198 protein-coding genes, 5 tRNA genes, 5 pseudogenes and 1 riboswitch (2 of these 209 running past the window's edge) are annotated in these 227842 nt (G+C 65.6%); of the genes and pseudogenes, 95 read left to right on the top strand and 113 right to left on the bottom strand.

Going from position 1 to position 227842, the window contains the following annotated elements; translation table 11 throughout:
- From RCF34_RS17945 to RCF34_RS17890, 12 genes are all read right to left on the bottom strand, one after another.
- On the bottom strand, positions 1-430 hold the 5' portion of the coding sequence (locus tag RCF34_RS17945; RefSeq protein ID WP_308709378.1) for a YaeQ family protein. 110 nt of this gene lie to the left of the window's left edge; the window shows 430 of its 540 coding nt (coding positions 1-430); its start codon is at positions 428-430; its stop codon lies off the left edge, out of view.
- 217 nt (positions 431-647) lie between these two features.
- Positions 648-2057, bottom strand: coding sequence for a threonine synthase (thrC, locus tag RCF34_RS17940; RefSeq protein WP_308709377.1), 1410 nt, complete (start codon positions 2055-2057; stop codon positions 648-650).
- A 46-nt stretch (positions 2058-2103) separates the two neighbouring features.
- Positions 2104-3408 carry a homoserine dehydrogenase gene (locus RCF34_RS17935; RefSeq protein ID WP_027600220.1) on the bottom strand — a complete coding sequence of 435 codons (1305 nt, stop codon included), beginning with the start codon at positions 3406-3408 and terminating at the stop codon, positions 2104-2106.
- A 107-nt stretch (positions 3409-3515) separates the two neighbouring features.
- Positions 3516-4241: a thioredoxin fold domain-containing protein gene (locus RCF34_RS17930; RefSeq protein WP_308709376.1), complete on the bottom strand. Its 726-nt coding sequence runs from the start codon at positions 4239-4241 to the stop codon at positions 3516-3518.
- A 63-nt stretch (positions 4242-4304) separates the two neighbouring features.
- Positions 4305-5195, bottom strand: a complete 891-nt coding sequence (gene xerD / locus RCF34_RS17925; RefSeq protein ID WP_308709375.1) for a site-specific tyrosine recombinase XerD — start codon at positions 5193-5195, stop codon at positions 4305-4307.
- Positions 5192-5605, bottom strand: coding sequence for an acyl-CoA thioesterase (locus RCF34_RS17920; protein WP_308709374.1), 414 nt, complete (start codon positions 5603-5605; stop codon positions 5192-5194). The genes xerD and RCF34_RS17920 overlap by 4 nt, the downstream gene beginning before the upstream one ends.
- A 69-nt stretch (positions 5606-5674) precedes the next feature.
- Positions 5675-6025, bottom strand: a complete 351-nt coding sequence (gene rplS / locus RCF34_RS17915; protein ID WP_007160957.1) for a 50S ribosomal protein L19 — start codon at positions 6023-6025, stop codon at positions 5675-5677.
- A gap of 42 nt (positions 6026-6067) precedes the next feature.
- A complete protein-coding gene (trmD, locus tag RCF34_RS17910; protein ID WP_308709373.1) occupies positions 6068-6805 on the bottom strand; it encodes a tRNA (guanosine(37)-N1)-methyltransferase TrmD in 738 nt (245 codons plus the stop codon).
- Between the two features lie 3 nt (positions 6806-6808).
- Positions 6809-7345, bottom strand: coding sequence for a ribosome maturation factor RimM (gene rimM / locus RCF34_RS17905; RefSeq protein ID WP_064307868.1), 537 nt, complete (start codon positions 7343-7345; stop codon positions 6809-6811).
- Between the two features lie 5 nt (positions 7346-7350).
- On the bottom strand, positions 7351-7599 hold the full coding sequence (gene rpsP, locus RCF34_RS17900) for a 30S ribosomal protein S16 (protein WP_017640797.1): 249 nt from the start codon (positions 7597-7599) through the stop codon (positions 7351-7353).
- A gap of 250 nt (positions 7600-7849) precedes the next feature.
- Complete coding sequence (gene ffh, locus RCF34_RS17895) at positions 7850-9229, bottom strand: signal recognition particle protein (protein ID WP_308709372.1); 1380 nt, start codon at positions 9227-9229, stop codon at positions 7850-7852.
- A 176-nt stretch (positions 9230-9405) separates the two neighbouring features.
- On the bottom strand, positions 9406-9531 hold the full coding sequence (locus RCF34_RS17890; protein WP_308709371.1) for a hypothetical protein: 126 nt from the start codon (positions 9529-9531) through the stop codon (positions 9406-9408).
- Between the two features lie 118 nt (positions 9532-9649).
- Here RCF34_RS17890 and RCF34_RS17885 point away from each other — a divergent pair, with 118 nt between their 5' ends.
- On the top strand, positions 9650-10450 hold the full coding sequence (locus RCF34_RS17885) for an inner membrane protein YpjD (protein WP_058792003.1): 801 nt from the start codon (positions 9650-9652) through the stop codon (positions 10448-10450).
- A gap of 188 nt (positions 10451-10638) precedes the next feature.
- A complete protein-coding gene (locus RCF34_RS17880) occupies positions 10639-11943 on the top strand; it encodes an MFS transporter (RefSeq protein WP_308709370.1) in 1305 nt (434 codons plus the stop codon).
- A 60-nt stretch (positions 11944-12003) separates the two neighbouring features.
- Here the strand turns inward: RCF34_RS17880 and purT are convergent, their stop codons facing one another.
- The 3 genes from purT to RCF34_RS17865 all read right to left on the bottom strand — a co-directional run bounded on the left by purT (position 12004) and on the right by RCF34_RS17865 (position 14069).
- Complete coding sequence (purT, locus tag RCF34_RS17875; RefSeq protein ID WP_308709369.1) at positions 12004-13185, bottom strand: formate-dependent phosphoribosylglycinamide formyltransferase; 1182 nt, start codon at positions 13183-13185, stop codon at positions 12004-12006.
- Between the two features lie 21 nt (positions 13186-13206).
- On the bottom strand, positions 13207-13404 hold the full coding sequence (locus tag RCF34_RS17870) for a DUF1289 domain-containing protein (protein WP_308709368.1): 198 nt from the start codon (positions 13402-13404) through the stop codon (positions 13207-13209).
- Between the two features lie 77 nt (positions 13405-13481).
- Positions 13482-14069, bottom strand: a complete 588-nt coding sequence (locus tag RCF34_RS17865) for a CoA pyrophosphatase (protein ID WP_308709367.1) — start codon at positions 14067-14069, stop codon at positions 13482-13484.
- 127 nt (positions 14070-14196) lie between these two features.
- Between RCF34_RS17865 and RCF34_RS17860 the strand changes: the two genes are divergently transcribed.
- Together RCF34_RS17860 and RCF34_RS17855 are read left to right on the top strand one after the other, a co-directional pair.
- On the top strand, positions 14197-14751 hold the full coding sequence (locus RCF34_RS17860) for an NUDIX hydrolase (RefSeq protein WP_308709366.1): 555 nt from the start codon (positions 14197-14199) through the stop codon (positions 14749-14751).
- 137 nt (positions 14752-14888) lie between these two features.
- A pseudogene (locus RCF34_RS17855) lies at positions 14889-15311 on the top strand (murein L,D-transpeptidase family protein); the annotation flags it as partial.
- Between the two features lie 226 nt (positions 15312-15537).
- On the opposite strand, the gene RCF34_RS17850 reads toward RCF34_RS17855, so the two are convergent.
- The 4 genes from RCF34_RS17850 to RCF34_RS17835 are packed head-to-tail and all read right to left on the bottom strand — an operon-like array spanning position 15538 to position 18988.
- Positions 15538-16692 carry an ABC transporter ATP-binding protein gene (locus RCF34_RS17850; RefSeq protein WP_308709365.1) on the bottom strand — a complete coding sequence of 385 codons (1155 nt, stop codon included), beginning with the start codon at positions 16690-16692 and terminating at the stop codon, positions 15538-15540.
- A gap of 10 nt (positions 16693-16702) precedes the next feature.
- The gene (locus RCF34_RS17845; protein ID WP_308709364.1) at positions 16703-17362 is read right to left on the bottom strand and encodes an ABC transporter permease; all 660 of its coding nucleotides are present in this window, start codon (positions 17360-17362) and stop codon (positions 16703-16705) included.
- Between the two features lie 3 nt (positions 17363-17365).
- Positions 17366-18268: a glycine betaine ABC transporter substrate-binding protein gene (locus RCF34_RS17840; protein ID WP_308709363.1), complete on the bottom strand. Its 903-nt coding sequence runs from the start codon at positions 18266-18268 to the stop codon at positions 17366-17368.
- A 9-nt stretch (positions 18269-18277) separates the two neighbouring features.
- Entirely contained in the window at positions 18278-18988 is a 711-nt protein-coding gene (locus RCF34_RS17835) for an ABC transporter permease (RefSeq protein ID WP_308709362.1), read from the bottom strand.
- Positions 18989-19708: 720 nt separating this feature from the next.
- On the opposite strand from RCF34_RS17835, the gene RCF34_RS17830 reads away from it, so the two are divergent.
- The 4 genes from RCF34_RS17830 (at position 19709) to RCF34_RS17815 (ending at position 24400) form a co-directional block, all read left to right on the top strand.
- Complete coding sequence (locus tag RCF34_RS17830; RefSeq protein ID WP_158891359.1) at positions 19709-19900, top strand: hypothetical protein; 192 nt, start codon at positions 19709-19711, stop codon at positions 19898-19900.
- Positions 19901-20160: 260 nt separating this feature from the next.
- Positions 20161-21252 (top strand): glycoside hydrolase family 5 protein, encoded by a 1092-nt coding sequence (locus RCF34_RS17825; RefSeq protein WP_308709361.1) that lies wholly within the window; start codon positions 20161-20163, stop codon positions 21250-21252.
- Between the two features lie 294 nt (positions 21253-21546).
- Complete coding sequence (locus RCF34_RS17820) at positions 21547-22722, top strand: acyltransferase (RefSeq protein ID WP_308709360.1); 1176 nt, start codon at positions 21547-21549, stop codon at positions 22720-22722.
- A 94-nt stretch (positions 22723-22816) separates the two neighbouring features.
- On the top strand, positions 22817-24400 hold the full coding sequence (locus RCF34_RS17815) for a peptide chain release factor 3 (protein WP_308709359.1): 1584 nt from the start codon (positions 22817-22819) through the stop codon (positions 24398-24400).
- Positions 24401-24502: 102 nt separating this feature from the next.
- On the opposite strand, the gene rmuC is transcribed toward RCF34_RS17815, so the two are convergent.
- The 4 genes from rmuC to recC all read right to left on the bottom strand — a co-directional run bounded on the left by rmuC (position 24503) and on the right by recC (position 35336).
- A complete protein-coding gene (gene rmuC / locus RCF34_RS17810; protein WP_308709358.1) occupies positions 24503-26086 on the bottom strand; it encodes a DNA recombination protein RmuC in 1584 nt (527 codons plus the stop codon).
- 73 nt (positions 26087-26159) lie between these two features.
- Complete coding sequence (gene recD, locus RCF34_RS17805; protein WP_308709357.1) at positions 26160-28241, bottom strand: exodeoxyribonuclease V subunit alpha; 2082 nt, start codon at positions 28239-28241, stop codon at positions 26160-26162.
- Positions 28234-31908, bottom strand: a complete 3675-nt coding sequence (recB, locus tag RCF34_RS17800) for an exodeoxyribonuclease V subunit beta (protein ID WP_308709356.1) — start codon at positions 31906-31908, stop codon at positions 28234-28236. Before recB ends, recD begins: the two co-directional genes overlap by 8 nt.
- On the bottom strand, positions 31905-35336 hold the full coding sequence (gene recC, locus RCF34_RS17795; protein ID WP_308709355.1) for an exodeoxyribonuclease V subunit gamma: 3432 nt from the start codon (positions 35334-35336) through the stop codon (positions 31905-31907). The genes recB and recC overlap by 4 nt, the downstream gene beginning before the upstream one ends.
- A gap of 182 nt (positions 35337-35518) precedes the next feature.
- Here recC and RCF34_RS17790 point away from each other — a divergent pair, with 182 nt between their 5' ends.
- Complete coding sequence (locus tag RCF34_RS17790) at positions 35519-36016, top strand: hypothetical protein (protein ID WP_308709354.1); 498 nt, start codon at positions 35519-35521, stop codon at positions 36014-36016.
- A 186-nt stretch (positions 36017-36202) separates the two neighbouring features.
- Here RCF34_RS17790 and yacG read toward each other — a convergent pair whose 3' ends face one another.
- The 5 genes from yacG to pilB all read right to left on the bottom strand — a co-directional run bounded on the left by yacG (position 36203) and on the right by pilB (position 40998).
- The gene (yacG, locus tag RCF34_RS17785; RefSeq protein WP_007160931.1) at positions 36203-36400 is read right to left on the bottom strand and encodes a DNA gyrase inhibitor YacG; all 198 of its coding nucleotides are present in this window, start codon (positions 36398-36400) and stop codon (positions 36203-36205) included.
- Entirely contained in the window at positions 36397-37008 is a 612-nt protein-coding gene (coaE, locus tag RCF34_RS17780; protein WP_308709353.1) for a dephospho-CoA kinase, read from the bottom strand. Before coaE ends, yacG begins: the two co-directional genes overlap by 4 nt.
- Positions 37005-37877, bottom strand: coding sequence for an A24 family peptidase (locus RCF34_RS17775; RefSeq protein ID WP_308709352.1), 873 nt, complete (start codon positions 37875-37877; stop codon positions 37005-37007). Before RCF34_RS17775 ends, coaE begins: the two co-directional genes overlap by 4 nt.
- Positions 37877-39094, bottom strand: coding sequence for a type II secretion system F family protein (locus RCF34_RS17770; protein WP_308709351.1), 1218 nt, complete (start codon positions 39092-39094; stop codon positions 37877-37879). The genes RCF34_RS17775 and RCF34_RS17770 overlap by 1 nt, the downstream gene beginning before the upstream one ends.
- 209 nt (positions 39095-39303) lie before the next feature.
- Entirely contained in the window at positions 39304-40998 is a 1695-nt protein-coding gene (pilB, locus tag RCF34_RS17765) for a type IV-A pilus assembly ATPase PilB (RefSeq protein WP_308709350.1), read from the bottom strand.
- 212 nt (positions 40999-41210) lie between these two features.
- Between pilB and RCF34_RS17760 the strand changes: the two genes are divergently transcribed.
- On the top strand, positions 41211-41681 hold the full coding sequence (locus RCF34_RS17760; protein ID WP_308709348.1) for a pilin: 471 nt from the start codon (positions 41211-41213) through the stop codon (positions 41679-41681).
- Positions 41682-41774: 93 nt separating this feature from the next.
- Here the strand turns inward: RCF34_RS17760 and RCF34_RS17755 are convergent, their stop codons facing one another.
- Positions 41775-42773: an SDR family oxidoreductase gene (locus RCF34_RS17755; protein WP_308709347.1), complete on the bottom strand. Its 999-nt coding sequence runs from the start codon at positions 42771-42773 to the stop codon at positions 41775-41777.
- Positions 42774-43064: 291 nt separating this feature from the next.
- Here RCF34_RS17755 and RCF34_RS17750 point away from each other — a divergent pair.
- The 6 genes from RCF34_RS17750 (at position 43065) to cyoE (ending at position 48319) form a co-directional block, all read left to right on the top strand.
- Positions 43065-43140 (top strand) — tRNA-Thr (locus RCF34_RS17750).
- A gap of 408 nt (positions 43141-43548) precedes the next feature.
- Positions 43549-44472: a ubiquinol oxidase subunit II gene (gene cyoA, locus RCF34_RS17745; protein WP_017640824.1), complete on the top strand. Its 924-nt coding sequence runs from the start codon at positions 43549-43551 to the stop codon at positions 44470-44472.
- Positions 44473-44475: 3 nt separating this feature from the next.
- Positions 44476-46464 (top strand): cytochrome o ubiquinol oxidase subunit I, encoded by a 1989-nt coding sequence (cyoB, locus tag RCF34_RS17740; RefSeq protein ID WP_308709346.1) that lies wholly within the window; start codon positions 44476-44478, stop codon positions 46462-46464.
- 3 nt (positions 46465-46467) lie between these two features.
- Positions 46468-47082, top strand: a complete 615-nt coding sequence (locus tag RCF34_RS17735; protein WP_064307850.1) for a cytochrome o ubiquinol oxidase subunit III — start codon at positions 46468-46470, stop codon at positions 47080-47082.
- On the top strand, positions 47082-47420 hold the full coding sequence (gene cyoD / locus RCF34_RS17730; RefSeq protein WP_064307849.1) for a cytochrome o ubiquinol oxidase subunit IV: 339 nt from the start codon (positions 47082-47084) through the stop codon (positions 47418-47420). The genes RCF34_RS17735 and cyoD overlap by 1 nt, the downstream gene beginning before the upstream one ends.
- An 11-nt stretch (positions 47421-47431) precedes the next feature.
- Positions 47432-48319, top strand: coding sequence for a heme o synthase (gene cyoE, locus RCF34_RS17725; protein WP_308709345.1), 888 nt, complete (start codon positions 47432-47434; stop codon positions 48317-48319).
- Positions 48320-48389: 70 nt separating this feature from the next.
- Here cyoE and RCF34_RS17720 read toward each other — a convergent pair whose 3' ends face one another.
- From RCF34_RS17720 to rluD, 11 genes are all read right to left on the bottom strand, one after another.
- Complete coding sequence (locus RCF34_RS17720) at positions 48390-52283, bottom strand: PilC/PilY family type IV pilus protein (protein ID WP_308709344.1); 3894 nt, start codon at positions 52281-52283, stop codon at positions 48390-48392.
- The gene (locus RCF34_RS17715; protein ID WP_308709343.1) at positions 52280-52849 is read right to left on the bottom strand and encodes a PilX N-terminal domain-containing pilus assembly protein; all 570 of its coding nucleotides are present in this window, start codon (positions 52847-52849) and stop codon (positions 52280-52282) included. Before RCF34_RS17715 ends, RCF34_RS17720 begins: the two co-directional genes overlap by 4 nt.
- A 32-nt stretch (positions 52850-52881) precedes the next feature.
- Positions 52882-53679, bottom strand: a complete 798-nt coding sequence (locus RCF34_RS17710) for a prepilin-type N-terminal cleavage/methylation domain-containing protein (protein WP_308709342.1) — start codon at positions 53677-53679, stop codon at positions 52882-52884.
- Positions 53680-53682: 3 nt separating this feature from the next.
- The gene (pilV, locus tag RCF34_RS17705) at positions 53683-54279 is read right to left on the bottom strand and encodes a type IV pilus modification protein PilV (protein ID WP_308709341.1); all 597 of its coding nucleotides are present in this window, start codon (positions 54277-54279) and stop codon (positions 53683-53685) included.
- Complete coding sequence (locus tag RCF34_RS17700; RefSeq protein ID WP_308709340.1) at positions 54280-54813, bottom strand: GspH/FimT family pseudopilin; 534 nt, start codon at positions 54811-54813, stop codon at positions 54280-54282. It lies immediately after the preceding gene.
- A gap of 293 nt (positions 54814-55106) precedes the next feature.
- Positions 55107-55182 (bottom strand) — tRNA-Lys (locus tag RCF34_RS17695).
- Positions 55183-55187: 5 nt separating this feature from the next.
- Positions 55188-55264: transfer RNA gene (locus tag RCF34_RS17690), tRNA-Pro, on the bottom strand.
- A 10-nt stretch (positions 55265-55274) separates the two neighbouring features.
- Positions 55275-55350 (bottom strand) — tRNA-Asn (locus RCF34_RS17685).
- Between the two features lie 162 nt (positions 55351-55512).
- The gene (gene clpB / locus RCF34_RS17680; protein WP_308709339.1) at positions 55513-58077 is read right to left on the bottom strand and encodes an ATP-dependent chaperone ClpB; all 2565 of its coding nucleotides are present in this window, start codon (positions 58075-58077) and stop codon (positions 55513-55515) included.
- Between the two features lie 130 nt (positions 58078-58207).
- Positions 58208-58939, bottom strand: coding sequence for a peptidoglycan editing factor PgeF (gene pgeF, locus RCF34_RS17675; RefSeq protein ID WP_308709338.1), 732 nt, complete (start codon positions 58937-58939; stop codon positions 58208-58210).
- Positions 58936-59895 (bottom strand): 23S rRNA pseudouridine(1911/1915/1917) synthase RluD, encoded by a 960-nt coding sequence (rluD, locus tag RCF34_RS17670; RefSeq protein WP_308709337.1) that lies wholly within the window; start codon positions 59893-59895, stop codon positions 58936-58938. The genes pgeF and rluD overlap by 4 nt, the downstream gene beginning before the upstream one ends.
- A gap of 188 nt (positions 59896-60083) precedes the next feature.
- Here rluD and RCF34_RS17665 point away from each other — a divergent pair, with 188 nt between their 5' ends.
- Entirely contained in the window at positions 60084-61109 is a 1026-nt protein-coding gene (locus RCF34_RS17665; protein ID WP_007160812.1) for an outer membrane protein assembly factor BamD, read from the top strand.
- A 66-nt stretch (positions 61110-61175) separates the two neighbouring features.
- Here the strand turns inward: RCF34_RS17665 and RCF34_RS17660 are convergent, their stop codons facing one another.
- Positions 61176-62798, bottom strand: coding sequence for an NAD+ synthase (locus tag RCF34_RS17660; RefSeq protein WP_308709336.1), 1623 nt, complete (start codon positions 62796-62798; stop codon positions 61176-61178).
- Positions 62799-62929: 131 nt separating this feature from the next.
- On the opposite strand from RCF34_RS17660, the gene RCF34_RS17655 reads away from it, so the two are divergent.
- Genes RCF34_RS17655 through RCF34_RS17645 form a run of 3 tightly spaced genes read left to right on the top strand, consistent with a single transcriptional unit; the run spans position 62930 to position 66079 of the window.
- Complete coding sequence (locus RCF34_RS17655; RefSeq protein ID WP_308709335.1) at positions 62930-63178, top strand: PP0621 family protein; 249 nt, start codon at positions 62930-62932, stop codon at positions 63176-63178.
- The gene (locus RCF34_RS17650) at positions 63162-64736 is read left to right on the top strand and encodes an ATP-binding protein (RefSeq protein WP_308709334.1); all 1575 of its coding nucleotides are present in this window, start codon (positions 63162-63164) and stop codon (positions 64734-64736) included. The genes RCF34_RS17655 and RCF34_RS17650 overlap by 17 nt, the downstream gene beginning before the upstream one ends.
- 2 nt (positions 64737-64738) lie before the next feature.
- A complete protein-coding gene (locus RCF34_RS17645) occupies positions 64739-66079 on the top strand; it encodes a sigma-54 dependent transcriptional regulator (protein ID WP_308709333.1) in 1341 nt (446 codons plus the stop codon).
- Here RCF34_RS17645 and thiO read toward each other — a convergent pair whose 3' ends face one another.
- A complete protein-coding gene (thiO, locus tag RCF34_RS17640) occupies positions 66080-67180 on the bottom strand; it encodes a glycine oxidase ThiO (RefSeq protein WP_308709332.1) in 1101 nt (366 codons plus the stop codon).
- A 95-nt stretch (positions 67181-67275) separates the two neighbouring features.
- Between thiO and RCF34_RS17635 the strand changes: the two genes are divergently transcribed.
- The 7 genes from RCF34_RS17635 to RCF34_RS17605 all read left to right on the top strand — a co-directional run bounded on the left by RCF34_RS17635 (position 67276) and on the right by RCF34_RS17605 (position 74706).
- Positions 67276-67800 (top strand): GspH/FimT family pseudopilin, encoded by a 525-nt coding sequence (locus tag RCF34_RS17635; RefSeq protein WP_308709331.1) that lies wholly within the window; start codon positions 67276-67278, stop codon positions 67798-67800.
- Between the two features lie 105 nt (positions 67801-67905).
- Complete coding sequence (locus RCF34_RS17630) at positions 67906-68382, top strand: GspH/FimT family pseudopilin (RefSeq protein ID WP_308709330.1); 477 nt, start codon at positions 67906-67908, stop codon at positions 68380-68382.
- On the top strand, positions 68379-68870 hold the full coding sequence (gene pilV / locus RCF34_RS17625; protein WP_308709329.1) for a type IV pilus modification protein PilV: 492 nt from the start codon (positions 68379-68381) through the stop codon (positions 68868-68870). The genes RCF34_RS17630 and pilV (RCF34_RS17625) overlap by 4 nt, the downstream gene beginning before the upstream one ends.
- Complete coding sequence (locus tag RCF34_RS17620; RefSeq protein ID WP_308709328.1) at positions 68867-69874, top strand: PilW family protein; 1008 nt, start codon at positions 68867-68869, stop codon at positions 69872-69874. Before pilV (RCF34_RS17625) ends, RCF34_RS17620 begins: the two co-directional genes overlap by 4 nt.
- Entirely contained in the window at positions 69871-70341 is a 471-nt protein-coding gene (locus tag RCF34_RS17615; protein WP_308709327.1) for a PilX N-terminal domain-containing pilus assembly protein, read from the top strand. The genes RCF34_RS17620 and RCF34_RS17615 overlap by 4 nt, the downstream gene beginning before the upstream one ends.
- A gap of 16 nt (positions 70342-70357) precedes the next feature.
- Entirely contained in the window at positions 70358-74254 is a 3897-nt protein-coding gene (locus RCF34_RS17610; RefSeq protein WP_308709326.1) for a PilC/PilY family type IV pilus protein, read from the top strand.
- A complete protein-coding gene (locus RCF34_RS17605) occupies positions 74251-74706 on the top strand; it encodes a type IV pilin protein (RefSeq protein WP_308709325.1) in 456 nt (151 codons plus the stop codon). The genes RCF34_RS17610 and RCF34_RS17605 overlap by 4 nt, the downstream gene beginning before the upstream one ends.
- Positions 74707-74722: 16 nt before the next feature.
- Here the strand turns inward: RCF34_RS17605 and ispH are convergent, their stop codons facing one another.
- The 6 genes from ispH to murJ form a co-directional block, all read right to left on the bottom strand.
- The gene (ispH, locus tag RCF34_RS17600; protein ID WP_308709324.1) at positions 74723-75667 is read right to left on the bottom strand and encodes a 4-hydroxy-3-methylbut-2-enyl diphosphate reductase; all 945 of its coding nucleotides are present in this window, start codon (positions 75665-75667) and stop codon (positions 74723-74725) included.
- 34 nt (positions 75668-75701) lie between these two features.
- A complete protein-coding gene (locus tag RCF34_RS17595) occupies positions 75702-76148 on the bottom strand; it encodes a peptidylprolyl isomerase (protein WP_187980260.1) in 447 nt (148 codons plus the stop codon).
- Positions 76141-76644, bottom strand: coding sequence for a signal peptidase II (gene lspA / locus RCF34_RS17590; RefSeq protein WP_133861310.1), 504 nt, complete (start codon positions 76642-76644; stop codon positions 76141-76143). The genes RCF34_RS17595 and lspA overlap by 8 nt, the downstream gene beginning before the upstream one ends.
- Positions 76637-79471, bottom strand: coding sequence for an isoleucine--tRNA ligase (gene ileS, locus RCF34_RS17585; RefSeq protein ID WP_308709323.1), 2835 nt, complete (start codon positions 79469-79471; stop codon positions 76637-76639). Before ileS ends, lspA begins: the two co-directional genes overlap by 8 nt.
- A gap of 1 nt (position 79472) precedes the next feature.
- On the bottom strand, positions 79473-80420 hold the full coding sequence (ribF, locus tag RCF34_RS17580; protein ID WP_308709322.1) for a bifunctional riboflavin kinase/FAD synthetase: 948 nt from the start codon (positions 80418-80420) through the stop codon (positions 79473-79475).
- 79 nt (positions 80421-80499) lie between these two features.
- Positions 80500-82038 (bottom strand): murein biosynthesis integral membrane protein MurJ, encoded by a 1539-nt coding sequence (gene murJ, locus RCF34_RS17575; protein WP_308709321.1) that lies wholly within the window; start codon positions 82036-82038, stop codon positions 80500-80502.
- A gap of 243 nt (positions 82039-82281) precedes the next feature.
- On the opposite strand from murJ, the gene rpsT reads away from it, so the two are divergent.
- On the top strand, positions 82282-82560 hold the full coding sequence (gene rpsT, locus RCF34_RS17570; RefSeq protein WP_007160795.1) for a 30S ribosomal protein S20: 279 nt from the start codon (positions 82282-82284) through the stop codon (positions 82558-82560).
- A gap of 95 nt (positions 82561-82655) precedes the next feature.
- On the opposite strand, the gene proB is transcribed toward rpsT, so the two are convergent.
- The 4 genes from proB to rplU form a co-directional block, all read right to left on the bottom strand.
- The gene (gene proB, locus RCF34_RS17565; protein WP_308709320.1) at positions 82656-83774 is read right to left on the bottom strand and encodes a glutamate 5-kinase; all 1119 of its coding nucleotides are present in this window, start codon (positions 83772-83774) and stop codon (positions 82656-82658) included.
- Between the two features lie 15 nt (positions 83775-83789).
- A complete protein-coding gene (gene cgtA, locus RCF34_RS17560) occupies positions 83790-85001 on the bottom strand; it encodes an Obg family GTPase CgtA (RefSeq protein WP_133861314.1) in 1212 nt (403 codons plus the stop codon).
- A gap of 265 nt (positions 85002-85266) precedes the next feature.
- Positions 85267-85527 (bottom strand): 50S ribosomal protein L27, encoded by a 261-nt coding sequence (gene rpmA / locus RCF34_RS17555; RefSeq protein ID WP_007160792.1) that lies wholly within the window; start codon positions 85525-85527, stop codon positions 85267-85269.
- A 26-nt stretch (positions 85528-85553) separates the two neighbouring features.
- Positions 85554-85868: a 50S ribosomal protein L21 gene (rplU, locus tag RCF34_RS17550; protein WP_007160791.1), complete on the bottom strand. Its 315-nt coding sequence runs from the start codon at positions 85866-85868 to the stop codon at positions 85554-85556.
- A gap of 401 nt (positions 85869-86269) precedes the next feature.
- Here rplU and RCF34_RS17545 point away from each other — a divergent pair, with 401 nt between their 5' ends.
- Both RCF34_RS17545 and RCF34_RS17540 read left to right on the top strand, forming a co-directional pair.
- Positions 86270-87244 (top strand): polyprenyl synthetase family protein, encoded by a 975-nt coding sequence (locus RCF34_RS17545; protein WP_308709319.1) that lies wholly within the window; start codon positions 86270-86272, stop codon positions 87242-87244.
- Between the two features lie 136 nt (positions 87245-87380).
- Positions 87381-87635: a hypothetical protein gene (locus tag RCF34_RS17540; RefSeq protein ID WP_308709318.1), complete on the top strand. Its 255-nt coding sequence runs from the start codon at positions 87381-87383 to the stop codon at positions 87633-87635.
- Positions 87636-87637: 2 nt separating this feature from the next.
- Here the strand turns inward: RCF34_RS17540 and RCF34_RS17535 are convergent, their stop codons facing one another.
- From RCF34_RS17535 to RCF34_RS17505, 7 genes are all read right to left on the bottom strand, one after another.
- On the bottom strand, positions 87638-88255 hold the full coding sequence (locus RCF34_RS17535) for an FKBP-type peptidyl-prolyl cis-trans isomerase (RefSeq protein WP_308709317.1): 618 nt from the start codon (positions 88253-88255) through the stop codon (positions 87638-87640).
- Between the two features lie 41 nt (positions 88256-88296).
- Positions 88297-88455, bottom strand: coding sequence for a DUF2256 domain-containing protein (locus RCF34_RS17530; RefSeq protein WP_308709316.1), 159 nt, complete (start codon positions 88453-88455; stop codon positions 88297-88299).
- The gene (locus RCF34_RS17525) at positions 88452-89999 is read right to left on the bottom strand and encodes a cryptochrome/photolyase family protein (RefSeq protein ID WP_308709315.1); all 1548 of its coding nucleotides are present in this window, start codon (positions 89997-89999) and stop codon (positions 88452-88454) included. The genes RCF34_RS17530 and RCF34_RS17525 overlap by 4 nt, the downstream gene beginning before the upstream one ends.
- Positions 89996-90301, bottom strand: coding sequence for a DUF6482 family protein (locus tag RCF34_RS17520; protein WP_064308082.1), 306 nt, complete (start codon positions 90299-90301; stop codon positions 89996-89998). Before RCF34_RS17520 ends, RCF34_RS17525 begins: the two co-directional genes overlap by 4 nt.
- A gap of 147 nt (positions 90302-90448) precedes the next feature.
- Complete coding sequence (locus tag RCF34_RS17515; RefSeq protein ID WP_133861321.1) at positions 90449-90937, bottom strand: TIGR00645 family protein; 489 nt, start codon at positions 90935-90937, stop codon at positions 90449-90451.
- Between the two features lie 80 nt (positions 90938-91017).
- A complete protein-coding gene (locus tag RCF34_RS17510) occupies positions 91018-91359 on the bottom strand; it encodes a hypothetical protein (RefSeq protein WP_007160783.1) in 342 nt (113 codons plus the stop codon).
- Between the two features lie 161 nt (positions 91360-91520).
- Positions 91521-93965, bottom strand: a complete 2445-nt coding sequence (locus RCF34_RS17505) for an AAA family ATPase (RefSeq protein ID WP_308709314.1) — start codon at positions 93963-93965, stop codon at positions 91521-91523.
- A gap of 229 nt (positions 93966-94194) precedes the next feature.
- Between RCF34_RS17505 and RCF34_RS17500 the strand changes: the two genes are divergently transcribed.
- The 3 genes from RCF34_RS17500 (at position 94195) to RCF34_RS17490 (ending at position 96008) form a co-directional block, all read left to right on the top strand.
- Positions 94195-94539 carry a hypothetical protein gene (locus RCF34_RS17500; RefSeq protein WP_308709313.1) on the top strand — a complete coding sequence of 115 codons (345 nt, stop codon included), beginning with the start codon at positions 94195-94197 and terminating at the stop codon, positions 94537-94539.
- 69 nt (positions 94540-94608) lie between these two features.
- Positions 94609-95472, top strand: coding sequence for an EamA family transporter (locus tag RCF34_RS17495; protein WP_308709312.1), 864 nt, complete (start codon positions 94609-94611; stop codon positions 95470-95472).
- A gap of 41 nt (positions 95473-95513) precedes the next feature.
- Positions 95514-96008 carry a gluconokinase gene (locus RCF34_RS17490; protein WP_308709311.1) on the top strand — a complete coding sequence of 165 codons (495 nt, stop codon included), beginning with the start codon at positions 95514-95516 and terminating at the stop codon, positions 96006-96008.
- A 17-nt stretch (positions 96009-96025) separates the two neighbouring features.
- On the opposite strand, the gene RCF34_RS17485 is transcribed toward RCF34_RS17490, so the two are convergent.
- From RCF34_RS17485 to RCF34_RS17445, 9 genes are all read right to left on the bottom strand, one after another.
- Positions 96026-96820: a thymidylate synthase gene (locus RCF34_RS17485; protein WP_308709310.1), complete on the bottom strand. Its 795-nt coding sequence runs from the start codon at positions 96818-96820 to the stop codon at positions 96026-96028.
- Positions 96821-96947: 127 nt separating this feature from the next.
- Positions 96948-97844 (bottom strand): ABC transporter permease subunit, encoded by an 897-nt coding sequence (locus tag RCF34_RS17480; RefSeq protein WP_308709309.1) that lies wholly within the window; start codon positions 97842-97844, stop codon positions 96948-96950.
- A gap of 82 nt (positions 97845-97926) precedes the next feature.
- Positions 97927-98835 carry an ABC transporter permease subunit gene (locus tag RCF34_RS17475; RefSeq protein ID WP_308709308.1) on the bottom strand — a complete coding sequence of 303 codons (909 nt, stop codon included), beginning with the start codon at positions 98833-98835 and terminating at the stop codon, positions 97927-97929.
- Positions 98832-99986: a polyamine ABC transporter ATP-binding protein gene (gene potA, locus RCF34_RS17470; RefSeq protein ID WP_308709307.1), complete on the bottom strand. Its 1155-nt coding sequence runs from the start codon at positions 99984-99986 to the stop codon at positions 98832-98834. Before potA ends, RCF34_RS17475 begins: the two co-directional genes overlap by 4 nt.
- A 55-nt stretch (positions 99987-100041) precedes the next feature.
- Positions 100042-101100, bottom strand: a complete 1059-nt coding sequence (locus RCF34_RS17465) for a polyamine ABC transporter substrate-binding protein (RefSeq protein ID WP_308709502.1) — start codon at positions 101098-101100, stop codon at positions 100042-100044.
- A gap of 149 nt (positions 101101-101249) precedes the next feature.
- Complete coding sequence (locus tag RCF34_RS17460; protein ID WP_308709306.1) at positions 101250-102347, bottom strand: polyamine ABC transporter substrate-binding protein; 1098 nt, start codon at positions 102345-102347, stop codon at positions 101250-101252.
- A 105-nt stretch (positions 102348-102452) separates the two neighbouring features.
- Positions 102453-103811: an aspartate aminotransferase family protein gene (locus RCF34_RS17455; protein ID WP_308709304.1), complete on the bottom strand. Its 1359-nt coding sequence runs from the start codon at positions 103809-103811 to the stop codon at positions 102453-102455.
- 21 nt (positions 103812-103832) lie between these two features.
- Positions 103833-105191, bottom strand: coding sequence for a glutamine synthetase family protein (locus RCF34_RS17450; protein ID WP_133861332.1), 1359 nt, complete (start codon positions 105189-105191; stop codon positions 103833-103835).
- A 34-nt stretch (positions 105192-105225) separates the two neighbouring features.
- A complete protein-coding gene (locus RCF34_RS17445) occupies positions 105226-105975 on the bottom strand; it encodes a gamma-glutamyl-gamma-aminobutyrate hydrolase family protein (RefSeq protein WP_308709303.1) in 750 nt (249 codons plus the stop codon).
- Between the two features lie 406 nt (positions 105976-106381).
- Between RCF34_RS17445 and RCF34_RS17440 the strand changes: the two genes are divergently transcribed.
- Positions 106382-107758, top strand: a complete 1377-nt coding sequence (locus RCF34_RS17440) for a glutamine synthetase family protein (protein ID WP_133861334.1) — start codon at positions 106382-106384, stop codon at positions 107756-107758.
- Positions 107759-107898: 140 nt separating this feature from the next.
- The gene (gene aguA, locus RCF34_RS17435) at positions 107899-108996 is read left to right on the top strand and encodes an agmatine deiminase (RefSeq protein ID WP_308709302.1); all 1098 of its coding nucleotides are present in this window, start codon (positions 107899-107901) and stop codon (positions 108994-108996) included.
- Between the two features lie 60 nt (positions 108997-109056).
- Here aguA and RCF34_RS17430 read toward each other — a convergent pair whose 3' ends face one another.
- The 3 genes from RCF34_RS17430 to desA all read right to left on the bottom strand — a co-directional run bounded on the left by RCF34_RS17430 (position 109057) and on the right by desA (position 113499).
- On the bottom strand, positions 109057-110436 hold the full coding sequence (locus tag RCF34_RS17430) for an OprD family porin (RefSeq protein ID WP_308709301.1): 1380 nt from the start codon (positions 110434-110436) through the stop codon (positions 109057-109059).
- Positions 110437-111214: 778 nt separating this feature from the next.
- Positions 111215-112192, bottom strand: a complete 978-nt coding sequence (locus RCF34_RS17425; RefSeq protein ID WP_308709300.1) for a sensor domain-containing diguanylate cyclase — start codon at positions 112190-112192, stop codon at positions 111215-111217.
- 113 nt (positions 112193-112305) lie between these two features.
- Positions 112306-113499, bottom strand: coding sequence for a delta-9 fatty acid desaturase DesA (gene desA / locus RCF34_RS17420; RefSeq protein WP_308709299.1), 1194 nt, complete (start codon positions 113497-113499; stop codon positions 112306-112308).
- Between the two features lie 250 nt (positions 113500-113749).
- On the opposite strand from desA, the gene oscA reads away from it, so the two are divergent.
- The 6 genes from oscA (at position 113750) to RCF34_RS17390 (ending at position 119479) form a co-directional block, all read left to right on the top strand.
- Positions 113750-113935: a sulfur starvation response protein OscA gene (gene oscA / locus RCF34_RS17415; protein WP_308709298.1), complete on the top strand. Its 186-nt coding sequence runs from the start codon at positions 113750-113752 to the stop codon at positions 113933-113935.
- A gap of 77 nt (positions 113936-114012) precedes the next feature.
- On the top strand, positions 114013-115014 hold the full coding sequence (locus RCF34_RS17410) for a sulfate ABC transporter substrate-binding protein (RefSeq protein WP_308709297.1): 1002 nt from the start codon (positions 114013-114015) through the stop codon (positions 115012-115014).
- Between the two features lie 106 nt (positions 115015-115120).
- Positions 115121-115933 carry a sulfate ABC transporter permease subunit CysT gene (cysT, locus tag RCF34_RS17405; protein ID WP_308709295.1) on the top strand — a complete coding sequence of 271 codons (813 nt, stop codon included), beginning with the start codon at positions 115121-115123 and terminating at the stop codon, positions 115931-115933.
- A 19-nt stretch (positions 115934-115952) separates the two neighbouring features.
- A complete protein-coding gene (gene cysW, locus RCF34_RS17400; RefSeq protein ID WP_374941211.1) occupies positions 115953-116810 on the top strand; it encodes a sulfate ABC transporter permease subunit CysW in 858 nt (285 codons plus the stop codon).
- Between the two features lie 6 nt (positions 116811-116816).
- On the top strand, positions 116817-117785 hold the full coding sequence (locus RCF34_RS17395; protein ID WP_308709293.1) for a sulfate ABC transporter ATP-binding protein: 969 nt from the start codon (positions 116817-116819) through the stop codon (positions 117783-117785).
- 143 nt (positions 117786-117928) lie between these two features.
- Positions 117929-119479 (top strand): methyl-accepting chemotaxis protein, encoded by a 1551-nt coding sequence (locus tag RCF34_RS17390; RefSeq protein WP_308709292.1) that lies wholly within the window; start codon positions 117929-117931, stop codon positions 119477-119479.
- Between the two features lie 226 nt (positions 119480-119705).
- Here the strand turns inward: RCF34_RS17390 and RCF34_RS17385 are convergent.
- The 3 genes and pseudogenes from RCF34_RS17385 to gabD all read right to left on the bottom strand — a co-directional run.
- Positions 119706-120671 (bottom strand): annotated as a pseudogene (locus RCF34_RS17385) (HDOD domain-containing protein); the annotation flags it as partial.
- A gap of 113 nt (positions 120672-120784) precedes the next feature.
- Entirely contained in the window at positions 120785-122065 is a 1281-nt protein-coding gene (gene gabT, locus RCF34_RS17380) for a 4-aminobutyrate--2-oxoglutarate transaminase (RefSeq protein WP_308709291.1), read from the bottom strand.
- Between the two features lie 221 nt (positions 122066-122286).
- A complete protein-coding gene (gene gabD, locus RCF34_RS17375) occupies positions 122287-123735 on the bottom strand; it encodes an NADP-dependent succinate-semialdehyde dehydrogenase (protein ID WP_308709290.1) in 1449 nt (482 codons plus the stop codon).
- Positions 123736-124076: 341 nt separating this feature from the next.
- Between gabD and RCF34_RS17370 the strand changes: the two genes are divergently transcribed.
- The 4 genes from RCF34_RS17370 (at position 124077) to sugE (ending at position 125631) form a co-directional block, all read left to right on the top strand.
- Positions 124077-124153 (top strand) — tRNA-Arg (locus RCF34_RS17370).
- Positions 124154-124405: 252 nt separating this feature from the next.
- Positions 124406-124636, top strand: a complete 231-nt coding sequence (locus RCF34_RS17365; protein WP_308709289.1) for a hypothetical protein — start codon at positions 124406-124408, stop codon at positions 124634-124636.
- A gap of 112 nt (positions 124637-124748) precedes the next feature.
- Entirely contained in the window at positions 124749-125135 is a 387-nt protein-coding gene (locus tag RCF34_RS17360; RefSeq protein ID WP_308709288.1) for a hypothetical protein, read from the top strand.
- Positions 125136-125313: 178 nt separating this feature from the next.
- Positions 125314-125631 carry a quaternary ammonium compound efflux SMR transporter SugE gene (gene sugE, locus RCF34_RS17355; RefSeq protein WP_158896176.1) on the top strand — a complete coding sequence of 106 codons (318 nt, stop codon included), beginning with the start codon at positions 125314-125316 and terminating at the stop codon, positions 125629-125631.
- A gap of 10 nt (positions 125632-125641) precedes the next feature.
- On the opposite strand, the gene RCF34_RS17350 is transcribed toward sugE, so the two are convergent.
- Positions 125642-126112, bottom strand: coding sequence for a hypothetical protein (locus RCF34_RS17350; protein WP_308709287.1), 471 nt, complete (start codon positions 126110-126112; stop codon positions 125642-125644).
- Positions 126113-126140: 28 nt separating this feature from the next.
- On the opposite strand from RCF34_RS17350, the gene RCF34_RS17345 reads away from it, so the two are divergent.
- The 9 genes from RCF34_RS17345 to RCF34_RS17305 all read left to right on the top strand — a co-directional run bounded on the left by RCF34_RS17345 (position 126141) and on the right by RCF34_RS17305 (position 135858).
- Positions 126141-127301, top strand: coding sequence for a PQQ-dependent sugar dehydrogenase (locus tag RCF34_RS17345; RefSeq protein WP_308709286.1), 1161 nt, complete (start codon positions 126141-126143; stop codon positions 127299-127301).
- 315 nt (positions 127302-127616) lie between these two features.
- On the top strand, positions 127617-128690 hold the full coding sequence (locus RCF34_RS17340) for a saccharopine dehydrogenase C-terminal domain-containing protein (RefSeq protein ID WP_308709285.1): 1074 nt from the start codon (positions 127617-127619) through the stop codon (positions 128688-128690).
- Between the two features lie 66 nt (positions 128691-128756).
- On the top strand, positions 128757-129698 hold the full coding sequence (locus RCF34_RS17335) for a Gfo/Idh/MocA family oxidoreductase (RefSeq protein ID WP_308709284.1): 942 nt from the start codon (positions 128757-128759) through the stop codon (positions 129696-129698).
- A gap of 109 nt (positions 129699-129807) precedes the next feature.
- Positions 129808-131448, top strand: coding sequence for a methyl-accepting chemotaxis protein (locus RCF34_RS17330; protein WP_308709283.1), 1641 nt, complete (start codon positions 129808-129810; stop codon positions 131446-131448).
- Positions 131449-131614: 166 nt separating this feature from the next.
- On the top strand, positions 131615-131869 hold the full coding sequence (locus RCF34_RS17325; protein ID WP_308709282.1) for a hypothetical protein: 255 nt from the start codon (positions 131615-131617) through the stop codon (positions 131867-131869).
- 380 nt (positions 131870-132249) lie between these two features.
- On the top strand, positions 132250-133143 hold the full coding sequence (locus RCF34_RS17320) for an SDR family oxidoreductase (RefSeq protein ID WP_308709281.1): 894 nt from the start codon (positions 132250-132252) through the stop codon (positions 133141-133143).
- Positions 133144-133148: 5 nt separating this feature from the next.
- A complete protein-coding gene (locus RCF34_RS17315; protein WP_308709280.1) occupies positions 133149-134948 on the top strand; it encodes a glycoside hydrolase family 15 protein in 1800 nt (599 codons plus the stop codon).
- Entirely contained in the window at positions 134945-135508 is a 564-nt protein-coding gene (locus RCF34_RS17310; protein ID WP_308709279.1) for a DNA-3-methyladenine glycosylase, read from the top strand. Before RCF34_RS17315 ends, RCF34_RS17310 begins: the two co-directional genes overlap by 4 nt.
- Positions 135509-135567: 59 nt before the next feature.
- On the top strand, positions 135568-135858 hold the full coding sequence (locus RCF34_RS17305; protein ID WP_308709278.1) for a DUF2845 domain-containing protein: 291 nt from the start codon (positions 135568-135570) through the stop codon (positions 135856-135858).
- Positions 135859-136026: 168 nt separating this feature from the next.
- On the opposite strand, the gene RCF34_RS17300 is transcribed toward RCF34_RS17305, so the two are convergent.
- From RCF34_RS17300 to pstS, 5 genes are all read right to left on the bottom strand, one after another.
- Entirely contained in the window at positions 136027-137313 is a 1287-nt protein-coding gene (locus RCF34_RS17300) for a putative porin (RefSeq protein ID WP_308709277.1), read from the bottom strand.
- Between the two features lie 287 nt (positions 137314-137600).
- Entirely contained in the window at positions 137601-138365 is a 765-nt protein-coding gene (gene pstB, locus RCF34_RS17295) for a phosphate ABC transporter ATP-binding protein PstB (RefSeq protein ID WP_017638707.1), read from the bottom strand.
- 5 nt (positions 138366-138370) lie between these two features.
- The gene (gene pstA, locus RCF34_RS17290) at positions 138371-139246 is read right to left on the bottom strand and encodes a phosphate ABC transporter permease PstA (protein ID WP_308709276.1); all 876 of its coding nucleotides are present in this window, start codon (positions 139244-139246) and stop codon (positions 138371-138373) included.
- A complete protein-coding gene (pstC, locus tag RCF34_RS17285; protein ID WP_044341613.1) occupies positions 139246-140220 on the bottom strand; it encodes a phosphate ABC transporter permease subunit PstC in 975 nt (324 codons plus the stop codon). Before pstC ends, pstA begins: the two co-directional genes overlap by 1 nt.
- A 76-nt stretch (positions 140221-140296) precedes the next feature.
- Complete coding sequence (gene pstS, locus RCF34_RS17280; protein ID WP_044341614.1) at positions 140297-141310, bottom strand: phosphate ABC transporter substrate-binding protein PstS; 1014 nt, start codon at positions 141308-141310, stop codon at positions 140297-140299.
- A gap of 438 nt (positions 141311-141748) precedes the next feature.
- A riboswitch (yybP-ykoY riboswitch) is annotated at positions 141749-141912 on the top strand.
- Positions 141913-141921: 9 nt separating this feature from the next.
- On the opposite strand from pstS, the gene mntP reads away from it, so the two are divergent.
- Both mntP and RCF34_RS17270 read left to right on the top strand, forming a co-directional pair.
- On the top strand, positions 141922-142494 hold the full coding sequence (mntP, locus tag RCF34_RS17275) for a manganese efflux pump MntP (RefSeq protein ID WP_308709275.1): 573 nt from the start codon (positions 141922-141924) through the stop codon (positions 142492-142494).
- Entirely contained in the window at positions 142494-143330 is an 837-nt protein-coding gene (locus RCF34_RS17270; protein ID WP_308709274.1) for a hypothetical protein, read from the top strand. Before mntP ends, RCF34_RS17270 begins: the two co-directional genes overlap by 1 nt.
- Here the strand turns inward: RCF34_RS17270 and RCF34_RS17265 are convergent.
- Positions 143327-143869 (bottom strand): cytochrome b/b6 domain-containing protein, encoded by a 543-nt coding sequence (locus RCF34_RS17265; protein ID WP_308709273.1) that lies wholly within the window; start codon positions 143867-143869, stop codon positions 143327-143329. The two genes, RCF34_RS17270 and RCF34_RS17265, sit on opposite strands and share 4 nt — an antisense overlap.
- Positions 143870-143946: 77 nt before the next feature.
- Complete coding sequence (locus tag RCF34_RS17260; RefSeq protein ID WP_308709272.1) at positions 143947-145620, bottom strand: phosphoethanolamine transferase; 1674 nt, start codon at positions 145618-145620, stop codon at positions 143947-143949.
- A gap of 242 nt (positions 145621-145862) precedes the next feature.
- Between RCF34_RS17260 and RCF34_RS17255 the strand changes: the two genes are divergently transcribed.
- The 3 genes from RCF34_RS17255 to RCF34_RS17245 all read left to right on the top strand — a co-directional run bounded on the left by RCF34_RS17255 (position 145863) and on the right by RCF34_RS17245 (position 149173).
- A complete protein-coding gene (locus RCF34_RS17255) occupies positions 145863-146825 on the top strand; it encodes a cation diffusion facilitator family transporter (RefSeq protein WP_308709271.1) in 963 nt (320 codons plus the stop codon).
- Positions 146826-147149: 324 nt separating this feature from the next.
- A complete protein-coding gene (locus RCF34_RS17250) occupies positions 147150-147815 on the top strand; it encodes a response regulator (RefSeq protein ID WP_308709270.1) in 666 nt (221 codons plus the stop codon).
- Positions 147812-149173: an ATP-binding protein gene (locus RCF34_RS17245; RefSeq protein ID WP_308709269.1), complete on the top strand. Its 1362-nt coding sequence runs from the start codon at positions 147812-147814 to the stop codon at positions 149171-149173. The genes RCF34_RS17250 and RCF34_RS17245 overlap by 4 nt, the downstream gene beginning before the upstream one ends.
- Here the strand turns inward: RCF34_RS17245 and RCF34_RS17240 are convergent.
- Positions 149170-150354 (bottom strand): MFS transporter, encoded by a 1185-nt coding sequence (locus RCF34_RS17240; protein ID WP_374941210.1) that lies wholly within the window; start codon positions 150352-150354, stop codon positions 149170-149172. The two genes, RCF34_RS17245 and RCF34_RS17240, sit on opposite strands and share 4 nt — an antisense overlap.
- A 108-nt stretch (positions 150355-150462) precedes the next feature.
- Between RCF34_RS17240 and RCF34_RS17235 the strand changes: the two genes are divergently transcribed.
- Complete coding sequence (locus tag RCF34_RS17235; protein WP_308709267.1) at positions 150463-150957, top strand: MarR family transcriptional regulator; 495 nt, start codon at positions 150463-150465, stop codon at positions 150955-150957.
- Positions 150958-150961: 4 nt separating this feature from the next.
- The gene (locus tag RCF34_RS17230; RefSeq protein ID WP_308709266.1) at positions 150962-151750 is read left to right on the top strand and encodes a helix-turn-helix transcriptional regulator; all 789 of its coding nucleotides are present in this window, start codon (positions 150962-150964) and stop codon (positions 151748-151750) included.
- Here RCF34_RS17230 and RCF34_RS17225 read toward each other — a convergent pair.
- Positions 151731-152801, bottom strand: a complete 1071-nt coding sequence (locus RCF34_RS17225; protein ID WP_308709265.1) for a 2-isopropylmalate synthase — start codon at positions 152799-152801, stop codon at positions 151731-151733. The genes RCF34_RS17230 and RCF34_RS17225 overlap by 20 nt on opposite strands.
- Positions 152802-152950: 149 nt before the next feature.
- Positions 152951-154312, bottom strand: a complete 1362-nt coding sequence (locus RCF34_RS17220) for an MFS transporter (protein ID WP_308709264.1) — start codon at positions 154310-154312, stop codon at positions 152951-152953.
- Between the two features lie 470 nt (positions 154313-154782).
- Between RCF34_RS17220 and RCF34_RS17215 the strand changes: the two are divergent.
- Positions 154783-156721 (top strand): annotated as a pseudogene (locus tag RCF34_RS17215) (PAS domain-containing protein).
- 379 nt (positions 156722-157100) lie between these two features.
- Positions 157101-157382, top strand: coding sequence for a hypothetical protein (locus RCF34_RS17210; RefSeq protein WP_308709263.1), 282 nt, complete (start codon positions 157101-157103; stop codon positions 157380-157382).
- Positions 157383-157391: 9 nt separating this feature from the next.
- Here the strand turns inward: RCF34_RS17210 and RCF34_RS17205 are convergent, their stop codons facing one another.
- On the bottom strand, positions 157392-158174 hold the full coding sequence (locus RCF34_RS17205) for an aldolase (RefSeq protein ID WP_308709262.1): 783 nt from the start codon (positions 158172-158174) through the stop codon (positions 157392-157394).
- 132 nt (positions 158175-158306) lie between these two features.
- Between RCF34_RS17205 and RCF34_RS17200 the strand changes: the two genes are divergently transcribed.
- Positions 158307-160124, top strand: coding sequence for an alkaline phosphatase family protein (locus RCF34_RS17200; RefSeq protein WP_308709261.1), 1818 nt, complete (start codon positions 158307-158309; stop codon positions 160122-160124).
- Between the two features lie 7 nt (positions 160125-160131).
- On the opposite strand, the gene RCF34_RS17195 is transcribed toward RCF34_RS17200, so the two are convergent.
- A complete protein-coding gene (locus RCF34_RS17195) occupies positions 160132-160962 on the bottom strand; it encodes a PhzF family phenazine biosynthesis protein (RefSeq protein ID WP_308709260.1) in 831 nt (276 codons plus the stop codon).
- Between the two features lie 176 nt (positions 160963-161138).
- A complete protein-coding gene (locus RCF34_RS17190; RefSeq protein WP_308709259.1) occupies positions 161139-161903 on the bottom strand; it encodes a FadR/GntR family transcriptional regulator in 765 nt (254 codons plus the stop codon).
- A gap of 151 nt (positions 161904-162054) precedes the next feature.
- Between RCF34_RS17190 and RCF34_RS17185 the strand changes: the two genes are divergently transcribed.
- From RCF34_RS17185 to RCF34_RS17165, 5 genes are all read left to right on the top strand, one after another.
- Positions 162055-162795: an SDR family oxidoreductase gene (locus tag RCF34_RS17185; protein WP_308709258.1), complete on the top strand. Its 741-nt coding sequence runs from the start codon at positions 162055-162057 to the stop codon at positions 162793-162795.
- Positions 162796-162837: 42 nt separating this feature from the next.
- Positions 162838-163686, top strand: coding sequence for an ureidoglycolate lyase (locus RCF34_RS17180; protein WP_308709257.1), 849 nt, complete (start codon positions 162838-162840; stop codon positions 163684-163686).
- 107 nt (positions 163687-163793) lie between these two features.
- Positions 163794-165086: an L-fuconate dehydratase gene (locus tag RCF34_RS17175; protein WP_308709256.1), complete on the top strand. Its 1293-nt coding sequence runs from the start codon at positions 163794-163796 to the stop codon at positions 165084-165086.
- Positions 165083-165943, top strand: a complete 861-nt coding sequence (locus tag RCF34_RS17170) for an amidohydrolase family protein (RefSeq protein WP_308709255.1) — start codon at positions 165083-165085, stop codon at positions 165941-165943. The genes RCF34_RS17175 and RCF34_RS17170 overlap by 4 nt, the downstream gene beginning before the upstream one ends.
- Positions 165940-166716, top strand: coding sequence for an SDR family oxidoreductase (locus tag RCF34_RS17165; protein WP_308709254.1), 777 nt, complete (start codon positions 165940-165942; stop codon positions 166714-166716). The genes RCF34_RS17170 and RCF34_RS17165 overlap by 4 nt, the downstream gene beginning before the upstream one ends.
- A gap of 269 nt (positions 166717-166985) precedes the next feature.
- Here the strand turns inward: RCF34_RS17165 and RCF34_RS17160 are convergent, their stop codons facing one another.
- Together RCF34_RS17160 and RCF34_RS17155 are read right to left on the bottom strand one after the other, a co-directional pair.
- Positions 166986-167123 (bottom strand): hypothetical protein, encoded by a 138-nt coding sequence (locus RCF34_RS17160; protein WP_186375249.1) that lies wholly within the window; start codon positions 167121-167123, stop codon positions 166986-166988.
- A gap of 60 nt (positions 167124-167183) precedes the next feature.
- A complete protein-coding gene (locus tag RCF34_RS17155) occupies positions 167184-167747 on the bottom strand; it encodes a TetR/AcrR family transcriptional regulator (protein ID WP_308709253.1) in 564 nt (187 codons plus the stop codon).
- 73 nt (positions 167748-167820) lie between these two features.
- Between RCF34_RS17155 and RCF34_RS17150 the strand changes: the two genes are divergently transcribed.
- From RCF34_RS17150 to RCF34_RS17125, 6 genes are all read left to right on the top strand, one after another.
- Complete coding sequence (locus RCF34_RS17150; protein WP_308709252.1) at positions 167821-168693, top strand: alpha/beta fold hydrolase; 873 nt, start codon at positions 167821-167823, stop codon at positions 168691-168693.
- A gap of 124 nt (positions 168694-168817) precedes the next feature.
- Positions 168818-169936, top strand: a complete 1119-nt coding sequence (locus RCF34_RS17145) for a Re/Si-specific NAD(P)(+) transhydrogenase subunit alpha (protein ID WP_308709251.1) — start codon at positions 168818-168820, stop codon at positions 169934-169936.
- A 35-nt stretch (positions 169937-169971) separates the two neighbouring features.
- Positions 169972-170286, top strand: coding sequence for an NAD(P) transhydrogenase subunit alpha (locus RCF34_RS17140; protein ID WP_133861386.1), 315 nt, complete (start codon positions 169972-169974; stop codon positions 170284-170286).
- A 1-nt stretch (position 170287) separates the two neighbouring features.
- Positions 170288-171724: an NAD(P)(+) transhydrogenase (Re/Si-specific) subunit beta gene (locus RCF34_RS17135; protein ID WP_308709250.1), complete on the top strand. Its 1437-nt coding sequence runs from the start codon at positions 170288-170290 to the stop codon at positions 171722-171724.
- A 216-nt stretch (positions 171725-171940) separates the two neighbouring features.
- Entirely contained in the window at positions 171941-172654 is a 714-nt protein-coding gene (locus RCF34_RS17130; RefSeq protein ID WP_308709249.1) for a hypothetical protein, read from the top strand.
- A 113-nt stretch (positions 172655-172767) separates the two neighbouring features.
- Entirely contained in the window at positions 172768-173136 is a 369-nt protein-coding gene (locus RCF34_RS17125; protein WP_308709248.1) for a hypothetical protein, read from the top strand.
- A gap of 47 nt (positions 173137-173183) precedes the next feature.
- On the opposite strand, the gene RCF34_RS17120 is transcribed toward RCF34_RS17125, so the two are convergent.
- Positions 173184-174344, bottom strand: coding sequence for a histidine kinase dimerization/phosphoacceptor domain -containing protein (locus RCF34_RS17120; RefSeq protein ID WP_308709247.1), 1161 nt, complete (start codon positions 174342-174344; stop codon positions 173184-173186).
- Between the two features lie 87 nt (positions 174345-174431).
- Entirely contained in the window at positions 174432-174683 is a 252-nt protein-coding gene (locus RCF34_RS17115) for a hypothetical protein (RefSeq protein ID WP_308709246.1), read from the bottom strand.
- A gap of 241 nt (positions 174684-174924) precedes the next feature.
- Here RCF34_RS17115 and RCF34_RS17110 point away from each other — a divergent pair, with 241 nt between their 5' ends.
- Positions 174925-176022, top strand: a complete 1098-nt coding sequence (locus tag RCF34_RS17110) for an alpha/beta fold hydrolase (protein ID WP_308709245.1) — start codon at positions 174925-174927, stop codon at positions 176020-176022.
- A gap of 9 nt (positions 176023-176031) precedes the next feature.
- Here RCF34_RS17110 and RCF34_RS17105 read toward each other — a convergent pair whose 3' ends face one another.
- On the bottom strand, positions 176032-176532 hold the full coding sequence (locus tag RCF34_RS17105) for a GNAT family N-acetyltransferase (RefSeq protein WP_308709244.1): 501 nt from the start codon (positions 176530-176532) through the stop codon (positions 176032-176034).
- A gap of 108 nt (positions 176533-176640) precedes the next feature.
- Positions 176641-177810: an MFS transporter gene (locus RCF34_RS17100; protein ID WP_308709243.1), complete on the bottom strand. Its 1170-nt coding sequence runs from the start codon at positions 177808-177810 to the stop codon at positions 176641-176643.
- Between the two features lie 96 nt (positions 177811-177906).
- On the opposite strand from RCF34_RS17100, the gene RCF34_RS17095 reads away from it, so the two are divergent.
- The 5 genes and pseudogenes from RCF34_RS17095 to RCF34_RS23160 all read left to right on the top strand — a co-directional run bounded on the left by RCF34_RS17095 (position 177907) and on the right by RCF34_RS23160 (position 186494).
- Positions 177907-178800 carry a LysR family transcriptional regulator gene (locus tag RCF34_RS17095; RefSeq protein WP_308709242.1) on the top strand — a complete coding sequence of 298 codons (894 nt, stop codon included), beginning with the start codon at positions 177907-177909 and terminating at the stop codon, positions 178798-178800.
- Between the two features lie 202 nt (positions 178801-179002).
- The gene (locus tag RCF34_RS17090) at positions 179003-182833 is read left to right on the top strand and encodes an ATP-binding protein (RefSeq protein ID WP_308709241.1); all 3831 of its coding nucleotides are present in this window, start codon (positions 179003-179005) and stop codon (positions 182831-182833) included.
- 144 nt (positions 182834-182977) lie between these two features.
- The gene (locus tag RCF34_RS17085; RefSeq protein ID WP_308709240.1) at positions 182978-184396 is read left to right on the top strand and encodes a sugar porter family MFS transporter; all 1419 of its coding nucleotides are present in this window, start codon (positions 182978-182980) and stop codon (positions 184394-184396) included.
- Positions 184397-184550: 154 nt separating this feature from the next.
- Positions 184551-185639, top strand: a pseudogene (locus RCF34_RS23165) (cache domain-containing protein); the annotation flags it as partial.
- An 87-nt stretch (positions 185640-185726) separates the two neighbouring features.
- Positions 185727-186494 (top strand): methyl-accepting chemotaxis protein, encoded by a 768-nt coding sequence (locus RCF34_RS23160; protein WP_372240067.1) that lies wholly within the window; start codon positions 185727-185729, stop codon positions 186492-186494.
- A 348-nt stretch (positions 186495-186842) separates the two neighbouring features.
- Here the strand turns inward: RCF34_RS23160 and RCF34_RS17075 are convergent, their stop codons facing one another.
- Positions 186843-187463 carry a glutathione S-transferase family protein gene (locus RCF34_RS17075; RefSeq protein ID WP_308709238.1) on the bottom strand — a complete coding sequence of 207 codons (621 nt, stop codon included), beginning with the start codon at positions 187461-187463 and terminating at the stop codon, positions 186843-186845.
- 15 nt (positions 187464-187478) lie between these two features.
- Entirely contained in the window at positions 187479-188915 is a 1437-nt protein-coding gene (locus tag RCF34_RS17070) for a dihydrolipoyl dehydrogenase (protein ID WP_308709237.1), read from the bottom strand.
- Positions 188916-189147: 232 nt separating this feature from the next.
- Between RCF34_RS17070 and RCF34_RS17065 the strand changes: the two genes are divergently transcribed.
- A complete protein-coding gene (locus RCF34_RS17065) occupies positions 189148-189669 on the top strand; it encodes a hypothetical protein (RefSeq protein ID WP_308709236.1) in 522 nt (173 codons plus the stop codon).
- 351 nt (positions 189670-190020) lie between these two features.
- Positions 190021-191064 (top strand): acyltransferase, encoded by a 1044-nt coding sequence (locus tag RCF34_RS17060; RefSeq protein ID WP_308709235.1) that lies wholly within the window; start codon positions 190021-190023, stop codon positions 191062-191064.
- Between the two features lie 19 nt (positions 191065-191083).
- On the opposite strand, the gene crcB is transcribed toward RCF34_RS17060, so the two are convergent.
- The gene (gene crcB / locus RCF34_RS17055; RefSeq protein ID WP_308709234.1) at positions 191084-191461 is read right to left on the bottom strand and encodes a fluoride efflux transporter CrcB; all 378 of its coding nucleotides are present in this window, start codon (positions 191459-191461) and stop codon (positions 191084-191086) included.
- 12 nt (positions 191462-191473) lie between these two features.
- Positions 191474-192643, bottom strand: a complete 1170-nt coding sequence (nhaA, locus tag RCF34_RS17050; protein ID WP_308709233.1) for a Na+/H+ antiporter NhaA — start codon at positions 192641-192643, stop codon at positions 191474-191476.
- Positions 192644-192899: 256 nt separating this feature from the next.
- On the opposite strand from nhaA, the gene RCF34_RS17045 reads away from it, so the two are divergent.
- Complete coding sequence (locus tag RCF34_RS17045; protein ID WP_308709232.1) at positions 192900-194069, top strand: HPP family protein; 1170 nt, start codon at positions 192900-192902, stop codon at positions 194067-194069.
- A 3-nt stretch (positions 194070-194072) separates the two neighbouring features.
- Here RCF34_RS17045 and RCF34_RS17040 read toward each other — a convergent pair whose 3' ends face one another.
- Positions 194073-195698, bottom strand: a complete 1626-nt coding sequence (locus tag RCF34_RS17040) for a methyl-accepting chemotaxis protein (protein WP_308709231.1) — start codon at positions 195696-195698, stop codon at positions 194073-194075.
- 157 nt (positions 195699-195855) lie between these two features.
- Here RCF34_RS17040 and RCF34_RS17035 point away from each other — a divergent pair, with 157 nt between their 5' ends.
- The 4 genes and pseudogenes from RCF34_RS17035 (at position 195856) to RCF34_RS17020 (ending at position 198285) form a co-directional block, all read left to right on the top strand.
- Positions 195856-196287: a DUF4398 domain-containing protein gene (locus RCF34_RS17035; protein WP_308709230.1), complete on the top strand. Its 432-nt coding sequence runs from the start codon at positions 195856-195858 to the stop codon at positions 196285-196287.
- Positions 196288-196316: 29 nt separating this feature from the next.
- Positions 196317-196694, top strand: a pseudogene (locus tag RCF34_RS17030) (DUF4398 domain-containing protein); the annotation flags it as partial.
- A gap of 105 nt (positions 196695-196799) precedes the next feature.
- Positions 196800-197807, top strand: coding sequence for an NAD(P)-dependent alcohol dehydrogenase (locus RCF34_RS17025; protein WP_308709229.1), 1008 nt, complete (start codon positions 196800-196802; stop codon positions 197805-197807).
- An 85-nt stretch (positions 197808-197892) separates the two neighbouring features.
- Positions 197893-198285 carry a response regulator gene (locus tag RCF34_RS17020; RefSeq protein WP_308709228.1) on the top strand — a complete coding sequence of 131 codons (393 nt, stop codon included), beginning with the start codon at positions 197893-197895 and terminating at the stop codon, positions 198283-198285.
- Here the strand turns inward: RCF34_RS17020 and RCF34_RS17015 are convergent.
- Entirely contained in the window at positions 198282-198665 is a 384-nt protein-coding gene (locus tag RCF34_RS17015) for a response regulator (protein ID WP_051226123.1), read from the bottom strand. The two genes, RCF34_RS17020 and RCF34_RS17015, sit on opposite strands and share 4 nt — an antisense overlap.
- Before the next feature lie 244 nt (positions 198666-198909).
- Between RCF34_RS17015 and RCF34_RS17010 the strand changes: the two genes are divergently transcribed.
- On the top strand, positions 198910-202251 hold the full coding sequence (locus RCF34_RS17010) for a PAS domain S-box protein (RefSeq protein WP_308709227.1): 3342 nt from the start codon (positions 198910-198912) through the stop codon (positions 202249-202251).
- Between the two features lie 290 nt (positions 202252-202541).
- Here the strand turns inward: RCF34_RS17010 and prpF are convergent, their stop codons facing one another.
- From prpF to RCF34_RS16985, 5 genes are all read right to left on the bottom strand, one after another.
- The gene (gene prpF / locus RCF34_RS17005) at positions 202542-203723 is read right to left on the bottom strand and encodes a 2-methylaconitate cis-trans isomerase PrpF (protein WP_308709226.1); all 1182 of its coding nucleotides are present in this window, start codon (positions 203721-203723) and stop codon (positions 202542-202544) included.
- A gap of 26 nt (positions 203724-203749) precedes the next feature.
- Complete coding sequence (yghX, locus tag RCF34_RS17000) at positions 203750-204640, bottom strand: YghX family hydrolase (RefSeq protein WP_308709225.1); 891 nt, start codon at positions 204638-204640, stop codon at positions 203750-203752.
- A 109-nt stretch (positions 204641-204749) separates the two neighbouring features.
- Positions 204750-208865, bottom strand: a complete 4116-nt coding sequence (locus RCF34_RS16995; RefSeq protein ID WP_308709224.1) for a CheR family methyltransferase — start codon at positions 208863-208865, stop codon at positions 204750-204752.
- A 278-nt stretch (positions 208866-209143) separates the two neighbouring features.
- The gene (locus tag RCF34_RS16990; RefSeq protein WP_308709223.1) at positions 209144-209932 is read right to left on the bottom strand and encodes a nucleotidyltransferase domain-containing protein; all 789 of its coding nucleotides are present in this window, start codon (positions 209930-209932) and stop codon (positions 209144-209146) included.
- Positions 209932-212265: a DNA polymerase II gene (locus RCF34_RS16985; RefSeq protein WP_308709222.1), complete on the bottom strand. Its 2334-nt coding sequence runs from the start codon at positions 212263-212265 to the stop codon at positions 209932-209934. Before RCF34_RS16985 ends, RCF34_RS16990 begins: the two co-directional genes overlap by 1 nt.
- Before the next feature lie 209 nt (positions 212266-212474).
- Between RCF34_RS16985 and RCF34_RS16980 the strand changes: the two genes are divergently transcribed.
- On the top strand, positions 212475-213167 hold the full coding sequence (locus RCF34_RS16980; protein WP_308709221.1) for a 3'-5' exonuclease: 693 nt from the start codon (positions 212475-212477) through the stop codon (positions 213165-213167).
- Positions 213168-213262: 95 nt separating this feature from the next.
- Positions 213263-214306, top strand: a complete 1044-nt coding sequence (locus RCF34_RS16975; RefSeq protein WP_308709220.1) for a zinc-dependent alcohol dehydrogenase family protein — start codon at positions 213263-213265, stop codon at positions 214304-214306.
- Positions 214307-214312: 6 nt separating this feature from the next.
- On the opposite strand, the gene RCF34_RS16970 is transcribed toward RCF34_RS16975, so the two are convergent.
- On the bottom strand, positions 214313-214804 hold the full coding sequence (locus RCF34_RS16970) for a hypothetical protein (protein ID WP_308709219.1): 492 nt from the start codon (positions 214802-214804) through the stop codon (positions 214313-214315).
- A 386-nt stretch (positions 214805-215190) separates the two neighbouring features.
- Here RCF34_RS16970 and RCF34_RS16965 point away from each other — a divergent pair, with 386 nt between their 5' ends.
- Positions 215191-216210, top strand: coding sequence for a branched-chain amino acid aminotransferase (locus tag RCF34_RS16965; protein WP_133861416.1), 1020 nt, complete (start codon positions 215191-215193; stop codon positions 216208-216210).
- A gap of 918 nt (positions 216211-217128) precedes the next feature.
- Here the strand turns inward: RCF34_RS16965 and RCF34_RS16960 are convergent.
- The 3 genes from RCF34_RS16960 to RCF34_RS16950 all read right to left on the bottom strand — a co-directional run bounded on the left by RCF34_RS16960 (position 217129) and on the right by RCF34_RS16950 (position 220015).
- Entirely contained in the window at positions 217129-217692 is a 564-nt protein-coding gene (locus RCF34_RS16960; protein WP_308709218.1) for a DedA family protein, read from the bottom strand.
- Between the two features lie 9 nt (positions 217693-217701).
- Complete coding sequence (locus RCF34_RS16955; protein ID WP_308709217.1) at positions 217702-218808, bottom strand: calcium:proton antiporter; 1107 nt, start codon at positions 218806-218808, stop codon at positions 217702-217704.
- A gap of 106 nt (positions 218809-218914) precedes the next feature.
- Positions 218915-220015, bottom strand: a complete 1101-nt coding sequence (locus tag RCF34_RS16950) for an acyltransferase (protein WP_308709216.1) — start codon at positions 220013-220015, stop codon at positions 218915-218917.
- Positions 220016-220243: 228 nt separating this feature from the next.
- Here RCF34_RS16950 and RCF34_RS16945 point away from each other — a divergent pair, with 228 nt between their 5' ends.
- The 3 genes from RCF34_RS16945 to RCF34_RS16935 all read left to right on the top strand — a co-directional run bounded on the left by RCF34_RS16945 (position 220244) and on the right by RCF34_RS16935 (position 224682).
- A complete protein-coding gene (locus tag RCF34_RS16945) occupies positions 220244-221194 on the top strand; it encodes an adenosine deaminase (RefSeq protein ID WP_308709215.1) in 951 nt (316 codons plus the stop codon).
- Between the two features lie 2 nt (positions 221195-221196).
- Positions 221197-222003, top strand: coding sequence for a histidinol-phosphatase (gene hisN, locus RCF34_RS16940; RefSeq protein WP_308709214.1), 807 nt, complete (start codon positions 221197-221199; stop codon positions 222001-222003).
- 999 nt (positions 222004-223002) lie between these two features.
- Complete coding sequence (locus RCF34_RS16935) at positions 223003-224682, top strand: glycosyltransferase family 39 protein (protein ID WP_308709213.1); 1680 nt, start codon at positions 223003-223005, stop codon at positions 224680-224682.
- A gap of 134 nt (positions 224683-224816) precedes the next feature.
- Here the strand turns inward: RCF34_RS16935 and RCF34_RS16930 are convergent, their stop codons facing one another.
- The 4 genes in view from RCF34_RS16930 to RCF34_RS16915 are tightly spaced (each overlapping or abutting the next) and all read right to left on the bottom strand, a layout consistent with a single transcriptional unit that may run on beyond the window.
- Entirely contained in the window at positions 224817-225521 is a 705-nt protein-coding gene (locus RCF34_RS16930; protein ID WP_308709212.1) for an isochorismatase family cysteine hydrolase, read from the bottom strand.
- Positions 225518-226444, bottom strand: a complete 927-nt coding sequence (locus RCF34_RS16925) for an ABC transporter permease (RefSeq protein WP_308709211.1) — start codon at positions 226442-226444, stop codon at positions 225518-225520. The genes RCF34_RS16930 and RCF34_RS16925 overlap by 4 nt, the downstream gene beginning before the upstream one ends.
- The gene (locus RCF34_RS16920; RefSeq protein ID WP_308709210.1) at positions 226441-227568 is read right to left on the bottom strand and encodes an ABC transporter permease; all 1128 of its coding nucleotides are present in this window, start codon (positions 227566-227568) and stop codon (positions 226441-226443) included. The genes RCF34_RS16925 and RCF34_RS16920 overlap by 4 nt, the downstream gene beginning before the upstream one ends.
- Positions 227561-227842, bottom strand: partial view of an ABC transporter ATP-binding protein gene (locus RCF34_RS16915; protein WP_308709209.1) — the final stretch only. 1233 nt of this gene lie beyond the right edge of the window; the window shows 282 of its 1515 coding nt (coding positions 1234-1515); the start codon falls outside the window, past its right edge — the gene reads right to left on this strand; it ends in the stop codon at positions 227561-227563. Before RCF34_RS16915 ends, RCF34_RS16920 begins: the two co-directional genes overlap by 8 nt.

The following is a 227842-nucleotide window of genomic DNA, read 5'->3' as shown; positions in this document are numbered from 1 at the left end:
GATCGCGGGACAGCTCGGCCAGGGGCTCGGCGGGGACCGCGGCGATATGCAGATTCTTCAGCGTCCTGACCGCGTCCACCACCTTGGTCTGCCAGACGCGCAGGTTGCCATAGGCCAGCAGGCTGGTGCGCTCGGTGCGACGGCTGCACCAGGTCAGGCGGTCGGCATCGGGTTGGCCGACCTCGATCCAGTGCAGCACCCGGCCATCGAGACTCTTTTCCCACAGCGCCGGCTCGTCGACGTCGGACAGGCCGCGGCCGAAGGCCAGCTGCTCGTTGTACCAGAGCACATAGGCCAGCAACCGCACCGCCATTCGCTCCTCGGTCTCGGAGGGATGCCGCGCCACGGTCAGGCGCAGATTCTCGTAGACCCCGCGATCCAGATCGGTGAGGTTGAGTTCGACTTTGTAGGGCGTGGCTTGCAGAGCCATGGGCGGGTCACCGGCAGGGAAAGCCGGGCATTGTACCGGAAAAGGCAGGGAGGCTTGGGACCGCGGATCCGTAGGTTGGGCTGAGCGCAGCGAAGCCCAACAGGGACGGATGGAGTCCGCCTTGTTGGGCTTCGACGAGGGCGCCGTCTCAACCCAACCTACAGGTCAACGTAGGCTGGGTTGAGCGCAGCGAAGCCAACAGGGGTGTACTATCGCCTTATAGCGGCTGACCACGCTTGCCGTGGCGGCTGACGAAGGCCTGGACAGCGGCGAGGTCGTTGGGCAGCACGGTACAGCGCTCTTCGCGCTGCAGCAGGTCGGCCAGGTGGGTCGGCAGGCTGAGGGTCGCGCCGATGCCGGCTTTTTCCACCGCCTCGGGGAATTTCACCGGGTGCGCGGTACCCAGCACCACCATGGGCGTGGCCAGGCTGCGCCGGCACTCACGGGCGGCGCGCACGCCGATGGCGGTGTGCGGATCCAGCACCTCGCCGGTGGTGGCATGGACCTCGGCGATGGTGGCGCAGGTCTCCTCGTCGCTCACGGCGAGGGAGTCGAACAGCTTGCGCGCTTCGGTCCAGCGATCGTCCGCCACCGTCAGGGTGCCGCTGCTGCGGAAGTTCGCCATCAGCTCGGCCAGGGCCAGGCCGTCGCGACCGTGCAGGTCGAACAGCAGACGCTCGAAGTTGGAAGAAACCATGATGTCCATGGAGGGCGACAGCGTGGCCTCCAGCTGCTGCTTGTCGTAGCGGTTGCCGGACATGAAGCGGTGCAGGATGTCGTTGCGGTTGGTGGCCACCACCAGCTGGCTCACCGGCAGGCCCATGTTGCGTGCCAGGTAACCGGCGAAGATGTCGCCGAAGTTACCGGTGGGCACCGAGAAGGCGATGGAGCGCGCCGGGGCGCCCAGCTGCAGGGCCGCATGGAAGTAGTAGACGATCTGGGCCATGATCCGCGCCCAGTTGATCGAGTTGACCGCCACCAGCGGGGTGCCCTTGAGGAAACCCTGGTCGGCGAAGCTGGCCTTGACCATCTCCTGGCAGTCGTCGAAGTTGCCTTCGATGGCGATGTTGTGGATGTTGTCACCCAGCAGCGTGGTCATCTGCCGGCGCTGTACCTCCGACACCCGCTGGTGCGGATGCAGGATGAAGATGTCCACGTTCTCGCAGCGCTTGCAGCCTTCGATGGCCGCCGAGCCGGTGTCGCCAGAGGTGGCGCCCATGATCACCACGCGCTCGCCGCGCTTGGCCAGCACATGGTCGAGCAGCCGTCCCAGCAGCTGCAGGGCGAAGTCCTTGAAGGCCAGGGTCGGGCCGTGGAACAGCTCCAGCACCCACTCGTTGGCGTCCAGCTGGCGCAGCGGCGCGATGGCACCATGGGCGAAACCGGCGTAGGTCTCTTCCAGGATGGCCTTGAATTCGGCATCGGCGATGGAGCCGGCGACGAAGGGCTTCATCACCCGGAAAGCCAGCTCGTGGTAGGGCAGACCGGCCCAGGAGGCGATCTCCTCCAGGGAAAAGCGCGGCAGGTTCTCCGGTACGTAGAGACCGCCATCGCTGGCGAGACCCGCCAGCAGCACTTCTTCGAAATTCAGCGCGGGCGCCTGGCCGCGGGTACTGATGTAACGCATGACTCGACCTCGGGAAATACGGCGGCGCCGGGCGCCGCCAGGCTGCTCAGTTCAGGTGCTCGACGCGGATGCGGACGACATCGCCGACGACATCGTCCAGGGCTTCCAGCGCGGTGATGGCCTCGACCATGTGGCGCTCGGTCACGCGATGGGTCAGCAGGATCATGGGCACCAGGCCGTCATGTTCCTCGGCTTCCTTCTGCATGATGGACTCGATGTTGATGCCGCGCGCCGAGAGGATGCTCGCCACCTGGGCCAGCACGCCCGGGTGATCCTTGGCCTGGATGCGCAGATAGTAGGCGCTCTCGCAGGCCTCGATCGACAGCACCGGATGGTCGGACAGCGCATCGGGCTGGAAAGCCAGGTGCGGCACGCGGTTCTCCGGATCCGAGGTCATGGCGCGAACCACGTCCACCAGGTCGGCCACCACCGCCGAGGCGGTCGGCTCCTGCCCGGCACCGGCGCCGTAGAACAGCGTCGAACCCACGGCGTCGCCGTTGACCATCACCGCGTTCATCACGCCGTTGACGTTGGCGATCAGGCGATCGGCCGGGATCAGCGTCGGATGCACCCGCAGCTCGATGCCCTGGTCGGTGCTGCGCGCCACGCCCAGGTGCTTGATGCGATAGCCCAGCGCCTCGGCGTAGCCGACATCGGCGGTGGTCAGGCGGGTGATGCCCTCGGTGTAGGCCTTGTCGAATTGCAGCGGGATGCCGAAGGCGATGGACGCCAGGATGGTCAGCTTGTGGGCGGCATCGATGCCTTCGACGTCAAAGGTCGGATCGGCCTCGGCATAGCCCAGCGCCTGGGCTTCGGCCAGGACATCGGGGAAGGTGCGACCCTTCTCGCGCATCTCGGAAAGGATGAAGTTGCCGGTGCCGTTGATGATGCCGGCCACCCAGTTGATGCGGTTGGCCGCCAAGCCCTCGCGCAGCGCCTTGATCACTGGGATGCCACCGGCCACCGAGGCCTCGAAGGCGACGATCACGCCCTGCTCACGCGCCTTGGCGAAGATCTCGTTGCCGTGCACGGCGATCAGCGCCTTGTTGGCGGTGACCACGTGCTTGCCGTTGGCGATGGCGCGTAGTACCAGCTCGCGAGCCAGGGTGTAGCCGCCGATCAGCTCCACCACCACGTCGATCTCGGGATTGTCGGCCACGGCCAGGACATCGGCGGTGATCGGCGTACTACCGGTGTCGCACTGGGGATTGGGCCGGCGCTGGGCGATCTGCGCCACCTCGATACCCCGCCCGGCGCGCCGGGCGATTTCCTCGGCGTTACGCTTGAGTACGTTGAAGGTCCCGCTGCCCACGGTACCCAGACCACAGATGCCTACTTTGACCGGCTTCACACCCTTATCCCCATGTCGTATGGCGCCGCTCCGCGGCTCCGTTGAAATCTCTGTCGCGGCGCAAGCCCCTGTACGAAAGTGCCTGCGCTTGATGCGTCGTATAAAACCTAGCGGGCGCCGATTGCGGCTTCCGCCAGCTGGTCGGCCGGCTGGTAGCCCGGGATCATCTGGCCATCGGCGAGAATGATCGCCGGCGTGCCCTGGATACCCATGTTCTGTCCCAGCGCGAATTGCTGGGCGACCGGATTCTGGCAGCTCTCGGACTTGACCTCGCGGCCGGTGAACATCTGGTTCAGCGCCGCGGGCTTGTCCTTGGCGCACCACACCGCCTCCAGCTGCTTGGAGCCCGGCGAGCCCATGCCCTGGCGCGGGAAGGCCAGGTAGCGCACCTCGATGCCGCGCTTGTTCAGCTCGGGCACCTCGGCGTGCAGCTTCTGGCAATAGGGGCAGGTGGTGTCGGTGAAGACGGTGATGTGCGCCTTGGTCTCGCCCTGGGCGGGATAGACGATCATCTGGTTGCGATCGAGACCATTGATCTGCCGCGCCACGGCGACGTTCTCGGCCTTCTCGGTCAGGTTGGAGGCCTTGCCGTCCTTGACCTGATACAGATAGCCCTGCATGACGAACTGGCCATCGCCGCTGGCATAGAGCACACGGCCGCCCTTGAGCTGGACCTGGTAGAGGCCTTCCAGCGGACTCTTGGCGATGGACTCGATGGCGAGATTGGGTTGCAGCGCGGTCAGGCTCTGGCGAATGGCCTGCTCAGGTTCGGCCTGAGCCAGTTGCACGCCGAGCCCCAGGCAAGCGGCGAGCAACAGTCGGGAAATACGCATGTTTGACTCCTGTTGAGACGCCGGCAAGCCTATCACAGACCTGCCGGCTGCGGCGGTGCCGCCCTAGCCGCGCGGATGGTGCTGGGCGTGCAGTTGCTGCAGCCGCACGCGGGCGACGTGGGTGTAGATCTGAGTGGTGGACAGACTGGTATGGCCGAGCAGCATCTGCACCGTGCGCAGGTCGGCGCCGTGGTTGAGCAGATGGGTGGCGAAGGCGTGCCTGAGGGTATGCGGCGACAGCGAGGTGCGGATGCCGGCCACCTGGGCATGCAGCTTGATGCGATGCCAGAAGGTCTGCCGGGTCATGGGCGTGCCCCGTTGGCTGGGAAAGAGGATGTCGCCGGGCTGGCCGCCCAGCAGCAGCGGACGTGCCGTCCTGAGATAGTTCTCCAGCCAGGCGATGGCTTCCTCGCCCAGGGGAATCAGCCGCTCCTTGCTGCCCTTGCCGAAGACCCGCAGCGAGCCCTCGCGCAGGTTGATCTCGTCGAGGGTCAGGCTGATCAGCTCGGTCACCCGCAGGCCGGTGGCATAGAGCACCTCGAGCATGGTGCGGTCGCGCAGGCCCAGGGTGTCCTCGGTATCCGGCGCGGCCAGCAGGGCTTCCACGTCCGCCTCGGACAGGCTCTTGGGCAGTGGCGCACCCAGCTGCGGCATGCTCACCAGCAGCGTCGGGTCCTCGGCGATCCGCCCTTCGCGCACGCTGTACTTGTAGAAGCTGCGCAGACCGGACAGAAAGCGCGCGGTGGAACGCGCCTGGTAACCCTCGCTCAGGCGCCAGCCGAGGTGATCGAGCACGGCGTCGCGACCGACCGTCTCCAGGGTCAGCCCCCTGCCCTCCAGCCACCGAGCGAAGGCCAGCAGATCGGTGCGATAGGCGCTGCGGGTATGGGGCGACAGCCCCTTTTCCAGCCACAGGGCGTCGAGGAATTCCTCGATCAGCCGCTCGGCGCTCACGCGGCGAACCCGGGCAGCACCGGCGTCGGTTTGCCCTCGCCGTCCACCGCGACAAAGCTGAAGGCACCGTTGATGGCGCGCTCGCGCCCTTCCGCCAGCATGCCTTCGACGAACACCTCCACCTGCACCTTGATGCTGGTGTTGCCGACCTTCACCACCCGACCGATCAGCTCGACGATGGAGCCGGCGGGAATGGGATGGTTGAAGTCGATCCGGTCGGTGGAGACGGTCACCAGCGGCTTGCGACAGAAGCGCGTCGCGGTGATGAAGGACACTTCGTCCATCCAGGCCAGGGCGGTGCCGCCGAACAGGGTGTCATGATGATTGGTGGTGGGCGGAAAAACCGCCTTGGCCACCCGGGTTTCCGACAGCGCCGTGCGCCGCTGGATTTCCGCTTCGCGGGTCGTCATGTCTGCGATACCTCAAACCTCAGAAACGAAAAAAGCAGCCGAAGCTGCTTTTTTCTGGTCACGCCGCGATCAGGAAAGCTTTTCCTTGATGCGGGCAGCCTTGCCGGACAGTTCGCGCAGGTAGTACAGCTTGGCCTTGCGCACGTCACCGCGACGCTTGACGCTCAGGCTGTCGACCAGCGGGCTGTAGGTCTGGAAGGTACGCTCGACGCCAACGCCGTTGGAGATCTTGCGGACGGTGAAGGCGCTGTTCAGGCCGCGGTTACGCTTGCCGATCACCACGCCTTCGAAGGCCTGCAGACGCTGACGGTCGCCTTCCTTCACCTTAACCTGGACAATCACGGTGTCGCCGGGGGCGAACGCCGGGATTTCCTTGTTCATCTGCTCAGCTTCGATCTGGGCAATGATTTTGTTGGTCATGTCACTCTGCTCCTAAGACAGGCCGCGGCCCGCCATCGATACCTAACTATCGTTCCGCTGACGGAGGTATTCCGCCAACAGGTTCTGCTCTTCTCCAGAAAGCGAGCGGCCATCCAGAAGATCGGCGCGTCGCTCCGCAGTGCGTCCCAGGGACTGCTGCAGGCGCCAGCGCCGGATATGCTCGTGGTTACCACTGAGCAACACGTCGGGTACGCGACGGCCCTCGTACACCTCGGGTCGGGTGTAGTGCGGGCAATCGAGCAGGCCGTCGGTAAACGAGTCCTGCTCGGCGGAATCCACATGCCCCAAGGCTCCGGGCAGCAGTCGCGTGACCCCATCGATCAGCACCATGGCCGGCAATTCACCGCCGGACAGCACATAGTCGCCAATCGACCATTCTTCATCCACATGCGTCTCGATGAAACGCTCGTCGATACCTTCGTAACGCCCGGCGATGAGGATCAGATGTTCCTCCTGCGCCAGTTCCCGTACCGCCGCCTGGTCGAGCTTGCGACCCTGGGGGGACAGGTAGATCACCTTCGCCGCCGAATCCCCCCTGGCATCGGCCAGGGCGCGCTCCAGCGGCTGGATCTTCATGACCATGCCGGGACCGCCGCCAAAGGGCCGGTCGTCCACGGTCTGGTGGCGATCCTCGGTATAGCTGCGCGGGTTGTAGCAGGTCAGCTCCAGGAGCCCCTGCTTCATCGCGCGACCGCTCACGCCATAGGCGCTCACGGCTTCGAACATCTCGGGAAAGAGGCTGATGACATCGATACGCATGGATCAGAAATCCGCGTCCCAGTCGACCTGCATCTCACCCTTGGCCAGATCCACCGCCAACACGTACTGGTCGGGCAGATAAGGCAACAGACGCTCACGATCGTCGAGGCTGCCTGCACAGGGCATGACCACCATGACGTCGTTGGCCCCGGTCTCCAGCAGATGATCCACCACACCCAGCCACTGGCCTTCGCGATTGATCACCTTGAGACCTTCCAACTGATGCCAGTAGTAGTCACCGGCGCCCAGCTGGGGCAATTCGCTGCGCGGCACGCAGATCTCGAAACCGGCCATCAGGCGGGCTTCTTCACGATCGTCCAGGCCCTGCAGCCGTACCGTCAGGACCTTGCCGTGCAACCGACCGCCGAGCACCTTGACCTGCCGGGTCTCGCCTTCGCGCCTTAGCGTCCAGGTCCGATAGTCCAGCAGATTGTCGAGCGGATCGGTAAAGGAGTAGATCTTGAGCTCACCGCGTACGCCGAAGACCGAAACTATCTTGCCCAGGACCACCAGGTCGGGGGCGGAGGTCGGCGTACTCATGGTCTTCAGGCGGTAGCCTGAGCGCTCTTGAGCAGCTGAGCGACGCGCTCGGACGGCTGGGCGCCCTGCGACAGCCAGTAGCTGGCACGCTCTTGGTCCACCGACAGACGGATTTCGGCGCCGCTGGCCACCGGGTTGAAGAAACCGATGCGCTCGACGAAACGACCATCGCGCGCATTGCGGCTGTTGGTCACGGTCAGGTGGTAGAAGGGGCGCTTCTTGGAGCCGCCACGGGCTAGACGGATGGTTACCATTGAACTTCGTTCCTGTAGTCGGTGCTTGTAGCTGTGGGCACACTGGGCCACATGGCCCGAAAGGCCGCATATTCTAAGGGCTGTCACCTGGTTTGCCAATGGCTTTAAGCGGTGCCCTGGGTATCGCGGCAGCCTGGAGACTCCGACAGCGGAGTCCCGTCGCTCTGCGAGGGGCGTCAGCACTGGTGCCGACGCCCCTCGCAGAGCCCTTGCCGGTACCGACCATCTGGCGACGGGCGGCACCGGAAAATCACATCTTGGGCATGCCGCCACCGGGGAACATGCTGCCCATGCCACGCATCATCTTGGCCATGCCGCCCTTGGCGGTGACCTTCTTCATCATCTTCTGCATCTGCTTGTGCTGCTTGATGAGGCGGCCGACGTCCTGCACCTGGGTACCGGAACCCAGGGCGATACGCTTCTTGCGCGAGCCACTGATCAGCTCCGGATCACGGCGCTCGGCCGGGGTCATGGAGTCGATGATGGCTTCCATCTGCTTGAAATGCTTTTCCGCGGCGCCTTGGGCATTGCCCATCTGCTGGATGTTCATGCCGCCCATCATGGTCGGCAGCTTGTCCATCAGCGAACCCAGGCCACCCATGCTCTTCATCTGGCGCAGCTGGTCGCGGAAGTCTTCGAGATCGAAGCCCTTGCCCTTCTTGAGCTTCTTGGCCAGCTTGTCGGCCTTCTCGCGATCCAGGGTCTGCTCGGCCTGCTCGATCAGCGAGAGGACGTCGCCCATGCCGAGGATGCGCGAGGCGACGCGATCCGGGTGGAAGGGATCGAGGGCTTCGCTCTTCTCGCCCATGCCGATGAACTTGATCGGCTTGCCGGTGATGTGGCGGACCGACAGGGCGGCGCCGCCCCGGGCATCGCCGTCGACCTTGGTCAGGATCACGCCGGTGAGCGGCAGGGCGTCATTGAAGGCCTTGGCGGTGTTGGCGGCATCCTGACCGGTCATGGCGTCGACCACGAACAGGGTCTCGGCCGGCTTGGTGGCAGCGTGGACCTGCTGGATCTCCGCCATCATCTCGCTATCGATGTGCAGGCGACCGGCGGTGTCGACGATGACCACGTCGATGAACTTGAGCTTGGCTTCGCGGATGGCGGCCTGGGCGATCTCCACCGGCTTTTGGCTGATGTCGGAGGGGAAGAAGGTGACCCCCACCTCCCCGGCCAGGGTTTCCAGCTGCTTGATGGCGGCCGGGCGGTAGACGTCGGCGGAGACCACCATGACGGTCTTCTTCTTGCGCTCCTTGAGGAAGCGCGCCAGCTTGCCCGCGGTGGTGGTCTTGCCCGCACCCTGCAGGCCGGCCATGAGGATGACCGCCGGCGGCGCCACGTTGAGCGCCAGGTCCTCGTTGGCCGCGCCCATGATGGCTTCGAGCTCGGCGCGCACGATCTTCACGAAGGCCTGGCCCGGGGTCAGGCTCTTGGACACCTCGGTGCCGACCGCCCGCTCCTTGACCCGGTTGACGAACTCCTTGACCACCGGCAGGGCGACGTCCGCCTCGAGCAGCGCCATGCGCACCTCGCGCAGGGTGTCCTTGATGTTGTCTTCGGTGAGCTTGGCCTTGCCGGTGATGTGGCGCAGGCTTTGGGACAGGCGGTCTGTGAGATTCTCGAACATGCGGACATCCAGGGCAGAAACGGCGGCTGACCGACAAGTATAACGAAAGAGCGCCTGACCAGGGATAGCCGCTAGGGCTGGTAGCTCGTGAAACCTTCAGCAGGGCCTGGATCGGCGCGCCACTGAAAGCAGGGAAAGAGGCACCGACGCCAGGGCCGATGCCCGCGGGGACGGGATCAGAAGATCAGGGAGAAGATGCCGATGACCACCACCAGGCCGATCAGAAAGATGATGCCCATGGTACCGCCGAGAAATTTAAGCATGGTCGCGACCTCTTCAAGATATGTACCTCTTGGGACCACCCGCCGGCAGCCAGGGTTCGCCCGGTCTGGTCAACCGGCACCAGGGCGCGGCTCAGACTTTCTGTACCGCCCTGTCTGTGCCACACTCGCCTGCTTTCCGCTCTGCTGAAACCGGACCATGCACGCCCTGCTGCCCACTCTCCTGGCCGCCGCCCTCTATCTGCTCGCGACCCTCTACCAGGGCAGTTGCCTGCTGCGCAAACAGCCGTCGAGCAAGCCCCTGGTCCTGGGCGCCGGCATCCTGGCCCTGCTGCCCCACGCCCTGGCCGTCTATCTGCAGCTGATCCTCGAGCCGACCCTGAGTCTGGACTTCTTCGACGCCTCCAGCCTGATCTCGGCGACCGCCATCGCCCTGATGCTGATCGGCTGCCTGCGCATGCCGCTGCAACCGCTGCTGGTGCTGGTCTATCCCCTCGGCGCCGTCACCGCGCTGCTGGCCGAATTCGTGCCGCCGGGCACCGTGACCCCGCTGGACGTCTCGCCCAAGATCGTCGTGCACGTACTGCTGTCGATCATCGCCTATGGTCTCTTCACCCTGGCGGTGCTGCAGTCCTGCCTGGTGCTGTTGCAGAACCATCAACTCAAGAACAAGCACCCCTCGGGACTGATCCGCAGCTTTCCGCCGCTACAGACCATGGAAAGCCTGCTGTTCGGCTTTCTCTGGGCTGGCTGGGTAGTGCTGTCACTGGCGCTGATCTCCGGCTGGTTCTTTGTCGAGGACATGTTCGCCCAGCACCTGATCCACAAGACGGTGCTCTCCTGCATCGCCTGGGTGGTGTTCGGCATCCTGCTATGGGGCCGCCATCGCCTGGGCTGGCGCGGCCATACGGCGATCCGCTGGACGCTGCTGGGCTTCATCCTGCTGATGCTGGCCTACTTCGGGAGCAAGCTGGTGCGGGAATTCATCCTGCATCGTTGACAGTCGTCGTTCCACTGCCTGCATAATCAGGCGACCGAACCACGTTCGGCGCGACCCGGCCAACAGCCATGTCGCGCCCGGCACGTCATAACAGGTCGTCCCGCCCGTCCCCATCCTCGGACAGCCGCTGCCCCATCGGGCCGCTCCGGCAGACGCCTCCTACAAGAACGACTGCCCGGTACCCCTGCATGTCCACGACCGCTGCCGCCTTCGACGCGCCCACCTCCGTGCCGCGCAACTCCCCCACCCGCGTGGCCACCGCCAGCTTCATCGGCACCGCCATCGAGTTCTACGACTTCTACGTCTATGCCACGGCCGCGGCCCTGGTGATTGGCCCGGTGTTCTTTCCCCAGGGCGCGGGCATGGCCCAGACCCTCAGCGCCTTCATCACCTTCGGCATCGCCTTCCTGGCGCGCCCCCTGGGTTCGCTGCTGTTCGGCCATTTCGGCGATCGCATCGGCCGCAAGTCCACCCTGGTGGCCTCGCTGCTGCTGATGGGCATCTCCACCACCCTGATCGGTCTCCTGCCCGGCTATGCCAGCATCGGCGTCTGGGCACCGATCCTGCTGTGTCTACTGAGATTCGGCCAGGGCCTGGGCCTGGGCGGCGAATGGGGCGGCGCGGCGCTGCTGGCCACCGAGAATGCCCCACCCGGCAAGCGCGCCTGGTTCGGCATGTTCCCCCAGCTCGGCCCCTCCATCGGCTTTCTCATGGCCAACGGCCTGTTCCTGGCCCTGGCGCTACTGCTGGACGACGAGCAATTCCGCGCTTGGGGCTGGCGCATCCCCTTCCTGCTCAGCGCCCTGCTGGTGGTGGTCGGCCTCTATGTGCGGTTGTCGCTGCACGAGACGCCGGTGTTCGCCGAGGCCATGGCCCGCCGCGAGAAGCTGCGTCTGCCCATGGTCGAGACCTTCGGCAAGCATGGCAAGGCGGTGCTGCTGGGCGCTCTGAGCATGGTGGTGTGCTACGCCCTCTTCTACATCTCCACGGTGTTCTCGCTGAGCTACGGGGTGAAGAACCTCGGCTACAGCCGCCAGGAATTCCTCGGCCTGCTCTGCGTGGCGGTGCTGTTCATGGCTCTGGCCACGCCGCTGTCGGCCTGGCTGGCGGATCGCTTCGGCCGCAAGCCGGTACTGGCGGTGAGCGCCATCGCCGCCCTGCTGTCGGGCTTCGCCATGGAGCCGCTGCTGACCCACGGCTCCAGCCAGGCGGTCGGCCTGTTCCTGGCCCTGGAGCTGTTTCTCATGGGCATGACCTTCGGCCCCATGGGCGCCCTGCTACCGGAAATCTTCCCCACCCAGGTGCGCTACACCGGCGCCTCGGCCGCCTATAACCTGGGTGGCATCCTCGGCGCATCCCTGGCGCCCTATGCCGCGCAGCAACTGGTGGAAGCCGGCGGCCTGAGCTGGGTGGGCGGCTATGTCTCGGCGGCGGCGGCCATCAGCCTGGTGGCGGTGCTCTGCATGCGCGAAACGCGTGACCAGTCGCTGTAGATTTTTCTACCCAATAAAAAAGGGCCCCGCGGGCCCTTTTTTCGTGATGCGCAGACGACGTTACAACTCGACCTTCACCGCCTGAGACGCACGCACGGCCTTGGCCCGCGCGGCCTCGATGCTTTCATCGCGGGCCAGGGCCACGCCCATGCGCCGCTGCCCCTTCACCTCCGGCTTGCCGAACAGACGCAGTGCGGTGTCGGGTTCGGCCAGGGCCGCGCCCAGGTTGGCGAAGGCGGTCTGGCGCGAGTCGCCGTCCACCAGGATCACCGCCGAGGCCGAGGGGCCGAACTGGCGGATGGTGGGAATCGGCAGGCCGAGGATGGCGCGGGCGTGCAGGGCGAATTCGGAGAGGTCCTGGGAGATCAGGGTCACCAGGCCGGTGTCATGGGGCCGCGGCGAGACCTCGCTGAACCAGACCTGGTCGCCCTTGACGAACAGCTCCACGCCGAACAGGCCACGACCACCCAGGGCCTCGGTGACGGCGCGGGCGACCCGCTCGGATTCGGCCAGGGCCTGCTCGCTCATGGCCTGGGGCTGCCAGGACTCGTGGTAGTCGCCCTTGACCTGACGATGCCCGACCGGCGCGCAGAAGGCGGTGCCACCGACGTGGCGCACGGTCAGCAGGGTGATCTCGTAGTCGAAGTCGACGAAGCCCTCGACGATCACCCGGCCCTTGCCGGCACGACCGCCTTCCTGGGCGTACTGCCAGGCGGCCTGCAGCTCATCGGCGCTGCGCAGCAGGCTCTGGCCCTTGCCCGAGGAACTCATGATCGGCTTGACCACGCAGGGATAGCCCAGCGCCTCGGCGGCGGCGGCGTAGTCTTCGTAGGTGTCGGCGAAATGATAGGGCGAGGTGGGCAGGCCCAGTTCCTCGGCGGCGAGGCGACGGATGCCTTCGCGATTCATGGTCAGCTGGGCGGCGCGGGCAGTGGGCACCACGGTGTAGCCTTCGCCTTCCAGCTCCACCAGGGTGGCGGTGGCGATGGCTTCGATTTCCGGCACGATGAAATGCGGCTGCTCGCGCTCGATCACCGCGCGCAGCGCGGCGCCGTCGAGCATGTCGATGACATGGCTGCGGTGGGCGACCTGCATGGCCGGGGCATCGGCGTAGCGATCCACGGCGATGACCTCGACGCCCAGGCGCTGCAGTTCGATGACGACTTCCTTGCCCAGTTCGCCGGAGCCGCAGAGCAGCACGCGGGTGGCGCTGGGGGACAGGGGGGTACCGATACGGGGCATGACAGATCTCTCCGGCTGATGTCAGGTCAGGAAGGCCGCACCGCCCGCCCGCGCCCGCTCGTCGCAGCGCAGCAGCACCTCGCGGCGCTCGCTGTCGCTCATGGACATCCAGCGGGTGATCTCGGCGGCGCTGCGCTGGCAACCGATGCAGATGTCCTGTTCGTCCAGGGCACAGACATGGACGCAGGGCGAACGCACGGATGAATCGGCGGTGGTCATGCGGCTTCCCTCGAATGGCCGCGCATTGTGCCCGTTAATGCCCGACTTGGCATGTGCCTTTACCTTGCCGATACCGCTCAATCCCGCTTGGGCGGTGCCTTGAGCACGATACCGGCGTCGTACAGCAGGTTGACCAGTTCGACGATGATCACCGCCGTCAGCCCCCAGATGCGGTGCTCGCCATACTGATAGCTGGGCACCTGCCAGCGCAGGCCGGCGTGGTCGACCCTGAGGGTGTAATCCGGCGGCACCTCGCAGAAGAACTGCAGGGGCACGGTGAAGATCGCGGCGATCTCGGCTTCGCTGGGGATGTAGTCGAGCTGATCGGGAATCAGGGCGACGATGGGGGTCACCGCCAGGCCGTAGCGCGACACCAGCGGACTCAGGGGGGCGATCACCTCCACCAGGCCCGGCGGCAGGCCGACCTCTTCCTCGGCCTCGCGCAAGGCGGTGGCGACCAGGTCGGCGTCCTCGGGATCACGGCGACCGCCCGGCAGCGCCACCTCGCCGCCGTGGGTGGACAGGTTGCTGGCCCTCAGGGTGAGCAGCAACTCGGGATGCTCGCCGCGAATGATGGGGACCAGCACCGCCGCTTCCTGGTAGCTTTCGGTGCCGCTCAGGGTGCGCGGCTGATAGTGACGCAGGCGCTGGAGCAACTCATCCACGCCGGAATTCTCCCTTGCTCATCGTATCCCCTGGATCATGGCACGCCCGTCGGGCAATCCCAAGCCCAGCCATCGCTTGCGAGCCCCGGGAGCGCCCCGGCACACTGCAGCAAAACGAGGATGAACCATGAAGCATTGCAATCACTGTGGCGGACAGCTGGAAGAACGCATTCCCGCGGGTGACAACCGGATGCGCCTGGTCTGCAGCCAGTGCGGCGCAGTGCATTATCAGAATCCGCGCGTGGTGGCCGGCTGCCTGGCGACCTGGGAGGGCAAGGTGTTGCTCTGCCAGCGCGCGATCGAGCCGCGCAAGGGGTACTGGACGCTGCCGGCGGGCTTCATGGAAAACGGCGAGACCACCACCGAGGCCGCCGCCCGCGAGACCTTCGAAGAAGCCGGCGCGCAGGTGCAGGGCCTGGAGCTCTATACCCTCTTCGACCTGCCGCACATCGACCAGATCTACATGCTGTTCCGTGGCGAACTGGTCGACGGACGCTTTGGCGTCGGCGAGGAAAGCCTGGACGTACGCCTTCTGGACGAAGCCGACATCCCCTGGTCGTCTCTGGCTTTTCCGACCATCAAGCGAACATTAGAATGCTTCTTCGCCGACCGCCGCCAGGGCGACTTCCCACTGCGCCACGAGGGCATGGCTCCCATGGTGGTCGCACCCAAGCCCGCCTGAGCTCTTCCGAGGATCTTCCCGACATGCGTCCGTTGCACCTGTTGTTGGCGCTCTGCTATGTGCTGTGCGGTTCGTTGCTTCCCCAGTTGGCGCAGGCCAGTACCAGCGTCACGGTGATCCGCCAGCCGGCCGCACCGCTGATCGACAAGGTGCTGGTCATCAAGTCGCGCAATCAGCTGCAACTGCTCAGCGGCGATACCGTGATGAAGTCCTATCGCATCTCGCTGGGCAAGAATCCCCGCGGCCCCAAGCTGCGCGAGGGCGACAAGCGCACCCCGGAAGGGTTCTACTGGATCGACTGGCGAAAGACCAGCGACAAGTTCAACCTGGCCATGCACATCTCCTATCCCAATCGCGAAGACCTGGTCCGCGCCACTCAGGCCGGCGTGCGTCCCGGTAGCATGATCATGCTGCACGGCACGCCCATCGACGAGGAGTACCCGGAGTGGTACTTCAACTCGCTGAACTGGACCGAGGGCTGCATCGCCATGACCAACCACGACATGCGCGAGGTCTGGGGACTGGTCAAGGACGGCACCCTGATCGAGATCCGCCCCTGAGAGCCTATTCCAAGCCTGTGCTGCGCGTCGGCCAAACCGCATTGAAGAAGCCCTGGGTCGCCAGCCCGGCCGGAATGCCCATTTACCCCTCGTAAACTAGCGCGCGCGCCTGGTCGAGCGCGAGTCCGCTCCGCTTCCTCAGGTGTCTTCGCGGGACCGCCTGGGCCTTGTTCGGCTCTAGCTCGCGAACCCTTGAACAGACTCTGCGCCGATATGCTTCCCGCGCCTACCCTGCCACCTGCTCCGCCGGCGAGACGATGGTGGTCTTGCCGCGCGACCGACCGCTGCTGAGATAGTCGGCGATGGATTCCTGGGTGACCTCGCCGAGGAAGTCGTTGTCGGCGCTGAGCACCGGCAGCCAGGAACTGTTGAACTGGTACATGCGCGACAGCAGGATGCGCAGGTGCTCGTCGAAGGCCGCGGTGGCCTTGAACGGGGCGATGAAGGGCGCCACCGGCCCGCTCTGGCCGCGCAGGTCGCGGCGGCGCACGTAGCCCAGGCCCTTGTTGGCGGCATCCGTCACCACCACATGGCGGCGATCGTGCTCCTCCATCAATTCCACGGCATCGCCGATCAGGGTCTCGGCCTGGATCGAAGGCGCGTTGTCGGCCGCATCCTCGGCGCGGATCAGCAGGAGACGCTTGAGGGTGCTGTCCTGGCCGACGAAGTTGCTGACGAAGTCGTCCTTGGGATGGGCCAGCAGGGTGTCCGGGTGATCGAACTGCACCAGGCGCCCGCCGCGGAACACCGCGATCTTGTCGCCCAGGCGGATGGCCTCGTCGATGTCGTGGCTGACCATGATCACCGTCTTGTTCAGTGCCCGCTGCATCTGGAAGAACTCGTTCTGGATGGCGTCGCGATTGATCGGATCCACCGCGCCGAAGGGTTCGTCCATCAGCAGCAGCGGCGCCTCGGCCGCAAGGGCGCGGATCACGCCGATGCGCTGCTGCTGGCCACCGGACAGTTCGCGCGGATAGCGCGACAGGTACTGCTTGGGTTCGAGCTGCACCATGCTCATCAGCTCGGTGGCGCGCTCGCGGCATCTCTTCTTGTCCCAGCCCAGCAGCTTGGGCACCACGGTGATGTTTTCCTCGATGGTCATGTTGGGGAACAGGCCGATCTGCTGGATCACATAGCCGATATGGCGTCTGAGGGTCACCTCGTCGATGCCGGTGGTGTCCTCGCCATTGATCAGCACCCGCCCCGAGGTGGGCTCGATGAGGCGGTTGATCATCTTCAGCGTGGTGGTCTTGCCGCAGCCGGAGGGGCCGAGGAAGACGCAGATCTGGCCCTCCTCCACGGTGAGGCTCACGGCGTCCACCGCGGTCACGTCCTTGCCGTGCTGCTTGAAGGTCTTGGTCAGGCGGTCGAGTTCGATCATCTGGGGCTCCTTAAGGGGCGCTGCGCAGGCCGCGCGGGGTGAGGCGGCGTTGCAGCCACTGCAGGACGAGGTCGGCAACGATGGCCAGCAGGCTGACCAGCACCGCGCCGACGATGAGGGTGGCCATGTCGCTGCGGCTGATGGAGGTGAGGATGAGCACGCCCAGGCCACCGGCGCCGATGGTGGCGGCGATGGTCATGACGCCGATGTTCATGACCACGGCGGTGCGCACCCCGGCCAGGATCACCGGCAGGGCGATGGGCAGCTCGACCATGCGCAGGCGCTGCCAGAAGGTCATGCCGATGCCGGCCCCCGCCTCGCGAATGCCCGGCTCGACGCTGGTCAGCGCCAGGTAGGTGTTCCTCAGGATCGGCAGCAGCGAATAGAGAAAGACCGCGGTGATGGCCGGCAGCGGACCGAGGCCCTGGCCGAATTTGGAATAGAACGGCAGCAAGAGGCCGAACAGGGCGATGGAGGGCAGCGTCATGACCACCGTGGCCATCGCCTGCAGCGGTCCGGCCAGCCAGGGATAGCGGGTCATGAGGATGCCCAGGGGCACGCCCACCAGGATCGCCAGGGTAACGGCGATCCCCACCAGGGTGATGTGCTGGCGGGTCAGTTCGAGGACCTGCAGCCAGTCGATGTGATTGAAGGAGGTGACGAAATCCATGGGTCATTGCCCTCCATCTAGTGGGTGCTGGGCGAGGAAGTCGCGGGCCACCTGGGCCGGCGTCTGCCGCTCGATGTCCACCTTGGCATTGAGCTGGCGCATGGTGGCCTGGTCCAGGCTTTCCGCCAGGGGTTTGAGCAACGCGGCGAGATCCGGGTGCTTGGCCAGGTACTGGGCGTTCACCACGGGGGCGGCGGTGTAGTCGGGGAAGTAGCCCTTGTCGTCCTCCAGCACCTTGAGCCTGAAGGCGTCCAGCCGGCCGTCGGTGGTGTAGACCAGGCCGGTGAAGACCTGGCCGTTGCGCAGCGCGGTATAGACCAGCCCCGGGTCCATCTGGCGGATATCGTCACGGGTGTAGCTCAGGCCATAGGCCTTGACCAGGCCGGCGAGGCCATCGGAGCGGTTGGCGAACTCGATGTCCAGCGCGGTGAGGTGCCGCTTGCCGGCCTCGCCCTTGAGCAGCCGGGCCAGGTCACTGATGCTGTTCAGTTCGGGATGCTGCAGAGCGACCTTTTCCGGTAGCGCCAGGGCATAGGTGTTGTTGAAGCGGGTGGGCGCCAGCCAGGCCAGGCCGACCTTCGCGTCCAGCTCCTTGACCCGCTGGAGGGAAGCGTCCTTGTCCAGCCGTTCGGTGACATGGTTGTAGGCCACCAGCGAGGTGCCGGTGTATTCCCAGGTCAGGTCGAGCTGGGCGTTCTTCACGCCGTTCCAGGCGATGGTGCTGCCCAGGCCGCCGACGATCTCCGGCTGGTAACCGTGCCTGGACAGATACTGCCCGGTGAGCTCGGCGAGGATGGCCTGCTCGGTAAAGACCTTGGCACCGATGCGGATCGGATCGGCCTGGGCACCACTGGCCAGCGCCAGCCCGAACCAGGCGGCGCCCAGGGCGATAAGCAACTTCTTCATCTCGTCTCCTTAGCGGGCCAGGCCGCGTTCCAGCCAAAGGCGACTGGCGAGCAGCACCAGGCCGTCCAGCAGCAGCGCCAGCAGTGCGGTGGCGGCGGCGCCCAGCAGCAGCTGTGACTGGTTCTCCAGGGCGATGGCGGGAAAGATCAGGCTGCCCAGGCTGTTGGCGCCGATCAGGAACACCAGTGGCGTGGTGCCGACATTGATCGCCAGGGCGACCCGTACCCCGCCGATGATGATGGGCACGGCATTGGGCAGCTCGACCTTGGTCAGCACCTGGGCAGGCGTCATGCCGATGCCGGTGGCCGCTTCCTTGAGCGAGGCGGGCACGTTCCTCAGCCCCTCGTAGGTGTTGCGCACGATGGGCAGCAGCGAGGCGAGGAACAGCGCCAGGATCGCCGGTCCGTCGCCAATGCCGGCGATGCCCAGGGCGATGGCCAGCACCGCCAGCGGCGGTACGGTATTGCCGATGTTGAACACCTGCATGAAGCCCTCGGCGCTGCGGGCGAATCGCGGTCGACTGAGCAGCACCCCGGCGGGGAGTCCCACCAGCAGCGCCAGTACCATGGAAACGGCCACCAGGTAGAGATGTGCCTGGAGATAGAACAGCAGATCCGCGCGATAGGTAGCGAGGGTATCCCTACCGATCCAGTGCACCAGCAGTGCCAGGATCACCACTCCCACGGCCGTGCCGAGCAGGAGGGTCTTGAACTTCGCCATGTCAGGCTCCTTCAACGAGCGGACAGGCCGCATGCCTTCCGGGTGCGGACCTCGCGACAGGAGCGAGGCGCAGGACGGCTGTCCGGGTTCAGGGTCGAGACACAGCAGGGCATGGCGGGTATGCCGGCTGGACCAACGGGGCACTGCGGATCTCGGATCTGCCTAGCCCTTGGGTGTCGCTCCTGAGGAACGACATGGCGCCTTGCCTCGACCGAAGAGATTGACGCCCATCGCAGTCGATAGTTCGTCAGCTCCTTTTCAGGCTAACCCAATAGACTCGCTCAATGCCAATCCGATCGCGAAAACTGTATGGCTTGACAAGGTGAAAGGCCCGGGCGAGAGGCTCTCATATCCCGCCGGAGGCGAGAGGCGCGGGCTAGAGCCGCTGAAAAATATGTGACGATAAATTTAATACCTTTACTGTTAGCTACTTTGCAGAACCCGCGCGAACCCCGTCTCAGATAATGTCGCGAGCCGCCTTGGTTTCGTGGCGCAGTACACAGCCTGGCTGACGTACGGTCATCGCTGAAACATCTTTCTGTGCGCCAGTGCGGTGACGAGGTTTTGGCACCTCTTTATCATGCCGACGAGTGGCTGACGCTTTGAGGGAACATTCAGCCATACCAAGGTCAATAGGTGGCCCAGTGATAGCACCAAGCGCCATTCCTGGTACCGCTATAACAACAGACTATTCATTGAGCTAACTTCAAAGGGAACGTTATGAATGACATGACGGCTTGTGCATCGTTGGACTCTGCTGTTCTATCCTCTGCCCCCGTAATGCTGCTGCAACCCAAGGTGGAAAATTGGGTCGTGGTCTATGCTCATGGCGGCCTGATCGCCGACTTCGATGATGAGGCTTCGGCCCGCCGCGAAGCCGAGCAGTGGGCTGGCATCTGCTTGCGTCGCTGAAAACCGCTTTCGAATGATCTGCCTGCGCCATCAACCGATGGAAAGTAGTCACAGGCAGCTCATTACTCGCTCCCGCGTCTTTCATTCCGCCCTTCGCCAGACGCCCCAACGTCCAGCCTTGCGCTGCCTGACAGCCTTACCCAGCTCGCATTTCGCTGATTTCGCCTGGCATTAACGTTGTCTGGCGCACCTTCTGAGCGTTGCACTGCAACTTCCCGGCGTCCCTTCGGGCCTGATGGCGAGTCGAGCCACTGCGCCCGATGACCCAACGTCTTCCGTCACTGTCCGGGACCTTGCCGATGACGCTACGCCTGCAATCCGCTATCACCATCCTGTTCGCCCTGCTCTGCTGCCTGGCAGCCACACCGGTCACCCAGGCCGCTCCGCGGGACTTCCCCACCGATCTGGTCGGACTGAATTTCTCCGGCGCCGGCTTTGCGCCTCAGGTATTGCCGGGCAAACCGGGCACCAACTATTTCTTTCCCGACGCCGGTCATTACCGGCGCTGGGCGACCAAGGGCATCCGGGTGATCCGCTTCCCGGTCATCTGGGAGCGCCTGCAGCCGCGTCTGGGGCAACCCCTGGACCCCGTCTACGCCAAGCTGATCGACCAGACCCTGGACAATGCCAAGCGCTATCGCATGAGCGTGATCCTGGATCTGCACAACTACATGAGATACCGCGGCCAGGTCATCGGCAGTGCAGCGGTGCCCTATCCGGCCTATGCCGATGTCCTGCGGCGAATCGCCCAGCGCTGGCACGAGCACCCTGCCCTGGCCGCCTACGACATCATGAACGAGCCCCACGATGCGGTTGAGCAGTGGCCGGTGGCGGCGCAGCATGGCATCGACGCCGTGCGTGACGTCGACCGGACGCGACCGATCCTGATCGAAGGCAACGGCTGGTCCAGCAGCTATCTCTGGCCGCGCTACAACGCCAAGCTGCTCGGTCTCAAGGACCCAGCCGACAACCTGATCTATTCGGCGCACGTCTATTTCGACAACGACGGTGGCGGCAAATACCTCAAGAAGGACATGACCGACTTCGACCCGGACGTCGGCATCCGCCGGGTCGAGCCCTTCATCACCTGGCTCAAGCAGCACGGCAAGCGTGGTCACATCGGTGAATTCGGCGTACCGGACAACGATCCCCGCTGGCTGGCGGCCATGGACCGCTTGCTGGCACGGCTGCGTCAGGAATGCATCCCGGCCATGTACTGGGCGGCCGGTCCCAACTGGGGCGACTACCCGCTGGCGATCGAGCCGGTCAAGGGCAAACCCCGGCCGCAGTGGAGCGTGCTGCAGAAGTACGTGAAGCCGGCCGACTGCCAGACGCTGGGTCCCCGCCGCTGAAAGCGCCGCCGGGCGAACCAGGCGGTGCCTTCTTGCAGTTATGCGCCAACTTGTCCGGAAAACGGTGACCCCAATCACAAAACGCCCGGCCATGGACGGCCTAGCAAGAACTTGCTGGCTTTTGGCGATCAAAATGTAACAGCAAGTAATAGTGCGACTATTAAGACGCTTGCGATGCACAAGAGCCAGGATGCCATGTCAGCTATCGTTCTTCCGCATTACCCCTCCGCTCTTTCCCCCTAACGGCAGCGCTGCATCCGTTCGCCTTTCTTGCCGCACCCTCAGGGATATCCCATGGAAAGATTTGTCGCTTTGGATAGCTTTCGCGGTCTGCTGGCCGTCGCCGTCGTCCTGTTCCATACCTATGTCGTTCAGGCCGCCTCGGAAAATCCGCTGATCGCCAACGCCTATCTGTTCGTCGAATTCTTCTTCGTGCTCAGCGGCTTCGTGCTCATGCACACCTACGAAAACCGGTTGCGCACCCTGGACGACTATCGCGACTTCGCCATCAGTCGCTCGGCGCGGATCCTGCCGCTGCACCTGGCCATGCTCGGGCTCTATGTACTGCTGGAATGCGGCCGCCTGCTGGCGGAAAAACTGGGGGTCGGCTTCAACGATCCGGCCTTCAGCGGCGCCACCGCGCCCGAGCAATTCCTGCCCAATCTGCTGCTGCTGCAATCCTGGCTGGGCCAGGCCATCACTGGCTCCTTCAACTACCCGTCCTGGAGCATCAGTATCGAGTTCTACCTCTATCTGGTCTTCGGTCTGCTCGTGCTCAAGGGCCAGGGTCATCAACGCCAATGGTTCCTGGCGATCGCCCTGCTGGCCTTCGTGCAGCTGCTGTTTCCCTTCCTGCCGCTGAAGACCGAGATCTTTCGCGGTCTGTCGTGCTTTTTCGCCGGCGCCTGTACCTATCGCCTCTATGTCTGGATCAAGCAGCACAACCAGGGGCAATTCGGCGGCACCCTGCTGGAGCTGGCCTGCCTGATCGCCGGTGCCGCGGTGATGACCTCCGACCTGCCGGTGCCCAAGAAGGGCGTGCTGGCGACCCTGGTGTTCTGCGTCACCATCCTCACCTTCGCCTTCGAGCGCGGCCTGGTCTCCAGCGTGCTGCATCACGCCGTCTTCGTGCGCCTGGGGGTGCTGTCCTATTCGATCTACCTGTGCCACGCCGCGGTGATCTTCGTGTTCAAGAGCGCCTTCATCGTGCTCGGCAAGCTGCTGCACCAGGACCTCACCGTGGTGGCGCCGTCCCACGACGCGCCGCTGCCCTTCATGATCCGCTACATCGCCACCGGCAGCGCCGTGCTGGACAACCTGGTGGTGGTGGTGGAATTGGCGGTGGTCTTCGCCTTCGCCTGCCTGACCCACAGGTACATCGAGATCCCGGGCATGGCGCTGGGCAAGCGGCTGGTCCGCCGCAAACGCACCCCGCCCTGCTGCGGCGGCAACATCCAGCCGCAGCGCTGAGCGGCGCCTGGCGCAGCCCTGCCGACCCCAAGCCGGTGGGGCTGCCCTCTGCTATACTCCGCCCCCTCTTTTTTCTTCCCGCCCAGGTTCATCCATGACCACCCAGGCCGCCGAAGTCGCCAAGCGCCGTACCTTCGCCATCATTTCCCACCCCGACGCGGGCAAGACCACCATCACCGAAAAGCTGCTGCTGATGGGCCAGGCCATCGCCGTCGCGGGTACGGTGAAGTCGCGCAAATCCGATCGCCACGCGACCTCCGACTGGATGGAGATGGAAAAGCAGCGCGGCATCTCCATCACCACCTCGGTGATGCAGTTCCCCTACCGCGAGCACATGATCAATCTGCTCGACACCCCCGGCCACGAAGACTTCTCCGAAGACACCTACCGCACCCTGACCGCGGTGGATTCGGCGCTGATGGTGCTCGACGGTGGCAAGGGCGTCGAACCCCGCACCATCGCCCTGATGGACGTCTGCCGCCTGCGCGACACCCCCATCGTCAGCTTCATCAACAAGCTCGACCGCGACATCCGCGATCCCATCGAACTGCTCGACGAGATCGAGGCGGTGCTCAAGATCAAGGCCGCGCCCATCACCTGGCCGATCGGCAGCTACCGCGACTTCAAGGGCGTCTATCACCTCTCGGACGACCGCATCTACGTCTATACCCCCGGCCATGGCCACGAGCGCATCGCCACCAAGACCATCGACAAGCTGGACTCCGACGAGGCCCGCGCGCACCTGGGCGATCTCTACGACCGGTTCGTCGAGGAGCTGGAGCTGGTGCAGGGCGCCTGCCACGAATTCGATGGCGAGGCCTTCCTGCGCGGCGAGATGACCCCGGTATTCTTTGGTACCGCCCTGGGCAACTTCGGCGTCGACCAGGTGCTCGACGCCGTGGTCGACTGGGCCCCGCGCCCGCTGTCGCGTGCCGCCCACGAGCGGGTGGTGGAGCCGGTGGAAGAGAAGTTCTCCGGCTTCGTGTTCAAGATCCAGGCGAACATGGACCCCAAGCACCGCGACCGCATCGCCTTCATGCGCATCTGCTCGGGCAGGTACGAGAAGGGCATGAAGCTGCGCCATGTGCGCATCAAGAAGGATCTGAAGATCGCCGACGCCCTGACCTTCTTCTCCAGCGAGCGCGAGCACCTGGACGAGGCCTTCGCCGGCGACATCATCGGCCTGCACAACCACGGCACCATCCAGATCGGCGACACCTTCACCGAAGGCGAAGCGCTGGGCTTCACCGGTATCCCGCACTTCGCCCCGGAACTGTTCCGCCGCGTGCGTCTCAAGGATCCGCTGAAATCCAAGCAGCTGCGCCAGGGTCTGCAGGAACTGGCCGAGGAAGGCGCCACCCAGGTGTTCTTCCCCGAGCGCAACAACGACATCGTGCTCGGCGCGGTGGGTGTGCTGCAGTTCGACGTGGTCGCCAGCCGCCTGAAGGAAGAATACAAGGTGGAGTGCGCCTACGAGGCCATCAACGTCTGGTCGGCGCGCTGGATCGAGTGCGACGACAAGAAGAAGCTCGAAGACTTCAAGAACAAGGCCTTCGAGAACCTGGCGGTGGATGGTGGCGGCCACCTCACCTATCTGGCGCCGACCCGGGTCAACCTGGCGCTGATGGAAGAGCGCTGGCCCGAGATCAAATTCCGCGCCACCCGCGAGCACCACTAAGCCCTACTGCCTGACCGGTGCACCTGGCGCCGGTCAGGCGTACCGTCCTCCTCCCCGAATCGTCCAGGCGGATCGCCGGCTCTCCTGCCAGGTCTTCCCGAATCAGTCCCGGTCGGAAGACTCGGCGGCGGCTTCCAGCTCGACCATCGTCAGCTCCAGCTCCGCCCGCTCGGTCCACTGGCCGTCCAGTTCGGTGCGTACCGCCACGCCCAGTTCCTTGAAGTCGGCCACCTGCTTGACCAGGTTACCCGGGCCGCCCACCAGTTGGCCGCAGGCCTTGCGATAGGCTTCGCCGGCCTTGTCCAGGCTCTTGCCGATGCCGTCCATGCTGCCGAGAAAGGTGCGCAGTTTGTCGTAGACCTTGCCCGCGCGCTCGGCCAGTTCGGCGGTGTGGCGATTCTGGTCCTCGAAGCGCCAGAGCTGGCGGACGATATTGAGGCTGGTCAGCAGGGTGGTGGGCGTGGCCACCAGCACGTTCTGCTCGATGGCGCGCTGGAACAGGCTCTCGTCGGCCTTGAGCGCCTCGACGAAGGCCGATTCGATAGGAATGAAGAGGAAGACCATTTCCGGCGAATTCAGCCCCGGCAGGCTGAAGTACTCGCGATCGGCCAGCTCACGGATGCGCTCGCCCACGGCGCGCACGTGCTCGCCCAGGGCCAGGCGCCGCTCGCCCTCGTCCTCGCTGTTGACGTAGCGGGTATAGGCGTTGAGCGACACCTTGGCGTCCACCACCAGGTGCTTCTTCTGCGGCAGATGGACCAGCACGTCCGGTCGCCGCCGGCCGGTCTCGGTGGTGAAGCTGCGCTCGCGCACGAAGTCGCGGCCCTCGCGCAGACCGGAGCGCTCCAGCACGTTTTCCAGGATCAGCTCGCCCCAGTTGCCCTGGGCCTTCTTCTGACCGCGCAGGGCGGTGGCCAGGTCGTGGGCCTCCTGGGTGATCTGGCGGTTGAGCTCCTTGAGGTCGAGCAGCTGCTGGCCGAGGGCGGCCTGCTGCTGGACATCCTTGTGGTGGATGTCCTCGACCTTGGCGCGAAAGCCCTCGATCTGCTCGCGGAACGGCCGCAGCAGGGCATCCAGGGATTGCTGGCTGTGCTGGGCGAAGGCCTGGCCCTTGGCGTCGAAGATGCGTCCGGCCAGTTGCTCGAATTCCAGCTTGAGTTGCTCGCGACTCTCGCGCAGCAGCAGTTGCTGCGCCTGGAAGTGCTCTTCCTTCTGCTCCAGGGTGGTCCTGAGCGTCGCATGCTCTTCGGCCAGGCGCGCATGGCGCTCCTGCACCTCGGCGTGCAGTTGCTGCTCGCGGTGCTGGCGCTCGCGCAGTTCGGCGAGTTGCTCCTGGACACCCTGCAATTGGGCCCGGGTGGCTTCGGCCAGGGCGTGCTGTTCAGCCGCCTGTAACTGGGCCTGGCGGGCCTGCTGGCGCAACTCGGCTTCCAGCTCGCGATTGACCTCCAGCTGGCGCTGCAGGGTGGCGGTGCGTTCGCGCTCGGCGCCCAGCTCCACCACCTGGCGACCATTGGCCAGCTCGGCCCGTTGCAGGTCGTCGCGCAGCATGTCGTAGCGCTCGGCGGCGCTGTCGAGTTGCTGTTGCAGATAGCGTTGGCGTCCGGTCAACCAGGCGGCCGAACCCGCCCAGCCAGCCAGCAGCAACAGGGGAAGCACGAGGGAAACGAAAGGCAGGGAAGTCATGGCGCTCTCATCGCGGACGGCTCCCCTCACCTTAGGCAGGCGCGCGGGGAGCGTCCAGCATTTATCTGTACATTTACACAGTGTTTCGCAAATCCAGATCCAGTCCGCTGACGCGGCGGACCCGCCGGGCCACGGCCTCGGCGAAGATGCCGCCACGGGCCTCGATCAGGGTGAAATCATCGCGCGCCCGGGTGATGCCGGTATAGACCAGCTCCTTGGTCAGCACCGGACTGAGCTGCTCGGGCAGCAAAAGCGCCGTGTGGGCGAATTCCGAGCCCTGGGATTTGTGCACGGTCATGGCGAACACCGTCTCCACCGCCGCCAGCCGACTGGGCAGGACGAATCTCAGGCCACCGCTGCCATCGCCGCGGGGAAAGGCGACCCGCAGGACCTTGCGCCCGGGCTGGCTGGCGTCCGGCAGGCAGAGGGTGATGCCGATGTCGCCGTTCATCAGCCCCAGGCTGTAGTCGTTGCGCGTCACCAGCACCGGGCGACCCTCGTACCAGCCATGCTCGCCCAAGAGCAGGCCGGCCGCCAGCAGGGCGCTGGCGATGCGCAGGTTGAGGCCTTCCACGCCCCAGGGCCCCTTGCGCACGGCGCAGAGCAGCTGGAAGTCGTCGAAGGCGGCCAGCACCTGGCTGGCCCAGCGCGTCCAGGCCGGATCTTCCAGTACGGTATCGAGCTGGGGCCTTGTCCCATGCAGGACCTCAAGATAATGACGATAGCCGCAGGCGCGCCCGCGCCCCTCCAACACCAGGCGTTCCAGGGCGCGATCCTCCGGGCCCTTGAGCAGCACCCGGTGCAGGTCGGCGTAGCCGCCGTCGACCAGCACCTGCTGAGCGCCCTGGCCGTCCTGGGCATTGACCCGGCGGGCCAGCTGGCCGATACCGCTGCCGGCGCCGAAGCGTCGCGAGCGCCTGAGCATCACCACCTGCTGGGCCAGGGCGTTACCCTGGTCGTCGCCGACCGCCAGCGCCGCCTGGTCCAACGACTGGCCGCTCACGGCTTCCAGCCAGGCCCGGGTGGCCGGACTGTAGCGTCCGGCTTCGGCATCCCGACAGAGATCGCCCAGCACCGCGCCCGCCTCCACCGAGGCCAACTGGTCCTTGTCGCCGAGCAGCACCAGTCGCGCCCGCGGCGGCAGGGCCGCCAGCAGGCTGGCCATCATTTCCAGGTCGATCATCGAGGCTTCATCCACCACCAGCACGTCCAGCGGCAAGGGATGCCCGCGGTGATGGCGGAAGTGACGGGTGTTGGGTCGACTGCCCAGCAGCCGGTGCACCGTGGTCACCCCGGTGGGGATGTGCCGGCGCAACTCGTCGTCCACCGGCAGGCGACTGACCTGGCCGCCGATGGATTCGGTGAGCCGCGCGGCCGCCTTGCCGGTCGGTGCGGCCAGGCGGATGCGCAAGGGCCGTCCGGCCGCCACCGCGGGCGCCTGGAGCAGCGCCAGCAGCCGCACCACGGTGGTGGTCTTGCCAGTGCCGGGCCCGCCGGTGACGATGCTGAAGGCGCCGCGCACTGCCAGGGCGCAGGCCAGTTTCTGCCAGTCGGGTTCGCCACCCGCGTCGGGATCCGGCGGAAACAGCCGGTCGAGGCGCTCGACGAGATCCGCCGGCAGCGGCTCGGGGGTGGCCAGGCGCTGCCGCAGGCTGGCGGCCACCGCGCGTTCATAATTCCAGTAGCGCCGCAGGTAGAGGCGCTCACCGCCCAGCACCAGCGGTCGCTCCGGACAGCTGCCGTCGCCATCGACCAGGGCGCTGGCCAGCAGCGCACGCTGCCAGGCGTCGAGGGTTTGGCCGTGCAGCAGCTGCGAAGGCAAGAGCGAAGCGCGCGCCTCGTCGCCCTCGGGGGGCAGCGACAGGGCGGCATCGGGATTGCGCAGGGTGGCGGCGAGATCCAGGCAGACATGGCCATGGCCGAGCTGATGGCTGGCCAGGGCCGCGGCCAGCAGCACCGCCGAGTCGCCCTGGGGTTCGAGCTCACCGAGAAAGCGGGTGAAGGCCCGGTCCACCTGGCGGAGCCAGCCGCGCTGCACCCAGAGTTCCAGCAGGCGAAAGAGGTCGTCGCGCTGCTCGAGGGGGGCGAGAGGGCGCTCCTGGGCCAGGGACGCCAGGCGCAGCAGCCGTTCGGTAGCGGGGCTGAAATCAGACATGGGCATTCTCCGCACCGCTGAACAGCAGATCCAGGGTCTCGATCAGGGCCTGGGCGGGTCGCTCGACGAAGACCCCGTGGCCGGCCGGATCGCACCCGCGCAGGAAGAGGTAGACGGCACCGCCGAAGTGGCGCTCGTAGCTATAGTCGGGCAGCCGCGCCTTGAGCAGGCGGTGCACGGCCAGGCTGTAGAGCACGTACTGCAGATCATAGCGCTTGGCCAGGACGGCGGCCTCCATCGCCACGCGGGTATAGGCCCCGGCCTCGGCGCCCAGCCAATTGGACTTGTAGTCCACCACGAAATAGCGGCCCTCGTGCTCGAAGACCAGGTCGATGAAGCCCTTGAACAGGCCGTTGAGCTGTCCCGGCTCCAGCATCGGCCGCGCCTGGCCGCCATGGCTGCCACGACTCACCAGGTCATCCAGCCGCTCCAGATCGACGCCATGGGTGGCGAACCAGAATTCCATCTCCACCTGGTAGCGCGCCAGTTCGCCCAGGCGCTGGCTGCCTCCCGGCAGGGGCAGCGGCAGTGCCAGCAACTGGCGCAGCCAGCCCTGCAGGATGGGAATCCAGTGATTCCAGCCACGCCGCTGGCAACGCCGGGCGATCAGGTCGTCCAGCCGCTCGGGCGCGGCCTGGATGGCGGTGAAGCCTTCCTCGCCGACCCACTCCAGCAGGCTGTGCAGGAAGGTGCCCGGACCGGGGCCGCGGGGAAAGCGGTGCAGGTCTTCGCCGGCCGCGGGCTGGCGCGCCTCGTCCGGAGCGAGGCGATCGTCGTCGAACAGTTTCTGGGCCGCCGGGGTATCCAGGTCCAGCTCCAGCTCCAGCTCCAGATTCAGCTGGCCTTCCTCCCGCGCTTCGCCCAGGCGCGTGCCGATGCGCAGGGCGCTGTAGGAGGCGATCCACCAGTCCTCGCGGGCTGCCCGCCGGGCCGTCAGTGCCTTGAGGGTCACCGGCGCTTCGCGGGCTTCGGGCAGGCGGGCCGGGTTGGCTTCGGGCAGCGGCAGAATGAGGGTGTCGGATTGCGCGTCGATCAGGGCGGTCAGAGCGGTGCCCAAGGCCATCGAACTCGCCAGGGGCTCGCCACCGGTGGCCAGGTAGCCCAGGGCGCTGCGGGCGAAACCGGAGTCCTTGCTGCGGCCGCGCTTGAGATCGGCCACCCCGACCCAACAGGCATGGCGGGCTCGGGTCAGGGCGACATACAGCAGGCGCAGGTCTTCGGCCAGGCGCTCATCATCGGCACGAGCCAGTTCTTCGGCGGAGGGCTTGAAGGTCCGGCGCACCTGCCCCTGGTCATCGTGGTAGCGCAGCGGCAGGCTGGCGCCTTCCTCGGCGCGATAGGCGCAGGCGAAGGGCAGGAACACCAGTGGATATTCCAGGCCCTTGGACTTGTGCACCGTCACCACCTTGACCAGCTCGGCGTCGCTTTCCAGGCGCAGGATCTGCTCGTCGGCGGCGCCCTGGGCAGCCAGTTGCTCGGCCAGGTGGCGGATCAGCGCCTGCTCGCCATCGAGCTCGCCAGCGGCGCGCTGCAGCAGTTCGGCAAGGTGCAGCAGATTGGTCAGCACCCGCTCGCCGTCGGCGCGGGCCATCAGCCGCTGCGGCAGGCGGAAGTCCTGCAGCAGGCGGCGCAGCATGGGCAGCACGCCCTGGCCGCGCCACAGCTGGCGATAGCCGCGGAATTGCAGCACCCGTCTCTCCCAGGCCTGCTCGTCGTGGTTGAGGGCATCCAGTTCCGCCAAGGGTAGGTCGAGGGTCAGGCTGCCCAGGGCCGCGCGCAGCCGACGATCCACATCGGGCTCGGCGCAGGCCTTGAGCCAGTCCAGCAGGCAACGCGCTTCCTGGGCGGCGAATACCGAATCCTTGTCCGACAGGTAGACGCTGCGCACCCCACGCCGCACCAGCGCCTGGCGTACCGCCTGGGCCTCGCTGCCGGCGCGCACCAGGATGGCGATGTCGGCGGGCCGCAGCGGCACCAGCTCGCCGTCTTCGCGACGAAAGCCAGCCCTGGCCTCGGCGGCCAGGGTCAGCAGCCGGACGATCTCGCTGGCGGTGCTCTCGGCCAGGGCGCCGCGATAGGCGGTGCCGGCCAGCGGCTCGTCGCCGGCCAGCTGCCAGAAGGTCAAGGCCGCGCTGGGAGCACCGTCGATCTCCAGTACTTCACGCCGCCCCTGGGCGCGGACCGGCTCGAAGGGCACCGGATTGTCCTCGCCCTGGCGGAACAGGAAGGCCGCCCGTGGGGCCGTCATCTCGCCATGCTGGAACACCTGGTTGACCGCCGCGACCATGGCGGCGGTGGAACGGAAGTTGGTGTCCAGCGAGTGCAGGTGGCCGGCATTGGCGCGTCGCGCCTGCAGATAGGTATGGATATCGGCGCCGCGGAAGGCGTAGATGGCCTGCTTGGGATCGCCGATCAGGAACAGCCCGGTGCCCTCCCCCGCGCCGTAGACGCTGCTGAAGATGCGGTACTGCACCGGGTCGGTGTCCTGGAATTCGTCGATCAGCGCCACCGGGAACTGCTCGCGGATCAGCGCCGCCAGCCGTGCCCCGGCGCCATCGGCCTGCAGTGCCCGATCCAGACGGGTGAGGATGTCGTCGAAGCCCAGCTCGGCGCGGCGGAGTTTCTCGCGCTCGAATTTCTGCTGCACCCAGGCCGCGGCGTGTTCCAGCAGGGGCACTTCGGGGCTGGGCAGCTCGGCCAGTTGCCCGGGCAGGCGCGCCATGGCCGCCAGGGCCGGATGATCCGGCGGACTGGCCTTGGTCCAGACCTCGGCGAAGCCCTCCTCGGTCAGCCGGGTGAAGCCGGTGCCGATATCCAGCTCCTCGCTGGCGGGGTTGTCCGCCCAGGCGACCAGCTTGTCGCACCAGGGCCCGAAGAACCTCTTCTGCAACTTGCGGCCGTCGACCACCTTGGCGTCGCAGCCGGCCTGGCAGAGCTCGCGCACCTCTTCCGCCCACTGGGCCCAGGGCGCCTTTAGCTGCGCCAACCGCGCGTGGCGTTCGGCCAGGGCGGTGGCCAGCAAGGCGGCGGGTTCGCCCTGGGGCGCCCCCAGGGCCTCGCTCAACAGGGGCCGCAGGCGCGCGGCCAGGGCGCGGGGTTCGCCCCAGTGCTCGATCACCCAGTCCAGCGCTTCCCCTTCGAGGGGATAGCAGAAGCGCCGCCAGTAGTCGCGCACCACCTGGGCCAGCAATTCGCTCTGGTCCTGCTCCAGGTTCTGCACGAAGAGACTGCCACTGTCGAAGGCGTGCTCACGGAGCATGCGCTGGCACCAGCTGTGGATGGTGGACACCGCCGCCTCGTCCATCCACTGAGCGGCGATGTCCAGGCGCCGGGCGCAATCGGCCCAGGCCTCGCGGGAAAAGTCCTCGCGCAACTCGGCGAGCAGCGGATCGGGCGCGGCGATCTCGTCGCGGAAGAAGCGCGCCGCCTCGGCGAGGCGATGGCGAATGCGATCGCGCAACTCCTGGGTGGCGGCCTCGGTAAAGGTCACTACCAGGATCTGTGGCGGCAGCAGTTCACGCCCGAAGGCGGTCGCGGGCGTGCCATGGCCGAGCACCAGGCGCACATAGAGCGCGGAGATGGTGAAGGTCTTGCCCGTCCCGGCGCTGGCTTCGATGAGCTGATTGCCCTGCAGCGGAAAGCGCAAGGCGAGCGGACGCTGAGTCATGCCTGCCCCTCCCCGTTCACGACCTGCCAGCCCGCGCTGTATACCGGCGCATAGAGGGTCTGGCACCAGCCGTCGAATTCCTCGTCGGCCAGCAAGGCGGCGAAGTCCGGATACTGCCGGCGCAGCGCCGGATGGGTCGCCGCCTCGCCCTGATAGGCCTGCTCGGCGGCGGCCAGGGCCTTGTCAGGGTCATTGGCCAGCCAGGCGAAGGCGGTGCGCGGCGCCACCGGCAGCGGACGCCGCTGCCCCAATGCCCAGGCGTCCAGCAATTCGTTCAGCTGCCGCCGGGCCAACTCGGCGTCCAGCGGTGCCAGCAACAGGGTCAGGTCGGTCGCCACCACCGCCGTGGTCAATTGCAGGCCACCGGCCGCGGCGACCAGGTGCTGCACCCAGGGCCGCAGCAGCCGATGCCACTTGCGAGTGCGGGTATTGCCCAGCCCATTGGCCTGGGCGGTCAGGGCCAGCAGGCCCTCGGGGCCGCGGCGCAGCCGTTCGAAATTGGCTACCAGTTGCAGCTCGCGATGTTCGAGATCCAGGGTCACGGCCTCTTCCAGGGGTTCGGGCCAGCGCAGCGCCAGGGCCTCGACCTGGGCGACCACGGCCGGCAGAGGCTCGCGCAAGGCCCGCCCGGCCCGCTCGCCAAAGCCCGCCAGCGGCAGCCGACCACTGCCGCGCAAGCGCTCGGCGGCGGCCATCAGCGCCTGATCCGCCTCGGCCGGCGCGGCCAGTGCCGCCGCCAACAGGTCTTCGCCCAACTGGTAGCGGGCCAGGGCGTCCAGACCGAAGGGCTCTTCGTCTTCGGCGGGCGCATCGGGCGGCGCGAAATGCACCTTGAGGCGATTGGCAAAGAACAGGTCCACCGGTCCGCGCAGAAAGCGTGCGAGATCATCGAGGCCCAGGGGTTCTTCGAGCACCAGTGGCGGCAACAGGTCATCCTCGTCGCGCGTGGTGCGGTCATGCACGCCCAGCCACTCGGCCGCGAAGCTGAAATAGCCGCGCTCGCCGCGGAAGTAGCGGGCACTGAAGGGTTGCAGGGGATGCTCCTGGGTCAGGGCCATGAGCAGGCGCTCCGGCTCCTCTTCATGCCCCGCCAGTCGCCAACCGGCCTGGAGATGGTCGCGCAACTGGGCGACCAGCACCGACGGCGGGCGCTCGCTGTTGTCGCGGATGCTACGCCCCACCCAGCTGACATAGAACTGATCGCGCGCCGAGAGCAGTGCCTCCAGCAGCAGATAGCGATCATCCTCCCGCCGCGAGCGGTCACCGGGACGATAGTCCTGGGCCATGAGATCGAAATCCAGCGGCGACTGGATGCGCGGATAGGCGCCATCGTGCATGCCCAGCAGGCAGACCACGCGGAAGGGAATGGCGCGCATGGGCATCAGGGTGCAGAAATTGACCGCGCCAGCGAGAAAGCGCTGGGCCAGGCCACCGCTGTCCAGCCCCGCCAACCAGGCCTCGCGCACCACGGTGAGCGGCAGTTCCTCGTCCAAGGCCACGTCCTCGCACAACTCCAACCAGCGCTCACGCAGGTTTTCCAGTTGTTCCAGCAGGTATTCGTCGTGCTCGTCCTGGGCGCTGAAGAACAGTGCCAGCAGCGCCTGCAGGCGGGCGCCCCACTCCGCCGGCCGGGCCGGCTGGGCCAGCGCCGCCTGGGCCGCGTCCAGGGCATCGAGCAGGTCCACCAGCGGCCCGACCAGGGCCGCGTCCAGGCCGCCCACCTCGTCGAAGGGCTCGATATCGCCCAGGGCCGCGCCGCTGCCCACGGCGTAGCCCAGCAGCATGCGCCTCAGGCCGAAGCGCCAGGTGTTCTGCGTCAGCCCCTCCGGCAGGTCGAGGCGACTGCGCTGCTCGGCATCCAGTCCCCAGCGCACGCCGGCCCCTTCCAGCCAGAGGTGCAGGGTCGGCAGATCGCCCTCGCGCAGCCCGAAGCGGGTGCGCAGCGCCGGCACATCCAGCAGGTCGAGGATCTCGCTCAGGGCGAAGCGGCTGTCGGGCAGCTGCAGCAGATGCTCCAGGGCGATCAATAGCGGCTGGAAACCACGCTGGTGCTGATCGGCCAGGCTGAAGGGGATGAAGCGCGGATCCTGGCGTTCGAGCTGACCGAACACCGCGCGGATGTGCGGCGCATAGGCATCGATGTCCGGCACCATGACGATGACGTCGCGCGGCCGGAGGCTGCTGTCGCTGCTGAAGCGCGCCAGCAACTGGTCATGCAGGATCTCCACTTCGCGCTGCGGACTGTGGGCCACATGGAAGCGCATGGACCTGTCGCGCGCCGGATCCACTGCCGGCCAGCGCTCGCGGGTCTCGGTCAGGGGACGCAATTCGAGGATGTCGTCCTGCAACTGGCCGAGCAGGTGCTGGGGTTCGGTTTCGGCGAAGAGGTCGATGCGCCCGCCGTTGAGGTCCTCGAACAGGCGACGATAGCCATCGGGTTCGTCGAATTCGTCCAGCAGGTGGATGTAGTCGCGGCCCTGCTTGCCCCAGCTCGCCAGCAGCGGCTGGCCGTGCTGGTGCAGCGCCTCGGCATCCAGGGTCTGCGGCATGCCCGGCTTGCGCTGCTGGCGCCGGTAGTTCTGCCGCAACAGGTCCTGGTCGGCGACGATGTCGGACCAGTGATGGCGACAGGGATTGTGCACGCAGAGCAGCACCTGGCTGAAGCGCGCCAGGGCGGCCAGGGCTTCGAGGGTCTGCGCCGGAATCGCCGACAAGCCAAAGATCACCACCCGCCGCGGTAACCCAGCGGGCGGCTCGGTCGCCGCCTGCATCACCTCCAGAAAGCGCCGGTGCACGCCGGCGCGACTGCGGGCCAGGCCACCGTCGCCCACGTCGTCCAGCAGCGCCCGCCACAGCTGCGCCTGCCAGCGGCAACTCTCCGGCAGGGGGCGCCGGCCGTCACGCAGGCTGGCCAGCAGATCGCGGCCCGCCGCCCAGTCATTCAGCCAGTCGGCACGATAGACCTGGTAGCCGTCATAGAGATCGGCCAGCCGCTCGGCCAGCTGATAGCGCTTGCGCAGATCGCCGTCATCGTCGAGAAAGCGCCGCAGTGCGGCGAAGTCCGGTTGCAGGAGCAGCGTCGGCAACAGCCGCATCAGTCGCCAGGTCAGGGGCGCACGGTCCAGCGGCGAGGATGGCGGTACCTGGTCACGGCCCAGCACCTGCCGATAGGTCCGCCAGAGAAAGGCCGCCGGCAACTGCACCTCGAGGGCTGCGGCCACTCCGCAGCCGCCCTCGTCGTCCCCGCGCGGATCTTCGGCCAGCGCCAGCTTGAGCCACTGGGCGATGCCATTGCTCTGCACCAGCACCTGTTCGTTTTCCAAAGGCGCCAGGGGATACCGCCGCATCCAGCCGACCGCCAGGCCGCGCAGCTCTTCGAGCCGATTGCCGTGTACCACCATGAATCCGGGAGTGAGCGCCTCGGACATCCTACGCCTCGCTGTTCGCTGTCTGCGGCCAGGGTAAGGATCACCCGCGCCGGATACCAGTCCACAATGTGCTGACCGACGCATGACGCAGCGCACAGCCGCCCTCGTCTCCCCGCCTGCGACGGGATTCCAGCCGGTAGACTCACGGTCTATCGGCCGTCGGCCATCGACAGGATGTTTTCATGCGTTTCCTCGTTGCCCTTCCCCTGCTCCTGGGCGCCGCCCTCGCCCACGCCGACACCGGCGAGCCCGTCGACTGCGCCAGCCTGCAGGCCCAGCTGCCCTTGCCGCTGCTCCAGCAGAGCTCCGGCCTGCCCCTGGCCTATGCCCGACAGATCGCCGGCGGCTGCGCCTTCACCGATCGCGACACCGGGCAACCGGCCAACTACCTGCTGGGCCTGTCGGCGGGCTACGAGAATGGCGGTCGGGCGCTGCCCAAGCTGCGGCGGCAGGTGCAATCGCTCAGTGAGCAACTGGAGTGCAAGGCCATCGACGGCCTGGGCGAAGGCGCCAGCGCCTGCAGCAAGCCGCTGCTGGGCACCCAGGTCTTCTTCATCAAGCGCGACCGCATCCATACGGTCACGGCGTCCAGCCCGCTGGAATACGAGAAACCCGAGCTGGCCGCCAAGCTGCGCCAGGCGGCCCAGGCGACCGCCCAGGCCTGGGCGCAACGGCTATAGGGGAAGGCGCGCCTCAAGCTTGTCTGAGAAGTCGCAGAGCGACGGTCAGGCAAGGCAAAATCTGTAAAGAAGCGGATCGGGCTCGCACTCGAGTTTACGAGCGGTAAATGAGCATTCCGATCGGACTGGCGACCCAGCGGATTTTTAACGCCGCATGGCCGAGCGCAGGCACTTTTCAGACAAAGCTTAGTGGCCGCGCCGATTCAGGTCTTCGGAATAGAGATCGTCTTCCAGCTCATTGCCCGGGATGGCATGTTCTTCCGCCGCCCAGGCACCCAGGTCGATCAATTTGCAGCGGTCGGAACAGAAGGGCCGGTTGGCGCTCTTCTCGCTCCATTCCACGGGTGCGCCACAGGTGGGGCAGTCCACGGTGAGAGTGCTCATGCTTGGCCTCCGTCAAGGGTCAGATAAAAGGAATGCAGGCGCTCCACCTCGGTGTGGAGCTGGGCGAGATCGCCGTCGTTGCAGATGACATCATCGGCCTTGGCCAGACGCTCGGCACGCGGCAGCTGTGCCGCCAGGATGGCCCGTACCTGAGCCTCGTCCACACCATCACGACGCATGGCCCTTTCGAGCTGCAGCGCTTCCGGCGCGTCTATCACCAGCCCCCGCCGGACCAGCGCCCGCTGCCCGGATTCGAACAGCAGCGGCGACACCAGGATGGCATAGGGCGACGCTGCGCGAGCCAAGGCCGCCAGGATTTCCTGGCGAATGAGCGGATGCAGCAGGGCTTCCAGCCAGCGCCGCTCGGCCGGATCGGCAAAGATCGCCGCCCGCAGCGCCGCCCGGTCCAGGCTGCCATCCGGCTGCAAGACAGCCGGCGAAAAATGCCCGGCGATCTCGGCCAGCGCCGGTCGTCCCGGCTCCACCACCCAGCGGGCGGCCTGGTCGGCGTCGACACAGGTGATGCCCAACTGGGCGAAATGCTCGGCAGCGGCGCTCTTGCCGCTGCCGATGCCCCCGGTCAGGCCGAGGGTCCAGGCAGAAGTCATCGGAATCCGGCGAAGTTCAGGTACAGGCCGGTTATTTGATCACCCCAGAGCAAGGCAATCCACCCCGCTACGGCCAGATAGGGACCAAAGGGCAAGGGCGTGCTGGTTTCCGCTCGCCGCAGCCGCAGGGTGATTACGCCCAGGATGGCGCCCACCAGCGACGACAGCAGGATGGTCAAGGGCAGGATCTGCCAACCGCCCCAGGCACCGAGCAGCGCCAGCAACTTGAAGTCGCCATAGCCCATGCCCTCCTTGCCGGTCACCAGGCGGAACAGCTGGAATACCAGCCAGAGACTCAGATAGCCCGCCACTGCGCCCCAGACGGCATCGCCGAGGCTGGTGAACAGGCCGAACTGATTGGCGATCAGGCCCAGCCACAGCAACGGCAGGACGATGACATCCGGCAACAGCTGGTGATCGGCATCGATCAGACTGGCCGCCAGCAGTCCCCAGGTCAGCAGGAGAAAGGCCCCACCCTGCCAGGTCACGCCCAGGTGCCAGATGACCCAGGCGGACAACAGTCCACAGGCGAGCTCAACCAGCGGATAACGCCGGCTGATGGAGGCCTGACAACCCTTGCAACGACCGCGCAGGAGCAAGTAGCTCAGCACCGGCACGTTTTCCCAGGGCCGCACGGCGCGCTGGCAATGGGGGCAACGGGAAGCGGGTCGCGCCAGGTTGAAAGGCGCCCCCGCCGGCTCGGCCGGCAGCTCCAGCACCTCACGCGCCTCCGCCTGCCAATCCCGCCTCAGCATCACCGGCAGGCGATAGACCACCACATTGAGAAAGCTGCCTACCAGCAGCCCCAGGACCAGCGCGCACAGCGCCGCGGCCAGCGGCGCGCTGGCCAAAAATTCCAACAGCGCCATCAGACCACCGAGCCGAGCTGGAAGATGGGCAGGTACATGGCGATGATCAGACCACCCACCAGAACCCCGAGGACGGCCATGATCATCGGCTCCATCAGGGTGGTGAGGTTGTCGACCATGTTGTCGACCTCGTCCTCATAGAAGGTCGCGACCTTGGACAGCATCTCGTCCAGCGAGCCTGACTCCTCGCCAATGGCCGTCATCTGGATGGCCATGGACGAGAACACACCCGTGGTACGCATGGAGAAGTTGAGCTGCATGCCGGTGGAGACATCACCCTTTATCTTCTCCACCGCATTGCGGAAGACCACGTTGCCGGTAGCGCCAGCCACCGAGTCCAGGGCATCCACCAAGGGCACACCGGCCGCGAAGGTGGTGGCCAGGGTACGGGCATAACGGGCAATGGCCGATTTATAGAGAATGGAGCCAATCAACGGGATCTTCAGCAATCCACGGTCCGTCGCATCGCGAAACTTCTCCGATTTCTTGTAGAAGTGCCGCAGGACGAAAGCCAGTACGAAGAGCCCGCCGAGCACCAGCAACCACCATTCCTGCAGGACTTCGGAAATGGCGATGACCATGAGGGTGAACGCCGGCAACTGAGCACCGAAGCCTTCGAACACCGACTGGAACTGAGGCACCACCTTGATCAGCAGAATGGCCGACACGATCACCGCCACGACGATGACCGCCGCCGGATAGGTCATGGCCTTCTTGATCTTTTTCTTCAGCGCCTCGGTCTTTTCCTTGTAGGTGGCCACCCGGTCCAGCAGGGTCTCCAGGGCACCGGATTGCTCGCCAGCGTCTACCAGGTTGCAATAGAGATCATCGAAGTATTGGGGCTGCTTGCGCAGGGAATTGGCCAGGCTGTTACCCGCGGCGACGTCCTGCTTGATGTCGTCCACCATCTTGCGCATGTTGGGGTTGTCGAAGCCCTCGCCGATGATGTCGAAGGCCTGCAGCAGGGGCACACCCGCGCTCATCATGGTCGCCAGTTGCCGGGTGAACAGCGCGATGTCCATGGGCTTGATCTTCTTGCCCTTGCCGAACAGCGACATCGACTTCTTGCGCACCCGGGTCGGATTGATGCCCTGCTTGCGCAACTGCGCCTTGATCAGCGCGGGATTCAAGCCCGTCATCTCGCCCTTCACCTTGGTCCCTTTGCGATCGGTCCCCTCCCAGGTGAAGCTGCCCATCTTGATAGCTTTATCGGCCATGGCCTCGACTCACAAAGGCTCGGTCCGCCTTGGCGGACGCGTCAGAAGAATGCTCTATGCAGAGCCGGTTGCGGCTTTGAAGGCAAGCATCGCGCCACCCACCAGCACACTAGGCGCTCCGGGATGCAAAAACCTTATGGACGACCATGACCCGGCGCTTCGTTCCATTCCGCTCTCCCGCTGGGAGAGGGCTAGGGTTAGGGCGTCCGCTAGTCCTTGGTCACCCGATTGATCTCTTCCAGACTGGTAATTCCCTGCATCGCCTTCACCAGTCCCGAGCGCCGCAGATCATTGAAGCCCTCTTTGCGCATCCGCGCCGCGATCTCGATGGAGTTGCCCTCCTCCATGATCATCTGCTGCAGCGCCGGGGTGATCTTCACCACCTCATAGATCCCCACCCGCCCGCGATAACCGGCATTGCAGTCCTCGCAGCCGATAGGCTGGTAAAGGGTGAAACTGCCGATCTCTTCCTCGCGGAAGCCTTCGGCCAGCAGCGCCTCACGCGGTACCTCATGAACTCGCTTGCACTTGTTGCATAGCTTGCGCGCCAAGCGCTGGGCGATGATGAGGTTGACCGAGGTCGCCAGGTTGAAGGCCGGCACCCCCATGTTGCGCAAACGGGTCAGGGTTTCCGCTGCGCTGTTGGTGTGCAGGGTAGACATCACCATGTGACCGGTCTGAGCTGCCTTGATGGCGATCTCCGCCGTTTCCAGGTCTCGAATCTCACCCACCATGATCACGTCAGGATCCTGACGCAGGAAGGCCCGCAACGCCTGGGAGAAGTCGAGTCCCTGACGCGGATTGACGTTGACTTGGTTGATGCCTTCCAGGTTGATCTCCACCGGGTCTTCCGCGGTGGAAATATTGATGTCCTCGGTATTGAGGATATTGAGGCCGGTATAGAGCGAGACCGTCTTGCCCGAACCGGTCGGCCCCGTCACCAGGATCATCCCCTGCGGCTGCTTGAGTGCCTGCAGGTAGAGCTCCTTCTGCACATCCTCGTAGCCCAGGGCATCGATCCCCATCTGGGCGCTGGAGGAGTCCAGGATCCGCATCACGATCTTCTCGCCCCACAGGGTGGGCAGGGTATTGACCCGGAAGTCGATGGACTTGGTCTTGGACACCTTGAGCTTGACCCGACCGTCCTGGGGCTTGCGCCGCTCGGAGATATCCATATTGGACATCACCTTGAGCCGCGCCGAGATACGCGACACCAACTGCACCGGTGGCCGCGCGGCTTCGTGCAGGATGCCATCGGTACGAAAGCGCACCCGGTACATCTTTTCATAGGGTTCGAAGTGCAGGTCGGAGGAGCCCTTCTTGATGGCATCCAGCAGCATCTTGTTGACGAACTTCACCACCGGCGCATCGTCGGCATCGGTACCGGCTACGGCTTCCTGAGGTCGCTCACCGCCCTCGGTTTCCAGGTCGAGATCGATATCGCCCAGATCCAAACCACCGGTGCCAGTATCCAGATACCGCTCGATGGCCTGGTGCAGCTTATCGTCTTCGACCAGTACGACCTCGACGGCCAGCTTGCTGCCAAAGGACACATCGTTGATGGCCTGCTGATTGGTCGGGTCGGACAGCGCGATGAAGAGCTTGTTACCCCTCTTGCTCAATGGCAGGAAGTGATGCTGTTGCATCAGCTTTTCGTTGACGATGTCCTTGGGCAACTGCTCCTTGTCGATGGCCGACAGATCGAGAAAGGGCACGCCGAATTCCTGAGCCGCTAGTTCAGCCAGAGGCCGGCTTTGCACCAGCCGTTGCTGAACGAGATAGGTCACCAGCGGCACCTTGGCCTGCTTGGCCTTGACCACCGCCTGCTGCGCTGCCGCCTCCGCCAGCAGCTGAGCGTCCACCAACTGCCGCGCCAGCCCTGATAGCATCACCGTCTCGTTCATCGTCATTCCTACCCTTGGCTACAACGGGCGTTATAGCACCCCCCAGACCGCCCGCAAAATGGCGCCAGACAGCTGACATTTTTTGTCATCACCTGCCCTTTTGTTGACGCCTATCGCGCAGAAAGCGTGCTGCAGTCGCCACTTTTCTTTGGCACGGCCTGTGCTATACCTCAAACAGGCACGTTGGCCTGATCCAACCTCGGAGATTTGGAATGAAAGCTCAGAAAGGCTTTACTTTGATCGAACTGATGATCGTGGTCGCGATTATTGGTATTTTGGCTGCAGTAGCTTTGCCCGCCTATCAAAACTACACTGCGAAGGCGAAAGTGTCTGAAGTGATATTAGCGGCATCTGCCTGCAGAACAACCATCACTGAAGTCACGCAAACAGCTACAACTCTTCCAGCAACAGCAAATACCTGGGGCTGTGGCGAGTCTACAACTGCGACATCTAAATATGTTGCTTCTATCGCAACAGCAGCCACTACTGGCGTTATCACCGTAACTGCACAAAATATAAATAGTGATGTAAATGGAAAGACTTTGACTCTTACTCCATATCAGGGTGCTAGCGGAACTACGGCAATCGCTGCGGGCTCTTCAATTGGACAATGGGTTTGTGGCGGTACGATCCCGCAAAAATACCTCCCTGGATCTTGCGTAACGACTCCAACAACGCCATAACAGAAATTCGAGGGGGTGTCTTATTAAAGACATCCCCTCGGAGCAGTTGACTCCAATCCCCTCAATTGACCGCCCTATCGTTCATCTGCTTACCTACGGCATCCCCTTCCCCCCAAACGCCCCCACCACAGTCCCCGTACTAAAGCTCGCATCCTCCTCCGCCAGCGCCACATACAACCCCGCCAACTCCGCCGGCTGCCCTGCCCTTCCTAGCGGCGTGTCCTGGCCGAACTCCTTCATCTGCCCTTCCAACTGCCCACCCGCCACCTGTAGCGGCGTCCATACCGGACCCGGTGCCACGGCGTTGACTCGAATGCCCTTCTTCGCCAGTTGCTTGGCCATGCCCTTGGTGAGATTGAGGATGGCGGCCTTGGTCGAGGCGTAGTCGATCAGCTCTTCGCCGGGGTCGTAGGAATTCACCGAGACGGTGTTGATGATGCTGGCGCCCGGCGGCAGGTGCGGGATGGCGGCCTTGCTGAAGCGGAAGACGTGATAGACGTTGGTCTTGAAGGTCCGGTCGAACTGTTCGTCGGTGATTTCGAGGATGTCCGCCTTGCTCTGCTGGTACGCCGCATTGTTCACCAGCAGATCCAGGCCACCGAGCTGCTGGATGGCCTTGTTCACGACTTCTTCGCAAGCCTCCTGGGTACGGATGTCGGCCGGCAGGGTGATGGCCTTGCGACCGGCTTCGGTGATCAGCTTGACCACTTCCTGGGCGTCGGCTTCTTCGGAAGGGTGATAGTTGATGGCGACGTCCGCCCCTTCGCGGGCGAAGGCGATGGCCACGGCTCGGCCGATGCCGCTGTCGCCGCCGGTGATGAGGGCCTTGCGCCCGGCCAGGCGACCCGAGCCGTGATAACTGGTCTCGCCATGATCGGGACGCGGCTCCATCTTGCTGGTGAGCGCCGGCCATTCCTGGCGCTGCTCCTTGAAGGGCTCGCGGGTGTACTTGGTGCGTGGGTCCTGCAGCGGCCTGGCGGGACGCGTCGTGCTGGTGCCTTCCTGGGCGACGGCGGCGCCTGAAGCCGCGGCGGCGAGCCCCACGGCGGAGCCGACGAGGACATTACGACGGGTGAGGGAGTAATCGGTCATCGTTGCTCTCCGTACTAGCAGCTATCGGCTGGCGGAATTGTCGGGACAAAGCGGCGGCAAGGCGAGATCCGCGAAGGATTAGGTAGGACGATTCCTGCAAAGGTTTCCCGGATGGCGACCGTCCTGACCGCTGACTTTCCCTCACTCCAAATCTCGTCAGGCCGAGATACGCTGACGAATCTCGAAATCCGCCGGTGGCAGCAGTGCGACACATCGCCACAGGGCTTGGTGCATGGGCAACAACCAGGCTTGCACAGCAGATGACTGAAGACTTATCATTGAAAGCTTCGTGCCGGTGTAGCTCAGTTGGTAGAGCGGCGCATTCGTAATGCGAAGGTCGTAGGTTCGACTCCTATCTCCGGCACCATCCTTCCGCTTCATCCCTCCTCGCTCTTTCCAAAGCCTTCAAGGCCTTAGCCGCCTTGGGTCGCGCCTTCCTGGGCCGCTTGCCAGTCTCTTCTCCCGGCTCTCGAGCGGAACGTTACCTGCCCTGTGAACTGGCGACTCCCCAACCCTCGACTACTCTTACCCAGCGCATGACAGTGCCTTACACCGCCTGATTTCGGCTTGCTTGACGGCCGGCAAGACCTGAACGGCGGCTGACCAAAGGGTCGAATATCCAGGCCCTCTGTGGCACCATACCGCGCTGCGAAATCCCGCAATTTCTGCAATCCATCAGCCTGCCGCACGGATGCCTGTCCGTTGCGGAGCATGAGGCTGGCGACAGGCACGTTGAGAGAATAACCACGATGAGCCGCTCTACTGAGGTCGTGAGATGAAACTAACGAAGTATCTAAAACCAACCGGTTGGCTTCTGGCCGGTGCCGCCGCGCTGCTGCTCAGCGGGTGCGACGCCGTGCTGCTGGATCCGAAAGGCTCCATCGGCGTGCAAGAACGCAACCTCATCTACACAGCGTTCGGCCTCATGCTGATCGTGGTGATCCCGGTCATCGTGATGACCTTCCTGTTCGCCTGGAAGTACCGCGCGACCAACAAGGACGCCAAGTACACCCCGAACTGGGCTCACTCCTACAAGATCGAAGCCGTGGTCTGGCTGGTCCCCCTGGCCATCGTGGTGTTCCTGAGCATCCTGAACTGGAAGACCTCCCACGAGCTGGATCCCTTCAAACCGCTGGACCATCCCGAGCAGCCGCTGGTGATCGAAGCGGTCTCGATGGACTGGAAATGGCTGTTCATCTATCCCGAGCAGGGCATCGCCTCGGTGAACGAGATCGCTATCCCGGTCAATCGTCCGGTGCAGTTCAAGATCACCTCCGAGTCGGTCATGAACACCCTGTCGATCCCGGCCCTGGGCGGCATGATCTACGCCATGTCCGGCATGCAGAGCCAGTTGCACCTGATCGCCGATCATCCCGGCGAATTCGAGGGTCGCTCGGCCAACTACAGCGGCGCCGGCTTCTCCGACATGATCTTCGCCGTGCACGCGGTACCCACCGCCGGTGATTTCGACGCCTGGGTCAACAAGGTCAAGCAATCGGGTGGCAAGACCCTGGACCAGGCGAGCTACACCGAGCTGGCCAAGCCCAGCGAGAAGCAGCCGGTCGCCTACTACTCGACGGTCGAGCCGGATCTGTTCAGAACGGTCATCAAGAAGTTCATGAAGTCCGACTTCAGCAAGCAGACCGATCACGTGATGGACATGAGCCAGCACGGCGGTCAACACGGTACCGAGGAATAAGTCATGTTCGGTAAATTAACTCTCGCGGATATTCCGTATCACGAGCCGATCATTCTCGTGACGTTCGTCGTGGTCGCCCTGGGTGGCCTGGCGCTCATCGGGGCACTCAGCTACTTCGGCAAGTGGGGCTACCTCTGGAAAGAGTGGCTGACCACCGTCGACCACAAGAAGATCGGCGTGATGTACTTCATCGTCGCCCTGATCATGCTGCTCCGTGGCTTCTCCGATGCCATCCTGATGCGTAGCCAGCAGGCCATCGCCTCCGGCGGCGCCGAGGGCTACCTGCCACCCCATCACTACGACCAGATCTTCACCGCCCACGGCGTGATCATGATCTTCTTCGTGGCGATGCCCTTCGTGGCCGGCCTGATGAACGTGGTGACACCGCTGCAGATCGGTGCCCGCGACGTGGCCTTCCCCTTCCTGAACTCGCTGAGCTTCTGGCTGTTCGTGGCCGGCGCCGTGCTGATCATGATGTCGCTGTTCGTGGGCGAGTTCGCCGCGACCGGTTGGGTGGCCTATCCGCCGCTGTCAGGCATCCAGTACAGTCCAGGCGTAGGGATGGACTACTACATCTGGGCGCTTCAGCTCTCCGGTATCGGCACGACCCTGACCGGCGTCAACTTCTTCGTGACCGTGCTGAAGATGCGCACCAAGGGCATGACCCTGATGCGTATGCCGATCTTCACCTGGACTTCGTGGTGTACGGCCATCCTGATCATGGCGGCCTTCCCGATCCTGACCGTGACCCTGGCACTGCTGACCCTGGACCGTTACCTAGGCTTCCACTTCTTCACCGCGGAAGCCGGCGGCAACCAGATGATGTACACCAACCTGATCTGGGCCTGGGGCCACCCCGAGGTATACATCCTGATCCTGCCGGCCTTCGGCGTGTTCTCGGAAGTGACTTCCACCTTCAGCAAGAAGCGTCTGTTCGGCTACGTCTCGATGGTCTGGGCCACGGTAGCCATTACCGTATTGTCCTTCATCGTCTGGCTGCACCACTTCTTCACCATGGGCTCGGGCGCTAACGTCAACGCCTTCTTCGGCATCGCGACCATGATCATTGCGATCCCGACAGGGGTGAAGATCTTCACCTGGCTGTTCACCATGTACCAGGGCCGCATCCAGTTCACCTCGCCGATGCTCTGGACCCTGGGTTTCATCGTGACCTTCAGCATCGGCGGCATGACCGGCGTCCTGCTGGCGGTACCGGGTGCCGACTTCGTGCTGCACAACAGCCTGTTCCTGATCGCTCACTTCCACAACGTGATCATCGGCGGCGCCGTGTTCGGCTACTTCGCCGGCATGATCTACTGGTTCCCGAAGGTCTTCGGCTTCAAGCTGAACGAGAAGCTGAACAAGCAGGCCTTCTGGTGCTGGTTGATCGGTTTCTATGTCGCCTTCATGCCGCTGTACATGCTGGGCTTCATGGGTATGACCCGTCGTCTGAACCACTACGACAACCCCGACTGGCACCCCTTCCTGGTGACCGCCGCCATCGGCGCCGGCATCATCGCCCTCGGCATCCTGAGCCAGCTGTGGATGTTCTACGTCAGTATCCGCGATCGCAATCTGCCGGAGAACGTGGACGTGACGGGCGATCCGTGGGATGGCCGTACCCTGGAATGGTCGACCTCGTCGCCGCCGCCCTTCTACAACTTCGCCGAAGTACCGGAAGTGCACGACATCGACGCCTACTGGGGCATGAAGGAAAAGGGCATCACCGAGAAGAAGGATGCGGACTACAAGCAGATCCACATGCCGCGCAATACCGCTGCTGGCATCGTGATCAGCCTGTTCGCCCTGGCGCTTGGCTTCGCTCTGATCTGGCACATCTGGTGGCTGGCCATCGCTAGCTTCGTGGGTTCGATCGTCTCCTTCGTTATCCGTAGCTACGACGAAGACACCGACTACTACGTACCGGCGGAAGAAGTGGCGCGCATCGAAAACGCGCGCATTCAGTCCCTGGCGAAATTGAAGCAGGCCTAACCAATGGCGAATCAAGTTATGCATAACGAAGTCGCCCATGCCGAGGAGCATGGGCACCACGACGCGGGATCCTTGACCACTTTCGGTTTCTGGTCCTACCTGATGACCGACTGCATCCTGTTCGGAACCCTGTTCGCGACCTATGCAGTGCTGAGCAACGCCTATGCGGGCGGCCCGACCCATCACGACATCGTGCAACTGCCGTTCGTGCTGGTCGAAACCTTCCTGCTGCTGTTCTCCAGTATCACCTACGGCTTCGCCATGATCGCCCAGCACAAGGGCAGCAAGGGCGGCGTCCTGGGTTGGCTGGCGGTCACCTGGCTGTTTGGTGCCGGCTTCATCGGCATGGAGCTCTATGAGTTCAACCACCTGATCCACGAGGGCTGGGGCCCCGATCGCAGTGCCTTCCTGTCGTCGTTCTTCGCGCTGGTCGGCACCCACGGCCTGCACGTGAGCTCGGGTCTGATCTGGATGATCGTGTTGATGCTGCAGATCTCTTCCAAGGGTCTGACCACCACCAACGTGACCCGCCTGTCGTGCCTGAGCCTGTTCTGGCACTTCCTGGACATCATCTGGATCTTCGTCTTCACCATCGTCTACCTGATGGGGGTTCTGTAATGGCGCACGATCATAATGCCCACGGGCATACCGCCGAGAGCCATGGCACTTTCAAGAGCTACATGGTCGGCTTCATCCTGTCGGTCATCCTGACGGTCATTCCCTTCGGCCTGGTGATGTTCCCCACCTTCTCCAAGGGCGCGACCTTGGCGATCGTGGTGATCATGGCGGTGGTACAGCTGCTGGTGCACCTGTACTTCTTCCTGCACCTGAACACGTCCGAAGAACAGCGTTGGAACGTGATCTCCTTTGGTTTCACCGTGGTCATCGTCGGTATCTTGGTCGTGGGATCCCTGTGGATCATGTACCACATGCACCACAATATGATGATCCACTGAACCGGGCCGACGTGATGATCAAGAAGTACCTTCTCGTGACGAAGCCGGGCATCATCTTCGGCAACCTGATCTCGGTTGCCGGCGGGTTCTTCCTGGCGTCCAAAGGGAGCATCGACCCGCTGTTGCTGCTGGCGACGGCTATCGGGGTGTCGTTGGTCATTGCTTCCGGCTGTGTGTTCAACAACGTGATCGATATGGACATCGATCAGAAGATGGAAAGAACCCGCAATCGTGCCCTGGTCCAGGGCACGATCTCTTCGAAGGTGGCGCTGGCCTATGCCACCCTCCTCGGCCTGGCCGGGGTGGGGCTGCTGTACGGGGCGACCAATCCGGTCGCCACCGCCTTCGCGGTGATGGGTTTCGTGGTGTACGTAGGGCTCTACAGCCTCTGGCTGAAGCGCGCCTCGGTGCACGGCACCCTGGTCGGCAGCCTGTCCGGTGCCGCTCCGCCGGTGATCGGCTACTGCGCCGCCAGCGGCCAGTTCGACAGTGGCGCTGCAGTGCTGCTGCTGATCTTCTGCCTCTGGCAGATGCCGCACTCCTACGCCATCGCCATCTTCCGTCTCAAGGACTACACCGCGGCCTCGATTCCGGTGCTGCCGGTGGCCAAGGGGATCTCGGTGACCAAGCGTCACATCGTCTGGTACACCGTGGCCTTCATGGCCGCCACCCTGCTGCTGACCGTGCTCGGCTACGCCGGCTATGTCTATCTGGCAGTGGCCGCCGTGATCGGGGCCTGGTGGCTGCGTCTGGCCTTCATGGGCTATCAGGCCGAGAACGATGTGCAGTGGGCACGCAAGCTGTTCGGGTTCTCCATCATCGCCATCACCGCCCTGAGCGTCATGATGTCGGTGGACTTCCAGATCCCGGGCGACGTGCTGCTGACCTACGCACGCTGAGACGCACCGTTCCATGAAAAAGCCCGGCCCAGTGCCGGGCTTTTTCATGCCTGCGTGAAAATCGCCTCAGCTAGTCCTGGTTGGTGATGACGCGCCAGGTCTGGCGGCGACTGGCGGGCAGATCACCCTGCAAGTCATTCGGCGACTTGCCGTCGCTGCCATAGATCGCCGCATCCGCCAGGGTACCTTCCATGCTGAAAGTGCCGTCACCGTAGACGAAGGGCACGATCCCACCGAGCAGACCATCGAGCTGGATACGCCCATAGACCGTATCGGTCCCCAGATTGAACAGGCCGCTGTTGTTGCCGCCGGTGTAGGGATCCAGGGCATAAAGGTAGGTGGTGACCCCAGCGGTACAGGCGTCGGTGCTGGGGATCAGGGAGCTCATCAACAGGGTGCCGCTGAACAGTTGGGGCCTGTTGATCACTAGCTCACCATTCAAGGGCAGGTTCAGATACCAGCCTTGTTTGCCATTGGCCGTCGTATTGGCGTCATAGTTGACCGACGCCGTGGAGATGGTGTTCGCCGTACTGCTGACGCTGGAACCGGCAGAACTGGTGTAGCTGATGCGTTGATCGGTGCCCAGGGTCTGCTGCTGCAGATTGGCGATCGTCAGTACCGGAGTACTGCTGGCCGCCGATCCATCGGTCTGGCGATCCCAGATCCCATAGAGGGTCATGGCCTTGCTGGTATTGGCCAGGGCGTCGCTGGCCTCGAGATACTTGCCGGTACCAAAGAGCACCAGATGTCCCGTTCCACTGGGATGAGCCACGACCGCAGGACTGGCGGTGATCGACTGGACCAGATTGGTGGTACCGGGCGCCACGCTACTGGCCTGGGCGGAATAGAGGGGCCGCCCTCCGAAGGCGACACGGAAGTTGTCCGCTGCGGCCGTTGCCGTGAGCGAGGTTCCGATCAGATCGAAGCGCCAGAGATTGCCGTGCAGGTCACCGGCATAGGCATAGTCGGCGATCAGGTCGCCATCGACATCGGCCACGAAGGGTGAACTCAGCCCATTGGGCGTCGCTACGTTATCGGTGGCTGGCAGCGCCTTGATCAGGCTGCCATCGGCCACGTTCATCACATAGAGCACGGCATTGTCCTGCGCACTGTTGTACCCGTTGCTGACCACCACGCCCCAACCGCCGGTATGCAGCCGGGTGATGATCGGCTGCGCGTAGGTGAAGCCCAGGTCCTTGTAGCTGGCGTCGACGTCCGACTTTTCCCAGAGCAGCACCGGGGCATTGGGATTGGTGATGTCCAGCGCAAAGATGCCTCGCCCTCCCCCGCGCAGCGTGCCGATCAGTACCGTGCGCCAGGCCCCATTGAAATAGACGTCGCCCACCACCGGCGTGTTGTCGACATAGGACTGATGGCCCCCACCGTTATAGCTGCGCTCGGTCAGTCGATTGAGAGTGCCGATGACCGCGCTGGGAACGAAGGCATAGACCTCCTGCCCCTGGTCATTGAAGGCATGCAGCATGCCGTCGTTGGCGCCGACGTAGATACGTCGCTCACGGGACGCATTGGTGGTGCGGAACGTCGCGTAGGAGTTGTCGCCGACGGTCGCATTCATCAGGGCGATGGGGCTATTGGGGCCGTCCACCACCACCGGAGAAGAATTCACGATGTCCCCGAGGAGATGGCTGCGCGGCCGGAATGCCGGCGTGGCGCCGGGCGCCTCCTGGCCGCGATCCCCGCGCAGATAATCCACCCGGCGACTGCCATAGGTGTCGGTGGCACCACCGGAGGTCTTGTTGAGGCTGAGTTGTTGATCGGTATTCAGATTCGCCCAGGCGAAATCGGTCAAGGCGCCTCCCTTGGCCATGTAGATCTTGCGGGTGCCGAAGCCGGTATTACCCGTAGCGAACCTGCCATCGAGTTGTTGAGCGGCGCTCCAGATCCTCGCCTGGGTGGTACCCGTGCGCTGATACTTGATGACATCCCCGCTCCAGTCGGTACTGGAAAAAGAAGGCGCATAGGTGAAGAGCGCGTTGGTGTCCCCTACCCGGGTGGGTGATACGGTCTGGCTCGCGCCGACACTGGTGGACTGGGTGATCCGCGTGACGACCTTGCCAAGGGAGGTGATCAGATCACTGGCGTTTTCCGCGCTGAAGAACTCGCCCCGCGAATTGATCGCCGCATGCCAGAGGTCATAGACATTGTTCTGGTTGACCGAGTTATCCGCACCCGCTACTGGCCAGGGTGTGCTACCGGCCGCCAGCCCGGAATAGCCTCCGGAAAAGGTATCTCCACCCCAGGCCGGATTGACCAAGGCGCTGCTCAGCCCAATGCCGACGTAGAAGCCGGTCAGGTGCTGCCAAGTAGCCGGATCGTTTCGCGGATTCCAATAGGGGGCAAGCGTTCGAGTGCCCTGAATCTCGTTGCTGTTGACCGAGTTGTAGGGAGGCACCTTATTGTCCAGGCCAGGCTGGGCATCGGTACGCCAATAGAGAAAGGCCACATCCGCCAGAGTACTTGCCGTAACGTCCTGGAATGGCGCCTGGGGTGAGTACTGCTGGCCGTCCGGAAGGGTCACGGCGGTACCGTCAAGGTTGCCGGAGTTCAGTGCGGAATTCCAAATGCCATCGGTGACAACCAGACTATAGCTGGCGCGACAGCCATAGACGGGGGTATCGGTCGTACCCGGCTGAAAGGCATAGGGACTCTCAATGCCCGTGGTCTTGAGTAACTCTCCGACACGAGCAACCGCCTGAAGTAAAGGCGTACTCTGGTTGTAGTAGACATCGCCGAGCCAGGCAAAGAAGGCTGCCCGATGTGCGCCAGTGAAAGGCCTCAGCCGATTGTCATAGGTGGTCGAGCTAGAGTTACTGATACCGCGGCAGTTTGCATTAGCCGTAACCAGGATGCAGCTGTCGCTGGTACCCAGAGCCTGCCATCCAAGCCGGAGATTTTCCGAGGCATCCGCTAGGGCCAGGTTGGTCGATGTCTGAGCGGCCAGAGCCCGACTGCGATAGAAGGAATACCAATTGGCGAAATTCTGCCGCTCGTCCGTCCCGTTGGGACCGGAATTGGCGCTAACGAAGACGCGGCGATAGCACTCGTCGATCTGAGTAGACGCAGGCGTACAGCCTGCGAGTGCAGTATCGTAGACGTAGTAGTATGCAGAAACACCGGTGACCTTGTTACCGAAAGACGCAGTGATAGTGTACGACAGCGATGAAATAATAACGCCGGTGATAAGCCCGCTGTAGACGACGTTGCGGGTGCACGTCACGGCACTGTAGCTAGGGTCAGCTATGTTGGCCGTACATCCTGAACCGGGAGAAAGAAGATCTTCTACCAGTGATTGATCCGAAATAGTGACAGTGACACCATTGATCGTTTCGGTGAAACGACTGGCGAACACAATATTTCCCAACGTCAGCTTAGTACGGACAGAGCTAGTTCCTCGATATGTACTGTCAGTGAAATCCTGCGACGGGTTTTCTGCCAACACGCTGTCGCTGTCATTCCGCAGTCCTGGCATGTCATAGGTCGTTCCACGCGCTACATTAGGGTCGGTCGTGACCAGATTCGGGTTGTAGCTCCAACTCACTCGGTAGTCGCTAGCCAGATTGACGCTGCCTTGACCGGGTCGAAAGCCATTGACGTAAGCGCTGGTAAAACTGGTAGTCAATCGCGTCCGACTCAGCCCGCCGGTGCTGCTATAGCTCACGCTGTAAGGCGCTGGGTAAATAATCGCTGGATTGTAATAAAGGCTGTTGAAGGCAGCGGACTTCGCTCGCCGAGTGGGTCTGATTTCCTTGGTATTCGACGCATCCGGCACCACCGCCATCTGCATGCTGGTGGAGTTATCCAGGGTCACGAATAGGTTGGGACCGACACTGTTGGTCAGGAACAGCGGCTGCTGACTCAGGTTCAGGGCCGCCGCCTGGGCCGCAGGTGAGGCCAGGGTCAGCAGCAGGGCCAGAGACCCGATGCCCGATGCAGCTCGACTCATGGCACCTCCAGGGCGACGACACTTTGCAGGATCACTGGAAAGCGCCGGCCTCTGTCTTGGGCAACGGCGGTGATCCGAAACAGATTGGTAGCTGGCGCCGCGACATCGACCGAGCTGCTACCGATGGCCGTCACTACCCAACGCGGTGTCTGGGCGAAGGAAGCGCTGCCGTCGGAACCGCGATAGGCGACGGTACGCGCAGTAGGATCGGTCCCGCTTGCCTGAAGCGCCGCGGCTGCCCAGGTCTGGGTCAAGGCACCGGTATTGAGATCGCTCGCCTTGGTCAGGATGCACAAGTCGCCCGTAGGCGGCTTGCCGAAAGCACTGCGTACCGCTGGCACACTTTCCGAACAGCTGGCGAAGCCGGCACTGAAGGCGGTGAAGGACGGTTGCTGACTGAGAGCCACCAATCGCCGCTCACCTTCGCGTAACGCCGCTTCCGCGGCATTGAAGGCCTGGGTGTTCTCCAGGGCGGCGCCGCCACTGCGCGCCTGCAGCAGCGTCTGACGCATGCTGGAGGCCGCCAGTAGCGACAGCAGCAACAACATCACCAGGGCGATCAGCAAGGTCGCGCCGCGCTGCCTGCCAATGACCGGCCTCATAACGCGAGATTCCTCAGGGTGACGGTGCTCTGCAGTATCTGCATGGGTCGACTGGCGTCCGCGACCTGTAGTCCGGTCAGGGTCTGCCAACTGGCAGCCGTGTTACTGGCCACATCACTGGTTAATGCCTCAGTGGTGCTGAGCAACGCCGCGTACCGCACGGCCGGTGCATCCGCCTTGGGTGGAATGGACCAGCGGAAGTCCTGCAGCCCCTGCACCAGCACCGCACTGCCCTTGCGTGTCAGCGCGCCCCCACGCTCGCTCCAGACGGTGCAGCTAAGGGTGCCGCTGCCAGGGGTATTTCCTGCCGTGTAACGCAGCTTGAGCAGGACGTTGCCACCCGTATTGAGATTCACCCGCGGGATGGGGTTGCCCAGGCAGTCCTGATCCTTGCTGTCCAGTGCCCCCTGATAGCGAATGCAGACACCGGTGGGCGCGTTGACGCTGTCCGTGGTCGCCGCGAAGGTGGCGCCGGCGGCAAAGGCTGGACAGCTGATGTCATCGGCATCCTTGACCTCCCCCACCGCCGGAAAGGCTGCCTGAAGACTACCCTGATAACGGATTTCAGCGCGGAAGCCGGTCCGTGCGAGTTGCCGGTCGAGCACCTGCAAGGTCAGCTGGGCGTTGTTGCGATTGCCGGTCTGGCCCTGCTGGAAGAGAAAACTGCGCTTGTTGTTGATATAGATCTGCGAGACGCCAAGCACCAGGAAGGTACCCACGGTCAGGGCGATCATCATCTCGATGAGGGAAAAGCCCCTCTGTCTACGCGGCTTGCTATGCGGCTTGAGCTCCATGGCCTACAGCTCCGAGCGCAGGGCGTAGTAGCAGACGCCCTTGGGGCAATTCAGCGAATCGTTGCTGACATCCTGCCAGGCCACCACCACCATCACCGGTGCCACCGCATTCGCCTCGCAGGCACCCAGCGGCGTAGTGTTGCCCGCGGGATCGCTGGACGGCAGTTTCGGCACGCCGGACGCTGGACAGACCGCGAAACTGCTGGCGATCAGCGCGTCCGTCACCGGCAGCAAGGCTTTCACCTGATTCAACCAGCAATCCAGGTCCTGCCCCGCTACCGTCTCCCCACCCGCGGAGCGATCCCGGGTCAGACAGGTCTTGCCGGCATCGAGTGCCTTGGTGCGAAAGTTGGTACCGGGCTGCTTGATGTAGGTCCCGTCGATCTTGACCTTGTCGCTCGCCACCACCTGGTCGCGATTGCTGCGCATCAGTTCGAGCAGGTCGTTGGCCAGAATCATGGCATTGCTGCGTTGCACCGAATCCTGGGACAGCGCCACGCTGCGTGTCTGCAGGGCGACCATGCCCAGCACGCCGATGCAGATGATCACCAGACTGACCAACACCTCGATCATGCTGAATCCACCTTCGCGGCGCTTCATCTAGCTGCACCCCACGGCACTTGGGCGATTGGGCACATAGTCGGCCACGCTCAGCACGCCACCCTGACTGAGGGTGAATTGCTTGCCCTGGGTAAGCGCATTGGTGGCGCAGACGCGAATGGTGGCTTCGCCGCTGAGTTTCAGACTGCCATTGGGCTGGAAGGTCAGACTGATCAGAGGAGTACCCCCCACGGATCCGGTTCCGTTGACGCCGTTGCCCAGCCCTCCGCTGTATTGCCGTAGGACTTCGGCATTCGGCAGCACCACCGTCTTGGCTGTAGTGATTTTCAGCGCGCCCATCCAGCCGTTGGCATCCTCTGGATCGGTGGTGACGACGACATTCACCCCCCGACTCATGGCTTCACTGCGCGCGTAATAGAGCGCGCGCTGCAACTCCCCCGCTGCCGCCTGGACGCGGTTGCTTTGCACCAGGCTCGCGAAGCCGGGTGCCGCCAGCGCCGTGACGATGCCCAGCAGCGCTATGACGACCAGAACCTCGATGAGCGTGAAACCCGAGAGGCGTTTCGACTGCATTCCCACCGCCTGAAAACCCATTACTTAACCTGATAGTAGTAAGGGCTCAGGCAGCCGCTATGACCGGCTATCGCTTCGATTCGTGGCGGAAGCTACCTGGATCAAGGCGTTCGCTAGAGATGAGCGAAATAGAGCGCGGCGTGATGAGCCGAGGATGACAAGCTGGAGTACTGCTTGTTTGCAGTCGGAAGCAGAAAGATTCCGGGATAACGCCCGGCCTGGCGCCGAGTCCCAAGAGAAAATGACGGCCTGGAAACGCAGAAACCCTCCTTGCGGAGGGTTTCTGGTAAAAATGGTGGGTCGTGCAGGATTCGAACCTGCGACCAATTGGTTAAAAGCCAACTGCTCTACCAACTGAGCTAACGACCCAAATATGGTCGGGGTAGGGGGATTCGAACTCCCGACATCCTGCTCCCAAAGCAGGCGCGCTACCGGGCTGCGCTATACCCCGAGAATGGAAGTGGCTCCGCGACCTGGACTCGAACCAGGGACCCAATGATTAACAGTCATTTGCTCTACCGACTGAGCTATCGCGGAATTTCTCTCTTCCAACCCCTCTTACGTCAGTTCCTTTCGAGCTTTGCCGTAAGTGAGGTGCGCCATTTTACGGAAGTAGAAACAGACGTCAACACCTAGCCTGCTGTTTTTTCACAAATTTATAGGAAACGCCGGGCAACCCTGGGATCACCCGGCGATTTCCTAGGCGAAGACGATCTCGTCGCCCTCCAGTCGGCCCTGGATCCGGCTGTTCGGCGCGAAGGCACCGGACAGGATGCGCTGGGCCAGCGGGTTCTCGATCCAGCGCTGGATCGCCCGCTTGAGTGGACGCGCACCATAGACCGGGTCGTAACCCACCGCAACCAGCTTGTCCAAGGCCTCCGGCGTCAGCTCCAGGTGCAGGTCGCGCTCGGCCAGTCGCTGGCCCAGGTGCTGCAGCTGGATTTCGGCGATGCCGGCGATCTGCTCGCGCCCCAGGGGCTCGAACACCACCACCTCGTCGATGCGATTGATGAACTCGGGACGGAAATGACCCGCCACCGCGTCCATCACCGCCGCGCGCTGGGCATCGGGATCGCCCACCAGCTCCTGGATCTGCGCCGAGCCCAGGTTCGAGGTCATGACGATCACCGCATTGCGGAAGTCCACGGTACGGCCCTGGCTGTCGGTCAGGCGACCGTCGTCCAGCACCTGCAGGAGGATGTTGAAGACATCCGGATGAGCCTTTTCCACCTCGTCCAGCAGGACCACCGAATAGGGTTTGCGCCGTACGGCCTCGGTCAGGTAGCCGCCCTCCTCGTAGCCGACATAACCCGGCGGTGCGCCGATCAGGCGGGCCACGGAGTGCTTCTCCATGAATTCGGACATGTCGATGCGCACCATGGCGTCCTCGGTATCGAAGAGGAATTCCGCCAACGACTTGCACAGCTCGGTCTTGCCCACCCCGGTCGGGCCGAGGAAGAGGAAGGAACCGCTGGGCTTGTTGGGATCCGACAACCCGGCCCGCGAGCGACGCACGGCGTTGGCCACGGCGGTGACCGCCTCGTCCTGGCCGATCACCCGGTTGTGCAGGGCCTCCTCCATGCGCAAGAGCTTGTCGCGCTCACCTTCGAGCATCTTGCTGACCGGGATGCCGGTCCATTTGGAGACCACCTCGGCGATCTCATCTTCGGTGACCTTGTTGCGCAAGAGCTGGTTGGCCGGCTTCTCGTGCTGGTCGACCATCTGCAGACTGCGTTCCAGATCAGGAATGGTGCCGTACTGCAGTTCGGCCATGCGGTTGAGATCACCCTTGCGACGGGCCGCTTCCAGCTCGATGCGCGCCTGCTCGATGCGCTGTTGCAACTGGGCGGAGTCCTGGACCTCGGCCTTTTCGGCTTTCCAGATTTCCTCCAGGTCGGCGTATTCCTGTTCGAGGCGGGCGATGTCTTCGTCGAGTTTTTCCAGACGCTTGCGCGCGGCCTCGTCCTCTTCCTTCCTCAGCGCCTGGCGTTCCACCTTGAGCTGGATCAGCCGGCGATCGAGGCGATCCAGGGCTTCCGGCTTGGAGTCGATCTCCATGCGGATGCGGCTGGCGGCCTCGTCGATCAGGTCGATGGCCTTGTCCGGCAGCTGGCGGTCGGTGATGTAGCGATGGGACAACTTGGCCGCGGCGATGATGGCACCGTCGGTGATGGCCACCTTGTGGTGCACCTCGTAGCGCTCCTTGAGGCCACGCAGGATGGCGATGGTGTCCTCTTCGCTGGGCTCGTCCACCAGCACCTTCTGGAAGCGCCGCTCCAGGGCCGCGTCCTTCTCGATGTACTGGCGGTACTCGTCGAGGGTGGTGGCACCGACGCAATGCAGCTCGCCCCGGGCCAGGGCCGGCTTGAGCATGTTGCCGGCATCCATGGCGCCCTCGGCCTTGCCGGCGCCGACCATGGTGTGCAGCTCGTCGATGAACAGGATGATGCGCCCTTCCTGCTTGCTCAGTTCGTTGAGCACGCCCTTCAGGCGCTCCTCGAATTCGCCGCGGAATTTGGCGCCGGCGATCAGGGCGCCCATGTCCAGGGCCAGCAGGCGCTTGTCCTTGAGGCCATCCGGCACTTCGCCATTGATGATGCGCTGGGCCAGGCCCTCGGCGATGGCGGTCTTGCCGACGCCGGGCTCGCCGATCAGCACTGGGTTGTTCTTGGTGCGGCGCTGCAGGACCTGGATGGTCCGGCGAATCTCGTCGTCCCGGCCGATCACCGGGTCGAGCTTGCCGTCCTCGGCGCGCTTGGTGAGATCGACGGTGAACTTGTCCAGGGCCTTGCGACTGTCCTCGGCATTGGGGTCGTTGACCGCCTCGCCGCCGCGCAGGTTGTTGATGGCGTTCTCCAGCGCCTTGCGCGAGACGCCCTGCCCCAGCAGCAACTTGCCGAGGCGGGTGTTCTCGTCCATGGCGGCGAGCAGGACCAGTTCGCTGGAGATGAACTGGTCACCCTTCTGCTGGGCCAGGCGATCGGCCTGGTTGAGCAGGCGCGCCAGGTCCTGGGAGAGATTCACATCACCATTGGGATTCTGGATCTTGGGCAGCTTGTCCAGCTCTTCGGCGAGGGTCTTGCGCAGGCTGGCGAGGTCGAAGCCGACCTGGCGCAGCAGCGGGGAAATGGAACCACCCTGCTGTTCGAGCAGGGCGGAAAACAGGTGCAGCGGCTCGATGGCCGGATGGTCGTGGCCGACGGCCAGGGACTGGGCATCCGACAGGGCGAGCTGCAGTTTGCTGGTGAAACGGTCTATACGCATGGGCAAGGTCCTTATCTGAAACGCGGGATGGCGCAGCAGAAGGCGCTTTCGATTACCCGCGGGAATGACCTTTAGATAGGGGCGATGCGTAACGATTCAAGCCGGAGAGGCTTGACATTCGAAAAAATACTTAGGTGTTGATCCAGATCAGGCTGGCGAAGCGACCCGTGCGGGAGGCTCGACGATAGGAGAAGAAGCGCTGGTGATCGGCGAAGGTATCGAAGCCGCCGCCGTATACCGCGGTGACGCCCTGGGCAGCGAGCCGCAAGCGAGCCAAGGCATAGAGATCGCCCAGGTACTTGTCCCCGCCCCGCGCCACGAAGCAGTGTGCAGCCTCGGCGTGCTGGGCGATGAAAGCCTCGCGCACCTCGGCACCCACTTCGAAGCTGGCCGGGCCGATGGCCGGGCCCAACCAGACCAGTACCTCGGTGGGCGCCACCTCCAGGCTGGCGGCGGCAGCTTCCAGTACGCCACCGGCTAGACCACGCCAGCCGGCATGGGCCGCCGCGACGCGAGAGCCATCGCGGCGACAGAACAATGCCGGCAGGCAATCGGCGGTCATCATGGTCACGGCGATACCGGGCGTGGCCGTCCAGGCCGCATCGGCACGCAGCACCTGCGTAGGATCGGCCTCGACCACCGTGACGCCGTGGACCTGTTCGAGCCAGGCCGGCTGACACCCCAGGACTTCGCCCAGACGGCGGCGATTCTCGGCGACCGCTGCCGGATCGTCACCGACGTGAGTACCGAGGTTGAAGCTGGCGAAAGGCGGCTGACTGACCCCACCCAGACGGGTGGTGACGCAGGACTGGACGCCGACCGGCGCCGGCCAGTCCGGCCGCAGCCAGTCGGCGCCGGTCATTCGAAGGATTCCCGGTCCTGGCGCAGCAGATCCAGCAGCCAGACCAGGTCTTCGGGCAGCGGCGACTCCCAGCGCAGGCGCTCGCCGCTCACCGGGTGGTCCAGTTCGAGGAAGCGCGCGTGCAGCGCCTGGCGTGGAAATTCGCGCAGGGTCTTGATCAAGGTCGGATTGGTCGCCGGCGGGATCTTGAAGCGCCCGCCATAGACCGGATCGCCCACCAGCGGAAAACCGACGTGGGTCATGTGCACGCGGATCTGGTGGGTACGCCCGGTTTCCAGCTTGACCCGGGTGTGGGTATAGGCGCGGAAGCGCTCCAGCACCCGGTAGTGACTGACGGCGGGCTTGCCTCCGGCGACCACCGCCATCTGCTGGCGACGCTGGGAATGACGGCCGATGGGCGCATTGACCGTGCCGCCGGCGACGATCACCCCGGCGACGACGGCTTCATAGATGCGGCTCACCGAGCGCGCCTGCAACTGGGCGACCAGATGGGTATGGGCTTCCAGGGTCTTGGCCACCACCATGAGTCCGGTGGTGTCCTTGTCCAGGCGATGGACGATGCCCGCACGCGGCACGCTTTCCAGTCCCGGCACATGGTGCAGCAGGGCGTTGAGCAGGGTGCCATCGGCATGGCCGGCGGCGGGATGCACCACCAGCCCGGCCGGCTTGTCGAGCACCAGCAGGTGATCGTCTTCGTGGACGATGTCCAGCTCGATGTCCTGGGCCACCCATTCGCCCTGGGCCTCGCGTTCGGCACGCAGCGCCAGCTGGGCGCCACCATGGACGGTGTCGCGCGGGCGCAACACGGCGCCGTCGACGGTCAGGCTGCCGTCCTTGATCCAGGCGGCGAGACGCGAGCGGGAGTGTTCGGCGAACAGCTGGGCAGCGACCTGATCGAGGCGCTGGCCACCGAGTTCGTAGGGGACTTCGGCATTGAGAACGATGGATTCGGACATGGATCTGCGCGGGCAATGGCGGGGCTTTTGGAATCGGCCCGACCCTGTGGTTAAATACGGCGACTTTTTTGCCCCGGCATTCCGGGTCGATCATCATAACAGGACGGTTCCGGCCCCGTCACAGGCTAGGTGAGTGCTCTCCGCGCTCATCCCTGCACCGCCGACCGTTTCGGGGAATCCAAGCCGCCATGCAATTGAAGCACCTGCTGCTGGTCACCAGCCTAGTCCTCACCGCCGCCTGCTCCTCGAAAGCGCCCGAGGTTCCGGAAAATCTGCCGGAAGGCGAGCTCTATACCCAGGCTCAGCGCGATATCTCCAACAGCAGCTACACGGATGCCATCAGCAAGCTGAAGGCCCTGGAGTCGCGGTATCCCTTCGGTCGCTATGCCGAACAGGCCCAGCTCGAGCTGATCTATGCCAACTACAAGAATGGCGAGCCGGAAGCGGCGCGCACGGCGGCGGATCGCTTCATCCGGCTGCACCCGCAGCACCCCAACGTCGACTACGCCTACTACATGAAGGGCGTGTCCTCCTTCGAACAGGATCGCGGCCTGCTGGCGCGTTTCCTGCCGCTGGACATGACCAAGCGTGATCCGGGCGCGGCGCGTGATTCCTTCAACGATTTCGCCCAGTTCACCAGCCGCTTCCCCAACAGCCGCTACGCCCCGGACGCCAAGGCGCGCATGGTCTACCTGCGCAACCTGCTGGCGGCCTACGACGTGCACGTCGGCCACTACTACCTGACCCGCAAGGCCTATGTGGCTGCCGCCAACCGCGGTCGCTACGTGGTCGAGAACTTCCAGGGCACCCCGTCCGTGGGTGACGGCCTGGCGATCATGACCGAAGCCTACAAGCACCTGGGTCTCAACGACCTGGCGGCCACCAGCCTGGAAACCCTCAAGCTCAACTACCCGGATAACGTCAGCCTCAAGGATGGCGAATTCCAGCTGCGCGAGCCGGACGACAAGGATCAGCAGCGCTCCTGGCTGACCCGCGCGACCCTGGGCCTGATCGATCGCCCGAGCGATCCGCTGCCGCCCGGCGAGACCCGCGCCAGCCAGGACATCCAGCGCAAGTACCAGGAAGAGCGTGACAACCTGGCGCCCGAGCTGCGCATCGTCGACCCGGCCGAAGCCGAGAAGGCCGGTGGCGCGACGCCGGCTCCGGCCAAGCGTTCCTGGTTCAGCCGCCTGACCTTCGGTCTGTTCGACTGATCCGATGCCGGACGTGAAAGGGGAAGCCAATGGCTTCCCCTTTTTTATTGCGCTGGAACCGGTGACCTAGTCGCCGATGCGCCACCCCGAGGTGATCGGGTAGCGCCGGTCCCGTCCGAAACCGCGCTGGGTGACCCGGGCGCCCACCGCCGCCTGGCGCCGCTTGTATTCGTTGAGATCCACCAGGCGCAGCACCCTGCGCACCGTTTCTTCGTCGAAGCCGGCGGCGACGATGTCCACCGCCGAGAGATCCTGCTCGACATACAGGCGCAGGATTTCGTCGAGCACCGGATAGGGCGGCAGCGAGTCCTCATCCTTCTGGTCCGGCGACAGCTCGGCCGATGGCGGGCGGTCGATCACCCGCTGCGGAATCACCTCGCCCGCGCGATTGCGGTACTCGCAGAGGCGGAACACCAGGGTCTTAGGCACATCCTTGAGCACGTCGAAGCCACCGGCCATGTCGCCATAGAGGGTGGCGTACCCTACGGCCATTTCGCTCTTGTTGCCGGTGGTGAGCACCAGATAGCCCTTCTTGTTGGAAAGGGCCATCAACAGGGTCCCGCGGCAGCGGGCCTGCAGATTCTCCTCGGTGGTATCCCGCCCAAGCCCTGCGAATTCGCCGGCCAGGGTCTCCTGGAAGGCCTCGACCATGGGCGCGATGGGCAAGATGCTGTAGCGCACGCCCAGCGTCCGGGCTTCGGCCTCGGCGTCTTCCAGGCTGATCTGCGCGGTGTAGTGGTAGGGCATCATCACCGCCTCCACCTGCTCCGCGCTCAGCGCATCCACGGCGACCGCCAGCACCAGGGCCGAATCGATTCCACCGGACAGGCCCAGCACCACGCCCTTGAAGCCGTTCTTGCGCACGTAGTCGCGCACCCCGAGCACGAGGGCGTCATAGACGCTGGCCTCCAGCGAGGCGACGGGGGCAAGTACGGCCGGCTGCGGTTGGAGATCCGCATCGAAGGTGACCGGATAGAGTCCCTCGACGAAGGCCGGCGCGCGCTGACTGACCTGCCCCTGGGCATCGACCACGAAGGAGTGACCGTCGAACACCAGCTCGTCCTGGCCGCCCACCTGGTTGACGTAGACCACCGGCATGCCGCCCTCGCGGGCACGCTCGCCCACCACGGCCTCGCGCTCCGGCTGCTTGTCGCCATGGAAGGGAGAGGCATTGAGGTTGAGCATCAGCCGCGCCCCGGTCGCTCGTGCCCTGGCCATGGGCTCGGCGAACCAGATGTCCTCGCAGATGGTGATGCCGATGGGCACGCCCTGGTAGTCGAACACCGCGGCGCTGTCGCCCGGCTCGAAATAGCGCTTCTCGTCGAACACCCGATAGTTGGGCAGTTGCTGCTTGCGATAGAAGGCCAGCTCGGCGCCATCGCGATAGACCGCGCAGGCGTTGTAGCGCCGCCCCTCCTCCAGCCAGGGAAAGCCCACCAGCACATGGATACCGGCGATCTCCTGGCGGATCCGCTGCAGTCCCTGCTCGATCCGGCGCTGCATGCTCGAGCGCAGCAGCAGGTCCTCCGGGGGATAGCCGCACAGCGATAACTCCGGGAAGACGATGAGATCGCCGTGCAAGTCATCCCGGGCCTCTCGGGCCGCGACGATGATCCGTTCAACATTGCCATGGATGTCGCCGACCTTGAGGTTCAATTGCGCCATCACGACGTTCAGCAGCTGACTCATGCACTCTTCCTTGCCCGATTGATCGGCGCATTTTCCCGCAAGCAGCGAAGCGGGACAATCGATGCCAGGTGGGGCTTACCGCCTGCAGCGGCCCTGCTAGACTCCACCCTCCTTCACACTGCGAGATCGCCATGGGTCTGCTTCGCCTGCTGTTGTGGCTCGTCCTCCTGGGCGCGCTGTTCTGGATGGTCAGACGCTGGTGGCACGGCAAGACGCAGACGCCTACTGCCAAGGCACCGCCGTTGCCGCCCAATGCCATGGTGCGCTGCGCCCATTGCGGCGTGCATGTGCCCCAGGAAAGAGCCCTGGCCGATGGCGAAGGCCAGCGCTGGTATTGCAGCGCCGAACACCGCCGGTTGCAGCATGAGCGCCGCGACTGATCCAGGCACCCTGAGAGCCGACGCAGTCCTGCGGCTCTATCACCTCTATCGCATCGTCATCGGCCTGGCGCTGGTGGTGCTGATTTCCAGCGACCTGGACCAGCACTGGCTGCGCACCGTCGACGGCCAGCTGTTCCGCCAGGCCAGCTGGGCCTACCTCGCCGTCAATGCCGTACTGGCAGTCGGCCAACGGCTGTTGCGCGGTCGCGCCTTCACCCTGGCGCTGATCGACATCCTCGCCTTGGGCGGCCTGTTCTTCCTGGCCGGCGGCATCGCCAGCGGCATGGGCAGTCTGCTGGTGGTGACCGTCGGGGTGTCCAACGTCCTGATCCGGGGCCGCCGCGGCCTGCTGATCGCCGCCCTGGCCGCCATCGCCCTGCTGCTGGCGACCGGCTATCTCGACCTGCGCCGCGGCGACAGTGGCAGTGGCTATGTGCAGGCGGCGGGCCTGGGCACCCTCTGTTTCGCCACGGCGCTGCTGGTGCAGGGCCTGGTCCGGCGCCTGCTGGACAGCCAGGCCCTGGCCGAAACCCGCGCCACCGCCGTGGCCGAACTGGAAGCCCTCAACGCCCTGATCCTCGAACGCATGCGTACCGGCATCCTGGTGTTCGATGCCGAGTACCAGGTGCTGCTGGTGAATCCGGCAGCACGGCACCTGCTCGGCGTGGACGACGAGGACACCATCGCGCCCCTGGCCCTGGGTCTCGCCCAGCGCCTGGAGGAATGGGAGCGCAATCCCAGTATCCGTCCCGCGCCCTGGCGCGCCTTTGCCAACGGTCCGCTGCTGCAACCCAGCTTCGCCCGCCTTCAGCAGGGCGAAGGCGAGCAGGTACTGACCTTTCTCGAAGATGTCTCGCGCATCGCCCAGCAGGCCCAGCAACTCAAGCTCGCCTCCCTCGGTCGCCTCACCGCCGGCATCGCCCACGAGATCCGCAATCCACTGGGGGCCATCAGTCATGCCGCGCAACTGCTGCAGGAGTCCGAAGAACTGACCCCGCCGGATCGGCGCCTGGCGCAGATCATCCAGGACCAGTCGCGGCGGATGAATCGGGTGGTGGAGAACGTCCTGCAGCTGTCTCGCCGCCAGCAGGCCGCTCCTCAGCTGATCGACCTGCGCTACTGGGCGCACCGCTTCGCCGGGGAGTTGCGCCCTACCCTACCCGCCGGTCAGACGCTGCACGTCAAGACCGAGCCGGGCACCCTGCAGACGCACATGGATCCTCACCAACTGGGCCAGATCCTGACCAACCTGGTGCAGAACGGCCTGCGCTACAGCTGCCAGAAGCACGGCATTGGCCAGGTCTGGCTCAGTACCTACCGCGACCCGGAAAGCGACCTGCCCATCCTCGAGGTGGTCGACGACGGACCGGGCGTCGCCGCCGAGCAACTCGACCACCTGTTCGAGCCCTTCTTCACCACCGAGAACAAGGGCACCGGGCTGGGCCTGTACATCTCCCGTGAGCTTTGCGAGAGCAACCAGGCCAGACTTGGCTATCATCCCTTGGCGAACGGCAGCTGTTTTCGCATCACCTTCGCCCATCCCCGCACAATGAGCTGAGCATGGCCCGACAGAAAGTCCTGATCGTCGACGATGAACCCGATATCCGTGAACTCCTGGAGATCACCCTGGGGCGGATGAAGCTCGACACCGCCAGCGCCAAGAACATCGCCGACGCCCGGGCCATCCTCGAACGAGAAAGCTTCGACCTCTGCCTGACCGACATGCGTCTGCCCGACGGCTCGGGGCTGGATCTGATCCAGTTCATCCAGCAGCGCTTTCCGCAACTGCCGGTGGCCATGATCACCGCCTTCGGCAGTCTGGAGACGGCGGTCCAGGCCCTCAAGGCCGGTGCTTTCGACTACCTCACCAAACCGGTGGACCTGCCGCGCCTGCGCGAGCTGGTAGGCACCGCCCTGCGGTTGTCCGGGCCTGCCCCGGCAGCGACTGGTGCCAGCGAAACCCAACTGCTCGGCGAATCGCCGCCCATGCGCGCCCTGCGTGGCCAGATCGCCAAGCTGGCGCGCAGCCAGGCGCCGGTCTACATCAGCGGGGAATCGGGCAGCGGCAAGGAGCGGGTAGCGCGGCTGATCCATGAGCAGGGTCCGCGCGCGGGTCGACCCTTCGTCCCGGTCAACTGCGGCGCCATCCCCTCGGAACTGGTGGAAAGCGAATTCTTCGGCCACCGCAAGGGCAGCTTCACCGGCGCCATTGAAGACAAGCAGGGCCTGTTCCAGGCCGCCCAGGGCGGCACCCTGTTTCTCGACGAGGTGGCCGACCTGCCGCTGCCGATGCAGGTCAAGCTCCTGCGGGCCATCCAGGAAAAGGCCGTGCGCCCGGTAGGCAGCCAGCAGGAGATCAGCCTGGACGTGCGCATCCTCAGCGCCACCCACCGGGATCTCGCCGCCGAGGTCGCCGCCGGCACCTTCCGCCAGGACCTCTACTACCGCCTCAACGTCATCGAATTGCAGGTACCGGCCCTGCGCGAGCGCCGCGAAGACATCGGCGTCCTCGCCAGCTACATGCTCGAACGTCTGGCGCGGGATTCCGGCCTGGCCCCGGCCACGCTGGGCGAGGATGCCCTGGCCAAGCTCAAGAGCTACCGTTTCCCCGGCAACGTGCGGGAACTGGAAAACATGCTGGAGCGGGCCTACACCCTCTGCGAAGGCGACGTCATCCGCCCGACCGATCTGCGTCTGGCCGATGCGCCAGCGGCCACCGCCGCCGGCGAAGCCAGCCTGGCCAACATCGCCAATCTCGAAGACCACCTGGAATCCATCGAGCGCCAGCTGATCATGCAGGCGCTCGAAGAGACCCGCTGGAATCGCACCGCCGCTGCGGAGCGCCTGGGTCTCTCCTTCCGGTCGATGCGCTACCGACTGAAGAAGCTCGGCATCGACTGATCAGCCCGCCAACCGCATACCTGGCGCATAGGGCGCCGGATCGATGATTGGCGTGCGCTCGGTGAGCAAATCGGTCAGCAACTGGCAGGAGGCTGGTGCCAGCACCAGGCCGTTGCGATAGTGCCCGCAGTTGAGCCATAGCCCGGGCAGCTCCGGTACCGGCCCAATGAAGGGCACGCCGTCCGGCGAGCCCGGCCGCAGCCCTGCCCAGTGTGCTTCCGGCTCAAGACCTGCCAGCGCCGGCAGCAATTCGGCGGCCGAGGCCTGCAGGCTGGCCAGCGCCTCGGCCGTCGGGGTCTTGTCGAATTCGGCGTGCTCCAGGGTGCTGCCAATCAGGAGATGACCATCGCGCCGCGGAATGGCGTAGCGTCCCTTGGCCAGCACCATGCTGGTCAGAAAGCCCACCGGCTGGCGATACAGCAGCATCTGTCCTTTCACCGGCCGCACCGGCACCGCCAGCCCCAGGCTCTGCAGCAACTCACCGCTCCAGGCGCCCGCACACACCACCACGGACTCGGCATGGACGGCCTCGCGCGCGGTCTGCAGGCCCACCACGCGCTCACCCTGGCGCAGGAAACCAATCACCGGCGACTCGCTCATCAGCGTCACATTCGGCATGCGCAGCAGGGCTTCGTGCAGGGCGCGCACCAGCCGGGGATTGCGCACATTGGCCACCCCCGCCATGAAGACCGCCCGTTCATAGCCCGCCCCCAGCACCGGCACCCGCTGCCGCACCTCCTCGACCGACACCGACGCCAGCGGCCGCACATTGCGCCGCGCCCAGTCCAGCGCCTCGGCTTCGTCCTCCAGATCGAGCCAATACAGCCCGGTCACCTCGACCTCGGGGTCCACCCCCGTCTCCTGCCGCAACCGTTGCCCCAGCACCGGATAGAAATCCTGCGACCAGTGCGACAACGCCGTCACCGCGGGCTGATAGCGCCACGGATACAGCGGCGAAACGATCCCGCCGCCAGCCCAGGACGCCTCCCGCCCCGGCTCACCCCGCTCGACCACCACCACCCGCCGACCGCTCAAGGACAGGCAATAGGCCGACATCAGCCCTATGGCACCCGCCCCGACCACAGCTACGTCAAATATCACGTCACACCTCTACATCCTGGAATTGACTGTTCCGCCGTCTTGGCGCAAAACGGCTATCACGGCCAGGAAGGCCGCCTACCCACAAGGACGTCAACATGACCTATCGCACCTCGCGAGGCGTAAGCCTCTTCGAATCCCTGATCTACCTCAGCGTGCTGAGCATCATCGCCTCTCTGGCCATTCCCGCCTTCGATGGAATGCTGCAACGCAATCGCCAGCAGCTAGCCATTCAACAACTTAGGGAGACGGTCAACTTCGCCCGTGCGGCTGCCATCAACGGCTATGGCAGTGTGTCCATCTGCCATGCACCGGCAGGCGAATGCGACAGCTCGAACCTCTGGTCGGCCACCACGCGCGTCTTCCGCGACTGGGATCGCGACGGCCTTCAGTCAGCCGAGGAGTCCACCCTGCTGATCAGTCAGCTCCCCGAGGGCCTGCACTGGCGGTGGAACAATTTCCGTACGCTACCTCATCTGACGTTTTTAAACAGTGGCGTGACCAATGCCCTGAACGGCAGTTTCATCCTCTGCCAAGGCGCCGAGCCGCGCGCACGACTGGTCCTGAACAAGGCTGGGCGGATCGAAGTGGCGAATCTTCGCACCAGCGATCGCTGCGCCTGAACGCCCTGACCAGACACCTTCCCGTTTCGACCGGATATCCGCCGTACGCTGTTCCAGCCGCCTGTGATACCCCATGCTTGGCCTTCCAGCCTGGCGAAAATGACGATGCGTACCCAGTACGGCTTTACCCTGATCGAAACCCTGGTAGCGATCGCCATTTTGGCGATCGTGATCAGCATTGCCGCGCCGTCGTTTACCCGAACGCTACAGAGCAACAGGGCTGCAGTCATGAGCAATGAATTGCTTGGCGCCATGCAGACAGCACGCTCCGAGGCCCTTAAACGTCGCGCTGACGTCACTTTATGTCGGCGCAATATCGCGGGTGATGCCTGCGAAAACGGTACCGACTGGACTGCGGGTTGGCTGATGATTCAGGGCGCCAACGTCATTCGGATCTGGGAGCCCACCACTGGCATTACCTTGACTGGTCTCGTCAATGGCGTCACCTATCGCAGCACCGGTCTCACCACCCTGGCTGCCGTCCAATCGTTCAGCATCGAAACACCGAGCTGCCGCCGTACGGTTTCGGTAAGCCTTACCGGAAATGCCTTCGTCAATCAGAACGGCTGCCAGTCACCATGAATGCAAAGCAGCAAAGGGGCGCAACCTTGATCGAGGTGTTGGTTGCCATGGTCATTCTCGCCATTGGCCTGCTGGGGCTCGCGGGGCTGCAATCGGTAAGCGTCCAAAGCAACCAAGGTGCCTATTACCGCTCACAGGCGACCATCTTGGCCAACGACATGGCTGATCGTATGCGTGCGAACCGTACCGCTGCCCTGGCCGGTAGCTACGCCCTGACCACCTTCCCCGCTCCGTCGACCAGTAACGCTATTACTGGCACCCCGGCCCAGCGCGATACAGGCCAATGGCTCAACAACCTGGCAGCCACGCTGCCCCAGGGCACAGGCACCATAGTGACCAGCGGAAATATCGTGACCCTGACCATCTGCTGGAACGACAGCCGAGCCCGAATCAAGTCCACCCAATACGTGCCGCCACAGAACGATAGCTGTACCTCTACCGCCGAGAATTCGGGCTTCGAAACCTTCTCCTACAGGACTCGCCTATGAAACATCGGGCGACTCGCCGCCAGAAGGGCCTATCCATCATCGAACTCATGATCGCCTTGCTTCTGGGGCTATTGCTCATGGGCGGCGTCATGCAGGTCTTTCTGTCTTCCCGGCAGACCTATCAGACCAATTCCGCACTCTCTCAGGTACAGGAGTCGGGACGCTTCGCCCTGGACTTTCTGGCCTATGATCTGAAAAACGCCGGCTATCGCGGAGACTGTCTGTTTCCGCTCTATGATCCAACCCCTTCAACTTTGACTAAAGATGAGCGCTATGTCCTTGGCACCGGCATCGAAGGCTGGAATGACACTGGAGAAAACTCGATCCCCAGCTGGCTGAACGACATCTACACCACGAACCGGCGAGCCGGAACAGACGTTATTCTGCTCAAGCATGCCGCTGGCGCGACCGGGATAACACTGTCCAATTCGATAGGTGCGAACAGCGATAGGCTTGCAACCACAGGAGCAACCGGCCAGACACCCGGTAGCCTGCTGATCATTTCCGACACAGCCGGTTGCCAGCTTTTCATTAATCAAAGCGCAGCCAACGCAGCCACGCTTACAACGCAGCAGGTAATCAACCGCGCTTATGCGCAAACGGCAGTAATCTCGAATTTCCAAAGTTCGCTCTATTACATAGGTCAGAGTTCCGTTGCAGCCGGCCTTCCTGCTCTACGCCGAGTCCGCTATCTGGCCACAGCCAACGCCCAGCCTTTGATTGTCGATGAGGAGTTGGTGAGTGGCATTCAGGACCTGCAGATCCAATATGCGGTAGGTGACAGCAACGGTCAGATAACGGGTGAATACAGAGATGCCCAGCTGATTATCGATTGGCAGGCAGTGATTTCCGCTCAGATCAACTTGATCGCCGTTAGTAGAGATACCCAGGCCGTATCGCCCGATCAGCAACTTACCTTCCGTGGTAGTACCGTCACCCTTGCCAATGGCCGCCTGGGGCAGGTGTTCAACCTAACTGTCAGCATTCGGAACCACCTGCCATGAGAAACTCGGTCGATCGCCAACAAGGCGCGGTATTGATCGTGACGTTGGTAATGCTGCTACTCATGACCTTGATCGCCCTCGCCAGCATGAGGGGCACTACGCTGCAGGAACGCATGGCGGGTAACGCCCGCGACCAAAGCCAGGCATTTCAGGCGTCGGAGATGGCGCAGCGACAGGCCGAAGCCTTCGCCCTCACCCGCAGCGTCACCGATTGGCAAAACACTGCCCAAACTGCCAACTGGACAAATGCGGATGCTTTGACAGACCTGCCGAATCAGGCCCGCTTCAGGATCAATCCAACACCAGGGGTGAACCCGCTGAGATCCGGCGACGGCCTTCAGGTGATTCCGCTGGATGTCAGTGTACTGCGCATCGAAACCCAAGGTGCTGGAGCAGCTACCACTGCCGGAGCCGGGTCGGCGTCCACTGCGAATGTCACCATCAACACCATCTTTGTCAGGCGATAGATACTTGGAGAGCGTCATGCCTCATCAGTTGCGATTTCTGACGTGGACTCTGCCTTCGGCGATGGTGCTGCTTCTGCTGAGTACGTCCGGTAACGCCACGGTATCCCAGGCCCCGCTGGCTGTAGGAGGGGACATTCCGGGCAGCCTGGCGCTGGTGCCCTCGGTAGAATGGCCAACGGTCCTCTCTGTCGCCAACCTTGGCAGCTACAGTTCCGGGAATGTCTATAGTGGATACTTCGATTCGGACAAATGCTATACCTACGCCTTTGGCGGCTCACTGGACAATAGTTGGTTCAACCCTGTTAGTGCCGCCAATAGCCGTCGCTGCAGCGGTGCCAGGCAATGGAGCGGCAATTTTCTCAACTGGGCCGCTACTCCAACCATCGACCCTTTCCGCAGCGCTCTGACCGGCGGTGCCAGAGTCCGGGACGATGTCGGCCTTACCGTGCTGCAAAAAGCACGGCACAGCGGACAAAACTCCGCTGGCAATCGGTTGAATAGCGGTCAGGGACTGCTTCCAGCGTCCGAGATTGCCGGTGCTACTCCCTTCGCGGCCAACTGGGCTGGCTTCTATGTTCGTCTGGAAGGCCAGGGGTTCGACATGCTGTTCTCCAACTGGAACGATCGAATCGGTGGCGGCGGTTCTGCAGACTATGGCGCGGGCAACAATATGTCGAGCGTCTGGGTCAACCTAGACCCCAACAACAACAATCAGTGGAACGGAGATCTTCTAAAAGCGGACTACACGACCAGCAATGCTTCGAATGCTACTCGATACAGTGTTTATCGGGCGCGAGTCCAAGTTAAGGTATGCGATCCCAGCATTGGCCTCGAAAGCAATTGCAAAAGGTATTCGGCAAGCAATTACAAGCCAGAAGGCCTTCTGCAGCAGTATTCAGACAAGTTGCGCTACTCCGTATTTAGTTATCTAAACGACTCCAGCGCCAACCGTGACGGCGGTGTTCTGCGGGCCAACCAGAGCTTCATTGGCCCCCTAAAGCCAGACCTCAGCAGTAACTCCGCACGAGCCGAATGGGACCCTCAGACAGGCATTCTGGTGCGCAATCCTTCTGCCAGTGAAGCATCGGCGACAGGCTATGGAGTGGCAGACAGCGGTGTCATCAACTATTTGAACAAATTCGGTTCAATGCCTTATGCGCCGAACACCTATCTGAGCCTAAAAAGCAACGACCCGGTCAGCGAGCTCTATTATACAGCGCTACGTTACTTCAAGAACCAAGGAAACGTATCTGCCTACAGTAACTTGTCCGGATCTACGGACACCGACAAATACGCCCAAGCCGACGGCTTTCCCGTAGTGACCGATTGGCAAGATCCCATTACCTATTCCTGCCAGAAGAACGTCATTCTCGGTATCGGCGATACGAATACCTGGAATGACAAGAATCTCCCAGGAGGTATCACTTCCTCGGGCGGAGAGCCGGCCAAGCCAGCGGAAGTGACCCGTGATACCTCGATAGATGTTGAGGCTTTGACACAGAAGGTCGCCAGTCTCGAAAACATCACCATAAGCACACCCTTCACAGGTCGTGGCAATTCTGCCTACATCGCCGGCCTTGCCTATGATGCTCATACTCGTGACCAACGCAGCGATAAAGCTGGTAGCCAGACCATTTCCACCTATTGGATGGATGTCCGCGAGAACCAAAGCTTGGCTGGTAGATCATCCAACCAATACTGGCTCGCTGCTAAATATGGCGGCTTCACGGTTCCCCAAGGCTTTGCTAGCAGCGCAGCCACCGCTGCTAGCATTACCGACGACCTGTGGTGGACTAGCGGTGAGTATCTCTCTTCCAACTACAAGCGCCCCGACAATTTCTACGTTGCTAGTGATGCCCCCAATATGATCAAGGGCCTTCGAGCAGCCTTCGCCAAGATCGTCCAGGAGGTAACTACTTCGACCACCTCGATCAGCACCAATGGCCAGCAACTCGATACCGGGAGCGGCACCTTTCAAACTCAGTTCGAAGCCAAATTCTGGAGTGGCGATCTATTGGCCAAAGCGCTTAATGCTTCGGGAGTTGCCAGCTCCTCCACTTGGAGCGCGGCAAACAAGCTCAACACCTCAGAGCCAAGCAGCCGAAAGATTTTTACGAGTAATACCCTAACCGCCCAGAGCAACAACACCTATTCTGTGGCAGCAGGCCAGGGTGTCAATTTTCTCTGGAACAGCTTGGATGCTGAGAGCAAGGTCGCGCTGCAAAGAACCGCGACGACAGGCACTAACGTCAGCACTACAGAAGGGTCGCGACGTCTCGACTATCTGCGCGGCGATCGAAGCCAGGAGACCGTTGGTAGTAATCCCATGCGCAAACGCAAGAGCCGCTTGGGAGACATTGTCAACTCAGACCCTTTATATATAGGTAAACCGGATTACGGCTATAACCGTCTAGCCGGATCCGTATGGGGAAGTGCTGGTGAAAGCTATCTGACCTACCGTCAAAGCACAGCCTATCAGGCACGCAAGGCGCTGGTCGTAGTAGGCGCCAATGACGGCATGCTTCATGGTTTCGACGCCAGCCTGGCCGATGGCGGCAATGAACTGTTCGCCTATGTGCCTCGTACCCTGATGGGTGAACTTTACCGCCTGACCGATCCCAGCTATAGCCATCGCTACTATGTAGACGGTTCGCCAACGGGAGGAGATGCCTGGATCAACAATGGCTGGAAGTCCCTCATCGTGGGAACGGCGGGTGCCGGAGGAAACACCGTATTCGCGCTGGACGCGAGCGACCCCAGCAACATGGCCCCTAGCAACGTACTCTGGGAGTTTTCTTCGCCCGACATGCGGTATCCCATTCAGAAGCCTGCCTTGGTCGCACTGGAGAATGGCAAATTCGGTGTAATCGTGACCAGTGGCTTCAGCGACAGCAGTGTCAGTCAGGGCAAGATCTGGATCCTGGACGCCGGCACTGGCAGTGTCCTCAAGACCTTTACCGTCTCTACGACCGGCGGCTTAGGGGAGCCCCTTGCCATCGATACCAATAACGATCGCATCGTGGATCGCCTTTATGCTGGCGATACTGCCGGCAATATCTGGCGCTTTGACCTGAAAGGAGTCGACCCGGCCAGCTGGGACGCTCCTGCAGCCTTGAAGAGCGGGGCAAACATTCTGCCCTTGTTCACCGCAAGAACAGCCAATGGCGCCAGCAATCCCACTCAACCTATCACTGCGCCTCTCGAAGCCGCCCTCAACAGCGACGGCAATCCGATCATTCTTTTTGGTACCGGAAGCTACTACCAGATTGGGGACAATGAAGTACCCGCCAATCCGCGCCTGGAAACCTTCTATGGCCTGATCGACAGGGGACAGCAGATCAGCCGTAGCAATCTCGTCGAACAGGCCATCATCGCTCAACAAACCATTGGTAACCGCCGTGCCCGTGCGGTCACCAGCGCTGAGATCGGCGCAGATAAATCAGGCTGGTTCATGGATCTGGTGTGGAAGAGCAGCAATGGTGGGTCTGGAGCGCTAACAAGCGAAAGGGTCATCGCCAGGCCGACACTGAGAAACGGCGTCTTGGTCTTCACTACCATGACACCCAACAGCGATCCCTGCGGCGGCGGAGGTACAAGCTGGATCATGACGTTGAATGTGCTGAACGGAGGCACTCTCAACTTCAGTTTCTTCGATTACAACGGTGACGGAACCTTTGATCAGAGTGACTATTACAGCTTGGCAAACGGCACCAAAGTCCCTTTCTCTGGAATCTCAGACGATCAAAGCGGCATCATCAAGACACCCAGCTTCGTTCGCGGTAACGGCGACACAAACGACTCTACAGCAACAGGGAAATTGTGCCATTCGGACTCTAACGGCAACACGATCTGCCAAGATATCAACGATCCGAATAGCAGTTCGAAACGCATGACTTGGCGCGAGATAAGATGAAATCAATCACGCAAAATCGACACTCAAACCGCCAAAGAGGCTTCACGCTCATCGAGTTGATGATCGTTGTGGCTATAGTTGGCATCCTGGCCGCTATCGCCTATCCGTCGTATCAGGAGCACATACGCAGGGCCAACAGAGCTGATGCCCAAGCCTCGCTCATGGAGCTGGCGCAGTTCATGGAGCGTAACTATACCCGCCTGGGACGCTACACTACGGATACGGCCGGTACGGCACCCACCCTGCCGTTCGCTACCGCTCCCAAGGATGGCGGGCGGGCCATCTACGACTTGAGCCTGAGTGCGGTGACGGCAACTAGCTATACGCTTCAGGCGGCCCCGCGTGCAGGTGGACCCATGGCCGGTGACCGGTGTGGAAGCCTGACACTGACCAATACCGGCCTGAAGGGACAAGCCACCGGCGCCACCACCGCCGACTGCTGGCGCCGCTAAGGGCGCCAGCGACGTCCTATACCGCCTTCACCCTGAGCTCCCGCGGCAGGGTGAAGGTGATGTGTTCCGGCTCGCCTTCCAGCTCGACCTCATCCGTGGCGCCCCAGCTCTGCAGCTGGTCGATGACGCCGCGCACCAGGACCTCGGGGGCCGAGGCGCCGGCGGTGACGCCGATGCGCTGCACGCCTTCGAACCAGCTCTGCTGCAGGTCTTCGGCGCCGTCGATGAGATAGGCCGGGGTGCCCAGGCGCTCGGAGAGTTCGCGCAGGCGGTTGGAGTTGGAGCTGTTGGGGCTGCCCACCACCAGTACTACGTCGCTTTCCAGCGCCAGGGTCTTCACGGCGTCCTGGCGGTTGGTGGTGGCATAGCAGATGTCGTTCTTGCGCGGGCCGTTGATGTGGGGAAACTTGGCGCGCAGGGCGTCGATCACAATGCGGGTGTCATCCATCGACAGGGTGGTCTGGGAGACGTAGAACAGGGCTTCGGGGTTGCGCACCTCGAGCCTTGCCACGTCTTCCTCGTCTTCCACCAGGTAGATGGCACCGCCGGCACGATCGTCGTACTGGCCCATGGTGCCTTCCACTTCCGGATGCCCGGCGTGACCGATGAGGATGCACTCCTGGCCGTCGCGGCTGTAGCGTGCGACTTCCATGTGCACCTTGGTCACCAACGGACAGGTGGCGTCGAAGACCTTGAGGCCACGCTCGGCGGCCTCGCGGCGCACGGCCTGGGAGACGCCATGGGCGCTGAAGATAAGGATGACGTCGTCCGGTACGTCGGCCACGTCTTCGACGAAGACGGCACCACGGGCGCGCAGGTTGTCGACCACGAACTTGTTGTGCACCACTTCGTGACGCACATAGATGGGCGGACCGAAAACGTCCAGCGCCCGGTCGACGATGTCGATGGCGCGGTCCACGCCGGCGCAGAAGCCGCGGGGATTGGCGAGCTTGATCTGCATAGGCTCCTCTGCCCGCTTCACGGGCGGCGTTGGATCAATGGGAGACGGCAGGCTCGATGGCCAGGATGTCCACGTCGAAGGTCAGCACACGGCCGGCCAGCGGGTGGTTGAAGTCGATGATCACCTGCTCGTCGTCGTAGCTCTTGACCACGCCAGGCATCTCGCCGCCGGCGGCGTCGCCGAAGATGATCAGCAGACCGGGGGACAGCTCCATGTCACTGAAGTCGTCCCGCGCCATGGTCTGCAGGTTGCCGTCGTTGGGCTGGCCGAAGCCGCGCTCCGGCGGAATGGTCAGGCTGGTCTTGGTACCGGCTTCGAGGCCGAACAGCGCCTGCTCGAAACCGGGCAGCAGATTGCCGTCGCCCACGGTGAAGGTGGCCGGCGCCTTGTCGAAGGTGCTGTCCACCACGTCGCCATTCTGCAGCTTGATGGCGAAATGCAGGGTGACCCGGGTATCCGGGCCGATGGTGATCTCAGCCATGGGCTTCCTCGGGCTTCTTCTTGCGGAACATGTCCAGGGCCAGCATCACGGCACCGACGGTGATGGCGCTGTCGGCCAGGTTGAAGGCTGGGTAGTACCACTCCTGGCGCCAGTGCACCAGGATGAAGTCGATGACATGGCCCAGCACCAGGCGGTCATAGAGATTACCCAGGGCACCACCGAGGATCAGGGCCAGGGCGATGGCGGTCCAGGTGTCGTTGCGCAGGCGCTTGAGCCAGACCACCAGGACCACGCTCACCACCGCGGCGATGCCGGCGAAGAACCAGCGCTGCCAACCGGAGTGATCGGCCAAGAAACTGAAGGCGGCGCCCGGGTTGTAGGCCAGGGTCCAGCTGAGGATGTCCGGAATCACCGGCACCTGCTGGTAGAGCGACAGGTTGGCCTGGAAGTAGAGCTTGGTCAGCTGATCCAGCAGGATCACCAGCACGCTCAGGGCCAACCAGGGCAAGGCACCGAAACGCTGGGCGTCACGCATGCTCGCGCACCTCGCCGGCACCGTAGACGTTGGTCACGCAGCGCTCGCAGATCTCCGGGTGCGCGGCGTCCTGGCCGACACTGTGGCTGTGGTGCCAGCAACGGGCGCACTTGGGTGCCTCGGACTTGCGCACCACCAGCTTGAGTCCGCTCAGTTCGCTGGTCACGGCGCCTTCCGGGGCCTTTTCCAGCGGCTGGACAGCGGCCTGGGACGAGATCAGCACGAATCTGAGTTCGTTGCCCAGGGCCTCCAGCACCGTCTGCAGGGCGCTGTCGGCGTAGAGGGTGATCTCCGCCTGCAGGCTGCCACCCAGGGTCTTGGCGGCACGCTGGTTCTCGAGCTCCTTGTTGACCGCGGCCTTGACCGCCATCACCTGATCCCAGTAGGCGCGATCCAGGGTCGCACCCTCAGGCAGGTCGAAGAGGCCGTCGTACCAGGTGGTCAGCATCACCGATTCTTCACGCTCGCCCGGCAGGTACTGCCAGATCTCGTCGGCGGTAAAGGACAGGATGGGCGCGATCCAGCGCACCAGGGCCTCGGCGATGAGATACAGCGCGGTCTGGCAGGAGCGCCGCGGCAGGCTGTCGGCGCCGGTGGTGTACTGGCGGTCCTTGATGATGTCTAGGTAGAAGCCGCCCAGCTCCTGCACGCAGAAGTTATGCACCTTCTGGTAGACGTTGAGGAAACGGTACTCGGCGTAGGCCTGCTCGATTTCCTGTTGCAGCAGCAGGGCGCGATCCACGGCCCAGCGATCCAGGTCGATCATGTCCTCGGGCGCGACCCGGTTGACCGCCGGATCGAAGCCGGACAGGTTGGAGAGCAGGAAGCGCGCGGTGTTGCGGATGCGGCGATAGGAGTCGGCACTGCGCTGCAGGATCTGGTCGGAAACCGCCATCTCGCCGGTGTAGTCGGTCGATGCGACCCAGAGGCGCAGAATGTCGGCGCCCAGGCTGTCGATGACCTTTTGCGGAGCGACCACGTTGCCCAGCGACTTGGACTGCTTGCGGCCCTGCTCGTCCACGGTGAAACCGTGGGTCAGCAGTTCCTTGTAGGGGGCATGGCCGTCGATGGCGCAACCGGTCAGCAGCGAGGAGTGGAACCAGCCGCGATGCTGGTCGGAACCCTCAAGGTAGAGATCGGCCACCGGACCCTGGTCATGGGCCAGCTCGGCATGGGAGCCACGCAGCACGTGCCAGTGGGTGGTGCCGGAATCGAACCAGACATCGAGGGTGTCGCGACTCTTGTCGTACTGGCCGGCTTCTTCGCCGAGCAGTTCCGCGGGATCGAGCTTGAACCAGGCTTCGATGCCCTCGCGCTCGACGCGCTGGGCCACCTCTTCCATCAGCTCGACGGTACGCGGGTGCAGCTCGCCGCTTTCCTTGTGGGTGAAGAAAGGAATCGGCACGCCCCAGTTGCGCTGGCGCGAGATGCACCAGTCGGGCCGGCCGGCGATCATGCCGTGCAGCCGCGCCTGGCCCCAGGCCGGGACGAACTGGGTCTGTTCGATGGCCGCCAGGGAGCGCTCGCGCAGGGTGGCGCCCTCGTTGGGCTGCTTGTCCATGCCGACGAACCACTGGGCGGTGGCGCGATAGATCAGCGGGGTCTTGTGGCGCCAGCAGTGCATGTAGCTGTGGTTGATCACCTCGTGCTTGAGCAGGGCGCCCGCCTCTTCCAGCGCGCCGACGATGCCCGGGTTGGCCTTCCAGATGAACTGGCCGCCAAACAGCGGCAGCGACTCGGCGTAGACACCGTTGCTCTGCACCGGATTGAGGATGTCGTCGTTGCTCAGGCCGTACTGCTTGCAGATGCGGAAGTCGTCTTCGCCGTAGGCAGGCGAGCAGTGCACGATGCCCGTACCGGCGCCCAGCTCGACGTATTCGGCCAGGTAGATGGGCGACAGCCGCTCGTACAGCGGATGACGGAAGTTGATCAGCTCCAGGGCGGTACCCGGGGCAGTGGCGATCACCTCACCCTGCAGCCCGTAGCGCACCAGGCAGCTTTCCACCAGCTCTTCGGCCAGCAGCAGCAGGCGATCACCGACGTCCACCAGCGCATAGGTGAACTCGGGATGCACGTTGAGCGCCTGGTTGGCCGGGATGGTCCAGGGGGTGGTGGTCCAGATGACGATGGCGGTGGGCTTGGCCAGCGCATCGAGGCCGAAGGCAGCGGCCAGCTTGTCGGCATCGGCGACCGGGAAGGCCACGTCGATGGCGTCGGACCTCTTGTCCTGGTACTCCACCTCGGCCTCGGCCAGGGCCGAGCCGCAGTCGAAGCAGAAATTGACCGGCTTGAGGCCCTTGAAGACGAAGCCCTTCTTGACCAGTTCGCCCAGGGCGCGGATCTCGCCGGCCTCGTTGGCGAAGTTCATGGTCAGGTAGGGATTGCTCCAGTCACCCAGCACGCCCAGGCGGACGAAGCCGGCCTTCTGCTCTTCGATCTGCTCGCTGGCATAGGCGCGGCAACGCTCGCGGGTCAGGTCCGCCGGCTGATTCTTGCCGAAGGTGGTCTCCACCTTGTGCTCGATGGGCAGACCATGGCAATCCCAGCCCGGCACATAGGGGGCATCGAAGCCGGCCAGGGTCTTGGAACGGGTAATGATGTCCTTGAGGATCTTGTTCAGCGCATGACCGATATGGATGCTGCCGTTGGCATAGGGCGGACCGTCATGCAGGATGAAGGTCGGACGGCCCTTGCCGATGGCGCGCAGCTTCCCGTACAGGTCGATGTCCTGCCAGCGCTTGAGCGCTTCCGGCTCGCGCTGCGGCAGGCCGGCTTTCATCGGGAATGCCGTTTCCGGCAGGTTGAGCGTCGCTTTGTAATCGGTCATGTCAGTCCAGGCTCGTTGACGGTTGCCCCTGCCAGTAGGCGCGGGCCGTGGCGACGTCCGCTTCGATCGCCGCCTTGAGGGCCTCCAGAGAGGCGAATTTCTGTTCGTCGCGGACCTTCTGCACGAAGGTCACGCTGAGGTGGCGGCCATAGAGGTCGCCGGCAAAGTCCAGCAGATGGATCTCCAGGTGCGGACGGCCATCGCCCTGCACCGTCGGCCGCTGGCCGATGTTGGCCACGCCCGGCACCACCTGCCCATCGATCAGGCTGCTGACCAGATAGACGCCGCGCAGCGGCGGTCGGCGCCGCTTGAGCTGGACATTGGCGGTCGGCCAACCCAGCTGACGCGCCAACTTCTGGCCGTGCAATACCCGCCCCGAGAGGCTGTAGGGGCGGCCCAGCATGCGCGCAGCCAGGGCCAGATCGCCGTCGGCCAGGGCCTGGCGGATGAGGGTACTGCTCACGCGCAGGCCGTCCAGCTCGACAGTGGTGGCGGCTTCCAAGGTGAATCCGTGGTCGCGGGCAGCCAGATTCAGGTAGGTGAAGTCGCCGGCGCGATCACAGCCGAAGCGGAAGTCGTCACCGATCTCCAGGTGCTTCACCCCCAGGCCGCCCACCAGCACCTGCTGGACGAAGGCCTCGGCGGACAACTCGCGTAGCCGCCGGTTGAAATTCAGGCAGAGCACGTTGTCGACGCCATGGCGCGCGAAGCATTCCAGCTTCTCGCGCAGACGGGTCAGGCGCACCGGCGCGATATCGGGCAGGAAGAATTCACGCGGCTGCGGCTCGAAGATCACCACGCAACTGGGCACCCCGAGCTCCGCCGCCCGCTCACGCAGCCGCGCGAGGATGGCCTGGTGCCCCAGGTGAACCCCGTCGAAGTTGCCGATGGTGGCAACGCAGCCCTTGGGAAAGGCGTCGAGATGATGGAGACCACGAAACAGCTGCATGGGTAGGTATTGCTCAGAAATTAATCGATTATATCTGGATGCCTGCCGCGAGGACAGGCGCACACCCGGCCTTGTGCAATCACAGCACCGCTCGCCGATTGAAGTCGCGTACGCGGAAGCCGAGCAGGAACAGACTGGCGAAATAGGCCAGCACCCCCGCCGCGACCAGACCGCCCAGGCGCAGCAGGCGCTGCCACATCAGCCCTTCGCTCCAGCTGGGCAGGACCTGCATCAGGCCGAACAGCACGGCGCTCATCACCACCACGGCGATCAGCAGCCGCAGCAGGAAGCCCGTCCAGCCGGCCTGAGGGATGAACAGGTTATGGCGGCGCAACTGCCAGAACAAAAGGCCGGCGTTGAGGCAGGCCGCCAGACCTATGGCCAGGGCCAGGCCGACATGCTGCAACGGACCGATCAGGATCAGGTTGAGCACCTGGGTCACCGCCAGGGTGAAAATGGCGATCTTCACCGGCGTCTTGATGTTCTGCTGGGCATAGAAGCCCGGCGCCAGCACCTTGACCAGGATGATGCCGAGCAGCCCCACGGCATAGGCGACCAGCGCCCGCTGGGTCATCAGGGCGTCATGGGCATCGAAGCGGCCGTACTGGAACAGCGAGACGGTCAGGGGCTCGGACAGCAACGCCAGGGCCGCCGAGCAAGGCAGCACCAGCAGGAAGCACAGCCGCAGGCCCCAGTCGAGCAGCCGCGAATACTCCTGGCGATCGGCCTTGGCGTAGGTGCGCGACAGCGCAGGGAGCAGGATGGTCCCGAGCGCCACGCCGAGCACCCCCGAAGGCAACTCCATCAGGCGATCGGCGTAGTACATCCAGGACACCGAGCCGGCTGCCAGGAAGGAGGCGAAGATGGTGTTGATGATCAGCGAGATCTGGCTGACCGATACCCCGAGGATCGCCGGCCCCATCTGCTTCATGACCCGCCAGACACCGGTATCGCGCAGATTCAGCCGCGGCAGCACCAGCATGCCGATGCGCTTGAGGTGCGGCAGTTGATAGAGGAACTGGGCCAGGCCGCCCACCAGGGTCGCCCAGGCCAGCGCCATGATCGGCGGATCGAAATAGGGCGTCAGGAACAGCGCGAAGATGATCATGCTGATGTTGAGCAGGGTCGGCACGAAGGCCGGCACGCTGAATCTGTTCCAGGTATTGAGCACGGCGCCGGCCAGGGAGGCCAGGGAGATCAGCAGGATGTAGGGAAAGGTCACCCGCAGCAGGCTGGAAGTGAGGGCGAATTTCTCCGGGGTATCGGCAAAGCCCGGCGCGGTGATCCAGATCACCAGGGGCGCGGCCAGCATGCCCAGCACCGTGACCACCGCCAGCACCAGGGTCAACAGGCCACTGACATAGGCCAGGAAGGTACGGGTGGCCTCCTCGCCCTGCTGGGCCTTGTATTCGGCCAGGATGGGCACGAAGGCCTGGGAAAAGGCGCCCTCGGCGAAGATGCGGCGCAGGAGATTGGGCAACTTGAAGGCGACGAAGAAAGCGTCGGTGGCCATGCCGGCGCCAAAGGTGCGGGCGACGATGGTGTCGCGCACGAAACCCAGCACGCGGGACAGCATGGTCATGGAGCTGACGGCGGCCAGGGACTTGAGCAGATTCATGGCAGGGAGAGGACTCGGTGAACGCAGCGGGACGTGACGAAAGAAGCGCGCGAGCGCAGTCGTGCGATGGACACAAGCGATCGAGTGTAACGAGGCCCTTCATCGGCGACCAGCCGGATATCCATCCAGACAGCCTTGACAGCCGCCGCCAGGGACGTCAAGATTCGCGACCTTAATTTAGCTCTGTACTTGCTACAGAGTTCGCTCTGTACCCAATACAGTCTTTTTCGAAGGAGCTCCACGGTGGCTAACTCCCCCTCCGCCAAAAAACGCGCCAAACAGGCTGAGAAGCGTCGCAGCCACAATGCGAGCCTGCGCTCCATGGTGCGTACCTACATCAAGAACGTCGTCAAGGCGATCGAAGCCAAGGACCTGGAAAAAGCCAAGTCCGCTTATGTCGCTGCCGTCCCGGTCATCGACCGCATGGCCGACAAGGGCATCATCGACAAGAACAAGGCCGCTCGTCACAAGAGCCGCCTGAACGCTCACATCAAGGCCCTGGCTACCCCCGCCGCTGCCTGATAAGCGTTCGAATAAAAAACCGGCCTAGGCCGGTTTTTTATCGCCTGCGATTCGAAAACCCAACGCCTCCGGAGAGGCGCCAGGATCGGCGATTGTCAGACCAGGACCAGATTGTCCCTGTGGATCAGTTCGGGCTCGTAGACATAGCCCAGCTCGACGACGATGGCATCCGAGGGCCGCCCCAGTATGCGCCGGGCCTCGGTCGCACTGTAGTTGACCAGACCACGCGCCACCTCGCGCCCATCCGGACCGACGCAGGCGACCATCTCGCCGCGCCGGAAGCTGCCTTCCAGCTCCCGCACACCTACCGGCAACAGACTGCGATGACCGCCTACCAGGGCCTGCACCGCGCCGGCATCCAGGCGCAGGGTGCCTCGCACCTGCAGATGCCCGGCCAGCCACTGCTTGCGCGCCGCGACCAGGCCGCGCTCGGGTGACAGCAGGGTCCCCAGCTGCTCGCCCTGCTGCAGGCGACTGAGCACCTGCTGGATACGCCCGCCGACGATGACGGTATAGGCACCGGAACGCGCTGCCAGACGGGCAGCACGCAGCTTGGTCTGCATGCCGCCACGTCCCAGGGCACCGCCGGTACCGCCAGCGACCAGATCCAGGGCCGGATCGTCGGCACGCGCCTCGCTGATGAGGCTGGCGTCGGGGTTGTTGCGCGGATCGGCGTCGAACATGCCATCGCGATCGGTGAGGATGACCAGCAGATCGGCCTCGACCAGGTTGGCCACCAGGGCGGCCAGGGTGTCGTTGTCGCCAAAACGGATCTCGTCGGTCACGACGGTATCGTTTTCGTTGATCACCGGCACCACGCCCAGGCTCACCAGGGTCCGCAAGGTACTCCGGGCGTTGAGATAGCGCTTGCGATCGGACAGGTCGTCATGGGTCAGCAGGATCTGCGCGGTCTGCACCTGGTGCTCGGCAAAACTGGATTCCCAGGCCTGCACCAACCCCATCTGCCCCACCGCCGCGGCCGCCTGCAACTCGTTGATGGCGGTCGGGCGCTGTGCCCAGCCGAGCCGGCTCATGCCAGCCGCCACCGCACCCGAGGACACCAGCACCAGTTCGACGCCCGCCTGGTGCAGGGCCACCATCTGCTCGACCCAACCGGCCATGGCCCCACCGTCCAGACAACGACCGTCGTCGGTCAGCAGGGCACTGCCGATCTTCACCACCCAGCGCTGGGCGCCAGACACCTGATCACGCATGGGCAAGCTCCTTTCTTACCGTACGTAGAAGATTTCCGGACCGTCGCCGTCGTCTTCGTCATCGAAGTCGTCATCGGCATCGTCCACCGCCTTGACGCCGGAACGGCGCAGGGCACGCTGGTCATCCAGCGCCTGCAGCCGTGCCCGCGCCTCGTCCTCGATTCGCTGATCGAGTTCTTCCAGCGCTTCGGCATAGGCCGGATCCTCGGCGAGGCGCAGGGTGCGTTCGTCGAGATACTGCATGATCGCCTGGCAGAGCTGCTCGGTCCCTTCACGCTCCAGCGCGGAGATGACAAAGACCGGACCCTGCCAGTCCAGGTGCTCGACCACCGCCTTGAGGCGTTCTTCGCGCTCGTCATCGAGCAACTGATCGGCCTTGTTCAGCACCAGCCAGCGGTCACGCTCGCCCAGCGCCGGGCTGAACTTGGTCAGCTCGTTGATGATGGTCTCGGCAGCTTCGGCCGGATCGCTCTCATCCAGGGGCGCCATGTCGACGAGGTGCAGCAGCAGTCGGGTTCGCGCCAGGTGCTTGAGGAAACGGATCCCCAGACCGGCGCCTTCGGAGGCACCCTCGATCAGCCCTGGAATGTCGGCGACCACGAAGCTCTTGAAGCGCCCCACGCTGACTACACCCAGGTTCGGCACCAGGGTGGTGAAGGGATAGTCCGCCACCTTGGGCTTGGCCGCCGACACCGCACGGATGAAGGTGCTCTTGCCGGCATTGGGCAGGCCCAGCAGACCGATGTCCGCCAGCACCTTGAGCTCCAGCTTGAGATCACGCTCTTCACCGGGCTTGCCAGGCGTGGTCTGCCGGGGCGCACGATTGGTGCTGGATTTGAAACGGGTATTGCCGAGGCCGTGCCAGCCGCCCTGGACCACACGGATGCGCTGACCGGGCTGGGTCAGGTCACCGATGATTTCCTGGGTCGCCGCATCGATCACCGTGGTGCCCACGGGGACCGGCAGCACCAGGTCTTCACCCTTGGCGCCCGTGCACTCGGTGCTCCCGCCCTTTTCACCGTTCTGCGCGGTGAAACGCCGGGTGTAACGGTAATCGACCAGGGTGTTCAGGTTGATGTCGGCTTCGAGCCAGATCGACCCGCCATCGCCGCCGTCACCGCCATTAGGGCCACCCTTCTCGATGAATTTCTCCCGGCGGAAACTCATCATGCCGTTGCCGCCGTCACCCGCTTTTACGTGTATGGATACTTCATCGACGAATTTCATCTGGACCTCCCGCGCTCGCGGGCCGCTGCAAACAAGGAACTAGTGTGGTGCTTCAGAAGTTCGCGCAAGAATTGGCGAGTGATTTTTTGACCTGGGCTAGGCGCCGCGACGAGTCATAGCAGGGCTATGGCGAGGAGCGGCAACAACGCCCAGGCCGAAAAAGCGCCGCCAAAATTGTGCAGGTAACTTCTGAAACACCACACTAGCTTAACTACAAACGAAAAAGCCCCGTCGGGTAGACAGGGCTTTTCTTTCGTCACAGGCCTTAGGCGGCGGCGACGATGCTCACGTAACGACGGCCGAAGGCGCCCTTCACGTCGAACTTGATCACGCCGTCCACTTTCGCGAACAGGGTGTGATCCTTGCCGAGGCCCACGCCGTAACCGGCATGGTACTGGGTACCGCGCTGACGTACGATGATGTTGCCGGCCTTGACGACCTGGCCGCCGTACAGCTTCACGCCAAGGCGTTTGCTTTCGGAATCGCGACCGTTACGAGTAGAACCACCCGCTTTTTTGTGTGCCATGAGTCAATTCTCCGTTAGAGGCGAGATCAGGCCTGGATGCCAGTGATCTTGATTTCAGTGAACCACTGACGGTGGCCCTGACGCTTCATGTGATGCTTACGACGACGGAATTTGATGATGGTGACCTTGTCGTGACGGCCCTGGGCGGTCACTTCGGCGGTCACTTTGGCACCATCAACGACCGGCAGACCGATCTTGACGTCGTCACCGTTGCCAACCAGCAGAACCTGGTCGAAGGTGACGGTTTCACCGGTGGCGATGTCGAGCTTCTCGACCTTCAGGTATTCGCCTTCGGCGACCTTGTATTGCTTGCCACCGGTAACGATAACTGCGTAGGACATGGTAAATCTCCGTTAAACCTGCTCACCCGGTGCTTTATAGGAGGTATCGTCGACCGGCATGGCTGCACGGGACCGGAAGGACCGCCGCGCAATTGCGTAAGACAGGGGGTCAACCCTAGGAATGTTCAGGGCCCGCGATTCTACGCAAGCCCAGGCCAGGAGGCAAGAGCCGCCCGCCCCCGCCTTGACAGCCCCCCACCCCACCCCTAGCATGCCGCGCAACCTCGTTCAGCGGCCATGCCGGGCCGGTGCCCAGCCTAAATCGGCAGGAGCGGCGAGCCGCGGGAGCGCGATGGCAATCCCTGGGCATGGCACTCGTGCCGGTCCCTAGGGCATAGTCTGGCGGTCATGCGCCATCCGGCCGCCTGAATATTGCCCGGACCTCCAGTGGACACCTCTCAATGACGCAGCAATCCCAGTCCTTCTATCGCGTGGTGACGGACGATTTCGCCGCCGTAGACGGCATCATCCGCCAGCAGCTGACCTCGCGCGTGCCGCTGGTCGAGAAGATTGGCGACTACATCGTCTCCGCGGGTGGCAAACGCCTGCGTCCGCTGCTGGTGCTGCTGGCCGGCAAGGCGCTCGGGCGAGCCGACCACGACCTGCAGCTGCTGGCGGCGACCATCGAATTCCTGCACACCTCCACCCTGTTGCACGACGACGTTGTCGATGCCTCGGGGATGCGACGTGGCCGTTCCACTGCCAACGCCCTCTGGGGCAATGCTCCCAGCGTTCTGGTCGGCGACTTCCTCTATGCCCGCTCCTTCGAGATGATGGTGGCGCTGGGTTCCATGGAGGTGATGCGCATCATCTCCCAGGCCACTCGCGTCATCGCCGAGGGCGAGGTGCTGCAGCTGTCGAAGATCCGCGACGCCAGCACCACCGAAGAGATCTACATGGAGGTCATTCGCGGCAAGACCGCCATGCTCTTCGAGGCCTCCACCCACAGCGCGGCGATCCTGGCCGGCGCCAGCGCCGAACAGGCGGACGCCCTGCGCCGCTATGGCGATCATCTGGGCGTGGCCTTCCAGCTGGTCGATGACCTGCTCGACTACCAGGGCGACGCCGTGGCCCTCGGCAAGAACGTCGGTGACGACCTGGCCGAGGGCAAACCGACCCTCCCGCTGATCGTGACCATGCGCGAAGGCACTGCCGAACAGGCCGCGCTGGTACGCCAGGCGATCCGCCAGGGGGGCAGCCAGGATCTGGAAGGCGTGCGCGCCGCCGTCGAAGCCGCCGGCGCCCTGGACTACACCGCGCGCAAGGCGCAGGAATTCGCCGAGCGGGCCATCGCCTGCCTGGATGCCCTGCCCGCCAGCGACTATCGCGACGCCCTCGCCGACCTGGGTCGCTTCTCGGTGGCCCGTACCCACTGAGGCCTGCCGTCGACTGAAAAGCCCGCCGTCGCCAGACGGCGGGCTTTTTCATGTCCGACTAAAAAAGTCAGGTAATCGGCTTGCTATTTTGTGAATAAGAATTATTCTCATAAATAGCACAGCAGGAGCTCTTGCCATGACTTATCTGATCGACGCCTGGCTGGACCGGCCGCATCCCTATCTGCGTATCCTCAACCGGGAAACCGGCCAGGTCTGCGCGGAGCTGGACGAGACGGCCCTGGAAGAACTCAAGGACCTGGGCGAGCTGGATCTGCACAGCCTCACCTCCAGCGAACCGCGGGTGGTGAAGGAGCAGATCCGTCAGGTCTTCCTGTTCAGCTACGCCCTGGCGCTGCGTCCGGAAAACGAAGCGCTGCGCCTGGACTGCTAGCGTTAGAGAACGTCGAGCAACTCGACGTCGAACACCAGCACGCTGTGCGGCGGAATGCCACCGACGCCCTGGGCGCCATAGGCCAGTTCGCTGGGCACGTGCAGGCGCCACTTGCTGCCGGCCGGCATCAGTTGCAGGGCTTCGGTCCAGCCGGCGATCACGCCGCCCACCGGAAACTCGGCCGGCTGGCCACGCTGGTAGGAGCTGTCGAATACGCTGCCGTCGATGAGGGTACCGTGATAGTGAGTACGCACCTGGTCTTCGCGGGTCGGCGTAGCGCCTTCACCCTGGGTGAGCACCTCGTACTGCAGACCGGACGGCAGCACCACGACGCCAGGGCGCTCGGCATTGGCCTTCAGGTAGTCGACGCCTTCCTGGGCGGCAGCGGCGGCCTTGACCTGGGCTTCCGCCTGCATGCGCTCGCGGATGACCCGGAAGCTGGCATTCAGCGACTCGACGTCCACCCGGGAATCCTGGCCATCGAAAGCCTCGTTGAGACCGGCGAGCACGGCCGCCAGCTGCATGCCGGGGACCGGATTCTGGCGCAGCTGATCGCCCAGCTGGCGGCCGATGCCATAGCTGACGCGGGCTTCGTCGGTGTCGAGCAGGATGTCGTTCATAGCAGCCTTTCCATCGTCAAAAAGGAGCCGAGCCTAGCACATCAGGGACTCGACTCGCCGCCGCCCAGACTGCCACGTTGCCGGCGACAGCGCTCGGAGCAGTAGCGCACCTCGTCCCAGTTGCGCGCCCACTTCTTGCGCCAGGCGAAGGGCCGCTGGCAGACCAGACAGCGCTTGGAGGGCAGATCGCCCTTCTTCATAGGGATTCTCCTGCGTCGAGACGCGCCAGCAGTGCCTCGCCTCGCTGCCAGAGCGCCTGTTGCCGCTCGGGAGTCTGACGATCGAGATTGCGATAGAGATTGAGCATGCGCGGATAGTGGGCGAAGCGCCCGCGATGGCGGATCAGGAAATGCCAGTAGAGGGCATTGAAGGGACAGGCTCGCTCGCCCAGGGCCTCGCCGATCTGATAGCGACAGCCCTTGCAGTAGTCGGACTGCCGGCGGATGTACTGGCCACTGGCGCAATAGGGTTTGCTCGCCAGATAGCCGCCGTCCGCGTGCATCACCATGGCCTGGGTGTTGGGCAGCTCGACCCACTCGAAGGCATCCAGGTAGACCGCCAGGTACCACTCACCGATGGCCTGGGGCGCGATGCCGGCCAGCAGGGCGAAGTTGCCGGTGACCATCAGCCGCTGGATATGGTGAGCGTAACCCAGCGCCAGGGTCTGGCCGATGGCCTCACGCATGCAGGCCATGGCGGTCGTCCCGGTCCAGTAGAACTCTGGCAGCGCCCGGGTATTGCCCAGCACATTGAGTTCCCTGTAGTAGGGCATGCGCAGCCAGTAGACGCCATGGACGTACTCGCGCCAGCCGATCAGCTGACGCAGAAAGCCCTCGGCGCTGTTGAGCGGCACCCTGCCCTCGCGATAGGCAGCGTCCACGTCTACACAGAGCTGACGCAGGTCCAGCAGCCCGATATTGAGCGCCGCGCTGATCCGGGCGTGATGCAGATAGGGCTCGCCACGGGCCATGGCGTCCTGGTAGCTACCGAAGTCGCGCAGGCCCGATGCCAGAAAGTGCTGCCAGAGGCGCGCGGCATCGGTACGGGTCACCGGATAGTCGAAGCCGTCCAGCCGACCATAATGGTGAGCGAAGCGCTGCCCGACCAGATCGAGCACGTCCCGGGTACAGGCATCGGGCGGACAGCTGAAGGGCTCGGGAACAGGATGGTCTTTAGGCAGGGTCTTGCGATTGTCCTGGTCCAGATTCCAGACCCCTCCACAGGGTTCGTCCGCTCCTGCCATCAGCCACCCGTGGCGCCTGCGCATGCCGCGGTAGAAGGCCTCCATCCGCAACTCGGTACGGGACCCGGCCCAGCGGGCGAAGGCGCCGCGGCTGCAGAGGAATCGGTCGTCACCGTGCCATTGCACAGGCACTGCCAGATCGAGGCCCCGCAACGCTGTTCCAGACGCCATTCGCCGGCCTCGGTCAGGTGAGCCTCGCGCGCCCGTCTCCTTTGTCCAGAAAGCGATCTCGGCCGGCAGCGAGCCCTGGTTGTCTGGTTCATCCAGGGTGCGGTAGTGGACCCGGAAGCCACGCGCGCGCATCTCGCTGGCAAAGTGGCGCATGGCGCTGAAGATCAGGGCGATCTTGCGCGGGTGGTGCGGGACGTAGCTGGCTTCTTCCTGGACCTCGGCGAGCAGCAGCACGTCTTGCGCGGGATCGGCATCGCGTAGGGAGGCCAGCCGGGGCGACAGCTGATCGCCAAGAACCGGAAGCAGGCGCCGAACGGCGCCCGCGCTCAAGAGGCGTTCCGGTAGTTCAGCGGGATCTTCAGGGGTTCGGCCGAGCGTGGCGCCATGCCGACCATCTCGTCATAGGCGCTGTGCTGGATGAGAAAGCACGGCAGTGCCGGCAGGTCGGCCAGCAGACGTCGGGCCTGGGCGGCGGAGCCCAGGCGGTAGAAGTGGCCATCCCGCCCGGTTAGCCGCGTGCGACCGTCCTGGGTGAGTACCTCGAGTACGTAGAAACCGCCCTCGATGGACAGCAGATTGAGTTCACGGACCTCGCCGGCCTGGGCGCGCTGGGTCAATTCCGGCAATTGCATGGAAACCTCCGGGTCGAGATCGACACCAGGGGTGGTGTCGATCGGCAGCTGTGAGCATGCGACAACCTAGGACAAGCAAGCGTAGCGGCGCAATCCACAAAGCGTAAACGAAAGCTGCCAACGGCGGACGAGTGGCCGCCCGGCCCGTCAGTGCTTGGTCAGCCGATCCAGATAGCCCATGGCGAAGGCCGACACCACGAACACCAGATGGATGATCACGTACCACTTGAGGTATTCGGGATTGGTGTTCTGGGCATCCATGAAGATGCGCAGCAGGTGGATCGAGGAGATGGCGACGATGGACGCGGCCACCTTGTTCTTCAGCGAGCCCGAATCCATCTTGCCCAGCCAGCTGAGCTTTTCCGAGCCTTCGTCGATGTCCAGCTGGGACACGAAGTTCTCGTAGCCGGAGATCATCACCATGACCAGCAGGCCGCCCACCAGCGCCATGTCGATCAGCGACAGCACCAGCAGGATCAGCTCGGCCTCGGTGGATTGGAAGATGTGCGGCAGGACGTGGAAGACTTCCTGAAAGAACTTGAGCGCCAGCAGGACCAAGGCCAGGGACAAACCCAGATAGATGGGGGCCAGCAGCCAGCGGGAGGCGTAAAGGGCTTTTTCGATCAGACGTTCCATGCAGACTCGCTCGGATTACCAGGGCCGGGCGAGTATACCGGGGCGGTGCGGGCGGACCAATGCGGCAGGTTGTACCTGACTCAGGCGTCGGGGCCGACCTGGAAACGCACCTGCTGGTGGGCCCGTTCGCCGTTCATCTTGCGCAATTCGCTCTGCATGTGCAGGCGCCAGATCTGGGTCTCTTCGACCTGGATATAGCCCTGCTCCACCAGGTTTTCGGCGATGGCGGTCATGACGCCTTCGGCCGCCTTGGGACCGTGGAAAGGCCCCTGGGCCTTGATCGCGGTAGGCTGCTGGCCATTCAGGCCGGCGGCGCACAACAGGGTCCAGAGGCCCTGTTCCTGACCGAGCGGCTTGATTTCGCATTCGATACGGGTGACGAGGCCCAGGCAGGGACGGATCAGGGTAATGGTGCGGGACATGGCGTCATCCTCTCGAAGCGCTCGATGCTCGCCGGTCCTAGGCCAGAGGTATCCACAAAGGCTGTGGACAACCCTGTTGGTCAACAGGGGGCAAGCGGGTCTGGGCGCCGTGCTACTTGGGCTACGACGCCTTGTACAAAATCCGACCTGCCCCCTGGAGCTCAGTTCTCCTCCGCTTCGTTGTTTTTCCCTTTTGCCTTGGAGTTATCACTGAGTTTGTCGGCCAGTTCATCTTCCAGCTCGAGCTCGGCGATTTCCTTGAGACGCTGTACCACGCGCGCATTGACGCTGCCGTCGGGGAAGCGACCCTTGGCATCCGGTGCCCCGGCGGGCTCGCCCACCAGCAGCGAAAGCGCCTCGTCCGCCTGGCGGACGGCATAGACATGGAACAGCCCTTCGCGTACCGCTTCCAGCACGGTCTCGTCGAGCATCAGGTTGGTGACGTTGGCACGCGGGATGATCACACCCTGCTCGCCGGTCAGACCGCGGGCCTGGCAAAGGCGGAAGAAGCCTTCGATCTTCTCGTTCACGCCACCGACCGGCTGCACCTCGCCGAACTGGTTGATGGAGCCGGTGATGGCGAAGCACTGCTTGAGCGGCGTGCGGGACAGCGCGGAGATCAGGGTGCAGGCCTCGCCGAGGGAGGCGCTGTCGCCGTCGACATAGCCATAGGACTGCTCCAGAGCGATGCTGGCCGAGATCGACAGCGGAAATTCCTGGGCATAGCGACTGCCCAGGTAGCCGGTCAGGATCATCACGCCCTTGGAGTGAATGGGTTGCCCGAGGCTGACCTCGCGCTCGATGTCGAGGATACCGCTGGCGCCCGGGTAGACCGTGGCGGAGATGCGCGCCGGCATGCCGAAGGCGGAATCGGCCACCTCCAGCACGGTGAGGCCGTTGCACTTGCCCACCGCGGCGCCCTGGGTGTCGATGAGGATGAGCCCGGTCAGCATGTCGTCCAGCACCCGGGCGCAGACGCGACCGGTGCGGGTTTCCTTGGCCCTTAGCGCGCGCTCGACATGGCCCTTGTCGGTACGCTCGTCGCCGGCCAGGTGGCGGATGAAGTCGGCTTCGCTGACCAGCTGGAACAGATCGCCGATACGCGCCGACAGCCGTCCCTGGTGCTCGGCCAGCCGCGCGCTGTAGGTGGCCAGCCGCGCCACGGCCGCGGAGGTCAGGGGCGCCATGCCCTCCTCCGAGGTTCGCGTCTTGAGCAACTGGGCGAACTGCTCGAGGCTTTCGTCACGCAGCGGCAGCTCTTCATCGAAGTCCACCAGCACCCGGAACATCTCCTGGAAGTCCGAATCCAGCTCCTGCAGGGTGTAGTAGATGTTGCGCGAGCCGATGATGATGACCTTGAGCTGCAGCGGGATCTGCTGCGGCGCCAGGCTCATGGCGGTGAGACGCCCCAGCTCGGCCAGCGGCGATTCCATCTTCAGCTGACGCGAATGCAGGGCGCGCTTGAGTGCATCCCAGACGAAGGGCTCGGTCAGCAGCTTGTCCGCCTCGACGATGAGGAAGCCGCCATTGGCGCGGTGCAGCGCGCCGGGGCGCAGCTGGCGATAGTTGGTGTAGAGCGCGCCCTGGTCGGACTGGTATTCGATACGACCGAAGAGGTTGTCGTAGGTCGGATGGGACTCGAACACCACCGGGGCACCACCGGTGACGTGGTGGCCGATGATCAGATTGGGCTCGTACTGCTCGCGCAGTTCCTTGCGCCGCTGCATGTCGGGCTTGGCGTCGTCGGCCAGCTGCTCGACCACCGTCTTGAGCAGATCCACCTGCATGGCCTGCAGATAGGCGCAGACCCCGGGGTTGTCGTTGTACTTCTCCGACAGCGGCGCCAGCAGCGGCTGCAGGGCCTGGATGATGGTGTCTTCATTCAGGGCACGCAGCTGGTTGCTCGACTCGCGCCGCCACTGCGGCAGGCTGGCCAGCTCTTCGTTGAGGCGCTCTTCAAGGCTGGAGATGTCGGCGTGGAACCGCTCGCGCTCGGCCTCGGGCAACTGGGCGAATTCGGCTTCATCCAGCGCCTTGCCTTCCTTCATCGGAGTGAAGGCGACGTTGTTGGCGTCGCGGTAGAGGGCGATCTCCTTTTCCAGGGCAAGCTTTTCCACCACGTCCAGCGCCTGGTCATAGCGCTGGTTGAAGGCGCGCTCGATGGCGCTCTTCTTCTGCTGGAAGGCCGGATGCTCGAATACCGCCGGGAAGGTGGCCAGCAGGTTGTCGATGAAATGGGCCATGTCAGCCACGAAGGCCTCGCCCTCGCCGGGTGGCAGCTCCAGCACGCTTGGCGCCCGGGGCTCTTCGAAGTGATTCAGGTACACCCAGTCGTTGGGCGTCGGCTGGCGCTTGGCTTCGGCCTTGAGATAGCGCTGGACGAAGGAGAAACGACCGGTGCCCGGCTCGCCCATGACAAAGACGTTGTAGCCGGGCCGCGGCATGGCCACGCCGAACTGCAGGGCCTCCACCGCGCGTTCCTGACCCAGGATGCCGCGAAAGGGCTCGAGCTGATCGGTATCGGCGAAGGAAAACTGTTCGGGGGCGAAGGGGCGGGTCAGCTCATCAGGGGCGAGCCGGAGACCGGCTGCGACGGGATCGTGCATCGTAAATCCTTGTCAGGCATGCAAGCAGTGCCCGCATTCTGCGACCGGGATGACAGCCGAAGCAAGGCAAGCGGCGCTCCGCCGCATATTTAAGCGCAGCGGTTCGAATGGCTCGCCATGACGTCCGTCGGTATTTTTCAACGCGCGCGTTTTTTGACGAAATTCTCACTAGACGCCAACTAAGCTCTCTCCATAGGGATCAGACGTAGTATCCCGTGAGGAGGCTCCCATGGCTGTCTCTCGTCGTCTCGCTCCGTTGTGCGTCCTGCTGGCCAGTCTCGCGGCTTGCACCAGTTACCACGACCAGTTGATCGCCAAGGGCTACCCCCCGGCCTATGCCGACGGCTTCAGCGACGGTTGCCAGACCGGCAAGCAGGCGGTCAATGGCATCGGTTACGAGCACAAGGACGCCCGCCGCTTCGCCGCGGAAAAGCCCTACCAGCAAGGGTGGGATGCGGGCTACGCGCAATGCGTGCAGGTGGCCCAGCGCGAAGAGCAGCAGCGCTTCATCGAGCAGGTCCGGGAAAATCGCGAAAGCGCCGAATCGCTGCTGCTGCGCTCGAAAACACGTTGAGGTCGCAGCCAACCTTGCGACCCTGACAGGATGACCTATGCTGGCGGGCCCGCTAGTCGAGCCTTGTCGATGTCTGCCCGCTCTCCGCTGTTCGCCGTCGCCCTGCTGCTGGTCGCCATGACCTCGATCCAGACCAGCGCCAGCCTGGCCAAGACCCTGTTCCTGCGTCTCGATCCGGTGGGCGTCACCACCCTTAGGCTGATCTTCGCGGCCCTGGTCCTGCTGATCGTGCTGCGCCCCTGGCGCAACTTTCGCCGCGCGGCGCTGGGCAGCCTGCTGGGCTATGGCGTCGCCATGGGCGTGATGAACCTGACCATCTACCTGGCCATGCAACGGCTGCCGATCGGCATCGCCGTCGGCCTGGAATTCGTCGGCCCGCTGGTGGTGGCGCTGTGCGCCCTGCGCCGCTGGCTGGACCTACTGTGGATCGTACTGGTGGTGGCCGGCCTGGCCGTGCTCCTGCCCTTCGGCCACAACGCCTCGGCACTGGATCCACTGGGCACCACCCTGGCCCTGGGTGCTGGCGCCTGCTGGGCGATCTACATCGTCCTGGGCAAGCGCGCCGGCGCGGTCCACGGTACCGGCACGGTGGCTTTCGGCGCCAGCATCGCCGCCTTGGTCGTGCTGCCCATCGGCATCGCCCACAGCGGCAGCACTCTCTTGCAGCCGGAAATCTGGCCGCTGGCGCTGGTCCTGGCGCTGATGTCCACGGCCATTCCCTATGCCCTGGAAATGGTCGTCCTGACCCGCCTGCCGGCCGCCACCTTCGGTACCCTGATGAGTCTGGAACCGGCGCTGGGCGCCCTCTCCGGCTGGGTATTCCTCGGCGAGATCCTGGGCGTCGCCCAGTGGTTCGCCCTCGCCTGCATCATCGTCGCGTCCATCGGCGCCACCTGGAGCAGCCGGCTGACCCCGGAGCAAACGCCGCTCTAGACACTCTATAGCGAGGCGAATCCTCACGCGGAGCGACGACGATGATCTATCTGATAATGGGCGTCTCGGGCAGTGGCAAGACCACCCTGGGCGAACTCCTGGCCAGCCGGCTGGACTGCCGTTTCGACGATGCCGACACCTTTCACAGCCAGGCCAACAAGGACAAGATGGCCCAGGGCGTCGCCCTCACCGACGAAGATCGCTGGCCCTGGCTGGATGCCATCCACGACGCCATGCAACAGGCGCAGGCCGAAGGCACCACCCGGGTGTTCGCCTGCTCGGCGCTGAAGAAGGTCTATCGCGACCGCCTTCTGAACGGCCTGGAAGGCGTCCGGCTGCTGTTCCTCAAGGGCTCACCGGAGCTCCTGGCCGAACGCATCGGCAGTCGCCGCGGGCATTTCTTCGATCCCAAGCTCCTGCAGAGCCAGCTCGACACCCTGGAGGCGCCGGATCACCTGGAAGCCCAGGTGCTGGACGTGCGCAAGGCGCCCGAGCAGCTGGTGGACGAGGTGCTCGAGCACGGCCACGGCGCCTGAGCGCTGCAGCCGCCGGCTCAGACCGCGACCGGCGCCTTGATGTGCGGATGGGCCTGGTAGCCTTCCAGTTCGAAATCCTCGAAGCGGAAGGCGAACAGGTCCGTGACCGCCGGATTGAGCTTCATGGTCGGCAGTGGCAGCGGTTCGCGGGTCAGCTGCAGATCGGTCTGCTCCAGGTGGTTGGCATAGAGATGGCAATCTCCGCCGGTCCAGATGAATTCGCCCGGTTGCAGTCCGGTGACCTGGGCCACCATCAGGGTCAGCAGCGCGTAGCTGGCGATGTTGAAGGGCACGCCGAGGAAGATGTCGGCGGAACGCTGATAGAGCTGGCAGCTCAGCCGGCCATCGGCGACATAGAACTGGAACAGCGCATGGCACGGTGGCAGCGCCATCTCGTCCACCAACGCCGGATTCCAGGCCGAGACGATCAGGCGCCGCGAATCGGGCTTGGCGCGGATCATGTCCACCACCCCGGCGATCTGGTCGATATGGCGCCCATCCGGTGCCGGCCAGCTGCGCCACTGGTAGCCATAGACGGGGCCCAGTTCGCCGTTCTCGTCGGCCCACTCGTCCCAGATGGACACGCCGTTGTCCTTCAGGTAGCGGATGTTGGTCTCGCCCTGCAGGAACCACAGCAATTCGTGGATGATGGATCGCAGATGGCACTTCTTGGTGGTAACCAGGGGGAAGCCCTCGACCAGATCGAATCTCATCTGGTGGCCGAAGACGCTGTAGGTCCCGGTGCCGGTGCGGTCGCTCTTGAAGGTGCCGTGTTCGCGCACGTGGCGCATCAGGTCGAGGTACTGTTTCATGGCGGGAGCGCTACCTGGCAAAAGGCAAATGGTATCAAATCGCGCCTCGCGAAAGCGGTCGCGCTTGTCGCAGCACTGACCATCGGACACAAAAAAGCGGCCCTGAGGCCGCCCTTTCTTCCAATCCTCAGCTATTGGCCGGCGGCGCCATGAGGGTCGCCGTTTCGCGTTCGCGCCGGCTGATCTCCGAGGCCGTGGCATCCATGGCTTCCTGCAGGCCCTGCAGTCGCTTCTTCTCAGCGCGGCGGGTGAAGTACCAGGCGAAGAAGGTGAACAGCGAGACCGCCAGGAGGATCAGGCTGGCGATGGCGTTGATCTCCGGCTTTACGCCCAGGCGCACCGCGGAGAACACCTCCATCGGCAGGGTGGTCGAGCCGGGGCCCGAGACGAAGCTCGCCAGCACCAGGTCGTCCAGCGACAGGGCGAAGGACATCATGCCCCCCGCTGCTAGGGACGGCGCGATCATGGGAATGGTGATCAGCAGGAACACCTTCCACGGCCGGGCGCCCAGGTCCATGGCCGCCTCCTCGATGGACAGGTCCAGTTCGCGCAGGCGCGAGGAGACCACCACCGCCACATAGGAGGAGCAGAAGCTGGTGTGGGCGATCCAGATGGTGGTCACGCCCCGGTCCTGCGGCCAGCCGATCAGTTGCGCCATGGAGACGAACAGCAGCAGCAGCGACAGACCGGTGATCACCTCGGGCATCACCAGCGGCGCCGTGACCATGCCGCCGAAGACGGTGCGGCCGCGGAAGCGCGGGATGCGGGTCAGCACGAAGGCCGCCAGGGTGCCGAGGATCACCGAAGAGATGGCCGTGTAGAAGGCGATCTCCAGGGAGCGGAACACCGCGCTCATCAGCTGGGTATTGTCCAGCAGTCCGACGTACCACTTCACCGACCAGCCGCCCCAGACGGTCACCAGCCGCGACTCGTTGAAGGAGTAGATGACCAGGATGACCATCGGCAGGTAGATGAACAGCAGCCCGAGCACCAGCATCAGGTTGGTGAACTTGAGGCCTCTCATAGCTTGCCCTCCAGTTCCTTGGCTCGGCTCCAGATTGGAGAGCCGGTTGAACAGCACGATGGGCACAGAGTGGCTTTCTGGCTCACAGCTTGCCCTCCAGTTCCTTGGCTTGGTTGCGGTTGAACAGCACGATGGGCACGATGAGGATCACCAGCATCACCACCGCCAGGGCGGAGGCCACCGGCCAGTCACGGTTGTTGAAGAATTCCTGCCAGAGCACGCGGCCGATCATCAGGGTCTCCGGGCCACCCAGCAGCTCGGGAATGACGAACTCGCCCACCGCCGGAATGAACACCAGCATGCAGCCGGCGATGATGCCGTTCTTGGACAGCGGCACGGTGATCTTCCAGAAGCTGGTGAAGCGACTGGCACCCAGGTCGCCAGCGGCTTCCAGCAGGGTCAGGTCGTGCTTCACCAGGTTGGCGAACAGCGGCAGGATCATGAACGGCAGATAGGAATAGACGATCCCCAGGTACACCGCGAAATTGGTGTTGAGCATCTGCAGCGGACTGCTGATGATCCCCAGGCTCATCAGGAAGCTGTTGATCAGGCCGTTGGTGGACAGTAACCCCATCCAGGCATAGACGCGGATGAGGATGGCGGTCCAGGTCGGCATCATGATCAGCAGCAGCAGCACTGTCTGCTTCTCGCGACTGGCCCGGGCGATGGCATAGGCCATCGGATAGCCGATCAGCAGGCAGATCAGGGTGCTGATGCCGGCCATCTTCAGCGAACCGAGGTAGGCGTCCAGATACAGCGGATCGTCGGCGAACATCAGGTAGTTGCCGAAGTTGAGCGCGATATCCAGTTGCTGGTCGGCGTAGCTGAACAGCTCGGTATAGGGCGGGATGGCCACGTCCGCGACCGAGAAACTGATCTTGAGCACGATCAGGAACGGCAGTAGGAAGAACAGGAACAGCCACACGAAGGGCACGCCGATGGTCAGGCGGCGGCCATCGAGCAGGCGCTTGAGCAAGGGAGGTCTGGTCATGCTTGCAGTACCACGCCGCTGTCGTCTTCCCAGTACACCACCACGGCGTCATCCCAGGTGGGTCGCTTGCCGAGGCGCTCGGCGTTGGCGATGAAGCACTGGACGATGGGGCCGGTGCCCAGCTTGACGTGATAGACCGAGTGCCCGCCCAGGTAGGCGATGTCGTGCACGGTGCCGCTGCACCAGTTGTAGTCGGGATGCTCGTGATCCGCCGGCAGGCTGGTGCCCATCAGTAGCTTCTCGGGGCGCAGGGCGAAGGTGACCTGCTTTTCCTGGGCGCGGGTGCTGATGCCGTGACCGATGTAGATCGGTCGCTCCAGTTGCGGACTGTGGATGATGGCGTGGTCGGCACCGTCGTCGGTCAGCTCGCCGTCGAAGACGTTGACGCTGCCGATGAACTCGCAGACCAGCCGGCTCGCCGGAGTCTCGTAGATGTCCATGGGGCTGCCCACCTGGGCGATCCAGCCTAGGTGCATGATGGCGATGCGCTCGGCCATGGTCATGGCCTCTTCCTGGTCGTGGGTCACCATCACGCAGGTCACGCCCACGCGCTCGATGATCTCCACCAGTTCCAGTTGCATCTGCGAGCGCAGCTTCTTGTCCAGGGCGCCCATGGGCTCGTCGAGCAGCAGCAGCTTGGGCCGCTTGGCCAGGGAGCGCGCCAGGGCCACCCGCTGGCGCTGGCCACCGGAGAGCTGGTGCGGCTTACGCTTGGCGTACTGGGCCATGTGCACCAGCTTGAGCATCTCGGCCACGCGGGCGTCGATCTCGGCCTTGGGCAGCTTGTCCTGCTTGAGGCCGAAGGCGATGTTCTGCTCCACGCTCATGTGCGGGAACAGCGCATAGGACTGGAACATCATGTTGATCGGCCGCTCGTAGGGCGGCATGTCGGTGATGTCCACGCCATCGAGGAAGATGCGCCCTTCGCTGGGCCGCTCGAAACCGGCCAGCATGCGTAGCAGGGTCGACTTGCCCGAACCCGAGCCGCCGAGCAGGGCGAAGATCTCACCCTTGTTGATGGTCAGGGAGACGTCGTCGACAGCGACGGTTTCGTCGAACTTCTTGGTGACCCGGTCAATCTTGACCAGGACTTCCTTGGCTTTCTTGTCGCCGGTGGCGGCTTTCTTGAAGGCACTGGTGGCAGTCGCCATGTACATCTCCCCAGGAAAATCGGGGACCGGCCGGGCCGGTCCGCTTTAGCGTTGGTTATTTGCCGGACTTGACCCGCGTCCAGCTGCGGGTTTCCAGGCGCAGGATCTGCGGGGGCAGCTCCTTCATGACGTACAGCTTGTCCATCACCGCCTGTGGCGGATAGACGGTCTCGTCCTGCCGCAGCTCGGCATTCATCAGCTCGCCCGCCTTCGGATTGGGGTTGGCGTAGCCAACATAGTCACTGACCTTGGCGATGACCTCGGGCTGCAGCAGATAGTTGATGAAGGCATGAGCCTCCTTCACGCTCTTGGCATCCTTGGGGACGGCCAGGAGGTCGAACCAGAGGTTCGCGCCCTCCTTGGGAATCGCGTAGCCGATGTTGACGCCCTTCTTCGCTTCCTCGGCACGCGAACGCGCCTGAAAGACATCGCCCGAATAGCCGAAGGCCACGCAGATATTGCCGTTGGCCAGATCCGAGATGTACTTGGAGGAATGGAAATAGGTGATGTACGGCCGCACCTTGAGCAGCTGGGCCTCGGCCTTCTTGTAGTCGTCGGGATTGGTGCTGTTGGGATCGAGTCCCAGGTATTGCAGGACTGCCGGATAGACCTCATCGGGCGAATCCATGAAGGAGACGCCGCACTTGCTCAGCTTCTTGAGGTTCTCGGGTTCGAACAGGATGGCCCAGGAATCGAGCTTGTCGGTGCCCAGCGCGGCCTTGACCTTGTCGACATTGTACCCGATGCCGTTGGTGCCCCACAGGTAGGGAACGCCGTATTGGTTACCCGGATCGCTCTTTTCCAGCTGCTTGAGCAGCGCCGGATCGAGGTTCCGCCAGTTCGGCAGCTGGCTCTTGTCCAGTTTCTGGAAGGCGCCCGCCTTGATCTGCTTGGCCAGGAAGTTGCTCGAGGGCACCACCACGTCATAGCCGGTGTGGCCGGCCAGGAGCTTGCCTTCGAGGGTTTCGTTGGAATCGAAGACGTCATAGACCGGCGTGATGCCGGTGGCCTGCTGGAAATCCTCGAGCGTGGTCTCGCCGACGTAGTCGCTCCAGTTGTAGACGCGTACCGTCGGCTCGGCGACGGCGGTTCCCATGACGGTCAGGGTGGTCATGGCCAGCAGGGTTTTACGCAACGAAAGCACGGGCGGCTCCTTTCATGGTGGGCATCAAAGGCGACACCCTTTCAGCGGTCCTTACAGACGGACGGCACGCCGGAGTGACTCCGGCGTGCCGTCCTTTCAGCCGCACGCGGCGACAGAACTCACTTGCCGGACTTGATGGTGGTCCAGGTACGGGTCATCAGACGCTGGGTCTTGGCCGGAAGATCCGGGAAGGCGTACAGCTTGGCCATGGTTTCCTGGGTCGGATAGATCCCCGGGTTGGTGCGGATCTCTTCGGCCACCAGCGGGGTCGCCGCCTTGTTGCCGTTGGGATACTGCACGTAGTCGCTGACCGCCGCGATCACCCTGGGCTCCATGATGTAGTTGATGAACTTCAGCGCGCCCTCGGGATTCTCGGCATCCTTGGGAATGGCCATGGTGTCGAAGAAGGTGCCAGCGCCTTCCTTGGGAATGTTGTAGGCCACGGTCACGCCGTTCTTGGCATCGGCCGCCCGGGCCTTGGCCTGGGCGATGTCGCCGGAGTAGCCGACCGCCACGCAGACGTTGCCGTTGGCCAGGTCCGAGATGTACTTGGAGCTGTGGAAATAGGTGATGTACGGACGCACCTTGAGGAACAGTTCCTCGGCCGCCTTGATCTCCTTGGGATCCTGGCTATCCGGCTTGTAGCCGAGGTAGTGCAGACCGGCGGGAATGATCTCGGTGGGCGAATCCAGCACGGCCACGCCGCAACCCTTGAGCTTGGAAAGGTTCTCGGGCTTGAAGATCAGGTCCCAGGAATCCACCGGCGCATTGTCGCCCAGGGCAGCCTTGACCTTGGCCGGGTTGTAGCCGATGCCGATGGTGCCCCACAGGTAGGGGATGGCGTACTGGTTGCCCGGATCGCTGACTTCCAGGGTCTTCATCAGCTGCGGATCCAGGTTGCTGTAGTTGGGCAACTTGGACTTGTCCAGCGGCTGGTAGACGCCGGCCTTGATCTGCTTGGCCAGGAAGGAGTTGGACGGCACCACCACGTCGTAGCCGGAACGGCCGGCGAGCAGCTTGGCTTCGAGGGTCTCGTTGCTGTCGTAGACGTCATAGACCACCTTGATCCCCGACTCCTTCTCGAAGTTGGCGATGGTGTCTTCGGCAATGTAGTCGTTCCAGTTGTAGACGTGCAGGACCTTGGGGTCCGCCGAGGCGTTACCGGCAAAGAGGCCGGCCAGGCTCAGCGCTAGAAGAGTCTTGCCAAAAACATTCATGCGGTGGTGCTCCTCAAGTCATCGTTGGTCTTTTGATTCGGTGCGCGGCCAGCGCCCGCGCGCAGTCTGGCAAGGTCCGCCGCCGGGCTCAAGCCTTGGCGGCCATCAGCCACGCTGGCGCAGCAGCTCATGGGTCTGATCGAGGCTCAGCCGCGCCAGGGTGACTAGTTCGTCGATGGACTCCGGCGTGATCACCAGCGGCGGCGCGATGATCATGGTATCGCCCACCGCGCGCATCACCAGGCCATTGCGGAAGCAGTGCTCGCGACAGAGCATGCCCGCCCCACCCTCGTACCGCGCCCGCGTCTTCTTGTCGCGTACCAGCTCCAGCGCCGCCACCATGCCGACGCCTCGGGTCTCGCCCACCAGGGGGTGGTCGGCCAGCTCCGCCCAACGCTTTTGCAAATAGGGTGCCGTGGCGCTGCGAACCCGGTCGACGATGCCTTCGTCGCGCAGGATGCGGATGTTTTCCAAGGCCACGGCAGCGGCCACCGGATGCCCGGAATAGGTGAAGCCGTGATAGAACTCGCCGCCCTCGTCGAGCACCCTGACCACCTCGTCGCGCACCACCACGCCGCCCATGGGCACGTAGCCGGAGGTGAGCCCCTTGGCTATGGGCATGAGGTCCGGGGCATTGCCGTAGTACTGGCTGCCGAACCATTCGCCGGTGCGACCGAAGCCGCAGATCACCTCGTCGGCGATGAAGAGGATGTCGTACTTGTCGAGGATCTGGCGCACCCGCGGCCAGTAGCTTTCCGGCGGTACGATCACCCCGCCGGCGCCCTGGATGGGCTCGGCGATAAAGGCGGCGACGCGCTCTTCGCCGACCTCGAGGATCTTCCGCTCCAGCTGATCGGCCGCCCAGATGCCGAACTCCTCCGGACTCATCTCGCCGCCCTCACCGAACCAGTAGGGCTGCGGGATGTGCACGATGTCGGGCAGCAGGCCGCCCTGCTCGTGCATCGCCGCCATGCCACCCAGGCTGGCACCCGCCAGGGTCGAGCCGTGGTAACCGTTCCAGCGACCGATGACCACGCGCTTCTCCGGTTGCCCCTTGGTCGCCCAGTAATGGCGCACCAGGCGCAGCACGGTGTCGTTGGCCTCCGAGCCGGAGCCGGTGAAGAACACGTGGTTCATGCCTTCCGGCGCCAGTTCGGCGATGGCCTTGGCCAGCTCCAGCACCGGCGGATGGGCGGTCTGGAAGAACAGGTTGTAATAGGGCAGTTCGCGCATCTGGCGGCTGGCCGCCTCGACCAGCTCTTCACGGCCATAGCCGACGTTGACGCACCAGAGCCCGGCCATGCCGTCGAGGATGCGCTGACCCTCGCTGTCCCAGAGATGGACGCCCTCGGCACGGGTGATGATGCGCGCGCCCTTCTCGTTGAGCTGGCGATAGTCGGTGAAGGGCGCCAGCAGATGCCGGCGACTCAGGTCCTGCCAATGGGCGGTGGTAAAGTTGTTCACGAAGCCTCTCCTTGATCGCGGTCAGACGCTGAGCAGCAGGAATTCCCGCTCCCAGGAGCTGATCACGCGCTTGTAGTTCTCGTGCTCGGCGCGCTTCACCGCGACGTAGCCGCGGGTGAAACGACTCCCCAGATAGCGTTCCAGGGTGGCCGACTGCTCCATGCGCTCCAGGGCGGCTTCCAGGGTCAGCGGCAGGCGCAGGTTGCGGCGTTCGTAGCCACGCCCCTGCACCGGGGCGCTGGGCGAGACATTCTCGATCATGCCCAGATAGCCACATAGCAGGCTGGCCGCCAGGGCCAGGTAGGGGTTGGCATCGGCACCCGCCAGGCGATTCTCCACCCGGCGATTCTGTGGATCGGAATCCGGCACGCGTAGACCCACGGTGCGGTTCTCCTCGCCCCACTCCACGTTGACCGGCGCCGAGGTGTCGGGCAGGAAGCGGCGGAAGGAATTCACATTGGGCGCGAACAGCGGCAGCGCCTCGGGAATGTATTTCTGCAGGCCACCGATGTGGTGCAGGAAGAGCTCGCTCATGCTGCCATCGGGGTTGGAAAACACCGTCTTGCCGGTCTTGAGATCCACCACGCTCTGGTGCAGGTGCATGGCGCTGCCCGGCTCGCCGGTCATGGGCTTGGCCATGAAGGTGGCGGTGACGTTGTGCTTGAGCGCCGCCTCGCGCAGGGTGCGCTTGAAGACGAAGATCTGGTCGGCCAGATGCAGCGGATCGCCGTGGCGGAAGTTGATCTCCATCTGGGCGGTGCCTTCCTCGTGGATCAGGGTATCCAGATCCAGCGCCTGGGCCTCGCACCAGTCGTACATGTCTTCGAACAGCGGATCGAATTCGTTGGCCGCATCGATGGAAAAGGACTGGCGCCCGGTTTCCTGGCGCCCGGAGCGGCCTACCGGCGGCTGCAGCGGATAGTCGGGGTCGTCGCTGCGCTTGGTCAGGTAGAACTCCATTTCCGGCGCGACGATGGGCTGCCAGCCGTGCTCGGCATAGAGCTTGAGCACCTTCTTGAGCAGGTTGCGCGGCGACAGCTCGATGGGAATGCCGCGCTTGTCGTAGGTGTCGTGGATCACCAGGGCGGTGGGTTCCAGTGCCCAGGGCACCAGGAACACCGCGCGATCATCCGGGCGACAGTGCATGTCGATGTCGGCCGGATCGAGCAACTCGTAGTAGATGTCGTCGTCGACATAGTCCCCGGTCACGCTCTGCAGGAGCACGCTCTCCGGCAGGCGCATGCCCTTTTCGTTGAGAAACTTGGCGGTGGGGGAAATCTTGCCGCGGGCGATGCCGGTCAGATCGGCGACCAGGCATTCCACTTCAGTGATCTTGCGTTCTTTCAACCAGGCGGTAAGCCGGTCAAGCGGGGTGCTCATAAGGACCTCGAAGGTTCGAGCGGGGTGAACAGCATCAGCGCTCGGCAGCGCGCGCCTCGCAGGCCTTGCCGAACGCCTTGAACAAGGCGAGATAGACCGGGTGACTGCGCACCTTCCATTCCGGGTGCCACTGCACGCCACAGGCGAAGGCGCGGGCCTCGCGGACCGAGACGGCTTCGATCAGGCCGTCAGGCGCCAGTGCTTCGGCGCGCAATCCCGGTGCCAGGCGATCGATACCCTGGCCATGGATGGAATTCACGTCGAAGCGTGCCGGCAGCTCCAGCGCCTCGAACAGGCCACCCGGCTGGACCTCGACCGGATGGTGCAGCCCATAGTGCTCCTCCAGGGTCTCGCCGCGCTCGCGGTGGTCCATGAGGGAATCGACCTCGTGCACCTTCTGGTGCAGGCTGCCGCCAAAGGCCACGTTCATTTCCTGGAAGCCGCGGCAGATGCCCAGCACCGGCACGCCCGCCGCCACGGCGGCGCGCAACAGCGGCAGGGTCACGGCATCGCGGGCCGCGTCGTGCAGGGTACCGGGCTCGCTGGGCGTGCCCTGGTAGTGCCGGGGCTCGACGTTGGATGGCGAACCGGTGAACAGCAAGCCGTCCAGGCGCTCCAGTAGCGCCTCGGTGGCGATGAGATCGGCCAGGGCCGGAATCACCAGCGGCATGCCCCCGGCCCCCTCCACCACCGCGCGCAGATACTTGTCGCCGGCGATGTGAAAGGGATGCAGGCCTAGTTGCCTGGTACAGGCTGTGACACCTACGAGGGGCAGCGCGGACATGGGACACCGGGTTGAACAGGAATCATCCGAGCCTAGTCTTGTTCGTTATTTTTCACAACCACCGGCAAAAAGTTTCGAGATTCTGCACAGAAGCGGCGAAACAGAGGCGTTCTCGCGCCTCCGAATGCGCCAAAAACAGGCACCTGCGCACCACCCCTGAGCAGGGTTGCCTCCAGTTGACTTTGGTCCGCCTTTCGGATTGACTCCAGGGTGGTAACTCCGCTGATTGATATTTTTAACAGGGGCGCTGACAAAGCGTCGGAGCGCAGGCGAGACCGTACTCTCAGGTCGCTGTCGGATCGACAGCGGGCACTCGTGCCCTCACTGCGGTTGGCCCACTGGGCAAACAGGCGCATCAGGCGCTAACCGTTTTGTCGAGCGCAGCCAAAAGCAAAGGTGTTTCATCATGTCGGTACCCCCGCGTGCCGTTCGTTTGGATGAAGCGACCGACTTCCTCAGGGAGCACCCTGAGGTCCAGTTCGTCGATCTTCTGATTGCGGATATGAATGGCGTGGTGCGTGGCAAACGCATCGAGCGCACCAATCTGCCCAAAGTCTTCGAGAAAGGAATCAACCTCCCCGCTTCGCTGTTCGCCCTCGACATCACCGGCTCCACCGTCGAAAGCACCGGTCTCGGGCTCGACATCGGCGACGCCGACCGCGTCTGCTTCCCCATCACCGACACCCTCTCCATGGAGCCCTGGCAGAAGCGCCCCACCGCGCAGCTGCTGATGACCATGCACGAGATGGAAGGCGAGCCCTTCTTCGCCGATCCCCGCGAGGTCCTGCGGCAGGTCGTCCAGCGCTTCGACGAGCTCGGACTCACCGTCTGCGCCGCCTTCGAGCTGGAGTTCTATCTGATCGATCAGGAGAACATCAACGGCCGCCCGCAACCGCCGCGCTCGCCCATTTCCGGCAAGCGTCCCCAGTCGGTCCAGGTCTACTCCATGGATGATTTGGACGAGTACGCGGACTGCCTGCAGGACATCATCGACGGCGCCCGTGCCCAGGGCATTCCGGCCGACGCCATCGTCGCCGAATCGGCTCCGGCGCAATTCGAGGTCAACCTCAATCACGTCGCCGACCCGATCAAGGCCTGCGACTACGCCGTGCTGCTCAAGCGCCTGATCAAGAACGTCGCCTATGACCATGAGATGGACACCACCTTCATGGCCAAGCCCTACCCGGGCCAGGCGGGCAACGGCCTGCACGTACATATTTCCCTGCTGGACAAGGACGGCCGCAACATCTTCGCCGGCGAGGATCCCGAGCAGAACGCCGCATTGCGTCATGCCATCGGCGGTGTGCTCGAGACCCTACCCGCTTGCATGGCCTTCCTCTGCCCCAACGTGAACAGCTACCGCCGCTTCGGCTCGCAGTTCTTCGTGCCCAACGCGCCGAGCTGGGGCCTGGACAACCGCACCACCGCCCTGCGCGTTCCCACCGGCACGCCGGAAGCCCACCGCATCGAGCATCGGGTAGCCGGCGCCGACGCCAACCCCTACCTGCTGCTGGCCGGCGTCCTGGCCGGCGTGCACCATGGCCTGACCCGGCAGATCGAACCCGGCCCGGTCACCGAGGGCAACTCCTACGAGCAGCACGAGCAGAGCCTGCCGAACAACCTGCGCGATGCTTTGCGCTACCTGGACGACAGCTCGGTGATGGCGGAGTACATCGACCCGAAGTACATCGACATCTTCGTCGCCTGCAAGGAACACGAGCTGGAGGAGTTCGAGCACTCCATCTCCGACCTCGAGTACAACTGGTACCTGCACACCGTGTAGCGCCAGCCTGCCGACCGGTCCCGCACCGGTCGGCGGCTGCTCTGCGGTACCGGAGGCGCCCTGCGCGTGTTCACGCCCGAGGCGCCCTTTCAATCCTTCCCCTTATCAGCCAACGAAGACTCTGGACGGAGAGCCTCGCCATGACCATCCTCACCACGCCGCGTGCCGACGGCTTCCACATGCCGGCCGAATGGGCCGACCAGCGCCAGATCTGGATGGTCTGGCCGGAGCGCCCGGACAACTGGCGCCTGGGCGGCAAGCCCGCCCAGGCCGCCTTCACCGCAGTCGCCCAGGCCATTGCCCGTTTCGAGCCGGTGACCATTGGCGCCTCGGCGAATCAGTACGAGAATGCCCGTGCCCGCCTGCAGCACCCGAACATCCGGGTGGTGGAAATCAGCAATGACGACGCCTGGTGTCGCGACACCGGCCCGACCTTCGTCAGCGACGGCCAGGGTGGCGTGCGCGGTGTGGACTGGCGCTTCAATGCCTGGGGCGGCCTGGATGGCGGCCTCTACTTCCCCTGGCAGCGCGATGACCAGGTCGCTGGCAAGATCCTCGCGATCGAGAATCTGCCGGGCTATCGCACCCCGGACTTCGTCCTCGAAGGCGGCTCCATCCACGTCGATGGCGAAGGCACCCTGATCACCACCGAGGAATGCCTGCTCAACGCCAATCGCAATCCGCATCTGGATCGCGAAACGATCGAGCGCTATCTGAGCGACTACCTGGCGGTGGACAAGGTCATCTGGCTGCCCCAGGGTCTCTACAACGACGAGACCAACGGCCACGTGGACAACTTCTGCTGCTACGTGCGTCCGGGCGAGGTGCTGCTGAGCTGGTGCGAGGACCAGGCCGATCCCAACTACAGCCGCTGCCGCGAGGCGCTGGCCGTACTTGAGCGCGAAACCGATGCCCGTGGCCGCACCTTCAAGGTGCATCGGATCATCACCCCGGGACCGCTGTTTGCCAGCGAAGAAGAATGTCGTGACGTGGATGCCTGCCTCGGCACCCAGCCACGCCGGGCCGGCGAGCGGCTGGCTGCCTCCTACGTCAACTTCCTGATCGTCAACGGCGGCATCATCGCCCCGACCTTCGGCGTTCCCGAGGACGCCGAGGCCCTGCGCACGCTGCAGGCCTGCTTCCCGGAGCACGAGGTGGTACAGGTTCCCGGCCGCGAGATCCTGCTCGGCGGTGGCAACATCCACTGCATCACCCAGCAGCAGCCGACCGGTCGCTGATTTCCGGCGGAAACGAAAAAGCCCGTCTTGCGACGGGCTTTTCTTTGACCTGGAAGCGGCTTAGAGCAGCGGCAGGGTGTAGCTGACGATGAAGCGGTTTTCGTCCTGATCGCGCTGACCCGGGACGCCCTGAGTGCTGGCAGCCGGGAGGTCGGAGCGCAGCGAAGCGTTACGCCAGGTGAAGCCCAGACCTTTCAGCTGACCTTCTGGAATGACATAGCTCAGTGTCAGGTCGCGTTCCCACTCCATGTAGTCACCGTTGCGGGTGCTGATGTTGTCGCCGTACTGGTAGATGATACCGGCAGTCAGACCCTTCATACCCAGCTGACCGAAGTCATAGGAGTAGCGAGCTTGCCAGGTGTCCTCACCGGAGCGGGCGAACTTGTTGATCTGCAGGTCGGTGATGATGTAGGCGGAAGAGCCATCACCCTGGTTCAGGAAGGGGAAATCGCTGTCGCCATTGCTACCCTGATAACCGGCGCCAAAGGTATGGCCCTTGATCGAGTAGGTGAACAGGGCGCTGTACAGACGGTTGTCGACTTCGCCACGGGTGACAGCGCCAGTGGCGGTACGGCCGTAGTAGCCGCTAGAGGCGTAGAGCGCACCCTGGGTATCGGCATTCTTGTTGGCGCCATCGCCATTGCTGTCGAAGTAGCGCAGATCGGTCTTGAAGGTACCTTCGCCCAGCTTGACGCTGTGGGTCAGACCCAGGAAGTGCTGGCTGTAAAAATCTTCCAGCTGACCGAAGTAGTACTGCAGCGTCAGGTCCTTGGTGACCTTGTAGTCCGCACCGGCGAAACGGAACTGGTTGCTGTCACGCGCGGTGGCACCACTGTTGGAGCCCGCGATGGACATTTCTTCGTAGTTGCTGGAAGCACGGCCCTTGACGTGTTCGATCTGACCGGCAGTCAGAGTCACGTCCTTGATTTCCTTGGAGGTCACCTGACCGCCCAGGAAGGTCTGCGGCACGATACGACCGTCGTTGAAGGTGATGACCGGAAGCTTGGGCATCAGGGTGCCGTAGCGCAGTTCGGTCTGGGAGATCTTCATCTTGGCGGTAGCGCCAACGGTGCTGAATTCGTCGACGGAGCTGCCGTCGGTTTCACGCGGGAACATGGTGCCCGGCTGGTTGGAGCCGTCGGTCTTGCCGGCACGGCCACCACCGTCCAGGCGCAGGCCCAGCATGCCGATCGCGTCGACGCCGAAGCCAACGGTGCCTTGGGTGAAGCCAGACTGATAGTTGAGCAGGAAGCCCTGACCCCATTCCCGGTTGGTCGACGGGTTGGCGGTGCCATTGCGGTTGTCGAGGTTCTCGTAGAAGTTGCGCAGGCTCAGGGTTGCTTTGCTGTCTTCGATGAAGCCGGCAGCGTTAGCGGCGGCAATGACGGACAGGTTCAGACAGGCCGCGGAGACCGCGACCACCAGTGGCTTCTTGACCATGTGTGCTCCAGGGGTGAATCGTTGTTATGCAGCCACCAGAGGTGTCAGCGCCTGCTGGTGGTATGCCCGACGGGCCGTGCGGAAGGGAAAGCTAGAGGGCTTTTGTTTCAATTTGGAGAATTATCCCGGGCCTGGTCGACTTTTGAGTTGCGACTTCCAGCACAGGGTCCCTGCCACCGTCTTCCACGTTGCGAAAGCTAATTGCAAAAAAGCATTTCGTCTAGCGATACCTGGTTGAAAACCCGCCCTGTGGTCTTCCCCTTTGACTGTTCGGTCATGGCCTGAGGGAACCCGCGCTGCCTACGCCTATGGAAGGGTTCGCCTTTTCCTGGGAAGACACCGTCCAAATCGGCACACCCCAAGACTCTAGGACGGGCCTCTCGAGGTGCTGGCTCAGCCTTTAAAACCGGCCAGTCTCAGCACCAACAATGCAGGATCAGAAGGAATTCCCTACCTATTTCAAGGACTTGTAATTTTTGCGACCGCTCTTTCAGCCGATTTTCCCTGGAGACGACGCTTCTCGCCCGTCATGACGCACCAGTGCCCCGCTGCAGGGCGGCCCTGCCCAGTCGGTCGCGCAGGAAAATTCTTTTCAATCGGCGTAGGACCGCCACTTCAGCAAGGACGGCCAACAGGACAAGAAGAGGAGATCGGCTGCAGGCCGGGTTGACAGGGAAGCCACGGGTGCAGAGGACCGAGTGAGATGGCGTGACAGCGGTTGACGCAACCGCGAGCCAAGCCGCCCGAGCGGTCATCGGCGCGGCCTGGCTAGGGGTATTCAGCCCTGGACGACCTGATCCTTGCCCTGGCGCTTGGCGCGGTACATGGCTTCGTCCGCCCGTACATAAAGGGTGTCGAGGGATTCATCGCCCTCTCGCAGCACGGTGACCCCCTGACTGATGGTGACCTTCAACGGGCCCTCGGCGCTGGGTACCGCCAACTGCCGCACGGCGCGCTGCAGGCGCCCGCCGATCTGCAGTGCCAGGTCGCTGTCGCAACCTGGTAGCAGCAGGGCGAATTCTTCACCGCCGATACGGCCGAACAGATCGCCCCGGCGGGTGGTCTGGGCACCACATTCGGCAACACGCTGTAACACTTGATCACCCATCTGGTGACCGAAGCGGTCGTTGATCTTCTTGAAATCGTCGATGTCGAGCAGCAGGAAGGCCAGGGGCTCGCCTTCGTTCTGGGCGAATTCGAAGGCGCGCTGGGCACTCTCGAAGAAGTGCCGACGGTTGCTACTGCGGGTCAGGACGTCGGTGGTGGCGAGCCGTTGCAGCTCCTCCTCCATGCGCTTCTTGTCAGTAATGTCTTCGGCGATGCCCACCACCAGCAGCGGCATGCCGGCCTCGCTGCGCTGACTGACGAAGCATTTGTCGCTGAGCCAGCGGATCTCGCCGTCGGCGCGGATGATGCGGTACTCGCGCGATTCCACGGCGCCCTGCTCGATCACCTGTTCCAGGGTGCGCTGGGCGTATTCCAGATCGTCGGGATAGATGTTGTTGAGCCAGGTGCTGTAGTCGCTCAATACCAGGGACTGGGAGCGACCGAAGATCTGTTCGTAGGCGGGGCTGACATAGATGATCTGGCGAGTGCGCCAGTCCAGGGCCCAGAGCACCGCGTTGACGCTTTCCAGCAGCGCACTGAACAGTTGCTCCCGGTCACGCAGGCGATCTGCCTCGGCCCGCGAATGCAGGAGAGCCAGCAGGTTCTCTTCCGGAGTGGGAAGAGCAGACAGAGAGGGTTGTTCATCCATATACACATGCGCCTACGCGGGGTCCTGAGGGAGTTAGAGACAGCTGAAACCAGCCTGGTTCAATCCCCGCATAGGGCAGCCCACCGCTTCGGTAGGCTTTTGTGAAGCCTTTCTCAGGCGGTTCCACCCGGTCGCAGGGAATACGTTTTCAGCTGCTCGGCGAATTCGCGCAGGGACTGGATACCGCTGGCTTCGGCCTCGCCGATCCATTGCCGGGTCGCGGCCAGCATGTCATGGCCATTGGCACTGGTACGGGCCCAGATCTGTTGCAACGCCAGGCGCTTTTCATAGATCAGCTTCAAGGCCTGGCTGTGCTCGAGCAGTTCGTCGATGCGTACCTGATGGCGCGCCTTGAGCAGACTGGTCTCCCGCGCCAGCAGGCCTCGCGCGCGGCGGAACAGCGGACGCTGGGAGGGCGCCGCACTGCCCCGCTCCTGCCGCAGTAGCGGGCCGATCACCTGCTTGCGGTACTGGGCCATGATCTGGAAGCGGTTGTTGAGGATGGCCATGGCGGTGTCCATGTCCAGTTGCCCCTTGCCTTCGATGCGATGGGCGATCGGGGCGACGCGGTTGACCTTGGCCAGGCGCAGCCAGGTGAACAGCTTGATCCAGGCCCAGCCCATGTCGAATTCCCAGCGCTTGACCGACAGCTTGGCGGAGTTGGGATAGGTATGGTGATTGTTGTGCAGCTCTTCTCCCCCGATGACGATGCCCCAGGGGATGAGGTTGGTGGCGGCATCGCGGCACTCGAAGTTGCGATAGCCCACGGCATGGCCCAGGCCATTGACCACACCTGCGGCCCAGAAGGGAATCCATACCATCTGCACGGCCCAGACGGTGAGACCCAGGGCGCCGAACAGGGCGATGTCGATCAGCAGCAACAGCACGACACCCATGTTACGGGTGCGCGGATTGGAGTAGAGCTTGCGCTCGATCCAGTCGTCCGGGCAGTTCTTGCCGTAGATGCGCAGGGTATCGGCGTTGTTCGCCTCGGCCTTGTACAGCTCGGCGCCGCGCCGCACCACGGTGGCGAGGCCCTTGTGCACCGGGCTGTGCGGGTCCTCTTCGGTTTCGCACTTGGCGTGGTGCTTGCGGTGGATGGCGGTCCATTCGCGGGTGTTCATCGCCGTGGTCAGCCACAGCCAGAAGCGGAAGGCGTGCCTGAGCGCGGGATGCAGCTCCAGCGAACGGTGGGCGGAGTAGCGATGCAGGTAGACGGTGACACTGACAATGGTCAGGTGGGTCAGTACCAGGGTGACCACCACCAGTTGCCAGACCGACAGGTCAAGCAGGCCGTTGTAGCTCATGGACGCAGAGGACCTCGCACGGGTTGTATGGTGCAACTGTCACCTAAAGTTCAGTGAACAGGCGTTCGCCCATTATTGCCGGGGTAGGCGATAAATCCAGCCCTCCCTTTTGCTACACAACGTGTCCTTCACAGACTTCTAATTCTAAAATTGAATAAACAAAGCATTATTAGCAATTTTAAGAAATAAAGGTTAGCCCCCTAAGATGGCGCCACCTTCCCGCCCACCGCTGTACACGAGGACGCACACCATGAGCTCCGTTCCGTTCCGCTGCCTGGAAAACCAGGACGAAACCGCACTGCTCCGCGATATCCAGCAGGCTTTGCGCGGGCTGAGATTCGGCGCCATCGAGATCACCGTGCACAACGGGCAGGTGGTGCAGATCGAGCGCAAGGAAAAATTCCGGCCCCAGACCGGCCAAGCCAACAAGCATTGAGTTCTCGAGGTCAGCGGACGAGCGGGCAAGGCGCCCGCCAGACGGTGTCCGGCTTTCTCACATCAAGGAGCCTTTTCATGTCGATTCGCCGTTTCGCCCTGGCCGCGCTGGCCGGTGCCCTGTTCGCCACCCAGGTCCACGCCGTTGAATTGCTCAACGTGTCCTACGATCCGACCCGCGAGCTCTACCAGCAGTACAACGCCGCCTTCGCCAAGCACTGGAAGACCGAGACCGGTGAAGATGTGACCATCAAGAATTCCCACGGTGGCTCCGGCAAGCAGGCGCGCTCGGTGATCGATGGCCTGCAGGCCGACGTGGTGACCCTGGCGCTGTCCGGCGACATCGACGCCCTCAATCTGCACCAGCAGCTGGTCGACCCGAATTGGCAGAAGCGTCTGGCGGACAACAGCACCCCCTACACCTCGACCATCGTCTTCCTGGTGCGCAAGGGCAATCCCAAGGGCATCAAGGACTGGGACGACCTGGTGAAGAAGGATGTCCAAGTCATCACCCCCAATCCCAAGACCTCCGGCGGTGCCCGCTGGAACTTCCTCGCCGCCTGGGCCTATGCCAAGGCCAAGTACGGCAGCGATGCCGAGGCGCTCAAGTTCGTCACCGAACTCTATCGCCATGCCCCGGTACTGGATACCGGCGCGCGCGGTGCCACCATCAGCTTCGTGCAGCGCCAGCTGGGCGACGTGCTGATCGCCTGGGAGAACGAAGCCTATCTGTCCCTGAAGGAAGAAGGCGGCGACCAGCTGGAGATCGTCACCCCGTCGCTGTCGATCCTGGCCGAGCCGCCGGTGGCCGTGGTGGACAAGGTGGTCGACAAGAAGGGCACGCGCAAGCAGGCCGAGGCCTATCTGCAATACCTGTACAGCCCCGAGGGCCAGCGCATCGCCGCGCAGAACTTCTATCGTCCCCGCGATGCCAAGGTGGCGGCGGAATTCAAGGATCAGTTCAAGCCGGTCAAGCTGGTGACCATCGACCAGGAATTCGGCGGCTGGAAAGAGGCGCAGCCCAAGTACTTCGCCGACGGCGGCGTGTTCGACAAGATCTTCGCCGACATCAACAAATAGCACCCCGGCCGGGACGGCTCACGCTGACCGGCCCGGAACAGGTATCGTTTTACCCCTCTGCGCCCTGGCGAATGCATCGCCGGGGCGCCTTGCAGAAGGACGTCTCATGTCTCGCCGTCTCTCCCCGGTCATACCCGGCTTCGGGTTGACCCTGGGATTCTCCCTGACCTACCTCGCGCTGATCGTACTGATCCCACTGGGCGCCATGTTCCTCCATGCCAGCCAGCTGACCCTCGGGCAGTTCTGGTCGCTGATCACCGGGCGCCAGGTGCTGGCCGCGCTGCAGCTGTCCTTTGGCACGGCCCTGCTCGCCGCCCTGGTCAACGGCATCCTCGGCACCCTGCTGGCCTGGGTACTGGTGCGCTACGAGTTTCCCGGGCGCAAGCTGATCGATGCCATGGTCGACCTGCCCTTCGCCCTGCCCACCGCGGTGGCCGGCATCGCCCTGACCGCGCTCTATGCGCCCAACGGCCTGATCGGCTCGCTGTTTCCCTTCAAGATCGCCTATACCCCGATCGGCATCACCCTGGCACTGATCTTCGTCACCCTGCCCTTCGTGGTGCGCACCCTGCAGCCGGTGCTGGCGGACATCCCCAAGGAGATCGAGGAAGCCGCCACCTGCCTGGGTGCCCGCCCCTGGCAGGTGTTTCGCTACGTGCTGGTGCCGACCCTGCTGCCCGCCTGGCTGACCGGCTTCGCCCTGGCCTTCGCCCGCGGCGTGGGCGAGTACGGTTCGGTGGTGTTCATCGCCGGCAACATCCCGTTCAAGACCGAGATCCTGCCGCTGCTCATCGTTTCCAAGCTGGACCAGTACGACTACACCGGTGCCACTGGCATCGGCGTGTTCATGCTGCTGGTGTCCTTTGTCATGCTGCTGCTGATCAACATCCTGCAGCGCCGCATCCAGCCCAACATCTAAGGACGACCGCATGAGCCTCATGACTTCGACCAAGGCCGATGCGCGCGCCATCAAGCAGCGCACCCCGGTGGCCATCGCGCTGATCGCCAGCGCCTGGCTGATCTTCCTACTGGTCCTGGTGCTGCCGCTGTACATGGTGCTGAGCCAGGGCCTGGCCAACGGCATCGGCGCCTTCTGGGACGCCATCAGCGAACCGGATGCGATCTCGGCGCTCAAGCTGACGCTGTTCGCCACCGCCATCTCGGTGCCCCTCAACCTGGCCTTCGGCCTCGCCGCGGCCTGGTGCGTCACCAAGTTCGAGTTCACCGGCAAGAGTCTGCTGATCACCCTGATCGACCTGCCCTTCTCGGTCTCGCCGGTGATCGCCGGTCTCATCTATGTGCTGCTGTTCGGCGCCCAGGGGCTGATGGGCCCCTATCTGCAGAGCGTCGATGTGCAGATCGTCTTCGCCGTGCCCGGCATCGTGCTGGCGACGATCTTCGTCACCTTTCCCTATGTGGCCCGCGAACTGATCCCGCTGATGCAGGAACAGGGTACCCAGGAAGAAGAAGCGGCACGCCTGCTGGGCGCCAGCGGCTGGCAACTGTTCTGGCACGTGACCCTGCCCAACGTGAAATGGGCGCTGATCTATGGCGTGGTGCTCTGCACCGCGCGGGCCATGGGCGAGTTCGGTGCGGTGTCGGTGGTCTCCGGCCATATCCGCGGCCTGACCAACACCCTGCCGCTGCACATCGAGATTCTCTACAACGAGTACAACATCGTCGCCGCCTTCAGCGTGGCGATCCTGCTGCTGATGATGGCCCTGGTGATCCTGCTGCTGCGGCAGTGGAGCGAGAGTCGCCTGAGCCGCCAACTGCAGCACCGTGACGAGGAATAAGGCGCCATGAGTATCGAGATCCAGGGTATCAACAAGAGGTTTGGCGCCTTCCAGGCGCTCAAGGACATCAACCTGCACATCGAGAGTGGCGAGCTGGTCGCCCTGCTCGGCCCCTCGGGCTGCGGCAAGACCACCCTGCTGCGCATCATCGCCGGCCTGGAAGCGCCGGATACCGGCAATATCGGCTTCCATGGCGAAGACGTCTCCGGGCGTGACGTGCGCGATCGCAACGTCGGCTTCGTTTTCCAGCATTACGCGCTGTTCCGCCACATGACGGTGTTCGACAACGTGGCCTTCGGTCTGCGCATGAAGCCGCGCCGCGAGCGGCCGAGCGAGGCGCAGATCGCCAGCAAGGTGCACGAGCTGCTGAACATGGTGCAGCTCGACTGGCTGGCCGATCGCTATCCCGAGCAACTCTCCGGCGGTCAGCGCCAGCGCATCGCCCTGGCCCGCGCCCTGGCGGTGGAGCCCAAGATACTGCTGCTCGACGAACCCTTCGGCGCCCTGGATGCCAAGGTGCGCAAGGAGCTGCGCCGCTGGCTGGCACGGCTGCACGAAGAGATCCACCTGACCTCGGTGTTCGTCACCCACGACCAGGAAGAAGCCATGGAGGTGGCCGACCGCATCGTGGTGATGAACAAGGGCCAGATCGAGCAGGTCGGTTCGCCCGCCGAGGTCTACGAACAGCCGGCGAGCGACTTCGTCTATCACTTCCTCGGTGACTCCAACCGCCTGGCCCTGGGCGAGCAGGAGGTACTGTTCCGTCCGCACGAGGTGGAGCTGGAGCGCGAGCCGCGAGCGGGTTATCACGCCGCCGAAGTGCGCGACATCCGGCCGCTGGGCGCCACCACCCGGGTTACCCTGAGGGTGCCGGAGCAGGCCGAGGTGATCGAGGTGGAGCTGGTCAAGGATCACCCGGTGCTGGCCGGTCTGCAACGAGGTGCGCCACTGCATTTCCTGCCGCGTACGCCCTGAGTCCGCCGCAGGCGGCTAAGACCAAAGTCTTAGCCGCCTGGACCAGACAGCGGTTGCAACCTCCGGAAAGCGGGCTCCATGATCGACGAAGCTGACACCCGTCACACTTCGTCCTCAATCGAGCAGAATAACAAGGAGGTCGCATGCCCAGGCGCTGGCCCGTCGTGTTGTCGCTTCACCTGGCCGTCCTCGTGGCCACGCTGCTGCTCTGGCAGTGGCTGGCGCTACCCATCGCCGCCGGCATGGGCCTGGTGCTCGCCGCTGCCCTCTGGCCCTGGTTGCTGCTGCGCAGGCTCACAGCGCCGCCCGCTCCCAGCCAGTCCTTCGACGAGCTGACCAGCGATCTCTCGCGCAGCACGGCGCGCAACGCCGTGGCCATCGCCGGCGTGGCCTTTGCCGCCCAGCAACTGGCGGCCCGGGTGCAATCCCAAGCCAGCACGGCGGCGCAGATCTCCAGCAGCGCCACGTCCCTTACCCAGACCGAGCATGACAGCGCCGGCAGCGCCCGCCAGGCCCTGGCGGTGGCGCAGCAGGTGCACCAGCGTAGCGAGGCCGGGCGGGAAGCCCTGAATGCGGCGATCGCCGCCATTCGCGCCCTCAGCGAGCACGCCCGCCAGAGCCGCGAACTGATCGCCGGCCTGAGTGCCCGTACCGACAAGATCCAGCAGGTCACCGAGGTCATCCAGGGTATCGCCAGCCAGACCAACCTGCTGGCGCTCAATGCCGCCATCGAGGCTGCGCGCGCCGGAGAACACGGTCGCGGCTTCGCGGTGGTCGCCGACGAGGTCCGGGGCCTGGCGGCGCGGACCTCCAGCGCGACCGGCGAGGTGGGGGTGATCGTCGCCGACATCAGCCAGCAGACCGACGCCGTGGTGGCGCAGATCCAGCAACTGGCCCAGGCGCTGGACGACGGCGTGCGCCAGGTCGAACGCACCGGCGAAGGCCTGCAGGAGATCGCCCAGCTGGCGCAGACCGCCGAACGCCAGGCCGCGGACATCGCCCAGGGCACCTCGGCCAATCTCGCCCAGCTGGAAAGCCTGGCCCAGGCGGTGGAACAGGTGCACAGCGATCTGGCCGACAGCGAGCGCCAGACCAGCCGGCTCAGCAGCGCCGCCGACGAACTGGTGGACATGGCCGAGGCCAGCAGCGAACGCCTGGCCGAGGTCGGCCTGGACAGCTATCACCAGCGCATCTTCGAACTGGCGCGCCAGGGTGCGGATGCCATCGGCCAGCGCTTCGAGGAAGACCTGGCTGCCGGGCGCATCACCCAGGACGCCCTCTTCGACCGCCAGTACCAGCCCGTGCCCGGCAGTCAGCCGCCCAAGTACCGCACCCGTTTCGACAGCTATACCGATGGCGTGCTACCGGCGATCCAGGAGCCGCTGCTGGACCAGCATCCCGGCCTGGTCTTCGCCATCGCCTGTACGCCGGAAGGCTATGTGCCCACCCACAACCGCACCTTCGCCCAGGCACCCACCGGCGACGTGGCGGTGGATACGGCCCGCAGTCGCAGCAAGCGCCTCTTCAGCGATCGCACCGGCAAGCGCTGCGGCAGCCATCAGCGCCGCCTGCTCTTGCAGACCTACATGAGAGACACCGGCGAGGTGATGCACGACCTTTCGGTGCCGATCCTGGTGAACGGCCGGCACTGGGGCGGCCTGCGCCTGGGCTATCGCCCCGACAGCGCACGCTAACCCAGCTTGAGCTGGGCGACCGCCAGTTGCCAGACGGCGGCCTCCAGACCGAGCATGCGCCCGGCCTTGTGCTCGAGCAGGGTGTCGAGGGACTCGCCGGAGCGGGGTTCGCCGCCTGCGCCGCCAGGTGCAGGATCAGCGACGGCTTGGGCAGCACGCCGTGCAGGCTGTGCACCGCGGCCACCAGCTCGTGCAACTCCAATGGCAGCCGCCAGTGCCGCTGCAATTCCGCGGAAAACTCCAGGCTGTAGCTCAGCAGCGCGCGCTCCAGCGCGGCCTCATCGAGGGCGCCACCCCCGTCGCACCAGCGCTGCACGCCTTGCAGCACCGCCAGTTCACCCAAGCGATGCAGCAGGCCGGCGGTATAGCAGCGCTCGGCATCTTCGCGCACATAGCGCAGCGCCAGCAGCCGGGCGCAGTCGGCGGCGCGCTGGGCCAGGCGCAGATAGCCCTCGGCGCGTCCGGCCAGCAGCGGCTCGGCCAGGCGGGTCGCCCGCCGCAGGCTCAGGCCCAGGACCAGATTGAGGGTGAAGCCGACGCCCAGCCGCGGCAGGGCCTGGCTGAGGGTCTGGCAGGATTGGCCGACGCGCTGGGACGCGCTGTTGGCCGCCGCGATCAGGGTCGCCGTGACCAGGGGATCCTGGCCGAATTCGGTTTCCAGCTCCCCCAGGCTGCAGCTCTTGCTCTCACGACAGCGCTCGATGATGGCCGGCAGATCGGCGAATAGCGGCACGGCATCGATTTCGGCGGCCATGCGCTGCAGATGATCGTCCAGGGAGCCCAGGGCCGCGGCACTGGCCGCCTGAGAGGCGTCTCCCGCGGGCGGCAACAGACTGCGCAGACGGCGCAACACCTCTTCCGCCGCATAGGGTTTGACCAGATAGGCGGTGGGCGCCAGGCGCAGGGCGGCGCGCACATAGGTGGCATCGGAATGGTCGGACAGCAGGATCACCGGCTGCAGCGGCTGGGCACCGCGCTGGCGGATGCGGCGCAGCAGATCGAGTCCATCGCAATCGGCCGGTCGCTCGACGATGATCAGCGCGCATCTCTTGCGCTGATCCAGTTCGGCGAGGGCCTGATAGCCATGGCCGTATTCATGCACCAGAGCATCGGCACGCACGGCCAGCACCAGCGACTTGAGCAGGTCACGGGTCCAGGGATTGGCGTCGACGATGAGTATCAGGGGCGGCATCCCAACCCACTCCTGCTTGAGGAAAGCGAAGCGGCGGATGATGTGTCAAAGCGAACTTAATGCCAAGCGCGTCACAGAAAAACCGCCCTCTGCGAGGGCGGTTTGGTCAGGACTCAGGCCAATTCGGCAAAGCACTCGCCGATAATGGCTAAGCCGCGATCCAGCTCTTCGTCGCTGGCGGTCAGCGGCACGAGAATGCGCAGCACGTTGCCGTAGCTGCCGCAGCTGAGCAGGATCAGGCCCTTCTGGCGCGCCCGGACCACGATCTGGCTGGTCAGATCGGCATCGGGCTGCTCGATGTCGCCCCCCTTGCCCAGCTCCATGGCGATCATGGCGCCCAGGCCACGGACGTCGCAGATCTGCGCGTGTTTGGCGGCCAGTTCGCGCAGACCGGCGGTGAGGCGTTCACCCACGGCCTTGGAGCGGTCCAGCAGCTTCTCTTCTTCGAAGGTCTCGATCACCGCCAGGGCCGCGGCGCAGGCGATGGGGCTGCCGGCATAGGTGCCGCCCAGGCCACCGGGGGTGACGGCATCCATCACCGTGGCGCGACCGGTCACGCCCGACAGCGGGAAGCCACCGGCGATGGACTTGGCGAAGGTCACCAGGTCGGCGTCGACGCCCATCTGCTCCATGGCGAAGAAGGTCCCGGTACGGCCGGCGCCGGACTGGACTTCATCGGCGATCAGGAGGATGCCGTGGGTGTCGCACAACTTGCGCAGGCGCTCCATGAAGTCCTTGGGCGCGGCATAGAAACCACCTTCGCCCTGTACCGGCTCGAGGATGATGGCCGCGATGTCGCCAGGGGCCGCATCGTTCTTGAAGATGCGCTCGACGCTGGCGATGGCGTCATCGACGCTGATGCCGTGCAGTTCGCAGGGATAGAGCGCGCGATAGACGCCGCCGGGCATCAAGCCCATGCCGGCCGAATAGGGCGCGACCTTGCCGGTCAGCGACAGGGTCATCATGGTGCGGCCGTGGTAGGCGCTGGAGAAGGCGATGACGCCGGCGCGCTGGGTGGCGGCGCGGGCGATCTTGACTGCGTTCTCCACGGCCTCGGAGCCGGAGTTGAACAGCGCGGTCTTCTTGGGGAAATTGCCCGGCACCAGTTCGTTGAGCTTTTCGCAGACCTCGACATAGGGCTCGTAGGCCAGCACCTGGAAGCAGGTGTGGGAGACCTTGGTCAGCTGTTCCTGCACGGCCGCCACCACGCGCGGATGCAGATGGCCGGTGTTGAGCACGGCGATGCCGCCGGCGAAGTCCAGAAACTCGTTGCCCTCGACGTCCCAGACCTTGGCGTTCTCCGCGCGGGCGACGAAGATCGGGTGGGTCTGGCCGACGCCACGGGCGACGGCGGCGCTGCGGCGGTGCATCAGGGAATCATTGGTGTGGCTCATTGCAGTCCTCGATGGCCGCTCATCGTGGCGGCCGGCTACGGGAAAGGCGCGGACCGGATTCCGGGCAGCATACGATGATCGACTGCCAACGGCCCGGCGTCCGCGCCGGGGGATACGTTGAAGCGGGCCAGCCCTGTTGGGCTTCGACGGTGGAGACGTCTCAGCCCAACCTACGGGTGTTGGTAGGTTGGGTCGAGCGCAGCGAAGCCCAACGGACGGGATCAGACGCCCAGGCAGAGATACTTGATCTCCAGGTATTCCTCGATGCCGTACTTGGAGCCTTCACGGCCCAGGCCCGAGGCCTTGACGCCACCGAAGGGGGCGACCTCGTTGGAGATCAGGCCGGTGTTGATGCCGACCATGCCGTACTCCAGCGCCTCGGCCACGCGGAACACGCGGGACAGGTCGCGGGCATAGAAGTAGGAGGCCAGGCCGAATTCGGTGTCGTTGGCCAGCTCGATGACCTCGGCCTCGTCCTTGAAGCGGAACAGCGGCGCCAGCGGGCCGAAGGTCTCTTCCTTGGACACCTTGGCGCTCTTGGGCACGTCGGCCAGGATGGTCGGCTCGAAGTAGCTGCCACCGTTGGCGTGGGCCTTGCCGCCGGCGATGACCTTGGCGCCCTGGCTCACGGCGTCGTCGATGTGCTCCTTTACCTTGGCCGCGGCCTTGGCGTCGATCAGCGGGCCGATGGTGACGCCCTCTTCCAGGCCATTGCCGACCTTGAGCTTGGCCACCGCGGCCTTGAATTTCTCGGCGAAGGCGTCGTACACGCCGTCCTGGATATAGAGGCGGTTGACGCAGACGCAGGTCTGCCCGGCATTGCGGTACTTGGAGGCGATGGCGCCTTCCACGGCCTTGTCCAGGTCAGCGTCATCGAAGACGATGAAGGGCGCGTTGCCGCCCAGCTCCAGCGACAGCTTCTTGATGGTGGGCGCGCTCTGCTCCATCAGCTTGGCACCGATCTCGGTGGAGCCGGTAAAGGAGATCTTGCGCACGATGGGGCTTTCGGTCAGCTCGGCGCCGATCTCGGCGGCGGAACCGGTGACCACGCTCAGCACGCCCTTGGGAATGCCGGCGCGCTCGGCCAGTTCGACCAGGGCCAGGGCCGAGTACGGGGTCTGGCTGGCGGGCTTGATCACCATGGTGCAACCGGCGGCCAGGGCCGGACCGGCCTTGCGGGTGATCATCGCGGTGGGAAAATTCCACGGCGTGATGGCGGCGGTGACGCCGATGGGCTGCTTGATCACCAGGATGCGCTTGTCGGCCTGGTGGCCGGGGATGGTGTCGCCATAGATGCGCTTGGCTTCCTCGGCGAACCATTCGATGAAGGAGGCAGCATAGGCGATCTCGCCCTTGGCCTCGGCCAGCGGCTTGCCCTGCTCCAGGGTCATCAGCCGGCCCAGGTCATCCTGGTTCTCGATCATCAGCTCGTACCAGCGCCGCAGCTTGGCCGAACGCTCCTTGGCGGTCAGCGCACGCCAGGCCGGCAGGGCGCGGTTGGCGGCGTCGATGGCGCGCTTGGTCTCGGCGCGGCCGAGCTTGGGAATGGTGCCCAGGGTCTCGCCGGTGGCCGGGTTGTCCACGGTGACGGTGGCACCGCTGTCGGCGTCGATCCAGGCACCGTCGACATAGGCTTGCTGGCGAAACAGGGAAGCGTCTTTGAGCTGCATTACGGTCTCCTTGGCTGAAAGGGCCGGAAGCAAGGGCATGACACCCCTGCGCCTGCGATAGGGTCAGGCCTGGAAACGCTGGCATCGCCACCGTTCAGTGCCCGCTCGAGCAACGTCCGAACCGCTATGGCGTTCGAAATATTGAACGCATCCTAGGAGAATATTGAACCCCCGCGCAAGAGCGCCGGAGCGGTTTTCGCGCGGCCCTCCTCCTTGTTTATGCAGCCCTCGCCACGTCCCGCGAAACAGTCGTTCAAAATCAACAACATCGTGCATCCGGGCATGGACGGTCGGGGGCAAGATGAGTATGATGGCGACCGATTCAGCGTCACCGAATCGCTGCACTCGTAGCTCAGCTGGATAGAGTACTGCCCTCCGAAGGCAGGGGTCGTGGGTTCGAATCCCGCCGAGTGCGCCATCTCCCGTTCACCGTCGCGTGAACCTCAACAAAGCCCGCCATCGCGCGGGCTTTGCTGTTTCTGGTGGTTTCTCATGGTCTTGCTGAGATGTGAAGACCGTTCGTGACGGGAGTTCGCCAGATCGCCGGCGTAATTTGTCTGACCATTATCACTACCACCCCTGCGATTCTGATCTAAGCTCTGCTCCCTAGACCCGCTCAACCAGCCGGCCGGATGCCGATACCCTGGTGATCAACCCGCAAGGACGCCTCATGAGATACCTCCTGACCAGCTCGGTCACCCTCTTTCTCGCCGCTCCGCTCCTGACCGAAGACACCGCCCTGGCTCAGGCCGGCCATGCCATTCGTCCAGGGATAGAGGCAGCCGCGCACTCCCTGAATCTGTCGCTGCTGCAGAGCAGCGCGGTGGGCAGAGGCCCGGTGGCCGACGAGGCGCGGCTGCAGCTGGTGGCGCTGGAGCGGCAAGCGCGGCGGGACGACTAGGAACAGGGTCGCCTCAAGGCGTTTGCCAAGGCCCGGCGTAGAGCCCTGCTTGAACGAAGCGCCCGCCCTAGGCTCTCAAGGTCTCCACTACGGCCACCCCGAGGAGACCTGGATGAAATCCCTGATTCCCCTGTTGCTGCTGCCCCTCGCCTTGGGCGCCTGTACCCGCGAGCCGATTCGCCAGAACGATCTCGGTTTGCCGAGCTGCAATCTGCACCAGCAGCGTGAACTTCCGGGCGAGCTGAGCGGCGCCATCACCGATCCGCGGCAGGCACATGTCTCGCTGCGCGCCAATGTGCTCTTGGCGGATGTGAGCACGGCGCGCAAGGCGCGGCGGATCGATCAGGAACAGGCGACCGCCTTCAGCGAGCGCATCGCCGCGGTGCGCAGCCAGACCGATGACCTGGTCAGGCAGCAGGGCTTTCTCAGCGCGGCCGAGCGAGCCAGTTTCGATCGGGAATTCGACAGAATCGCCACGCAGATCTGCCAGCCGCGCTAGCGGTTGGTGGATAGCGCCTGCCAGGTCGGGTCGAAAGGCGCGGCCATGAACGGCTAGGATAAGGGGGCCGATCAGGCGGCGAGGGAGCTTGCTGCCCTTTTTCTCTTGGCCCACGGGGACGACCCCGCCGATCGGTGGGCAGCGTTCCGGGACGGCCCGGTGCCACAGGAGGCCGTCGTTGGCTTGGTTCTATCTGGTGTGCGCGGGACTGCTCGAAGTGGTCTGGGCGTTCTACATGAAGCAGTCCGCGGGCTTCACCCGCCTCACGCCAACGATCATCACCGGGGTCGCCATGGTGGCCAGCGTGGCGCTGCTGTCGATCTCCATGCGCAGCCTGCCGCTGGGCACCGCCTATACGATCTGGACCGGTATCGGCGCGATCGGTGCGTTCATGGTCGGCATCCTGGTCTTGGGCGAGGCGGCGAGTCCGCTGCGCATCCTGGCCGCCGCGCTGATCGTCAGCGGGCTGGTGCTGATGAAGCTGACCTCGTCCTGAGCGTCCTTCCCTAGCGCGGGATCACCGAGCGCGCCAGCCAGATGAACAGCAGCCCGCCGAGCAGCCCACCCACGGCCATCGCCAGCAGCCCCTCCAGGGTGCGCGTGGCATAGATGAGCACCGGCATGGGCGCGAAGGCGTCGATCGAGCGGATGGCGGCGATCAGGCTGAGGCTGCTGGCCAGCGGCAGCAGGCAGGCGCGATAGGCACCACCGTGACGACCGAGCCAGAGGGCCGCGGCAAAGGCTGGTAACCAGGCGGCGAGCACGATCACGGCATAGACGGGTCCGAAGCCCAGCAGATCCTCCAGCGAGGTCCGCCAGCGGGTGACCAGGTCGATCGGCTGGCCGAGTCCCTGGAGGGCGGCCAGGTTGTACTGGGTCTGCACCAGGCTACCCCAGGCGGTGGTCAGCAGCAGGGCCGCGGCGAACGCCAGCAGGGTACGCGCTCGCAACAGGGCGCGCCAGAGCGGTTGAGGCATGGTCGGATGATCCCTTGGAGAGAAGCAGATGCTAGCGAAAGCGGGTACCCGGAACAGACCTCAAGCGTTACCTAAAGCTTCCGGCCGCTGGGCCTGGCTGGCATGGCTGGCCCTGCTGGCGGCGCCGCTGGTATTGGCGGCGCCGGCCTATCGGATCGAGACGGTGGCGACCGGGCTGGACCGCCCTTGGTCGCTGGCCTTCCTGCCCGATGGCCGGGCGCTCCTGGCGGAGGGTGCCGGGCGCTTGCGTCTGCTGGTGCCGGACGGAGACGGCCGCCTCAGGCTACAGGCGCAGGCCCTGGACGGACTACCCGACCTGTACAACGAAGGCCAGGCCGGTCTGTTCGAGGTGCTGCCGGACCCGGATTTCGCTCGCAACCCGCTGATCTATCTCTCCTATGCGACAGGCACGCGCCAGGCCAATCACCTCAGGGTGGTACGCGCACGGCTGAATGGCGGACGCCTGCAGGACGTCCAGCCATTGTTCACCAGCCAGCCGGCCAAGGCCTTCGGGCAGCACTTCGGGGCGCGGATGGCCTGGCTTGGAGACGGCACCCTGGCCATCGCCCTGGGTGACGGCAACGTGGAGCGCACCGATGCCCAGCGACTGGATACCCATCTAGGCAAGATCGTGCGCATCACCCGCGACGGCCAGGTGCCGGCGGACAATCCCTTCCTCGATCGTCCTGGCGCCTTGCCGGAGATCTACAGCCTCGGCCATCGCAATCCCCAGGGCCTGGTCTGGGTGGCCGAACGGCAGGCACTGTACGAGCACGAGCACGGCTCCAAGGGCGGCGACGAACTCAATCTGATCCGCAGCGGTGCCAACTACGGCTGGCCGCTGACCACCGGCGGCGTGGACTACACCGGCGCGCGCATCTCGCCCTTTCGGGATTTGCCGGGCATCACCCCGCCCCTGCTGGAGTGGACGCCCTCCATCGCACCCGCCGGCCTGACCTGGTACGACGGCCAGGGCTTTCCCGCCTGGCGCGGCAGCCTGTTCGTGGCGGCGCTGCGAGAGAAATCGGTGCGGCGGATACCGCTGGTGAACGGCCTGCCCGGCCCGCAAGAGCTCTTGTTCCGGGAGCTGAACCAGCGTCTGCGTGACGTGCGCAGCGGACCGGACGGCAATCTCTGGCTGCTCACCGATGGTGAGGACGGTCAGCTGTTGCGGGTGGTGCCGGGGTAGGGAGTGAGTACAGCCGTGGTGCCGATCCTATACAGCGCCGGTCGCGGCCATGCCGGTGCGCGGTAGGTTGGGTCGAGCGCAGCGAGGCCCAACATCGCATCGGGGCTCGCCATGTTGGGCTTCGACGATAGGGCCGTCCTACGGAGACATCGATAGCCTGTTGGGCCGGCAACTCGGGTTAGCCACGACACGTCTCGTCGAAACGACGAAAAGCATGACGATCCGTCAAATAAAGCGCAACGATTCGACGCTCTGACGCTCACATCTGGCAGCGCCGCTTTCTAAGCTGGAGCCTCAACCACGGAGGATCCCGCCATGAAAGTCACCCTGCTCGGCGCCGGCCATATCGGCTACACCATTTCGCAATTGCTGCACGCCAGTGGCGACTACCAGGTGATGGTGGCGGATCGTGACGAACGGGCCCTGGCAGCCATCGCTGCCTTGGGCGTGCAGACCCGCACCCTGGATACCGCCGACGCCAGCGCCCTGGCCGCGGCCCTGGACGACCAGGACGTGGTGCTCAATGCCCTGCCCTACCACCTGGCGATTCCCGTGGCCCAGGCGGCCAAGGCCACCAACACCCACTATTTCGACCTGACCGAAGACGTCAAGGCGACCAAGACCATCCGCCAACTGGCCGAGGGCGCGAGCAATGCCTTCATGCCCCAGTGCGGTCTGGCGCCCGGCTTCATCGGTATCGCCGCCCACTCCCTGGCCAAGCGCTTCGACAGCGTGCGCGAAGTGAAGATGCGTGTCGGTGCCCTGCCGGAATTCCCCACCAATGCCCTGAAGTACAACCTGACCTGGAGCGTCGACGGCCTGGTCAACGAGTACTGCCACCCTTGCGAAGCCGTGCGTAACGGCGAGCTGCAACTGGTGCAGCCGCTGGAAGGCCTGGAGCACTTTTCCCTGGACGGCGTGGAATACGAGGCCTTCAACACCTCGGGCGGCCTGGGCACCCTCTGCGAGACCTTGCAGGGCCAAGTGGAAACCCTGGACTACAAGACCGTGCGCTATCCCGGTCACCGCGACCTGATGAAGTTCCTGCTGGAAGACCTGCGCCTGGCCGGTGACCAGGAGCAGCTCAAGAACATCCTGCGCGGCGCCGTGCCCACCACCATGCAGGACGTGGTGCTGGTGTTCGTCACCGTCAGCGGGATGCGCGGCGGCAAGCTGGTGCAGGAGGTGTTCAGCCGCAAGATCTTCGCCGCCGAGCGCGATGGTCGCCTGACCAGCGCCATCCAGATCACCACCGCCGCCGGCATCTGCACTGCCCTGGACCTGTTCCGCGAAGGCAAGCTGCCGCAGCGTGGCTTCATCGCCCAGGAACAGGTGGACATGGAGGCCTTCCTGGCCAACCGTTTCGGCAAGGCCTACCAGCCGGTCTGATCGGGGAAGCTTAGCGGCGCACGCGGGGTCCATAACGGAACAGTTGCCGTTAGAGGATCCCTCGTCATGCTCAGCGTCGCCATCGTCGGTTGCGAACAGATCCACGCCCAGGATTACCTGGATACCAGCCTGGCCGATCCGCGGGTGCGGGTGGTGGCCGTGGCCAGCGAACGGGATCCCGCTCGCGCCCGGCGCCTCGCTGCCCCTCAGGGTCTGCCGGTAGTGGATGACTTCGCCCGGTTGCCCGAGGTGGACCTGGCCTTCGTCACCACCGCCATCGAGGATCACGAGGCGGCGGTGACCACCCTGCTCCCTCGGACCCGTCATCTTTTCGTGGAAAAGCCGCTGGCCGTCTCGGCCGCCCGTGCCACCGCCCTGGCCGAGCAGCTCGCCGGACGCTCCTGCTTCAGCGGCTTCTATCTGCGCACCGACCCGGCCCTGCAGCTGTTGCGCCAGCTCGCGCGCGACGGCGCCATCGGCAGCCTCGGTCACCTGTCGCTCACCGCCGGCCACCCGGGGCTGCTGGAGGGCTGGCTCAGCGACTGGCCGGCGCACCTGGACGAGCGTCGCATGGGTTATGGCGCCTTTGGCGATCTGGCCGTGCACCTGCTGGATTTCAGCGCCTGGCTATGCGGTGAGGCCCTGACGGTCGCCCATAGCCGGCTGGACCGTGATCCGCGCTGGCCGCTGGATCATGGCGGCGAGGCCCTGCTCCAGGCCGGTGGCCTGCCGATTCATCTACGGGCCAGCGCCACCCTGCGCGGTTCGCGGCTGGCCATTCGGCTGGACGGTAGCGAGGGAACCCTGGAGCTCTCCGCGGGGCGCCTGGTGCTGCACGACGCCGAGGGACATCGGCAGGTGCTGGCCGAGGGGGTGGCCCCCGGCGTGCCCCAGGGCGCCCAGGCGGTGTTCGATCAGGTGCTCGGCCAGCCGCGGCCAGAGCTGGCCACTTTGGAAGAGGCCCTGATGGCCAATCGGCTGCTCGATGGTCTCTATGGGCGCGGTTGAAGGCGGATTCGGACGACTCGGGGCCACCTAAAGGTCGGACTGTTGGTGCCGATAGCGAGGGTATCCAGCGCAACTTGGCTGATACCCACCTCGCAGAAAGGAAGGCTCCATGGTCTGGTTCAACAATCTGGCGCTGGCGAAGAAACTCGCCGTGGCCTTCGGCCTGTGCACGGCCATCACCTTAGGCATCGGCGCCGTCGGCCTGAGCGGCATCCGCAGCGTCAATGCCCAGCTGGATAACGTGCTGGGCGACACGCTGCTCTCCATCAGCCTGCTCAACGATGCCAAGAGCAATGTCATCGGCCACAACCGCGATCTGTTCCGCGTGCTGTCCATGGCCTACGGCGATGCGCCCCAGAGCGACCAGCAGGCCGTCATCGCCTCCCTGCGCGACAACCAGGCCGATGCCGAGAAACCCTTCGCCGCCTATCGCACCACGCCGCTGCAGGCCGATGAAAAGCAGGCCGGTGATGCCTTCGAGCAGGACTGGAAGAGCTATATCGCCGGTACCGACGCCATCCTGGCGCGCCTGGCCGCCAAGGACGTAGCCGGCGCCGCCAAGCTGTTGAACGAGCAGGTGCAACCCACCTATCGCAAGACCATGGCCTCGTTCAAGATCATGATGCAATCCAACAAGCGCCAGAGTGCCGAAGCCGGCGACGCTGCGCATGCTGCCTACAAGCAGGCGTTCTGGGCACTGTCTCTGGGTCTGCTACTGGCCACGCTCTGCGCCCTGGCGCTGGGCATCGTCATCACCCGGATGATCGTCACGCCGATCCGCCAGGCAGTAGGCAGCGCCGAACGCGTCGCCCAAGGCGATCTGACCCTGCCGATCCAGAGCAGCCGCCGCGACGAAGCCGGACAGTTGCTGCAGGCCCTCGGTGGCATGCAGCGCAGCCTGAAAGACACGGTACAACAGATGGCCGGTGCTTCCAGCCAACTCGCCGCGGCCGCCGAGGAATTGCACGCGGTGACCGAAGAGAGCTCGCGTGGCCAGGTCCGCCAGCACGATGAGGTGCAGCAGGCCGCCACCGCCGTCAACCAGATGACCGCCGCCGTGGAAGAGGTAGCGCGCAATGCCGCCTCCACCTCCACCGCCTCCCAGGACACCAGCCGCGAAGCCCAGCAAGGTCGCGAGCAGGTGCAACAGGCCGCTCAGGCCATGGCGGTGATGACCGGCGAGATCACCGATTCGACCCAGAAGGTGCAGACCCTGGAAGGCCAGGTACGCGAGATCGGCAAGCTGCTGGAGGTGATTCGCGGGATCGCCGAGCAGACCAACCTGCTGGCGCTCAATGCCGCCATCGAAGCCGCCCGGGCGGGCGAACAGGGCCGCGGCTTCGCCGTGGTAGCGGACGAGGTCCGCGCCCTGGCCCATCGCACCCAGGGGTCCACCGGCGAGATCGAACGCATGATGAGTGCCGTGCGCAGCAGCGCCGAGGAAGCGGTGGGCGCCATGCACAAGAGCCAGGCCCTGGCCGACAGCACCCAGGAGCGCGCCAACCGGGCAGGCGAAGCCCTGGACCGCATTGCTGCCGGGGTCGCCCAGATCGAGGAGCGCAACCTGGTGATCGCCAGCGCCGCCGAGGAACAGGCCCAGGTCGCCCGCGAAGTGGATCGCAACCTGGTCAACATCCAGGACCTGTCCACCCAGACCGCTACCGGGGCCCAGCAGACCGCCGCCTCCAGCCAGGAGCTGTCGCGACTGGCCACCTCGTTCCAGGGCCTGGTGGCGCAATTCCGTTATTGATCGGCCGTTCAGGAAACTTCCGACCGGCGGTCAGCCTGCCCCTCGCCCCTGCGCGGGGTAGGCTTTCGGCGCGGCTATGGAGCTGCCGACCCGGCGCGCCGATGTTCGCAATTGAACATTGCGCGCCAGCGCGGCTCTGAGCTGAAACACCTGAAGGGATGCTCCCATGCGCTTCACCTACGATGCCCGCCGCAGCTATCGCCTGATCGGCCTGGACGATGGCCGTCTGGCTGGCCAGTTGCTGTGCGGGCAGCTGTACATCATGGTCGCCGGGGATGGTAAGCAACCAGAGTCCTATGCCCAGCTGGAAGACGACCAGCTGCGCACCGCCGAAGGTCGCCTGATCGGCTGTCGCGAGGCGGATATCCTCACCCTGCAACGAACCGGCGTCGCCCTGCGGCTGGAGCCGCTCGACGCCTGAGGCGAGACGGCTAGCGCGGTACCCTCTGCTGCGGGCCGCCCCCTGGCCCACCCTGGCCGCCATGCCCCCCCCACCGGACGGTGGCATGAACAGCCAGCATCCGGACAGGGACAACAGGGCCGCCAGCACGGCCACCTTGAAGCTCTTCATCATTGCGATTGTCTCCGCTCCAGAAGGGCCCTTCCCCTCTCGCCGTCATTGGACGCCAGAGCGGCCGGAAAAGGCGTAGCCCTGGGTAAAAGCGAGGTAAGAAAGCTGTCCTGCCCGATACATCCCTCATCGACTGGCGGGAACCTCTCCCGCGCCCTGCTGCTCCATTTCCTTGAACGTCATCGAAAAGATGCCAAACGGGCGCCCTTTGGCCCCTTTCAGGAGATGTCATGTCCAGCGACAACCAATACGCCATGCAGAACCCCCTCACCCAGTATCCCCAGCCCGAATTTCCCAAGCAGCCCCAGGAGGCTCCGGGTCTGGCCCAGGTCATGGAGCCACGTCCCGATCATGGCGAAACCAGCTACAAAGGCTTCGGTCGTCTGGCCGGGCGCAAGGCGCTGATCACCGGCGCGGATTCGGGGATCGGTCGAGCCACGGCCATCGCCTATGCCCGGGAGGGTGCCGATCTGGTGCTCAACTACCTGCCCGAGGAAGAAGCCGACGCCCAGGAAGTGGTCAGGCTGGTGGAAGCCGAGGGCCGCAAGGCTGTCTGCATACCCGGTGACCTGAAGGACGAAACCTTCTGCATCCAACTGGTGAGCAAGGCCAAGGAGGCCCTGGGCGGCCTCGACATTCTGGTCAACGTGGCCGGCAAGCAGACCGCCGTGCAGGACATCGCCGAGCTGACCACCGAGCAGTTCGACGCCACCTACAAGACCAACGTCTACGCCCTGTTCTGGCTGTGCAAGGCCGCGCTGCCGCATCTGCCGGCCGGGGCCGCCATCATCAACACCACTTCGATCCAGGCCACCCAGCCTTCGGAATTCCTGCTGGACTACGCCTCGACCAAGGCGGCCATCACCAACTTCACCAAGGCCCTGGCCAAGCAGGTCGCCAGCAAGGGCATCCGCGTCAACGCCGTGGCCCCCGGCCCCTTCTGGACGCCGCTACAGCCCAGCGGTGGCCAGCCCCAGGAAAAGATCCCCACTTTTGGCGGCGAAACGGTGTTCAAGCGTCCCGGGCAGCCGGCGGAACTGGCGCCCATCTATGTGCTGCTGGCCTCCCAGGAATCGAGCTATGTGACCGGCGAGGTCTATGGCGCCACGGGAGGCATGGGCTGACGGCCGTGGCGGCCTTCGATCCCGCGCGCCAGGAGGGCTACGCGCCCCTGGCGGGCTATGCCGCCCTGTCTGATGGCCGTTCGGTCGCCCTGGTGGCGCCGGACGGCTCGCTGGACTGGTGGTGCGTGCCCAACATGGATTCCGCCCCACTGTTCGACCGCCTGCTGGATGCTCCGGCAGGCGGTTTCTTTTCGATCGCTCCGGTGGCCGACTATCGCGTCGAGCGGGCCTACCGGGAAGATAGCAATGTACTGGAAACCTGCTTTCACACCGCTGACGGCAGCGTGCGCCTCACCGAATCGCTTAACAGCGGTTCGGCCGGTCGCCTGCCCTGGTGCGAACTAGGTCGCCGGGTGGAAGGCCTTTCCGGACGGGTCGAGCTGCGCATCGAACTGGTACCCGGAACCCAGGGCCAGACCGTCTCGCCCTGGATGCGCAGCACCCCCAATGGCGAGGTCATGCACGTCGATGGCGTGATGGCCACCCTGCGCTATTGCGAGCGACTGGAAATCCTCCAGTGCGACGACCGCCGGCTGGTGGCGCGCCTGGTGCTCGAAGCCGGGCAACGCAGTGTCCTGGCCTTGACCGCGACCGAGAACGAACCCCTGGTGGTGCCCTCGCTGGACGAGGTGGACCAGCGTATCGACCGCAGTGACCAGGCCTGGCGCGAATGGGCCCAGGGCTTCGCCTACCGGGGCGAGTTCCTCAGCGAGGTGAAGCGCTCCGCGCTGGCTCTCAAGCTCTTGCTCTACTCCCCTACCGGCGCCATCGTCGCCGCGGCCACCACCTCGCTGCCGGAACGCATCGGCGGCGACAAGAACTACGAATACCGCTACGCCTGGGTGCGCGATGCGGTCTTTACCATCAAGGCCTTCCTGCGCCTGGGTGCCCTCGGCGAGGCCCAGGCGGCCCTGGCCTGGATCCAGAACGTCATCCGCCGCCACGGCAATCGCCTGCACACCTGCTTCACCCTGCAAGGCGAACTGGCGCCGGCGGAGCGTACCATCCCCGTCCCCGGTTACCGCGATTCCCAGCCGGTGCGCGTCGGCAATCGCGCCAGCGCCCAGTGCCAGCTGAGTCTCTATGGCGATCTGCTGGAGACCTTTCGCCTCTATGCCAGCAAGGGCCATGTGCTGGATTTCGCCACCGCCAGCCTGCTCACCGACCTGGCCAATCTCTGCGCCGATGGCTGGCGCCAACCGGACGCGGGCATGTGGGAGTTGCCCGAAGAGCGACACTACACCCTGTCCAAGCTGGGCTGCTGGTTCGCCCTGGATCGCGCCGTGACCCTGGCTCGCGACGGCCACATCCCCGACGCCATGTGTGGCCGCTGGGAGCGCGAGCGCGATCGCATCCGCGACTGGGTCAACGTGCATTGCTGGAGCGAGCGCAAGCAAGCCTATACCTTCTATGCCGGAACCGAACGCCTGGACGCCGGACTGCTGCTCGGCATCCGCTTCGGCTTCGACGGTGGTGAGCGTTCGGTGAGCACCCTGGCCGCCATTCGCCGCGAGCTGGCCCGCGGTCCGCTGGTCTATCGCTACAGCGGTGCCGAACGGGAAGAAGGGGCCTTTCTCGCCTGTTCCTACTGGATGGTCGAGGCCCATGCCGTGCTGGGCGAGGTGGACCAGGCGCGCGAACTGATGCGCGAGGTGCTGGCCGCCAGTCTCAATGGCGTTGGCCTGATGACCGAGATGCGCGATCCCCGTGATGGCGCAGCGCTGGGCAACTTTCCCCAGGGCCTGAGCCACCTGGCCATGGTGCATGCCGCGCTGATCCTCGAAGAGCCGGAGCCCGAGGCGTGAGCGACCTGGATTTCACCCGCCCGGTGGAGGAGGTCGCCCGCCAACTGATCGGCGCGACGCTCAGGGTCGCGGGCGTCGGTGGCCTCATCGTCGAGACCGAGGCCTACGACGGCGAAGACCCGGCCTCCCACAGCTTTTCCGGCCCCACCCCACGCAACCGCGCCATGTTCGGCCCGCCCGGCCATGCCTATGTCTATCGCTCCTATGGCATCCATTGGTGCTTCAACCTGGTCTGCCGCGAGGCCGGTCATGGCGCCGGCGTGCTGATCCGCGCGCTGGAACCGCTGTGGGGGCTGGAAGCGATGCGCGAACGCCGCGGTGGCCTGGCCGATCGCCTGCTGTGCGCCGGTCCTGGCCGGCTGTGCCAGGCCCTGGCCATCGACGGTAGTCACGATGGCCTGCCGCTGGCCGAGCCGCCCTTCCTGCTGGAGCCGGCCGCTGGCGAAGCAACAGTGATCGCAGGCCCGCGCATCGGCATCAGTCGCGCACGCGAGGTGCCCTGGCGCTTCGGCCTGGCCGGTTCGCGCTATCTGAGTCGTGGCTTTACCAAAGCGCCCTAGCCCCGCGATAACAGCTAGGCTCAAGGTAACGACCATTGCCGCAACCCGTTGGAGGTTCGATGCGCACTAGTCAACTGCTGCCTATCGCCCTGCTCTTTCCCCTCCTCGCCCAGGCCAGCCTGCGCTGCGGCCAGCGTCTCGTCGAGGAAGGCGACAGCGTCGAACAGGTGCTGGCCGCCTGCGGCGCCCCGGCCGAGCGCAAGATCAATCCCCCGGCGCTGCGCAACAACAACGTCCCCAAATTCAATGCCGCCGAAACCCAATTCTGGACCTATGCCCCGGAGAACGGCGCCGCGCGTCACCTCAAGTTCATCGACGGCAAGCTGGTGGAGATCAGGGTGGAGCGTTGAATGCTCGAGTGGCTTGGGCTGTTGGCTTCGATGATAGAGCCGTCTCAATCCAACCGGCGGGTTAGCTTTCGTAGGTCGGCTTGAGCGCAGCGAAGCCCAACGCCCCAGCGGACCGGCAAAAAAGAACGCCCGAGGGCGGTTCAAGCGGAGCACGACCTGAGGCCGTGGTTAGAACTTGGCTTCCAGGTCCAGCTGCAGGGTCTTGACGTCGGCGTCGCGGCGGAAGCGACTGGCGGTGTCGGACTCGGCGAGGAAGTAGGTCAGGCCGACGCCGAAGTTCTTGTCGATGTCGTAGCCGAGCTTGAGCTTGTGGCCGCGGGCGCCGGTCGAGCCGTTGCCGAAGTCGGAGTCGGTGAAGGCGCCCACCACGGCGTTGCGCTGGACATCGCGGTAGTTGTATTCCAGCCCGACCCGCTGCATCAGCTTGGTCTTGGCGCCCACCAGCCAGGCGGTGTCCTCGCCGTCGTCGGCCTTGTCGTTGACCACGTACTGGCCATAGAAGGACAGCGGCACCCATAGCTTGGTCAGGTCCAGCTGGGCGAAGCCCTCGTAGAGCTGGAAGCGATCGGTGGTGTTGCCATTGACCGCCAGGGCGCAGGGCGAGGTGACCGAACCGGTGGTCGGGCAGGTGCTGTCCTGGTCCTTGTCGTAGGCGTAGACGCTACCGCCGACCATCAGCTTGGCGGCATCGCCCAGGTTGAAGCGGCTGCCCAGCTGGCCGGCGTAGAGGCGCAGGTCGTGCTTGAACTCATAGCCCTCGCCGTCGACATTGTCCTTGAGTACATAGTAGCCGGTGCTGCCGAACAGCTCGGCGCCGCCGCCCAGGTCGTACCTGTAGGTGCCGGCCAGGCCTTCGGGGTTGATGTCGGCGTCCCAGATGACGTCGCCGGTGCTGACCCACTGCTGGCCCATCTTGCCACCCACCAAGTGCAGATTCGGCAGCGCCGTGGGGTGGTAGTCGATGTAGGCCTGATCCAGCCAGAGCTGCTTCTTGTTGAAGTAGCCGTTGAGGTCCTGATTGGTGGAGCGGGCGTCGTCGCCGCCGCCGGTGGCGATGCGGATGCCGGTGTCCACCTGCGGATTGATCTCGCTGTAGGCGCCCAGTCGCGCCCGGATACGCTGGCGGTCCCGGTCGCGACCGTTGTCCGGCTCGCCGCTGATGTCGATGCTCTCATGGCGCACCCGCACATCGCCCTTGATCTGGGTCTTGGCGGCCCAGGCCAGTTTCTTCTCGAAGTCGGAGGTCTTCTGCTGCTGGGCGACCTGGGCGGCGCGCGCCTGCTGCTCCTGCTGCAGATCGCCGCGCAATTCGCTGTACTGGGCGGGGGTGATGGAGCCGTTGGCCTTGAGCATGTCGAGCAGCTTCTCATCGACAGCGGCACTCGCGGCGGCCGAGCAGGTGGCCAGGAGCACGCCCGAGAACAGCGCCGTGAATCGATAAGGGTTAACAGACATCGGCAGATCTCCTTTCAAGACAATCCAGGGGTGGTGGCTGGCGGTGCAGCCCGTCACAACGCTGGGTCAGTCTCGGCAGAAGAGATGTCGTTTTGCTTGCAGGCAGATAAAGGTTTTAATTCAAGTAATTGAATCTAAAGCGAAATTTAACCGAAGCTTCATGTATCCGGGACAGCTTCACTGCGCAGCGGGATGGAGAGCCACGACCAGGGCCCTGGCTGCCGTTTTCGGCCGACCATGAAAAAGGCCACTCCGGGGAGTGGCCTTGCCGAGAGCCGGCGTAAGCGTCAGCCGAAGCGACCGGTGATGTAGTCCTCGGTCTGCTTCTTGTCCGGCTTGGTGAAGATCTTGTCGGTCTTGTCCACTTCGATCAGCTCACCCAGGTACATGAAGGCGGTGACATCGGAGCAGCGCGCCGCCTGCTGCATGTTGTGGGTGACGATGACCACGGTGAACTCCTGCTTGAGTTCGGCCAGCAGCTGCTCGATGCGTGCGGTGGAGATGGGGTCCAGGGCCGAGGTCGGCTCGTCCAGCAGCAGCACCCGCGGACGCAGGGCGATGGTGCGGGCGATGCACAGGCGCTGCTGCTGACCGCCGGAGAGACCCAGGGCGCTCTGGTTGAGCTTGTCCTTGACCTCATCCCACAGCGCCGCACCGCGCAGGGCCTGCTCGACGCGATCCTGCAGCTCCACGCGGGACAGGCGCTCGTGGTGACGGATGCCGTAGGCGACGTTGTCGGCGATCGACATCGGGAAGGGCACCGGCTTCTGGAACACCATGCCGATGGTGCTGCGCAGGCGGCTCAGCGAGTACTTGGGATCGAGGATGTTCTCCCCGTCCATGAGGATCTCGCCGGTCGCTTCCAGCCCCGGGTATTCCGAGTAGATGCGGTTGAAGATGCGCAGCAGCGTGGACTTGCCGCATCCGGACGGGCCGATGATGGCGGTGATCTGCTTGGCCGCGATGTCCAGGTTGATCGACTTGAGCGCCTGGTGGCCCTTGTAACGGAAGCCGACGTCGCGCGCCTGCAGTTCCGGTATCTGCGTCTGCATGGTAGTCACTTGGAATCCCGGTTACGAAAGAAGAAGCGAGAGGAGAGGTTCAGGAGCAGCACGAACAGCGTCAGCAGCAGGGCGCCGGCCCAGGCCAGGTGCTGCCAGTTCTCGAACGGACTCATGGCGAACTGGAAGATGGTCACCGGCACGGTGGCCATGGGCTTGAGCACGTCGGCGTTCCAGTACTGGTTGCCGAAGGCGGTGAACAGTAGCGGCGCGGTCTCGCCGGTGATGCGGGCGATGGACAGCAGCACCCCGGTCACCACGCCGGCGCGGGAGGCGCGCAGCAGGATCTGCAGGGTCACCTTCCACTGGGGGATGCCCAGGGCCAGGGCCGCTTCGCGCATGGCCGGCGGTTGCAGCTGCATCATCTCGTCGGTGGTACGGGTCACCACCGGCACCACCAGCATGGCCAGCGCCAGGGAGCCGGCGAAACCGGAAAAGCCCAGGCTGCCACCGGAGTACTGGTTCAGCGTGACCACCACGGCGGTGTAGATGAACAGGCCGATGACGATCGACGGCGCCGACAGGAGGATGTCGTTGACGAAACGCACCACCAGGCCGAGCTTGGAGTGGCGCGCGTATTCGGCCAGCCAGAGCCCGGCGAGGATGCCGATGGGCGCGCCGATGGCGGTGGCCAGCAGGGTGATCAGCACACTACCGAACAGGGCGTTGGCCAGACCGCCGTCGGCGGCACCGGGCGGTGGCGTCATCTCGACGAAGAGGGACGGGCTCAGGGCACTGACGCCCTTGATCAGGGTGGTGCCGAGGATCCAGGCCAGGAAGCCCAGGCCCAGCACGGCGGCGGCGCTGCCGAAGATCAGCGCGATGCCGTTCTTGATCCGCCGCTTGCGATAGAGATAGGCGTCGATGTGCATCAGTTACCTGCCTTGCGCGACAGTTGCGTCAGCATCAGCCGTGCCGCCAGCAGCACGAAGAAGGTCACCACGAACAGCAGGAAGCCCAGGGCGATCAGCGAGGAGCGGTGCAGATCGGTGTAGGCCTCGTTGAATTCGTTGGCGATAACCGAGGCGATGGAGCTGCTCGGCATCATCAGCGACAGGGAGAACTGGTGGGCGTTGCCCAGCACGAAGGTCACCGCCATGGTCTCGCCCAGGGCGCGACCCAGACCGAGGAAGGCGCCGCCGACCACCGCCGAGCGGGTGTAGGGCAGCACGATGTCCCAGCAGACCTCCCAGGTGGTGGAACCCAGCGCGTAGGCCGACTCCTTGAGCTGGGCCGGCACGCTGCGGAACACCTCGTACATCACCGAGGTGATGAAGGGCAGGATCATGATCGCCAGGATGATGCCGGCGGTCAGCATGCCGATGCCCAGCGGCGGGCCCTGGAACAGCACCCCGATCACCGGGATGGCGCCGAGGTAGTCGTTGATGAAGGGCGAGATGTAGGCGGCCATGAAGGGGCCGAAGACGAACAGGCCCCACATGCCGTAGATGATCGAGGGAATGCCCGCCAGCAGCTCGACCGCGGTGGCCACCGGGCCGCGCAACCAGGGCGGCGCGATCTCCGAGAGGAACAGGGCGATGCCGAAGGCGGTGGGCACGGCCAGCAGCAGGGCGATGAAGGAGGTCATCAGGGTGCCGTAGATGGGCACCAGGGCGCCGAACTTCTCGGCGCCGACATCCCACTCGGCCGAGGTGATGAAGTCCAGGCCGAAGGTCATGAAGGCGTGGCGACCGCCCCAGAGGGTGGACGCGGCGGCGCCGACCAGTACCAACAGTACCAGCAGCGCGGCGGAAAACAGGAGCCGGCGGAACCAGACATCGGCGCGGGTATCCCGGCGAATGCGCTGTTCCTGAACGGCGGAGAGGGGCAGGGTCTGGTCGGTCATGGAGCTTTCCGTCTACCTGGAAGGACGCGCGAAACCGCCTGGACCCTAGGGGATCCAGGCGGCGGGACAGTCGTGCTTACTTCTTGAAGTCGGACGCCCAGTAGCCTTCGATCTGCTTGACCAGGGTGTCCGGGACCGGGACGTAATCCAGGGCCGCGGCATCCTTCTGGCCATGCTCAAGGGACCACTTGAAGAAGTCGAAGGCGACCTTGCTGCGCTCTTCGTTCTTGGGTTCCTTGTACATCACGATCCAGGTGGTGGCGGTGATCGGCCAGGCGTCGGCGCCCGGGGCGTTGGTCATCAGCAGGTTGAAGTCCTTGGCGCTCTTCCAGTCGGCGGTGGCGGCGGCGGCCTGGAAGCTCTTGGCTTCGGGCTGCACGAAGTTGCCAGCGGCGTTCTTCAGCTGCACGTGGGTCATCTTGTTGGTCAGCGCATAGGCGTACTCGACGTAGCCGATGGAGCCCTTGATCTGCTTCACGTAGGCGGCGATACCCTCGTTACCCTTGCCACCCACACCGACCGGCCAGTTGACGGTGGTGCCGAAGTTGAACTTCTCCTTCCACTCCGGGCTAACCTTGGCCAGGTAGTTGGTGAAGTTGTAGGAGGTGCCGGAGCCGTCGGAACGACGCACCACGGTGATGGCGCCCTCGGGCAGCTTCAGGCCGGGGTTCAGCGCGGCGATGGCCGGGTCGTTCCAGGTCTTGATCTCGCCCATGAAGATCTTGGCCATGGTCGGACCGTCGAGCTTCAGCTTGCCGGGCTCGATGCCTTCCACGTTGATCACCGGCACGATGCCGCCAATGATGGTCGGGAACTGGCCCAGACCGCCCTTCTGCAGGTCGTCGGTGCTCATGGGAGCGTCGGTGGCGCCGAAGTCCACGGTGCCGGCCTTGATCTGGGCGATGCCGCCGCCGGAGCCGATGGACTGGTAGTTGATACGGTTGCCAGTCTTCTCGCTGAAGCCTTGCGACCACTTCGACAGAACGGGGAAGACGAAGCTCGAGCCTGCGCCCGTGACATCCACGGCGTGAGCGGCGGTGCTCAGGCAAAAGGCCGACAACAACAGGGAGAGGCTGAACGTGCGTTTCATGGTGGCTCCATTACCTAGTGAGGGCTGGCGCTAGGCTATTGCCGAAATGTGACAATTAAGTGTCAGCGGCATGACGAAACGGGGACGGCAGAGCGCCATCATTAAGGGGGCGACGACCGCTCCAGCGCCGACGAGCGCGTATCCGAACCTAGCCCTCGCACCGGACCGACTCGACCGCTCCGCCCTGCGCTGCGGATGGCCGAAGGTCCGCGAGCTCCCCCGGCCAGCCGCCATAGGCGACCTCCGACCTGGCGCCCGGGGTACGCGCGCGCACCGTCTCGGCAGCCTGTGCCGCGGCCACAACCCCGCTGCGCCGGGCCTTGCAGGCCTTTTGGCGTATAGGCACGATCGCGTAGGCAGGAGAAATTTAGCCAAGGCTATATATATTAGAACTATCTACAAGATAGACTTTCTCTATCCGGCTGGGTAAGGTGGCGGCCTCTTTGGGGAGTAGCCTGCTTCCACCGCGGTGGAAAGCGTCCTGGTCAACATACTCGGCAACCGCCGTGGTCAGGACAGCCGGTCAGGGTTGGCGAGACCAGGGGCATCACCGCGCCGTGCCGGGCGTGCGGAGATGTCTTGCGGATCCGAGCCCGGCCGGCGCTGTCACGATGAACCCCGCTTCCCTGATGTTCCTGGCCTTCGCCATGTCCACCGATGCCTTTGCCGCCGCCGTCGGCAAGGGCGCCAGCCTGCACAAGCCCTGCCTGCGCGAAGCCCTGCGTACCGGCGCCATCTTTGGCGTCATCGAAGCCATCACCCCGGTGATCGGCTGGGCCGTCGGCCTCACCGCCGCCCAGTACGTCCAGCCCTGGGATCACTGGATCGCCTTCACCCTGCTCACCGTGCTCGGCCTGCGCATGATCTGGGCTGGCTTCGGCGCGTCCGAAGCCGAAGAGGAAAAGCCCCGCCAGCACTCCTTCATGCTGCTGGCCCTGACCGCCGTGGCCACCAGCATCGATGCCCTCGCCGTGGGCGTGGGCCTGGCCTTCATCGACGTCAACATCATCACCGCCGCCCTGGCCATCGGCCTCGCCACCATGATCATGGTCACCACCGGGGTGATGCTGGGCCGGGTGATGGGCAATCTGGTCGGCAAGCGCGCGGAGATGCTCGGTGGCGTGGTGCTGATCGTGATCGGCGCGGCCATCCTCCATGAGCACCTGGCCGCCGTTGCCAGCTGATGGCCCGGCCCTGGCGTAGCGCCCTCCTCGTCCTGGCCGCCCTGCTGCTGGCAGCGGTTGGCTTTTTCGCCTGGCAGCGCTACTGGCCGGCCCAGGCCGCCCCTGGCTGGCGCTACGAAGTGGCCCATGCCGACATCGCCAAGGCCAGTGCCCTGGCCTGGCAGGGCGATGCCCTGATCACCGCGGAAGAACTCAAGGACGGCAAGGGTCGCCTGCTGCGCATCGATGCCCAGGGCCGGCGCAGCGTGCTCAGCGAGGGGTTGTACAAACCCGACGGCCTGGTGCCCTACCAAGACGGTTTCGCCTACAGCCAGGAAGGCGGCACCCATCCCATCCGCTGGTTCGACACCGCTGGCAGTCGCGATCTCTTCACCGGTATCAACGCCCAGGGGCTCTGGGCCGAAGGCGAGCGGCTCTATGCCGTGGAAGACCGCAAGGATGCCGGACGCCTGCTGCGCTACGACGCCGCCGATGGCAGCCTGACCGTACTGCGCGACCACCTGGACGAGGCGGAGTCCTTTACCCGCTGCCCGGATGGCAGTGCCTTCTATACCGAGAAATCCCGCGGTCTGGTGCGCCAGCTGAGCGACGACGGCCGTGATCCGCCGGCGCTGAGCGAGCTGCGCGAGCCGAGCTTTCTGCTCTGCGACCGCCGCGGCCTGTGGATCAGCGAAGATTCCACACACCGCGCCCGCCTGCTGCTCTGGGATCGCCAGTCAGCCCCGCGCGCCATCCTGACCTTCCTGCGCGCGCCCCAGGCCTTGCTGCCGCGGGGCGATGGCTATCTGCTGGCCGAAGGCGGACGCAACCGCATCATCGCCCTCGATCCGCGTTAGCGCATGCGCTTCAAGGTATCGTCCTTGCGCACCAGGTGATGCCAGAGCGCGGCCAGCACGTGCAGGCCGATCACCCAGTAGAAGGCCTTGCCGAGCCAGAAGTGCAGGCCCTTGAGCGACTTGGCCAGCTCCAGGTCCACCGGGAAGGGCGAAGGCAGCGCCCAGGTGCTGGAAGGGATCTTGACCGCGCCGATGGTCAGCCAGACGGTGAACAGTCCGAGCAGCGGCTGGGCCAGCAGGAAGCCATAGAGCGCGTAGTGGGTCAGCCGGCCGACGGTCTCCAGGCTTCGCGCCAGCGGCGGCGTGATCGGCGGTACCGGATGGCGGTGGCGCACCAGCAGCCGCGGCAAGACCAGCGCCAACACCAGCAGACCGACCCAGAAATGACTGAGCACCACCCACTGGCGCTCCAGGGAGCCCCGCTCGAACTGCCCGCGATTGAGGATCAGTACATAGGCCAGCAACACCAGCAGGGCCATGAGCCAGTGCAGCAGACGCGCACTGCGCACATAGCGGGATACGGAAGCAGCGGAAGCCATGACGAGGTCCTGATACGGAGGTGAAAAGGCGCCGGCAGTGTAGCGGCGCCCGGGGTCCGACGGTATGGCCCCAGACGCTAGCCACAGGGGTTGGCCGGGGTGTCCAGCAGCAACGTGCTCAGCTGCTGCGGCGGCTGGTGCACGAGGCCGGTGGGCGATTCGCAGACGCGCTGCACGAAATTGTCGCTGAACAGCAGCTTGCCATGGACGAAGTACTCGTCGGGGCGTCGATTGGGATTGTCGATGCGGGTCCCCAGGCGCTCCGCCAGCCAGCTGCCGGCCTCGTAGTGACTGATCCAGCGCTCACCCTGCAGGTCGGCCAGGGCCTCGGCCGGGGCATCCCGCGCCACCACGATCATTGGTACATCGCTGACCTCGGGCACCAGGTCGTTGTGCCCCCAGTGCCCGCCCTCCCCCAGCCGCTGGCCGTGATCGCCGGTGATGATCAGATAGCGCTCGCCGTCCAGGCGGTCGAAGTCGGCGAGGATCTCGGCGAGCAGGCCGTCCAGGTAGTGCAGGGAATTGTCATAGGCATTGGCCTGGCCCTCGGCCCCGGTATCCGACCAGGGCGCCGAGGTGCTCTCGTGCCGGTAGTTCTGCGCATAGGGCAGGTGCGCGGTGCGCAGATTGAGCACCACGAAGTTGCGCGGCGCCCATTGCTGCTCATCGAGAATCTCCAGCAGGGCGCGATCCTGGCGCTGCAGGAAACGCAGCGGATGGTCCTCGCGGGTGATGGAGACGTCCAGATGGCGATTGCCCAGGTGCGCCAGCAACTTGGATTCCTGGGACGACAGCCAATGGGTGCGAAAGCCCGCGGCCTGGGCGAAGCGGAACAGATTGATCTCGCCGCTGCGCAACCGCCGGTCCTGGCCCGGTTCGCGGATCGGATTGAGCAGGTAGGGCAGGCTCACGTCGGTCGCCACCCCCGCCGCCACCCCGGGCCGGATCAGCGCCTGGGGATTATCCTGCAGATAGGCCGAAAGCTCAGGGGTGGTATTGCGCTCATAACCGAAGACACCTAGCCGATCACTGCGCAGGGAGTCGGCCACCACCAGCCAGACGTGTCGCGCGGTGCTGGGCACCTGGGCCAGTCCATAGGGGGCATAGGCGGTGGGCGGCAGGACGACGTCGTCACGCCCGGCCAGACGCACGGCCCAGGCGGAAAAGGCGTTGAGGCTGTTGTGCAGACCGCTGCGCGCGGGGCTCGGCACGAAGGCATCGAGATTGCGGTAGGTGGCTCGATAGGGTTTGGACAGCAGCACCGCGGCGATCAGGATCAGCGCCCAGCGACTGGCCGGCAGCGGTACCCGGCCTGGCAGCTGGAGATGCAGGGCGATCAGCAGTCCATAGGGCAGCCCCACGCACAGCAGCACTGGCCAATGCGCGGGCAGGCTGAGCCAGAGTGTCTGGCGCACTTCCGCGGTGTCGCCCAGCAGGGCCTGGATATCGATGGCGCTGAGCGGCTCGCCGAAGAAACTGAGATTGCCCAGTTGCAGCAGCTGCATCAGGGCGAACACCAGCAGGATGGCCGCCGCCAGACGCGGCAGCTTGCTCAACCAGAGCGCCAGGCTGAACACCCAGAGCGCGGCCACATAACTCGCTTCCAGCTCGGCGCGGTTGTTCGGCGTGAATAGCTGCTGCAGGAAGTCATCCATCAGCAGCAACAGGCAACTCAGACTGCTCAGGACCAGCAGATTGCGCCAGTGCCGCCAGCCTGAGGTGCGGGGGCGGGAGAAGGCTGCGAGCAGCATCAGCGTGCCCTGCGCACGCGCGAGGGAAGACAAAGGAAAGCGGGCATGGCGGGCTCCAGCTATAGGAAGCCGCTACCCTGAGGGGCGAACCTTAATGAAGTCTTAGCGGCTCATGCGCGGTAACAGATGACCAGACGGTCAGAGAAAAGCTGACCGCCTTGACCCTGGAGTCACTTCAGGCTTCAGGATGGTCAAGGAAGGGCCTGTGCCCGCTGCCTCCCCAACGCTTCGGAGACCTGTAGATGAGTGGCTCCACCCCTCACCACGATCACGATCACGATCACGATCACGAACATCAGCATGGCCACGACCACGACCACGGTCATTCCCACGCCCCGCGGGTGACCGCCGCCAACGAGCGCAAGCTCAAGCTGGTCTTCGTCCTGACCTTTGGCTACGCCATCGTCCAGGCCGTGGGCGGCTGGTGGTCCGGTTCCCTGGCGCTGATCGCCGATTCCGGCCACATGGCCTCGGATGCCGCGGCCCTGCTGCTGGCCCTGGTGGCCTACCGCGTGGCGGCCAAGGCGGCCAATGCGCGCTTCACCTATGGCTTCCACCGGGTACGCATCCTCGCGGCCCTGACCAATGGCGTCGCCCTGCTGCTCCTGGTCCTGTGGATCGGCTGGGAAGCCATCATGCGGCTGCGCGAGCCCACCGAGGTGCTGTCCGGCCCGATGCTGGTGGTGGCGGTGATCGGCTTGGTGGTCAACATCGTCGGCTTCGTGGTGCTCAACGGCGGGCACAAGGACGACAGCAACCTGCGGGGTGCCCTGCTCCATGTGGCCGGCGACCTGCTGGGTTCGGTGGGCGCCATCGTCGCCGCCCTGGGCATCCTCTGGACCGGCTGGACCTGGCTGGATCCGGCGCTGTCGATCCTGGTCGCCCTGCTGATCGTCAAATCGGCCTGGACCTTGGTGCGCGATGCCGGCGCGGTGCTGCTGCAGGCGGCGCCACGGGAATTCGACACGGCCGGTGCCACGGCGGCGGTTCGCGCCCTGCCGGAGGTGGCCGAGGTGGGCCATCTGCACGTCTGGACGCTGACCGACGAAACCCGCATCGCCACCCTGCACATCACCCCGGCGCCGGGCAGCGATCCCCTGCGGCTGCCGACCCTGGTGGGCGAGCTGCTGCGCAGTCGCCACGGCCTGCAGCACGTGACGGTGCAGGTGGACCCACCGGGCACCCTCGACGGGCACTGCGCCTAGACTTCGGCCGAGAAGTACCTGCGCTCGGCCATGCGGCGTTAAAAATCCGTTGGGTCGCCAGTCCAGCCTAGACGGCCCCATCGGAATGCTCGTTTACCACTCGTAGACTCGAGCGCGAGCCCGGTCGAGCACGAGCCCGGTCGAGCCCGAGCCCGGTCGAGCCCGAGCCGCTTCCTCACCCATGTTTGCCTCGCCCGACCTTCGCACGGCGACTTTTCGGATAAGCCTTAGGATGCAACGCCCGGTAACAGTTGCCCCTGCCGCTGCGCCAGGAGGCCGGCGATGATGGCGGGCTAGAGGCATGGCGGAGAGAGGACGGTGGTCGTGCGGGTATTGCTGGTGGAAGACGATGCAGCCCTGGCCCAGGGCATCCGCATGGCCCTGCGCGGCGAGGGCTATACCCTGGACTGGGTGGCCGACGGTCTGGCCGCCGGGCACGCTCTGGCCTCCGAGCGCTTCGACCTGGTGCTGCTGGACCTGGGCCTGCCGCGCCTCGACGGGCTCGACCTGCTGCGCCGCCTGCGCAGCCAGCCGGACGGCCAGGTGCCGGTGCTGGTGCTCACCTCCCGCGACGCCAAGGCCGATCGCATCCAGGGCCTGGATGCCGGCGCCGACGACTACCTGGTCAAGCCCTGCGACCTGGATGAACTCAAGGCGCGCCTGCGCGCCCTGATCCGCCGCAGCTGTGGCCGCGCGCAACCGCTGCTGGAGCACGCCGGCATCAGCCTCGATCCGGCCAGCCAGGTGGTGCACTACCACGGCGCCGAGGTGGTTGTAACGCCCATGGAATACCAGCTGCTGCACCAGTTGCTGTTGCGACCGGGCGCCGTCATCACCCGCGAGCGCCTGAGCAACGCCCTCTATGGTTGGCAGGAAGCCGCCTCGGGCAACACCCTGGAAGTGCTCATCCACAACCTGCGCAAGAAGCTCGACAGTAGCGTGATCCGCACCGTGCGCGGGGTGGGCTATCTGCTGGAGCGTCAGCCATGATCGCCATCCGTACCCGCATCCTCGCCCCCACCCTGGCCCTGGTGCTGGCCGGCAGCCTGGCCCTCGCGCTGCTGGCGCTGCGTGACAGCCATCGCGAGATCGAAGGCATCTACGACGCCCAGCTGGTCCAGGGCGCGCGCCTGCTGGAAGGTCTACTGCAGGCCGGCACGCCGGCGGCGGCGAGCTGGCCGGAGCTGGTCAGGGTGTTCGATCGCGCCATGCAACCCGTTGCCGGCAACGTGCCGGCGCATCCCTACGAGAATCAGCTGACCTTCCAGATCTGGACCGCCGATGGCCGGCTGCTGGCCCGTTCCGGTCATGCGCCGCGGCTGGCCGAGGTGCCGCCGGAGGGGCTGCACGAGGTGTTCGAGAACGGGCGCGAATGGTGCGGGATGCTGGTGCGTACCGCCGATGGCGGCCTGCGCATCTGGGTCGGCGAGCGCGAGGACCTGCGCCAGGATCTGATCCAGCGCATCGTCAGCCATACCCTCTGGCCGACCCTGGTGGGCCTGCCGCTGTTGGTCGGGGTGCTCTGGCTGCTGCTGGGCTGGGGGCTGCGACCGCTGCAGGATTTCGCCCGCGGACTGCGCGAGCGCGATCCCCACAGCCTGGCGCCGCTGCCGGCCGGCCCGCTGCCGCCGGAGTTGCAACCCATGCATGGCGCCCTGGATCACCAGCTCGCCCAGTTGCGCGCCCTGCTCGATCGCGAGCGTCGCTTCATCGCCGACGCCGCCCACGAATTGCGTACGCCCCTGGCGATCCTCGATCTGCATGCGCAGAACGCCCAGCGCGCCGAGACGGCCGAGGAACGCGACGAAGCCCTGGGCTATCTGCGCCAGGGCGTCAGCCGGGCCACCCGCCTGGCCAGCCAGTTGCTGACCCTGGCGCGACTGGAACCCGGCACCACCCAGGTCCAGCCGCTGGCCCTGGAACCCCTGGTCCGTGAGGAATTGGCGGAATTGACGCCGCTAGCGCTCAAGCATCAGGTGGAGCTGGTGCTGGCGGCCCAGGCCGGACCGCCGGTACTGGGCGATCCGGACGCCATCGCCATCGCCCTGCAGAATCTGGTGACCAACGCCCTGGCCTTCGCCCCCGCCGGCAGCGTGGTGGAAGTCGGTATCGAGACCAGCCAGGACCAGGGCGTGCTGCTGCGGGTGGAGGATCGCGGCCCCGGGGTGGACGAGGCCGAGCTGGCGCGGTTGTGCGATCGCTTCTACAGCGCCGGCAACCCCCAGGGCGCCGGGCTGGGGCTGGCCATCGTCGAGACCATCACCCGCCGCCTGGGCGGTGCCCTGAGCTTCAGCAATCGGGCGCGGGGCGGCTTTTGCGTGGAGTTGCGCCTGCCGCGCGCGGGCTAGGCCTGCGGGTCGCCGCGCGCTAGGAGCGATCGCGCAGGGCGGGTCAGGCGCAGGCCGAGGCCCATCAGCAGCACCACGCCCGCCGCCATCAGCAGCCAGGCGTTGGCCAGGCTATCCAGATGGTCGCGCAGGATGCCGGCGGCCAGCGGCGCCAGGCTGGCGATCAGATAGCCACCGCCCTGGACGAAACCGAGCAGCGCGCCGGCTTCGGTGGGATCACGCACCTGGTCCATGGCCAGGATCAGCGACAGCGGAAACAGTGCGCCGATGCCCAGACCGAGCAGGATGGCGGTGGGCACCGCCAGTTGCAGCGGCGCCAACGCCAGGCACAGCAACCCCACCAGCACCACGCCGAGCACCCCCAGCACCAGCGGCCGGCGAGTACGCAGCCGGGCGATGGTCGCCGACAGCAGGAGGCCGGCACCGACCTCGGCGAGACTCACGCCGCCCAGCAGCAGGCCGCTGTCGGCCGGTCGCCAGCCGAGGCCGGTGTAGTAAGGCGGCAGCCAGGCCAGCACCAGGGTGTAGGCGGCGGTACCGATGCCGAAGAAAGCCAGCAGCAGCCAGGCCTGGCGCGGACGCCAGGGTTGCGCGCGGGGCGCAGCGCCCTGTGCCGGCACGTCCGGCCGCGCCAGGGCCAGCCAGACGCCGAGTGCCAGCAGCACCGGCAGGGTCCAGAGCGCCAGGCCCTGGGCCCAGCCCCAGTGCTCGGCCAGGGGCGCGGCGGTGGCCGCCGCCACGGCCGCGCCACCCATGATGCCGGTGGTATAGAGGCCCATCAGGGTGCTGGTGCGCTGCGGATGGCAGCGGCGGATATAGGCCGGGATCAGCGCCTGTACCAGGGCGATGCCGACACCGCCCAGGCCGGCGGTGAGGATCAGCCCCAGGCCACTCGGCTCCGCCCAGCGCAGCGCATTGGCCAGGGCCAGCAGCAGCAGGCCGAGGGCGACGCCACGGCGCTCGCCGAGCCAGGCTTGCAGCCGGGCGCCACCCAGGGCGCAGAGGCCCATGGCGGCGATGGGCAGGGTAGTCAGCGCCCCGGCGCCGCTGCCCTCCAGGCCGGTGGCCGCCTGGATGCCATCCAGCAGCGGACCGATGGCCGCCAGGATGGGTCTGAGGTTCACGCCGACCAGCAGCACCAGCAGCACGGCGAGGAAGGCATCCTGGCGCGGTGCGGCCATGGTCGGGGATGATGACGACGCGGAAAGCATGGACAATCTCCAGAGTGACGCGATATTTCTCTTGATGAGAAGTATCTTAACATCAAGATATATTCCCGAGGTAAGCCGATGGCCGATCGCGCCGAATTCGCCGTGGACCAGTGGCACCGCGAGCGCCCCGACCTGGATGCCCTGCCCATGCGCCTGGTGGGTCGCCTGGGCGAGATGGCCCAGGTGCTCAATCGCGATGTCCTGCAGCCCTTCTTCGATGAACACCGGCTGCACTATGGCGAATTCGACGTCCTGGCGACCCTGAGGCGCGCTGGCGAGCCCTATGCCCTGAGTCCGACCGTGCTCTATGAATCGGCCATGATCTCCTCGGGCGGCATGACCAATCGCCTCGACCGCCTGGAGCGTGCCGGCCTGATCGAGCGGCGCAGGAACCCCGAGGATCGGCGCAGTACCCTGGTAGCCCTCACCGCGGACGGCTTCGCCCTGATCGATGGCCTGATGGCCGCCCACGTGGACAACGAGCGCCGTGCCCTGGCCACCCTCAGCGAGGCCGAGCAGCAGCAGCTGGATGCCCTGCTGGGCAAGTGGCTGGCCGGCCGCGCGCCGTCCTGACGCCATGCTCATCGACTTCAGCTCGTGCAACGGCCTCCACGCCGTGGCCCAGGACTTCGCCCATGGCGACCGGGTGCCCCCCCATCGCCATCGCCAGGCGCAGCTGATCCATGCCCTCTGTGGCGTGGTCATCGTCAACACCGCCCAGGGCCGCTGGGTGGTGCCACCCGGGCGAGGGGTCTGGGTACCCGCCGGCGAAGAGCACGACCTGCACCTGCTGGGGCGCGTCGAGGTGCGCACCCTGTTCGTCGATCCGCAGGTACGGGCCGAGCTGCCGACGCGCTGCCAGCTGATCGCCGTCTCGCCGCTCTTGCGTGAACTCATCCTGGCCGCCCTGCCCCTGCCCGCCGATCGACCGGCCGAGGGGCGCGCCCGGTATATCCTGCAGCTGATGCTCGACGAGTTGCAGGGCTCGCCCGCCGCCGGGTTGCACCTGCCCTGGCCGGTGGATGCCACGCTCGCCGAACTCTGCCGCCACCTGCGCCAGCACCCGGGCGAGCGCTGGACCCTGACCCGCGCCGCCGCGCGGCTGGCGGTCAGCGAACGCACCCTGAGCCGGCTGTTCTTCAAGGAGACCGGCTTGACGTTCGGCCAGTGGCTGCAGCGGGCGCGGCTGGATTCCAGCCTGACCTCCCTGGCCGCCGGCCACGCCATCGTCGACGTCGCCCTGGAGCACGGCTACGCCAGCCCCAGTGCCTTCGCCACCCGCTTCCGCCAGGTGCTGGGGGTGTCGCCCTCGGCCTATCGCGGCCAGGCGGGCCTGCCCGACGCGGTCAGCCCCGCCGCGCCCTGAGCCCCAACTTGGCCGGATCGACGAGCCCCAGGGCCGCGCCCTGCTCGGTATTGGCGGCCAGGGCCAGCCGACCGCCATAGGGGTGGCGCGGATGGAGGGGCAGCCGGTTGCAGGCTTCTACCACGCTGGCCGCCTCTTCCAGGCGGGAGAAGTCGATCCCCGGCGCGATGCCCTGGCCGTAGAGATTCAGTGCCAGCGTCACCAGGTCCACGTTGCCGGTGCGTTCGCCATTGCCGAACAGGCAGCCTTCCACCCGCGTCGCCCCGGCCAGCTGGGCCAGTTCGGCACAGGCGACCCCGGTGCCCCGGTCATCGTGCGGATGGACGCTGATGGTCACGTGGGGCGTCGGCCCCAGGCCGCGGATGAAGCCCTCGATCCGGTCGGCATAGACGTTGGGCGTGGCCACTTCCACCGTCGCCGGCAGATTGAGGATCAGCGGGCGGTCCGCCGACGGTTGCCAGGCCTCGCGCACCGCCTGGCAGATCTCCAGGGCGAAGTCCGCCTCGGTGAAGCAGAAGGTCTCGGGCGAATACTGATAGGTCCAGGCCGTTTCCGGCTGGGCGTCGCACAGGGCGCGCACCCGCTGGGTACCGGCTACCGCCATGGCCAGGGTGGCGGCGCGATCCTGGTCGAACATCACCCGGCGAAACAGCGGCGCGGTGGCGTTGTAGAGATGCACGATGGCGCGGGGCGCCCCGACCAGGGCCGCGAAGGTGCGCTCGATCAGCTCGCTGCGCGCCGGCGTCATCACCTGCAGCCAGAGATCGTCCGGCAGCCCATCCGCGGTGACCAGTTCGCGCACGAAGGCGAAATCGGTCTGGGACGCCGCCGGAAAGGCCACCTCGATTTCCCGGTAACCCACTGCCAGCAGCAAGGCGAAGAAGCGGCGCTTGCGTTCCAGCCCCATGGGCTCGATCAGCGCCTGGTTGCCATCACGCAGGTCGGTGGAGCACCAGCGCGGCGCCTGGGTCAGCTGGCGATTCGGCCATTGCCGATCGGGCAAGGCAGGCGCGGCGAAGGCGTGGGACTTGGTCTGGGGTTGCTCGAGCATAGGGGACTCCAGGGCTGGACCCGGAGTCTGACCGCCCCGCCGGCCCGCTGCGCTCGCGAGCAGGACAGCCCCTGCGCGATCCAGACAGCCGCGAGCGAAAAAAAGCCGCCGGGGGAGGACCCGGCGGCGTCTTTGTCAGCGACCCCTGGTCAGCTTACCGAGATGCGCTCCAACGGCACCGGCTTGAGCCGCGGCGTGAGCACATGGATGACCACGATGGCCACCAGGTAGGCACTGCCGGCGACGATGAAGATCGGCTGGTAGGACTTGAAGATCTCCAGGATGTAGCCGTTGTAGGTGGTCATCAGCATGCCGCCGATGGCGCCGGCGGTACCGCCGATGCCGATCACCGAGGCCACGGCTTCCTTGGGGAAGAGGTCCGACGGCAGGGTCATCAGGTTGGCCGACCAGGCCTGGTGGGCCGCGGCGGCGAGGCCGATGATGCCGACCACCAGCCACAGGCTGGAGACGAACTGGGCGGTGACGATGGGCACGACCGCCACGGCGCAGAGCAGCATGGTGGTCTTGCGCGCCAGGTTGGCGCTGCGACCGAGCTTCATCTGCTTGGACGAGCCCCAGCCACCCATCACCGAGCCGATGTCGGCGAGGATGTAGATGGCGATCAGCGGCGGACCGAAGGATTTCAGATTCAGGCCGTAGGTCTTGCCGAGGAAGTCCGGCAGCCAGAACAGGTACAGCCACCAGATCGGGTCGGTGAGGAACTTGCCGGCGGCATAGGCCCAGGTCTCGCGGAAGGTCAGCAGCTTGAACCAGGAGATCTTGGTCTCGACGGCCGGCTTGGCCGATACCGGGGAGCCATCGTCGGCCTGGATGTAGGCCAGCTCTTCACGACTCACCTTGGGGTGCTCGTGGGGACGGCGATAGATCAGCAGCCAGGCGATCAGCCACAGGGCGGTGACGAGGCCGATGGAGATGAAGGCCGCGCGCCAGCCCCAGGCCAGGGTGATGGCCGGCACCAGCAAAGGTGTGATGATCGGGCCCATGGCGGTGCCGGCGTTGAACAGCCCGGTGGCCTGGGCGCGTTCCTTTTGCGGAAACCATTCCGAGACCGCCTTGAGGCTGGCCGGAAAGCTGCCGGACTCACCGAAACCGAGGGTGAAGCGCACCAGCACGAAGTGAGTGACGGTGTGGGCGATGCCGTGGCCGATGCTGGCGATGGTCCAGATGGTGAACGCCAGGGCGTAGCCGATGCGTACCCCGACCTTGTCGATGATGCGGCCAAAGGTCAGGAAGCCGATGGCATAGGCACACTGGAACCAGAAGACGATCTTGGCGTAGTCGGTTTCCGTCCAGCCCAGGTCCGCCTGCAACGTGGGCTTGAGGATGCCGATCATCTGCCGGTCGATGTAGTTGATGCCGATGGCGATGAACAGCAGGGCGCAGATCAGCCAGCGATAGCGGGTGAAGCGCGAGGTTTGCGGAGTAGCGGCGACGGGGGTGTCCTGCGGCCGCAGGGCGGACTCCGTCTCGGGAGTGACCTGGATAGTCATCGAATGGGCTTCCTGACTTGTTGTTATTGACCGGGGTGAACCGGGGTCGTTGGAAAGCTGTTACCAGATATTCATATGACATCGTATGAGTGGTCGTGAGAGGTGTCAATCCACCCAAAGCAGAGTGGTCAGACATCTTCATTGCCGCTAGAGGGCTTACCGTGACGCTTTCCACGACAGGGGTCCGCCGCTTCTGAGTCGGGCCTGCGGCAGGAGGCTCGGGAATCCGTGACCTGGCTGGCACTTTTTGCCTGAAGTCATCTAATGCCCCGCCTTTGAAGCGAAGCCGTCGCCTCATCTTTTCTCGCCGAGCCTGCCGTGCCCTTTGCCGAGACCCCTCCTTGCTCGCGCGCCTCGCCGAACTGGAGCAAAGCAATCGTCAACTGCGTCAGCAGCTGGAGGCACGCGCGGCGCCCCTGGAAGGCACCGAAACCCTGGCCAGCGAGCGTTACCCGTTCCTGTTCAATGCCATGGACGAGGGCTTCTGCGTCATCGAATTCCTCGACGGCCCCACGGACCGCTGAGCGACTACATCCACGTCGAGGCCAATCCGGCCAATCCGGCCTATGCCGCCCATGCCGGCATCCCCGACGTGGTCGGTCAGAAGCTGCGCGACATGGTCGGCGACGAGGCCCAGGCCTGGCTCGATCGCTACGGCCATGTGCTGGAGACCGGCGAACCCATCCGCTTCGAGCAGGAGCTGGTGGCCACCGGGCGCTACCTGAAGGTCACCGCCTTTCGCATCGAGCCCGCCAGTCGCCGCCAGGTCGCGGTGCTGTTCCAGGACATCACCCCGCGCAAGCGCGCCGAAGCGGCCCTGCGGCAACTCAACGACCCTCGAAGAGCGGGTACAGGCCGCCCTGGCGGCCAATCGCATCCTGGCCAACGTGGTGGACGGCGCCGCCGCCCTGATCCAGGTGCTGGATTTCAATTTTCGCTGGCTGGCGATCAACGGCTCCGGGGCCGAGGTCTTCGAGCAGGAGATCGGGGTCCGGCCGCGCATCGGCGATTCCTTCAGCGAAAGCCTCAGGCACCGACCCGACCTGCGCGACGGCATTCTCGCCCACTGGCGCCGTGCCTTCGCCGGCGAGACCTTCAGCGAGGTCATCTCGATCGGCGAAGGACCGGGCCGGCGCCATTACGAGCTGCAGTTCAGTCCGCTGCACGATACCGAAGGACGCGCCATCGGCGTCTACCAGTTCGCCTACGACGTGACCGAGCGCCTCAACGAGCAGGAGCGCATCCGGCTGATGGAGGAAGCCCTGCGCCAGTCGCAGAAGATGGAGGCCGTCGGCCAGCTCACCGGCGGCATCGCCCACGACTTCAACAACCTGCTGACCGGCATCCTCGGCTCGCTGGAGCTGCTCGACCTGCGCCTGCGCCAGGGCCGCCTGCGGGACCTGGCGCGCTACACCGCCACCGCCCGCAGCGCCGCCCAGCGCGCCGCCGCCCTGACCCACCGGCTGCTGGCCTTTTCCCGTCGCCAGACCCTCGATCCGCAGCCGGTGGCCCCGGAGCAACTGGTGATCGGCCTGGAAGACCTGATCCAGCGCAGCATCGGCCCGCAGATCGCCCTGGAGCGCGAAGCCGATCCCCGGCTCTGGCTGACCCACATCGACGGCCCGCAGCTGGAAAACGCCCTGCTCAACCTCTGCCTCAACGCCCGCGACGCCATGCCCGACGGCGGCCGCATCCGTATCGTCCTGAGCAACGAACGCCTCGACGAGGCCCAGGCCCAGCTCCAGGCCCTCCCCCCGGGCGACTACGTGCGCCTGAGCGTGGGCGATACCGCAGCGGCATGAGCGCCGAGGTGCTCGGCAGGGCCTTCGACCCCTTCTTCACCACCAAGCCGCTGGGTCAGGGCACGGGCCTGGGGCTGTCCATGGTGCACGGCTTCGTGCTGCAGTCGGGTGGCGAGATCCGCATCGATTCCGCGCCCGGCTCCGGTACCCGGGTACATCTCTATCTGCCGCGCCATCGTCTGGCGCCGGTGGCCAGCGCCTCGGTCTATCCCGAGCTCGAACCCAGCCGGCCCGGCCAGGGCGAGACATCCTGGTGGTGGATGACGAACCGACTATCCGCACCCTGCTGGTGGATGCCATGCTCGCCCAGGGCTACCAGGTGCTGGAGGCGGCCGATGCCGCCGCCGCCCTGGCCCTGCTCGCGCCTGAGACCCATCTGGATCTGCTGGTGACCGACGTCGGCCTGCCCGGGGCGCTCAATGGCCGCCAGCTGGCCGATGCCCTGCGCCGGCTGCGGCCGCAGTTGCCGGTGTTGCTCATCACCGGCTATGCCGAGGCCGAGGTCATCGGGGATGGCGATCTCGACGCCGGCATGCGGGCCCTGACCAGGCCCTTCACCCTGGATACGCTGGAGCGGCGTATCCCGGCGATGCTGCTGCCGTCCTGAGCCGCGGCCAGGCAACAAAAGATGGCTCTTTGCTATCATCCGTTACCTGAAGACCTCATGTGTCCCGCTGCCCGAGAGCCCATGGACAAGCTCGCTCTGCTTCATCTCCTGCTGATCTTTACCGCCATCGCCTGCATGGCCCTGCTGGCCGCGCTGATTCGCTAGCGGCGTTAAGGCAGCCATAAGCCGGGCGGTGGCAAGCTCTCCTCCATGCCGACAAGGCATCGTAGAAGCTGACATCTGCGCTTTCAGCCCGGGAGGATCCCGGGCTTTTTTTCGCGTCGACAAAATGCGCAGCAGTCCACGGGGCCGCGTTTTGCCACTCCAGCGCCCTCTGCCGGGCCTGGCATGATGGGGCTCTCGTCCAGGAGGGACAGCCATGATCACCAGGATGCCGTCAGCCCAAGCTTCATCGCTCGCCTTCGATGTCTGCCCCCTGGGCGCCGAGGCCCCGTCCCTGTCCATCGAGCTGCTCCAGCAAGGCTTCCTGGCGCTGGATCATCACGGCCAGCTGGACATGGGTCGCGCGCTCAAGCGCCAGTTGCGCGAGCGGCTGGTCGAGCAACTGGATGCCCAGTTGCCTGCGGTCGCGGCCGCCGCGCTGGCGCGCTCCACCCCGCAGCCGCGGGCCTTGCCGCAGCGTCGCAGCCGCGGCGGCTGACCACACCTTTCAGTCCCGATAGTCCGGCTCCAGCCGCAGCAGCTGGCGCTTCACGCTTTCCAGGTGCAGCCGCGCGCTGTCGGCGTTGCCCTGCAGCATCTGCTGGCAGGCGGCGTGCGCGATCGCCGGTGCCACCGGCTTCAGCGGCCGGCCGCTGGCCATGGCCTTGAGTTGCACCTCGGCGGCGCGCTCCAGGTAGTAGAGATCGTCCCAGGCCTCGGCGATGCTCGGCCCCAGCACCAGCGGTCCGTGATTCTTCAGCATGACCACCGCCGCGTCACCCGCCGCCCGGGCGATGCGTTCGCCCTCGGCCGCGTCCAGCGCCAGGCCGTTGTAGTCCTCGTCCACGCTCAGGCGGTCATAGAATTTCAGCGCGGTCTGCCCGGCCCAGACGAAGGGTTCGCCTTCCAGCAGGCAGAGCGCCGTGGCGTGGGGCATATGGGTGTGGAAGGCGGCCCGTGCCTGGGGATTGAGCCGGTGCAGCTGGGCATGGATATGGAAGGCGGTGGCCTCGGGTGCACCCTCCCCCACGACCACGCCGCCGGTGAAGTCGCAGATCAGCAGCGAGGACGCCGTGACCTCGGCGAAGGCCAGGCCATAGGGATTGACCAGGAACAGGTCATCATGGCCAGGCACCACGAAGGAAAAGTGATTGCAGATCCCCTCGCCCAGGCCCAGGCGGGCGGCCATGCGGAAACAGGCGGCGAGATCGATGCGGGCCTGGCGGATGGCCGGGGTATCCAGGTCAAGGTGACGGGCAGTGGCGACGGTACTCTCGAAGGCGTGGGCCATGGGCAGCTCCTTGGACGGGGACCAAGGCGCTGCACAAAGGATGCCGCCCCCTGTCATGAGGCTGTCATCATAAAATTGCAGCAATCTCTTGTTACATCTCTGCTGTCTTTCCACCTGCGCAGAGAATCTTCCATGGCGTTCCTCCCTACCCGTCTCGCTCGTGCCTGCAGTCTTGCCCTCCTCGCCAGTTCGGCCGTCATGGCCGCGGAGCCGGCGCGCAACGTCATCCTCTTCATCCCGGATGGCCTGCGCGCCACTATCGTCGATGCCCAGACCGCGCCGAATCTGGCCCAGTTGCGCCGCGAAGGCGTGAATTTCCAGAACAGCCACTCGCTGTTCCCGACCTTCACCACGCCCAATGCCTCGGCCATGGCCACCGGGCACTACCTGGGCGACACCGGGGATTTCGGTAACACGATCTACACCGGCTTCCCGGTCCCGGGCGCCAACAACAGCGTCACGCCCTTCCTGGAAAACGACGAGGTGCTGGGCGACGTCGACGAGCATTTCGCCGGCAACTACCTCGACGAGGAAACCCTGCTGGCCGCCGCGCGCCAGGCGGGCCTGTCCACCGCCGCCGTCGGCAAGCTCGGTCCGGTGGCCATCCAGGACGTGACCGCCCGCGACGGCGTGAAGACGGTGATCGTCGACGACTCCACCGGCCATCCCACCGGCATTCCCCTGAGCGCGGCCATGCAGGACGCCCTGAAACAGGCCGGCCTGCCGCTGGAAGCCCCGGGCCGGGGCGCCAATGGCAAGGCCGGGAACGCCACCACGCCGGGCACCTTGATCGCCAACGTCGAGCAGCAGCGCTACTTCCTCGACGTCACCAACCAGGTGCTGCTGCCGCGCTTCAAGGAGAGCGGCAAGCCCTTCGTGCTGGTGTTCTGGTCGCGCGATCCCGACGGCACCCAGCACAACCAGGGCGACAGCCTGGGCAAGGTCACCCCGGGCATCAACGGCCCCACCAGCCTGGCCGCCATCCGCAATGTCGACGCCAACCTCGGCGCCCTGCGCGCCCGGCTGAAGGAGCTGGGCCTGGACGGCAACACCGACATCTTCGTCAGCGCCGACCATGGCTTCTCCACCATCTCCAAGGAGAGCGAGACCAGTCCGGCGGCCAAGGCCAGCTACCCCGACGTGCCCAAGGGACTGCTGCCGCCCGGCTTCCTCGCCCTGGATCTCGCCGCCGCGCTGAAATTGCCGCTGCTCGATCCGGACGCCAAGGGCGCCGCGGTGGCGATGGACAAGGGCCAGCACCCGAGCAAGGCCAACGGCCTGATCGGGCCCGACCCGGCCAAGCCGGAGGTGGTGGTGGCGGCCAACGGCGGTTCGGACCTGGTCTATCTGCCCCAGGGCGATGCCAAGGCCCTGGCACCCAAGGTGGTCGCGGCGCTGCTTAAGCAGGATTACGTCAGCGGCCTGTTCGTCGACGACGACCTGGGCAAGCTCCCCGGCACCCTGCCGCTCTCGGCGATCAACCTCAAGGGTTCGGCGCTCACCCCCTACCCGGCCATCGTGGTCAACTTCCGCTCCTATGACAGCGGTTGCGGCAAACCCGACGCCTGCGCCGTCGAGGTGGCCGACACCGGGCTGCAGCAGGGCCAGGGCATGCACGGCAGCTTCAGCCGTGGCGATACCCACAACTTCATGGCGGCCATCGGTCCGGACTTTCGCAAGGGTTTCGTCGACCTGAGTCCGGTCAGCAACGCCGACGTCGGCCAGACCCTGGTGCACCTGCTGCACCTGGAGATCCCGGCCAAGGGGCAACTGGTCGGCCGGGTGATCGGCGAGAGCCTGGAGGGCGGCAAGCCGGTCAAGGCCAGCCACCAGGTGCAGCGTTCCGCACCAGCGGCGGGCGGGCGGGTCACCGAGCTCAAGACCCAGAACGTCGGCGACACCCGCTACTTCGACGCGGCCGGCTTCAAGGGACGCTCGGTCGGGCTCTGATCCGCGCCTAGAGGGCCAGGGTGCCGCGGATGCAGTCCTGCACCGCGCCGCCCACCCAGATGCGGTCGGCGATGCGGGCTACCCGCACCCGACCGCGTCGGCCCATGGCCGTGCCCTGGCTGGCCAGGTAGCGCTCCGGTGCCAGGCCCGCCGGGATCAGCCACTGTGCCAGGCTGGCGTTGAGGCTGCCGGTAACCGGGTCTTCGGCGAACTCCTCGCCCATCAGGGCGCGCACCTCGAATTGCGCCTCGGCCTCGCTACCCGTCCAGGGGGCGATCAGGCCGACGTTGAGGCCTTCCAGCGCCGCGTAATCCGGACGGATCGCCAGCAACTCTTCGCGACTCGCCAGCAGCACCGCCACCCAGCCGGGTCCGTTGTCGACCCATTGGCTGGCCTGGATGCGCGCGGGCGAAAGGCCGGTGCCCCGGGCGATGCGTGCCAGTACCTCGGGCTCCACCACGCCGCTCCGCACCAGCGGCGGCGCGGCGAAGGCCAGCTCCTCCCCGGCGGCGCGGATCGCCACCAGGCCGGCGCCGCATTCCTGGATCACTTCGCCGCCCTTGGGCCGTCCGCCTTCACGCAACCAGACATGGCAGCTGCCCAGGGTCGGATGGCCGGCGAAGGGCAGCTCGCGGACCGGGGTGAAGATGCGCACCCGGTAGTCCGCCGCCGGATCGGTCGGCTGCAGGAGAAAGGTGGTTTCCGACAGGTTGGTCCAGCGCGCCAGGGCGGCCATCTGTTCGGTGGAAAGCGCATCGGCGCCGCAGACCACTGCCAGGGCATTGCCCTCCAGGGGGCGCTGGGCGAAGACATCGACCTGATGAAAGACGAGGGACATGGCGGCGGGCTCCTTAGGCGAAGAGCCGATTGTCCACGGTCGGCAGGCAGCCGGAACAGCCACAGCCAGATGGCTAAGGGACCGTACAGACGGATACCGGACAGGGATTGGCGCCTAGGCCCGCGTGGAAAACGGCGCACGGTGTCCACCCAACGCCATCGTCGTGGGGCCTGCCCTCACTCCACCGCCGACCGCGCGAAGATCCGGGTCACCGCATCGAGGTGCGCGGCCATGGCCTGGCGGGCGGCGTCGGGGTCGTGGGCTTCCAGGGCTTCGAGGATGGCCAGGTGTTCCTGCTGGGAGCGGTCGGGCATGTCTTCCGGGGTGTAGCGGCGCTGCAGGAGCTGGAACATGCTGCCGTAGCGATGGCCGAGCAGATGGCGCAGCAGCAGCGCATAGGCCGGGTTGCCGCTGGCCTGGGCGATGCGGATATGGAACAGCCGGTCGCCGGGATGGGTGGTCGACCCCAGGCGATTGTCCTCGACGTTGCGCCCATAGGCGGCGCGAATACCGGCCAGCTCGCTGGCGCTGGCGTGCCGGGCGGCCAGGGCGGCGGCTTCCGGCTCCACCAGGCGGCGCGCCTGTAGCAGGGCGAAGGGCGGGATCTCGGCGTCCAGATCCAGCGCCAGGCTCAGCTCCGGATCCATCTCCGCCCACTGGCCACGCCCGGCCAGCTCCAGCACCGGGGTGTCCGGCGGCGGCGGGGCGCTGGGCACGCAGACCCGCACGCCGTCGCCGACGCGCACGTCCACCAGGCCGATCACCTCCAGGGCGATCAGCGCCTCGCGCACCGAGGCGCGACTCACGCCCAGTTGCTTGGCCAGTTCGCGCTCGGCGGGCAGGCAACTGCCCGGCGGGTATTCGCCGCCGTCGATGAGGGCGCGCAACTGGTCGGCGATCTGCCGATAAAGCCGTGGTTTTTCAATCATCTGAAGGGGCATGGCGGTCTCGTCTCATGCAGGTCGCGCCGTCTGCCGCGAAAAAATCCTTGCCTGAGAGCCTAGCAGGGTCTAAACAATAGGACCAATGGCCTGACCATTGACCGCTGGCGGTCAGGCGACTCACAACAATAAACAGCCAAGAGGTCTCCGCATGAGTCATGCAGGCAAACGCGTCCTGGTCACCGCCGCCGGCCAGGGGATCGGCCGGGCCACCGCCCTCGCCTTCCACCGCGCCGGTGCCGAGGTCATCGCCACCGACATCAATGCCGCCGCCCTGGACAGCCTCGAAGGGCTGCAGACCCGGGTGCTCGACGTCACCGATGCCGCGGCGGTAACCGCCCTGGTCGCCGAATTGGGTAGCCTGGACGTGCTGTTCAACTGCGCCGGCTATGTCCACGCCGGCAGCATCCTCGACTGCGACGAAGACGCCTGGCGCTTCTCCTTCGAACTCAATGCCACCGCCATGTACCGGATGATCCGCGCCGTGCTGCCCGGCATGCTGGCCCAGGGTGGCGGCTGCATCATCAACATGGCCTCGATCGCCTCCAGCCTCAAGGGCGTGGCCAATCGCTGCGCCTATGGCGCCAGCAAGGCGGCGGTGATCGGCCTGACCAAGTCGGTGGCCGCCGACTATGTCGGCCAGGGCATCCGCTGCAACGCCATCTGCCCCGGCACCGTGGATTCCCCCTCGCTGCACCAGCGCATCGCCGACCAGGCCGCCCGCGAAGGCCGCAGCGAAGCCGAGGTGCAGGCCGCCTTCGCCGCCCGCCAGCCGATGGGTCGGGTGGGCCGACCGGAGGAGATCGCCGCCCTCGCCCTGTATCTTGCGTCCGACGCCGCCGCCTTCGTTACCGGGACCGCCCAGGTGATCGATGGTGGCTGGAGCGTCTGACGCCGCTTTCGTCCGCACCCCTTCCGCCTCATAGGAGCTCCGATGAAACTCTTGCGCTACGGCCCCCAGGGCCAGGAAAAACCCGGTCTGCTGGATGCCCAGGGCCGGCTTCGCGATCTTTCCGGCCAGGTGGCCGATCTCGCCGGCGAGGCGCTCGGTGCCGAGTCCCTGGCTCGCCTGCGCCAGCTCGACCCGGACAGCCTGCCGCTGGTGGACGGCACGCCGCGCCTGGGCCCCTGCGTGGGCCGGGTCGGCAAGTTCATCTGCATCGGCCTCAACTACGCCGACCACGCCGCCGAATCCGGCCTGGACGTGCCCAAGGAGCCGGTGGTGTTCAACAAGTGGACCAGCGCCATCTGCGGCCCCAACGACGCCGTGCAGATCCCCCGCGACTCGACCAAGACCGACTGGGAGGTGGAGCTGGGCGTGGTGATCGGCAAGGCCGGGCGCTACATCGACGAGGCCAATGCCCTGGACCATGTGGCCGGCTATTGCGTGGTCAACGACGTCTCCGAGCGCGAATGGCAGATCGAACGCGGCGGCACCTGGGACAAGGGCAAGGGCTTCGACACCTTCGGCCCGCTCGGCCCCTGGCTGGTGACCGCCGACGAGGTGGCCGACCCGCAGAATCTCGACCTCTGGCTGGAGGTGGACGGCCACCGCTACCAGAACGGCAACACCCGCACCATGATCTTCAGCGTGGCGCAGATCATCGCCTACCTCAGCCGCTGCATGAGCCTGCAGCCGGGTGACGTCATCTCCACCGGCACCCCGCCGGGCGTGGGCATGGGCGTCAAGCCGCAATCGGTATACCTCAAGCCCGGCCAGGAAATGCGCCTGGGCATCCAGGGCCTGGGCGAGCAGCACCAGCGCACCGTCGCCGCCGACTGAGGCCAGCCACCTCCGCCCACAGCTAGCAAACCCCCGTACCCGCTTTTTACCGAGCGGGCGCGGGGCCGGGTTCGCTCAACCCGCGAAAACCCCTCGAGGACAGCGCCATGCCAACAACAATTACCGGCCTGCAGATCGAAGACATCCGCTTCCCCACCAGCCAGGCGCTGGATGGCTCCGATGCCATGAATCCGGATCCGGACTACTCCGCCGCCTACGTCATCCTGCAGACCGACCAGCCGGGCCTGGAGGGTCACGGCCTCACCTTCACCATCGGCCGCGGCAACGAGATCTGCTGCGCCGCCCTGCGCGCCCTGGAGCCACGGGTGCGCGGCCTGACCCTGGAATGGATCCAGGAAGACCCGGGGCGTTTCTGGCGGCACATCACGGGTGATAGCCAGCTGCGCTGGATAGGCCCGGACAAGGGCGCCATCCACCTGGCCACCGGCGCGGTGGTCAACGCCGCCTGGGACCTCTGGGCGCGCGCCGTGGGCAAGCCGGTGTGGCGCCTGGTGGCGGACATGAGTCCCGAGGAGCTGGTGCGCTGCATCGACTTCCGCTATCTCACCGACTGCATCACCCCCGAGGAGGCCCTGGCCCTGCTGCGCCAGCGCGCCGAGGGCAAGGCCGAGCGCCTACAGCGCCTCGAAGCCGAGGGCTATCCCTGCTACACCACCTCGGCCGGCTGGCTCGGCTATCCCGACGACAAGCTGCGCCGCCTCTGCCAGGAGGCCATCGACGCCGGCTTCTCCCATATCAAGCTCAAGGTCGGCCGCGACCTCGCCGACGACATCCGCCGGGTGCGCATCGCCCGCGAGGTGATCGGTCCCGAGCGCCAGCTGATGATCGACGCCAACCAGGTGTGGGAAGTCGGCGAAGCCATCGACTGGGTACGGGAACTGGCCTTCGCCAGGCCCTGGTTCATCGAGGAACCCACCAGCCCCGACGACGTGGAGGGGCATCGCGCCATCCGCGCGGCGGTGGCGCCGGTCAAGGTGGCCACCGGCGAGATGTGCCAGAACCGCATCCTCTTCAAGCAGTTCATCATGCGCGGCGGCCTGGACGTGGTGCAGCTCGACGCCTGCCGCCTGGGCGGCCTCAACGAGGTGCTGGCGGTGCAGCTGATGGCCGCCAAGTACGACCTGCCGGTCTGTCCCCATGCCGGCGGCGTGGGCCTCTGCGAATACGTGCAGCACCTGGCGATGATCGACTACCTCTGCGTCGCCGGCACCCACGAGGGCCGGGTGGTGGAATACGTCGACCACCTCCACGAACACTTCGAGGACCCCTGCCGGGTCCGCGGCGCCGCCTACCTGGCACCCCAGGCGCCGGGTTTCTCCATCGCCATCAAGGCCGCCTCCCGGGCGCGGTATCGCCATGCCGGAGGGCAGCCGTCATGAGCCTGCGCCTGGATGCCCACCAGCACTTCTGGCGCTACCGGCCGGCCGAATTCGCCTGGATCGACGGGCGCATGGCCGGGCTGCAGCGGGACCACCTGCCCGCCGATCTGCAACCGCACCTGCAGCGGGCCGGTTTCGACGGCTGCATCGCCGTCCAGGCGCGCACCCTGGAAGAGGAGACGGACTTTCTGCTCGACCTCGCCGCCCGGACGCCCTGGGTGCAGGCGGTGGTCGGCTGGACCGACCTGCGCGCCGCCGACCTGGTGGCGCGCCTGGAGCGTCGCCAGGGCAGTCGCCACCTGCGCGGCTTTCGCCATCCGGTGCAGGACGAGGCCGATCCCGGCGGCTGGCTGGCCGATGCCGCCGCCAACCAGGGCGTCGCCACCCTGCAGCGGCATGGCTATCTCTATGAACTGCTGATCCACGCCGAGACCCTGCCCGCCGCCACCGCCTTCGCCGCCCGCCATGACCATGGCGTGCTGGTGCTGGACCACCTGGGCAAGCCGCCGGGCCGGGTCGCGCCGGCCGACTACGCCCGGCTGCTGGCGCCCCTGGCCCGGCTGCCCCATGTGCATTGCAAGCTGTCCGGACTGGTCACCGAGGCCGACTGGCAGGGTTGGCAGGCGGAGCGGTTGCTGCCCTATGCGCGCATCGCCCTGGAAGCCTTCGGGCCGGAGCGCCTGCTGTTCGGCTCGGACTGGCCGGTCTGCACCCTGGCCGCCAGCTACGCCGAGGTGGTCGACCTGGCCGAGCAGGCGCTGCTGGATCTCACGACCAGGGAGCGCGAGGCAGTCTTTGGCGGCAACGCGGCCCGGCTCTACGGCCTGGGCACCCAGCCGCGCGAGGCCGTGGCATGAACCTGCAGCTGAGCGACAAGGTGGTCCTGGTCAGCGGCGGCGGCTCCGGCATCGGCGCCGCCATCTCCCTGGCCCTGGCGGCCGAGGGCGCCCTCCCGGTGATCCTCGCCCGCGAGCCGCTGGAAGCCGACTTCGCCGCGCAGCTGGCCGAACGGCAACCTAGAGCGCGGGCCTTCACCGTGGAGCTGTGCGACGAAGCCGCCTGCGAACGGACCGTGGCCGCCGTGCAGGACGCCTACGGCCGCATCGATGGGCTGGTCAACAACGCCGGGGTCAACGATGGCGTCAGTCTCAGCGCGGGTCGCGCCGCCTTCGTCGCCTCCCTGGAACGCAACCTGGTGCACTACTACCACCTGGCGCACCTCTGCCTGCCGGCGCTGCGCGCCAGCACCGGCGCCATCGTCAACATCGCCTCCAAGACCGCCCTCTCCGGCCAGGGCGACACCAGTGGCTATACCGCGGCCAAGGGCGGCGTGCTGGCCCTGACCCGTGAATGGGCCGCCTCGCTGCTGGACGACGGCATCCGCGTCAATGCGGTGATCCCGGCCGAGGTGATGACGCCGCTCTACGAACGCTGGCTGCAGGGCTTCCCCGACCCCGCCGCCACGCTCGCCGCCATCACTGCGCGCATCCCCCTCGGCCGGCGCATGACCACCCCCGAGGAGATCGCCGATACCGTGGCCTTCCTGCTCTCGTCACGCTCCAGCCACACCACCGGCCAGTGGCTGAGCGTCGACGGCGGCTACCTGCATCTGGATCGGGCGCTGACGTGAAGACATGGAGGTAGGTCGGCGCTGAGCACAGCGAAGCCCAACAAAAAGCGGGCGCCCCCACTCCAGCCTCTCCCAAGGGAGAAGGAGGGGTTCGGCGGATTGCATCAGGCTTGGCGCTAACCGAGATCATCGACGCGTGGAAAACGCCCCGCACGACTCGACGTAGGGTGGCGCTGAGCGCAGCGAAGCCCAACGAAGCCCTGGCATCGTGGCGAGGAGCCCTGGGTGGACAACGGCGCAGCCTTGTCCACGCACCAAACACCGATCCGTTACCGCTTGGGACTCAAGGGACTGTCGTCCAGGTCCTCGCGCTCTTCGGTGGTGGTGGTGTTCGCCGAATCCGGCACGTCGCCGTATTCGTCGTAGTCGTGGGGGGTCTGCTGGTCGTCCGCGGGTTCGGGATTCATGAGGTACTCCAATGAAAGAAGTGCCCTCGGTGGAGTCCGCCGACCCCGGTGGCGTTCCCGCTAGACCAGCGCCACCAGACGCTCGGCCACCCGGTCGAAGGGGTCGATGCTGCGCTGGGCGCGGCACAGCGGGATCACCCCCTGCACCGCCGCCACCAGCAGCGTGGCCAGCCCCGTGGCCGCTTGCTCTGTATGGCCATGCTCGACCAGCGCCTCCTGCAAACGCGCCTCCCAACGGCGATAGATGCCCGCCGCCGCGTCCAGCTCGCGCCGGGCGATCTCGTCCACCGGCTCTTCCACCGCCACCGCCATCACCGGGCAGCCGACGCGAAAGTCCGAGTCCAGCAGGATGTCGCGCCACAGGTGCAGGAAGCCCTGGATCCCCGCCAGCGCCCCGGCCTGCAGCTGCCGCTCCAGATCGCGACTGACCTGGGCGCCCGCCAGCTCCACCGCCTCCACCACCAGTTGGTGCTTGCCGCCGGGAAAGTGATGATAGGTGGACCCCAGGGGCGCCTCGGCGCGCTTGATGGTCTCGCGGATACTGGTGGCATTGAGGCCGTGCTGCGCCAGCATGGCCGACGCGGCTACCACCACCCGTTCCCGCACCGTCGACTGCTCGGTCATCCATTCTCCTTGCTATGACAGTCGTCATAATCTACCGTCCAGCCATTATAACAACTGTCATAGGGACCACCCCATGCCCAGCGACGCCTTCGTCGAGGACTTGATCACCGCGGACGGTTATCGCCTCAGCACCAGTCGCTTTCCCGCCGAGGGCACGTTGCAAGGACGGCTGATCGTCGCCGGTGCCACCGCCGTGCCCCAGGGCTTCTACCGGCGCTTCGCCCAGCACGCTGCGGCCCGCGGTTTCGAGACCCTGACCTTGGACTATCGTGGCGTCGGTCGCTCGGCACCGGCCTCGCTCAAGGGCTTTCGCATGGATCTGCTGGACTGGGCGCGCCAGGACCTCGCCGCCGCCGTGGACACCATGGCCCAAGGCGACGTCCCGCTCTACCTGGTCGGCCACTCCTATGGTGGCCACGCCTTCGGCCTCCTGCCCAATCACGCCAAGGTCGCCGGCTTCTATGTCTTCGGCACCAGCGCCGGCTGGCACGGCTACATGCCGCCGCTCGAACGCCTCAAGGTGTTGGCCATGTGGAAGCTAGTGCTGCCGGTGCTGACCTGGTGGAAAGGCTACTGCCCCTGGAGCGCCCTGGGCCTGGGTGAAGACCTGCCGCGCGACGTCTATCGCCAGTGGCGGCACTGGTGCAGCTATCCCCACTATTTCTTCGACGACCCCGCCATGCGGGGCATCGAAGCCGGCTATGCCGAGGTGCGCACCCCCATCGTCGCGGCCAATGCCCTGGACGACCTCTGGGCCACGCCGCGCTCGCGCGATGCCTTCATGCAGGCCTATCGCAACGTCGACCTCAAGCGCGAAGACCTCGACCCGCGCCAGCACGGCGGCGCCATCGGCCACATGGGTTATTTCCGCGCCAGCGCCGAGCCACTCTGGGACCGCGCCCTGGACTGGTTCGCCGCCCTGCCCCGGGCACCCGCGCTGAACTAGGTTCCAAACAGGCCACCTGCGCGGCGTGCCTGTCGCTTTTCCAAAAGCTCCCCGTCGTTTCCGGACAGTCATCCCGCTGCCCCAGGTCCCATTGTGGCGGCACGAACAACAAGGAGAAACACCCGTGCTGATCGGCGTCCCGCTGGAAACCGGTGCGGGGGAAACGCGCGTGGCCGCGACCCCCGAGACCCTCAAGAAACTGATCGGCCAGGGCCACCAGGTGGTGGTGCAACGGGGCGCCGGCGAGCGTGCCAGCGTGCCTGATACGGCCTATGCCGCTAGCGGTGCCCAGCTCGGCGATGCCGCCGCGGCGCTGGGCGCCGACCTGGTGCTCAAGGTGGCGGCGCCCGATGCCGCCGAGCTGGCACTGATGAAGCCTGGCGCCGTGCTGATCGGCATGCTCAATCCCTTCGCCCAGGAGACCCTGGACCAGCTCAACGCCCGCGGCCTCACCGCCTTCGCCCTGGAAGCGGCGCCGCGCACCTCCCGCGCCCAGAGCCTGGACGTGCTCTCCTCCCAGGCCAACATCGCCGGCTACAAGGCGGTGATGCTGGCGGCCGACCACTATCCGCGCTTCATGCCCATGCTGATGACCGCCGCCGGTACGGTGAAAGCCGCGCGGGTGCTGATCCTCGGCGCCGGGGTAGCCGGGCTGCAGGCCATCGCCACCGCCAAGCGCCTCGGCGCGGTGATCGAGGCCTCGGACGTGCGCCCGGCGGTCAAGGAGCAGATCGAATCCCTCGGCGCCAAGTTCGTCGACGTGCCCTTCGAGACCGACGAGGAGCGCCAGTGCGCCGAAGGCGTTGGCGGCTATGCGCGGCCCATGCCGGCCACCTGGATGGAGCGCCAGGCCAAGGCCGTGCACGAGCGCGCCAGGCAGGCCGACATCGTCATCACCACCGCGCTGATCCCCGGTCGCCGCGCCCCCACCCTGCTGCACGAAGCCACCGTGGCCGAGATGAAGCCCGGCTCGGTGGTCATCGACCTCGCCGCCAGCCAGGGCGGCAACTGCCCGCTCACCGAGCTGGACCGGGTGGTGGTCAAGCACGGCGTCACCCTGGTCGGCTACGGCAACCTGGCCGCGCGCGTCCCGGCGGACGCCTCGGCGCTCTATGCCCGCAACCTGCTGGACTTTCTCAAGCTGGTGCTCAAGGACGGGGCCTTCCACCTCGACCTGGCCGACGACATCGTCGCTGCCTGCCTGATGTGCCACGGCGGCGAATTGCGCCGCAAGAACGCCTGAGCGCCCGCCCTCCGCCCCTCACAAGGACTGCCCCCATGGACCTGATTTCCGACGGCCTCTACAACCTGATCATCTTCGTGCTGGCCATCTATGTCGGCTACCACGTGGTCTGGAACGTCACCCCCGCGCTGCACACCCCGCTGATGGCGGTGACCAACGCCATCTCCGCCATCGTCATCGTCGGCGCCATGCTCGCCGCCGCCCTCACCGTCACCCCGCTGGGCAAGACCATGGGCACCCTGGCCGTGGCCCTGGCGGCGGTCAACGTCTTCGGCGGCTTCCTGGTCACCCGCCGCATGCTGGAAATGTTCAAGAAGAAGGCCCCCAAGGCCCCGGCGGAGCAGCGCTGACATGAGCATGAACCTCATCACCCTGCTCTACCTGATCGCCTCGGTGTGCTTCATCCAGGCGCTCAAGGGCCTCTCCCACCCCACCACCTCGCGCCGCGGCAACGCCTTCGGCATGGCCGGCATGACCCTCGCCGTGCTCACCACCCTGGCGCTGATCCACAAGCTCGGCAGCGAACTGGCGGTGCAGGGCATCGGCTACGTCATCGTCGGCCTGCTGGTGGGCGGCAGCGCCGGCGCCTACATGGCCAAGCGCGTGGAAATGACCAAGATGCCCGAGCTGGTCGCCTTCATGCACAGCATGATCGGCCTGGCCGCGGTGTTCATCGCCATCGCCGCGGTGGTCGAGCCGCAGTCGCTGGGCATCGTCGCCAGCTTTGGCCAGCCGATCCCCAGCGGCAACCGCCTGGAGCTGTTCCTCGGCGCGGCCATCGGCGCCATCACCTTCTCCGGTTCGGTGATCGCCTTCGGCAAGCTCTCCGGCAAATACAAATTCCGCCTGTTCCAGGGCGCCCCGGTGCGCTTCGCCGGCCAGCACCCGCTCAACCTGGCCATTGGTCTCGCCATCCTCGCCCTGGGCCTGATGTTCACCTTCACCGGCAACCTCGGCGCCTTCGCCGTGCTGGTGGCCCTGGCCTTCGTCATCGGCGTGCTGATCATCATCCCCATCGGTGGCGCCGACATGCCGGTGGTGGTCTCCATGCTCAACAGCTACTCCGGCTGGGCCGCCGCCGGCATCGGCTTCTCGCTCAACAACTCCATGCTGATCATCGCCGGCTCGCTGGTGGGATCGAGCGGCGCCATCCTCTCCTACATCATGTGCAAGGCGATGAACCGCTCCTTCTTCAACGTCATCCTCGGCGGCTTCGGCGGGGCGACGGAAGGCGCGGCCAGCAACGGCAGCGGCGAGCAGCGCCCGGTCAAATCCGGCTCGGCGGACGACGCCGCCTTCCTGCTGGGCAACGCCGACAGCGTCATCATCGTCCCCGGCTATGGCCTGGCCGTGGCCCGCGCCCAGCACGCGCTCAAGGAGCTGACCGAGAAGCTGGTGCACAACGGCGTGACGGTGAAGTACGCCATCCACCCGGTGGCCGGCCGCATGCCCGGCCATATGAACGTGCTCCTGGCCGAGGCCGAGGTGCCCTACGACCAGGTGTTCGAGATGGACGACATCAACTCCGAATTCGGCCAGGCCGACGTGGTGCTGGTGCTTGGCGCCAACGACGTGGTCAACCCGGCGGCCAAGAACGACCCCACCTCGCCCATCGCCGGCATGCCCATCCTCGAAGCCTTCAAGGCCAAGACGATCATCGTCAACAAGAGATCCATGGCCAGCGGCTACGCGGGGCTGGATAACGAACTCTTCTACCTGGACAAGACCCTGATGGTCTTTGGCGATGCCAAGAAGGTCATCGAGGAGATGGTCAAGGCGGTGGATTAGGCCCTGGCTGCCGCGACCGCTTGGGTGGTCGTGGGGGCAGTTCGTCGGCGCTGACAGGTGTGGCGCCGACGCCTCCTCACCACCTCCCCCTATCCCGCACCCGCTTCAGCTCGCCGTTTCGCCTACCTCGCTCGCTACATCGTCGGACTTCTGCGTGGCACGACGTCTTATCACGGCCCTTTGCCAGTCTTGAAGCCCTAAGGCCCGCCGCCTAACGTGAAATCCATCACAAGGAAGCAGCCGACACGACCCCTCGTCTCGGCCCCGGCCAGTACCCTGACGGCGCGGCAGGACGGCCTCAACGGCACCCTGGAGCTTGGGCAACATGGTGATGCGCTTGACCTGCAGGTGGTCAGCTTCGGGCTGCGCAATGGCGCCTGGGTAAGCCAGAACGGCAACGACTCGACCACCCTCATCGAACAGCGCGGCAACGACAACTACATCGGCCTCAAGCAGGCCGGCGAGCGGGTGGATTCCAAGGTGGTACAAGAGGGTAACGGCAACGACGCCCGGGTGCGGCAGTCCAGCGCCTATTCGCGGCCCAGCAACGTCGATATCGCACGGCGCGGCGATCTCAACCGCGCCGACGTCAATGTCTATGGCGCCGGTAACCAGCTGACCCTGGCACAGACCGGTGACGGCAATGGCGGCTCCGCCATCGTCTCGGGCGAGGGTAATCAGCTGGACCTGGCGTCCACTGCCGGCGCCAACGGCATCACCGCTTATTACCTGGGCAACGACGGCAAGTTGAAGGTGGATCAGCAGGGCGACTACCTTGGGGTGACGGCCTACGTGGCCGGCGACGCCTCTCGCATCACCGTCGCCCAGACCGGTGGCCAGCACACCGCCGACCTCACCCAGAACACCGCGGGCAATGCCATCAACATCACCCAGAGCGGCTTTTCCAACCACGCCGTCATCACCCAGTAGCCAGGCATCAGCGAGGCCCCTCCGGCATCGGCTGAGGGCCCCGCTGCCCCGCTCGCTCAATCTTTGCCCCACCCGGCCGCTACCCTTGGGATGTACCTTTCAAGGAGTCCGCGATGTCCAGCACGCTGTCGGTGAATGGCATTGGCCACGGCATCTTCCGCGCGCCCACCCTTAAGCTAAGTGGCGCATCCGCCAAGCCCACCGCCGAAGACCAGGCGGCCACCCAGGTCGCGCAAGCCAACAAGCCCAAGGGCATCGGCAAGCCCAATCCGCTGAACCAGATCAAGGACCAGGCCGAAGCCGACGCCACCCCTGCCAGCGAGAAGGGCAGCACCGGCAACAAGACCCTGATACCCTGCAGAAGGCCATCGACATGGCCAAGCGGCAACTGGAGCTGGCGCAGAAGCAGTTGCACGCGGTGGAAGCCCGGAGCAAGGGCGAAAGCACCGGTGGGGTCACTGCCCGGGCGTGATGTCGGTTAAGCGCATATGTCCGCACCACGGCAGCAAAGACAGCAGTAGCTGAAGCCCTACCCCTTCACCCTGAAGCTCAGCCGCAACTCGGTGCCGCGCTGCCCGGCGCGGGACCATTGGGCGTGGGCGCCGATCTGGCCGGCCAGGCCCTCGATCAGCTTCATGCCGGTGCCCGAGCCGGGCTTGCGGGCGGAGGTCTGTAGCGGCAGGCCCTTGCCGTCGTCCTGGATGCGCACGCGCCAGGTGTCGTCCTCGCCGACGTCGATATCCACCGCCAGCAGGCCACCCTCGCCGTCGAAGGCGTACTTGAGGCTGTTGGAGGCGAATTCGGTGAGGATCATGCCCAGGGGCACGGCGGTGTCCGGACCCAGGTCGACGTCGGCGATGCCGATCTGCAGCCGCACCTGGCCGGAGTGCTCCTGGTGCAGGTGGCAGAGATTCTCCAGCAGTTGCATCACGAAGGGTCGCAGGCGCAGTTGCTGGGCGGTGTTGGCCGCATAGAGCTGCTCGTGGACCAGGCGCAGGGCGTCGATGCGCGCGCCGATGCCCTGCAGCTCCTGGCGGGCTTCGTCGGACTGGGCCGCGCGGGACCTCAGCCAGACCAGCCCGGCGATGATGGCGATGTGGTTCTTGATGCGGTGCTGCATCTCCTGCATGAGCCGGGTATTGGCCTGCAGGGCGTCGTTGAGGTCGCTGGTCTTGAGCAGGCGGTCGATGACCGGGCCGAGGATGGTGGCGTAGGTGCGCAGGAATTCCACGTCTTCCTCGCCGAAGTCCCGCGGCTCGCGGGCATCGACCTGCAGCAGGCCATAGGGCCGGCCGCCGGGCAGGAAGATCGGTACGTTCACCAGCGCCTGGACCCCATGGTCGCGCAGGAAGTCGGGCAGGTCGAAGCGTTCTTCCTGGTGGATGTCCGGGGTGATGACCGGGCGGCTGACCTTGATCGAATAGGCTTCGGACGAACGTTCGCCGAGGGATACCTTGGCCTGGCCGACCACCCCTGGCTTCCAGCCGACTCCGGCGCGCACCAGCGCCTGGTGCGCGCCGCGCTCGATTTCCAGCACCTTGGAAAATTCGGTGCCGAGCGCATCGCTCACCAGCTGGCAGGCGCGCATCAGGATCTCGTCCTGGTCTTCGCAGCGCAGCGCGAAGTCACCGAAGTCCGCCAGGAGCTTCTGGCGCTGAGTCAGCATCTGGACACGCGGCTGATCGTTCATGGGGCCTTCCTGGGGGCGCGCGCCGGTCCGCGCTGAGCCGGGAGCGCGGCTGGATCGTTGGCAGGCCGACGGCAGCGGGAACGGGGGTCAGTCATCGGGATAGATGTCCGCTGCGGTAATGGCGGGCAGGCTGCCGATGGCGCGCAATTCGTTGATGGCGTCGCGGATCACCTCGTAGAGCAGCGCGGTATTGCGCACCAGGGTCTGGTTGAGGGTGCGCGACACGCGCGCCGGTCGGGCGGGGTCGATGAGGGTGATCAGGAGATTGTCACCCTGGGACTGGATCTCGTGCTTGATGGGCGGGTCCAGCGCCGCCAACTGGCTTTTAAGGTCTTGCATAGGGCCAGGTGTTCTCCAAGTGCTAGTGCTCTTTCCGACTCGACCGCTGGCGTCAGCGTTCCAGCGCTTCGCTCGCCAACGTGGGTCGCCAGGCCGTATGACGTGACGCCTGGCGGCCGCATCGGCCGAGGGGCCATTGGCAGTCTTCGCCAGCCGCCTCGCCGCGGCCACTCAGGGTGTGTTGCCAGCCGTCACGTTCGGCCTTATAAAAATCATCTTTATCGGCGAAGGGACGGCGTCAATGAACAGAGCTCTCGATGTGCGCGAGGCCGTTGGCGCCCTTCGCTCCGCCCTGACCCCGCTGTTGCTGCTGACCGCCCTGACGGTCCAGGCCGCCGACTCGCCCACGCCTGTCGAAGGCGACTTCGTCGTGCCACGCTTCACCTTCCATACCGGCCAGACGCTCGACCATTTTCGCCTGCACTACCTGACGCTGGGAAGGCGTGGCAATCCCGTGGTCCTGGTGCTGCACGGCACCGGCCAACAAGGCGCGGCGATGCTGAGCGAGGATGTGGGCGGCCAGTTGTTCGGCCCTGGCCAGCCGCTGGATGCAACCAGGTTCTTCATCGTGATCCCGGATGCGATCGGCACGGGTAGCTCGACCAAGCCGTCGGACGGCCTGCGCGCTGCCTTTCCCCCTTACAACTACGCCGACATGGTGCAGGCGCAATACCTGCTGCTCACTCAGGGACTGGGGATAGAGCACCTGCGGCTGATCATCGGCAATTCGATGGGGGGCATGCAGACCTGGCTGTGGGGCGGCCTGCATCCCGGCTTCGCCGATGGCCTGGTGCCCATGGCGGCGCAGCCGACGGAGATGGCCGGCCGCAACTGGATCATGAGGCGCATGCTGGTGGAGTCCATCAGGCAGGACCCGGCCTGGAACCAGGGCAATTACCAGACCCAGCCGCCGTCCCTGCGCCTGGCCAAGATCCTGTTCGAATTCGCCACCAGTGGCGGCACCCTGAACTACCAGGAGATCGCCGGCACCCATGCCCAGGCGGATGCGCTGGTCGACAAGCGCCTGGCGGCCTCGGTGGCCGTCGACGCCAATGATTTCATCTACCAGTGGGAGTCGTCGGCCGACTACAACGCCGAGTCGGGATTGAGCAAGATCAAGGTACCGGTGCTGGCCATCAACGCGGCGGACGACGAGCGCAATCCACCGGAAACCGGCCTCATGCGGGCGGCGCTCAAGCAGGTGCCGAGTGCCCGCTATCTGCTGATTCCGGGCGGCACCGACACGCGCGGACACGGTACCACCGGGCTGGCCAGGCTCTATGTGGCGGAGCTGGCGCAATTCGTCGACCGGCTGCCCAGCGTCCCTGCAGGCCGGTAGGGCCCCGACCTAGAGCGGGGTCGTCTCTTCCTGGTAGATCCGCAGCCCGCGCGCCTGGTAGTTGGCCAGGGCGGCCGGGTGATCCAGGGTGCAGGTGTGCACCCAGACGCGCTCGGTGCCCGCCCAGTCCCAGGCGGAGCGGAGGGCGTGGCTGAGCAGCGGACCGCCGAAGCCGAGACCCATGAAGGCACCGGCCAGGCCGAAGTAGCGGATCTCCACGTTGCGGCCATCCGGGCGGTACAGCTCGTAGTAACCGGCGATGGCGCCCCGGTGATAGGCGACCCAGGTGCGATGGCCTTCCTGCTCCACCAGTTCGCGCCATTGGGCGTCGCTCCACTTGGCAAGATCGCTCCAGTCCCAGGCCTGGCCGACCAGGGCATACAGGAATCGATTGAGTTCGGGTTGCGGCACCTCGCACTCGACGATCTGCAGATCGGGCCGCTGTGGCTTCTCGCGCAACTCGGTCGAGGACGTCATTTCGAGGTAGAAGGTCGTGCAGGTCCGGTCCATCGCCAAGACTCCCTGGGAAAGGTCAGACCCGATTGTGACCAGAACAACGGGGGTGGTGCCAGTCCGATTGCGACGCCCGCGGAAAGCGGATCGCCGCAGGTGTCGTGGCTACCCTGCCACCGCGGCCCCGGCTGCCCGACCGCGCCAGGCCAGGGTCAGGGCCATCAACAGCCCCAGGGCGGCCATGCCGGCGCCGGCCAGGGAGATCGCCGGATAGCCGAGACCGGCGTCGATCACCGCGCCGCCCAGGGCCGCGCCGAGGGCATTGCCCAGGTTGAAGGCACCGATATTGACCGCCGAGGCCAGGTTGGGGGCGTCCTTGGCGGCCTCCATCACGCGCATCTGCAGCGGCGGCACCAGGGCGAAGCTGGCGATGCCCCAGACGAGGATGGCCACCGCGGCCGCCAGCGGCCAGCGCATCAGCACGCTGAAGGCCAGCAGCACCACGATGAGCACGCCCAGGGAGGCGATCAGGGTGCGATCGATGGACTTGTCCGCCGCCTTGCCGCCCCAGAGATTGCCCAGGGTCAGGCCGACGCCGAACAGCACCAGCATGGCGGTGATGAAAGCCGTGGAGGCATGGGTCTCGCGGGCGAGGATGGGGGCGATGTAGGTGAAGACGGTGAACATGGCGCCCGAGCCGACCACGGTCAGCCCCAGGGCGGCCAGCACCGGCGGGCGACCCAGCACGCGGATCTCGGCCAGCACCCCGTCGCTCGCTGGCAGGGCCACGTTGGGCAGGGCGATCCAGAGCGCGGCCATGGTCAGCAAGCCGAGACCGGCGATGCCCCAGAAGGCCTGGCGCCAGCCGAGCAATTCGCCGAACCAGGTGGCCAGGGGCACCCCGCCGATGGTCGCCAGGGTCAGCCCCATGAACATGGCGGCGACCGCCCCGGCGCGCTTGTCCGGGGCGACCACGCTGGCCGCCACCAGGGCGCCGACGCCAAAGAAGGCACCGTGATTGAGCGAGGTCACCACCCGGGCGATCAGCAGGCTGGTGTAGTCGGTGGCCAGCGCCGACATCAGGTTGCCCAGGGTGAAGATGGCCATCAGGCCGATCAGCAGCTGGCGGCGCGGAATACGGTTGGTGGTCAGGGTCATCAGCGGCGCGCCGATCAGCACGCCCAGGGCATAGGCGCTGATCAAGAGGCCCGCCGCCGGAATGGACACGCCAAGATCGGCGGCGATGCCGGGCAGCATGCCCATGGGCGCGAATTCGGTGACGCCGATGCCGAAGGCACCGGTGGCCAGGGCCAGCAAGGGTGGATTGATACGCATGGGAAGGGCTCCTTATCTATGCCGTGAATGCTAAGCTCCGCGCTCAAGCGCCGGTAGACGGCGGTTTTGGCATGCACCTTTGCCCTGGAGGCACAAGTGGATCTGAATGGTCGCTCGGGAGAGATGGCGGTATTCGCCCAGGTGGTGGAGGCCGGGAGCCTGTCCGGCGCCGCCAGAGCCCTGCGCCTGACGCCTTCGGCGGTGAGTCGCTCCATCGCCCGTACCGAGCAGCGCCTCGGCACGCGACTGCTGTTGCGCACCACCCGGGCTATCACCCTCACGGCCGAAGGCGAGGCTTATCTGCGCGCGGCGCGGCGCATCCTGGCGGACCTGGCCGAGGTGGAAGACGCCATCGCCGACCAGGGCGTACCCAGAGGACGACTGCGGGTCAGCGCGGCCCTCGGCCATGGCCGCATGACGATGGTGCCGCTGGTGGCGGCCTTCAGCGCGCGCTATCCGGACATCGTCGTGGACCTGGCGCTGGGCGACGAGGTGGTGGACATCCTCGCCGGCCAGGCCGACGTGGCGATCCGCTTCGGCCAGCTGGCCGACAGCCCCCTGAGCGCCCGCCCCATCGGCGTCACCGGGCAGGTGGTGGTGGCCTCGCCCGCCTATCTCGCCCACCACGGCACGCCCCGGGTGCCGGAAGACCTGCTCGGCCACAACTGCCTGAGATTCAACTTCCGTCGCGCCCTGCCCGACTGGCCCTTCGTGCGCGACGGCCAGGCCTTTACCCTGAAGATCAGCGGCAACATCGAATGCAACAGTGGCGAGGCCCTGGCGCTGCTGGCCCGGGAAGGTGCCGGCATTGCCCGCATCGGGGAATTCAGCGTGGCCGACGACCTGCGCAGCGGCGCCCTGGTGCCACTGCTGGAGGCCTGGAATCCCGGCGATCTGGAGCCCATCCACGCGGTCTTCGTCGGCGGCTCGACCATGCCGGCGCGGGTCCGGGTGTTCGTGGACTTCCTGGTGGAGCGGCTGGGTAGCTGACGAGCTATCCGGCCGACGTCCGAGCGGTGCGGGCAGGCGCTCCGCCGCCCGCGTCATTCGCCAAGCCGGTCCGCTTATAATAGTCTGCCGATCAAACACGCTCAGGTCGGAGCCGCGTCGCGGCGTCATCGCCCCTGCCCGTCCCTGTCGCTCCCGACAGCGGTACCCAGGCCGTCCTTGTCCTTGCCTCGCAGGAGCCCTCTTGTCCAACCTTCCTTCGCAGCTGGCCTTTCTCGACGTCCCCGGCGAAATGGCTGCGCTGATGCGCCAGAAGGACTGGTCCCAGACGCCCTTCGGGCCGCTGGAAACCTGGTCGACCGCCTTGCGTTCGGCGGTCAGCATCTGCCTCGGTTCGCGCTTTCCCATCGTGCTCTATTGGGGCGAGACCCGCGCCCTGATCTACAACGATGCCTGGAGCCCGGTGCCAGGACGCAAGCACCCCTGGGCGCTGGGGCGTGCTGGCTGGGAGGTGTGGGCGGAAATCTGGGACATCATCGGCCCCATGTTCGACCACGTGATGACGACCGGCGAGGCCACCTGGTCCGAGGACCAGCTGCTGCCGCTGAACAGATTCGGCTACGTGGAGGAGTGCTACTTCTACTACAGCTACAGCCCGGTACGTGGCGATACCGGCGAGGTGGAGGGTATCTTCACCGCAGTGACCGAAACCACGCATCGGGTGCTCACGGAGCGCCGTGAGCGCCTGCTGCGCAATGTCTCCGAGGCCACCTCGGCGACGCGCGTCGCCGAAGACGCCTGTCGCGAAGGGGTACGCTGCCTGCACGAGGTGCCGGAGGAATCACCCTTCTGCCTGGCTTATCTGCGCGACGCGGCGACCGGCACCTTGCAGCGCGTGGCCCTGGCCGGCCTGGCGCCGGACGATGTCCTTGCCCCACTGGAGGTCGCTCAGGAAGCCGCCGGTCTGCCATGGGCCTTCACCGCAGCGCGCAGCGCGCCGACCCTGGTGACCGGTCTCAACGAGCGCCATGGCGGCCGATTCGCCGGGACCCCTTGGCCGGAGCCCCTGGAAGAGGCGCTGGTGGTACCGATTCCCGGACCGCTGGGTGAAGAACCCTATGGCTACCTGGTCTCGGGCATCAGCCCGCGGCGGCGGGTGGATGCCGACTACCAAAATCTCTTCGTCCGCGCCGCCGGGCACCTCAGCACCGCCATCGCCAACGCCCGGCGCTACGAGGAAGAACGCCGCCGCGCCGAGCAGCTGGCCGAGCTGGACCGGGCCAAGACGGCGTTCTTTTCCAACGCCAGCCATGAATTCCGCACGCCGCTGACGCTGATGCTCGGCCCCCTGGAAGACATGCTGGCGCGGCCGGACCGGGCCGACGGCGAGCCCGCGGTGGCTCGCCAGGAGCTGGAGCTCATCCAGCGCAACGGCCAGCGCCTGCTGCGGCTGGTCAATTCGCTGCTGGATTTCTCGCGCATGGAAGCGGGCCGGATGCGCGCGAGCTTCGCGCCCCTGGACCTGGCGCTCTATACCGCGGAGCTGGCCAGCAGCTTTCGCTCGGCCATGGTCCGCGCCGGACTGACGTTCACCCTCGACTGCACCCGCCTGGACGAGCCGGTGTGGGTGGATCGCGACCTCTGGGAAAAGATCGTCCTGAACCTGGTCTCCAACGCCTTCAAGTACACCCTGGAAGGTGGGGTCCGGGTCAGCCTGCGCCGCCAGGACGCGCACGTCGTGCTGGCAGTAGACGACACCGGGGTCGGCATCCCGCAGAGTGAACTGGGCAAGGTATTCGACCGCTTCCACCGCATCGAGGGTCAGATCGGCCGGACCCACGAGGGCACCGGCATCGGCCTGGCGCTGGTCAAGGACCTGACCGAGCTGCACGGCGGCGAGGTGCGGGTCACCAGCCAGATCGGCGTGGGCACCACCTTCGAGGTGCGGCTGCCCTTCGGCCATGCCCATCTGCCGGAGGCCAACCGAGTGGGCGCCGCGAACCAGGTGTCCACCGCCACCCGCGCCGACACCTTCGTCGCCGAGGCCCTGCGCTGGCTGCCGGAGGAGCCGACCACCACCGCCCCCACGGGGCTCGACGAGCATGCCGGCGGTGGCCAGGGGCGCGGCGAGCGCATCGTCCTGGCCGACGACAACGCCGACATGCGCGGCTATGTCGAGCGGTTGCTCAAGGAGTCCGGCTACCGGGTGGACGCCGTGGCCGATGGCCGCGTCGCGGTCGAGGCGGTGCAGCGGCAATTGCCCGCGCTGGTGCTCTCCGACGTGATGATGCCGGTGCTGGACGGCTTCGGCGTGCTGCGCACCCTGCGCAGCGACGAGCGCACCGCCCAGGTACCCATCATCCTGCTGTCGGCGCGGGCGGGCGAAGAGGCCTCCATCGAGGGCATCGCCGCCGGCGCCGACGACTATCTGGTCAAACCCTTCAGCGCCCGGGAGCTCATCGCCCGGGTGGAAGGTGCCATGCGCCTGGCGCGACTCAGGCGCGAGACCGCCGACGCCCTGCGGCAGGCCAACGAGGTGCTGGAGATCCGCGTCCGCGAACGCACCCGCGAGCGCGACCAGCTCTGGGCCTACAGCCACGATCTCATCGGCATCGCCGACAGCCAGGGCATCTGGGTCAGCGTCAACCCGGCCTGGACTCGCACCCTGGGCTGGACGGTGGACGAGATCATCGGCAAGACCTCGGAATGGCTGGAGCATCCCGAAGACCGCCAGCGCACCCGCCAGGAGATCGCCCAACTGGCCGCCGGCGCCGCCACCTTCAACTTCGAGAATCGCTTTCGCACCCGTGGCGGCACCCATCGTCACCTGTCCTGGACCGCCGTGCCCGAGGGCGGGCTGCTCTACTGCGTGGCCCGTGACGTCACCGTGGAGCGCGAACGGGCGCTGGAGCTGGAGCAGGCGCGGGATGCCCTGCGTCAGAGCCAGAAGATGGAAGCCATCGGCCAACTCACCGGCGGCATCGCCCATGACTTCAACAACCTGCTCACGGCCATCACCGGCTCGCTGGAATTGCTGCAGCGCCATCTGAACGGCGAACAGCCCCGCGCCGAACGCTACATCGGCATCGCCATCGCCTCGGCGCAGCGAGCCGCCGCCCTTACCCAGCGCCTGCTCAGCTTTGGCCGGCGCCAGGCCCTGGATCTGCAACCCCTGGACGTGAATCGGCTGGTGACCGGCATGGAGACCCTGATCCAGCGCACCCTCAACGAGAACATCCGGCTGCACCTACAACTCGACGCGGCCACCTGGCCCACCTGCAGCGATGCCAACCAGCTGGAAAACGCCCTGCTCAATCTCTGCATCAATGCCCGGGATGCCATGGCCCAGGGTGGTCAGCTGGCGATCGGTACCCGCAACCTGCGCGATCCACAGCTGCTGATGCTGCCCGAGCAGCTGAGCGGCGATTATGTCGAGCTGGCCGTGAGCGATACCGGCAGCGGCATCCCGGCCGCCGTGCTGGAAAAGGTCTTCGAGCCCTTCTTCACCACCAAGCCGCAGGGCAAGGGCACGGGGCTGGGCCTGTCGATGGTCTATGGCTTCATCAAGCAGAGCGGCGGCTACATCGACATCCACAGCGAGGAAGGCCGTGGCACCCGGGTCAGCCTGCTGTTCCCGCGCCACCAGGGCGTCGCCAGCGAAGGCGTGCCGGAGGAAGTGGCGCTGCAACCGGGTCGCGGCGAGCGGGTGCTGGTGGTGGAAGACGAACCCGGGGTACGCCTGCTGATCGTCGAGGTGCTCCGCGACCTGGGCTATACCGCCCTGGAGGCCGAAGACGCCCCCACCGCCCTGGCGCTGCTGGAGCGCGAGCCACAGCTGGACCTGGTGGTGTCCGACGTGGGCCTGCCGGGCCTGACCGGTCGCGAGCTGGTGGAAGAGATCCGGCGCCAGCGCCCCGGCATCGCCGTGCTGCTGGTGACCGGCTACGCCGAAGAGACCATGGACGTGCAGCGCTTCCTCGGCCAGGGCATGCAGCTGCTGCAGAAGCCCTTCGCCATCGAGGTGCTCAGCGAGCGGATCCAGAGCCTGTTGCAGGACCGTCGCGAGCGACACTGAGCACGGTTTGCGCCCTTGGCGGGAAATCCTGAGGCTCGCGCCTGTCCTATCCAGCCAGGTCGGACCGCCCGCCCCTCGTCGCCACAGGCGCGGGGCTCGGCACGCCCTCGTCCCCCTCCGGTTTTCAGGATATCCGCGTTGCCTATGTCTTCCTCACGCTCCACCGCTGCCGCCACCGACCCCGACCAGAAGGCCTCGGCTCGCCGGCTGATCTTCATCACCGTGCTGGTCGCCACCATGGGTGCCCTGGCCTTCGGCTACGACACCGGCATCATCGCCGGCGCCCTGCCCTTCATGACCCTGCCCGCCGACCAGGGTGGCCTGGGGCTCAACGCCTACACCGAGGGGCTGGTCACCGCCTCCCTGATCGTCGGCGCGGCCTTCGGCTCCCTGGCGGCGGGCTATCTCGCCGATCGCTACGGCCGGCGCACCACCCTGCGCCTGCTGTCGATCCTCTTCGTCCTGGGCGCCCTGGGCACCGCGGTAGCACCCTCGGTGCAGCTGATGGTGGTGGCGCGCTTCGTGCTCGGCCTGGCAGTGGGCGGTGGCTCGGCCACGGTGCCGGTGTTCATCGCCGAGATCGCCGGACCCAAACGGCGCGGCCGCCTGGTGAGTCGCAACGAGCTGATGATCGTCAGCGGCCAGCTGCTGGCCTATGTGCTCAGCGCCCTGCTCGCCTGGCTGGTGCACGAGAACGGCATCTGGCGCTACATGCTGGCCATCGCCATGGTGCCGGGCATCCTGCTGTTCGCCGGCACCTTCCTGCTGCCCACCTCGCCGCGCTGGCTGGCGGCCAAGGGGCGACTCGAAGAAGCCGAGGCCGTGCTGGAACGCCTGCGCGACACCCCGGATGAGGTGCAGCGCGAGGTCGAGGAGATGCGCGAGAGCGAGGAGCAGGCCAAACATCGACCACCCCTGCGTGAACTGCTGAGTCAGGGTTGGGTGATCAAGTTGCTGCTGCTGGGCATCGGCCTGGGCTTCGTCGCCCAGTTCACCGGGGTCAACGCCTTCATGTACTACACGCCGATCATCCTCAAGAGCACCGGCATGGGCACCAGCGCGGCCCTCACCGCCACCATCGGCAATGGCGTGGTCTCGGTGATCGCCACCCTGCTGGGCATCTGGGCCATCGGCCGCGCCGGGCGCCGCACCCTGCTGCTGATCGGCCTGGTCATCGTGGTGCTGGCACAACTGGCGCTGGGCAGCGTGTTGCTGTGGCTGCCGCAGAACCTCACCCAGAGCTACCTGGCGCTGGCCTGCATCCTGCTGTTCCTGCTGTTCATGCAGATGTGCGTCGCGCCGGTGTACTGGCTGCTGATGTCCGAGCTGTTTCCCAATCAGGTCCGTGGCCTGCTGACCGGGGTGGCGGTGGCCGTGCAGTGGCTGTGCAACGCCACCGTGGCCTTCAGTTTTCCGGTAGCGCTGGAGTGGATCGGCAACTACACCTTCTATGGCTTCGCCGCCATCAACCTGGGCTCGCTTTTGTTCGTCTATTTCTGCTTGCCGGAGACGCGCGGCAAGTCATTGGAAGAAATCGAACGCCAGCTGAAGAAAGAGTTATAGCGGGTCGTTAGCTGACCGATCGGCGATTTTCCGGCCTGCTGCGGACCAAATGGAATAATTTTTCATCGCGTATCAAGTCGGACTTTCCGGAGCCGATGCAGAGTGAAGGCATGTCGCCGTCATTCTTCGCGCCAGGGCGCGACCGGGGCTTTCGATGAACATCAAACAAAAACTCACGTCGCTTTTCGCGATAACCGCCTGCCTCCCGGTGATCCTGGTGGCAGGCGTGGTCATCATGAACGTGCGCAGCCAGGCCACTGGGGACTTCCTCGACGGTAGCGGGCGCGAAATCCGTCAGATCGATCGCAACATCCAGCAATTCTTCGCCGGCATCCAGCAGAATGTCGACTTCCTGGCCAAGGAGCCCAGCGTCCTCGCCCTGGAAGGGCTGAAGAACTACAGCGGCGCCGATGCCGCCCAGCTCCCGCAGCCGGAAGCGGGCCAGCAGGCGCTGGCCTATTTCACCCGCTTCGCCAAGACCCATCCCTCCACCGCCTACCTGTCGGTCGGCCTCACCGATGGCGGCTACGTCAGCTGGCCGGACGATACCAAGCTGGCCAACTACGATCCGCGCGTCCGGCCCTGGTACCAGACCGCCATCGCCAATCCGGGCAAGGTGGTGCGCACCCCGGCCTACTACTGGGCGCAGGACGATGTCGCCCTGATGGGCGTGGTGCGGACGATGGAAGACGCCAACGGCAAGGTCCGCGGCGTGGTGGGCCTGGACATCTCGCTCAAGCAGCTCACCGATCTGGTCAAGAGCATCACCCTGGGGCAAAGCGGCTACCTGCTGCTGGTGGAAGACAGCGGCAACGTCCTGGTCGACCCGCGTGATCCCAAGCACAACTTCAAGCAGCTCAAGGAGCTGGGCGACGCCTACCAGACGCTCAGCGGCATCCAGAGCGGCCTGGGTGAGGTCACGCTCAACGGCATCGACTACATGGTCGACGTCTATCAGGCCAAGGACCTGGGCTGGAAATTCATCGGCCTGATCGAGCGCAGCGAAGTCATGGGCAAGGCCACCGCCCTGACCTGGCAGATCGCCGGCATCACCGCGGTGCTGGCGCTGCTGTTCGCGGTGCTCGGCGCCGCCTTTGCCGGCATGATCGTGCGGCCGATCCGTGGCGTTTCCGCTGGCCTGGAATCCATCGCCCAGGGCGAAGGCGACCTCACCAAGAGCCTGAACGTACAGGGCAAGGACGAAACCGCCGCCCTGGCAGGCTGGTTCAACCAGTTCCTCGCCAGCATCCGCCAGCTGGTGCAACGCATCGGCCAGGCCTCCAACGATCTGCAGCAGGCGTCGCAGACCACCACCCAGGCGGCTGCCAGCATGAACGAAGTGGCCGGTCGCCAGCGCGAGGCCGTGGAACTGGTCTCCACCGCCTTCAACGAGATGGTCGCCACCTCCAACGAGGTCGCGCGCTCCTGCAGCCAGGCCGCGGCCTCCGCCGACGCCGGTCATCACAAGGTTCAGGAAGGCTACGGCCAGATCGAGAAGGCCACCGGCAACGTCAACCGGCTCAGCGGCAGCCTGGCCCAGTCGGCCCAGGCCATGGCGGTGCTCGAGCAGGACAGCCACAACATCAACACCATCCTCGATACCATCCGCGGCATCGCCGAACAGACCAACCTGCTGGCGCTCAACGCCGCCATCGAGGCGGCGCGGGCCGGCGAGCAGGGGCGTGGCTTCGCCGTGGTGGCCGACGAGGTGCGGGCCCTGGCCAAGCGCACCGCCGACTCCACCGGCGAGATCGACGGCCTGCTCGGCAGCCTCGCGCGGCGCACCCAGGAGGTCACTCGCCAGATCGAGACCAGTCTGGAGCTGTCGCAGACCAGCGTGACCTCCATCAGCGAGGCGCGTGGCAGTTTCGAAGGCATCCGCCAGTCGGTGGACGAGATCCGCGACCAGGCACTGCAGATCGCTGCCGCGGCCGAGGAACAGCACCAGGTGGCCGAGGACATCAATCGCCACATCGCCCAGATCCACGACGATGCCCAGCAGGTGGAAGGCCTGGCCCAGTCCACCACCCGCGACTCCTCGCGCCTGTCGCAGCTGTCGGGCGAGCTGGATGGCCTGGTGCGGCGCTTCAAGGCCTGATGGCTGGTTGAGATGGCGAAAGCCCCGCGGGTGATCCCGGCGGGGCTTTTTTTGTTGGGCAAGAGTGTGGTGACACGTGGATAAGGCTGCGCCGTTATCCACGCTACGAGGTCGGCTCTTCGCGCTGAATGTCCCCGCCGCACCGCACGGGCTGCCTTCGCGCTTACGAGATCAGGTGCAAGAGAAGGCCGCAGCGTGGAAACAGCGCAGCCTTTTCCACTTCTGGCATCGGCTGAACCTTGCTGTTGGGTTTCGCGGTGCTCAGCCCAACCTACCTGGCTACGACCGTGCACTCCGTAGGGTGGGCTGAGACGGCCTTATCGTCGAAGCCCAACAAGATCACCCAAACTACAGCGTGTCCGGCAGCATCTTGCCGCCCTTGGCCTCCGCTCGTTGGCAACCCGGCAACTGGCGCAGGCCCTCGAAATAGGCCTTGAACACCGGATAGTCGTCCAGCACCCCGGCCATGGCGACCATGGCGCCTAGGTAGGAGAGCTGGATGTCGGCCAGGGTCAGGCGGTCGTCGACGAGGTAGCGCTTGCCGCGCAGGTGCTCGCTCAAATAGCCGAGCACCCTGTCCAGCTCGGGCTTGCCACGAGGCTCTAGCACGCCCACATCGCCCCGCTTGCCAAAGATCAGGATCAGCACCGGCGGCCAGGCGGAGGCTTCGACGAAGTCCAGCCATTCCTCGTGATGGGCCCAGGTGGCAGTGCCTAGCTCCGGCGCGAAGCGTCCTTCGCCATAGCGCTGGTTGAGATAACGCAGGATGGCCGAGGACTCGGACAGTTGCAGCTCGCCATCTTCCAGCACCGGCGACTTGCCTAGTGGGTGAATGCGCTTGAGCGCTTCGGGCGCCTGGAAGCTTTCGGTACGCGGATAGCGGACCAGCTCATAGGGCAGGCCCAGTTCTTCGAGCAGCCAGAGCACGCGGTGCGAACGGGAATAATCGAGGTGATGCAGCTTGATCATGGTATCTCCGGGGTGTCAGGCGCCAGAAGGTGAGCCCTGGTCACGATCGTCGCGCAGGCTGCTGTGGGCAGCCTTGCAGATCTCGCGCAGGCCGCTCTTGAGGCCTTCTTCGAGGGTGGGGTGGTAGAAGGGCATGTCGAGCAGCGAACTGGCGGTCTCGCCATGGATCAGCGCCAGCACCAGCAGATGGCCAATATGGTCCATGCCCGGTCCGACCATGGCCGCGCCGGTGAGCTTGCCGGTGCCCGGTTCGGCATAGAGGCGGGCGATGCCCTGGTTGCGCGCCTCGACCCGGGCGCGACCCTGGTCGTGGTAGGAAGAGGTGCCGATCAGACTGCCCTCGTCGGGCGGACTGCCCAGCACGGCCACCGGCGGATCGGTGAAGATCAGCGAGAACAGCGGCGATCTGGGGGTCGGTCGCACCCCGGGATAGCAGGCGGCATTGTGCCCGGCGATGGCGCCTTCGTCGGAGGCCTCATGGAGAATGGGCCGGTCATGATCGGCATCGCCGGCGATGAAGATCGACGAGGCGCCGCACTGCATCGTCTCGGGGTCGTAGACCGGGGTGCCATGATCGTCCAGCGCGATGCCGGTGGTTTCCAGACCCAGGCCCTTCAGCCGCGGCGGTCGCCCGGCGGCCACCAGCACGTAGTCGAAAGCGCCCTCGCCGCTCGCCGCGCCGGACCAGGACAGGCGCACACCCTCGCCGTCGCGCCGGGCATCCACCTCGACGTTCAGCAGCACGGTCATGTCCTGTTCCAGGATCTTGCGCAGCTCGGCCTTGACCTTGAGGTCCTTGAGCGCGCCCAGGCCATCGTCCTGGCCGAACAGGGTGACGGCCACGCCGAGGCGAGCCATGGCCTGGGCCAGTTCCAAGCCCACCGGACCGGTGCCGATCACCGCCAGGGAGCGCGGCAGATCGGGCAGTTCGAAGATCGTCTCGTTGGTCAGCGCTCGCTCGCCCAGGGCGGCGAAAGGTTCAGGCACCAGGGGATAGGAGCCGGTGGCGATGACCACGGTCCGCGCCTTTATAGTCTTACCATTGCTGAGCTGCAGGCGATCCGGCGCCACGAAGCGCGCGGTAGCGCGCTGGGCCACACCTTCGGGTAGCTTGGCGAAACCCTGCTTGGTCGCTGCAACGAAGTGATCGCGCTCGCGCCGCACCCGTGCCATGACCGCCGCGCCATCGACGCTGACGCTGCCCACCTCGATGCCAAAGGTGCCGGCGCGGCGGACGGCGTGATGGGCCTCCCCGGCGACGATCAGCAGCTTGGAAGGCATGCAGCCCACAGAGGCGCAGGTGGTACCGGCCCAGCGGTCGTCGATCAGCAGGGTGCGCGCGCCCTGGCGCCGCGCGGCACGTTCGGCGGCGAGGCCAGCGGTTCCGGCACCGATCACGGCAACATCGCACTCGAGATCGGCGGAGGGCGAAGGGGCTGCGGGATCACTCATCTCATCACCTGACGTTACGGAGGGTTACCCGACTCGCGCCAGGGCTCTAGCAAGGGACCCCAAGCGCAGCGTCGAGGTTGCATCCTCAAGGCGTGACCCACTTCGACAAAAAACCGACAATTCTTGTCAGGACCGTCAAATTCCATGCCACTCGTCACCTTATACTGGCGAACTGGAACCATTGGGGTGTCCTATCCTCAATTAGCCAACTTAAATGGACGCAGGCACTCACATGGAACGTGACATCAGCAAGATTCCGCTCATCAACGATTGGTCCTACCTGATCGCCCTGGAAACCGGCCTGTTCACCCGCGGTGAACTCAGCGGCGCGGTGCTCAAGGCCCTCAACGACCAGGCCCGCCTGCTCTCCCGTCGCTACCTGGTGCAGAAGTCCAAGCTGGACGTACGCAAGCTGACGCCCGCCGAGACCGAGATCCTCGATACCCTCAGCGACACCGCCGCCAGCCTGCGTCGCCGCCAGCGGCTGCCGCACAACATCGTCAAGAGCCTCAGAGCCGGCGGCCTGATCGCCGCGGTCGAGCGCAGCGTCTGCGCCTCGGGCATCCTGCAGTGCCACAACGGCTTCTACGAAGACGGCCTGGAGCCGGGCGCCTTCGAGCAGATCGTCATGCGCCATCCGCATGAATTCGGCGATCACGCCCGCCAGAGCGCCGCCCTGTATTTCGCCCAGGAACCCTTCGCCCTGGAACAGTCGCAAGACGTGCACGAACAGCCGCTGCAGGCCAGCGCCTGATGAGCGAGGCGTACGCAACGAGCGGGGCGGCCGGGAGGCCCCAGACCCCGCTCGCCTGCGCACGCCTCGCCGCCCCCGTTCCTTCTTGCGGCGCCGCTTTTCCGGAGTCCTGGCGCATGACGCCCGCTTTAGCGCCGCTCAGCCCCCCATAGCACCCTGCCCTCGCCGGCTGGCCGATCGCGCTGATCGCGTCGGCAGTCGCCCTTTCGTTGCCGGTTCAGCCGGCAGCGGCCTTTGCCTGCGTCCGTCTCGCCGACGGGCGTTTCCGCCGATGCCGTCTGCGTCGCTGTCCGCCTGGAGTTCGCTCCCGGGCGGCGGCCGCGGCATGGGCCACGGCTGCGAGGAGCAGACATGACTACCGCCCACGTCCCCCCGGGACGCAACAACTTCGATGTCCTCAGATTCGCCGCGGCGTCCACCGTGGTGATCGGCCACGGCTTCTGGCTCTCGGGACACATCGGTGCCGAACCGATCCTCAACTTCACCGGCTTCACCGACGCGGCCAACATCGCCGTCTATGTGTTCTTCGTGATCAGCGGCTTCCTGATCACGGCATCCTTCCAGCGCAGTCGCAATCCCCTGGACTTTCTGCTCAAGCGCGCCCTGCGGATCTTTCCGGCGCTGATCGTCTCGGTGCTGTTCTCGGTGCTGGTGGTGGGCTGGCTGGCCACCAGTCGCGAGACGAGTGCCTACTTCAGCGATCGCCAGACCCTGGGCTTCTTCAAGAACATCCTCTTGATGACACGCTTCGAACTGCCCGGCGTCTTCACCGGCAATCCCTTTCCGGACACGGTGAACGGCAGCTACTGGACCCTGCCCTACGAGGTGTTCATGTACCTGTCGCTGCTGATCATCGGGGTGCTGGGGCTGCTGACCCGCTCGGTGGTCATGGCCACCCTGGTGGTGCTGGTGCTGGGCAACTTCCTGCTGCTGCCGCAGATGGGCGTCGCCAGTTTCGTGCTGCACAAGGTGTTCAGCCTGGGCATGTTCTTTTTCGCCGGTGCCCTGCTGCAGCTCGCGGGACCGCGCATCCCCTGGCGCCTGGATATCGCCCTGGCGCTCTGCCTGCTGTCGCTGGCGGCCATCGTCTGGCACATCCTGCCGGTGATCCACCTGGTGTCACTGGCCTATGTGATCATCTACCTGGCCCAGGTGCAGGTACCGGTGCTGCACGGGTTCGACCGCTTCGGCGACTATTCCTACGGCCTCTACCTGTTCAACTTCCCGGTCCAGCAGCTGCTCATGCATTGGTTTCCCGACGGCTTCTCGCTGCCCGGCTTCCTGCTGGTGAGCTATGCCCTGACCCTGGTCCTCGCGGTGCTCTCCTGGCACCTGATCGAGGCGCCGGCGCTGAGATTCAAACCGCGGCGCCAGGCCCCGATCGCGCCGGCTTAGGTCCGGCTGGCCGATCGCCTCAGCCGAGGCGACCGGCCAGGGCGAAACCGGCCAGGGTCAGCAGCAGCGACCCCAGCACATGGACGGTCACGGTGAGCGCCGCCCAGCCCAGGCGGCCGCTCTGCAGCAGCGTCACCACTTCGGCGGAAAAGGTCGAGAAGGTGGTGAAACCGCCGCAGAAGCCGGTCACCAGCAGCAGCCGCCACTGGGCATCCAGTCCCGGGTAGCGGGAGAACAGCCCCAGTACCAGGCCGATCACGAAGCCGCCGACCAGATTGACCAGCAGCGTGCCCAGGGGCAGCAGCGGGAACAGCGCATTCAGCCGCAGACCGACCCACCAGCGGCAGGCGCTGCCCAGGGCTCCGCCGAACATCACCGCGAACAGCGCATAGGGCATCTCAGACTCCTCTCAACGACGGCGGGCGGCCAGGAGCAGGACGGCAATGCCGGCCAGGGCGGACAACAGCGACCCCAGCAGCACCCCGATCTTGACCTCGTCGACCAGGAAGGGCGCCCCCGGAAAGGCCAGGGCGCCGATGAACAGACTCATGGTAAAGCCGATGCCGCAGAGCAGCGCCACGCCATAGAGCTGCAGCCAGCTGGCGCCTTCCGGCAGCCGCGCCAGGCCGCTGCGGATGGCCAGCACCGCCATGAGGGAAATCCCGATCTGCTTGCCGAAGAACAGCCCCAGGGTCACGCCCAGGGGGACCGGATCGAGCAGATTGGCGGGCGACATCCCGGCCAGGGACACCCCGGCATTGGCGAAGCCGAACAGGGGCACGATCAGGAAGGCCACCCAGGGGTGCAGCGCGGACTCCAGCCTGAGTAGCGGTGAGGCATCGTCGGCCTCGGTATCGCCCAGCGGAATGAACAGCGCCAGAATCACCCCGGCCAGGGTCGCATGGATACCCGAGCGCAGCATGCAGAACCACAGCAGCGCCCCGACCAGCAGATAGGGCAGCAGAGACGTGACCTTGCAGCGATTGAGCAGGAACAGCACGGCCACCAGACCGGCTGCGGCCAGCAGCATGGTGGTGGAGAGGTCGCTGGTATAGAAGAGCGCGATGATCAGTACGGCGCCGAGGTCATCGAGGATCGCCAGGGCCGAGAGAAACACCTTGAGCGACGGCGGCACCCGCGACCCCAGCAGCGACAGCACGCCGAGGGCGAAGGCGATGTCGGTGGCGGCGGGAATCGCCCAGCCGGCGAGGGTCTGGGAATCGTGGCGATTGACCAGGGCATAGAGCAGCGCCGGCACCAGCATGCCACCGAGGGCAGCGAGGCCCGGCAGGGCGCGATCGCCCCAACGGGCGAGTTGGCCGACCGCCATCTCGCGCTTGATTTCCAGGCCGACCAGCAGAAAGAAGATGGCCATCAGGCCGTCGTTGATCCAGTGACCGAGCGAAAGGCCACCGATGTACCCGTGGAGGCTGGCGAAATAGGTAGCGGCCAGCGGCGAGTTGGCGACGATCAGGGCGATGGCCGCGGCCACCATCAGCACGATGCCACCGGCCGCTTCGGCCGCGCAGAAGCGATTGAGAAAGGCCAGGGCCTTCGCTGGAGACAGGGGGGCGTTCATGGGCAGCCGTACTCCGCGCGGCGGCCCGACCTGCGCTCGATTCAACCTGTCCTACCGCGAGGTTGCGGCGACACCCAGCCGATGATCCTACTACGGCAATCCAGGCGGTCGCAGCAGAAAATCTCCCCGGGGCCGCGGTCGCTCTGGTCGCCGCCTGGCCGCTTGCGGTGGCGGCCGGTGGTCTTCGCCGGTATTGCCAGGGCTGCGTACAGGGTGGACCATCAGCGCCCTCGTTCTGCCCAGCAGCTGCTTGCCCATGCCCCAGGAACCCCTTACGCCGCCCTCCCCGCCCTCCCTCTACGCCCGTCTGGCCCAGGGCCTGCGCGCCTTCTGGCCAGCGCCCTTGCCCATCGACGGTCGCGAACGCCTGCGTGCCAGCCTGGGCGCCGGCCTCGGCATCCTGCTCGCCGCGCTCCTGGCGGCCTGGTGGCTGGAAGGCCAGCCGGTGCATCAGCATGGCGCCCTGGCGCTGGCGCTGGTGGCGCCGCTGGGCGCCAGCGCCGTGCTGGTGTTCGCCCTGCCCTCCAGTCCGCTGGCGCAGCCCTGGTCGGTGGTGGGCGGCAATACCCTGTCGGCGCTGATCGGCATCGCCTGCGCGCTGTGGATTCCCGAAGCCAACCTGGCCGCCGCGCTGGCGGTCGCCCTGGCCATCGCCGCCATGTTCACGCTGCGCTGCCTGCACCCCCCGGGCGGCGCCTCGGCGCTGCTGATGGTGCTCATCGGCGCCCAGGACTTCAGCTATGCCTGGAGTCCGGTGGCGCTGGATTCGCTGCTGCTGGTGAGCGCCGGTCTGCTCTACAACAACCTGACCCGGCGCCCCTGGCCCCATGTGCCACGCCCGGTCGAGCCGAGCGGCGAGACGCGCCTGCAGCGCGCCGACCTGGACGCCGTGCTGGCGCGCTACAACCAGGTGCTGGACATCAGCCGCGACGACCTCGCCGAATTGCTCGAACAGGTGGAGGCGCGCGCCTACCAGCGCAAGATGGGCGAGCTGCGCTGCGCCGACGTCATGAGCCAGGAACCGGTGACGGCCCGCGCCGAGATGCCGCTGCAGGAAGCCTGGGCGCTGATGCGCGCCCGCCGCATCAAGGCGCTGCCGGTGGTGGATCGCCAGGGCTATCTGCTGGGCATCGTCACCGTCGCCGACTTCATGCGGCAGATCGACCTGGACGTCCATGAAGGCCTCGGCTGGCGCCTGCGCTCGCTGGTCCGTCCGCGCACGCGCCAGGAGGAAAACAGCGTCGGCCGCATCATGACCCGCACCGTACGGGTGGCCAGCGCCGACCGCCTGCTGATCGACCTGGTGCCGGTGTTTTCCGAGAACGGCCACCGCCACATCCCCATCATCGACGGCTCGCGCCGCCTGGTCGGCATCATCACCCAGTCGGATCTGATCCGGGCGCTGTACCAGGCGGTGCGGGCCTAGGGCTCACACCTGGAAGCGATTCACCAGGCCCTGCAGGTCCACCGCCAGCCGTGACAGCTCCTGGCTGGCGGCGTTGGTCTGGCGGGCACCGTCGGCGGACTGGGTGGAGAGATCGCGGATGTTGACCAGGTTGCGGTCCACTTCCCGGGCCACCTGCGCCTGCTCTTCGGCCGCGCTGGCGATCACCAGGTTGCGCTCGTACATCTCGCCGATGCGGCTGTTGATCTCGTCCAGCGCCACCCCCGCCGTTTCCGCCAGGGCACGCGTGGCCTGGGCCCGCTGACTGCTGCTGTGCATGGAGCCCAGGGCCTGAGTGGCACCGCTGCGCATGCCGGAGACCATCTGTTCGATTTCCAGGGTGGACTGCTGGGTGCGGCTGGCCAGGGCGCGCACTTCGTCGGCGACCACGGCGAACCCGCGACCGGCCTCGCCGGCCCGCGCCGCCTCGATGGCCGCATTGAGCGCCAGCAGGTTGGTCTGTTCGGCGATGGCGCGAATGACGTCGAGCACCTTGCCGATGTCCTGGGACTGCTCGGCGAGCCGCTGGACCAGCGTCCCGGTGGCGGACACCTCGTCGGACAAGGCGGCGATGGCGCCCAGAGTGTCGGCGACACGGGTCTGGCCTTGCTGCGCGGCCTGGCTGGAGGCCCGCGAGGCTTCGGAGGTGGAGACGGCGTTGCGCGCCACTTCGTCCACCGCGGTGCTCATCTCGGTGACGGCCGTGGCGGCCTGTTCGAGCTCGTCGTTCTGCTGCTGCAGGCCTTGGCCAGCGGCCTCGGTGACCGCATTGAGTTCTTCGGCGGCGGTCGCCAGCTGGGTGGAGGAGCCGGCGATACGCGAGAGAGTCTCGCGCAGCTGCGCCTGCATCTGCTGCAGGGCGCGCTGCAATTCGCTCACCTCGTCGCGGCCTTGCACGGCCAGGGTCTGCGTCAGGTCGCCCTGGGCGACGCGGCGGGCGGCCAGCAGCGCCTCGCGCAGCGGCCCGACGATGCTGCGGGTCAGCAGCCAGGCCATGAGCACCGTGGCCAGGGCGGCCAGGGCGATCACCGCGATGACAATCAGCCGTGAGGCGTCGTAGCGGTCCGCCGAGATCTTGCCGTCGCGCTCGATGCCCTCGGCATAGAAGTCGCCCAATTCGCCCAGCTGCTTGCCGGTGCCGTCCACCACCGGCTTCATGTCCACCAGCGTCAGCTTGTTGAGCGCGGCGGTATCGCCCTGGCGCGCCAGGGCGAAGGACGTGGTCATGCCCTGCTGATAGGTGGCGAAGTCGCGCTTGAAGAGATCCCAGCGCTGGTGTTCCTCGGGAGTGTCGACAAAGCCCTCATAGGCCCTGATGCCGGCCATGAGTACCTTGTTGCGCGCCTCGTACTGGCCGACGTAGGTATCGATGTTGCGCGGGTCCGGGTCCAGCGCCAGACGCAAGGAAATGGTACGGATGCGCAGCATGTTCTCGCGAATGGCGTCTACCGCGCGGATGCTGGGTACCCAGTCACGCTCCGTCACCACCTGGCGCTCGCGAATACCCGCCATCTGCGCCAACGAAAACAGGCCGAGAAAAGCCACCATCAGGGCGATCAGGCCGAAGCCCAGGGCCGCGCGAGGCGCGATGTTGCAGTTGCGTAACAGCATGGAAGTCTCCGGGGCCATTGGCTCTGTTGTTATCAGACAACAGATATCGGCCAGGACCCCCTGGCCTTGAGCGCAGCGCTCGCAGCGAACCTCGCCGCGTTTTCGCCGTCTCAAAGGCACTGTCGCCCATTCCGGGCGACCCGCCAGGAATGTTCGGATGAAAACCGGTCCCGCTCGTGCCTTCCCGTTCTCCGCGCCTCGTGCGCTGCTCGCCAGCCTGATCCTGGGCGGCGGCCTGCTGCTCGCGGGCTGCGCCGGCAACCCGCCGACCGCGCAGATGGCCGTGACCCAGTCGGCCGTCAACGAAGCCGTGAGCGGCGGCGGCAATCAGTTCGCCCCCATCGAGACCAAGTCGGCCCAGGACAAGTGGACCCAGGCCCAGGCGGCCCTGTCCAACGAGAAGTACGACGAAGCCAAGCAACTGGCCGAGCAGGCCGAGTGGGATGCCCGTCTGGCGACCCGCAAGACCCAGGCTGCCAAGGCCGCGGCGGCACTGCAGGATGCCCAGAACAGCATCCAGCAGATCCGTGAGGAAGGTCAGATCAACCTCCAGCTGCAACAGAATCTACAGAAAAAGGTGCAGCAGTAAGGCTGCCCGCTCTCTTGAAGGACGAAACCATGCGTAAACGTTTTCTGCTCCCGCTGATGTCGGCGCTGACCCTGGCCGCCTGCGCCACCCCGCCCAACCCCAACCTGGAAAAGGCGCGCAACGACTACGCCGCCCTCGAATCCCAGCCCCAGGCCACCCAGCTGGCGGCGCTGGAAACCAAGGATGCCGGCACCTGGCTGGCCAAGACCGACAAGGCCTACAAGGACGGTGAGAACGAGCGTACCGTCGACCAGCTGGCTTACCTGACCCAGCAACGCATCCAGACCGCCATGCAGACCATCAAGCTGCGCATGGCCGAAGCCGAACTGAAGAAGATCGACGCCGAACGTGGCGAAGCCCGCTTGAACACCCGTACCCAACAGCTGCAGCAATTGCAGAAGGCGATCAAGTAAAGCCCAGGGCGCAGGTCCCTTTCGGGAATCCTGCGCCCCCTGCCGTGGTCCTCTACTGACCCGCGAGCGTCCTGCTCGCCACAGTCCGGAGGATCTCTCATGCATGCCATACGCCTACGCAAACCCGGTGGTCTGGACCAGCTGGAATCCTGCGAACTGCCTGATCCGGGACAACCAGGGGCCGGCGAGATCCGGGTACGGATCAAGGCCAGCTCGCTGAATTTCCATGACCTGGGCGTGGTGCTGGGCAAGATGCCGACCGCCGATGGCCGTATTCCCATGTCCGATGGCGCCGGGGTGGTCGAGGCCGTGGGCGCAGGCGTCAGCGAATTCGCCGTGGGCGATCACGTGGTCTCGACCTTCTTTCCCCACTGGCTGGACGGCGAGCCGCCCATCGATGATTTTTCCACTACCCCTGGCGATGGTGTCGACGGCTTCGCCTGCGAGGTGGTGGTGCGCCCGGTCACGGCCTTCACCCGCGCGCCCAAGGGCTACAGCCATGCCGAGGCGGCGACCCTGACCACCGCCGGGCTCACCGCCTGGCGCGCTTTGGTGGTGGACGGTGGCCTCAAGGCTGGCGACAGCGTGCTGGTCATGGGCACTGGCGGCGTGTCGATCTTCGCCTTGCAGATGGCCAAGGCCATGGGCGCCACGGTGATCGCCACCTCGTCCTCGGACGAGAAGCTGAAGCGCGCCTATGCCCTGGGCGCCGATCACCTGATCAACTATCGCAGCGAACCCGAGTGGGGCGCCAAGGTGCAGGCCATCACCGGAGGCCGGGGCGTCGACATCGTGGTGGAAGTGGGCGGCCCGGCGACGCTGGCGCAATCCATCCAGGCCGCGCGTATCCACGGTCACCTGGCGTTGATCGGGGTGCTCACCGGGGTGGAAGGGCAGGTCCCCACGGCCAATCTGATGCGCCGCCACCAGCGGTTGCAGGGGTTGATCGTCGGCAGCCGCCGTCACCAGCAGGAGATGATCCGGGCGCTGGAAAGCACGGGGATTAAGCCGGTCATCGACCGCAGCTACCCACTGCAGGAGATCGGCCAGGCGTTCGCCTTCCAGAAGGACGGCAGCCATTTCGGCAAGATCGTTCTGGAGTTCTAAAAATCGTCAGACGAATGCAGGGCGGAATGTGAAACAGCTCTGCTAGACTTCCGGAACCGTCGCATCGCGTGTTCCGGAAGTCCCGATGACCCTGCCCTCCTCCCTGCCCTACGTCGTCGTCATCGAAGACAACGGGATGCTCGCCGAACTGCTGGGCAATCATCTCGAAGAACGACTGCAATGGACCTGCACGCGCTTCGACAATGCGGACGACGCCCTGGTGCATCTGCTACAGCAGCAGGACGCTCCGGCGCTGGTGATCACCGATCACCTGATGCCCGGCCAGTTGCGCGGCGGCGAGCTGGCGCAGATGCTCCTGCAGCGCTGGCCCGAGTTGCCGATGGTGATCACTTCCGGCTATGGCTACGAAATCACCACGGCGCTGCCCCCGCAGGTGATCTTCCTGCAGAAGCCCTGGACGCTGGATGAGGTGGATTCGGCGGTACGCCGCGCGCGCGCGTGTCAGGCAGGCGGTTAGACGCCCAACTGGCCGCAGGCCTTCAGCAACTGGTCGATGGTCCAAGGCTTGGGCAGGAACAGCGCCCGGTCTTCGCGCTCGGCATACTGCTGGCCGGTATAGCCGGACGACACCAGGATCGGCAATTGTGGAAAGCGCTGACGCACCTGTTTGGCCAGGGCGAGACCATCCAGCCGACCGGGCATGCGCACGTCGGTGAAGAGGAGATCAGGCGGCAGCGGGTCGGCTTCGAACCAGCACCAGGCGGCATCGGCGGTGTCGAACGACTGGACGGCATAACCCTCCATCTCGAACACCTCCGTCGCCAGCGATCTCAACACCGGATCGTCTTCGACGACCAGCACGGTGGTAACGGCTGCGGAAGAAACTACATCGGTCATGGCAACGCTACTTCATTAGTACGACTAAATAGACCGAAATTACTCGAATTGGATCACAAGGCTCGGATGGACGGCTGGCCGCTTGGTGCCGGCACTTGTCTGATGCCGTAACGGCTACTTAATTCCCTGCCTGTCGGAAAAAGGTGCTGGCAGATCGCTAGCCGGCGCCCGACTCTCTTACTCTAAGGCCCTTACTGGACGTCACTGGCGTCCGCCTCCGCTGCCCACGCGCTTGAAAGACCTCATGGCTGAATCCGCTCCCTCCCACGCTGACCTCCAGGCCGAAGTCCGCCATCTCCGTGCCGCGCTCGATCAATGCACGGCGCTGCCGCCCCAGGATGCCCAGCGGCGCCTGGCGATCTTCGATGGCGCCATCGATTTCGCCATGATCGTGCTCGATCCGGCCGGGGTGATCACCGACTGGAACAGCGGCGCCGAGCGCCTGCTGGGCTGGACCGCTGCGGAGATTCGCGGCGCACCGGCGGAGCGCTTCTTCACCCCGGAAGACAACCAGAGCGGCCGGGCCGCGCTGGAAATGCGGCTGGCGCTGCAGGACGGCCGTGCCGAAGACGAGCGCTGGCACCTGCGGCGCGACGGCACCCGCTTCTGGGCCAGCGGCGAGATGCATCCGCTGCACGATGACGCCGGTAGCCATACCGGCTTCGTCAAGATCCTGCGCGACCGCACGTCCCAGCACCTGGCCGGCCAGGCCCTGCGTGACAGCCAGCGCCACGTGGGCGAGGTGCAGCGGCAACTGGCGGACAGCGAGCGCTATTGGCGAAGCCTGTTCGAGCAACTGGACGAGGGCTTCATCCTCGGCACCATCCTGCGCGATGGGCAGGGCCGTGGCCGCGACTGGCGCTATGATCAGGTCAATCGCGCCTGTTGCGCGCACTTCGGCTTGAGCGCGCAACAGGCGGTGGGCCAGACCGCGCGCACGCTGTTTCCCGATCTCGAAGACTTCTGGGTGGAAGATTTCACCCGGGTGGTGGATACCGGCCAGTCGTTCAGCTATGTGCGGCAATTCCAGCACAACGGCCGCTGGTACGAAGGCCATGCGCACAAGGCCGGGCCGGACAGCTTTCTGGTGCTGTTCCTGGATGTCACCGAGCGCGAGCAGGCCGCCCAGGTCACTCGCGACGAAGAGCGCTATCGCAGGGCGCTGGCCGAACTCGGCGAAGGCTTCAGCCAGCTGGGCGACATCGAGGCCGTCACCGAACTGGCCTGCGCCACCCTGGGTACCACCCTGGATGCCCACCTGGTGGGCTATGGCCTGGTGGACGCCGACGCCGAGACCATCACCGTGGGGCGCGACTGGACGATCCCGGGCGCCCGCAGCCTGATGGGCACCCTGAATTTCCGCGACTACGGCAGCTACAGCGAGGCCTTCAAGCGCGGCGAAACCGTGGTGATCGAGGATGTCCACGAAGACCGCCGCACCCGTGACAACCTCGCGGCCCTGCAACGCTTGGATACCCGCGCCCTCGTCAACCTGCCGCTGTTCGAGCACGGCAACCTGGTGGCCCTGCTCTATATCGGTTCCAGCCAACCTCGGCACTGGACGCCGGCCGAGTTGCAATTCATCCGCGAGGTCGCCAATCGCACCCGCTCGGCGACGGCGCGGCTGACCGCGGAACGTGCCCTGCGCGACAGCGAACTCAATCTGCGCCTGGTGGCTGACACCCTGCCCTGCCTGATCGCCTTCGTCGATCGTGACCTGATCTATCGCTTCGCCAACGTCGAGGCGCCCAAGTGGTTCGAGGACGCGCCGGAAAGCATCCTGGGTCGCAGCATGGCCGAGGTATTCGCCCCGGAGCTGTTCGCCGCTCGCCGCCCGGCCATCCAGGCCGCCCTGGACGGCACTCCGGCGCGCCTGGATCTACCCTGGGCCTGGCCGGACGGTCGGCGGCGCATCGCCGACATCCACTATCGCCCGCGTCGGGATGCGCGCGGTGCGGTGGACGGCTTCTATGTCTTCGCCCAGGACGTCACCGCCCAGCGCGACGCCCAGGCGCTGATCCAGGCGCAGAATCTCAGCCTCAGCCAGGAGGTCCAGGCGCGTACCGCCGAGCGCGACCGGCTCTGGGCCCTCAGCGAGGATCTGCTGCTCACCGCCGACTTCACCGGGCAGCTCCTGCGGGTGAGTCCGTCCTGGTCGCGCGGCCTGGGCTATTCCGAGGCCGAGTTGCTCAGCCGCCCCTATACCGAACTCATTCACCCCGACGATCTGCCGGGCGTGCTGGTGGCGTTGGACGAACTGCGTCGCAGCGGGCTGCCGACCCGGGTGGAGAATCGTGTCCAGGCGGCGAATGGCAGCTGGCGCTGGCTGACGTGGACGCTGTCGCTGGACCTCGATCAGGAGCACCTCACCGGGGCCGGTCGGGACGTGACCCGGGAAAAGGAGGCCATGGAGACCCAGGCCGTGCTGGAAGAGCAGTTGCGCCAGTCGCAGAAGATGGAAGCGGTCGGCCAACTCACCGGCGGCCTGGCCCACGACTTCAACAACCTGCTCGCCGGCATCGTCGGCAGTCTGGACCTGCTCACGGTGCGCATCGGCCAGGGCCGGCTGAACAACCTGGAGCGCTACACCACCGCGGCCCAGGGCGCTGCCATCCGCGCCGCCGCCCTGACCCATCGGCTGCTGGCCTTTTCCCGCCGGCAGACGCTGGACCCCAAGCCCACCGACGTTAATCGCCTGGTAGCCGGCATGGAAGACCTGATCCGCCGCACGGTGGGTCCGGCCATCCAGATCGAGGTGGTGGCCAGCAGCGAGCTCTGGTCGACCCTGGTCGATCCGCCGCAGCTGGAAAATGCCCTGCTCAACCTCTGCATCAATGCCCGCGACGCCATGCCCGAGGGTGGCCGCATCGTCATCGAGACCGCCAACCGGGCGCTGGATACGCGCATGGCCCGGGTACGCGACCTGGAGCCGGGTGAATACATCGCCCTCGCGGTGACCGACACTGGCTGCGGCATGCCGCCCGAAGTGATCGCCAAGGCCTTCGATCCCTTCTTCACCACCAAGCCGATCGGCGTGGGCACCGGGCTCGGCCTGTCGATGATCTATGGCTTCGTGCGCCAATCCGGCGGCCAGGCGCGCATCCATTCCCAGGTCGATCAGGGCACCAGCGTCACCCTCTTCCTGCCGCGCCATCGCGAGACGGCGACCGGTGTGGACCTCATCGCCAGCCAACCGGCCCTGCCACGCCAGGGTCACGGCGAGACGGTGCTGGTGGTGGATGACGAACCCACGGTGCGGATGCTGGTGGTGGAGGTGCTGGAGGAACTGGGCTACGCCGCGCTGGAAGCGGCGGATGCCAGCTCCGGGCTGCGGCTGCTGGAATCCGATGTGCGCATCGACCTGCTGATCAGCGACGTCGGCCTGCCCGGCGGCATGAACGGCCGGCAGATGGCCGACGCCGCCCGCCAGCGCCGCCCGGGCCTCAGGGTGCTGTTCATCACCGGCTACGCCGAGAACGCGGTGGTCGGCAATGGCCACCTGGAGCCCGGCATGCATGTGATGACCAAGCCCTTCGCCATGGACGCCCTGGCGGTGCGCATCCGCGATCTGATCGAAGGACCCTGAGGTCCGACAAGGCCCTAAACCAAGGGTGCCGGACTTCGACGACGGAGCCAGTGCAGGCCAGCCTGCGCGGCCGACCTCGACCGTGGAGGGGATAACGACACAGTCTTGTCCACGGATGACGTGAGCTTGCCCAGTGGAAAACGCTGCGCGGTTTTCCACGCTACGCCAGGACACCGGCAAGAGATCGAGCCACAGGCGCGCCAGACTCGATCGCCTGCTTTCCCCCTGGGAAGGGGTTGGGGTGAGGGCCGAGGTGCGCCAGGCTATCCGCTCGTTGGGCTTCGCTGCGCTCAGCCCAACCTACTCTCCGCCGGTACCCGCACCCAGCCTTCCATCAGGCGCCGGGCGCTGCGGCTCATGCTGGCCTTTTCCACCTGCCAGCTGCCGTCGACCTCGCGTGCCTGGGCGCCGACCGCCAGGCTGCCGGCGGTATGGCCCATGCGCACCTGGCCGCCTGGCAGGTCGCCGGTGACTGCATTGACCAGAGTCCCGGGCAGCGCCGCGGCCACGGCCACGGCGACCGCGCCGGTACCGGGGATGGCGTGGTGCAGCTTGCCCATGGAGATCATCCGCGCGATGACGTCGAGCTCCTCGGCCTGGACCTGCTTGCCACCGGCCGCCCGGTAGGTCTGGGGCTCGGCGATCAGGCACAGCTTGGGCGTATGCGGGCGTTCCGCCGTCGCCTGGGCGGCCGTGGCGGCCAGGCCCATGGCCACCGCGCCCGCCGCGCGCAGGGTTTCCAGGCGCGCCAGCAGCGCCGTGTCGCCGTTGACCTGCGCCTGGGTCTCGGTGCCGCTGAGACCCAGGGTCTCGGTGCCGCTGAGACCCAGGGTCTCGGCCCGCACGAAGACGGTGGGATTACCGGCATTGAGCAGGGTCACCGGCAGCCGGCCCAGCCCCGGGACGTCGAGCTCGTCGACCGCCCGCCCGGTGGGCAGCACGCTGCCGTCGCTACCTGCGGGATCGAGAAAATCGAGCACCACTTCGGCGGCCGGGAAGGCCACGCCGTCGAAACGGAAATCCCCCTCTTCCTGCACCTCGCCATTGAGCATGGGAACGTGGGCGAGGATGCGCTTGCCGAGATTGGCCTGCCAGATGCGCACCGTGGCCAGGCCCTCGCGCGGCGTCTGGACCAGGCCCTCGCTGATGGCGAACGGCCCGACGGCGGCGCTGAGATTGCCGCAGTTGCCCGACCAGTCGATCACCGGCACCGCGATGGCCGGGGCACCGAACAGGTAGTCGACGTCGCAGTCCGGTCGGCGGGAAGGCGCGATCACCACCACCTTGCTGGTGCTGGAGGTGGCGCCGCCCAGGCCGTCGATCTGCTTGCCATAGGGATCGGGGCTGCCGATCACCCGCAGGAGCAGCGCATCGCGCGCCGGACCGGCCGGCGGCAGGTCGCGGGCATGAAAGAACACGCCCTTGCTGGAACCGCCACGCATGTAGACGGCGGGGATACGCAATTGCGGCATCAGGGGTCTCCGGCGGAGTGCCAAGCCTAGGCGAGATAGCGACCGAACCAGCCCAGGGTACGGTCCCAGGCCAGCCGCGCGGCCGCTTCGTCGTAGCGCGGGGTGGAATCGTTGTGGAAGCCATGGTTGGTGCCGGCATAGCGATGCACCTCGTAGGTCTTGCCGGCCGCCTGGAGCGCCGCTTCGTAGGCGGCGGCGCCCTCGTTGATGCGCGGATCGTTCTCGGCGTAGTGGATCAGCAGCGGCGCCTTGATCGCGGCCACCTCTTCGGCGCGCGGCTGACGTCCATAGAAGGGTACCGCCGCAGCCAGCTCCGGATAGGCCACGGCGGCGGCATTGGCCACCCCGCCGCCATAACAGAAACCGGTGATGCCGACCTTGCCGGTGCTGAATTCGTGGCCCATCAGGGTTTCCACGGCGGCGAAGAAGTCGTTCATCAGCTTTTCCGGATCGACCTGCTGCTGCAATTCGCGGCCCTTGTCGTCGTTGCCGGGGTAACCGCCCATGGAGGTGAGGCCATCCGGCGCCAGGGCCAGATAGCCGGCCTTGGCCAGGCGTCGGGCGACGTCTTCGACATAGGGATTGAGGCCGCGATTCTCGTGGACCACCACCACCGCCGGCACCTTGCCGCTGGCCTTGGCTGGTCGCACCAGATAGCCGCGGACCCGTCCATGGCCCTTGGGCGAGGGGTAGTAGACGTATTCGGCGACGATGTCCGGATCGGTGAACTCGACCTGGGTGGCCAGGGCGTAGTTGGGCGTCAGGGCCGCCAGCACCCCGGTGGCCGACAGCCCCAGCACCGCGGCGCAGGCGCCGGCGCGGTCGAGGAAGTCGCGGCGGCTGATGCGACCGTGCACATAGAAGTCGTAGAGTTCGAGCAGTTCGGGCGAGAAATCCTTGGCGGTGAGACGGGTCATCGCGGCGCTCCTCTGGCGGGAAACGGGGCCGCCGGCCCGGTTGGGCGGGCGCCCCGATGGCTCCCGAGTGTGCCGCGAATCGTCTGACTAAGCTACCGCCCGCGCGCCCTTAACCGGCCGCCTGAAGCTCCTGCAGGATGGCGATCAGCGCCTCGAAACTGACCGGCTTGTTCAGATGCCGGGCGAAACCCGCCGCCCGTGCCTTGTCGATATCCAGCCGGGTGCCATAGCCAGACAGGGCCACCGCCGGGGTGCCGACGTTGCGATCGCCTGCCCGCACCTGGCGCAGGAATTCGTGGCCGTCCATCTTCGGCATGCCGATGTCGGAGAGAATGACGTCGAAATCTCGCTCCTGGGCCAGCGCCAGGCCGCTCCGAGAGTCGGTCGCTGCGGTGACCAGGACGCCTTCCTCTTCGAGCAACAGCTGCAGGGTCTCGACGATGTCGGGAGAGTCGTCCACCAATAGCACCCGCAGTCCCGCGATGGACTGCCCTTCCGCCTGCGCCTCGGCCAGCTGGAGCTCTTCGCCCTGGCACAGCGGCAGCCAGACGCTGAAGCGCGCGCCCAGGCCGAGGCCTTCGGAGTGGGCCTCGATGCGCCCACCATGGGCTTCCACCAGCTGCTTGACCAGTGCCAGCCCGATCCCCAGACCATGCTGGGCGCGGGCGGTGTATTTCATTTCCGCCTGGCCGAACATGTCGAACACCCGCGGCAGGAAGTCCGGGGCTATGCCCTGGCCATTGTCGGTGACGTCCAACCGGGCCTCGCCATCCTCAACCCTCAGACTGATCTCCACCCGGCCACCCGCCGGGGTGAACTTGATGGCGTTGTTGAGCAGGTTCCAGACGATCTGGCCGATCCGGGTGGCATCCGCCTGGACATGCAGCGGTGCCCCCGGTAACCGGGAGCAACTGACCTGCACCTCGTCTGCCAACGGGCGGATCACCTCGGCGATCTCGCGCAGCTGCTGGGCCAGGTCCAGGCTCTGGCGCTCCAGCTTGAGCTTGCCGGTGCGGATGCGCGACAGGTCGAGCAGGTCGTCGATGATCTGCGCCTGGCTGCGCACCGCGCGCTGGATGGCCTCGGTGGCACGGCGCGCCAGAGGCACGTCACGCAGCGCCGGTGAACGGGCCAGCAGCTCGCTGTTGAGCTGGATGAGGTTCAGCGGGTGCTTGAGTTCGTGGGACATCACCGCGAAGAACTCGTCCTTGAGCTGCACCAGGGCGCGCTGCTGTGCCTGCTGATTGGCATTCTCGCTGGCAAGCACGTGATCGGCGGTGGCGTCCCGGGCGATCTTGGCATAGCCGCGACCGCCCGAGGCGTTGCTCATGCGACTGAGCACTCCGGTGCAATAGAGGCGGCTGCCATCCTTGCGCCTGAGCCAGCGTTCGTCCTGGGCGGCGCCCTGCTCGTCGGCCTGGCGCAGCTCCGCTTCCGGAACCTGGGCGGCCAGGTCTTCCGGAGTGAAGATCAGGCCCATGGGCTGCCCCAGCGCCTCGCGTTCGCTGTAGCCGAACAGCCGGGTGGCGCCACCGTTCCAGCTGTTGATGATGCCGCCGGCATCCAGGGTGACGATGGCATAGTCATGGATGTTCTGCGCCATGAGGCGCATGTTTTCCTCGCCATCGCGGGCACGATCCTGGGCCTTGCGGCGCTCGGTGATGTCGATGAAGGTCAGCACCGCGCCTTCGATGCGGTCCTCCGCGGTACGGTAGGGCAGCAACCGCGCCAGGTACCAGCGGTCATCGTGGCTGCGAACCTCCCGCTCGATCTGGCCGAGGGACTCGAAGACCTGATTGGCATCGGTGGCCAGCTCCGGGTAGTCCAGGCGATGGGTGATGTCGAGCAGCGAGCGGCCGGTATCGCTGACGATGATGTTGAAGATGCTGGCGGCGCGTGGAGTGAACCTCTTGATACGCATGCCGCGGTCGACGAACACCGTGGCGATGTCGGTGGAGGTGATGAGGTTCTGCAGATCGTCGTTGATCTTGCCGGTTTCCTCGATCTTGGACTTGAGCTCGTAGTTGACGGTGATCAGCTCTTCGTTGATCGACTGCAACTCTTCCTTGCTGGTCTCCAGCTCCTCGGTGGCCGAGCGCAACTCCTCGTTGATCGCCTGCAGCTCTTCGTTGGAGGCCTTGAGCTCCTCGGTGGAGGTCTCGGACTGCTCGATGGTCAGCTGCAGCTGCTCCTTGGTGGGCTGCAACTCGGCTTCCAGCTGGGTGAGGACGCTGTCCTTGGCTTCGACGTGGTCGCTGACGGAATCGGCGCCCATGACATCTTCGACTTCATCGAAGAGCACCAGCAGATAGTCGGTGCTGGTGTCGCTGTCGCGGAACGGCCGCACGACCATGTTGATGTAGTAGCTGCGGTCGTCGCGCTGGATATGCACGCGTCGCGCCTCGACGCTCCTGTTGCTCTGCAGCGCCTGGAACAGCGCGGTGCGCAGCTCCAGGCACAACTCCTCCAGCACCAGCGCCGGCAGGCTGTAGCTGGGCTCGCCGCCGACGTAGCGCAGGAAGCGCCCGGCCCGCTCGGACAGGTGCACGATGTTGGATTCGCGATCGACGATGATGCTCGGCGGGGCATATTGCTCCAGCACCCGCTGATGCACCTCGGCGAAGGACACCTTCTTGCGCCGACCGACCTGGTGCGGTGGCAGGCGCACGCTGTGCACGCCCGGATTGAGATTGAGCAACGGCGTGGGCCGTATCACGCTGGTCGTGTGCTTGGCCCGATAGATGCGGTTCTTCTTGTCGACCGTGGCGAACAGGCTGCTCTGCACATCGGCCGACTCGGAACTGCCGAGAAACAGGTAGCCACCCGGCTTGAGCGCGAAATGGAAGGTATGCAGGAGTTCGGCTTGCACCTTGCGATCCAGATAGATCAGCAGATTGCGGCAACTGATGAGATCGAGACGCGAGAACGGCGGATCGCTGAGCAGGTTGTGTTGGGCGAACAGCACCTTCTCGCGCAGCTCCTTTTTCACCCGGTACCGGTTCTGCTCCTTGAGCAGGTGCTGGCGCAGCCGGCCCGGGGCGACGTCGGTGACGATGGAGCCGGGATAGACGCCATGGCGGGCCACCGCCAGGGCGTGCTCGTCGAGATCGGTGGCGAACACCTGCAGCCGCGCGGCGGACTGGCGCAATTCGGCCTGCTCGGTCAGCAGCATGGCCAGCGAATAGGCCTCCTCGCCACTGGAGCAGGCGGCGCTCCAGACACGCAATTCCTGGTCTTCCCCGGCCGGCAGGTGCTCGAACAGTTCAGGGATGACATCGCGCTCCAGTGCCTCGAACGCCTCGCGGTCGCGGAAGAAGTTGGTCACGCCGATGAGCATGTCCTTGAGCAGCGCCGGGGTTTCCTCGGGGTGCTCGTGGAGGAAGCCGGCATAGGTCGGCATGTCGGCGATGGCGTTGACCTGCATGCGCCGCTCCACCCGACGCAACACCGTGGCGGTCTTGTACTGCTTGAAGTTGTGCCCGGTGCGGGTACGCAGCAGGGTGAGGATGTCGCGCAGGGCCAGTTGCATCGCCTTGCTCGAGGGCTCCGGTACCCGGGACTCGAGATCGAAAGGGCGCAGATCACCCTGGCTCAGGGTGCTGAGGGTGACGGCCAGCTCCAGCAGCTTTTGCGGTATCTCCACCACCGGCAGGACGAAGTCCACCACCCCGGCGGCGATGGCGCTCTTGGGCATGGAATCGAACTCGGCGTCTTCCGGCGCCTGAGCCAGGGTCACCCCGCCCTGCTCCTTGATGCGCCCCAGGCCTACGGCACCATCGGCGCCATTGCCCGACAGCACGATGGCGATGGCGCGGGTCTTGTGCACATCGGCCAGGGCGCGAAAGAACAGGTCCACGGCGACATGGTCGCCTTGGGGACGCTCCGCCGGGGTCAGCCGCAGGTAGCCGTCGTTCATGGTCAGATCGAAGCCGGGCGGGATCACATAGACATGCTCGACATGGATGGGCACCGGCTGGGTGACCTGCTGTACCGGCAACCGCGTGACCCGCTGCAGGATCTGGTCGAGATTGCTCTGATGTTCTCGCGACAGGTGCATCACCACCACGAAGGCCATGCCGCAATCGGCTGGCAGCGCCTCGAAGAAGCGCAGCAGCGCCTGGATACCTCCGGCGGACGCACCTATCCCCACCACGGGAAACGGCAGGTCACTGGGGATGAGGTGCTTGGAGTTGTTGGGTCTGGCCGCGTCCGCCTGTTTGCTCATCTATCCGCCGTCTGAAAATCCGCGAGAAATCGTGATCGCCGCGTCCGCACCGATTCCGCCAGGCCACCCGCCTGTTCGCGCGGAATAGGTCTGGCGCCGGCCGGAGTATAACGAGCGCACGCCAGGAGAGCGGGCCTCATCCTGCCGCAGGAGGGCGGCGATCAGGGATGTACCGCCTGCGTGGGACTGACGAGCGCAGGGCAAGTGCGAGCGAAGCGCGGGAAAGCCTGGGGCGAGACGGGGTCTTGGGAGTGGGTTGGGGGATATCGCGGTCTGCGCTAAGGCTCCGGTGATCCTGCCTGTCGGGCGAACCAGCCAAGGAAGGTGGCCAGTCGTTGATTGAATGTGACGGCGCCCGCCTGAGGTCGCAGGGCTTCGGTGTAGAAGAACTCGATTACGGCCCCTTGCTCGGGATACAGCCGCAAGGCCCGCGCCCGATGCTCTTCCAGGGTCCAGGGCCAGTCGATCTCGTCGGGCCGACGCAGCACCAGAAGCGCGCGCAGCAGCCGCCGCGCCGCCTCTCGTTGCAGGCGCAGACGCTCGGCGGGCCGCGTGCACGCGGCCAGGGCGCGCAGATGCCCTTCCAGCACAGGTACCACCGCGCCATTCACCGCTCGAGCGATGGCCGCACTCGGCTTGGAAGGGGCAAGACGTCGCGCCAGATCCTCACCCCACAGCCAGCGGCAATGGTGCTTGAGCCAGAACCCCCAACCGAGGCGATTGGCGGAGGCCAGGGCCTCGGCTCGGTGCCCGAGGTCGAAATCGATCTTGCTGACTTCGGGGTGTCCACGCTCCAGCGTACGTCGCAGATGCTCCAGCTGGATCAACTGGGTGCCTGGACAGGCATCGTTCAGGATCAACGTGAGGTCCAGATCCGATTGTCCCGGTCGGGCGCGACCCTCGGCCACACTGCCATAGACATAGAGCGCGACCAGATGAGTGCCCAGCAAGGATGGCAACTGGCTGCGCACGGCGGCCAGCACTGCCTGGTACTCGATCTGGAAGGGCAGTTCCGGCACCTGGCGGATAAAACCCGCCGCATCCAGTCCGCTGTCGGCGGTGTACATCAGAACAACCCCATCTGCCGATCCAGCAGGCGATCGAAGCGGTCGCCGACGAAGGGCAGGATGGCGTCGGCCACCGGCGCCAGCTGGCGCTGCACATAGTGGTCGTAGTCTGGCGGCGCATGGGGCAGTTCGACCGGTTCGGCGCCGGCGGTGGTGATCAGGTAGCTGATCCAGCCGCCGCGGCGAAAGCGGCTGCGGCGTCCCAGGCGGGCGCCTTCCGCCTCCAGCAGCCGCGCCGCGCGGACCTGGGGCGAGAGGTTGCTCCGGTACTCCTCCAGCGGCCGGCGCAGGCGCTTGCGATAGACCAGCAGGTCGTCCAGGTCGCCGGCGCGGGTGCAGGCGACGAAGTCGCGCACATAGTCCTCGTGGGGCTCGCCGGTGAAGATGCGCAGGTAGAGCTCGCGCTGGAAGCGCTGGGCCAGCGGCGACCAGTCGCTGCGCACCGTTTCCAGCCCCTTGAACACCAGTTCCGGCTGACCATCGGCACCCGGTCGCAGCCCGGCGTATCTCTTCTTGCTGCCCTCCTCCGCGCCGCGGATGGTGGGCATGAGAAAGCGACTGAAGTGGGTCTCGTACTGCAGCTCCAGGTGGCTTTCCAGTCCCAGCTCGACCTGCAGTTGCGCGCGCCAGTGGGCATTGACCGCCGCCACCAGGTCGCGACCGATGCGCTCGGCCTCGGCTTCGGCATGGGCAGCCCCGAGCCAGACGAAGGTGGAGTCGGTGTCGCCATAGATCACCCGATGGCCACGCGCCTCGATCAGCTCGCGGGTCTGGTGCATCACCGCGTGGCCGCGCAGGGTGATGGACGAGGCCAGACGGTGATCGAAGAAGCGGCAGTGCGGGGTGCCCAGCACGCCATAGAAGCTGTTCATGATGATCTTCAGCGCCTGGGCCAGGGGTGCGTTGCCGGCGCGCTTGGCGGCGTCGCGCCCCTCCCAGACCCGCGCCACCATCTCCGGCAGGCAGTGCCGGGTGCGATGGAAGCGCGCGCCGCGAAAGCCCGGTACCGTCTCGTCCTCGGGTAGCGCCAGGCCCTCCACCAGGCCCACCGGATCGATGAGAAAGGTGCGGATCAACGAGGGATAGAGGCTCTTGTAGTCCAGCACCAGCACCGAGTCGTAGAGTCCGGGCCTGGAATCCATGACGAAACCGCCGGGGCTGGCCTCGGGCGGCTGGGCGCCGAGGTTGGGCGCGACGAAGCCCTGGCGGTGCATCAGCGGCAGATAGAGGTGGTAGAAGGCGGCGATGGAGGCGCCGTGACGCTCCAGCGGCAGACCGGTGACGCTGGCGCGCTCCAGCAGGAAGCGCAGCAGCCCGGTCTTGGCGAAGATCCGCGTGACCAGTTCGCAATCCACCAGGTTGTAGCGCGCCAGGGCGCTCTTCTCGCCGGCGAACATGCGGTTGATCGAGGCCATGCGGTCGTGGGGATCGTCGATGGCCTTGCCTTCGCCCAGCAGGGTGCGGCTGACGTTTTCCAGGCTGTAGGAGGGAAACACCCAGGTCGCCGACTTGAGCGCCTCCACCCCGTCGATGATCGGCCGCCCGGCCAGCAGGGCATGGAAGGGCCGGCCCTGGCCGCCGGGTTCGTAGCGATCGTCCTCCACGGCGCCACGCCCCAGGTGCAGCGGCACGCCCAGTTTGCGTGCATGTTCGTGGAGCACGCGGATGTCGAACTGCAGCACGCTCCAGCCGATGATGACGTCGGGATCATGGCGCGTCATCCAGGCATTGAGGCGTTCGAGCAGGGTGGCGCGGTCGGCGACGTATTCCAGGTCGAAGTCCACCGCGGCGTCTTCCCCGGTGGGGGGGCCGAGCATGTACACCTGGCGCTGGCCGCAGCCGTGCAGGCCGATGCTGTAGAGCTCGCCGCGCTCGCTGGTCTCGATGTCCAGCGACAGGGTGCGCAGCGTGGGGCGATAGTCGGGATCCGGCCGCAAGGGCGCGCCGTCGGCGGTGGGCAGCGTCACCGGCGCGGTGATGAAGCGTTCCATGAGAAAGCGATCCGCCGGGGCGATGTCCGTCTCGTAGACATCGATGCCGGCGGCGGGAAGGCGCTGTTCCAGTTCGCGCAAGGTGCGATAGCGCGGCGCATAGAGCCCCAGGACGGGGCGCCGCTGGAAGTCCTGCAGGGCCAGCTCGCGGATCTCCACCCCGGCCGGCAGCAGGCGCTCGATGTCCGCCCGTCGCGCGGCCGGGGCGAAGGCCACCGCCTGCTGCGCCGGCACCCGCAGCTGGTGCGGACCGCGGTCGGTGGCGAACCAGAACACCAGTTCCATCCCGGTGGAAGTCTCGCGCCAGAGGCGTGTCAGCAAGAAACCCTGGACGGCGGCCAAAGCGGTGGCGCTCCTCGACATGGATGAAGGACCCATTCTCGCAAGGCCAGCCAGCACAGGCGACCTCGGCGCGCCAGGTGGTCCGCTCGTCGCCCCTGCCGAATGGCCTGTGTCCTGTGGCGATGATCTTGCATCGAATGCCCACACCCGTCGTAGAGCCGACTGTTCGGTTCCTGGGCGCACCCTTGGTTTCAGCTGTCAGGCCGTGTATGAATCCGTTGTCGTCGTCTTTTTCCAGCGCTGTCTCCCCCCGCTACAACGCCCAGCAAGCACGGGTGCGCGAGCAGGCACGTCGCTGGCTGGAGCAGGACGTCCTGGTGCTGGATACCGAGGCGACCGGTCTGGGCGAGGATGCCCAGCTGATCGAGGTCGCGATCATGACCCTCAGCGGCCGGGTGCTGCTCGATACCCTGGTCCGCCCGAGCATCGCCGTACCCCGCGAGGCGACCCTGATCCACGGCCTGACCGATGCCCACCTGGCCCAGGCGCCGCGCTTTCCCGAAGTGTTCGCCGCCCTCTGGCCACTGTTGCAGGGCCGCACCGTACTGGCCTATGGCATGGCCTTCGACTATCGCCTGCTGGCCCACAATGCCCGCCGCCACGGCCAGGCCCTGCCGCCGGAACTGGAACGGGAGACGCCACCGGTGCAACTGGTGGATGGCACCCGTCTGCACTGCCTGATGCAGCTCTATGCGCACTTCTGGCAGGAGCCGAGTCTGAACAGTCGCAGCCAGGACGGCTGGCGCCGCAAGTCCCTGGCCATGGCCGCCCGCCAGCAGGGCGTCGCCGTACAGGAAACCCATCGCGCCCTGCCCGATTGCCGACTCAAGGCCGCCCTGGTGCAGGCGCTGGGCGACGAGGCGCCGGCCACCTGGCAGGACGTGCAGGCCCTGGCGGGCTAGCTGGGCGGCACGTCCGCCGGCAGCACCGGCAAGCGGACAGGCTAACTTCGCGCGGCTTGCCATACTGGAGTCGTCATCCAGCCCGAGGACCCGCCATGCAAGCCGTCGTCTATGAAGCCTTTTCCGCGCCACCCCGCCTGACCACGGTCGCAGACCCCACCCCCGAGCCCCACGGCGTCGTGCTCAAGGTCATGGCCACCGGCGTCTGCCGCAGCGACTGGCATGGCTGGGTCGGTCACGACAGCGACATCGAGCTGCCCCATGTGCCGGGTCACGAGCTGGCCGGGGTGGTGGAGGCGGTGGGCAGGGACGTCACCCGCTGGCGCATTGGCGACCGGGTGACGGTGCCCTTCGTCGGCGGCTGCGGCGCCTGTCCCCAGTGCCATGCCGGTCACCAGCAGGTCTGCGATCACCAATTCCAGCCCGGCTTCACCCACTGGGGGTCTTTCGCCCAGTACGTCGGCATCCACCAGGCCGATCTCAACCTGGTCGCCCTGCCCGAGCAGCTGGATTTCGCCACGGCGGCGAGCCTGGGCTGTCGTTTCGCGACGGCCTTTCGCGCGGTGGTCGATCAGGGCCGGGTCAGCGCCGGCCAGTGGGTGGCGGTGCACGGCTGCGGCGGCGTCGGCCTCTCGGCGATCATGATCGCCCGCGCCCTGGGCGCCCAGGTGGTGGCCATCGACATCACCGCCGACAAGCTGGCCCTGGCGCGCCGCCTCGGCGCGGTGGCGACGCTAGAGGCCACCCAGGTGGCCAGCGTGCCCGAAGCGGTGCAGGAACTGACCGGGGGTGGTGCTCACGTTTCCCTCGACGCCCTGGGTCACCCCACCACCTGCTGCAACTCCATCGCCTGCCTGCGCAAGCGCGGCAGGCACGTCCAGGTCGGGTTGCTGCTGGGCGACCAGGCGACCCCGGCGCTGCCGATGAACCTGGTCATCGCCCGGGAGCTGGAGATCCTCGGCAGCCATGGCATGCAGGCCCATCGCTACGATGTGCTGATGGCCATGCTGCGCCAGGGCACCCTGGCCCCGGAGAAGCTGATCGGCCGCGAGATCAGCCTGGCCGAGTCCAGCGCGGCGCTGATGCACCTGGACAGCTTCGCAGGCACCGGGGTCACCGTCATCACCCGCTTCGACTAGCCCCGACTAATTCGCCTCCGCCGCCTGCAACACCCAGCGCAGGCCCTGCAGGTCCTCGGCTGTCAGGGTTTCGCGCAGGCGGCAGAGGCGATAGTGAACGCGGGTGTTCATGGCCACCCACTCCAGGTCCTGGCGGGTGGGCTGGGCGACGAAGTATTCACCATAGCGCTCGTCCAGCCCGGCCATGCGGTACTGGCCCTTGAGCGGCAGGTAGATCTGGCCGTTCATCTCCCAGCGACTGGCGCTGCAGCCATGGAAGCGCACCTTGTCGCCAAAGGTGGAGAGCTGCGTGCGGAAATCGGTGGTGGCATTGCCGGCACTGGTCTTGAACTGACTGGCGATGACGCTGAAGACGATGCCTTCCGGCGAGGGCGCGCCCCGCCATTCGATGACCCGGCGATTGAGCGCTGCGTCGAATCCATCGGTGAAGATACCGGCGGCCTGCGCCGTAAGCGTTGGCAGGGTCAAGGCACCCAGCAACGCCATCGTTGTTTTCAAAACGAGCTCCTGGTGATGACCCCGGCGTCTAGCCTGAGGCAGCAGGCGAAGGCGGCAAAGGGCCAGCTTCAGACTTTGGAGACCCGATTGGCTGAAAGGTGCCCCCAGAGGTCCGGATAAGCGGTATCTTTCACAGTCTAGGCTCTGTACGAAAAGTGCCTGCGCTCGGTGATGCTGCGTTAAAAATCAGCTCGGAATGCTCATTTACCACTCGTGAACTCCGCTTCCTCGCCGATTTTCGCCTTGCCTGACCTTCGCTCGGCGACTTTTCATACAGAACCTAGCGACGAGCCCGTCTCGTCCATCCCCTTGAACCGTCGCCGGCGAGGCGCACGGCCCGACCACGAAACGACCGGCCTAGCCGCCGGAGAGCACTGCGAGGATCTATGAGCGCTGCGGACATCGATTGGAAGACCCTCGGTTTCGACTACATCAAGACCGACTTCCGCTATATCGCCACCTATCGCAACGGCAGCTGGGGACCCGGCGAGCTGACTCGCGACAACCAGCTGCACATCAGCGAAGGCTCCACGGCCATTCACTACGGCCAGCAGTGCTTCGAAGGCCTCAAGGCCTATCGCTGCCAGGACGGCTCCATCAACCTGTTCCGCCCCGACCGCAACGCCGCGCGCATGCACAGGAGCTGCGCCCGCCTGCTAATGCCGCCGGTCCCCACCGAGATGTTCATCGACGCCTGCCAGCAGGTGGTCAAGGCCAACGAGGCCTGGATTCCGCCCCACGGCACCGGCGGCGCCTTCTACCTGCGCCCCTTCGTCATCGGCGTGGGTGACAACATCGGTGTGCGCACCGCCCCCGAGTTCCACTTCGTGGTGTTCGGCATCCCGGTCGGCGCCTACTTCAAGGGCGGCATGACCCCGCACAACTTCGTGATCTCCGGCTACGACCGCGCCGCGCCCCAGGGCACCGGCGCCGCCAAGGTCGGCGGCAACTACGCCGCCAGCCTGATGCCCGGCGCCCAGGCCAAGGCCGAAGGCTTCGCCGACTGCATCTACCTGGACCCCCTGACCCACAGCAAGATCGAGGAAGTCGGTTCGGCCAACTTCTTCGCCATCACCGGCGACGGCAAGTTCGTCACCCCGCGTTCCGAGTCGGTGCTGCCGGGCGTGACCCGCATGTCGCTGATGGACCTGGCGCGCGAGCGGCTGAACCTGGAAGTGGTCGAGGGCGACGTCCATATCGACCAGCTCGACCAGTTCGTCGAAGCCGGCGCCTGCGGCACCGCGGCGGTCATCACCCCCATCGGCGGCATCCAGTACGGCGAGAAGCTGCACGTCTTCCACAGCCTGACCGACGTCGGCCCGGTGACGCGCAAGCTGTATGAAGAACTGACCGGTATCCAGACCGGCGACAAGCCGGCGCCGGAGGGTTGGATCGTCAAGGTCTGACTTGAGGATTGGTTTAGTTTGAAGAAGGCGCCTCAGGGCGCCTTCTTCGTTGGGGAGATGGGTTGGCGGGCAGGTTGGGTTGAGCGGAGCGAAGCCCAACGGATTGCGGTTAGAGTTATAGGTTCCCTAGCTGTTTATCACGGTCTGCTTTTGGCTCTTGTTTCGCCCACCCGGGCGACTCACTTTTTTCAAACGCGAAAAAAGTAAGCAAAAACGCTTGCCCCACCATCCGGCCCTACGCTGCGCTCCGGGTGATTCGCTTCGCTACGTTTCGCTCACGCCAGCGCCGTTCCGTGGTCGGTCCAGATGGGCCGTCCATGGCCCACTGGACCTCTCGCCGCATCCAGGCGGCTCGACCCACTCCACGACACTGGCGTTCGCCCTCCTGAACGGGGCGATTCGCGCGCCTGAAAGTGTTAGTTGAAGAGCCACAAAAACCTGTAGCTCGTAGCTCGTAGCTCGTAGCTCGTAGCTCGTAGCGTGGACAACGGCGAAGCCTTGTCCACTGAGCATGGCCATGATGCCTACCAGTGGAAAACGCTGCGCGGTTTTCCACGCTACAACCTATGAACACCTAACCGAAAGGCTTGCGTCCCGTCCCCGTAAGTGAGGCCGAGTGTAGGTGTCGTGGAGGGGGATGCGAGGCAGGACGCCGAGCGAGGCGCGAGGGGCAGGATGCCCCTTCGTGCCGTGCCCCTGGAGCGGCACCGGAGCGAGGGGACCCGGAGCGCAGCGGAGGGCCGAAGCGTGGGGTGTGCTTTCTTTTGCTTACTTTTCTTTGCACAAGCAAAGAAAAGTAAGTCGCCGGCCAGGTGAAACAAGTAATGCCAGCAGGGCTCAATGATCAGCTAGGGCACCAATAGCCCAAAGCGTTGGGCTTCGCTTGCGCTCAACCCAACCTACGCAGCCGCCTTCCCCCTACACCCCCTCCCGCCGCCGCAGGATGGCGCGGGCGCCAATGAACAGCACCACCACGCAGATCGCCGCCGCGACCAGCCACCGCTTCGACACATGATGCTCGGCGAAGAAATCCCGCAGGATCTCGCCCACCGCATAACCGATGCCGGTCATGACGAAGCCCCAGAGCAGCGCCCCAATGATGTTGTAGAACAGGAAGCGCCGCGGACGTACGCCGCTGGCGCCGATCAGCAGCGGGCCGATCAGGCGGAAGCCGTAGGCGAAGCGGATGCCGATGATCCACAGCGCTTCGTGACGATGGATGCGGCCGCGCAGCCAGTCGATGCGCGCCTGCTGGCGCCTGAAGCGACCGAGGATGCTGTCGCCGTAGCGACGCCCGAGAAAGAACAGCGTCTGGTCGCCGATGAAGCCGCCCAGGGCCACGCAGACGGCCGTGAGCGGAAACAGCAGATAGCCGTGGCGCGCGGCGATGCCGGCCAGGATGGCCACGCCGTCGCCCTCGATCAGGGCGCCCAGGACGGCGGCCCCGTAGCCGTAGTTGCTGATGACCTCGCTGTCGATCATGACGCGTCCCTAGAGACCGAGAATGGTCAGCATGATGAAGGTGCCGAACAGCACGAAGTGGGTCATGCCCTCGATGGCGTTGGTTTCGCCATCGTTGAGGTTGATGGCGGCGACGATCAGGGTCACGGCCATCATCACCGTCTGCACCGGGGTCATGGCCATCTGGATGGGCTGGCCATTGTACAGGGCGATGGCCTCCACCACCGGCACGGTGAGGATCACGGTGGACAGGCTGGCGCCCAGGGCGATGTTGATCACCGACTGCATGCGATTGGCCATGGCCGCGCGCAGCGCGGTGAGGATCTCGGGGCTGGCGGAGATCACCGCCACCACCAGTGCGGGGACCAGCGCTGGCACGGCCAGGCCTTCCAGACCGGTATCCAGCGACTTGGACATCACCTCGGCCAGGGCCCCGGTGGCGACGATGCCGACGATCAGCATGGCGATGGACAGGGTGGCGCTGTTTTCGCCATGGCCCGCATCAGCCGCTTCGCCCTCGACCGCCGGACGCTTGCGCTTCTTGTCCGGGTAGTTGTAGCTGAAGAAGTAGCTGTGCGGACCGGTCTGCATGCGCAGGAACAGGGTGTAGAGCAGCGCCATGGCGCCGATGGTGAAGAAGGAATAGACGTGCCACTGGGCCGAGGGAATGAATTCCGGCACCAGCATGGAGATGCTCACCGCGGTGATGATCATCACCCCATAGCTGCGGCTGGAGTCGTCATTGTAGGGCTGTTCGCCGTGCTTGAGGCCACCGAGCAGCGCGGCCAGGCCGATGATGCCGTTCATGTCCAGCATCACCGCGGCATAGATGGTGTCGCGGGCCAGGGTCGGCGAATGGTCGTGGCTCATCATGATCGCCAGGATGATCACCTCCACCAGCACGGCGGAGAGGGTCAGGATCATGGTGCCGTAGGGGTCGCCGACCTTTTCCGCCAGCAGTTCGGCATGGTGGGCCACGCGCATGGCCGCGCAGATGATGGCGGCGATCAGACCGCCGGCCGCGATCAGCGCCAGGGTCTGGCCACCGCCGAGCAGGGCGTGTTCGAACACATAGGCCAGCACCGTGGCGCCGATGGCGACCAGCAGCAGGGATTCGTCTTTGAGGGCGGCGAGCATGGAAAGGGGCGTCCTTGGTTGAGCAATGCCCTGTTACGACCGCCGTAGAGGGCAAAACGCTCGCACCTCGATACAGCCCTGCCGCGATCGCCCGCGCGGCTCCCCCTCAGCCAACCCGGGCGCGCGGAACCAGGCGCTTCCACACCGCCTTGGTGCCCGTGGCGCAAGCCTGGCGATAGCCCAGGGCATGGCGCTCGACCAGGAACCAGGACACCACTGCCAGCGGCAGGGTGATGCCGATGGAGAGCAGCACCAGGGTCCAGGCCTCGATGCCGGGGATCACCGCCGCCAGGGTCTGCTGCACCGGGAAGGAGTAGATGTAGAGGCCATAGGAATAGTCGCCCACCTCGTTGAAGGCACGGATGCGCCCGCCCGGGACGAAGGCGAGGTAGAGCAGCACATAGCCCAGCGTCAGGTTGTAGACCAGGAAGAAGCTGTCACGGTCGGGGGTGGCCACCGCCAGCAGCGCCACGGCGGCGACGAATAACGCGCGCGACAGGGGGATGTAGCCGCGCAGCACATAGAAGGCGCCGCCGAGAAAGAACATCTGGAACAGCCGCAGCAGGTGCGATTCGCTGGCGAAGAAATAGTAGGCGAACAGCTTGAACAGGGCCGCGCCCGCGGCGAACAGCAGGATGGCGCGCTGGAAGTGCCGGCTGTCCAGGCGCAGCCAGAGCACGGCCAGCCACAGCAGCGCCAGGGCGCCGTACATGCCCACCTCGAAGGGCAGCGTCCACAGCGAGCCATTGACGATGGTCTGCAGCGGATTGCCCTCGAACAGCCCGGGCAAGTCGAATTCGGCGCCGGCGATCAGCCCGGTGTTCTTCAGCAGATAGAACCAGGTCTGGGGATCGCTCAGATAATCCTGCAGCGGCGCCCGGGTCAGCCAGGCGCCGAGGCCGAGCACCGTCAGCATCAGCATCACCAGCAGCCCCGGCACCACGCGCAGGGCACGGCCCCAGACGAAATCGATGATGTCGGCGCGGCTGAGCAGACTCTTGGTGACCAGGAAACCGCTGGTGATGAAGAAAATGTCGACCGCGATGTCGCCGAGCGTCATGCCCAGGCTCTCGCGCCCGGGTTCCGCCGTGGCGGTGCCACTGGAGATGGCGAAACTGTGGCTGAAGACCACGGCGAGCGCCGCGATCATGCGAATCAGATTGAGATTGTTGTTCTTGCCGCCAACGTAATCCTGAACGGTCTGCACGGATACCTCACGCCTGGTGTTTGGAGCCATGCGTCCCGATTGTAGTCAGATCCGGACCCAATGCAGGTGTTATGGCCTTTTGCTGGCCCAAAGCGTGGAATGCTGGGAATTTCTGACCGACGAAGCCACCGTACATCGGTCAGCGGGAACCCGGATGCCTGCGGAAAACCCGGCAAAGCGTGCGACAATCGTCCATCTTTTTCCGATTCAAGCTATCCCGAGGCTCCCATGTACGACTGGCTCAACGCCCTCCCCAAAGCCGAATTGCACCTGCACCTGGAAGGCACCCTGGAGCCCGAGCTGCTGTTCAAGCTGGCTGAGCGCCATGGCGTCGCCCTGCCCTGGGGCGATGTCGAAGCCCTGCGCGCCGCCTACAACTTCGGCAACCTGCAGGAATTCCTCGACCTCTACTACGCCGGTGCCGACGTGCTGCGCACCGAGCAGGACTTCTACGACCTGACCTGGGCCTATCTGCTCAAGTGCCAGGAGCAGAACGTCATCCACACCGAGCCCTTCTTCGATCCCCAGACCCACACCGATCGCGGTGTTCCCTTCGAGGTGGTGGTGCGCGGCATCACCCAGGCGCTGAGCGACGGCGAGCAGCAGCTAGGCGTGACCAGCGGGCTGATCCTGAGCTTCCTGCGTCACCTGTCCGAAGACGCCGCCCAGGCCACCCTGGACCAGGCGCTGCCGTTCCGCGACCACTTCGTCGCCGTCGGCCTGGACAGCTCGGAAAAGGGTCATCCGCCGAGCAAGTTCAAGCGCGTCTTCGCCCGCGCCCGCGCCGAAGGCTTTCCGGCCGTCGCCCACGCCGGCGAGGAAGGTCCGCCGGAGTACATCTGGGAAGCCCTCGACCAGCTCGGCGTGGTGCGTATCGACCACGGCGTGCGCGCCTTCGAGGACGAGCGCCTGATGGCCCGTCTGGTCGACCAGCAGATCCCGCTCACCGTCTGCCCGCTGTCCAACACCAAGCTCTGCGTGTTCGACGACATGAGTCAGCACACCATCCTCAAGATGCTCGACCGCGGCCTCAAGGTCACCGTCAATTCGGACGATCCGGCCTACTTCGGCGGCTACGTCACCGAAAACTTCATGGCCCTGCACGAAGGCCTGGGCATGACCCAGGAGCAGGCCCGACGCCTGGCGCAGAACAGCCTCGACGCCCGCCTGGTGAAATGAGCATGAGCCTGACCGCTGCCGAGATTTCCTACTACGAACGCTTCGCCGAGCGCCTGGCCGATGCCGCCGCCGTGGCCATCCAGCCCTACTTCCGCGCCCAGCTGGCGGTGGACGACAAGGGCGACGCGGCCGTCGCCGGTCGCCGCTACGACCCGGTGACCATCGCCGACAAGGCCGCCGAACGGGCCATGCGCGAACTCATCCACGCCGAGCACCCGGATCACGGCATCCTCGGCGAGGAAGAGGAGAACGTCGCCGGCAGCAGTCCCCTGAGCTGGGTGCTCGACCCCATCGACGGCACCCGTGCCTTCATCACCGGCCTGCCGCTGTGGGGCACCCTGGTGGCGCTCAACGACGGCAGCCGTCCGGTGATCGGGGTGATGAACCAGCCCTTCACCGGCGAGCGCTACCTGGGCACCCCGGCCGGCGCCTGGCGCAACGGTGCGGCCCTGCGCACCCGTGCCTGTGCCAACCTGGCCCAGGCGCGGTTGATGTGCACCAGCCGCGACATCTTCGATACCCCCGAGCGCCTGGCCGCCTTCGACGCCGTGGCCGCCGAGGTGCAGCTGGCCCGCTTCGGCGGCGACTGCTACGCCTACTGCATGCTCGCCTCGGGCTTCGTCGACGTCATCATCGAAGCGGGCCTGCAGCCCTACGACGTCCAGGCGCTGATCCCCATCATCGAAGGCGCCGGCGGCCGCATGACCGCCTGGGATGGCGGCGATGCCCAACAGGGCGGCGCCATCCTCGCCTGCGGCGATCCGCAGCTGCATGCGCAGCTGGTGGAACGGTTGCAGCACCTGGCCTGAGGCTTGCCAGGCGGCTTCGTAGGTTGGGTTGAGCGGAGCGAAGCCCAACGCGGAGTTTGCCGTGATGCCGTGGTTTATCAGTGCCCTATTTGCTTATCGAGTGCTCGGATGGATTTTGTTTCGCCCCCTCGGGCGAGTCACTTTCGCCAGTCGCGGCTGCGCGCCCCGGACAAAAGTAACCAAAAACGCTTGCCCCACCATCCGGCCCTCCGCTGCGCTTCGGGTCCGCTCACGCCAGCGCCGCTCCGGGGTCGGCCTACACGGGCCGTCCATGGCCCGTTAGGCCTCTCGCCGTATCCATGCGGCTCGACCCACTCCACGACGTTGGCGTTCGCCCTCCTGAACGGGGCGCTTCGCCAGCCTGAAAGTGTTGGTTGAAGAGCTATAACCGTCCGTAGCGTGGACAACGGCGGAGCCTTGTCCACTGATAGCGTCGGTATCCGCCCGTGGAAAACGCTGCGCGGTTTTCCACGCTACGAATCAATATGAACCGTCCATGTAGATACCGAAGCATCAGACTTGCACCCCGTCCCCGTCAGTGAGGCCGAGTTCCGGTGTCGTGGCGGGGGGTTGCGAGGCAGGACGCCGAGCAAGGCGCGAGGGGCAGGACGCCCCTTCGTGCCGTGCCCCCGCCACGGCGCCGGAGCGAGGGGACCCGGCGCTTTGTGCCGGGCCGAACTGTCGGGGCGTGCTTTCTTTTGCTTACTTTTCTTTGCACGAGCAAAGAAAAGTAAGTCGCCGGCCAGGCGGAACAAGAGCTATCCGAGCACTCGATAAACAGCCAAGGTACCAATAGCTGGGCCAAAGTACCAAAAGCAGTCGCGGCCATGGGCCGCTCCTACACGCCCAATCCAACCCGTAGGAGGGGCCACATCGACGGCCCGCCAAGGCCGCGATTGGCCCCCTGGCCCCTTACGTCAGTCATCCCCCCGCCAACCCCTTAAGCCCCCTCTAAGCCAACTCCCGTATACCGGCAGGATTCCGCCATGAGTCACTGCCTTGCCCTCCTCTCCTATCCCTGCCTCGCCCTGCGCCGTGCGCCTGGAGCGGGCCTTGCTGATCGGCTGCCTGGCCGCCTACCTGCTCGCCGGCCTGTTCGGTCGTGGCCTGTGGAAGGCCGACGAGCCCTACTCCTTCGGCATGGCGTGGAATTTCCTCACCACCCCGGGCTGGCTGATCCCCCGGGTCGGCACCGCGCCCTTCATGGAAAAGCCGCCGCTGATGTACTGGACCGGCGCCCTCGCCGCGCGACTGACAGCGCCCTGGCTGAGTGTGCCCGACGGCGCGCGGCTGGCGGTGCTGGGCTGGATGCTGGTGACCCTGGCCGCTCTCGCCTGGCTGACCCAGCGACTGCTGCCCGGTCGCCGGCGCGAGGCCGTGCTCGCCCTGCTGGGCATGCTCGGGATGGTGCAGCACAGTCATCTGCTGATCGCCGACGTCCCCCAGCTGGCCGGCGCCACCCTGGGCCTCGCCGGGCTGGCCGCGCACCTGCACGACAACCGCCGTCCCTGGCGCCATGGCCTGCTGTTTGGCAGCGGCCTGGGCATCGCCTTCATGAGCAAGGGCCTGCTGGTGCCCGGAGTGCTGGGCCTCACCGGATTGCTCTGCGCGCTCTGCTGGCCGCGGCGGCTGGTCGAGCCGGAAGGTCGCCGCTGGCTGCTCGCCGCCGCCCTGGCCGCCCTGCCCTGGCTGCTGCTCTGGCCGACGCTGCTCTGGCACCAGGCGCCGGAGCTGTTCCATACCTGGCTGTGGACCAACAACATCGGCCGCTTCTTCGGCCTGGAGGCGCGCAACAGCGATACCGATGGCCTGGTCTCCTGCCTGGCGGATCTGCTGGCGCTGTCCTTCCCCACCGGGCTGATCCTGCTCGGCGCCACGCTCTGGCAGCTGTATCGCCGTGGCGGCAGCCCCTTGAAGCGCCTGGGCCGACATCCGGGACTGGCCACGGTGGTGCTCTATGCGATCGTCTGCCTGGCGGTGCTGCTCAAGTCGGCAGTGTTCCGCAGCCTCTATCTGCTGCCGCTGTTTCCGGCGCTGGCGCTGCTGGCGGCGCGGCTGCAGCCACCGCCCTCGCTCGCCGCCCTCGGGCGCACCCTCGGTCTGGCCTTCTGGACGCCGGTCATCGCCTTGCTGGCCCTGGGCGGTTTCGGCCTGGCGCTGGGCTGGCCGCTGCCCTGGCCGGTGCTGATCCGGGACCATCTGCCGCTCGGCGAACGACTCTCAATAGGTCCGCTGGCCTGGACCCTCGCCCTGCTGGCGCTGATCGGCTGGAGCCTGGCGCTAGGGCTGTACGGACGCCTGGCGCCTGGCGGTCTCTGGTTCGTCGGCCTCACCGTGAGCTGGAGCCTGGCCAATAGCCTCTGGCTGCCCTGGGTCGACCTGGGCAACAGCTATGCCCGGCCCTTCACCGAACTGCAGCGGGTGCTGCCACAGACGGATTGCGTGGCCAGCTACGGCCTGGGCGAGTCGGAGCGCTCCATGCTGCACGTCTACAGCGGCTATCCCCCGCAGGACCTGACCGCTCTGCAACAGGTGCCCTGCAGGGTGCTGGTGGTGCAGGACGAATGGCACGAAGCCGTGGCGGTACCACCGGGCTGGCAGCTGCTCTGGCAGGGCGCCCGCCCCGGCAATCTCAAGGAGCGCTTCCGTGCCTTCACGGTGTTGCCTAGGGTGCCCTGATGCGTTGGATGCGCAACTCAACCTACGGTGGCCTCAACCCCCAGGCAGGTTGGACTAAGACGGCTCCATCGTCGAAGCCCGACACGCGGGACCTGGCCTTGGGCACCGTTGGGCTTCGCTGCGCTCAACCCAACCTACGACGGCTCCGATAGGCCGCGGCCATCGCCCCAGGCCGTGAGCAGATCCTGGGACTCCATCACCAGGCCCAGGTGCAGGGAGACCATGCTCAGCGCCGCCCGCTCCAGGCCTTCGTCGGTCCCCCGCACCAGGTCGCGCAGGACGATCACCCGGTAGGTGCGGTTGCTGGCGTCGAAGGCGGTGTTGAGCACGCAGCAGTCGGTGAAGCCGCCATCCAGCACCACGGTGGTGATGCGCTGATTGCGCAGCAGGAAATCCAGGTCGGTGGGATAGAAGGCCGACAGCCGCCGCTTGTTTTCCACCCGCAGATCCTCGGGCAGGACCTCGGTGAGCAGCTCGGTCCAGGGTGAGCCTTCCAGGGCATGGGCGTCGGCATTGGGAATCGGGCCGACGTGCAGCGGAAAGGTTCGCCGCCAGGCGGCGGGGATACCGCCCAGGTCATCGGCACCAGTGGCGCGCAGCACCGATTTCACATGGACGATACGCACGCCCAGGGCACGGGCCTGGCGGTGGAAGGCGTCCACCGGCGCCACCAGCTCGCGGGCGCGGGGCGCCGGGCAAGGACAATCCGGCGAGGCGTCCAGGTGGCCGCGGTGCAGGTCGATGGACAGCACCGCGGTGGTGGCCGGGTCCAGGTAATCGGCGAAGTCCGCCCGCGCCAGCAGGCGGGATTCTTCATAGACGAAAGCACGCAGGCTCATCGACGCTCCTCGCGAACATAGGCTTCGCCCAGGGCGCCGGGCTGGCTGAGGCGGTCACGCCCGGCCAGGGCGACCCAGATCATCACGCCCAGGGTGACGGCATAGGGCGCCATCAGGATGAAGTATTGCGACAGCCGCACCCCAGCGGCGGCCAGTTGCGGAATCAGCGCCTCGATGCAGCCGAACAGCAACGCCCCGGCCAGGGCGCGCCAGGGCGACCAGCGGGCGAAGATCACCAGGGCCACGGCGATCCAGCCGCGGCCGCCGGTCATCTCGGCGATCCACAGCTTGGTGCTGAGCACGGCGATGTAGCCGCCGGCCAGACCCACCAGGGCCGCGCCGGCGAGGATCGCCAGCAACCGGTAGCCGGCCACCGAGAGACCCGCGGCATCGGCCGCTTGCGGATTCTCGCCCACCGCCCGCAGGCGCAGCCCGGGAGTGGTGCGTTCGAGCCAGGCGATCACCGCGAGGAAGATCAGCGGGGTCAGGTAGACCAGCAGGTTCTGCTGGAACAGCCGCCCCACCAGCGGCAGGTCCGAGAGCGGCCAGAGCGCCAGCGCCGGCAGGCCGGTCACCGGCTGGTTGGTCCAGCCCCAGAGGGTGCCGAGCAGCCCGGTGAGCCCCTGGCAGAAGAACACCAGGGTCAGGCCGGCGATCACCTGGTTGATGCGCAGCCAGATCACCATGACCGCGAACAGCAGCGAGACCAGCGCCGCCGCGCCCATGGCCGCCAGCAGCGCCAGGCCGGCATTGCCCAAGGCCAGTTGCGCACCGATGCCGAACAGCGCGCCGACCAGCATCAGGCCCTCGGCATGCAGGGCCAGCACCCCGGACCTTTCGGTGAGGATCAGCCCCAGCGCCGCCAGAGCGTAGGGTATGGCGAAGTCGGGGACATTACCCAGCCAGCTGGCGAGCAGGTTCAAGCGGCACCTCCCTGGCTGCGTCTGAGCCGATGGCGGATGAAGAAATCCGAGGACGCCACGCAGATGACGATCAGTGCCTGGATCAGCTGCACCATGGCGAAGGGGATCTGGTAGAACACCTGCAGGTTGCGCCCGGCGACGAACAGGGTCGCCACCAGCAGGGCCACCACGGCGGCGGCCAGGGGGTTGTTGCGCGCCAGGAAGGCGATGAGGATCCCGGAGAAGCCATAGCCCTGGTAGAAGGACTGGGTCAGCCGCCCTTCCTGCCCCGCCGCCACCACGAAACCGGCCAGCCCGGCCAGGGCGCCGGAGGCCAGCACCGTGGCGAGGATGGTGGCGCGCACTGGCACGCCCACGGCGCCGGCCACCCGCAGGTTGGCGTCGACGAATCTCAGGTACAACCCGGCGCGACTCAGGGCGACGAACCACCAGGCCAGCACCGCCACCAGCAGCGCCAGGGGCACCGCCAGGCTCAGCCCCGGCAGCAACTCCGGCAGCCGCTCGAAGGGGCGGAACAGCGGCGAATAGGGAAAGGCGTCGCGCGGGTCCTTCCAGGGACCGAACACCAGGTGCAGCAGGAAGTTGGCGGCGATGTAGTTGAGCATCAGCGAGGCGATGATCTCGTTCACCCCCAGGCGCAGCTTGAGCAGCAAGGGCGCCAGCGCCCAGAGCAGGCCGCCGAGCAGCGCCGCCGCCACCATCAGCGGCAGGCGCAGGGACTCCGGACCGATCTCGAACAGCGACACCGCCGTGGCGCCTATGGCGCCCCAGATCATCTGGCCTTCCAGGCCCAGGTTCCAGAAGCGCGCGCGAAAGGCCAGGCAGCCGGCCAGACCGACCAGGATCACCGGCGCGGCCTGGAACAGGGTGGCCTGCAGGCTCTGGGCATCGAACAGGGTGGCGACCACGAATTCGTTGAGCAACTCGCCAGCCGGCACCCCGGCCAGCACCAGGATGGCGGCCGACAGGCCCAGGCCCAGCAGCAGCGCCAGGCCGAGGATCAGGGCCTGCCAGGGCCAGGCCAGTTGCTGGCGGATTTCCAGGGTGTAGCGCCGGCTGAACAGCGGTTGCCGTGGCCGCGGCGCATCGACCTGGGGCAGTGGAGAACTCAGGGGTTCAAGCATGATTCACCATGGCATGGCCGATCGCCTGGCGATCGGCGGGTCGCTGGAATTCGGCGACGAGGCGTCCGGCGCTCATCACCCCGATGCGATCGGCGAGGGCCAGCACCTCGTCCAGGTCTTCGCTGATCAGCAACACCGCGGCGCCGGCCTCGCGGGCGGCCAGCAGGCGCGCCTGCACCTCGGCACCGGCACGGACGTCCAGCCCACGGCTGGGACTGTGGGCCAGTACCAGGCGCGGTTCGCGCCCGAATTCCCGGGCGATCACCAGCTTCTG

Origin of the sequence: Pseudomonas sp. 102515, from assembly GCF_031085165.1 — a bacterium.
In the GTDB taxonomy this organism is placed as follows: Bacteria; Pseudomonadota; Gammaproteobacteria; order Pseudomonadales; family Pseudomonadaceae; genus Chryseomonas.
This window is presented reverse-complemented; position numbering and strand designations above follow the sequence as displayed.

What these genes read in the sequence shown, in the direction of transcription:
- RCF34_RS17815 (WP_308709359.1), top strand. Translation starts at nt 22,817, where the DNA reads ATGACCACCCAGGCCGCCGAAGTCGCCAAGCGCCGTACCTTCGCCATC.
- RCF34_RS17770 (WP_308709351.1), bottom strand. Translation starts at nt 39,094, where the DNA reads ATGGCCGATAAAGCTATCAAGATGGGCAGCTTCACCTGGGAGGGGACC.
- RCF34_RS17710 (WP_308709342.1), bottom strand. Translation starts at nt 53,679, where the DNA reads ATGGAGCTCAAGCCGCATAGCAAGCCGCGTAGACAGAGGGGCTTTTCC.
- gabT (WP_308709291.1), bottom strand. Translation starts at nt 122,065, where the DNA reads ATGAGCCACACCAATGATTCCCTGATGCACCGCCGCAGCGCCGCCGTC.
- RCF34_RS17020 (WP_308709228.1), top strand. Translation starts at nt 197,893, where the DNA reads ATGACCCTGCCCTCCTCCCTGCCCTACGTCGTCGTCATCGAAGACAAC.
- cgtA (WP_133861314.1), bottom strand. Translation starts at nt 85,001, where the DNA reads ATGAAATTCGTCGATGAAGTATCCATACACGTAAAAGCGGGTGACGGC.
- RCF34_RS17135 (WP_308709250.1), top strand. Translation starts at nt 170,288, where the DNA reads ATGAGCATGAACCTCATCACCCTGCTCTACCTGATCGCCTCGGTGTGC.
- RCF34_RS16920 (WP_308709210.1), bottom strand. Translation starts at nt 227,568, where the DNA reads ATGCTTGAACCCCTGAGTTCTCCACTGCCCCAGGTCGATGCGCCGCGG.
- RCF34_RS17265 (WP_308709273.1), bottom strand. Translation starts at nt 143,869, where the DNA reads ATGGCTTCCGCTGCTTCCGTATCCCGCTATGTGCGCAGTGCGCGTCTG.
- RCF34_RS17015 (WP_051226123.1), bottom strand. Translation starts at nt 198,665, where the DNA reads ATGACCGATGTAGTTTCTTCCGCAGCCGTTACCACCGTGCTGGTCGTC.
- yghX (WP_308709225.1), bottom strand. Translation starts at nt 204,640, where the DNA reads ATGACCCGTCTCACCGCCAAGGATTTCTCGCCCGAACTGCTCGAACTC.
- RCF34_RS17110 (WP_308709245.1), top strand. Translation starts at nt 174,925, where the DNA reads ATGAACAGAGCTCTCGATGTGCGCGAGGCCGTTGGCGCCCTTCGCTCC.
- RCF34_RS17500 (WP_308709313.1), top strand. Translation starts at nt 94,195, where the DNA reads ATGGCTGTCTCTCGTCGTCTCGCTCCGTTGTGCGTCCTGCTGGCCAGT.
- RCF34_RS17665 (WP_007160812.1), top strand. Translation starts at nt 60,084, where the DNA reads ATGCAATTGAAGCACCTGCTGCTGGTCACCAGCCTAGTCCTCACCGCC.
- RCF34_RS17860 (WP_308709366.1), top strand. Translation starts at nt 14,197, where the DNA reads ATGAAGCATTGCAATCACTGTGGCGGACAGCTGGAAGAACGCATTCCC.
- RCF34_RS17200 (WP_308709261.1), top strand. Translation starts at nt 158,307, where the DNA reads ATGGCGTTCCTCCCTACCCGTCTCGCTCGTGCCTGCAGTCTTGCCCTC.
- rmuC (WP_308709358.1), bottom strand. Translation starts at nt 26,086, where the DNA reads ATGACTTCCCTGCCTTTCGTTTCCCTCGTGCTTCCCCTGTTGCTGCTG.
- RCF34_RS17605 (WP_308709325.1), top strand. Translation starts at nt 74,251, where the DNA reads ATGAAATCAATCACGCAAAATCGACACTCAAACCGCCAAAGAGGCTTC.
- RCF34_RS17440 (WP_133861334.1), top strand. Translation starts at nt 106,382, where the DNA reads ATGTCGGTACCCCCGCGTGCCGTTCGTTTGGATGAAGCGACCGACTTC.
- thrC (WP_308709377.1), bottom strand. Translation starts at nt 2,057, where the DNA reads ATGCGTTACATCAGTACCCGCGGCCAGGCGCCCGCGCTGAATTTCGAA.
- desA (WP_308709299.1), bottom strand. Translation starts at nt 113,499, where the DNA reads ATGAGCTACAACGGCCTGCTTGACCTGTCGGTCTGGCAACTGGTGGTG.
- RCF34_RS17755 (WP_308709347.1), bottom strand. Translation starts at nt 42,773, where the DNA reads ATGACCGATTACTCCCTCACCCGTCGTAATGTCCTCGTCGGCTCCGCC.
- RCF34_RS17205 (WP_308709262.1), bottom strand. Translation starts at nt 158,174, where the DNA reads ATGGCCCACGCCTTCGAGAGTACCGTCGCCACTGCCCGTCACCTTGAC.
- RCF34_RS17350 (WP_308709287.1), bottom strand. Translation starts at nt 126,112, where the DNA reads ATGCCTCAACCGCTCTGGCGCGCCCTGTTGCGAGCGCGTACCCTGCTG.
- RCF34_RS17340 (WP_308709285.1), top strand. Translation starts at nt 127,617, where the DNA reads ATGAAAGTCACCCTGCTCGGCGCCGGCCATATCGGCTACACCATTTCG.
- crcB (WP_308709234.1), bottom strand. Translation starts at nt 191,461, where the DNA reads ATGCCCTATGCGCTGTTCGCGGTGATGTTCGGCGGAGCCCTGGGCAGC.
- RCF34_RS17885 (WP_058792003.1), top strand. Translation starts at nt 9,650, where the DNA reads ATGCACGCCCTGCTGCCCACTCTCCTGGCCGCCGCCCTCTATCTGCTC.
- RCF34_RS17045 (WP_308709232.1), top strand. Translation starts at nt 192,900, where the DNA reads ATGCCCCAGGAACCCCTTACGCCGCCCTCCCCGCCCTCCCTCTACGCC.
- RCF34_RS17225 (WP_308709265.1), bottom strand. Translation starts at nt 152,801, where the DNA reads ATGCTCGAGCAACCCCAGACCAAGTCCCACGCCTTCGCCGCGCCTGCC.
- RCF34_RS17650 (WP_308709334.1), top strand. Translation starts at nt 63,162, where the DNA reads ATGAGCGCCGCGACTGATCCAGGCACCCTGAGAGCCGACGCAGTCCTG.
- RCF34_RS17530 (WP_308709316.1), bottom strand. Translation starts at nt 88,455, where the DNA reads ATGAAGAAGGGCGATCTGCCCTCCAAGCGCTGTCTGGTCTGCCAGCGG.
- RCF34_RS17820 (WP_308709360.1), top strand. Translation starts at nt 21,547, where the DNA reads ATGGAAAGATTTGTCGCTTTGGATAGCTTTCGCGGTCTGCTGGCCGTC.
- proB (WP_308709320.1), bottom strand. Translation starts at nt 83,774, where the DNA reads ATGCGTGATCAGGTGTCTGGCGCCCAGCGCTGGGTGGTGAAGATCGGC.
- pilB (WP_308709350.1), bottom strand. Translation starts at nt 40,998, where the DNA reads ATGAACGAGACGGTGATGCTATCAGGGCTGGCGCGGCAGTTGGTGGAC.
- RCF34_RS17635 (WP_308709331.1), top strand. Translation starts at nt 67,276, where the DNA reads ATGACCTATCGCACCTCGCGAGGCGTAAGCCTCTTCGAATCCCTGATC.
- RCF34_RS17260 (WP_308709272.1), bottom strand. Translation starts at nt 145,620, where the DNA reads ATGCTGCTCGCAGCCTTCTCCCGCCCCCGCACCTCAGGCTGGCGGCAC.
- potA (WP_308709307.1), bottom strand. Translation starts at nt 99,986, where the DNA reads ATGGCGACTGCCACCAGTGCCTTCAAGAAAGCCGCCACCGGCGACAAG.
- RCF34_RS17840 (WP_308709363.1), bottom strand. Translation starts at nt 18,268, where the DNA reads ATGAAGAAGTTGCTTATCGCCCTGGGCGCCGCCTGGTTCGGGCTGGCG.
- yacG (WP_007160931.1), bottom strand. Translation starts at nt 36,400, where the DNA reads ATGAGCACTCTCACCGTGGACTGCCCCACCTGTGGCGCACCCGTGGAA.
- RCF34_RS17010 (WP_308709227.1), top strand. Translation starts at nt 198,910, where the DNA reads ATGGCTGAATCCGCTCCCTCCCACGCTGACCTCCAGGCCGAAGTCCGC.
- RCF34_RS17390 (WP_308709292.1), top strand. Translation starts at nt 117,929, where the DNA reads ATGCCCAGGCGCTGGCCCGTCGTGTTGTCGCTTCACCTGGCCGTCCTC.
- RCF34_RS17595 (WP_187980260.1), bottom strand. Translation starts at nt 76,148, where the DNA reads ATGGCTGAGATCACCATCGGCCCGGATACCCGGGTCACCCTGCATTTC.
- rpsP (WP_017640797.1), bottom strand. Translation starts at nt 7,599, where the DNA reads ATGGTAACCATCCGTCTAGCCCGTGGCGGCTCCAAGAAGCGCCCCTTC.
- RCF34_RS17075 (WP_308709238.1), bottom strand. Translation starts at nt 187,463, where the DNA reads ATGATCAAGCTGCATCACCTCGATTATTCCCGTTCGCACCGCGTGCTC.
- RCF34_RS17465 (WP_308709502.1), bottom strand. Translation starts at nt 101,100, where the DNA reads ATGACCACCCTGACCGTCATGGGAACCGCCGTCGCCGAGCCGACGGTA.
- RCF34_RS17040 (WP_308709231.1), bottom strand. Translation starts at nt 195,698, where the DNA reads ATGCTGTTACGCAACTGCAACATCGCGCCTCGCGCGGCCCTGGGCTTC.
- RCF34_RS17085 (WP_308709240.1), top strand. Translation starts at nt 182,978, where the DNA reads ATGTCTTCCTCACGCTCCACCGCTGCCGCCACCGACCCCGACCAGAAG.
- RCF34_RS17775 (WP_308709352.1), bottom strand. Translation starts at nt 37,877, where the DNA reads ATGGCGCTGTTGGAATTTTTGGCCAGCGCGCCGCTGGCCGCGGCGCTG.
- ffh (WP_308709372.1), bottom strand. Translation starts at nt 9,229, where the DNA reads ATGTTCGAGAATCTCACAGACCGCCTGTCCCAAAGCCTGCGCCACATC.
- RCF34_RS17700 (WP_308709340.1), bottom strand. Translation starts at nt 54,813, where the DNA reads ATGCAGTCGAAACGCCTCTCGGGTTTCACGCTCATCGAGGTTCTGGTC.
- RCF34_RS17825 (WP_308709361.1), top strand. Translation starts at nt 20,161, where the DNA reads ATGACCCAACGTCTTCCGTCACTGTCCGGGACCTTGCCGATGACGCTA.
- RCF34_RS17425 (WP_308709300.1), bottom strand. Translation starts at nt 112,192, where the DNA reads ATGGATGAACAACCCTCTCTGTCTGCTCTTCCCACTCCGGAAGAGAAC.
- prpF (WP_308709226.1), bottom strand. Translation starts at nt 203,723, where the DNA reads ATGCCGCAATTGCGTATCCCCGCCGTCTACATGCGTGGCGGTTCCAGC.
- RCF34_RS17920 (WP_308709374.1), bottom strand. Translation starts at nt 5,605, where the DNA reads ATGACGACCCGCGAAGCGGAAATCCAGCGGCGCACGGCGCTGTCGGAA.
- RCF34_RS17850 (WP_308709365.1), bottom strand. Translation starts at nt 16,692, where the DNA reads ATGATCGAACTCGACCGCCTGACCAAGACCTTCAAGCAGCACGGCAAG.
- RCF34_RS17655 (WP_308709335.1), top strand. Translation starts at nt 62,930, where the DNA reads ATGGGTCTGCTTCGCCTGCTGTTGTGGCTCGTCCTCCTGGGCGCGCTG.
- RCF34_RS17170 (WP_308709255.1), top strand. Translation starts at nt 165,083, where the DNA reads ATGAGCCTGCGCCTGGATGCCCACCAGCACTTCTGGCGCTACCGGCCG.
- RCF34_RS17760 (WP_308709348.1), top strand. Translation starts at nt 41,211, where the DNA reads ATGAAAGCTCAGAAAGGCTTTACTTTGATCGAACTGATGATCGTGGTC.
- RCF34_RS17115 (WP_308709246.1), bottom strand. Translation starts at nt 174,683, where the DNA reads ATGCAAGACCTTAAAAGCCAGTTGGCGGCGCTGGACCCGCCCATCAAG.
- pstC (WP_044341613.1), bottom strand. Translation starts at nt 140,220, where the DNA reads ATGACCGACCAGACCCTGCCCCTCTCCGCCGTTCAGGAACAGCGCATT.
- RCF34_RS17475 (WP_308709308.1), bottom strand. Translation starts at nt 98,835, where the DNA reads ATGACCAGACCTCCCTTGCTCAAGCGCCTGCTCGATGGCCGCCGCCTG.
- RCF34_RS17540 (WP_308709318.1), top strand. Translation starts at nt 87,381, where the DNA reads ATGACTTATCTGATCGACGCCTGGCTGGACCGGCCGCATCCCTATCTG.
- RCF34_RS17335 (WP_308709284.1), top strand. Translation starts at nt 128,757, where the DNA reads ATGCTCAGCGTCGCCATCGTCGGTTGCGAACAGATCCACGCCCAGGAT.
- RCF34_RS17620 (WP_308709328.1), top strand. Translation starts at nt 68,867, where the DNA reads ATGAAACATCGGGCGACTCGCCGCCAGAAGGGCCTATCCATCATCGAA.
- RCF34_RS17450 (WP_133861332.1), bottom strand. Translation starts at nt 105,191, where the DNA reads ATGAGCACCCCGCTTGACCGGCTTACCGCCTGGTTGAAAGAACGCAAG.
- RCF34_RS17210 (WP_308709263.1), top strand. Translation starts at nt 157,101, where the DNA reads ATGATCACCAGGATGCCGTCAGCCCAAGCTTCATCGCTCGCCTTCGAT.
- RCF34_RS16975 (WP_308709220.1), top strand. Translation starts at nt 213,263, where the DNA reads ATGCAAGCCGTCGTCTATGAAGCCTTTTCCGCGCCACCCCGCCTGACC.
- RCF34_RS17060 (WP_308709235.1), top strand. Translation starts at nt 190,021, where the DNA reads ATGACTACCGCCCACGTCCCCCCGGGACGCAACAACTTCGATGTCCTC.
- RCF34_RS17515 (WP_133861321.1), bottom strand. Translation starts at nt 90,937, where the DNA reads ATGGAACGTCTGATCGAAAAAGCCCTTTACGCCTCCCGCTGGCTGCTG.
- RCF34_RS17365 (WP_308709289.1), top strand. Translation starts at nt 124,406, where the DNA reads ATGAGATACCTCCTGACCAGCTCGGTCACCCTCTTTCTCGCCGCTCCG.
- RCF34_RS17325 (WP_308709282.1), top strand. Translation starts at nt 131,615, where the DNA reads ATGCGCTTCACCTACGATGCCCGCCGCAGCTATCGCCTGATCGGCCTG.
- RCF34_RS16930 (WP_308709212.1), bottom strand. Translation starts at nt 225,521, where the DNA reads ATGAGCCTGCGTGCTTTCGTCTATGAAGAATCCCGCCTGCTGGCGCGG.
- RCF34_RS17845 (WP_308709364.1), bottom strand. Translation starts at nt 17,362, where the DNA reads ATGGATTTCGTCACCTCCTTCAATCACATCGACTGGCTGCAGGTCCTC.
- RCF34_RS17610 (WP_308709326.1), top strand. Translation starts at nt 70,358, where the DNA reads ATGCCTCATCAGTTGCGATTTCTGACGTGGACTCTGCCTTCGGCGATG.
- RCF34_RS17880 (WP_308709370.1), top strand. Translation starts at nt 10,639, where the DNA reads ATGTCCACGACCGCTGCCGCCTTCGACGCGCCCACCTCCGTGCCGCGC.
- RCF34_RS17065 (WP_308709236.1), top strand. Translation starts at nt 189,148, where the DNA reads ATGGAACGTGACATCAGCAAGATTCCGCTCATCAACGATTGGTCCTAC.
- RCF34_RS16945 (WP_308709215.1), top strand. Translation starts at nt 220,244, where the DNA reads ATGTACGACTGGCTCAACGCCCTCCCCAAAGCCGAATTGCACCTGCAC.
- nhaA (WP_308709233.1), bottom strand. Translation starts at nt 192,643, where the DNA reads ATGAACGCCCCCCTGTCTCCAGCGAAGGCCCTGGCCTTTCTCAATCGC.
- purT (WP_308709369.1), bottom strand. Translation starts at nt 13,185, where the DNA reads ATGCCCCGTATCGGTACCCCCCTGTCCCCCAGCGCCACCCGCGTGCTG.
- RCF34_RS17495 (WP_308709312.1), top strand. Translation starts at nt 94,609, where the DNA reads ATGTCTGCCCGCTCTCCGCTGTTCGCCGTCGCCCTGCTGCTGGTCGCC.
- RCF34_RS17535 (WP_308709317.1), bottom strand. Translation starts at nt 88,255, where the DNA reads ATGAACGACATCCTGCTCGACACCGACGAAGCCCGCGTCAGCTATGGC.
- RCF34_RS17025 (WP_308709229.1), top strand. Translation starts at nt 196,800, where the DNA reads ATGCATGCCATACGCCTACGCAAACCCGGTGGTCTGGACCAGCTGGAA.
- RCF34_RS17105 (WP_308709244.1), bottom strand. Translation starts at nt 176,532, where the DNA reads ATGGACCGGACCTGCACGACCTTCTACCTCGAAATGACGTCCTCGACC.
- RCF34_RS17245 (WP_308709269.1), top strand. Translation starts at nt 147,812, where the DNA reads ATGATCGCCATCCGTACCCGCATCCTCGCCCCCACCCTGGCCCTGGTG.
- oscA (WP_308709298.1), top strand. Translation starts at nt 113,750, where the DNA reads ATGAGCTCCGTTCCGTTCCGCTGCCTGGAAAACCAGGACGAAACCGCA.
- RCF34_RS17140 (WP_133861386.1), top strand. Translation starts at nt 169,972, where the DNA reads ATGGACCTGATTTCCGACGGCCTCTACAACCTGATCATCTTCGTGCTG.
- RCF34_RS17220 (WP_308709264.1), bottom strand. Translation starts at nt 154,312, where the DNA reads ATGACTATCCAGGTCACTCCCGAGACGGAGTCCGCCCTGCGGCCGCAG.
- rplU (WP_007160791.1), bottom strand. Translation starts at nt 85,868, where the DNA reads ATGTCCTACGCAGTTATCGTTACCGGTGGCAAGCAATACAAGGTCGCC.
- RCF34_RS17430 (WP_308709301.1), bottom strand. Translation starts at nt 110,436, where the DNA reads ATGGTCAAGAAGCCACTGGTGGTCGCGGTCTCCGCGGCCTGTCTGAAC.
- pstS (WP_044341614.1), bottom strand. Translation starts at nt 141,310, where the DNA reads ATGAAACGCACGTTCAGCCTCTCCCTGTTGTTGTCGGCCTTTTGCCTG.
- RCF34_RS17505 (WP_308709314.1), bottom strand. Translation starts at nt 93,965, where the DNA reads ATGCACGATCCCGTCGCAGCCGGTCTCCGGCTCGCCCCTGATGAGCTG.
- RCF34_RS17270 (WP_308709274.1), top strand. Translation starts at nt 142,494, where the DNA reads ATGGCCCGGCCCTGGCGTAGCGCCCTCCTCGTCCTGGCCGCCCTGCTG.
- RCF34_RS17230 (WP_308709266.1), top strand. Translation starts at nt 150,962, where the DNA reads ATGCTCATCGACTTCAGCTCGTGCAACGGCCTCCACGCCGTGGCCCAG.
- pstB (WP_017638707.1), bottom strand. Translation starts at nt 138,365, where the DNA reads ATGCAGACGCAGATACCGGAACTGCAGGCGCGCGACGTCGGCTTCCGT.
- RCF34_RS16955 (WP_308709217.1), bottom strand. Translation starts at nt 218,808, where the DNA reads ATGCTCGCCGCCCTCAAAGACGAATCCCTGCTGCTGGTCGCCATCGGC.
- recD (WP_308709357.1), bottom strand. Translation starts at nt 28,241, where the DNA reads ATGTCTGATTTCAGCCCCGCTACCGAACGGCTGCTGCGCCTGGCGTCC.
- lspA (WP_133861310.1), bottom strand. Translation starts at nt 76,644, where the DNA reads ATGCGTGACGCCCAGCGTTTCGGTGCCTTGCCCTGGTTGGCCCTGAGC.
- RCF34_RS17175 (WP_308709256.1), top strand. Translation starts at nt 163,794, where the DNA reads ATGCCAACAACAATTACCGGCCTGCAGATCGAAGACATCCGCTTCCCC.
- aguA (WP_308709302.1), top strand. Translation starts at nt 107,899, where the DNA reads ATGACCATCCTCACCACGCCGCGTGCCGACGGCTTCCACATGCCGGCC.
- mntP (WP_308709275.1), top strand. Translation starts at nt 141,922, where the DNA reads ATGAACCCCGCTTCCCTGATGTTCCTGGCCTTCGCCATGTCCACCGAT.
- RCF34_RS17460 (WP_308709306.1), bottom strand. Translation starts at nt 102,347, where the DNA reads ATGAATGTTTTTGGCAAGACTCTTCTAGCGCTGAGCCTGGCCGGCCTC.
- RCF34_RS17490 (WP_308709311.1), top strand. Translation starts at nt 95,514, where the DNA reads ATGATCTATCTGATAATGGGCGTCTCGGGCAGTGGCAAGACCACCCTG.
- RCF34_RS17645 (WP_308709333.1), top strand. Translation starts at nt 64,739, where the DNA reads ATGGCCCGACAGAAAGTCCTGATCGTCGACGATGAACCCGATATCCGT.
- RCF34_RS16995 (WP_308709224.1), bottom strand. Translation starts at nt 208,865, where the DNA reads ATGAGCAAACAGGCGGACGCGGCCAGACCCAACAACTCCAAGCACCTC.
- RCF34_RS17735 (WP_064307850.1), top strand. Translation starts at nt 46,468, where the DNA reads ATGGCGAATCAAGTTATGCATAACGAAGTCGCCCATGCCGAGGAGCAT.
- RCF34_RS17410 (WP_308709297.1), top strand. Translation starts at nt 114,013, where the DNA reads ATGTCGATTCGCCGTTTCGCCCTGGCCGCGCTGGCCGGTGCCCTGTTC.
- RCF34_RS17035 (WP_308709230.1), top strand. Translation starts at nt 195,856, where the DNA reads ATGAAAACCGGTCCCGCTCGTGCCTTCCCGTTCTCCGCGCCTCGTGCG.
- RCF34_RS16965 (WP_133861416.1), top strand. Translation starts at nt 215,191, where the DNA reads ATGAGCGCTGCGGACATCGATTGGAAGACCCTCGGTTTCGACTACATC.
- cysT (WP_308709295.1), top strand. Translation starts at nt 115,121, where the DNA reads ATGTCTCGCCGTCTCTCCCCGGTCATACCCGGCTTCGGGTTGACCCTG.
- RCF34_RS17830 (WP_158891359.1), top strand. Translation starts at nt 19,709, where the DNA reads ATGAATGACATGACGGCTTGTGCATCGTTGGACTCTGCTGTTCTATCC.
- trmD (WP_308709373.1), bottom strand. Translation starts at nt 6,805, where the DNA reads ATGCGTATCGATGTCATCAGCCTCTTTCCCGAGATGTTCGAAGCCGTG.
- ileS (WP_308709323.1), bottom strand. Translation starts at nt 79,471, where the DNA reads ATGACCGATTACAAAGCGACGCTCAACCTGCCGGAAACGGCATTCCCG.
- RCF34_RS17615 (WP_308709327.1), top strand. Translation starts at nt 69,871, where the DNA reads ATGAGAAACTCGGTCGATCGCCAACAAGGCGCGGTATTGATCGTGACG.
- coaE (WP_308709353.1), bottom strand. Translation starts at nt 37,008, where the DNA reads ATGACTTCTGCCTGGACCCTCGGCCTGACCGGGGGCATCGGCAGCGGC.
- RCF34_RS17255 (WP_308709271.1), top strand. Translation starts at nt 145,863, where the DNA reads ATGAGTGGCTCCACCCCTCACCACGATCACGATCACGATCACGATCAC.
- RCF34_RS17190 (WP_308709259.1), bottom strand. Translation starts at nt 161,903, where the DNA reads ATGCCCCTTCAGATGATTGAAAAACCACGGCTTTATCGGCAGATCGCC.
- RCF34_RS17510 (WP_007160783.1), bottom strand. Translation starts at nt 91,359, where the DNA reads ATGTCCCGCACCATTACCCTGATCCGTCCCTGCCTGGGCCTCGTCACC.
- RCF34_RS17305 (WP_308709278.1), top strand. Translation starts at nt 135,568, where the DNA reads ATGCGCACTAGTCAACTGCTGCCTATCGCCCTGCTCTTTCCCCTCCTC.
- RCF34_RS17790 (WP_308709354.1), top strand. Translation starts at nt 35,519, where the DNA reads ATGCGTTTCCTCGTTGCCCTTCCCCTGCTCCTGGGCGCCGCCCTCGCC.
- RCF34_RS17155 (WP_308709253.1), bottom strand. Translation starts at nt 167,747, where the DNA reads ATGACCGAGCAGTCGACGGTGCGGGAACGGGTGGTGGTAGCCGCGTCG.
- recB (WP_308709356.1), bottom strand. Translation starts at nt 31,908, where the DNA reads ATGACTCAGCGTCCGCTCGCCTTGCGCTTTCCGCTGCAGGGCAATCAG.
- cyoD (WP_064307849.1), top strand. Translation starts at nt 47,082, where the DNA reads ATGGCGCACGATCATAATGCCCACGGGCATACCGCCGAGAGCCATGGC.
- RCF34_RS17630 (WP_308709330.1), top strand. Translation starts at nt 67,906, where the DNA reads ATGCGTACCCAGTACGGCTTTACCCTGATCGAAACCCTGGTAGCGATC.
- RCF34_RS16990 (WP_308709223.1), bottom strand. Translation starts at nt 209,932, where the DNA reads ATGTACACCGCCGACAGCGGACTGGATGCGGCGGGTTTTATCCGCCAG.
- pgeF (WP_308709338.1), bottom strand. Translation starts at nt 58,939, where the DNA reads ATGACCGGCGCCGACTGGCTGCGGCCGGACTGGCCGGCGCCGGTCGGC.
- RCF34_RS17360 (WP_308709288.1), top strand. Translation starts at nt 124,749, where the DNA reads ATGAAATCCCTGATTCCCCTGTTGCTGCTGCCCCTCGCCTTGGGCGCC.
- pilV (WP_308709329.1), top strand. Translation starts at nt 68,379, where the DNA reads ATGAATGCAAAGCAGCAAAGGGGCGCAACCTTGATCGAGGTGTTGGTT.
- RCF34_RS17870 (WP_308709368.1), bottom strand. Translation starts at nt 13,404, where the DNA reads ATGACCACCGCCGATTCATCCGTGCGTTCGCCCTGCGTCCATGTCTGT.
- rpmA (WP_007160792.1), bottom strand. Translation starts at nt 85,527, where the DNA reads ATGGCACACAAAAAAGCGGGTGGTTCTACTCGTAACGGTCGCGATTCC.
- RCF34_RS17480 (WP_308709309.1), bottom strand. Translation starts at nt 97,844, where the DNA reads ATGAGAGGCCTCAAGTTCACCAACCTGATGCTGGTGCTCGGGCTGCTG.
- pilV (WP_308709341.1), bottom strand. Translation starts at nt 54,279, where the DNA reads ATGAAGCGCCGCGAAGGTGGATTCAGCATGATCGAGGTGTTGGTCAGT.
- RCF34_RS17150 (WP_308709252.1), top strand. Translation starts at nt 167,821, where the DNA reads ATGCCCAGCGACGCCTTCGTCGAGGACTTGATCACCGCGGACGGTTAT.
- RCF34_RS17180 (WP_308709257.1), top strand. Translation starts at nt 162,838, where the DNA reads ATGAAACTCTTGCGCTACGGCCCCCAGGGCCAGGAAAAACCCGGTCTG.
- rluD (WP_308709337.1), bottom strand. Translation starts at nt 59,895, where the DNA reads ATGTCCGAATCCATCGTTCTCAATGCCGAAGTCCCCTACGAACTCGGT.
- RCF34_RS17300 (WP_308709277.1), bottom strand. Translation starts at nt 137,313, where the DNA reads ATGTCTGTTAACCCTTATCGATTCACGGCGCTGTTCTCGGGCGTGCTC.
- RCF34_RS17835 (WP_308709362.1), bottom strand. Translation starts at nt 18,988, where the DNA reads ATGGCGAAGTTCAAGACCCTCCTGCTCGGCACGGCCGTGGGAGTGGTG.
- ispH (WP_308709324.1), bottom strand. Translation starts at nt 75,667, where the DNA reads ATGCAGATCAAGCTCGCCAATCCCCGCGGCTTCTGCGCCGGCGTGGAC.
- RCF34_RS17240 (WP_374941210.1), bottom strand. Translation starts at nt 150,354, where the DNA reads ATGGCCGCACCGCGCCAGGATGCCTTCCTCGCCGTGCTGCTGGTGCTG.
- RCF34_RS17125 (WP_308709248.1), top strand. Translation starts at nt 172,768, where the DNA reads ATGTCCAGCACGCTGTCGGTGAATGGCATTGGCCACGGCATCTTCCGC.
- RCF34_RS17330 (WP_308709283.1), top strand. Translation starts at nt 129,808, where the DNA reads ATGGTCTGGTTCAACAATCTGGCGCTGGCGAAGAAACTCGCCGTGGCC.
- RCF34_RS17165 (WP_308709254.1), top strand. Translation starts at nt 165,940, where the DNA reads ATGAACCTGCAGCTGAGCGACAAGGTGGTCCTGGTCAGCGGCGGCGGC.
- RCF34_RS17520 (WP_064308082.1), bottom strand. Translation starts at nt 90,301, where the DNA reads ATGCAATTGCCGGAATTGACCCAGCGCGCCCAGGCCGGCGAGGTCCGT.
- RCF34_RS17930 (WP_308709376.1), bottom strand. Translation starts at nt 4,241, where the DNA reads ATGCGTATTTCCCGACTGTTGCTCGCCGCTTGCCTGGGGCTCGGCGTG.
- RCF34_RS23160 (WP_372240067.1), top strand. Translation starts at nt 185,727, where the DNA reads ATGAACGAAGTGGCCGGTCGCCAGCGCGAGGCCGTGGAACTGGTCTCC.
- gabD (WP_308709290.1), bottom strand. Translation starts at nt 123,735, where the DNA reads ATGCAGCTCAAAGACGCTTCCCTGTTTCGCCAGCAAGCCTATGTCGAC.
- RCF34_RS17160 (WP_186375249.1), bottom strand. Translation starts at nt 167,123, where the DNA reads ATGAATCCCGAACCCGCGGACGACCAGCAGACCCCCCACGACTACGAC.
- ribF (WP_308709322.1), bottom strand. Translation starts at nt 80,420, where the DNA reads ATGCAGCTGTTTCGTGGTCTCCATCATCTCGACGCCTTTCCCAAGGGC.
- RCF34_RS17195 (WP_308709260.1), bottom strand. Translation starts at nt 160,962, where the DNA reads ATGTCCCTCGTCTTTCATCAGGTCGATGTCTTCGCCCAGCGCCCCCTG.
- clpB (WP_308709339.1), bottom strand. Translation starts at nt 58,077, where the DNA reads ATGCGTATAGACCGTTTCACCAGCAAACTGCAGCTCGCCCTGTCGGAT.
- RCF34_RS17120 (WP_308709247.1), bottom strand. Translation starts at nt 174,344, where the DNA reads ATGAACGATCAGCCGCGTGTCCAGATGCTGACTCAGCGCCAGAAGCTC.
- cysW (WP_374941211.1), top strand. Translation starts at nt 115,953, where the DNA reads ATGACTTCGACCAAGGCCGATGCGCGCGCCATCAAGCAGCGCACCCCG.
- RCF34_RS17345 (WP_308709286.1), top strand. Translation starts at nt 126,141, where the DNA reads ATGCTAGCGAAAGCGGGTACCCGGAACAGACCTCAAGCGTTACCTAAA.
- cyoA (WP_017640824.1), top strand. Translation starts at nt 43,549, where the DNA reads ATGAAACTAACGAAGTATCTAAAACCAACCGGTTGGCTTCTGGCCGGT.
- RCF34_RS17720 (WP_308709344.1), bottom strand. Translation starts at nt 52,283, where the DNA reads ATGAGTCGAGCTGCATCGGGCATCGGGTCTCTGGCCCTGCTGCTGACC.
- murJ (WP_308709321.1), bottom strand. Translation starts at nt 82,038, where the DNA reads ATGAATCTGCTCAAGTCCCTGGCCGCCGTCAGCTCCATGACCATGCTG.
- RCF34_RS17545 (WP_308709319.1), top strand. Translation starts at nt 86,270, where the DNA reads ATGACGCAGCAATCCCAGTCCTTCTATCGCGTGGTGACGGACGATTTC.
- RCF34_RS16980 (WP_308709221.1), top strand. Translation starts at nt 212,475, where the DNA reads ATGAATCCGTTGTCGTCGTCTTTTTCCAGCGCTGTCTCCCCCCGCTAC.
- RCF34_RS17185 (WP_308709258.1), top strand. Translation starts at nt 162,055, where the DNA reads ATGAGTCATGCAGGCAAACGCGTCCTGGTCACCGCCGCCGGCCAGGGG.
- recC (WP_308709355.1), bottom strand. Translation starts at nt 35,336, where the DNA reads ATGTCCGAGGCGCTCACTCCCGGATTCATGGTGGTACACGGCAATCGG.
- RCF34_RS17445 (WP_308709303.1), bottom strand. Translation starts at nt 105,975, where the DNA reads ATGTCCGCGCTGCCCCTCGTAGGTGTCACAGCCTGTACCAGGCAACTA.
- RCF34_RS17320 (WP_308709281.1), top strand. Translation starts at nt 132,250, where the DNA reads ATGTCCAGCGACAACCAATACGCCATGCAGAACCCCCTCACCCAGTAT.
- RCF34_RS17100 (WP_308709243.1), bottom strand. Translation starts at nt 177,810, where the DNA reads ATGCGTATCAATCCACCCTTGCTGGCCCTGGCCACCGGTGCCTTCGGC.
- rplS (WP_007160957.1), bottom strand. Translation starts at nt 6,025, where the DNA reads ATGACCAACAAAATCATTGCCCAGATCGAAGCTGAGCAGATGAACAAG.
- RCF34_RS17070 (WP_308709237.1), bottom strand. Translation starts at nt 188,915, where the DNA reads ATGAGTGATCCCGCAGCCCCTTCGCCCTCCGCCGATCTCGAGTGCGAT.
- cyoB (WP_308709346.1), top strand. Translation starts at nt 44,476, where the DNA reads ATGTTCGGTAAATTAACTCTCGCGGATATTCCGTATCACGAGCCGATC.
- RCF34_RS17660 (WP_308709336.1), bottom strand. Translation starts at nt 62,798, where the DNA reads ATGAGTCAGCTGCTGAACGTCGTGATGGCGCAATTGAACCTCAAGGTC.
- pstA (WP_308709276.1), bottom strand. Translation starts at nt 139,246, where the DNA reads ATGCACATCGACGCCTATCTCTATCGCAAGCGGCGGATCAAGAACGGC.
- RCF34_RS16960 (WP_308709218.1), bottom strand. Translation starts at nt 217,692, where the DNA reads ATGATCGACAGCGAGGTCATCAGCAACTACGGCTACGGGGCCGCCGTC.
- RCF34_RS17235 (WP_308709267.1), top strand. Translation starts at nt 150,463, where the DNA reads ATGGCCGATCGCGCCGAATTCGCCGTGGACCAGTGGCACCGCGAGCGC.
- hisN (WP_308709214.1), top strand. Translation starts at nt 221,197, where the DNA reads ATGAGCCTGACCGCTGCCGAGATTTCCTACTACGAACGCTTCGCCGAG.
- RCF34_RS17395 (WP_308709293.1), top strand. Translation starts at nt 116,817, where the DNA reads ATGAGTATCGAGATCCAGGGTATCAACAAGAGGTTTGGCGCCTTCCAG.
- rimM (WP_064307868.1), bottom strand. Translation starts at nt 7,345, where the DNA reads ATGAGTACGCCGACCTCCGCCCCCGACCTGGTGGTCCTGGGCAAGATA.
- RCF34_RS17485 (WP_308709310.1), bottom strand. Translation starts at nt 96,820, where the DNA reads ATGAAACAGTACCTCGACCTGATGCGCCACGTGCGCGAACACGGCACC.